Here is a 227,687-nt window from a genome sequence, read left to right as displayed (position 1 = left end):
GCATCGGTGAGCGTGCCGGGGGTTACGATGCGGCTCACCGCCCGCTCCATCGGCCCCTTGTTGGCCTTGGCGGCCTCGGCAGACTCCAAAACCTGCTCGGCAATCACTGCCGACTCGCCCAGCTTCACCAGCTTGGCCAGATACGGCTCTAGCGCATGAAAAGGTACCCCCGCCATCTTGATCGGCTGCCCGGCGGAGCTGCCGCGCGTGGTTAGTGTGATGTCCAATATCCGCGAGGCCCGCTCGGCATCTTCAAAGAACAGCTCATAGAAATCCCCCATGCGGTAAAACAATAGGGTGTCTGGATGCTGCGCCTTGATCCGCAGGTACTGCTGCATCATGGGGGTGTGCTTGTCGATGCCGACCAGGATGTCTTCTTGATTTTTCGTGTGATTCGTATTCAAGTTGTTGATTCTTTGTAAGAGTTACGTTTGATGCATCATGTGTACATGGGGTAACTACACCGAGCCGCAATTGGTTACGCCTAACATTTTAGTATAGGTTTTTTCGGGCCGATAAAAAACCTATACTTGACACTTATTTTGCATAAAAAAACCTACACGCACATGAGTTTTGACGCACGAAAAGCAAAGTTGCCCAAGCTTGGCGAGTATCTTACCAGTTCGGAATGATGCGGGTCTGTGAAGATCACCTAGGCGACAAGGTACCGATTGCCCCAAGGCGTACAGGAAGCCAGAGGCCTGACTCATAATTCTGGCGACAACGCGCCTCTGATCGACTCTGGAAGAACGCAGTGTTAGATCAATACCGGCTGGAGGTTGATGCGCTTTGCATTTTCGGACTTTCTACTCAAAAGATCGTAACAGCCGCTTAATCCTCAAAGCCCTGTTCGCGGGCGAGCCTGATCATGTGCTGGAGTTCTGCTTTGTCGGTGATCATGATTGCAGCCAGTGCGGCGGCGTGAACGGCGGTGGCAAGGTGGCTGAAGTGGATGTAGCAGGCGTCACCTTCCGAATTGTAGTGTATGCCTTCGCCATAAGGATCGATGTGACCGGCGAACAAGGCTGCTTTGACCAAGCCTTCGATACCGTAACCATTCAGGTTGTAGTTATCGATCGGCTCGCAGCCGTATTCCGCTTCCAGCCATGCCCAGTTGCTGAACGATAGGCGCAGATCCTTCCATTCTGTATTCAGGCAATCATGCAGAACAAAGGGGGCAAACGTATGGACGTCTGGCGTATTGGCAGCAAAGTGCGTGGTATTCAAAGCGTGCTCCCGACCTAGTTGGTCTAGAGATTCAGTTCGATTTCAGTATATCCAGCCTCTATGTTGACCTGGGCTTCCATTCATCTGTATCTGTTTGCTTGGGGATGAGTGGCAGCTTTTCAGGATTGCAAGGAACGTGTTGTTTTGCGCTGGTTACTTATTTCCCTGCAAGTGTGACAAGTATCCTTGTTTATAAGTCGGGTACTTGTGATGAAACACCAATCTGGTCAGGCCAATTTTATCCAGACATGCTAGGGTGTGTTTTTAATATATTGAAATTAAATGGTTTTTTACGGCGCGTATCCATCGGTAGAGCGTGCCTTGCAAAATTTTTTGCAAGGCAAGCAAGTTTTGTAAATTTTTGAGATTTGTAAATCTAATGTTTACTTCATTATTTTTTATGTAGTATGTTTCCGGTAACAGGCGGATGAGACCGGTCTCTTTTTTATTTGAACGGCTTTCGCCCTGTTCAAGTTCGTAAAAACCACAAAACAGCCGAACTGGTCAGCCGATTACTGGAGATGAGGAGCAGGAGATGATTGCTTTACGGAGTAGTGCATTGGCGGGGATGGTGGCTTTGGTGTGTTCCTTGGCCGCATGTGGAGGTGGGAGCGGGGGCAGTTCTTCGGTGGGGGACTCAACGGCGTCCACCGCCAGCAGCGCGCCTGCGAGTTCAAGCAGCAGCGCTGTGTCGCCCAGCACAGGCAGCACAGGGGCGTATGTCGATACCGCCCTGCAAATTACTTTTGATAGCGCTCCAACCATTGGCACAACAGGTTATGTGTATGTGTATAACGCAGACACCAATACCCTGGTCGATAAGGTGGGGTTGAATGCATTTGCCAATGGCTCATGGGCAGCGGATTCGGATCTGACGGTGGCTACACCAACGATCACGGGTACTGTGCTGAGTTCGATGAATACCCAGACGGCGATTGCCAACAACAACACAGAAGTGGACAAGCTGGCGGGTAACGTGACGACCATGGTGTCCAGCAGTGTGCCACTGTATCGCTGGGTGTTCTATCGCCCGGTGGCGATTTCTGGCAATACGGCAACCATCAAACTGCATAACGGCAAGCTGGCGGCCAACACAAACTATTATGTGTTGATTGACAATGGCGTATTGAGTGGCACCTATAACGGCAGCAGCTTTGCGGGGATTACGTCGACGAGTGCCTGGAAGTTCAAGACCAAGGCTGATCCGAGTTCGCAAACCAATGTGACGGTTGCCGCAACAGGAACAAGCGCGGATTTTCGTACCGTACAAGGCGCGTTGAACTGGATCATGAATAATTGTGGGGGGAATTCAAGCAATTCCTGCAACAGTTCTTCGGTGGCCAAGACGATCACGATTGCAGATGGCACTTACAACGAGCTGCTTTTCCTGCGAGGGGTGAATAACCTGACGGTCAGTGGTGCTTCCAAGGCCGGGACGGTGGTGCAGTATGAAAACTTTGAGCAGTACAACCCCGGCGCCGGGGGGAGTGCCACGCTGGCTACGCTGACAGGCACCAACCTGACAACGACCAAGCAACAATCCGAAGTGGGGGGATATCGGCCTTACCTCGGTGGTGGCCGTCCGGTGCTGCTGGTGGAAGGTGCGGATTTGCTCAAGCTGAGCAACTTCACGTTGCAGAACCCCCACGTCAAGTCATCGTCCTATAACAATCAGGCGGAGACGATCTATTACAACAGCTCCACGTTGGCGGGGTCGCGCCTGATGGCAACGTCGATGAACTTCATCAGCGCGCAAGACACCATCCAGACCAAGGGCTGGGCCTGGTTCTACAATTCCTATATCGCCGGGGATGTGGATTTTGTGTGGGGTTCGCCCTATGCCGCCTTGTTTGAAAACAGTGAGCTCCACACGGTCTATGATCCGACCAGCAGTTCCGGGGGCTACGTCGTCCAGTCTCGCTCAGCATATGGCTACCCAGGGTTTGTGTTCCTCAACAGCAGTCTGACGGCAGACAGTAACGTACCCAGTGGCTCGGCATACCTGGCCCGTAACAACAGCACAACGGTGGCGGGGGGCTACTGCTCGACCACATCGGCTTTTGTCGGCACAGGTAGTCTCAGTGGCAACAGCTATTTCTATTGTGACAACGTGGCCTATATCAATACCACGGTTGGCTCGCATATCGCTGCTGCGGGTTGGTCTGGCACGCCCAATCAGTCTGCCACGGCCACAACCGGTTGGCGCGAGTGGAACAGCACGCCGACCCCAAGCGGCCGGGCGAGCACAGCTTCCACCGCGATTGATCTGAGCGCGCTCAATAGCCGGGCGAAAGTCTTTGCGCAGTGGAATTCGAATACGGGTTGGACACCGACCCCATGATCCTGTGATGTGGTGTTAGTCACTTGGGCCCGGCCGATTGGCCGGGCTTTTTTTGCAACCTTGCCCACATATTCAGGATTGAGAAGACGGGGTGCCTTGATGCAGCGAAGTCCGTGCTGCTACCATGCGTGAATCAAGCCGAGAAAATGGGCATGACTGTGTGGGGTACATGCCTGGGGCCAGGTTTCCAGACGATGATTTTAAAAAGGGAGGTCTTGTATGCCGTTTTGTCATTCTTGTGGTGCAGAGGTTAATGAGAAGGCTGTGGTGTGCGTCAAGTGCGGGGTCGCGCTGTCGCCTGCGGGGGCAGGTGGGCAGGTGGGGCCGGTTTCCGACAAGGAGTGGCTGGTTGCATTGCTGCTGTGCATCTTCCTGGGCGGTTTTGGGATTCACCGTTTCTACACCGGCCATATCGGGATTGGCGTGGTGCAGTTGCTAACCTTGGGCGGGTGCGGAATCTGGACCCTGATCGACCTGATCATGATCATCACAGGTGGTTTGAAGGATGCGCAGGGGCGTGCTCTCAAGAAATCTTGATGCTTTGATCGCACTGGGTGTGGCTGCAATGGGCCTGTGTGCCCTGGTGGCCCCCTCCCTGTTCCTTGCGATCTCGCCATCGTGCCTGATCACCACCCTCACCGGGCACCACTGCTGGGGGTGTGGCATGACGCGCGCTGTTGTTGCCGCGCTCAGGGGGGATTTTGCCCTGGCGTGGCACTACAACGGGATGGTAGTGATTGTTTTGCCCCTGCTATGCGTAGAGTATTTCCGTTTGTTACGCCGTGTGGCTTGCTCTGTTATGCGGTTGCGGGCTTGTAGCGTAGAGATGCCTGTATGATCGCCGGTGTGCTCGTCTTGTCTGTGTTTGTCTATGCTGATGGCATTGGTTGATGCTCGCTGGCCGCATCCGCTATATTCTTTTCGACTTCTTCGGCACACTTGTTGATTACCAGGTCGACAATCCTCTGGCAAGTTTTTCCTCAGTAATTCCTGCACTGAATCGTTCTGGCTATGCAGGAGATGTTTCTATTTTGCAGGCCAGATGGCAGTCTGTGTACGCAGATATGCTATTGGAATCGATGCGCACACTCGTTGAATTCCCGTTTGAAGCCGTGTGTATGCGTACCCTGGCCAGCCTGCCCGGCGTGTGACCAAGTGATGAATTGTGTGCCGAGTTCATGCATGGGCTGCTGCATGGCTGGAATGCCCAGGTTCGCCCGATTGGGGGGCTCAGGGCGATGCTGGAAGCGCTGCAGGCCTCTTACACCCTGGCGGTGATCTCCAACACCCACTACGCGCCTTTGGTGCATGGCAATCTGGCCCGTTTTGGGCTGAGTGATTGTTTCCGCCATGTACTCACCTCGGTCGAGCATGGACAGCGCAAACCATCATCGGCACTCTTCCATGCCATGCTGCTGCGCCTGAGGGCGCAAACGGACGAATGCGCCTATGTGGGCGACAATCCCCTGGAGACTACGCAGGCGCTGTTTCCGCCGGTCTGAGGCCGGTATTGATTGATCCGGTTGGCAAGCATTCCCACGTGCCGCCTGAATGCCGGATTACCCACATACTGGACCTCGCCACTTACTTGGCGTGTGCTTCGAAAACCTAAAAGCTGCGTTTATCCCCACAGATTGTCGACAGCGTTGTGGATAAGGTGTTGGCGGGCTCCCTAAGTGTTTGAAGACGCTTGAATCTATTGCCTTGCGCACAAATGGCGCAGTTTTTGCCGACGCGATTTGGCTTGTCCCCAAACCTTGTGAGCAGGTTTGTGGATAAGGTGTTGGATAGCTTGCCAAGTCGTTGAAAAATGGATGAAAAATACAGGTTGCGCAAGGATTGCGCAAAATTGCGCCTCAATTGCCCTTTTCAAAATTGTCAAATTTTCTTTTATGGATCTATCGCCGGGAGAGGCGTGGATATTGTGAAAACCCCTGGGATTTCCCCAGTAAATGTCGACAGGGCTGTGGACAAGGTGTTGGAGGTGCTGGCAAGTCTTTGAAGTGTCAGCCATTCATCGCGTTGCGCAAAAATGGAGCAACTTGGGCGAAAGCTACGGGAGATTGTCCCCCGTTTGTGTTGGCAGGGCTGTGGACAAGATGTGTGGGAAGGTGCCAAGTCTTTGATCAGGCGAAAGAAATCTGAACTGGGCAATCATTGCTCACATGGGGGCGGTACGCAGTATGACACTGGGGATTATGCGCAATTTCTTTCGGGGATGCGCTCGTCAGTTGTCGCCACCTGTGGGGATCAAGGGATTTGTCCCCTGATCGTGTTGGCATGCTTGTGGATAAACTGTTGGTCTTCAAGCCAACTGCCTGATGTGAATGGGAAAAATTCCCGCGCTCAAAAATTGCGCAGTTACCGTTGAGGTGGAAACAGGTTTAAGGCTTGTTGTACCGCTTCTTGCAGCCACGCTTCGCGTTGTGCGGGCGTGCTGAGGATGATTGATTCAAAGTTGCGGCGCTCCACGCGTTCAACGCCGCAGAAGCCAAACACGCAGCGTTTCCAGAGATTGTCCAAAGGGTCGCCATAGTGTTTGAGTTCAGCCTCACGCGGCGTGTTGGAGGTCGTCAGTACCAGGGCGGCCTGGGCTTTAAGCAGACCCATCACGATGCCTTCCCCTGCCGCGTTGGTGCCAAAGCGATACGCTTCGCCTGCCCGCAACACGCGGTCGAGCCAACCTGTGAGTATTGCAGGGGGCTGTGCCCACCAATTGGGATGCACAACGATGATGCCATCTGCATTGAGTGTGAGATCGGCGTGCTTCCTTACTTGTGGCGGTACGGCATGGCCGCGTTCCAGTTCGGCGGTAGAGTAGAGCGGATCAAACCCCTCTGCGTACAGGTCACGCAGATCAATGGTGTGCCCTGCCTGGGCAAGCGCCTGTTGCACCGTGGTGGCAATGGCATGGTTGAAGCTGCCGGGCTTGGGGTGGGCGAGGATAATGAGGATGTTCATGGTACGTCAGCAGCACTCGTGCTCAATCTGCTCCAGCAGTTTAAGCGCGGCCTGATCGTCGTGCTGCTCCAGTTGATCACGCAGAATGTTCAGGTGAGCGTGGATCAGGAACAGCTCATCATGGCGCGGCCCGCCGACAGGGTGCAGCTTCTGTGCAAACAGCCGCCAGAACGGGTTGCTCTTGGCCGGGTCTTCCATGTAAGGGTTGAGCATTGCGATCAGGCGGCGGGCTTGCCCGCTGCAATCCAGGCCAATGAAGCTGACATAACGGTCTGGGCGGTCACGGTTGTTCTCGTCCTGCTTGGCACATAAACAAGGTGCTTCAGTCTTCATCGTCGATCAGGGCGATGGCGATGCCACCGCTCGCTTCAAGATTGGGCGTTAAGCTTGCGCAGTGATCGCTCAGGTTGATGCCATACAGCGCAAAATCATCTCCTTTTGCCAGTGGAGTCAGGCGTGAAGGGATATCGTTATCGCTGCACAAAGTAAAGGGAATGCCTGGAAAAGCCTGCCGCAATTCCAGATCGACGCCTTGCCGGCGTGCGTTGCCGCCCCCCAGTGCGGCGCACACCGTATGGATGAATTCTGGGGTGATCACGCCTCTTCCTCCTCTGCTGCCAGCGCAGCAAAACGCTCCAGCGAAGGCGGGGTGATGCCCATGATCCGGGCCAGCCATGGGGGGGGGGTTTGCAGAGAGGTCTGCAGGCGCGCCACGCTCTCGCGGGCCGGGCTTGTCTTGGTGATCTTGACCGGGTGGATGTTGGCGCGGATGACCTTGGCGGCAGCCGGGCCACCAATGGACTGCACGTAGACTACCTGGCAATCATTGATCAAGGCCGCGCGGGCGAGGTTTTTATCTTCCGCCTCTTCGGCCTCCAGGGTGGAGCGCAGGTCGATCAGGCGCGCTTCGCTGGCTGAGACTTGGTAGACCAAAAAGCGCTCGCAGGACCCGAAATGACCATCGAGCATTTCACCGGAATTCGATGCACATGCCAGACGGATGGAGTTGGGCATGTCCCCTTCGCTATATGCCTCGCGTTGAGGCAGATCGCTACCCGACACGCCTTCGCCCCACAGGATACGGACAGCACGTTTGAGATCTTCTTTCTCGGATACGCAGATGCCCCCCTCGCCATCCATGGTTGCGCGCAAGGTTTCCACCGAGCATGCACAAAGCTTGGATTCGGTCAGCGGCAGTTCCAGTTTCTCTGCGAGGGCCAGCGTCAGCTCACGTGGGGCGACATTCAACTCCATGGCGGCCAAGCCAATACGCAATGCGGCTTCACGGGTAATCGATGTGTTCATGATGTACTCCTGATCCCCGCCGGTGATCCTGCACGCCAAGCGGGGTGGTGTGCATGCTGATGGGCTAAACGTAGATGATGCAGCTATCGCCCGATGGGCAGGTGGCCTGGCACTTCGGGCCGTCGTCATTGTCTTCACATTCCGTACAGGTATCGGCCTTGATCTTGACGATGCCGCCTTTGTCAAAGATCGAATTCGTCGGGCAGACCTTGATGCAATCGCCACAACTACTGCATTCGGCCACAAGAATTTTCATTGCCATGATAAGACTCCTTGTCCGCTAGATCTATTCCACTCCGTCCATGCGCTTGGCACGCACCGAGATGGGCAGACGTGCAGGGGCGGGAATGGGTTCAATGTAATATACGCCACCATTGGCCAGCTTGATCTCGCCACCCCACTTGTCAGGGGCATCGAATTCAATAGAGGTGATGTTGTCTTCAATGTCGCGTTTGGGCAGATAAAAAACCAGCCCGCCTGCAGCATTTTTTCGCACCATGATGTTGGCCATATCGTACTTCCTGTCAGGAAAAAACGGGCAGAGGCCTTTGGCCTCTGCCTGCTGGTGGCGTCAGCGCACCACGTCGAAGTTATAGTCGGTATCTGCCATGTACTTGGTCTTTTCATCCAGGCGTTCCAACACTGCGTTGGTCAGCGTGGTTAGCACATACATGGCACCTTCATAACCTAGCGTGGTCATGCGATGCAGGTGGTGGCGATCAAAGATCGGGAAACCCAGGCGGATCAGCGGCACTTCGAATTCCGGCCCCTTATGCAAGGTGTCGCGCTGGATTGTTTTGCCGTAGCTGCTGCCGATGATGAAATCCGGCTGATCGGTAAAACACAGGCTGCGCATGTGCCAAAGGTCTGCACCGGGGTAGAGTTTGGCATGGATGCCGTAAGGCGATGCTTCAAGCATCTTCTTCATCGCCTTTTCCCAGCGCTTGTTGCTGTTTGAGCAGACGATATGGGTGGGTTCCACACCCAGTTCCAGCAGGAATTTGGTCAGGCCGAGCAGGAAGTCCGGGTCACCAAACAGCGCCATTTTCTTGCCGTGCAACCAGGCGTGAGAGTCGGTCATCATATCGATGAGTCGCCCACGTTCCTTGGTCAGTGAGGCGGGAACAGGTTTGCCGGAAAGCTCGGAGACTTTCATCAGGAACTCATCGGTCCACTCCACCCCCATCGGGATGTTGATTTTGGGCAATTCATGGTTCCAGGTTCCCTCCACGAACTTGCGGCTCTTTTCCAGCGAGGTGGGCTGCAGGAAGAGTGTAGTGATGGCGTTGGGGGCGTCCTTGACTTCATCAATGGTAGTGCCGCCGGCATACATGTTGTATTCACCCGTAGCCGGGGTGTCGAGCACTTCTTCCGGGTCGCACAGGAAAGTGTAGTCAACCTCCATCTCGCGCAGCATGCGCTTGATGACACGGTAATTGCCCAGGTAAGTCTCAAAGCCCGGAACGATGTTGAGCTTGCCGTTCGTGCCCGGTGCCTTGCCATCCATTTTGTTGAGGGTGAAATACTTCATGATCCCCTCGAACATATTGTCCCAACCGGTGATGTGCGAGCCGACAAAGGAGGGCGTGTTGGCGTAGGGAATCGGAAAGTCTTTATCTACATAGCCTTCCTTGCGAGCGTTGCCGATGAAAGCGCTCAAGTCATCACCGATCACCTCGGCGATGCAGGTGGTGCATACGGCAATCATCTTGGCGTCATACAGTTTGGTGGCGTTTTGCAGACCTTCGTGAACATTCTTCTGGCCGCCGAACACCGCCGCATCTTCCGTCATGGAGTCGGCGATGAAGGCAATGGGTTCCTTGAAGTGGCGGTTGAAGTAGGTACGGAAATAGGCCACGCAACCTTGTGACCCATGCACGTAGACCATGGTTTTTTCAAAACCCAGGCCGCATAGGGTTCCACCCAGGGGTTGGCAGACTTTGGCCGGGTTGATGGTCAGCGCTTCACGCTTGAAGTTCAGGTCTTGATATTCCTGCGTGGTGGTCCAGGCAAAAACTTCGGCAACTCTTTCCTTGGAGGCGCCTTCTTCGAACTTTTCGCGCTTGTTGGCGATCAGTTCCTTGTATTCAGGCTCATTGAAGAGTGGGAAGCAGGGTTTGATTTTCTCGACGGTTTGCATTTTGCATCTCCTTTCCCGGCCATCTAGCTGTGGACGCGGGAGAGTTTGTCGGGTATGTGGCACGCGCAGCGTGCCACACCTACGATTTACGCAGCCTTGAGCGCGTCGCCCTCGGTTTTGTCCGCTTCATTCCAAGGAGCCTTGAACATGCTCCACACGGGGTTGTTGACCGTCATATCCATGTCACGGGCAAAGACGGCGAAGCCGTCAAAGCCATGGTAGGGGCCGGAGTAATCCCAGGAGTGAAGCTGGCGGAAGGGAACGCCCATCTTGTGGAAGGCGTACTTCTCCTTGATGCCGGAGCCGATCAGATCAGGCTTGAGTTGGCGCACGAATTCTTCAAACTCGTAGCCCGTCACGTCGTCATAAATCAGCGTGGCGTCTTTCATTTCCTTGATGGTCCGGTCATAGTCATCGTTGTGGGCAAATTCGTAACCCGCACCGATGACTTCCATGCCCAGGTCTTCGTAGGCGCCAACGGTATGACGAGGGCGTAGTCCGCCAACGTACAACATGACCTTTTTGCCTTGCAGACGTGGCTTGTACTTGGCAATGACTGCATCCATGGCCGGCTTGTACTTGGCGATGACACGTTCTGCGCCTTCCTGGATCTTTTCGTCAAAATGCGAGGCGATTTCACGCAGGCTTTCCACAATCTTGCTCGGGCCAAAGAAGTTGTATTCCAGCCAGGGGATACTGTACTTCTCTTCCATGTGACGTGCGATGTAGTTCATCGAACGATAGCAGTGCAAAAGGTTGAGCTTGACCTTCGGCGTGTTCTCCATTTCGGTCAGCGTGCCATCGCCAGACCACTGGGCGACTACGCGCAGCCCCATTTCTTCGAGCAGGATGCGCGAGGCCCAGGCGTCGCCACCGATGTTGTAGTCACCGAGAATGGCAACATCATAGGGTGTGCTCTCAAAGGGTTGGTCATCGCGGTTGGAGATGATCCAGTCACGAACGGCATCGTTGGCGATGTGGTGGCCCAGGGATTGGGAGACACCACGGAAACCCTCGCAGCGTACCGGAACGATGGTCTTGCCGATTTCGGCGGCCTTCTTCTTGGCAACTGCTTCGATGTCATCCCCGATCAGGCCGACCGGGCATTCGGACTGCACGGAGATGCCTTTGGAGAGCGGGAATAGCATTTCCAGTTCGTCGATCAGCTTGGCAAGTTTCTTGTCGCCACCAAAGACGATGTCCTTTTCCTGAAAATCGGAGGTGAAGTTGATGTCGCAGAACGAATCAACCCCCGATGTGCCAGCAAAGTAGTTGCGACGGCCCCCGCGCGAGTACGCCCCGCAACCTACCGGGCCATGCGAGATATCGATGATGTCCTTGATCGGCCCCCACACCACGCCTTTGGAACCGGCGTAGGCGCAACCGCGCTGCGTCATCACGCCTGGCAGCGATTTGCGGTTGGAGGTAATGCACTTTTTTGACTGGGTGATTTCCTTGTCATTGACCATCAAGTGCTTGGCGCGGTCTTTTTTGGCCTTTTCGGGATAGACCTCCAGCACCTCTTCAATGAGGGCCTGGGCCGATTCACGGGTTAGCTCGGTCATGCTCATTCTCCTTGCGCCGGGCTCTAGCTCGCCACGGCGCACAAGCGTTCAAGAATTAGGCAGCGAATCAAGCGGCCAATTCGGCTGCGGTCTTGCCTACAATCTTTTCGTCTTCCACTTCCATGATGCCGAATTCCATCAGCAACTCTTCCAGTTGCTCCATTTCCAACGGTTGCGGAATCACGAACTTCTTGTTTTCAACGATCTTGCGGGCCAGTGCGCGATACTCGTCGGCCTGATTTGCCTTCGGGTCATATTCGATCACTGTCATGCGGCGGATTTCAGCATGTTGCACAACGTTGTCGCGTGGCACGAAGTGGATCATCTGGGTGCCCAGCTTGGCGGCCAGCGCCATGATGAGCTCATCTTCGCGGTCGGTCTTGCGGCTGTTGCAGATGAGCCCTGCCAGACGTACACTGCCGGAGTTGGCATACTTCACAATGCCCTTGGCAATATTGTTGGCGGCATACATGGCCATCATTTCGCCAGAGCAGACGATGTAGATTTCCTGTGCCTTGTTTTCGCGAATGGGCATGGCGAACCCACCACACACCACGTCCCCGAGTACGTCGTAGAACACGAAATCCAGTTCTTCGTCATAGGCGCCTTCTTCTTCGAGGAAGTTGATCGCGGTGATCACGCCACGGCCTGCGCAGCCTACGCCAGGTTCCGGGCCGCCGGATTCAGCACATTTGACGCCACCGAAACCGATTTGCAGCACGTCTTCAAGTTCCAGATCTTCGACCGAACCGGCGTCTGCGGCCAGCTGCATGACGGTGTTCTGCATCTTGGCGTGCAGGATCAATCGGGTCGAGTCCGCTTTGGGGTCGCAGCCTACAATCATTACTTTCTTGCCTGCTTCGGCCAGCGCTGCCACAAGGTTTTGGGTCGTTGTGGATTTGCCGATACCGCCCTTACCGTAAATTGCGCATTGACGCAGTTTTGCCATGGTGCATCTCCTTGAGGGGAAGGTTGTTCGGGTCAGGCATGTGTGTTGCGTGTTACGGTGACACCCATGACGCTGACTACTTGGCTCTACAGTCGCAACGCGTGTGCCAGGTGCGGGTGGATTGACTAAGGTGTTGAAAAATAATGGATAAATCGAATTTCAACGATGATGTTAGCGGGTTGGCTTGCGACAATGACAAGGGCTTGTGTAAGGATGGCGACAAGGTATTCGACAATCCGGTGCTGCCTGCGTATGCACGCGTGTCGATCAATCGCTGCAATTTACCGGCGATTATTCTGGGTGGGGTGACTTTTCAGCGGCAGCCCTGTGATTTATATCTTGATGGCATATCCGAGTTCCACCGTGACCTGTTCTCGCGTCTGGATGCTGTGAGTGATGTGGCGCAGCGGGCACAGGTCTTTCGTGATTACGTCACAGTTAAGTTTTGCCTGGAGGATTTGGTTGCAGCGGGTTTGAGCGACAAGAGCCAGAAGCGCGCCAATGCCAATTGGATGCGCATGGTACGCGGCTGGAGCTTTGATGCCGATAGCCGTGAAGGGGCAGTGCTCAAGGGCTGGGTGGAAAGCCGCTTCGGCCTGTTGCCCCGTTATCATGGCGCGCCGTTGCGCGATTATTCCGAGCCCGCGTATCGGCGCTTTCTTGAAATGCGTTCAGCCGGGTTGTATGGCACCAATGCTCTGGAGTCGCAATTGGATCTGCTGTATGCCTATGCTCAATATGAATACCGCCGCCAGGGGGCGTTGGCCGCGCAAATGCTCTACCGGGGAATCAATCGCCTGGGGGAACATGAGATTCTGGCCGAGCATGGCCGCAGCAAATATGTGCTGCTCAACAACCTGACCTCTTTTACCCATTCGCGCGAGCGGGCAAGTGAGTTTGGGGACTACATCATGGAAGCAAAAGTCCCCGTGCAGAAGATCTTTTTCCACTGCCAGTTATTGCCTGGGGTGCTTCGTGGGGAGGATGAGTGCCTGGTGATCGGCGGTGTGTATGAAGTGCGGATTCGCAGTGACTGAGGTCCGGCTAGGTCAGCAAGGACACCACTAGCGGAATCGCAACAATCTGGATGAGCATGCCGCCGATGGCGCCTTCTACACTGATCCCACCAAGTCGCCTTGCCTTGAGCAGCAGGGTTTGCGGGTCGGATTCCCGCGTGCGCAGCTGGGCAAGTGCTTTCAGGCTGCTTTTGCGATAGAGGGTGTAAGCCAGGCTGCCCAGCGGCAGGCGTACCAAGCCGACAAAGCAGAGGAGCAGGAACAGGGCAGGGGGGAGGCTGGTGAGCTGATCCAGCAGATCAAAGTGTTCCATATAGCGGTAGCTGCCCAGCACAAGGGTGTCTGCGGCAAATACCAGCAGGCCCAGCGCCCACTGTTTGCGATAAAAACACCATAGCCCGCCAAATAGGCTTGCCCAGATGTGGATATCGCAGTGGTGGCGGCTCCAGGTGTCCAGGTAACGTTTTTCCTGCACGTAAGCCAGGAGCAGGCGCTCGTCGAAAGAGAGCCCCGCTTCTGCTCCGGTATCGGGCGGGGTGGTTTCTTCTGTGGCTTCTGCCGCCAGTTGTCCTGTTTCCATCAGCCGTAGAATTTCCTGCGCAGCTTCTAGCTGGTTGGCGCGCACGCGCAGCTTGGCGCCCCCGATGGCGGGGCTCCAGAGCAAATTCATCCGCACCATGTCTGCGTCAGCCACGTAGGCGTCGATATGCTCAGTCTGAAGCAAAGAGAGCAATACATGCGCCTGGGTGGGGGCAAGGTTGCTGCTGAGCGTGATGAATTCTTGGTTGGATGAGGTGCGTGCGTGGTCCAGCATGTGTCGTCGTGCCCGGAATCAGCCCCTGCATTGGCCAGGGGCTGCGTTGCCTTCAGCTATCTGTTATAGGCGTTTAAGCCGGGTTTTGCGCGAGTTGTACCTTTTTGCGGCGGTAGATGAAAATGCCTACCCCGATGAGGATGAGTACCGCACCCGCTGCGAACATGAAGCCAGAATCGTCCTCATGGTCGGCCAGGACGACCTTGTTTGGGTCTTCCGGCAGATATTTGATGGGCAGCTCGGTGAGTTCGTCGTTGTCACGGATCTTCTGACCCACGTCCTTGGAAACGGTGACCGTGGTTGAAATCTGCTGTTTGTCTTCCGTTTCAAACTGGATGGTTGCCTTGAACCCGCTTTCCTTCTTGCTCAGGCCCTTTTCCTTCCATTCGATGCTTTCGATCTGTGCAGAAACCGCTTTGCCATGATCTGCAATGGCTTGGCTGGTTTGTCGCTCGCTATACCCGGCAATAATGACAACAATCCCGATGAGAATGAATGCCGGCACGGTCAGTGCGTGGCGAATCTTATCTATGAAAGACACAAAACCCCCTGAAAATGATAGAAACGATCTGAAACCACAAGTATTTTCTATATTATTTGCATATTTCCTGCCGATTCTAACAAAGCATCATGGGCTTCCTTCCCGGGTTTGGCCTTGCCCCGACAGACGGAAGGCGGGTGAGTGCATGGAATGCTGGCATACGCTATGATGCAACTCTGATCATGGTCAGATGGTGATGTATCATCGACCTGGTTTTGACAAGGAGATCCTTACATGCAACCAATCTATTCCGGCGGTTCTGGCAATGCCCAAGGGGCGGTCAGCCGCGTTGAGTTCCTGCGTACCACCTATCTGTACCTGGCAGGGGCCATCGTCGCGTTTGCTTTCGCGTCTTTCCTGCTTAACATCCTGGGTGTCGGCATGCTGATGCTCAAAGCCATGAGCGTCAGTCGTTTTGTCTGGCTGGCTGTATTGGGTGCCTTCATGATTGCTGGCCGCATGGCCTCCGGCATGGCCGACAACGGTCAAGACAACTCCAAGCAACTGATGGGCCTGGGCTTCTACGTTCTGGCTGAAGCACTGATCTTCTCGCCCCTGTTTGCCTACGCCTCGATTGTTGCCCCCAGCGCAATTCCGGCTGCTGCCTTCGTCACCCTGATGCTGTGCGGCGGGCTGACCTGGACGGCATTCACCACCAAGTCTGATTTCTCCTTCCTCGGCGGAATCCTGAAGATTGGTGGCATGGTTGCTATGGGCGTGATCCTGTTCTCTGTGCTGTTTGGCGCTTCGCTGGGCCTGTGGTTCTCGGCCATCATGATCGTGTTTGCCGGTGGCTGCGTGTTGTACGACACCGCCCAGATCATCCACCACTATCCGACGGATCGTCCGGCAGGGGCCGCACTGCACCTGTTTGCCTCCATCGCGCTGATGTTGTGGTACGTGCTGAGCCTGCTGTTGAAGCTCTCCGGCCGCGACTGAGCGGCGGATTGGCAGCGAAAAGCGCCCTGCGGGGCGCTTTTTTGCGTCTACAACCCCAGCAGCCAGGCGGGTGAGCGCTCAATCAGCGCATCGGCCTGCTCGCTACAGCGGCTGAGCATCTCTGGAGCCAGTTCCTTTAGCCAGCGCTCGGGCAGGGCATCCTCGCCATGCAGCGCCCCCATGATGGTGCCGACAATCGCCCCTGTGGTGTCTGCATCCCCCCCGCGATTGACCACGTCCACCACTGCGGATTCAAAGCTGTCGCACAGATCGATGGCCTGCAGCACGACACGCATGGTGTCGACAATGTAGCCACTGGGGTTTTCAACTTTGTGTGTGCGGAAGCGGAAGAGCGGAAATGCCTCGACCAGCAGGTGGGCCTGTTGCATGACGGCGCGGATGCCCACCCCTGAAAGCCCAGCCTGAATCATGTTGACCACGGTAAGGGTGGCCGCGTCGGTCAATGGATTGTGGTGCGTGACTCTCGCCTGGGCCAGCGTTGCGCGGGCGACAGTATCAGCCGGAGCCCCCAGCAGTGCCAGTGCGATGGGGCTGCAGCGCATGGTGGCGCCGTTACCGGCATCTTCGGAAGGCGGCACCCAGGCTTGACCGGTGCGCCGGAAATGGGCGATACCACGGCGTACCGTGTTGCCGATATCGACGGGTTTGCTGCGCATCCAGGCATCGAAGGCGCGCGCGTAGTCCTCTTCATTGGGGGCATTGCGGGATGCCAGCCAACTGTTGCCCAGTGCGAGCGCCATGGTCGTGTCGTCGGTAACGGCGCCGGATGGCAGGCGCAACCAGCCTCCGCCGCGAATCCTGTCGTGGCGGCCATATTGCTGACGGATTTCACGTGGGGTCATGAACTCCACGGTGGCGCCCAGGGCGTCTCCCAGTGCCAGCCCAAGCATGGCGCCACGGGCATGCTTGCGCCAGCGCGCCCGCACCTCCCTGTTAGGGCTTACAGAAGAGGCGGTGGGTAAGCTACGCATGAAGGGGAGAACGCTCGCTTGCATGGGGGGCGCACCCGCCTATTGCGATGGCGGGCAGGGCTCCGAGGGGCTGCTGCACTGTTCCGGCGGAAAAGCGCGACTCTCTGGCAGCGTGATATGGTGGCGAAGCTGCTCCAGGTTAAAGCCCGCGAGGCGGACCTGGGCGATTTCCAGCAAAGGGCGGCGGATCAGGAGTGGCTCGCCAACTAGCAGGTGAAGTGCCGAGGCCACGTTATAATGTTCCGGTTCGATTTCACCGGACTTCACCTTTGGCGCATTGGGATTGAACCATTGCGCAACGGGCAGATCCAGAAGGAAGTCCAGCAGGCGCTGCTCTGTCCAGGGTTCGGTGAGGATATTGCGGACTTCCAGAGAATGCCCTGCCGCAGCCAGATGAGCGCTTTGTGCGGCATTGGTTTTGCAGCCGGGTTTCCCCCAGAAGACGATGTGAGCCATTTCAAGCCCCTTTCAGGCAGGGGGTGCAGCACCCTGCATACAGGTGTGTGGCGTGAGAGAACCCGGCGGATACAGCGCCTCTCCCAGTTCATCCACGATGGCGCCCTCCACCGGGCAAATCTCGGCACACTGTGGACGGGCAAAATTACCGAGGCATTCGGTACAACTTTGCGGATCAATCTCGAAATGAGGCTGCGACGCCTGGATCGCCTGATTTGGGCAGAGTGGCAGGCAGGCCCAACAATTGACACACAGATCGACGATTTCCAGTGCCATGATAAGTGCTCCGATGGGGACGGGAATCAAGCTGCCTTTATAGACACGTCATGCCCTGCGCTGTCCGTTCCTGGCTTGTTCTGCCAGTTTCCCCTGTGCGAGCATGGTCTGCCAGACCTCATCCAGCGCTGTATCGATGGCTTCCATCGCGTGCTCGCTATTGGGCTGGATGCCAGCGGCCTCGAGCTTGCCCCAAGGTTCAATGCCAATCCGCGAACACAACAGCACCTCGCAATCGGCCAATGCCGTGATGGTGCGTGACAAGGTTGTTTCCGCCTCGCCACAATCGGTTTCGCCGCCACAGTATTGAGCCGCGCGGCGTATGCCGATGAAGCGGTGGCCTGCCGCGTCAACCTCATACACCATGAATTCCTTGGCGTGGCCAAAATGCAGGTCAATTTGCGCACCACGGCTGGCAACCGCCATCCGCACCGGTCTTCCAGCGGGCTTGGCGCGGTGGTGCAGGGTAATGACCTGGGCATGTCGTGCGGCACGCTTGGTCTGCAGATCGGCATTGATGGCTTCGCGCAGGGCGATTCGGCGTTGCATGGCGGCAACCTCGTCAATGTGCATGGATTCGATTTTCTCAAGCGAAAACTCTTCGCCCCGATCTTCGCCGAGCATGCCGACAGCATCAGCCCGGCATTGGCGGCAGTGGCGCATCATGTTCATGTCGCCCGCACAGGCATCCTGCAGGGCTTCCAGTTCTTCAGATGTCGGGCCACGCTGAGCATTCAGGCCAAACCAGGTGCCGTGGGCAGGGTCGGAAATCAATGGCATCACATTGTGCAGGAAGGCGCCCTTGGCCCGCACCAAGCGTGAAACCTCTTTGAGGTGCTCGTCATTGATACCAGGGATCATGACCGAATTCACCTTGACCAGGATACCGCGTGCAACCAGCATTTCCAGCCCTTTTTGCTGCTGAGCGATCAGGACCTCAGCCGCCTCACGGCCCTGGATGCGGCGGTTACGCCAGAAAATCCAGGGGTAGATCTGGGCGCCGATGTCTGCATCCACGCAATTGATGGTGATAGTTACGTGATCAACCTTAGCGGCAGCAATCTGATCGACATATTCTGGAAGCATCAGCCCATTGGTGGATAGGCATAGCTTGAGGTCTGGGGCACGCTGCTGCAAAGCGGCAAAGACCTCAAAGGTACGCGTGGGGTTGGCCAATGCATCACCTGGCCCGGCAATGCCCAATACGCTCATCTGTGGAATGGCGGAGGCGACCGCCAGCACCTTCTTTACAGCCTGGGCGGGGGAGAGTACCTCTGAAACCACACCGGGGCGGGACTCATTGCTGCAGTCATATTTACGGTTACAGTAATTGCATTGGATGTTGCATGCAGGGGCTACCGCCACATGCATGCGCGCAAAGTGGTGATGCGCTTCTTCCGAGTAACAGGGGTGATCCTGCACCTTGCGCATCGTTTCTTCCGGCAAGCCATCATGTTGGTTGGCGCTGGCCCCACATCGGCTAGCGCTACAGCCGCCGGTGGGGAATGCCAAGGTGTTGGAGGCAGGGGGGATCAGTGCAGGGCTGGGCATGTCGGGCTCCTGATGGCTTTGTTTGCCCCTACTCCAGCAAATGCTGTGCCGGGTTTTAAAGTCTTTTATAAACAATATCTTGGCGTGTTTAAAGGAAGCGCCTGTCGGGTTGTTGACAGCCCTTTCTGTGTGGAAGACAACAGGCGATCTGCTTGGGAAACCCGCCCGATAGAGTATTTATTGTGTCTGGTTTTGCAATAATCCTTTGTTGAATGCATGGTTTATTGTGAGGAAGGTTTGCTCTATGCTTGAAGCCATCTGCCGTAGTGGCTCTGGACTTGAGGAAACAATCATGAAGCCCCAACCTTTTGCGAATTCTTCACTCTCTGCCTTGGCGCAGGCTGCTTGGACCTGGGTTCAGGAAGCGGATACACAGGCGCTGGGTAGCATGGTTGTGATGGGGGAAATGAAATGGCCGCTGTAATACAAAAGCATGTTCTTCATTATGTTTTCGACTCGCTTTGTGGCTGGTGCTATGCGGCAGCCCCCTTGGTCGATGCCGTGCGCGGCTTGGATGGTCTGCAGATTGTCCTGCACAGCGGGGGCATGATGGTGGGTGAGTATCGCCAGAAAATAGATATCCATTGGCGCGACTATGTGATGCCCCATGACTTGAGAATTGCCCAACTTACCGGCCAGCCATTTGGTGAAGCCTATTTTGAAGGGCTATTGCGTGATATGGGTGCGGTGATGGATTCCGAACCGCCTACAACGGCGATTCTGGCGGCAGAAGAACTCGGCGGGCATGGGCTGGATATGCTGCATGCCATCCAGCACGCCCATTACGTAGACGGGCGGCGGATTTCTGATCTACAAGTGCTGGCGGAACTGGCTGCGGGTTTATCGCTTGATGCAGAAGCGTTTCAACGCAGCTTTGTGCAGTTGAGCGGAGCACGTACGCACGAGCATTTCAGGGCGAGCCGAACCTTGCTGCAAGAGCTTCACGGACAGGGATTCCCCACGCTTGCATTGGAATCTGGCGAGGGGCAAATCGCCCGGATTGATGTGGGTGACTGGCTGGGCAAGCCTGAAGCATGGCGTCAGCATGTTTTGGAGTTGATGAAATCCTCAGGGCATATTCAGACGCAGGGCGAAGCGCCCATGTGCGATGTGAATGGCTGCAAGGTTTGAATGCGGCCCCGCATATTGACACGAAAAAGTAGCCAGCCCGCTTCTGCCCAGGCCGGTCTTTGAGGATGCCGATTGCGTGGCAAAGTTTTGCGTCGTTCTGCCTAGACTTTAAATTGATCCATCGCAGCGCGCAGATTGGCGGCCAGTTCGTCCAGATTGTGGGCGATCTGGGCTGTTTCGTTGGCCGCCGAGGAATTCTCGTCCGTCATACGTGCGACCTGTTCGATCTGCTTGGCAATCTCGTGGGCCACTATATTTTGCTCGGCCAGTGCGTCGGAAATGTTCTGTACCGCGCCCACCACGCCCTTGGCCGATTCACGAATGTCGTGCATGCGCTCGCTGGTTTGGCTTGAGAGGTCTTTGCCTTCATCAACCTGAGCGGTGACGGACTTCATATGATCCACGGCCCGTGACGAGGATTGCTGCATGGAGGTGACGGTGACGTTGATTTCCTGAGTGGATTTGGCTGTGCGCTCGGCCAGTTTGCGCACCTCATCTGCCACTACGGCAAAGCCACGCCCGGATTCCCCGGCGCGGGCCGCTTCAATGGCCGCATTGAGTGCCAGCAGATTGGTTTGATCGGCAACCTCCTTGATGACCGCCATGATGCCGGTTATCTGGTCGGACTGCTTGCCCAGCGAATCGATGGTCTCGCCTGCTTGATGTACAGCCGTGGCGATGGTCACCATTCCTTCGGAACTTTGCGCGACAATGTTCGCGCTGGCGGCAGCGTCATCGCCAGCAATCTTGGCCCGGTTCAGTGCTTCGTGTGAGTTGTCCGTCAGGTTCTCAATGGATGCGGTCATTTCCTGGATGGCGGAGGCCATCTTGATCGCGGCATTGCTTTGCGAGGCACTGAAATCGGCTACGCGGGAGGACGCCGTGGAGGCTGTTTCGGCCGCGAGGCGGATGCTGGAAGCGCTTTCAAGGACATTACGAATAGATTCCTGAAGCACCCCCAACAGCTCGTTGAAAGCGCGGATGGTCTGGCCCGTTTCATCCATGGAGTGGTTCTGTGCGCGAATGGTGAAATCCTTGGTCTGCGCCACGCTTACGATGCTCCGCCGCATGGCTTCGAGTGGTTTGACGATGGAGCGCACGATATACCAGGACAGGAGTACCAAGAGGACACCAATGATCAGCACGGCTCCCACCGTGGCCGACTGTGCGGTAGCACTGACGCGGTGGGCGGCTGCCTGACTCTCCTGCGAGGAGGCACTGCGTTCCTCCACCAAGGCATCCAGCGCTTTCTCAATCGCGGTTTGCGGCTTGAGTTCATCTTTGGTGACGTAGCTCTTGAGCGAAACAAAGCGGGTGACGAGTTCGCCACCAGGATCGTCCTTGGCAGCCAGCGCAATGGTTTCATCAATCTTCTTTTCAACCGCACGCCACTGCTGCAAGCTACCCTGGAAATTACTCCAAGCGGTTTCTTCTGCGGCCGTTTTGGGGAGCTTGGTGTAAGCATCCAGGCTCTTTTGCAGGCTTTGGGTCAGCAATGCCTTTTGCTTGACCATCGCTTCAAAGCGATCATTAACGTCATATTCCTGCCCCCAGGAGAGCGATTCGATATTCAGCAATCGGGCACGGATGACTGTGGTGCGCAGATTTTCCACTTCCCGGATCGCAGGAAGATGGTTTTCGGCAGTATTTTTCAACGCATGTGTGACGGATACCACACCAAACCAACCGATAGTGCTTGCCAAAAGCATTCCACCGAGTGCTATCAGCACAAGGAAAATCAAACGGCTGCGAATGCTGACCAGCCCGCCAAAGATTCTTTTCATTTTATGTTTGTCTCCTTACCGCGTCTGTTGTTATAAGCGCAACGAGTCCTTGACGCACCTGCTACGCAGACATTACGACGGCGTGAATTGAACTCCGTAGGAGGGATAATTCCTATGGCGTGACAGGTGCAATTGTGCACTGCATAGGTGAGCTGCTAGGGCAAAATGTGGTGTTGGTCGATCAGTGTGTCCGTTACCCCGCATGGATGCTTGGCGTTGGGGATGAGAGAATTTCTAGAAGAGGCTGACTCGATTGCACTGGGGTGGCGTTTCCCACCGCCATCTGGCTGAGGCTACTTTGATCTATGGCAAATAACGCCCGCCTTGCTAATCCAGCGTCTTGGGGGCTAATGGGTTCCTGATCCGGTTTGGTTTTCAGCGTATCAACCACGATTCTGGTGTAACACACCTTGTTTATGCCGTACGGTACCCCGTTAAAATCGCCCATTTAAGAGGGCGTTTGCATATCCTGATTATAAGGCGCTACTGGAATTCTGAGGTGAAGCAATGGCGGAGGGCGATTAGCGCGAACATCCGCTGAATATGACGCTCAAATCTCGTTCGGCCCCTTGGTCTTGGTCTTGCCCCGGCGGGCGTTACGGGTGGTTTCCAGATTGGAGTCCTTGGCTTCTGCCACCTTGGGATTGGCTACCGCCCGCTCAATCTGGGTCACAATTTCTTGTGCCGTGGCGGAATCAACGCGGAAAAGGTTTTTGCGCGCGGTCACGTCAACACGGGTAACCGTACCCGACAAGGCTTCCATCTCTACCGTGACATCCAGATCCCCAACGCGCCCCTTGAGTGTGTGGGAGCTGCCCGTGGCTTCAACCGTATCCACCTGTATTGTCATCCGTTTGGCCGCTACCAACAAGGCGCTGTCCATCTTCGTCAGTGGCTCACTGAATGTTCGCGTGGCCACACCATTGACCTGATGAGAAATGCCAGCACCTGCCCCCGCGCCCGCCAGGCTCACCGCAAGTGCCGCACAGCCGGTCATGCTCTGGGTGAGCAGAATTGCAACGCACAGGGTGGCAATAAAAGAAAACTTGGCAAAGCGGAAGGAAGTCGGTCTATTCATCACAGCACCTGGTGAGGCACGCGTTTGGGTGTTTGCGTAATCTTAAGATCTCTTAAGCAGCATGCATGCCCATCAGGGTCACGCAGGTTTGCGCCTGATAGACGGTCAATCGGGAACGGCCTCAGGCGGCCTGAGAGAAAGGCCCAAACTTGTATACATGGAGGCCAACACCCAGGAAGTGGATTGTGCTTTTATGGTTTGGCCGTTTTTTGTCACTTCCAGGCAAATTTTTGGCACGAGGGCGATAGGCTGCATGTTTGGGCGGACCGGCGGTAGGGAAGCGTGGAGCGGCTCTGACCCGCAACGATCAATCTGGATGCAGGCTTATGCTTGCCAGCCTTGAACGATATCCCCCAAAATGATCGCGTTTACTCTATGCAGTGATCAAATTTTTACTATAAACGAGTCAATAGACGGGGGATTGAAATGAATCAGAATGAAATGATCTTTTGTCGTGCCTGCGGCAAGCAGATGCATCAAACTGCGTTTGCCTGCCCAAGCTGTGGTGCGCCAACTTCGCAAGGCACCGGCAAGAGCAAAACTACGGCCGCCGTGCTGGCCTTCTTCTTCGGCGGTTTCGGGGTGCATCGCTTCTATCTTGGGCAGTGGTGGGGGCTGTTCTATCTTCTGTTCTCCCTCACCTTCATTCCCTCCATCATTGCTTTTATTGAGTTCATCGTTTTTCTGTGCACCTCCAACGAAAGTTGGGGTGCCAAATACGGCCCGGGCCGTCAGCAAGCTAGCTCCGGCGGATTGATAGCGATAGTGGTTATCGTGGGCGGATTCGTCGGCATCGCCATGATCGGCATCCTCGCCGCCATCGCACTGCCCGCGTATCAGGACTACACCGTTCGCGCCCGTCTTGCGGAAGCATATGCCGCTGTTCAGCCAACCACTGTGGCGATCGGCGAATATTACATGACCAACAAACAAGTACCACCCGATCTGAAAACCGTAGGGGTTGACGCAAGCCACCTGTCCAAACAAATCCGTAATGTCGAGCTGAACCCCGAAAACGGAATCTTGACCGTGTACGTGAACACCTCGGCTGGCGCAGATGCTTCGTTGCTCTTCACCCCAGAGGTGGATGCCCAGGGAAAAGTGATCTGGACCTGCTCATCAGAAACGATTCGCCAAGGCATGTTGCCCCATATGTGTCGTAAGAACTGATTTCAAACAGGGGCGCTCAGGCGCCCCTTGTTTCATCCCAGTTCCGCGTATTGAATTGGCATTGATCCAGTGGTTCGCTCCAAGCCCGATTCTGAATCGCTCCACTTTCAGGGGGATTGCCTTTGAAGAGTGAGCAATGAAGTGAGGTCGTTATCCATCAAGTTCCAAGACTTGTACCAAAACCTATATGTTTAGGGCATCAGAGATAATATTGTACCAATTTCTGTTTCGATCTCATTTCATACGCAATACTCGAAGGCTATTTTGGCTTGAATTTCGATGTGACTTCATTTAAGGAAATGCTGATTAAGCCATTGGTGTAGTGAACAAATGGTGATTGTCGCTGTCTGTAGAACAACAGCGGAGGATGCAATAAGATAAATGAGCTTTGGTGCGGGAGATGGTGTTCTCAAGCATAAGTGCCAGACGAGAAAGGGGTAATGACAGGGAGGCTGCAACAGGATATGTCCCATTTGCCAAGTATCTGATTCTCAGCGTATCGCAATGCTTATCTTCAAAGAGTTTGAAGGTTGGAAACATTCGCACGAATTGAGGTGGTTAAAAACAGGATTGCGGTGCCTTGAAGCCTCCCTGTCACTACCCCTTGTCAGTCGTGCAGCACCAAATTTGGTACTGAGTTACAGATTCGACTACGAAATCCGCCGTTGAACTTTTAAAGAAAAAAGGACTTGGAATTTCTTCCAAGTCCTTAATTTTTGGTGGGCCTCCCGTGAGTCGAACACGGCACCAACGGATTATGAGTCCGCTGCTCTAACCAAGCATGAGCTAGAGGCCCTAATTCTTTAAGGCGGCAAGGTTAGCAGGCTTGGCTTGAAGTGGGAAGGGCTTTGTGCCGGGGTCCCACTTCAGGCTTGCTGCTTAGCCTTCGCCGTCCAGGAAGCTGCGCAGTTTCTCGGAGCGAGAGGGGTGGCGCAGTTTGCGTAGGGCTTTGGCTTCGATCTGGCGGATGCGTTCGCGGGTGACGTCGAATTGCTTGCCGACTTCCTCAAGGGTGTGGTCGGTGTTCATTTCGATGCCGAAGCGCATGCGCAGCACCTTGGCTTCCCTCGGGGTGAGGGAGTCGAGGATTTCCTTGGTGACTTCCTTGAGCGAGGAGTACAGCGCTGCGTCCGCCGGGGCGAGCGTGGCGGTGTCTTCGATGAAGTCGCCCAGGTGGGAGTCGTCGTCGTCGCCGATCGGGGTTTCCATGGAGATGGGCTCCTTGGAAATCTTCATGATCTTGCGGATCTTGTCTTCCGGCATTTCCATCTTGACTGCAAGGGTGGCCGGGTCGGGTTCGAGGCCGGTTTCTTGCAGGATTTGCCGCGAGATGCGGTTCATCTTGTTGATGGTTTCGATCATGTGCACCGGGATACGGATGGTGCGGGCCTGGTCGGCAATCGAGCGGGTGATGGCTTGGCGAATCCACCATGTGGCGTAGGTGGAGAACTTGTAGCCACGGCGGTATTCAAACTTGTCCACGGCCTTCATCAGGCCGATGTTGCCTTCCTGGATGAGGTCGAGGAACTGCAGGCCACGGTTAGTGTACTTCTTGGCGATGGAGATCACCAGACGTAGGTTAGCCTCGGTCATCTCGCGTTTGGCACGGCGCATTTTGGCTTCGCCGGTGCTCATCTGCTTGTTGATTTCCTTGAGGTCCTTGAGCGGGATCTGGATGCGGTCTTGCAGGTCGATGAGCTTTTGTTGCTCTTCGAGTACGGCCGGTTGCAGGCGCATCAAGGTCGCGGCGTAGTCGGCTCCGCTGGCGATTTCGTTCTTGAGCCAATCCAGGTCGGTTTCGTTGCCGGGGAAGCTCTTGATGAAATGGGGGCGGGCCATGCCAGCGCGTTCAACGCAGAGGTCGAGGATCTTGCGCTCGTGCTTGCGGACGTTTTCTACCATGTGGCGAACGCTGTCGCACAGGCTTTCGATGACGCGGGCGGTGAAGCGGAAGTTCATCAGCTCGGCGCTGATCAGTTCGTGCAGTTCAAGACATGCCGGGTCGTGCGGGCCTTTTTTGGCAAGCACGGGGAGCATCTTTTCGTAGAGGCCACGAATGACATCAAAGCGTTCCAGCGCGTCTGCCTTGAGTTGGATGAGGGACGCGGACATGGCGCCGCCAGCGGCTTCATCCTCGTCCTCTTCCTCTTCTTCCTCGGCGGCTTCGAGTTCTTCCTCGTCGCTGTCGGGTAGTTCGGCGGCTTCTTCAACGGCGTTCGGGTCGATCAGGCCGTCGACGATTTCATCGATGCGCATTTCGTCCTTGGCGACTTTGTCGGCCATGGCGAGGATGTCGGCAATCGTGGTTGGGCAGGCGGAGATGGCGAGCACCATGTGCTTGAGGCCGTCTTCGATGCGCTTGGCAATCTCGATTTCGCCTTCGCGGGTGAGCAACTCCACGGTGCCCATTTCACGCATGTACATGCGCACAGGGTCGGTGGTGCGGCCGAATTCGGAGTCGACGGAAGAAAGCGCTTGCTCGGCTTCCTCTTCAACTTCTTCGTCGACCACGGCGGTCGGCACGCTGTCAGACAGCAGCAGGTCTTCAGAGGCAGGGGCGACATCAAACACCTGGATGCCCATGTCGGCAAACGTGGTGATGATCGATTCGATCTGCTCTGCGTCGACGAGGTCGTCCGGCAGGTGGTCGTTGATTTCCGCGTAGGTCAGATAGCCACGTTCCTTGCCCAGCGCGATCAGGTTTTTCAACCGGGTGCGGCGGACTTCGGCGTCGTTGCTATTGTCAGAGGGCAGGATTTCGATTGGAAGATCTTTGCCTTTGTCTTTCGCCCGACCTTGTTTTGCTTTGGGCAGGTCTTTGCGCGGGTCTTTTGCTTTTTCCTTGGCCATCAGATTCCTCGGTTCAAGGGCGATTTGTTCGGGAAAACCATAAATTCTAGGCTATCCAGCATGTTGTTGTCCAGATTTAAGCTTCTGTTTTTGCGAGAGAAGCTCGGCGTAATGCTTGCTTTGCGCGGCATCCAGGCGACCGGCGGCAGCAAGTTGTTGCAGTTGCAAGATGTGTGCGTCAAGGTTTTGCAGTCGAAGTTTGCGCAGGATGCCTTCGAGCTCTTCGGCTGCATTGTCCTCGGCAATCGGGTTGAGTTCGCTGAGCGCGATCAGTTCCCCAACGATGTCTTGTTGCGGGGTGTCGCGGTAGCGTTCCAGTAGATGGGCCAGCAATGCGGCTTCGTTGTGGCTGCCATCGTCGTGCAGGTCAATCAGGCGTTGAACCACGGGCCACTCTTCGGTTTGGCCAACCAGATCCTGAATGTCGCCGGGGAGCTTGCCGCAAAGGTCCGGGTAGGTGACCAGGGCATTGAGCAGTTGGCGATGGATGCTGAGCTTGGCACTACGTGGCGCGCGCGCAGGCGTGGCAGGGCGGCGCCCTGGTGAGCCTTCTTTGAGTTCAAGCGCATTCATGACTTCATCTTGGCTCAAGCCGCTCTCTTCAGCAAGCATGCGAATGGTTTGCAGGCGGAGAACGGGAGCCGCGATTTTGGGGACCAGTGCCTTGGCTTCGTGGATGAGGCGGGCACGGTCTTCGGCCGTATTCAGATTGAGATCGGCCTTGAGTTCGCGCAGCAGGTATTCTGACAGCGGCATGGCTTCGTGCACGGCGCGGTGGAAGGCTTCCAGGCCGTTGTCACGCACAAAGCTGTCCGGGTCATGTTCTGGCGGCAGAAACAGGAAGCGGATTTCCTTGTCGTCGGCCAAGAGTTCCAGGCTGTTTTCCAGGGCGCGGTGGGCGGCTTTGCGCCCGGCGTTGTCGCCGTCGAAGCAGAAGACGATGCGCTCGGCGTGGCGGAACAGTTTCTGGATGTGGGTGGCGGTGGTGGCGGTGCCGAGGGTGGCGACAGCTTGCCCGAAGCCGAATTGGGCGAGCGCGACCACGTCCATGTAGCCTTCGACCACAACGACCGTGCCACTTTCCCGAATGGCCTGGCGTGCCTGGAAGAGACCGTAGAGTTCGTGCCCCTTTTCAAACAGCGGGGTCTCGGGCGAGTTCAGGTATTTGGGCTCCCCGGTGCCAATCACGCGTCCGCCAAAGGCGATCACGTTGCCACGTTGGTCCAGGATGGGGAACATCACCCGATCCCGGAAGCGGTCGTAGCGCCGCCCGGCATCGTTCTGGATCACCATTCCGGCTTCCAGTAGTTGCGGGTCGTCGTAATGAGTGCCAAAAACGCTTTTCAGGTTTTGCCAGTCTGCCGGGGCGTAGCCGATGCCGAACTGTTTGGCGATTTCTCCGGTCAAGCCGCGCTTTTTGAGGTATTCAATGGCGGTGGGCGCATAGCGGAGCTGTTCGCGGAAATACAGGCTGGAGCGTTTCATCACTTCCAGCAGGCTTTGTGACTGGACGTGCTGCTCTGGGCTGGCATCTTCTTGCGGCAGTTGCATGCCCAATTGCTGCGCCAGATCACGCATGGCGTCCCGGAACGACAGGCCGCTGTATTCCATCAGGAAGCCAATGGCGGTGCCATGCGCTCCACAGCCAAAGCAGTGGTAGAACTGTTTGCTGGGGCTGACGGTGAAAGAGGGGCTTTTCTCGTTGTGAAAGGGGCAGCAGGCCATGTAGTTGGCGCCGCCCTTTTTGAGCGGCACATAGCGCTCAATCAGGCTCACAATATCTGTGCGCGCCAATACATCCTGAATGAATGATTCTGGAATCATTCCTGCTCCATAAGTACAACGATGGGGGGCTCGCAGCATCCGGGGGATGCCACGAAAGCAACGAGCCGTCACCGCAAGCCGCTTGTGCGGGTGACGACTCTGATTTTACTGCTGGTCAGGCTTTGGCAAGTGCTGCCTTGACGCGACCGGAGACTGCACTCATGTCAGCACGGCCCGCCAGCTTGGGCTTGAGCGCTGCCATCAGCTTGCCCATGTCGGCCGGGCCGCTGGCGCCGGTCTCGGCAATTGCGGCCTGGATGGCGGCATCAATCTCTGCGTCCGACAGGGCAGCAGGCATGTAGGCGGAAAGCACTTCGATCTCGAAGCGTTCGGCATCCGCCAGATCCTTGCGGCCTGCAGCGTCGTATTGGGTCACGGAGTCACGGCGCTGCTTGAGGAGCTTGTCAGTGATTGCGATGATGGCTGCGTCATCAAGCGTGATGCGCTCGTCCACTTCGCGCTGCTTCATCGCAGCCATCAGCAGGCGGATGGCGCCCAGCTTGGCTGTTTCTTTGGCGCGCATGGCTGCCTTCATATCTTCGTTGATGCGTTCTTTCAAGCTCATTGTGTGATCTCTCCGATGCAATCGCTACAGATCGTGAATGATATCTGGCGTAATACAAAAACCCGGTAACCCATTCAGGGTTCCGGGTTCGTGCCATCCAGATGGAAGCGGCGCCGGTGGGCTTCAGGCAAAGTGCCTGCAGCGTACCGGGGCAGTATTAGTACAGCTTCGGCGGCAGGGTTTGGCTGCGCAGACGCTTGTGCAAACGCTTCACGGCAGCAGCTTTTTTGCGCTTACGCTCCGTGGTGGGCTTTTCGTAGGATTCGCGGGCACGCAACTCAGTCAGCGTGCCAGCCTTTTCGATGGTGCGCTTGAAGCGGCGAATGGCAACTTCAAACGGTTCGTTTTCTTTGACGCGTACGCCCGGCATTCTGGTTCCTTGGTAGGCAGGGATGTAGAAGAGTCCACTAGTGTAATCACTTCCGGAAGAAAAACCAAGCCCCTTGTTGGCATGTTGTGCTGGCATGGCCTTGAATCGGCTAAAATGCAACACATGAAGCAAGAGATCAAGCGAACGCTGGTGCTGGGGGTTGAGTCCTCCTGCGACGAAACGGGTATCGGTTTGGCCGAGGTCGGGCGGGGGCTGTTGGCGCACCGCCTGTTCTCCCAGATTGATTTGCATGCGGCCTATGGGGGTGTGGTGCCAGAGCTGGCTTCCCGCGACCACGTTCGGCGCGTGGTGCCCTTGCTGCGCGAGGCGCTGGCGGCTGCGGGCTGTGGCCTGCAAGACCTGGGCGCGGTGGGCTACACCACGGGGCCGGGGCTGGCGGGCGCGCTCTTGGTTGGGGCAAGCTTTGCCGAAGCCCTGGCATTCTCATTGGATATTCCTGCGATCCCGATTCATCACCTGGAGGGGCATCTGCTTTCTCCCATGCTCTCGCAAGATCCGCCAGAGTTTCCCTTTGTGGCACTGCTGGTGTCGGGCGGGCACACCCAGCTCATGCGTGTGGGCGGGGTGGGGGATTATGAATTGCTGGGTGAGAGTGTCGATGATGCCGCAGGCGAGGCCTTTGACAAGACCGCCAAACTGATTGGTTTGGGCTACCCCGGTGGCCCGGCCTTGTCGCGTCTGGCGGCCACGGGTGTGCCGGGGCGCTTCAAGTTACCGCGTCCCATGATTCATTCGGGCGACCTGATGTTCAGCTTCAGCGGCCTGAAAACGGCGGTGCTGACGGCAACGCGCCAGCCTGAATTTGATGCGTCTCAGACGGCAGATCTGGCGGCGGAGTTTCAAGCTGCCGTGGTGGATGTGTTGTGCGCCAAGGCGCTGGCTGCGCTCAAGCAGACCGGGTTGTCCCGTCTGGTGGTTGCGGGCGGTGTCGGTGCCAATGCGAGCCTGCGCGAAGTACTCAAACGTGAAACGGCCCGTCGCCGGGCGCGTGTGTATTTTCCGGAGTTGGAGTATTGCTCGGACAATGGCGCGATGATTGCCTTCGCCTGTGCGATGCGCATTCAGGCAGGCAAACAGGGGGCGGGTACGCAGGGTGCATTTGCGATCCGCCCGCGTTGGCCGCTGAGCGAGATTGCGTAACCGTCAGGTTTCTGAGGTCGAAGCCGCTTTCTTCTTGCCGATTTTGCCTTCGGTGCCTGCTAGCAGACGGCTGATGTTGGCCTTGTGGCGCCAGATCAGGATGGCGCTCATGCCTAGGCTGCAGGTTGTCCAGGCGGGAGACTGGAGGAAGAGGTGGGCAATGATTGGTGCGGCAACGGCGGCGCTGAGTGCTGCAGCCGATGAGTAACGTGACAGCGCTGCAACGGCAACCCATACCCCCATCACGGCCACCCCAAGCAGCGGGGAGATGCCCAGCAGCACCCCGGCTGCAGTGGCAACTCCTTTGCCACCCTTGAAGCGCAGGAAGACAGAGAATACATGGCCCAGAAAGGCGGCGAAGGCGATCATGGCCTGTTGGCCCACGCTGATGCCCAATTCAGTGGCAAAGTAGCTGGCAAGACAGACGACCAAGCCCCCTTTGGCCGCATCCCCGACCAGGGTGAGGAGGGCGGCGAATTTGTTGCCGCTGCGCAGCACGTTGGTGGCACCAGGGTTGCCTGAGCCAAAGCTGCGAGGGTCGGACAAGCCCATGAGGCGGCTGATCAAAACCGCAAAAGGGATTGATCCGATCAGGTAGGAGAGCGCAAGCAGGGTTAGAATCTTTGCCATTTCCAAAAAGTGGGGCGAGCCCCAAAGGTCAAAAGAGAATGGATTTTATCTTCGTAGAGGGCTTACAGGTCGAAGCGCGTATAGGAATTTATCCGCGTGAGCGTTCAGCAGCCCAAATGCTGGAGCTTAACCTGACTTTCGGCGTGCCGGATGCCGCCGCCTTGCGTGACGACATTGCTGACACGATTGACTACGAAACCGTGGTCAATCGTATCGGCGAAGTCCTGCAACAGCACCAGTTCAATTTGCTGGAAACATTGGGCGAATATATCGTCTCGCTGCTATTCGAGGAGTTCAACGCCCCCTGGGTGCGGGTGTCTATCGCCAAGCCGGGTGTGATCCGCAATGTGCGCCGGGTAGGTGTCTATATTGAGCGTGGCCGTAATGGCGAGGCGCTACCGTCTTCGCCTCCCGGCCCCATCGGTATGCCGAGGAACTAAAATAGAAAAACGGGCGTTCAAGGTCGATCCCTGAATGCCCGTTTTTACGGTAATGCCAGCAGATTAACGCTTGGAGATCTTCAGATCATCCATTGATTTGCCTGTAGCCAGTTGCTCGGCAACCCATTGCGGCTTGCGGCCACGGCCTGTCCATTGCAGTGAGGCGTCGTCTGGGTGGCGGTATTGCGGCGCAACTTTACCTTTTTTCTTGCCACGTACCGGGGCGGTTGGTGCTGCGACGGCGGCTTTGGGCTTGCGGCCACGCTTGGCACCCGCTGCCTTGGCGGCGGGCTTGCTGTCGATCAGGTCTTCCAGCGATACGCCTGCATCCGAGGCCATCTTTTGTACTTTCTTGAGCAGATCACGCTTGGTGGTGTCTGTGCGACGGCTGATTTCAGCCTCAACACGGGCTTGCAGACGGCGCAACTCGCTGAGAGAAAGATTCGAAATATCCATTTGTCCAATCCTGTTTCGGCTATAAAAGCTCAGTCAAAAAACCAAGAAAAGGAAGTATTTTTGCCATGTTATGGAAATTGCCAATTGACATTCCAGCAGGGCTGATTACTTGCCTTCCGTCCGATTATAACAGTCTTGATGCATTTGACGTCATTTTGATTGTAAATGTCTTGCTGTACATATTTAGTTACATGCTTCAGGCATTGAATTTATAGTGTTTTGCTTTTTTTGGGCGTAGCGCCAAGATGGGAATTCTGGATATCCAGCCATCGCCGGGCCTGCCTGCAAGCTTGATGGGCGTGCGCTGAGCGGCAAGCGGAGGGGGCTTCATAATGGATTTGGATTTTGCCAAAGGACATGTGTTGTCCAGATATTTCATGTCTCAGGAATTCAGATTGCAGCGGCTCAGTTTTATTGGTTTTAAACTGCCGCGATAAATAATGGGCCGGTAATTTATTTGTTTTATCGGATTTTGGAAATTATCAAACACAGTGTTTGTTTTTGCACGGATGCAGAGGGCAAAGAACAAGCTTTGAATGCATGATCAAAAAAGGGGAGAAATTCTTTTTTAATTGATATGGCGGATATCGGCTCAGTCAAGCAAGACATCGTCATTTGGATGATCGGCGGTGGGCTTGCACAAGGGGGTATCAAGCATTACGCCTCAGCGTATTGCTTGGCTGGCAGGGCAAGACAGGCGACAATCATGGCAAAACGGAGTGGATGCTTTGGTGGGGGATTTGTAATAGATGTCTGGGCAAAAATATTGGTTTTCGCTTTGGGTAGGCATGTGTGTGGCCTCCGCTTGGGCACAGGGGGCTGAGGTGCCTGTCGCGGAATCGCCGGAGGTACAGCAGGCGCTTGAGTCGCTAGCTAACTGGCAGACCGATGCCCTGCATGGTTTGTTCATGCCTCGGCGCCAGTTTCCCCTGACTGGCGCCCAAGTGTGGCAGAAGCATTTGGCTGCCTTGGGCAAGGTGGTGACTTCCTATGACTTGGGCGATGGCATCGCCCACCAGCGCCCACCGGTGGATAACTTTACGCCGATCTTGCGTGCGGCTGAGCAAGGCAATGTAGTGGCCCAGTACGAACTTGGGGTTATGTATGACGAAGGGCGCGTGGTTCCGCGGGATCTCGCCAGCGCGCTCAAGTGGTATCGTCTTGCCGCCGACCAAGGGAGTGCATTGGCGCAAAATAACCTGGGCGTGCTGTATTACCAGGGTAATGGGGTGGCGCAGGATTTTGCTGCGGCGCTCAAATGCTATCGTCTCGCCGCCGCGCAAGGTAATGGCAATGCGGAATATAACCTGGGCCTGATGTATATGCGTGCCGAGGGGGTGGCTAAGGATGTCGGCGAAGGGCTGCGCTGGTATCGGCTTGCTGCCGCCCATGGGCAGGCGTCTGCCCAATATTCTCTGGGGGCGTTTTATCGGGATGGCACTTTGGTTGCCGTTGATGCCTCGGAGTCCATCAAGTGGTTGCGCATGGCTGCCCAGCAGGGGCATGTTCTGGCGCAGTATTCATTGGCGGTGGCGTATCACTTCGGCCAGGGGGTGAAGCAGGATTTTGCCGAAGCGGCCAAGTGGTATCTGCCTGCTGTAAATAGTGGCTATGCCGACGCGCAAAACAATCTGGCGGTTTTGTATGCCAATGGCGCAGGCGTTGATCGTGACCCGGAAAAAGCCGCCCGGCTGTATCGTCTGGCCGCAGAGCAAGGCATGGTGATGGCCCAGAACAGCCTTGGTGTGGCGTATCAGTATGGAGCCGGGGTCGAAAAGGACTATCAGGAAGCCTTCATCTGGTATCGGCGAGCTGCCACACAGGGCAATGCCAATGCCCAATACAATCTCGGGCGTTTATATCTTGCAGGCCAGGGCGTACAAAAGAATTCGGCAGAAAGCGTGAAGTGGTTGCAGCGTGCAGCGGAGCAGGGGCTGCCTGCGGCGCAGTATTCAATGGGCTTTCTCTACTGGGCAGGGGGCGCAGACTTGATGCCCAACCCTGATGTTGGGCTTAAATGGATGACTCAGGCTGCGACCAAGGGCTATGTCTTCGCACAGCGTAGCCTGGGTGAGTGGTATGCGCATGGAGGGGTAATAGCACAGGATTATGCGCTCGCCATGAAGTGGTATCTCAAGGCGGCCGAGCAGGGGGATGTGGCGGCCATGTATGCAATCGGCAAAATGTACGACGAGGGCAATGGCGTAGCCCTGGATCATGCCGAGGCGCTCAAGTGGTATCGGAAGGTGACAGACGCCCGTCCGTCTCCTTGATGGCTAGCCGGATGTTATATCCGGATCAAGCCAAACGTCTTCATAGCCTTCGTGGTCGATGATGAAGCGGTGGCCCGGTGCCAGTGCAAGGTAGGGCAGCACCAGGGGGAGCAATTCATCCAGGTGGCTAACATGCACGCTTTGGTAGAAATCCACCGCATCCGAGTGCTCGCCACACCAGATGAACCAGCCTGCCATATCGTCTTCAGGCGCAAAGCGCACCCCATAGATCGGGTTCTGCCCGATGGATGCCAGCGCTACGCCAATGCGGGTGTTTGCGGGGGGGGCTACCGCCTGGGAGGTGTAGCGTTGGCAAACTGCAATTTGCGTAGCACTGGTCGTCATGGCTTATTGCGCATTGCTCTGGGAGGCTTCAGGGGTGGTGGCCATGCTGGCCATCATTTTTGCGATCAGTTTGGGTTGCAGGTCAGTCTGCAGCCAAGTCTGGAATACCTGCTGCATGTTTTCTTCGGCGCTTTCGATCAAGGCGGTCTGGTGTTTGCGTGTGGGTTGTGATTCGCTATCGATCAAGGTACGCATTTCTGCTTCGCTCAATCCAGCTACCAGCGTTTTGGCATACATAGGTGCGATGACCGCGTCAAAATTGAGTTGTTGACGCAGTGCCTGACCCAGCCGGAGATTGTTTTTGTCGAAGTTCTTGCCCCATGCCGGGCGCATGGCGTTGGCCATGCCTTCTTGGACACGGACCATGCGCTCTTCAAATTGCGGTTTGAGTGTGATCTGAAGCAGGCGCAGTGCGGTTTTTTCTTGGGCTGTAACGGGTTTCCATGCTGCTGGCAACTTCTTTGCCAGGGCTTGAGTGCCATCTGCCATGCTTAGCGCGGTCGCCAATTGCGGCTGAATATTGCTACCCAATTGCAAGGCAAATTTGAAGGCCAGGGGTTTGAACTTCTCCACGTAGAGTTTGCCGCCGGGGGTTGCATAGTATGTGAGCATGGCCTGCGCATCTTCCTCGCTGAATTTTTCCTGGTAGGCCTTGATGATCATGGGTTGAAGCTTGTCCCAGGCAAATTCTTCATGCAGGAACGCTGAAATCTCCCGCACCATGGCCTGCTTCTTTTGCCGCTGTGCCGGATCGGCCTCCGTGGTGAGTTCTTGGTTTTGCAGGGCTTCCAATTGGCCCATGGTTTCTTCCAGCATCTGGGGGACTTGCTCGGTTTGCAGGATGTGTTCCAGGGATTCCGCCGTGGCAGGGGTGGCGTAGGCATTGCCCATATTGCCTGCCAGTGGTGTAGCAAATAGGCAGGCCGCAAGAATATATCGCTTGATGATCAGCATAATCGTAAGGGGGAATGACTGAAATGCTGATTATGGCAGACAGTTGTCTTGCTGCGCCATTCAATCTTGATGAGGGGGTTCTGGCGGAGGGCTGGATGGAAACCTGGCTTTTTGCGGGATCAGCGCCTTGGCAGGCGCCCCGTTCACTGTAATCTGCAATGTTGTAGAACCCCGCCGGGATTATGATGACGTGCGCATTGCTTCGGCATGGTATGAATTGCCGGGTGTGCGCACGTCAATTTCACCGCCCCGCTTGGGCGGTTTAAATCATCTGGTATGTTTTTGTGCGTTGCCGCAGTGTTCGCAGGGTGAGTTCATCCACAATACCGTTCGTCGGCAACTCACGCAGGTATTGGTAGGCTTTGACGGCTTCCAGAGTTTTGGGGCCGAAATCCCCATCCACCGTGAGTGGCAGCACCGTGGCAATCAGGGTGGCTTGTGTGATCAGCAGGCGATTGAGTGCTTCTTGCAGGAGGCGGACCTGTGCTCCGCAAGCGCCAACCTGCAATGGCCCTTTGAGCCTATCCAGCACGTCTTGCAAAGGCCACAACCGGGTGTGGATATGGTGATAGACCGGCCCAGTCTCTTCAAACGGACGTGCCTGTTGCAACGCTGCTTCAAAGGCCAGGGGATCGAATTCCGCCGGGAGCTTTTGCAGTGCCTGGGCACACGCCTGCCAGCGCTCAACAACGGCCAGATTCTGTTGCCCGGCATAGGCAATCAATGCAGCCTCAGCCGAGTTGCCCAGTCGTTCATACAGCCCCGCAAGGCAATGGCTGATGACCAGTATGCTGCTCTCACGCGAAGCGAGGATCGCCTCCTTGGTGAAAGCCCCTTCGCCGACTGCGAGCTTGCCCAGAAGGTGCTGGTTGGCGATGCGTAGCCCGGCGCTTTCAAGCTGGCCGTAGCCGATGGCAGAGCCGCTGAAGCGGGCAAGGTTCTGGAAGAGGCTCTCCTCCCAACAGATCGCCAGCATGAGTTCCCGAGGGAATGCAACCAATTGTTCGGTGTGATATCGGCTCACCAAGGCTTGCATCAGGTATGCAGAATCGATGTTGTCGATCCGGCCCGAGTACGACTTGTCCACTGCGGAAATCGGGGTTCCGTCCATGTTGTCTCCCTCTCTAGGCTTGGGCTTTGGAGAAGTGTATTTGTGATTGTTCCAAGCATAGCCGCAAAAGCCACTTTTCGCTGGCTTCACCCGAAAGGACGGAGCAGGAGCGGCTTTAGGCGGCGCTGGGTAAGGGAGAGATTGTTGCGCCGCAAAATACACGCAGGATAATCATTGTGTGGTGGGCTGATTGGTGTATGCTTTTGGAGTATTTTTATGGGATTTGTTGTGCTATTGAACGAGACGCACATCAATTGGCTTGTTCGTGCCGAATCTCCATGACTTTGGCTGTGATGAGCGCGAACAGTTCCTGTACGTCGACTTCTTCACCATCCTCAATGCGTTTGGAGATCATGGTCTTGGGAAACAGCAGGATGCTGGTGCCTTCCAGGGTCAAGGCGGGGTCACGGCCATATTCATCCTCCACCATCACCCAATTTAGGCCAAGCTGCTGGCTGATGGCGTCGCCAAAGGTGATGCCCAGGCACTGGAGCTTGAGCGTTTCCGACTCATCTATCCAGCCCGCGTTGAGAATCTCTTGCAGTAGCTTGAGTTTGCCGGATACCGTGTCGTATTCATGGACAGCTTCCGGGGTGTAATGGCCGCGTACCCAGGCGCGCATGTCCTCCATGTCCGCCAGTTCCTGAGCGTTCATTGCTTCTGTGTTCGATTGCATAGTGTTTCTCATCCAGACGGCATGTACTACTGTAACGCGGGTGGGGGCCGGTGGTCAAAACCGTGAGGGTACATTTTGGGCGTAGGGGTAAGGCACCCGCCGCACACTATACTGCGGGACTAAACAACTAGAATCGTTGCGAGGATGCAAGGGCAAGCGGCATTCCTAATCTTTCGTTAACGGCAGGCCGGGGGAGGCAGTGTAAAGTATGCTTGATCCTGGGCGTGGAAAAGGCGTGATTCCCCCCGAAGCAGCTTGAAAAAGTGGCATTTGTGGTCGTTAATGAAAGTGGGTGCAGATCTTTGTGCCCGGTGGCTGGTTTTCTCGGGAGGGAAAGCCGGTACTCGACCAACTGAAAGGAAGATTCATGAACGTTGGTGCTACAGGCAGTTCATCCCTGACCAGTGCCGCTGCGCAGACAAGTTCGCGTGCGCAGGGACCGGAACAGGCGAAGGTGAGCGAGAACAGTGAACAGGAAGCGAGCAACAAGCGCGTCCAGGAGGCCCAGCAGGCAGCACAGCAATCTGCACAGGCTCAGATGGTTAACACCAGTGGACAAACGCTCGGTCAGGTTATCAACACTGTCGCATAGGTTGTTTCTCCCTGCCTCCCCATCCAGCCTTGGGTGTGGAGGCATGTTTTTGTCTGGCCTCGCCATTTTGGCGGTCGGGTGTGTTATGTCGGCGGGGGAACTTGCCTGGGGCAAGGCCGTCTGACCTGTTTCAAATTTTTGATATAAAAGAAAGATAATTTTGAGCCTTGTCTTGCGAAGCAGCCTTGTGCTGATTTTGTTGGGGAGTGCTGTCGCGCGGGCCGATCAGGCGTCGCAAGCCTGCCTGTTGGAACAACTGGACAAGGCGGACGAGACGCTGACGGTCAAGGAACTCCGCGCCCGTTGTGCCACAGATCAGGCGGCGTCTGCCAAATCAGTCTCCGTGCCTGCCGCGCCGCAGGTCAAGGCAGACTCGGCTGATGTACCACCTGCCAAGGCGCCTGTGGTCGAGGTCTCGGAGCAGGCCCCCAGTCTGGCGCCCGCACCTGCGCCCGCCATCATCAGTGAGCGCCTCGCCCAAGAAAACGGGGAAGACAACAAATACGCCATCCTCGCCCATCGGCCCAATTACCTGCTTTTGGCAAGCTACAACGAACGGCGGCCCGACAATGCACCGTTTGCGCGGGATGCGAGTGCAGATTCTTCCAAAGCCCAAAAGCTCGAAGCCAAATTCCAGATCAGCCTGAAGGCGCCGATCGTCACCCACATTTTCGACGATGAAGATGGCTTCTATGGTGCCTACACCCAGCGCTCCGTGTGGCAGGTCTATAACCGCGTTGCGTCCGCCCCTTTCCGCGAAACCAATTATGAACCCGAGCTGTGGTATCAGCACGGCGTTAATCAATCTCTGCTGGGCTGGAAGATCAATGGCTATGTGTTGGGCGTCAACCACCAGTCCAATGGTCGGGCCAAGGATTTTTCCCGCAGTTGGAACCGGGTTTTTGCTGCGGCAGCAATGGAACGCGGCAGCTTGGGCATGATGTTGCGCTCCTGGGTGCGCCTGAAAGAAGACCCCACCAACGACGATAACCCGGACATTACCCGCTTCATGGGCAATTTTGACCTGACCATGGTCGGTAAAGCCTGGGGGCACAGCTGGGATCTGATGATCCGCAACAACCTGCATCGCCACACCAACCGTGGGGCCGTACAATTTGGTTGGAGCTTCCCGCTGACCTCCCGCTTCAGGGGCTATATGCAGTGGTTCAAGGGTTATGGTGAAACCCTGATCGACTATAACCACTACCAGAATACGATTGGCATGGGTGTCATGCTGACAGACTGGTGAGTACGTTTCTTAACATATAATCGGTTTATGGGTAAGAATTGACGAGACATATGGCGGCGCAGCGTTTTAGCGCAGCATGGTTGTATTTTGAGGTGAAAAATCTCAAATTCATAATCGATATGCATGTTTTAGATCAGTGGAATTAATGTGCTTTGCTCCAGGTGATCTTATTGAAAAAAGTGCCTGAACACCGGTTTTTGTGCGGATGATTGCTGATTATGAAAGCATTTTGACGCCTGCCCGAACGTCGGCAATCCCCGCGATGGTGCATGCCTGAAAGCTGTGGGAGAAGGCGTTGTTTTTCCGGGTGATTTCACCACTTGAAATCAAACCCAGAGTCGGGGCATGCTGCCAGGGTCCGGTTTCGGGCAGCAACCTTGGGCGGCTGCGATGAGGTTTAGGCAAAACCCTCCTGCCGCCTGTGTATTCACACTTCACAAACGTGGGAGGTAGTGGGTATGACTGTTGTGTTCAAGAGCGAGTGGGAGGAGTTCTCGAATATCGTAAGCCGTTCCGGGTTAAGGGACAGTGATTTCGATTGCCGGGAAATGGAAGATCACCTCAAAGGCTGTGCGCATGAGGTGGGCGTGGTGACCGTAACCCGGAAATCCACCGGCCAGACGCGCAAATATGAATGTGGTTTTGGGCGTGCATGGTTGGGGGCATTCCAGCAGGAATTGACGAACGGCCGTTTCGGCTAGACTGCCACGTCGGGTAGAGGCGGACGTTGGTTGCTTTGCCCAACGCCGCCTTCGCCGTGAATTTATGCCTGTGGGCGCTTGCGGACTTCTTCCAGCAATGCGGCAAAACCACGCATTTCCGCAGGCATTACGGTGACATGCACATCCACCTCGTGAGAGGCTCCGCCTAGAATCACCCCGCGCATCGGGCTGACATCTGCAAAATCCCGCCCCCAACCCAGCACCACATGCTCCAGCCGTGGCTGTTGGTGATTGGTCGGGTCAAAATCTACCCAGCCCAACTCCGGGCACCACAGCGACACCCAGGCGTGCGAGGCATCTGCCCCGATCAGGCGAGGTTTGCCCGGTGCCGGGTGGGTGAGGATGTAGCCGCTCATGTAGCGTGCTGCCAACCCCAGCGAGCGTAATGCGCAGAGCATGAGATGGGCAAAATCCTGGCACACGCCGCGCTTTTGCTTGAAGGTGGTGCTGACGGGGGTAGCCACGGTGCTGGCAGCCGGGTCGAATTTGAATTCGTCATAAATGCGCAGCATCAGGTGGCGCGTGGCCTCCAGAAGCGGCCGCCCGGGCGGGAAGCTCGCCTGGGCCCACTTGCGCACGTCCTCCAGCAGCGGCACGTGGAAGGATGGCATCACGCATTCCTGGGCTCCAAGCGGCGCATCGCAGGGGAAGGCGGCAAGCTGGGCGGCAACCACGTCCCAGGCCGGACCGGGGGCAGTGCGTTGCAGTAGGGGGCGATCCAGCACTTCTACCGTGCTGGCGGCAATCAGGCGCAGGGTGTCATGCGGTCGGCGTATCGCCAGCCAGCGCATGGGGTTGCCAAACCAGTCCGTACCCTGCTCGCTTTCGGTACTCTCCGGGCTTAATTCGATGCTATTGCGCAGCACATGCTGGTAATCGTAATTGCGTGGCGTCAGGTGCAAAAGGTGCTGCGACAATGTGACCGGCGCCGCGTAGTGATACACCGTTTCGTGGATGACGTGATAGAGGCGGCTGGCACTCATGCAATCACCCGCGTAGTCTGGCTGGCATGGCTGAAGAATTGCAGCCCGAGCTGGTCAGACAGGGTGCCTGAAGCATGGCGCAGCTGGGCGAGCAAGGCCGGCAGGCGCTGACCGTCGGGGTTGAAATCCTCTTCCGGGTCGAGAGCCTGAAGGTGCTGCTGCAGTTCCCGCAATTCCCGCCCTGGCATGATGCCTAGGTCACGACTCAGGCGATCCAGATAGTCGCACAGACCGGTGGCCTGGAAGAGTATGCCACGTGGGTTGGCTTCGTCTGCAATGAGCAGGTCCAGCGTGGCGATCCATTCCGGCCGACTCATATAGCGCGAACGATAGGTGACGATGCTGTCGGAGATTTCCAACAGCCACTCCGGGTTGCCCACGGCGCCCATCTTCATAGCCGCTTCAATAACTTCAGTCTGGAATTGCAGGCGCTCGATGCGTCGCCCCAGCGAGAGGAAGCGCCAGCCGTTATCCCGCGTCATGCCATCGAGTGCGAAACCGGCCAGGGTCATGAAGGTGGAGATATGCTTATCAAGTATGGCGATGGCTTCAAAGATGCCGACCTTGTCATGCGCCTTGCTGCCCACGCTGCTGGCCAGCGTATTCAGGGTGCGCCAGTTGTCGGTGGATAGCCGCTCGCGCAACTGGAACCCTGCACGCGACAGATGCAGGATGTGCGAAGCCAGCCCGCCGGGCAGGTCGGCATCCATGATGGCGCGGATCAGCGGCAGCGCGGCATCCTGCTCTTCGTAGACCTCTGGCAACACGCCCAGGGATTTGCCCAGCATCGCCAGGGAAGCCCATTCGCGGGGGGCCTCCATATTGTCCGTCACCCGCATCATGGCCACGCGCAGATAACGGGCAATGTTGTCGCAGCGTTCGCTGTAACGACCAAACCAGAACAGGTTTTCCACCACACGGCTGGACAGCCCCGAGCCACTGCGCACCAGATCACCCGCGTGAGCCGGAGGGCGTAGCAGACTGGTGGTGGGGGTGTTACGCTCACCGCATATCCATACGTCCTTGCTGCCACCGCCGCGCTGGCTGGAGAGAATGCGCAGATCACTGTCGCTGGATGTTCGGGCTAATCCTCCCGGCATCACCATGTAGCCTTCTGGTGTGGCAACCGCAAATACCCGTAGGCCGACGGCACGGCTGCTCAGGTGGCGGGTTTCGTTGCGATCCAATACCGGGGCGCGCGAGAGGGCAATGGATTCCTGGGCGAGATATTCACGCGGTGCAGCCCGGACCTGTGCTTCCAGCCGGGCACGCGCTTCGTCGTCAAGGTCTTCGCCAAACACGGGGCCGAAATGGCGGTGTGGCACGGCGCTACGGAAGACGAGGTGGTCGGCATGGGCCAGCGCATCTTCCATTGCGGCCTTTTCGCCGCACCACCAGGTGGCCACACCCGGCATGATCAGTTTTTCACCGAGCAGGTGTTCGCACAGGCCCGGCAGAAAGCCTTCGAGCGCGCCGGTTTCCAGTATGCTGGAGCCAATGGAGTTGGCCAGCAACACATTGCCCCGGCGGATGACCTCCATCAAGCCGGGTACGCCGAGCGCCGAATCCGCCCGTAGTTCCAGCGGATCACAGTAATCGTCATCCATGCGTCGCAGGATGGCGTGCACCCGGCGCAGGCCGGAGAGGGTTTTGAGCCATACGCAGCCATCACGTACCGTCAGGTCTTGCCCCTCCACCAGCGGGAAGCCTAGATAGCGGGCCAGATAAGCCTGCTCGAAATAGGTTTCGTTGTAGGGGCCAGGGGTGAGCAGCACGGTATTGACGCGCTCATCGTCATGCGGAGCGAGGCTGGCCAGCGAATCGCGCAGGGCGGCGAAAAAACCGGCCAGCCGTTGCACGCGCAGGTCGCGGAAAAGCTCGGGGAACAGACGCGAGACAATGATCCGGTTTTCCAGCGCATAGCCTGCGCCGGAAGGCGCCTGGGTGCGATCATTGATGACCCACCAGCGGCCATCCTGGGCACGGGCGAGGTCGACCGCAAACATGTGCAGATGCACACCCGCACGTGGCGTAATGCCATGGGCCGGGCGTTGGAAGCCTGGGTGGCCGAGGATCAGCGCCGGGGGCAGGCGGCCCTCGCGCAACAGCGATTGTGGGCCATACAGATCGGCCAGGATGGTATTGAAAAGCTGAGCCCGCTGCGCGACAGCGGTTTCGATGCCGCGCCACTCTTCGGCGGAGATGATCAGGGGCAGAGGGTCCAGCATCCAGGGGCGACCACTGCCTTCCGCGTCGTCATAGACGTTGTAGGTCACACCGTTATCGCGGATCTGCCGATCCACTTCGCTGAACAGTGCCTGGGTGAGTTTGGGGCCTTGCGTGCTCAGGCTGGAGAAGAGTTCCGCGTAATGTGGGCGTGCCTGGGCGTAGGCGGCGAACATTTCGTCGTAGCGCCGGGCATCCTCTGGATAGTGGGCAAGCAGTTGCTGGGGCATGCTGGGTTGTCGCGTGGTCAAGTGCGCACTATCGCCAGCCTTGCGCCCGATTGCAAGAGGGGCGTCGGGCTGGCGGTCTTTCAGGCAAGTGGTGGCCGCCGCAGATCCAGGGTGAAGGGGTAGTTCGGGTTGCGTTCCTCCGGAGGTAGATCCATTGCTCCGGGCGTGTGGCCGATGCGGAAGAAGCGCGCCAGGCGGCGGGCTTCCGCTTCATAGGCGTTGACTGGGAAGGTGGCGTAGTTGCGCCCGCCCGGATGGGCGACGTGATACTGGCAGCCGCCAAGCGAGCGTTGCATCCAGCCATCCAGCAGATCAAAAGTCAGCGGAGCGTGTGATGGGATAGTCGGGTGTAGGCCAGCCGCTGGCGCCCAGGCGCGGTAACGCACGCCCGCCACATATTCGCCATGCGTGCCGGTAGGGTGCAGGGGTACCACCCGCCCATTGCAGGCCAGTACGTGGCGGCTATCGATCATGCCCTGCACCTTGACCTGCAGCCGTTCGACCGAGGAATCCACGTAGCGTACCGTGCCACCGGCTGCGCCTTCTTCGCCGGTGACATGCCAGGGTTCCAATGCCAAGCGCAATTCAACATCGACATCGCGGGTGACGAAGTCCCCCAGCTTGGGGAAGCGGAATTCAAAGTGCGGGGCAAACCATTCTGCCTCGATGGGTATGCCGCTGTCTTGGAGTTCTTCGACCACATCGCAGAAATCGCGCCAGATAAAGTGGGGCAGCATGAAGCGGTCATGCAACTCCGTGCCCCAGCGCACCAGACGACGCGGCTGGTAGGGGGAGGCCCAGAAACGGGCAATCAGCGCACGCAGCAGCAGTTGCTGGGTCAGACTCATCTGCGCATGCGGGGGCATCTCGAAACCGCGCAATTCCAGCAGGCCCAGCCGCCCGGCGGCGGAGTCAGGCGAATAGAGTTTGTCGATGCAGAATTCGGCGCGGTGGGTGTTGCCGGTCACGTCGATGAGCAGGTTGCGCAAGGCCCGATCCACCAGCCAGGGTGGGCAATCGTGCCTGGCGCCCTGCTGCCTGCGGTGCAATTCGGCCAAGGCGATTTCGATTTCATAGACGGATTCGTTGCGTGCCTCGTCAATCCGTGGTGCCTGACTGGTGGGGCCGATGAATAGCCCGCTGAAAAGGTAGGAGAGCGCCGGGTGGTTATGCCAGTAGGCGATCATGCTCTCCAGCAGATCGGGGCGGCGTAGAAAGGGGGAATCGGTCGGGGTGGCACCACCAAGAACAAAATGGTTGCCGCCACCCGTACCGGTGTGGCGCCCATCGAGCATGAATTTCTCGGTCGACAGACGGGTATGGTGAGCCACTTCGTAGAGATGGGTGGTTTGCTCGACCAGCTCATCCCAGCTTTGCGCGGGGTGGATGTTGACCTCGATGACACCTGGGTCAGGGGTGACGCGCAGCACCGTCAGGCGTGGGTCTTTGGGTGGCTCGTAGCCTTCCAGCACAACGGGGATGCCGGTCGATTGGGCGGTGTCCTCAATGGCCGCAACGATGTCGAGATAGTCCTCCAGTTCAGAGGTGGGGGGCATGAAAAGATGCAGTCGGCCATCGCGCGGCTCAGCGCACAGGGCCGTACGGGTGACCCCGCTGGCGGACTCAAACATCGCGGGCTGATGGGCAGGGCCACGTTGCCCCTCAAGCGTGTTGGGGGCGAGGGGGCTTTGTCGGCTGGGCTGGATCAGGCGCTGATAGGGGCGTAGGGCGGGGAAGCTCTGATTGGGGTCGATCGGCGCAATCCACGGGCGATCCGATGGCTTGGCCCAAGGTTGAGAATCCAGGGGCAGGCGGTAGCCGATCGGTGAATCCCCCGGAATCAGGTAGCAGCGCTCATCGCGTAGAAACCAGGAGCCGGAGTGCCAGCAGCCCTCGGCATGCGGATCACGGGCCAGCGGGAGTATCCAGCCGATCTCTGCATCCAGCCCTTGGCTGAATACCTTGCGCAGGCGCTCGCGTTCAAGCGGATCATCCAGGCGGGAGTCGAACGGGTCCACGTTGGCGGGTAGACGCCGTTCGCGCCAGAGGTAATACCAGGCGTCCTCAAAAGCAGGGAACGCATATTTGCTATCCACCCCCAGGCGTTGCGCCAGGTTACGCAGGAAAAGCGCCGCCTGCGCGGCGGTGGTGCCGTAGTCGCGCCCCTCTTCGGCCCAAAGTTCAGGGTGGGTCCAGATGGGCTCACCATCCTTGCGCCAGAACAGATTCAGCGACCAACGCGGCAACTGCTCACCCGGATACCATTTGCCTTGTCCAAAATGCTGCAAACCTTGCGGGGCATATTGGGCCTTGAGCTTGACGAGCAGTTCGGCCGAGAGCTTGAGCTTGGTGGGGCCGAGCGCTTCGGTATTCCATTCCGCGCCATCGCGGTCGTCAATCGAAACAAAGGTGGGTTCCCCGCCTTGGGTCAGGCGCACATCGCCTGCCTTGAGTCTGGCGTCCACCTGGGTTCCGAGGGCTTTGATGGCTGACCATTGTGAATCGGTATAAGGCTTGGTGACACGCGGAGTTTCGTGGACGCGGCGGACCTGCATGTGGTGCTCGAATTCGACTTCACACTCTTCGATCAGCCCGGTGATGGGCGCTGCCGAAGCGGGTTCTGGCGAGCAGGCCAGCGGGATGTGGCCTTCACCCGCGAGCAGGCCGGAGGTGGGGTCCAGCCCGATCCAGCCTGCGCCGGGTAGATAGACTTCGCACCAGGCGTGCAGATCGGTGAAGTCGACCTCCGTGCCGGAAGGACCATCCAGCGCTTTGACGTCTGGCGTAAGCTGGATGAGGTAGCCCGAGACGAACCGGGCGGCCAGCCCGAGGTGGCGCAGCAACTCCACCAGGAGCCAGGCCGAATCGCGGCAGGAGCCGGTGGTCTTGCTCAGGGTTTCCTCGGGGGATTGCACGCCGGGTTCCAGGCGGATGACATAGCCGATCTGCTTTTGCAGACGCTGGTTGAGGCTGACCAGGAAGTCCAGCGTCGGGGTTTTCTCGCGCGGCACGGCTGCGAGCAGCTCGGCAAGCTTTGGGGTCAGCGCAGTGGGTTTGACGAAGGGGGCCAGTTCGCTGCTCAGTGCGTCGTCATACTTGAACGGGTAGTGGGTGGCTTCGGGCTCAAGGAAGAAGTCAAAGGGGTTGAACACCGCCATTTCCACGACCAGGTCGACCTCCACGCGGAATTCCTGGGTCTTTTCCGGGAATACGAGGCGGGCAAGGTAGTTCGATTGTGGGTCTTGTTGCCAGTTGATGAAGTGTTTTTGCGGTGTCACGCGCAAGGAATAACTTAAGACCCGGGTCCGTGAATGGGGAGCCGGGCGCAGGCGCACCACTTGGGGGCCGAGGAGGATGGGTTTGTTGTAGCGGTAGTGGGTGAGGTGATTGAGGGCGACGTGGATCGACATGCGATGCTCTTCTCTCTCTGTGCGGGGGTGGAGGTTCCGCTGGTGCCTCTACTCTAGCAATTAGTGTGCGCGGCGTTGAGCCCTGTTGGCAGCGCTGAAGCGAAGCGGTAAGCACCGGGGTAGGCCCGGTGTTGGTGCTGATCGATTCAATGGCACCGGGATGGGGCTGGGGTGAAGGATAGATGACCATTGCTGGTCAGGAGATACGTGGTACAGACGGGGCGAGGCGATCATCATATAATGGTGAGTCTTGGGCGGGGCGGGCTGCCATCGCCTGGCGGATTCTGGCGGGGGTGCCAAGTAAGCGCTTGCCGGAATCAGGCTGCTTGATTGTGAAACAGGCTCTTATTCCAGAACAGGCGATTCATGCGCATCCTCATTAGTAACGACGATGGTTATTTTGCCCCCGGTATTCAGGCGTTGGCGCGGGAGTTGGCCAAGATCGCCGAGATTACCGTGGTGGCGCCCGAGAGTGACCGCAGCGGCGCCAGTAATTCTTTGACGCTGGATCGCCCGCTTTACCTGCGCCGTGCCGCCAATGGCTTCTACTACGTGAATGGCACCCCGAGCGATTGTGTGCATCTGGCTGTGACCGGCATGCTTGATCTGGCTCCCGATATGGTGGTTTCCGGCATCAACCACGGCGCCAATATGGGGGATGACACGATCTACTCCGGCACTGTGGCGGCGGCAACCGAAGGCTATCTGTTGGGCCTGCCGTCGCTGGCGGTGTCGCTGGTTGGGCGGACCCCGACTCAGTTCGATACTGCCGCGCGGGTTGCCCGTGAGATGGTTGAGCGCCTGGTGCGGCGCCCATTCAAGGAACCTGTGCTGCTTAACGTCAATGTGCCGGATCTGCCCTACGAGGATCTGCTGGAACACCGCACCACACGCCTGGGCAAGCGCCACAAGGCGGAATCGGTGGTGCGGGATACGACCCCACGGGGGGACACGATCTACTGGATCGGCCCGGCCGGGGCGGCTGCCGATGCGGGCGAGGGGACAGATTTCCACACTGTTGCCAATGGTTATGTGTCGGTGACACCGTTGCAGATCGATTTGACCCAGTATGCTCAGATTGAGAACGTTTCTTCCTGGTTGAAAAATGATTGAGCGCGTGAATGTCTCACCCGCCAGCGGCACTGCTGTGCGGGCCAGGGCGCGGATGGTTGATCGGTTGCGTACCGATGGCATCCGCGATGAGAGGGTGTTGGCAGCCATCAACCAGGTGCCCCGACACCAGTTTGTGGAAGAGGCTTTGGCCAGCCGGGCGTATGAGGATACGGCCTTGCCGCTGGGGTTCCAGCAGACGATCTCGCAGCCCTTCGTGGTGGCGCGGATGATTGAATTACTAGTGGCCGGGCGCCCTGGCCTGGGTCGAACTTTGGAGGTGGGGGCAGGCTGCGGTTATCAGGCGGCGGTGATGTCCTTTCTGGCAAGTGATGTATATGCCATCGAGCGAATCGGTAAATTATTGGAAAAGGCGCGGGGGAACCTTCGACCCTTGCGGCTGCCAAATGTTCGGCTGAAACATGCCGATGGCAGCATCGGGCTTCTGGAGGTGGCGCCTTTCGACTCCATCATCCTGGCCGCTGCAGCAACTGCCACGCCCAAGGCTTTGGTGGACCAATTGGCCCCAGGTGGGCGCATGGTGTTGCCACTGGGACGGGCAGGGGGGGATCAGATCATTGTCTTGCTTGAACGGCAGAGCAATGGCAGCATCAAGGAAACGCGGTTGGATGCGGTGCGGTTCGTACCCCTGCTACCCGGAACGGAATGAGGACAGGCATGTCAAACGTATTATCGATGATTCAGCGAGTTGCAATGATTGCAGGGCTGTGCGCTTTGGCCTCGGGTTGCGCCACCAAAGGCGGGCCCGCTCCCGTGGAGTCTCGGGGCCCAGGGGCCGCAGCCAGCACGGTGGAAGTGCCTGCCGTGGCGCGTCCGGGATATTACATTGTCAAGCGTGGCGATACGCTCTACAGCATTGCCCATCAGTACGAGCGTGATTACCGCGATGTGGCAGCATGGAACAATCTGGGCGATGCTAATGTCATAAAACAGGGGCAGGAGTTGCGGGTGGTTCCGCCAGAGGGTTCCAGTACGGTGGTGAGCAAGCCACTGGCGCCGCCGCCTGCTATTGAATCCCGTCCGCTGGATGGCAGCACGTCGCGCCCCATTAGCCCGGCGGGGACGGGGACGGCTACGTCTGTCGGTGTTACAACACCGCCGACCTCTGCGGGCAATAAAACTGAACCAAAGGGCGGTCGCATCGCATACAGTGCACAAGCATGGAAAGATTTGCAGGCCGGGCTTAAACCCGGTGGCACTGCAGCAGCGAGCGCACCGGCTGCATCCTCGGCCCCGGCAAGCAAGCCTGCCCAAACGGCTGGCGGGAAACCGGGTTCAGCTTCCGGCGCGGATGACGATGTAGACTGGGTATGGCCCAGCACGGGCAAGGTGATTGCAGGATTTAACGATTCGACCAACAAGGGGTTGGATATCGCCGGTAATATTGGAGATCCAGTTCTTGCTGCGGGTGCAGGGCGAGTGGTGTATGTCGGTACGGGTGTGAGGGGCTATGGCAATCTTGTCATCGTCAAACACAACAACAGTAATTACATTAGCGCGTATGCTCACAACAGCGAAGTTTTCGTCAAGGAAGGGCAAACCGTCCAGAAAGGACAGAAAATTGCTGCGCTCGGTAACTCTGATGCAGACCGCCCCAAGCTGCACTTTGAAATCCGGCGACAGGGAAGCCCTGTCGATCCTCTCAAGTATTTGCCAAACCGCTGAGGCCTGACATGTACGATCCGGAATTCCTAGATGATGAAGCAGAAGACAAGGAGCCGGATCTTCCAGCAGAGCTGGAGGTATTCGCTGACGTCATTGCGGCCACCCCGCCAGATAGCGATTATCTCAACGATGTCACTCAGATCTACCTCAACGAAATTGGGCTGAATCCCCTACTGAGTGCAGAGGAAGAGGCCGCCTTGGCCCGGCGTGTGCGCCAGGGGGATTTCGAAGCCCGGCAGAAGATGATTGAGCGTAATTTGCGTTTGGTCGTCAATATTGCAAAACACTATTTGAATCGCGGGATTCCCTTGCTGGATCTGGTTGAGGAAGGCAACCTCGGCCTGATGCACGCGCTGGAAAAATTCGATCCCGAGCGCGGTTTCCGTTTTTCCACCTATGCCACATGGTGGATTCGGCAGAATATCGAACGCGCGATCATGAACCAGTCGCGTACCATCCGGTTGCCGGTGCATGTGGTCAAGGAACTCAACCAGGTGCTGCGTACCCAACGCCAGCTGGAAGCCAGCAATGGTGCCAGCTCACGCGTTGAAGACATTGCCGCCAAACTCTCCAGGCCTGTGGGTGCCGTGCGCGAGATTCTCTCGCTCAATGAGCACACGGCTTCGCTTGATGCACCGCTGGACATTGACCCGAACCTTTCGATTGGCGAATCGCTTGCCGATGACAATGCCGAAACGCCTGAGTCTTCCATCCATAACGCAGAAGTGGAATCCCTCATCCGCGAGTGGACCAACCAGCTCAATGAGAAACAAAGGTTGGTGATCCTGCATCGCTACGGGCTCAACGATGTGGATGTGCTGACCCTGGAAGACCTGGCCGCGCAATTAGGCCTGACCCGCGAAAGGGTTCGCCAGATCCAGCTCGAAGCCCTGGCCCAACTGCGTCGAATCCTCAAGCGGCGCGGGGTATCCCGCGAGGTGTTGTACTAGGGCCTGTTCCCAATTACCTCGCCAGTCATGCTCATGCGCTGCGACGCAACAAGGGTGCCCCCTTGTAAGGAGCACCAACGCCGCAATGCGCCCGCAGCACATGAGCCCTGCAGGTTGGCCGGTTGAGCCGCGCCCACTGCGTTGCCAAGCACATCTCTGCAAATTCGAGCTTAATCTCTTCTTCTATCCGAAGCACAGATGAACTCTCTGCGTCAGATTCTTTAAACAGCCGGATTGCTGCGGTTGCGAACATGGAGGTAAAAGAGATGGAAAATGCGTTTGGTATTATGCTTTAGGTCTTTTTTGTGCCGACCTTAAACGCGCCGTTATCTGCCGCCCGAGCTTGAGTGCACCATGTTTTTCGTAACCTGCACTGATCAATCCCCATTGGAAAGCGTTGACCAGACGAGCTTCTCCGTAGAAGCCCAATTTTTCTTTTCGTTGGTAGCCTTGAATGTGGGCAAAGATAATGCCAAATTCCACATCAAATTTCTTTTTGTCATGAATTCGATGCAGGGGCAGACGTTGCAGGAACTGGGCTGAGAACTTTTGTGCCTGAATGTCGATGGTTTTGCGTTTGAGAAAGTCGGAAATGATGCTCATAGGTTTCTTCTTGTAATCCCATAAAATATTCGGTGGGAATTCAATCACGCTCAAACGCGGTAACCTTTTGGAAACTGTTATTTCTTTCGTGATTTTTTGGTGACCACAGGTGTCAGTGAAACCGGGCGGATCATTTCCTGGCGGGCGCGCATTTCCAGCTTGAGCGTGGTAGCCAGATCTGCGACCGACATGGCGTAGAAACTGCTGTGATTGTAACGGGTGATCACGTAGAAATTCTGGTATCCGAGCCAATACTGCGTGGGTTCGTTGGGGGTGACCAGATCGACCAGAGTGGCCAGCTCCTTGCTGCTGCCCTTGGCTGTGCCGCTGGCAATACCCTGTTGGGCGAGCAGATCGGCACTCAGCGTGGGGACGATGCCCGCGTCCAGCAACGGCTTGAGATCAATTTCCGCATTGGTGATCAGGGCCGGGCGGGCGATTTCCCCACCCCGTACCCAACCCTGCTGGGCGAGGAAGTTGGCTACGCTGTAGATGGCATCCCTGGGGCTGCCACGCAGGTCAATGATGCCGTCACCATCGCCATCCACTGCCACACTGCGCAAGCTGCTGGGTAGGAACTGGGGGAGTCCGATGGCACCGGCATAAGAACCAAGGTAGGCGTCTACAGGTTGATGTTGCTCATGGGCGAGCAGGAAGAGTTCTTCCAGTTCATGGCGGAACAGTTCGGCGCGTGGCGGGTAATCAAAGGCGAGCGTGGCAAGTGCAGAGAGCGCACTGAAGTTACCTGTGTTGCGGCCATAGACCGTTTCCACGCCGATGATGGCGACGATGATTTCCGGTGGCACACCGCTGTTGTTTGAGGCGCGATCCAGGTCTGCCTGATAGGTCTGCCAGAACTGCACGCCGCCAGAAATGCGTGGGGCATCCAGGAAGCGGGCGCGGTAACGCTTCCAGGAGCGCACGCCGGGCTGGCTGGGCGGTTTGATCAGGTCAATGACCTTGGGCAACGGAGTCGCCTTGGCCAGCGCCTGGGTCATCTCCGTGGCATCAAGCTTGTTGCGGGTGGCTACATCGGCAATAAAGGCGCGCACATCGTCGCGTTCATCAAAATAACCTGCCTGGGCAGGTGCTGAAAAGATGCTCAAGGCAAGCGGTAGACAGGCGGCCAGGGCCAAACGGTGCAGCAGGCGAAGACTCATGTTGGGGCTATCAATGTTTAAGGGCTTTGATCCGTGCCTCTAAGCGCGCAATGTCGGCAGGGCTTGGCGAACGGCGTCCATAGCGAAGCATGGCATATTCTTCACCGATATGTTCAATTTCTCCGGCCAGCGGTGGGAGTGCCTGGGCCGCACGGCGTGCGAAATCCCCCGGCGCTTCCCAGGGCAGGCAAGGAATCCCTTGGTGGGCGAGCAGGGTGCAGAAGCGCTGCCAGCAGCGCCCCAGCGGATCAAGCCGGGCCCGGCGTGGCAGGCTGCGAAGGGCGAGCACCGCCATCCATAGCATCACACAGGCCGTCAGCGCGCCAATTAATTGGCGCCAATCTGCTTCCGGCAGGCCCAATGCGCGAAGCAGACCTAATTGGCGCTCGGCGTTGTAGCCCAGTACCCACTGGTTCCAGGCATTGTTGACGGCCTCCCAGCGATAACGCAGGGTGGCTAGCAGGGGGATGTCTTTACGCAGGCTCAGCGGCAGGGTATCATCATTGGGGAGCGCTCCGGCCAAGCCTGCGTCGATGCGCTGTGGCGCCGAGGCGGCAGTGGGGTCGACCCGCATCCAGCCGCGCTTCTCCAGCCACACTTCTGCCCAGGCGTGAGCGTCCGACTGGCGAACAACCAAGGTGCCATCAACAGGGTTCCATTCGCCGCCCTGGTAGCCGGTCACGACGCGTGCCGGCACACCCGCTGCACGCATCATGATCACGAAGGTGCTGGAAAAGTGCTCGCAAAAGCCACGTTTTGAATCGAAGAGAAACTCGTCCGCAGCCTGGCGCCCCAGGGGCGGAGGCTCCAGGGTATAGATCAGCTTGGCTTTTTGCATGGCGGCAATCCCGGCGCTGACGCGGGCGGCGGGGTTGCTGTTGCGTTCGGCCAACTCTCGCCCCAGGGCCTGGGTGCGGGGGTTGCTCGTGGGCGGCAGGCGCAGGGCGGAGGAAATGATCTGCCGCATCTCATCGAGCCCGACCGGGGTTGCCGGGTAGGAGGCGATCTCCATCCGCATGCGATTGGTGACCGGGCGCGGGGCACGGATCGACAGGTCCGACATGTATTGCACATCGGGAATCCCCGAGGCCGGGTAATCCAGCCCCATCAGCCAAGGGCGGTTTTGCGCCTCAAGGGTCAGGGAGTAGCGGTAGGCCGGGCCGGATGGCGTGTAGGCAGGTTCCTTGCGGGGGAAGGCCAGCCCACTTTCCCAGGTATAACCATCGAAGTTGTTCAGCACCACGGCCCGCCAATAAAGCTGAGAGGCGGGCGGAGGTGATCCATTGAAACTCACCCGGAAAGCAATGTCGCCAGACTTGATCAGATTGCTGATCGAGCCCGGGCTCATCGAATCCGACAAGCCACTGCGCGCACTGTTCAAATCCAGCGGCATGCGCCACAGTGGCCCGTCAATACGGGGGAAGAGCAGAAACAGCACCAGCATCAAGGGCAGACCGGATGCGAGCAGGCGGAGCGCAACCCCAAAGGATTTGCGCAACGGGATGCCCGGGCGCTGCAGGCTGGCTGTGGTAGCGAGGATTGCCAGGGTGCAGGCCGTTACCACGCCCGCCATCGCCATCGTCTGCGCCATCAGCAATTGGCCGGTGAGCAGGAAGCAGCTGAGCAGCATGGTCACACGGGCATCCCGGGCGCTGCGTGTTTCCAGCAGCTTGAGCGGGAGCATCAGGCTGAGGATCGCCAGCCCGGCATCCTTGCCGATAACCGTGTGGAACAGCAGGATCGCCAGCCCCACCCCCAGGAACGCGATCAGCAAGAGCAAAAGCTTTGGCGGGGCGATCAGGCGGCTGCGTGTCAGCCACACACGCCACGCGAAGAGTGCCAGGGCGAAAGCCGTGAAGGGCCAGGGCTGGAAGAAAAAGAAGGGCAGGATCGCCAGCGCGCAGGTGGCAATCAACTGGAGTGCGCCTGGGCCGGTCAGCGGGGAGCGGTCAATCATCGCGGCCTCCTGCGTTGCCAAACAAAGCGAGCTGGCGCAGGCAATTGCTGTGATGTCCTTCGTCCTCGGCAGGGCCAAGGCGGACCGTGGGCAGGATGAATTCGGTGCGCAACTGCGCCTGCCGCGCTTCATCAACCCAACGTGCCATTTGTGACAGGCGTTCCTCCTGTGCCAGATGCGAGGGGAGTTCGGCGTAGTCAAACACCAGTTGTGTGGAGGTATAGCCTTCGTACACCTTGGTCAGCAGCCCCTGGCCGCGTGCCAGACTCTTCCAGGCTACATGGCGGAGTGAATCCCCCTCACGGAACTCCCGTATCCCGGCAAAATCATCTACACCACCCGTGCTGCGGCCTTCCCCCTGAGCGCTACCACCTTGGCCGAAGGGCATGGGCAGATCACCCGCCCGACGCGGATAGACCAGATGCTCCACGGCCGGGTGCAGATAGCTCCATGCTCTCACCCAGCCCAGGGGCTGACGTGTTTCCAGCATGATCAGCGCGGGGCGCAGCCAACCGCGCCGAGGGGCGGCCACGCTCAGGTGCACGCTCAGGGTGCTGCGTGATGGCACATCGACACAGGCCTGCTCATGCCCATGTTCATCCCGGATCGACAGGGCAGGGCGTTCGCGTTGGTCAGGATTGTTCAAACGCAGGTTGAAGTGGGCCAACTCACCGGCAAACACTTCCCCTTCTGGGCTGACGGTAATCTCCAGGCCCACCAGCGTCCGCCAACTGTGCAGGATGTGCGCCAGCCCAGCCCCCGCGAGCAGGAAGGTGAAGCCATAGCCCAGCGACAGGTTATAGTTGATTGATGCGATCAGCATCACCACCAGCGTGCTAAGCATGGCCGCCCCCGCGCGGGTGGGCAGGACGTATACCCGAGACTGGCGCAGCCGGATCGGCTGCGTTTCAGGTGCGCGACGCATGGCCCAGCGCAGGAACTGACGCCGCCACCAGGATGGCGTCTGGCGACGATCCGGGCTCAAGGCAGGGCCACGGCTTCGATCAACTGGCGGGCCAGCACGGTGCCGCTCGCCCGGCCATCAATGGCATGCAGGCGGTGGGCGGCTACGCTGGGAAATACGGCTTGCACGTCTTCCGGGCGCACATGGTCTCGCCCCTCAATCAAGGCCCAGGCACGCGCTGCAGCGAGCAGGCCAATGCCACACCGTGGGCTCAAACCCTGGTTCAGATCGGGCAGGCTGCGGCTGGCAGCAAGCAAGGCTTGCACATAGTCGAGCAGCTTGTCCCCGACATGGAGGGAGGACGCTGCCGCTTGCAGCGTGCGTAGCACATCCGGTGTGACCGCCGGGGCCAGTGCCGCAAGCAGCTCACGCCGATCTTTACCGGAGAGCAGTTCGCGCTCGGCCTGTGCATCTGGCAGCCCGAGCGAAATGCGCATCAGGAAGCGATCCAATTGGGACTCCGGCAGCGGAAAGGTCCCAATCTGGCGTGAAGGGTTTTGTGTGGCGATTACAAAGAAGGGCACCGGCAATGGCCGGGTGGCGCCATCGATGGTGACTTGCCGCTCCTCCATCGCTTCGAGCAGGGCACTTTGCGTTTTCGGTGTGGTGCGGTTGATTTCGTCAGCCAACAAAACCTGGGTGAAGATCGGCCCAGGGTGGAAATGGAAGGTATGTTGGGCTGCATCGAAAATCGACACCCCGATCAAATCTGCCGGGAGCAGGTCGCTGGTGAATTGCACGCGCTGGAACTCCAGGCCCAGCGAACGGGCCAGCGCATGGGCCAGCGTGGTCTTGCCCACGCCGGGCAGATCCTCGATCAGCAGGTGACCACGTGCCAGCAGGCAGGCCAGAGACAGGCGCAAAGCCTGTGCCTTACCCAGCAGGATGCCGCCCAGTTGATCCAGAATCGCATGGCTCAGGCGGGTACTATCAGAAAGCGTAGACATGAAAAAAACGTGACCTCAAAGGGTTCAGGGGGAGCGTGCGGCGTTTGCGCCGTTTTTTACAGTGATATTTTCAAACCATTACCAGGATCATATCGGTAGCCGTGGCATTTGTCTTGGGGGCATAACTACACGCGCCCACTTGGGCTGAAAGCCGCCATTGCCAAACAATACCCCATAGCATACTGTGCCAGACATCATAAATAAAAGCGTCACCGCTGGCCGCATGAACATGACAGGCCAGCCAGGTGTGCGCAGGAGACAACCCGACATGAGTACCACTGCTCTGGTCTCCCACCGTGACTGTTGGTTGCACAGCATGGGGGCCATGCACCCGGAAGCGCCCGAACGCCTTTCCGTGATTCACGACGCCCTGGTCGGCTTGGGGCTGGACGCGCTGCTGGATACCTACGACGCGCCTCTGGCCGAACCCGCCCAGCTCTATCGCGCCCACTCGCCTGCCTATGTGGATGATCTGTTTGAGATTGCGCCAGAGCAGGGCTTTCTGCGTTTGGACCCGGATACTGCGATGGGGGTCCACACGCTGCGTGCGGCCTTGCGCGCCGCCGGGGCGGGTATTCTGGCCACCGAACTGGTGCTGGATGAGCGAGTGACGAATGCCTTTTGTGCGGTGCGCCCCCCGGGCCACCATGCCGAACGCCTGCGGGCGATGGGCTTCTGCTTTTTCAACAATATTGCCGTGGCGGCGCGTCATGCGCTGGATGCGCGGGGGCTGGAGCGTGTGGCGATCATCGATATCGATGTTCATCACGGCAACGGCACCGAAAATATCTTCGCTGCAGATCCGCGTGTGCTGATGCTCAGTTTCTTCCAGCATCCACTGTATCCCTACTGCGGTTTTCGCCCGGTGGCATCTCATCTGCATAACACCCCGGTCCCTACAGGCACCAAAGGGGAGCGTATCCGTGCGCTGGTCGAGGAACAATGGATTCCGCTGTTGGCCGAGCACCGCCCGCAAATGCTCTTCATTTCCGCAGGCTTTGATGCGCACCGGGAGGACGATATGGCCTCCCTTGGGCTGGTGGATGCCGATTACGTATGGATAACCGAGCGACTGCGGGACTATGCTGACGCACATTTCCAAGGCCGGATTGTCTCAATGCTCGAAGGGGGCTACAACCTGCCGGTGTTGTCGCGCTGTGTGGTGGCACACATCCGGGCCCTGGCAGAACTGTAGTTAATATGCCTTTGGGCTAGGTTGATGGTTTGCTCTTGCCACGGAGCAGGTGTTTGAACCAGACCGTAAAGTCATCCAGCCAGGAGAACAGCACCGGCACCACCACCAGCGTCAGCAGGGTTGAGGCAATCACCCCGCCGATGATGGCGTGGGCCATCGGGGCGCGCTGCTCGGAGCCTTCACCGACAGAAAATGCCAGCGGCAACATGCCGAAGACCATCGCAAAGGTCGTCATCAGAATCGGGCGCAGGCGGATGCGGCCTGCTTCGGCAATGGCTTCTGCCCGCCCCAGGCCCTGCTTGCGGGCGTTGTTGACAAAGTCGATCAGCAAAATGGCATTCTTCGTCACTAATCCCATCAGCATGATGATGCCGATCACCGAGAAGATGTTCAACGTACTGCCCGAGATGAGGAGCGCTAGCATGACCCCGATCAGTGAGAGCGGCAGGGAACTCATGATCGACAGCGGCTGGATGAAGCTGCCAAACTGGCTGGCCAGCACCATGTAGATGAACAGGATCGCCAGCAGCAGCGCGGCCCCGGCGTAGCCAGCGGATTCGGCCATGTCCCGGCTGTTGCCTGCCACGTCGAAGCGGTAGCCAGGGGGTAATTTCTCTTCGGCAAGAATCTTGTCAATCTCCTTGCTGACTTCCCCCAAGGGCCGCCCACTGAGCGAGGCGGATACGGACACTTCGCGGAATAGCGAGCGGCGGTTGATTTGCGAAGGCGAAGTGGTTTCGGTGATGGTGGCGACCTGCCCAAGCGGGATCATGACGGCCCGCCCGGTGCTGCCATCGGTCATGCTGCTGGCAAATGGCAATTGTTCCAGCGCGGCCTTGGAATTGCGCTCATCTTCCGGCAGACGTACCTTGACGTCATAGTTTTCGCCTTCTGGCGAGAGCCAGGTGGTGGCGGCTTCCCCAGCAATCAGCGGGCGCAGGGCGTTACCGAGGCTCCCGAGCGAGAGGCCCACCTGTCCGGCCACATTGCGATTCAATTCCACGGCGAGCGTGGGTTTGACGGCACGCAAACTGGTATCCAGATCAACCACACCGGGCACCTTGGCGATCTTGGTCGTCACGTCTTTGGCGATGCGCTGCAATTCGCGGAAGTCGCTACCCTGGATGGACAGGTAGATCGGCTTTTGCCCACCTCCTGGGCCACTGGGCACCACAATGCTCTTGAGTGTGATGCCGGCCACACGTTGAATACGCTCACGCAGCAGAGGTGTGAGCATGAGTACGCTGCGTTGGCGTTCCTTGCGGGGTTTGAAAGTGATGGCGATGACTGCGGCATTCTTCCCCTGGGCGCTTCCGACGTTGACGCTGACATAGGTCTCGGTGACTTCCGGGAACTCGTGGATCGCCGCTTCGACCTGCCGTGCCTTGGCTTCGGTGTAGTCCAGCGAAGCACCATCCGGGGCGTCGAAACGAACCTGCAGGCGAGACATATCTGCTTCCGGCACAAACTCCCCGCCCACCACCCCCGCGAGCGCCAGGGCTCCGACCAAGGATAGCGTGGCGATCAGTACCACGGCAATGCGGTGATGCAGGCTCCAGCCGATGAGCTTGGCGTAGTTGTCGGATAGCCAGTCTATCATCTGCTCAAATGCGTTGAGCATTTTTCCCAGCGGGCCGCGCCGTGAATGGCTGTGCACATCCGGGTCTGGCCATACGGAGGAGAGCATCGGGTCAAGCGTGAAGCTCACGAACATCGAGATGATCACCGCCGCCGCAACCGTCAGGCCAAAGGCAAAGAAGAATTTGCCAATGATGCCCCCCATGAAGCCAACCGGTAGGAATACCGCCACGATACTCATGGTGGTGGCAAATACCGCCAGACCAATCTCGCGCGTGCCGTCCATGGCGGCGTCATAGGCGGATTTGCCCATTGCGGCGTGGCGCACAATATTCTCGCGCACCACAATGGCGTCATCGATCAAGAGCCCGATGCATAGCGACAGGGCCATCAAGGTCATCACATTGATGGTGAAGCCTGCGATGTAGAGAAAATAGAAGCTGCCCAGCAGTGCGACCGGCAGCGTCATACCGGTGATGAGCGTGCTGCGCCAGGAGCCTAGGAAGAGGAACACGATCAGCACTGTGAGTAGCGCCCCTTCAAACAGGTTCTCCTGCACGTTCTTCAAGGAGTTACGCACGCCGGAGGATGAATCGTTGAGGATGGAAAGATGAATGTCTTCCCGTGCCAGTTCGGTGGAAAGCTGTGCGGTGCGCGCCCGCACGAGGTCTGCCACCGCAATGGTGTTGCCGCCTTGAATTTTGACGATGTCCAGGGTCAGGGCGGGTTTACCATTGACGATGGAAACCGATTCGCGCTCTGCTTCGCCATCGACGACCTTGGCGATCTGGCCAAGTAGTACAGTGGCATTGCCCCGCTTGCTGACGACGATGCTTTCAAAACCCTTTGGCGTGGGCAGCCGCCCCTTGATCTGCACCTGCTGCTCTACGGCGCGGACAACGATACTGCCAGCAGGCAGTTCTAGGTTTTCCTGCTTGAGTGCAGCAATCACCTGATCGGCCCCTACGCCGAAGCTGCGCATGGCATCCGGGTCAAGCTGGATCTGCACTTCGCGTTTAGTGCCACCAATCAGTGTGACCTGCCCAACGCCGGTAAGCGTTTGATACTGTTTGCGAATGTACTGGTCGGCACGGTTGGTGAGGTCCCGCATCGACATCTTGTTGGAGGTGATCGCCACCGTCACGATCGGGCTTTCATCCGGGTTGTAGCGGCTGATGGTGGGCTCATCCACCTCTTTGCGGAAGCCGCTCTTGATGGCGGCAATCTTCTCGCGTACATCCTGCACGGCAATTTCCGGGTTCACCGTGAGTTCGAACTCGGTGACGACCACCGAGCGGCCCTGGTAGGAGTAGGAGTAGAGGTTTTTCAGCCCACTGATGGAACTGACCCCTTCTTCTATCTTGCGCGAGATGTCGGTTTCCACGACTTCCGAGGAAGCCCCCGGGTAGGTGGTGACGATCACCACGATGGGGAATTTCACATCCGGCAACTCTTCCACTGCGAGTCGCTTGTATGAGAATGCGCCCAGCACCAGCAGGGCCAGCATCATCATGGCTGCAAAAACCGGGTTTGTGATGCTAACGCGCGTGAACCACAAGGTAGAGTCTCCTAGCGCACTGTGACCTTGACGGCCGGATTGGACAGCGGCACCCGTGCCAGCAGCACCTGTTCGCCTGCAACAAGCCCGCTGCGGACCTCGATACGGCCACTGACTTCGTCGCGGATGCCAAGCTCCACATTGCGTCGCTCCAGGTGGCCGCGTGTCAGGCAGTACACCCAGGGTTTGCCATTGTCATCACGAATGGCCTGATCGGAAATCGACAGGGTGTGCACCCGCCCGGCCGTGACGATGTTGCCGCGCACCACCATGCCCCCCTTGAGGGCTTGGTCACGGTTCATGACACGGATATACAGCGGAATCATGCGGGAAGCATCATCGGCCACTGGCGAGATGCGCTCGATGCGCCCCTCCACCGGGTGCTCGCTACCCTCGGCTGTCAGGCTGACGGTCTGGCCCACCGTCATGGCGCTGATTTCGCTGACCGGCACCTTGGCCGCGAATTCCAGCTCAGTCAGGTCTACGACGGAGAACAGGCGCGTATTCATCCCCACATGCTGCCCGACTTCCACGTTGCGTTCGGCCACCACCCCTTTGAGGGTGGCGCGGATCACGGCCTTGGGCAGCGCCTGTTGGGTCAGTGCCAATTGTGCTTCACGGGCACGCAGCCCTTCACGTGCTGCATCCAGGGTGTTGCGGCTGTTGTCCAGGCTGTTGGCCGAGATGAAGCCCTTGGCCATGAGTTCTTCGTTGCGTTTCTGGGTACGGTCGGCCAGCTCAAGCTGGGCCTTGGCTGCGGCCAGATTGGCACGCGCCTCGGCGACCCGGCTATCGAGGTCTTCAGGATTCATGCGCGCCAGAACCTGATTCTTTTCCACCTTATCGCCAGCGCGTACCATTACTTCATCAATCCGGCCTTCCAATTCGGCGGTGAGCAAGGTTTGGCGCAGGGGCTGCAACAGGCCGGATACCGATACCGTGCGCGCCAGCGGCCCATCCACAACCGGGACGAGATCAACCTTTGCCAGCTCAAAGACTTGCTCTGCCTGAGCCTGCACAGGGGCGGGGGCTTTGTGAGCACGCTTGGCGATGACAAGCCCGATACCCACAACGAGTACAGCCGCAAACAGGATTCCCCAATATCTGGGCTTCACAGCACATCCTTTCGGCACAAATGAATGCAAGAGGCAATCTGGTGGAACAGCGCATTATATCTGCATGATCCGCGCCTTCCATTAACCTGCCTTAACTCTTGGGGCTGTGAAGAGGGGAGGGACTATGGGTCGATTGGGATTTTGCCCTGTGCAGCCAGAATCTGGGGCAGGTTGTATTCAATCCAGTCTGCCAATGCTTCCACTTTGGCGGATACCTCCAGCCCGAGCGGAGTCAGGCTGTATTCCACATGCGGAGGCACGATGGGATAGGACTTGCGGGCGACAAAGCCGTCTGCCTCCAGCCATTGCAGGGTTTGTGCCAACATGCGCTCACTGACGCCATCCACTTTGCGGCGCAACTCGCTGAAACGGTGAGTGCCGCTGCGCAAGGCGACCAGAACCAGCACACCCCAACGGCTGGTGACGTGCTTGAGTACATCGCGCGACGGACACTGCTCCGCAAAGAGATTGCCTTTTTGCTCCATCGCCAGGACTTCGGCCAGCCTGAGTCGAGGGGGATCTTCAGGAGTCGTCATTTCATACTTACCTTTTTGTACGTACTTACAAAAAATTAGTTTGGTTGATATTCTGCCAGCTCATCTTTCCCAAACCAAGGAGTTTTATCATGATTGTTATCACAGGTGCTTCCGGCCAGCTGGGCCGTCTGGTGATTGAAGAACTGCTGAACCGCCTGCCTGCCGCCCAGATTGTGGCTGCTGTGCGCGATCCGGCCAAGGCGGCGGATCTGGCAGCGCGCGGTGTGCAGGTTCGCGCTGCCGATTACACCAAGCCTGAGACGCTGGATGCCGCTTTCAAGGGGGCAGACAAGTTGCTGCTGATTTCTTCCAGCGAAGTGGGCCAGCGTGTGGCGCAGCACCGCAACGTCATCGATGCCGCCAAGCGTGCAGGCGTTGGGGTGGTGGCCTATACCAGCATTCTGCGTGCAGACACCTCCCCGCTGGGTCTGGCTGCAGAGCACCGTGAGACGGAAGCCTTGCTGAAGGCTTCCGGCCTGCCCCACGTATTGCTGCGTAACAGTTGGTATACCGAAAACTACCTTGCCAGCGTGCCGCCCGCATTGGCGCATGGCGTTTTCATCGGCAGCGCAGGGGAGGGCAAAATTTCTTCCGCAGCCCGGGCCGATTATGCGGCTGCCGCAGCCGCTGTATTGGTGGCACCCAATCAGGCCGGCAAAGTGTATGAATTGGCGGGGGACGAAGCCTATACGCTGGCAGAACTGGCGGCAGAGATTACACGCCAGTCTGGCAAAACGGTGGTGTATCAGAACCTTTCCGAAGCCGATTTTGCTGCCGCCTTGCAAGGTGTCGGCTTGCCCGCCCCGCTGGCAGTGATGTTGGCGGATTCTGACATAGGCGCTTCAAAGGGGGGGCTGTTTAGCGCAGATCATCAACTGAGCCATCTGATCGGTCGGCCGACTACGCCTCTGGGCAAACTGCTTAAAGCCACCTTGGTGTAATCTGTCCAAAGATTGTGGTCGGGCAGGGTGCTTGAAATGGTTCTGTCTGGCCCAATATGAGAGCCAGCTTCCCCCAACCCTTTCAGAGAGGTCTACATGTCAGAACTTCTGCAAAAACTCCAATGGCGTTATGCCACCAAGAAGATGGAGCCAAGCCAGGCCGTGTCAGCGGAAAAGCTTGAACACATTCTTGAAGCTGTTCGCCTGACTGCCAGCTCCAGTGGTCTCCAGCCGTATGAAGTGATTGTGGTGACCAACCCGGAGATCCGCGAGCAGATCAAGCCGCATGCCTGGAATCAGGGGCAGATTACCGATTGCTCCCATCTGCTGGTGTTTGCCGCATGGGACAACTACACGGCAGAGCGCATCAACATGATGTTTGATCTGGTCAATGAAGAGCGTGGCTTCAAGAATGAGGGCTGGGAAAACTATCGTCAGATGCTCCTGAATACCTACCCCCAGCGCGATGCCGAAACCAACTATCAGCACGCTGCCCGCCAAGCTTATATCGGCCTGGGTTCAGCGCTGATTGCTGCTGCGTATGAAGGTGTGGATAGCACGCCGATGGAAGGTTTTGACCCTGCCAAGGTTGATGAAATCCTCAAGCTGCGCGAGCGTGGCCTGCGCTCGGTCATCCTGCTGCCTCTTGGTTATCGTGCCGCTGAAGGTGACTGGCTGGTGAATCTGAAAAAGGTGCGCCGCGCCAAAAATCAGTTTGTAAGCGAAGTCAAGTAAGACCAATATGCGCGATGCGCCCGAAGCACCGTTTGGCTACGGTGCTTCGGGCGTTTTTTCTGGATGATGCGAAACGGACTTTTTTGGGGTTTATGCCTTTGTTGTATTTGTTTTGAGTTGTTTGTTTTATGCTGATGTAATTGGATACGGGTTTTCCAAGGGCAGATTGTTACGTGGCCGTCACTGCACTGTAACTCAGCGTCTTTACTCTCTTTTACTGCCGGTGGGCACACACCTGCTCAAGATTAATCCCTGATGAGAGTAAGGAAATAAAATGAGAATGAAGCTGATTGCTGCGGCATGCAGTATGGCCTTCGCTTTGGCGGGGTGTGGTTCTTCGGGTGGTGGCAGTGCAGACAGCACGGGTAGCTCAACCAGCGTGAGTGGCGTTGTGGCTTCCGGCGTGCCGGTAACGGGTGTGACGGTCACGGTGACCGATGCCAATGGCAAGACGGCCAACTCGCAACCCACCGATGCCATGGGGAATTACACCGTCAGCACACAGGGTTTGCAGGCTCCCTTCGTGCTAACGGCGAGTTTTACGGAAATTGATGGCAGCACCGGTACGCTGTCCTCGGTCACGAGCAGTGCGAGTGGGCATGTCAATCTGACACCGGTCACCTCCTTGATTACCCAGCGCACCTTGGCAACGACCCTGAGCGGCGCCCCCACCGCCACGCAGATCAGTGGAAAAGTCACCGCCAGCAGCATCCAGCAGGCCACCAAGGATGTGACCGCTGCTTTGGCACCGTTGTATGCTGCCTTGAAGGTGTCTGCAACGGAGACATCCGACCCGATCGGGAGCAACTACGTTGCGGACCCGAGCAGCGATCCGATGGACAATCTGCTTGAGGTGACCCACTTCAATGTGCATAACGGCACGGTCAGCGTGGGCTCAGACAGCAACAAGGTGGTGATCAACATTCCGGCCACCGGTAGCGTGGATGACGCGTCCAAGCTTTCTTCGGCTGCGCTGGACGACGCCAAGTCGCACGCGAATGGTGCAACCGTTACGCCGATCACCAATGTCATTGTCGTAGTGGGCGAGAACCACTCCTTTGATGCTCTCTATGGCGTCTATCAACCCCCCGCAGGGCAGACCGTGATGAACCTGCTCTCGCAAGGGATCGTGAATGCAGATGGCAGCCCTGGCCCGAACTTTTCCTTGGCGGCGCAAAACCAGGCACAACCGACTTCGGCTTATACCATCGACCTCACACGGACCAGCGCCTACGCCACGCTACCGCAACCCTTGATGACCGGGATTCTGAATCCGACCACCTTCCAGTTCTATGGTGGCGTGGCCGATGCACGTTTCCCTTCGAACCTGCCGAACGGCCCATTCCCGATTTCCAAGTACGTGCCCTATGCCTCATCCACGAGTGCAACAGGCGACCCTGTGCACCGTTTCTTCCAGATGTGGCAGCAGACCGGTGGGGATAACAGCCGCCTGGACATGTTCACCTGGGTAGCCGTCAATACGGGGCAGGGTGGGGATACCGATGGCATTACGGCGCAAAACCCGGCACAGGGTGGCGAACTGATGGGCTTCCAGAACATGGCAAGCGGGGATGCCCCCTTCTTTGCCAGCATGGCCCAGCAATATGCCATGAGCGACAACTACCACCAGTGGATTATGGGGGGCACGGGCGCCAACTTCTTTGCGCTGGCCACGGGTGATCTGCCGTACTACAACACCAATGGCACGGCGAGCACGCCGCCCGTCAACCAGATTGAAAATCCCGATCCCGTGGCAGGCAGCAACAACTTTTACATACGCGACGGTTACTCCGGCGGCAGCTATGTGAACTGTGCCGATACCGCGCAGCCCGGTGTGGGCGCAATCCTGAACAAGCTTACTGCCTGGGGTCACAAGAGTAATTGCGAGGCGGGCAAGTATTACCTCGTGAATAACTACAATCCGCCGTATGACATGACGGGCAAGGCACAGACGCTAGGTACCACCAAATATGTATATCCCCCGCAGAATCTGCCCACAATTGGCGAAGCGCTGACTGCGAAGGGCGTGAGCTGGGGATGGTACACCGGTGGGCGTGAAGCTGATGACGTAGCGGCTGATGCCAAAGCATTTGGCATATCTGTAGCTGCCGCGCAAGGCGCGCAGTACAACGTACTGGGTGACCCGCTGGTGGCCTCGTCCAACGTGGTCTCCAACCCGGCGCTGTTGGGGCAGCTCAAGGGGCTGACCAGCTTCTACAACGCCGTGGCCGCAGGCTCCTTGCCTTCGGTCTCATTCGTGGTGCCGAAAAACCTCAGCAGTGGTCACCCGGGTTACTCTGCACCTGCTGCGTATGAAGCCTTTTTGAGTGATCTGGTCGCCAAGGTCAAGGCCAATCCCCGCTTGTGGGCGCACACCGCAATCCTTATCACCACAGACGAAGGTGGTGGTCACTTCGATAGCGGCTATATCCAGAACATCGACTTCTTTGGCGATGGCCCACGCATCCCGATGCTGGCAGTGTCCCCGTATGCCCGCACCGGCTACATCGACCACACCTACTACGATCACTCCTCGGTGCTGAAGTTCATCGAGCGCAACTGGCGCCTCAAGCCCCTCTCGAAGCGCAGCCGGGATAATCTGCCCAATCCAGTGGTCAATGTGGCTTCGCCCTACAAGCCCAAGAACGGCCCCGCCATTGGTGACTTGATGAACCTGTTCGACTTCTGAGAAGCTATTCATGATCTTACTGCGAGGCCGTGATTCACCTCGCTGACGGCCTCTCGTTACAGATCGTGAACAGCTTCTGAGCCTGACGTTGTCGCAAAAATGGCGCCCTGATTCCGGGGCGCCATTTTTTGTACAAGCCCCCGCAGGCTTGACATCGGCGTGCCATCTTTGGATACTGTAATTATTTACAGCAATCTCTCTGCCATGTCAGCCCAACTTGCGCTTCCCTTCGTCAGCATTGTCGGTGCCGCGCCCACTGTGCCACCTGAATCCTGTGCCGAGGTCCACCGCCCCAGGCGTCGTGCCATGCGCAAACGCCTGCCTCCGGTGGCAGAGCGGGGGGCCGAAGCGCCACCTGTTGCCGGGGATGAGAGCACAGGGATGGATGTGCATGATTACCTGGTGCGCAATGGCGAATCGAGTTTCATCATCCAGGTGCGTGATGATGCCATGGCGGACAGCGAAATCTTTACGGGTGACATGCTGGTGGTCGACAAAAGCATCCGTCCCGCGCATGGCCATATCGTCGTTGCCTTGGTCAATGGCGAACGACTGGTACGCCGCCTGCACCACCGTGGCACCAAAACAGCCTTGCAAACCGGCAATCCCGATGACGCAGAGATTTTGCTCGAAAACGGCTCCGAGCTGACCATCTGGGGCGTGGTGGTGGGCAAGTTCAAGCGCTTTTTGGGTTGAAGATATGCAGGCTAGATAGGCCTGCTTGCCGCGTGTTGATGTGACTTGCGTCCACCACCTTTCTGTGCCTGCAAGCAAGAAATTCCGACCGGTGGACGCAATCAAACTCTCTTGACAACTTATCGGTGCGCCGCTCAAGCCGGTGTTTGCTGGGTGTCTGCCATGACACTTCAAGGCTCGTAATCCGATATCGAGAAGCCGTGTTTGATCAAGCTCAAACAACTACCTATAGTTGTTCATACTTTTTTCATACTACCTATTGTAGTTTGAAGCGACTATAATCCGCGTCGGTCACCTCGACCTACAACTCAAACAGGTTCTTCTTGTCTGCGGAGACTTTGATGCTGCAAGTGCTTAAACGGGACGGTACGACTGCGCCTTTCGATATCCTCAAGATTGCAACGGCTTGCCGCAAGGCGGCCGAGGCTGCGCACGTTCCCAACCCGAATGCCGTGGCATTGGCTGTAGCTGCCGAGGTGGAGGCGCTATGCCGACGGAGCGATGGTAGTTCGCTCGATATTCCGACGATTCAGCAACATGTCGAGAATGCCCTGATGCACAACTACCCGGAGGTTGCCCGTTTGTACATCGAGTACCGCCATGACCGGGATAGCATTCGCGTCAGAGGTTCGGTGCTGCATGCGCAGTTGATGGGGCTGGTGGATAAGACTGATGAGGACGCCATCACCGAGAACGCCAACAAGGATGCCAACGTATTTCCTGTGATGCGCGACCTGATGGCGGGGATTGTCTCCAAGCAGTTTGCCGGGAATTTTCTGCCCAAGGATCTGATGCAGGCCCATAACGATGGGGATCTGCATTTTCATGATCTGGATTATTCTCCTTTCCTGCCCTTTACCAACTGCTGTCTGGTGGATCTCAAGGGCATGCTGGAGCACGGTTTCCATTTGGGAAATGCAGGTATCGAGAGCCCGAAATCAGTGGGGGTGGCCTGCGCGGTGACTTCTCAGATCATTGCCCAGGTGGCCAGCCATCAATACGGTGGAACGACGATCCCGAATATTGATGAGACCTTGGCGCCGTATGTGCAGAAGACTTACGAAAAGAATCTGGAAATTGCCCGGCAGTATGGCATTCCCGATCCGCTGCGCTATGCGCGGGAGCGGACCGAGAAAGAAACCTACGACGGGATTCAGGCCTGCGAGTATGAGATCAACACCCTGTTCAGCTCAAACGGGCAGCAGCCCTTTGTCACCTTCTCTTTTGGGATGGGCACGAGCTGGCAGGCACGTGCTGTGCAAAAAGCCATTTTGCAGGTACGCATCAAGGGGCTGGGCAAGGAAGGTATCACGCCGGTCTTCCCCAAACTGGTGTTCTTTATTGAAGACGGCCTGAACCTCAAGCCTAGTGATCCCAATTACGACGTCAAGCAACTGGCGCTGGAGTGTGCCTCCAAGCGCATGTATCCCGATATCATTTCCGCCAAGCTTAATCGCCAGCTTACCGGTTCTTCTGTGCCGGTGTCCCCGATGGGGTGCCGCAGTTTTCTGTCTGTGTGGCAGGATGAGCAGGGGCAGGAAGTGCTCTCGGGGCGCAACAATCTTGGCGTTGTCAGCGTCAATCTGCCGCGCATTGCCATCAAGGTCAAGCAGGATCAGGCCCTGTTCTTCAAGCTGCTGGACGAAATGCTGGAGCTTGCCCATAAAGCGCTGATGATCAGAATCCACCGGCTTGAAGGCGTCAAGGCCAATATCGCCCCGATTCTTTATACCGAAGGGGCCTTTGGCGTGCGCCTGAAGCCTGATGATGACATTCTGCCGCTCTTCAAGGATGGGCGTTCATCGGTTTCGCTCGGCTTTATTGGCCTACATGAAGTTGGCATGCTGATGTTTGACGGCGCACATCCGTTTGATCATCCGGAGGCGCAAGTCTTCCTCAAGAAGGTGGTTGCGCATCTGGCTGAGGCTACGCAACGCTGGAAGGCTGAATCCGGCTGGGGCTTTTCGCTGTACTCCACGCCCAGCGAATCCCTGTGTCATCGTTTTTGTAAGCTGGATGCTGCCCTCTATGGCGTATTGCCGGGGGTGACGGACAAGGGTTACTACACCAACTCATTCCATCTGGATGTGGCGCGCAAGGTCACACCTTTCGAGAAGATCGAGTTCGAAAAGGGTTTTGCGGAGTGTGCTTCTGGTGGGCATATTACTTATGTGGAGTTGCCCAATATGCGTCACAACCTCAAGGCGCTTGAACGGATATGGGATCATGCTGTGGAGAGCGTTCCCTATTTTGGCACCAATACCCCTGTGGATTCCTGTGGCAAATGCGGATTCATGGGCGAGGCGCATGCCACCGCCGAAGGCTTTACCTGCCCGCAATGTGGCAACCAGGATGGAGCCAGCCTCTCGGTCACGCGGCGCGTCTGCGGTTATCTGGGTAGCCCCAATGCCCGCCCGTTCAACGCGGGCAAGCAGAAGGAAGTGATGCGCCGGGTCAAGCATCTGGCTACTCAGCCATGAACTATGATCGCTATTACACCTGTGACGTGGTCAATGGCGAGGGCTTGCGCGTCACGCTCTTCGTGACGGGCTGCCTGCATGCCTGTCCCGGTTGTCATAATACCTCCTGCTGGAACCGGCTTGCCGGTTCGCCCTTTACGCAAGAGGTACGCGACAGAATTCTTGATTTGTGTGACAGCCACGATGGCTTGAGCCTGAGTGGCGGTGACCCGCTTTTTCCGGCAAACCGTGAAGCGATTGCCGATCTGTGCCGCCAGTTCAAGATCCGCTACCCTGAAAAGGATATCTGGATGTGGACGGGTTACCGGTATGAAGATATCAAAGGCCTTGAGCTTCTGAGGGATGTGGATGTGCTGATTGACGGGCCTTTTCTTCAAGGCACTCCCAACACGCTGCCCTGGCGGGGTTCAGACAATCAGCGTCTGATCCGGCTGACTGGCGGGAAGCTTTGCATGGATAGAGCAGAAGAATCTGCAATGAGCGTGTAATACTGAATCAGGCGACAGGGCCAAGCAGCTTGCCTGGCTTATTTTTTGTGCATAAACCGATTGCATTCAGAAAACAAAATGGGCTCAGCCAAAGCTGAACCCATTTTGATCTTACTGGTTGCGGGGACAGGATTTGAACCTGTGACCTTCGGGTTATGAGCCCGACGAGCTGCCAGACTGCTCCACCCCGCGTCGGAGTTTCTTTGCAAAGTAAAAACACCAATCAAACAGATTGATTTTTTACCAGCAGGTATTTGGTTGCGGGGACAGGATTTGAACCTGTGACCTTCGGGTTATGAGCCCGACGAGCTGCCAGACTGCTCCACCCCGCGTCAGAGAAACAGCATTATGGACAATAACGCGGCCAAGGTCAAGGATTAATTTGAGATGAACGCGGGAAGCCGCGCCATTTCAGCGTTTGCAGCCATTTTGGCAGGGGTGGGCGCCAAGGTTGATGGGAGGCAGAATAGCAGGCCTTTGTGACAGTTTCAGGCACGTAACAGGCGGGCGGAAGTGATTTTTTGATCCACCCAGGCGGGGCGTTTGGCGGCTCGGCTGATCCAGATCGTGCGCATGCCCAGGCGCTTGGCTTCGCGCAGATTGGCTGCAGAATCTTCAACCATGATGCAGCGTGCCGGAGCGACCCGCAACTGGCGCAACACATGGATATAGGCTTGTGGTTGGGGCTTGGGATGGAAGCCAAGGTCTTCAATCGAAAAACTGCCATGCAGCACGCGGTGCAGCCCAGTGATGCGCAATATGCCATCAAGATAAGCACGCGGGGCGTTGGAAAAAAGGTAGCGCCGCCCCGGCAGATGGCGCAGGTGGGTGAGCAGGGCGCGGTCAAACACGACGAGTTCAGCCAGATTTTCGAACTGATGGGTGTGATAGAGAAAATGGCGGGGATTCGTGCGGTGTTCGCGCAACATGCCAAGCATGGTGGCGCCGTATTTGCGCCAATACTTCATGCGCAGGGCATTGGCGGTGGCATCGTCAACGGTGAGGTGCTCGGCCAGATAGCGTGTCATGGCTGTATTGATCTGCGGGAAGATGTGGGCGCTGGCGTTGTGCAGCGTGTCGTCCAGATCAAACAGCCAGATGGGTGAGGCAGGTCTCACAGCAACTCCTGATAAAAGGCGAGATCACGATCCATGAAGCAACAGAAGATCACTTCTTCCACAGCGGGGCATTCTGCTGCGCAGGCTTTGACGGTAGCCACCGCAATGTGGGCGGCATCTTGCGGCGGGTAGCGATAAACACCGGTGCTGATGGCCGGGAAGGCGATGCGCGCCAGTCCATGCTGCTGTGCCAACAGCATACTGTTGCGATAGCAAGCTGCGAGGAGTTCCGGCTCGCCATGCAGGCCATCCTGCCAGACCGGGCCGACAGTGTGGATGACGTGGCGTGCGGGCAGATGATAGCCCCGAGTGATTTTGGCTTGCCCCGTTTTGCAACCATTCAGCATACGGCATTCGGCCACCAGTTCCGGGCCAGCCGAACGGTGAATGGCGCCATCCACGCCTCCGCCACCGAGCAGGCTGGTGTTGGCGGCGTTGACGATGGCATCAATGGCGAGCGTGGTGATATCGGCTTGGCAGGCGCTGAGGCGCATGTGCACTCCTCCTATTCCTTCTGTTGCGTTATTGAATCTCTTGGCGAATTTGTTCCAGTAAGCGCCCTAGTCGGTTTTGTCCACTTCCATCGTGACCTGCACCCCAGAAATAATCAAAAGGAGATGCCTCTACCAAAGCGGCTTGTCCCGTACTTCGTAAAATATCCCTGAGCTTGGGGTTCTCAAATTTCAGGCGCAGGGCCTTGAGCATGACTTGTTCGCGGAGCAGGTCCCACTCCGGATGAATGGGATGCTGGCGGCTTTGACCGAGAGCCCGTGCCTCTTTTGGCTTTTTTGCGGTTCGGATTCGCTCTTTGTAGGCCGCGTCAGTGAATTTCTGCGCTTGAAAATAATGCTCTACCGTGGGCCAGTATGCGCCATCCAAGGCAAAGCCATAAGGAGCAAAATTTGAGAGTTCGTAGAATGGCCCAGATTTTGTATAGAAGTAAATTGGCTCATTCATTGTTGCACGGCTCCTGTGTGCAGGGAATATGCCGGATTTTACGCTTTGCCGGGGCGTGGCTGAAACTGGATGACGGCCCGCCCGTCTTCGGCCTGCTTGGGAGCAGCTTTCCAGGCGTGGCCGAAGACGAGTTCGACTGTGGCAGGCATGCGGCCTTCCTGGCGGAGCGTGTCGAGTTGCTTGCGGGCATTGAGCCAGCCTTGCTTGCCGGATAAGCCCCTAGGGCGCGTGGTGGCCGCGTTGTTGGCGCCTGCGTGGCGCAGATCACGCAACAGGCTGTCCAGATCGTCATAGGTCAGGGTGAGGGTCTGCATGTCCATCACCGGGTCGCTGAACCCTGCCTGCACGAGCGCGTCGCCTAGGTCATGCATGTCGATGAAGCGATGCACCCGCTCACCCACATGGGCAGGCAGGGCGGTGCGGAGTTCCTTGAGGGTATCCGGCCCCAGGGTGGCGAACATGAGCAGCCCGCCTACTTCCAGCACGCGATGACATTCACGGAAGGCGGGTAGTGGATCGCTCAACCAGTTGAGCAGCAGATTGCTCCATACCAACTGCACACTGGCCCGCGCCAGGGGTAGGGCGGCGGCATCGGCACAGAGCAGCGCGGGGCTACGCGCTTTGCCGAGCAGGCGCTGAAAGAAGCTCCGCTCCTCCCGTGCCAGATTGAGCAGGGGTAGGGCGAAGTCCAGCCCGATGCGCTCGGCCTGCGGGTAACGCTGGGCGAGTAGGGGCAGATCGGCCCCGTGGCCGCAGCCCAGGTCAAGGATGCGGCGCGGCTCGATGCGGATGTAATCGAGCCGCTCGACCATGCGGCTGGCAACTTCGCGGGCGAGGAAGTCCGCCTCCTGCGCATGCCGGGCACTCGCCGCAAAGCGGCGGCGTAGCAGGGTGGGGTCGAGTGCGAAGTCTTCGGGCGCAGCCATCGTGTTCAGCGCTTGGCTTCGTCGGCCAGCAAGCCGAGTTTGCCCGCCAGCCATTCAGTGGTGGGCGCCTGGATTAGAATGGTCATCAGGATGGCGATGAAGGTGATCGCGCTGACCACTTCGGCGCCCGGCACCTTCATGCCGACCAGCATGCCTGCAAGCGCAGCGGGGATCACCCCCGTCTCGCGCGTCCAGCTCATGAACAGGAGTTCCCGCAGCGACCACTTGGCGCGGCGATCCACCCCGGCGCAGATGAACACGGTAAGCGGGCGGGCGATGAACATGAATACCAGCACAGTGGCCAGCCCCGCCTGCCAGCAGGTCTTGAGCAGCGCAAAGTCAACCTGCGAGCCGAGCAGGATGAAGATGAACATGCGCATGATCAGCGTAGTGGTGCCGATGAAGTCTTCCAGATTCTCCTGTTCGTGATCTTCGAGCGCAAAGCCGAAGCTCTCCTTGTTGCCGATCATGATGCCAAACACGAAAACCGCCATGAAACCGGAGGATTGCATGCCATCAGCGGTGAGATAGGCACCGATGACTGCCATGAGCGTGACCAGTGGCAGGTGTTCGCGCATGAAGCCGAATTTCTCATGCGCAATCAATACGCATGCGGCATACCCGGCGACGCCGCCAATCACGATCCCCAACCCCGCCTGCCAGAGCAGTTCCTTGAGGCTGGCGCCAATCGAGAAGCCTTCGCCACTGCCCATCACCAGCCCGAGTACCGAGAAGGTGGCAATCGCCCCCATGGCGTCGTTGAAGGCGGATTCGCTCATCACAGTCTGCGCCACACGGTCTTTGATGGGGACTTGCTTGAAGATTGGCACCAGAGTTGCCGGGTCGGTCGAGGCGATTGCCGCACCGAGCAGCAGGGCGGTCATGGCCGGGATGCCGAAGGCCCAGGCTGCACTCGCGGTGATTGCTCCGGTCACCAGCACCCCCAGCGTGGAGATGATGACGATGGTGATCCACACTTCCTTGAGCACCTTGAAACGCAGCGAGGCGCCGCCGTCAAAGAGCAGGTAGCTGGCGCCAAAGGTAAGGATCAACTGGTTGAGCGTGCCATCAGCCGGAACATGCACGACACCGAACAGCGCCGGGCCGAGCGCCATGCCCGCGAGCAGGTAGAGCACAATGTCTGGCACGCGCAGACGTTTGGCGACGATGCTGCAGGCCACACCGGTGAGCATGACCACCCCGGCGTAGAACAAATCTGTTTTGGCGACTTCGATGGCCGACATGCTGGATTCCCAATTGATCAGCCGGGGCGCTGCATTTTCAACAAAACCCCGCTATGAATTTGACATTGTGGACAAGACGGGCGCCTTGCCACCCCGTTAAGGATGCGCATATCCATTCCTGAGGGAATGGATATGCGATGTCAAACCGCCTTGATCCCCAGCTTGGCAAACAGCGCTGCGTCTTCACCTTCCGAGGTGTTGTCGGTGGTGAGCAGGCGGTCGCCCGTGAAGATCGAGTTGGCCCCTGCCAGATAGCACAGCGCCTGAATGGCTTCACCCATCTGCTGGCGCCCGGCGGACAAACGCACATAGCTCTCGGGCATGGTGATGCGGGCCACGGCGATGGTGCGTACGAATTCCAGCGGGTCGAGGGCTGCAACCTTATCCAGCGGCGTGCCTTCAATGCGCACGAGGCTGTTGATGGGCACGGATTCGGGCGGCGGGTTCAGGTTGGCAAGCTGGGCGATCAGCACGGCCCGCGCCCGGCGATTCTCGCCCATACCGACGATGCCACCGGCGCAAACCTTGATGCCTGCGCCGCGTACCTTGTCGATGGTGGCCAGGCGGTCGTCAATCGTGTGGGTGGTGATGACTTCGCTGTAGAACTCGCGTGCGGTATCCAGGTTGTGGTTGTAGTAGTCCAGCCCGGCTTCCTTCAGGCGTTCAGCCTGACCTTCCTTGAGCATGCCCAGCGTGACACAGGTTTCGATACCGAGCTTTTTGACCTCACGCACCATCTCCAGCACCGGCTCCAGGTCTTTTTCCTTGGGGCTGCGCCACGCGGCACCCATGCAGAAGCGGGTAGCGCCCTTGGTCTTGGCGGCTTCGGCCATCTTCAGCACTTCGTCCAGGCTCATCAGCGGCTCGGATTCCAGGCCGGTCTTGTAGCGCTTGGATTGCGAGCAGTAGCTGCAGTCTTCTGAGCAGCCACCGGTCTTGATGGATAACAGGGTGGAACATTGCACCGCATTCGGGTCAAAATGGGCGCGGTGCACTTGTTGGGCACGGAAAATCAGATCGTTGAACGGCAACTCGAAGAGCGCTGCCACGGAGTCAGTCGTCCATTCTGCATCCGCAGGCACGGCGGCGGGACGGTGGAAGGCGACGGGTTGTTCGACAGTGGAGCAGGTGCTCATAAAAAGAAATCCTTCTGAGGCGGTGAATCCAGAAACGGATAATGATCCGGGAAAGGCCAAAAGCTTGTCAAACACACTTTCAGCGTGGGTAACTCGGTTTTGGGCTGCAAGTTGGCCGCGAGACTGTTTCGTCTGCGATGAAAACGCTGGGGCCGAGGCTGTTTGCGCGCATTGTACTCCTCTGTTGCCCTGGCTTGATGCCCGCGCATCCTGCCCCTGCTGCGCCTTGCCCTCTCCACAGGGCTTGCTGTGTGGGCGCTGCCTGAAGCGCACCCCGCACTTTGAAGCTTCGCAGGCACTGTTTGCCTACGCCACCCCCATGCGGGAGATGGTGCTAGCCCTCAAACACGGTACCGGCTTTGCCCAGCTCGACTGGCTGGCGCACAGGCTGGCAGAACGCTGCAGCGCGTTTGCGGCGCCGGACCTCATCATCCCCATGCCCCTGCATGCCTCAAGGCTGGCCGAACGGGGCTTCAATCAGGCTGCAGAACTCGCCCGCGCCCTGCGTCGCCATCTGCCCAGTCCAACAAAACTGGCGCTCGATCTGGTGGTGCGCGATACCGACACCCCGCGCCTGGAAGGGCTGCGCCAAAAAGAACGCCTGCGCGCTGTGCGTGGCGCCTTTCGCTGTCGCCAGCCAGTAACGGGCCTGCATGTGCTGGTGATCGACGATGTGATGACCAGCGGCGCCACCCTCAACGAACTCGCCCGCACCCTCAAGATGAGCGGCGCAGCCAGAGTCAGCAACCTTGTGCTGGCACGAACGCTGTATCAACCCAAAAAGTGAAATGCCAAAGGGGTATTTTGCTGATCAACAAAACCTTGTGGTTCTGGATGTATGGCCGGTATCAGGAGCGAATTATTCTGCTTGCCTGAGATATTGTTTCAAGATGGTGAGGATGTTTGTGTGCCCAAGTTTCTCCGCCAGAGCCAGTGGGGTATCGTTGTCGTCATTTCTCAGGGGCTTCGCGCCCATGGTCAATAGCAGTTCCACCGCTGCGGGGTGATTTTGTTCTGCAGCGTAATGCAGGGGCGTAAAACCGGATTCGCCCTGTGCGTTAATGTCTGCTCCTGCATCCAGCAGTATCTTGATGGCCTCACAGTCGCCCCAGACGCTGACGATGTGCAAAGGGCTGTCTCCCCATCCGTTGCGGTAGGCGACAGATGTGATCTGGTGGCCGGAGAAGTCTGGAACAGATTCGATCCGGCTGAATACCTGCTCCAGCTTGCTCATGCTTGTGGTTTGCCCGGAGGGGATCGTGTTCTTCACGACCTCCCCCTGTTCGCCAGCGCAAACCCGAACATGCCACCACAGGCGCCGCCAATCAGGTGGGCGAAGCGGGCGACCTGATCGTCATGAAACCCCATCACAACCTCGCGCAGCAGGTAGATGGTAACGACGAGAATAAAACTCAGCGGGATTTCGCCGCTTTTGATGTTGGTGATGCTCACCAGCAGGATGAACATGAAGACGATGCCGCTGGCGCCGAGAAGCCCGGTGGAGAAGAACAGCACATTGACCAGCCCCGTGACGAGCGCGGTGATGAACATCATGGCGAACAAGCGTTGGCTGCCGTGTTTTTCCTCCAATACCGGCCCAAGCAGGAGGATGAAGGAGAGGTTGCCCAGGAGGTGGTCCCAACTCGCGTGGCCTGCCACGTAGCTGACCAGCCGGAACCAGTCGAGCGGGCGGGCGATGGAAAACGCTGCACCACCGGGGACGACGAACAGTTCCCGTAGCGGTGGGATGAGGATCCCGAGGATGAAGATGATCACACAGGCGAGCGAGAAACTCAGGCTGACGGGGGCGTTGTAGCGGATATGCATGATCCGGGGCGATCAGGGGATGGGAACAAGGCGGCAAGCATAGCGAGTCAGGCCCATGTTTGCCAAGCGAAACAAGGGTTTGCGGGTGGGCCCAAAATTTTTTTGGAAACAGTGTAAGAAATGTGTGTTGAGCACCGACCAAGGAAGTAAGAACGCTTTTTGCAATCGGGCGAAAGCGTTCTGTATTGCCATCTGGCATCACTTTTAATAATGGAAGGAACCTCAACATGACGACCAAAGTAAACCTCAGCGGTGCAACCCTGGCTCTGGCACTGACTTCTGCACTGACCTTGTCGGCAATGTCTGCGCACGCGGAAGAGATGAACATGGAAAAGTGCTATGGCGTGGCGCTCAAGGGGCATAACGATTGCAAGGCGGGGGCGGGCACCACCTGCGCTGGGACGGCAAAGATGGATTATCAGGGGAATGCATGGAAATCCGTGCCCAAGGGTAGCTGTGAAAAAATGGCTTCGCCCACTTCTCCAACCGGGTATGGTCAGTTGATGTCCTTTATGGAAAAGAAGTCCTGATCAGGCTTTGAGGCGGCTTCCCCTGTTGGTTTGGCACGACAGCGGGGGAAGCCCTTTTCCCTGTGCAACTTACCCACCTGACGATTTGAATGCGGGGCGACCCAATGAGTCATGCCACACCTCCGCTCTGCGCCTTGCCTGCCCGTGCAGGGCTTGGGCTGAAGCCAGAGCATTATCGTGAGATTCTCGAAGAGCCTCAGGATGTAGGCTTTTTCGAGATCCATGCCGAAAACTACTTTGTTGACGGTGGCCCTTTTCATGAATATCTGACGCGTATCCGTGAGCGCTATCCCTTATCGATTCATGGTGTGGGTCTCTCGCTGGCAGGCGAGGCTCCGCTGGATCAAACGCACTTGCGACAATTGCGCCAATTGATCGACCGCTATCAGCCTGACGTATTCTCAGAGCATCTTGCGTGGGCGTCGCATGGTGGCGTGTTCTTCAATGACTTGCTCCCGGTGCCGTATCACGATGACACGCTCAGACGTGTGTGTGAGCATCTGGACGTGCTGCAGAATCAGCTTGGGCGACGCATCTTGCTGGAAAATCCGGCCACCTATGTTGAATTTGAAGCCTCCACCTATGCCGAACAGGATTTCATCCGGGAAGTGGTACGGCGCAGTGGTTGCGGCTTGCTGCTGGACGTGAACAACCTCTATGTTTCATGCGTCAATCATGGTCGTGATTGCCATGCCTATCTGCAAGGTTTGCCCCTGGAGCAGGTTGGGGAAATTCATCTTGCCGGATTCCACCGTGAAACCGACTCTTCAGGCGCTCCGCTGCTGATTGATAGTCATGGTGCGCATGTTGACAGTGAAGTCTGGTGTTTGTATCGGGAGGTTCTGGCAAAGATTGGGCCGATGCCAACTCTTCTTGAGTGGGATCATCACCTGCCAGATTGGAATACCCTGCGCGCCGAAGCGCGGCGCATTGATGCTGCGTTGCATCTGGCACTTGCCAAGGAGGCCGCATGAATCCGAGCATGTGCGCGCATTGGGCGCAAGCCTTGCATGACCCGAAACTGCCTGTGCAAGGGCTGCGTACCTGGAATGGCTCAGACCCGCAACAGCGGTTTGCGGTATACCGGAATAATGTCATTGCCTCCTTGAGTGATGCGCTGGCGGAAACTTTTCCTGTGGTGCGTGCTTGTATGGGGGAGGCTATTTTTAGGTCGATTGCAATCGATTTTGTCCGCACTCATCCGCCTGTAGACGCCGTACTCGCACGGTATGGGCAAGGCTTTTCCGCCTATCTGGCGGCCTGCGGTGCTGCAGAAATCCATCCCTGTCTGCCTGATCTGGCCATGCTGGAATGGGCGTATGTGTGTTGTTTTCATGCAGCAAGCGGCCAGCCGATTGAGTTGGAAATGCTATATGCATATATTGCGGAGCCCGATGCATTGGGCCGCGTGCGCCTGAAGTTTCAGCCTGCTCTGGAAGCTGTGTCCTCGACCTATGCCATCGTTTCCCTTTGGGGGGCACATCAGCGCGGCGAGATGCTCAGTTTGTCCGGTCTGCACCCGCCGGAGAGTGCGTGGATATTGCGTGAGGGCTTGCAGACGATGGTACTGCGTGTGGGTGAGGCAGATGTTGTCTTCTTACGTGCACTTCAGGCCGGGGCGAGTCTGGCCGGGGCCGCAGAGCAGGCTTTCGCAGCGGATGAGGCGTTCGATCTTGGCCGATGTCTTGGGGCCTTGCTTCGCTATCGTTTGATCACAGGTGTTGAGCAGGAGGGGCTTGGGCAATGAGTACACTGGTGGCATCTGCACAAAAAGGTTTGGGCTTGATCCGGGGATATTTGACTCGAATCCCGCACAGCTTAATTGCCATGCTGGCACGCTTCTCGATGGCGGCGGTATTTTGGAAATCCGGCCAGACCAAGGTGACGGGCTTTGCGATTGATCTGATCGACGGAGTATTCCAACCAGATTGGCCCCATTTGAACCCCTCTGCCGTGTTTTTGTTCCGTGATGAATACCGCCTGCCTGTTTTGCCACCAGAATTAGCCGCCATGCTGGCTGCTACGGCAGAACACGTGTTTCCTGTCTTGTTGCTGCTTGGGTTGGGAACGCGCTTTGCTGCATTGGGGCTGCTGGGGATGACGGCCGTGATTGAAATATTTGTTTATCCGGATGCCTATCCTGTACATGGCACTTGGGCCACGGTATTGCTTTATCTGGCGGCAAACGGGGCGGGGTGGTTTTCGCTGGATCATTGGATCAGTACGCGGTTTCAGGCGGAGTCGTGAGGGGGGCTCTCGTCATCCGTGCGGCGTACATAGGCTTGGGTGATTTGCCGCATTGCACTCATGTGGCCGCGAAAGTTGCGGCAGCCTGAGCAGATGGCGGTATGCAGGCGCAAGCTCAGCCGCTCTGGAGCGCTGAGTTTGCGGTCCATGGCTTCTGACATCAGGCGAGTGGCTTCTCGGCAGTTCATTGTATTGCTTCTCCGGCGACGAACCAGCGATTTTCCAGGCATTCGCGCAAACGCAGACGTGCCCGGTAAAGCGTGACGTTCAGGTTGCTAACGGACAGGCCCGTTGAAGCGCAGATCTCATTGCTTTCCATTTCCACGAATTCACGCATCATGAAGATGCGGGCCTGTCGGGTCGGCAGGTTTTCCAGGCAGGCGTCAAACACCCGCCAGAAATGCTTTTCACGTAAGCAGGCCTCCGGTTGCCCCCATTTCTCCGGCTTTTCGTCGCTCAACCAGTGCCCACGCTCATCAAAGAGTTCCTCTAGGTCGGAAGCCTCATCTTCGGCGTGTTCGATGTGCTCTACCTGCGGGACGCGCAGGTGGGCTCTCAGTGTGTCGGCGATCTTGTTTTTCAGGATTCCGAAAACCCAGGTTTTGAACGCGGCGCGCCCGGCAAATGCATGGGCGTTTTTTAAAGCCCCGGTCAGCGCATCTTGCACGGCATCTTCGGCCCACGCTGCATCACTTAATTGCAGCGTAGCGAATTTCACCATTTGCCTGCGCAGATCATTCAGATAAGCGGGGTCGTGGAAAATGTCCTGCGGGCTGCCTGCGTCCATAGTCCGGTAGGGCCTGTGATGGTATTGAGGGAAAACGAATGCTGCGCAGCCATGAATGTCGTCGATAACGGTATCTGGCGCAAGCACTCCTTGCCTTCTTGCACAGATGCTTGCAGTTTGGTGGGGCAGAGGTGGTATCTTTGCCCACTTGGGAATTTTGATGGGTGTGGCTGGCCGTGAGTTTCGATTACAAACCCTTTCTGCGTTCGCTGACCGAGGCGCCGGGCGTCTACCGCATGATCGGTGCGGGCGAGGAGGTGCTCTACGTTGGCAAGGCCAAGAACCTTAAGCGGCGGGTGTCGAGCTACTTCCAGAAGAACCACCCCAGCCCGCGCATCGCCATGATGGTTGCGCAGATCGCGCGGGTGGATATCACGGCGGTGCGCTCGGAGGCCGAGGCGCTGATCCTTGAAAATACGCTGATCAAGACGCTCAAGCCGCGCTACAACATCCTTTTCCGCGATGACAAGAGCTACCCCTATATCGCCATCAGTGGCGATGCTTCGCCACGGCTGGCTTATTACCGTGGGGCGTTTGAGAAGGGCGTGCGCTACTTTGGGCCGTATCCCTCGGGCTGGGCTGCGCGAGAGAGCGTCCAGCTTCTGCAGCGCCTGTTTTTGCTGCGTACCTGTGAGAACAGTGTGTTCAACAACCGCTCACGCCCCTGTCTGCTGCACCAGATCAAGCGTTGCTCGGCCCCTTGTGTGGGGGTGATTGATGCAGAAAGTTACGCGCGCGATGTGAAGCTCGCCACCCTGTTTTTGGAAGGGCGTCATTCAGATGTCATTGATAGCCTCACGGCCCGCATGCAAGAGGCTTCCGAGCGTTTCGCGTTTGAAGAGGCCGCCATTTTCCGTGACCAAATCCGCGCCTTGCAGACTGTGTTGCACAAGCAGTTTGTGGATTCGGGCAAGGATGAGGATGTTGACATCCTGGTGGCTCAGGCTGCAGGCGGCGTGGTGTGTGTGAATCTGGCCATGGTGCGTGGCGGCCGTCACCTGGGAGACCGTGCACAGTTCCCACAAGGCGGTGAGGGCCTCGGCGTGGCCGATGCCCTGCTGGCCTTTGCCGAGCAACACTATCGCCTGCACCCGGCTCCCGCCAAGGTGCTGGTCGAAGGGGCCGACCCTGAGGCCATCCGTTTGGTGCTGGAAGATGTGTTGGAGCGCCCGCCCATCGTTGCCGCTGCGCGTTTCCAGGCCGAAAAGGCCTGGGTGGAAATGGCTCTGATGAACGCTAATCTGGCCGTGGAGACGCGCTTGCGCGAAACGGGCCGGGCCGAAGTCCAGCTTGATGCCTTGCAGACCGCACTGGGGATGTCTGAACACCCGCACCGCATCGAATGCTTTGACATCAGCCACACTCAGGGCGAGGCCACGGTGGCCTCCTGCGTGGTGTGGGAAGGCGAGGGCATGAAGAAGTCCGAGTACCGGCGTTTCAACATCAGTGGCATTGAGCCGGGGGATGATTACGCCGCCATGCGTCAGGCATTGACCCGTCGGTACGAGAAGGTGGCCGCAGGGGAGAGCGTGCGCCCGGATCTGATCCTTATCGACGGGGGCAAGGGGCAGATCGGCGTGGCCTTGGATGTGCTGTGCGAGCTGGGCCTGCAAAGCATTGCAATGGTGGGGGTAGCCAAGGGCGAGGAACGCAAGGCCGGGCTGGAACAACTGATCTTTACCGATGGGCGTGCGCCGCTGGCGCTCGGGGGCGATCACCCTGCATTGCATCTGATCCAGATTGTGCGCGATGAGGCGCACCGTTTTGCCATTACCAGCATGCGTGCCCGACGATCCAAAACGCGGCTGACCTCCAAGCTGGAAGACATACCGGGCGTGGGGCCGACACGGCGCAAGAAACTGATTGAAGCTTTTGGTGGCTTGGCAGGGGTGCGAGAGGCTACAATTGAGGACCTGTGCCGCGTAGACGGGATCAATCGTAAAATGGCGGAACAGATTTACAACGCACTGCGGTAACGCGAATAAAGCCTCTCATGGAATTCAATCTTCCCAACGCACTGACCTGGGCGCGAATCCTGATGATTCCGCTTGTGTTGGCCGTCTTTTATCTGCCACTTGATGTGCTGTCGCTGCATCATCAGAACATGTTGGCTTGCGTGCTGTTTTGCGTGGCCGCTATTACCGACTGGTTCGATGGCTATCTGGCCCGGCGCCTGGGGCTGACCTCGGCGTTTGGCGCCTTCCTTGATCCGGTGGCCGACAAGCTCATGGTCTGTGCCTCGCTGGTCCTGCTGGTGGGGCTGGATCGCTGCAACGCCGTGCTGGCATTTGTGATCGTCGGGCGGGAACTGACCATCTCCGCTCTGCGCGAATGGATGGCCCATATCGGTGCGGCCAAGAGCGTGGCAGTGTCTTTCATCGGCAAACTCAAGACCACGGCGCAGATGGTGGCGATCCCCATGCTGCTGTTTTACGACGACCTTTACGGCCTGCCGATCAAGTTTATCGGCAATTGGCTGCTGATCGTGGCTGCGATCCTCACCGTCTGGTCGATGATCTACTACATGCGCCGGGCCTTTGCCGAGATGCGCATCAAGTAAGGCCGCCTTGTTTTCTGCACGCTGACGCGATTGGGGCTGTCTTGCTGCAACGCGGATTTAATCGTTTGAAATATCGGATAAGCAACGCTACGCTGGCGGGAGGTCATTGACCTTGATGGGATGGGCGCGCTTCATCCCACGCATGTATGCGTCAATGGAAGCTGCCTTGAAAACACTGGTTGAATAGGGCTATGCCGCTTCGGCAACCGTGTGTTTGCGCGCGGGGAGCGATTTGATCCAGGCACGTTGCTTGTTTTGGCGGCGCACGGAGAGCAATTGTTCGCGGATGCGCTCACGCACTTGGTTCAATGGAACGCATCCGGCAGGGGAGATGTTGTCGCAGCGCAGAATATGCAGCCCCAAGGGGGATTCCAGAATGGCAGACAGCTCCCCTGGCCGCATGGCAAAAGCTGCCGTATCCAGTGCAGGGTAGAGCTGATTCCGCTGTACCTGGCCGAGCAGGCCGCCTTGCATGGCGGTGGGGCATTCCGAATGGCGTAACGCCAGTTCGGCAAAACGCTCGGGATGACTTTGGCATTGGCCGAGAATGTCCGCAAGTTTGGCGTAGGCTTGTGCGGCGGTATTTTCCGGGATGTCCTCATTGACGGTGATCAGGATGTGGCGCATGGTGCGCCGCTCCGGCAACTGGAAGCGCTCATGGTGGATGAGGTAGAAGATCTCCACCTCGGCATTACTGATGGATGCCACCTTGGTGGAAATGCGCTCCAGCACGGTATCCACCCGCAGATTGCGGGCGATTTCTTCGCATAGCCGTGGCTGATCCATGCTATGCCGGGCAAGTTCTTCGGCGAAATCCTCTTCGCTGGCAAAGCGCGTGCGGATCTCTGCCAGCCCGCGCTGCAAGGCTTCTTCTCCGACCACCACGCCCGCTGCTTCCCGGCTGGAGAGAATGCGCCGTTCCAGTTCCTCCGCGCGGGCCGCCGCCGCTAACACCTGCTGCATCTGCATGGCATCCAGCGCGGCGGGGACTGCTTTGAACATTGCACTGGCAAACTTCAGCACAAGATAGGGGGAGGGGTGGGAGATGGCAACTTCCTCAGGCATGTTCGACCTCTACAGCAATGAGTGGCTCCAGCGCAGCCTCCCGCACAATCAGCGGGTGGCCGGGCAGGCAATCAAAATGGACGTGATAGCAGACCATCTCGGGCGTATCGCGCAATACCTTCAGGATTTCGCCCCGTGCACCCGGCGGGACGCGGATTTCACCTGCAAGGGCCAGTGCACGGTTGCAGCGCACGATTTCGCGGCTTTCAAAACGGCTTTCTACCCAGTGCTCATCAAGGTCGATCAGTTCTTCTTCGCGGCAGCCCACGATGCGATCAGTATCAAGAAAATGCACGCTGTATATCACCTGATCGATTAGAAAGCTGCCATGGTCTACAACATGCCCGACGCTGCCACGGCGCACCAGCAGTTCTCCACGGACCGCACCGGGGTAGGTGCCATCATCGCGCACATTGCGTGTTACGCGCACGCTCTCACCTAGATCCCAGCGCGGTTTCATGACCGCCCCCGGCCAATCGCGCTGAGTGGCACGGTTGCAATGCCCTGTGCCCGCTTGAAGACTCGGAAGACGCCTTCGGTACGTGCATCCGAGCGCACGAAGTCCTCATACGCACGTCGCAGCAGGCTGCGCCAGGTTTCATATTCCGGGATGCTGCCCGCACCACGCAGATAGTCATGGAAGCGTTGCAGAATATGCAGGCGGTTGACGGTGACGACTGCCTCGTCATATTCAATGCCGAAGTATTCAAGGAAGTCTTCGGCCGACTCCAGGCCTGCCATTTCTTTTACAAAGCTGGTATTGCTCATTGAAATGTTCCTTTCAAGCCTGTTGGTATTCGTGATGCATGCCCTCGAAGAGCAGCATGAGTTCGGATTCATCAGGGGAGCGCTTTTTGAGATCCACAAAGCGCTTGACCATGCCGAGCAAGGCGCCTGCTTCCGATTCGCCAAGCTGGCGACCCAAGGCCGCAAATACCGAGCGCACGGCCTTGGTGCCGGAATGCTTGCCGAGTACCACTTTGTGCTCGCGCCCCACGATGGCCGGGTCAAAGCCCTGGTAATTGTCCGGGTCCTTGAGTAGCCCATCGACATGGATGCCGGATTCGTGGGTGAAAACATTGGCGCCGGTCACACTCTTCTGGCATGGAATCGGGCGGCCGGATGCCTGGGCAACCTGTTCGGCCAGCGCGGGAAAATGAACCAGATCAATGCCGGTTTCGATGCGATAACATTGGCGCAATCCGAGTACCACCTCTTCCAGCGCAGCGTTGCCGGCACGCTCGCCCAGACCATTGACGGTGGTATTGACGTGGGTGGCCCCTGCACGCACGGCGGCAAGCGAGTTGGCCGTGGCCATGCCCAGGTCATCATGCGCGTGCATTTCCAATTCCAACGAGCAGGCGCGGCGTAAGGCTCGGATAGCCCGCATCACGCCAAAGGGCTCCATGATGCCAAGCGTGTCAGCAAAGCGCAGGCGCTGAGCCCCGGCTCTTTCGGCCACTTCTGCAATTTGAAGCAGAAAGGCCGGGTCGGCGCGGGATGCGTCTTCCATGCCGATGCACACCTGCAACCCCAGGTCGCGGGCTTTTTTCACCATGCGGTTGATTTCTTGCAGCAGCCAGCTACGGGTTTTTTCCAACTTATGTTGCAGGTGCTGGTCAGAGGCTGGAGCCGAGATGTCGATGAGATGCGCACCCAGCCCGGCAGAGAGCGAAATGTCACGCTCATTCAGGCGGCTCCACACCATCAGGCGGGCCTTGAGGCGCAGGGCGGCAATCGCCCGGATGTCCTCACGTTCGCGCTCTCCCATGGTCGGGATACCCACTTCCATTTCCCGCACACCCAAGGCATCCAGGCCCGCAGCAATGGCAAGTTTCTCTTCAAGGTTGAAGGCTACGCCAGCGGTTTGTTCGCCGTCGCGCAATGTCGTGTCATTGATCGTGATTTTTAGGGCCATGGCATCGTCCTCCTGGGCTTGATCTCATCTGAGCAAAGGGCGTGCCTGTTCGTGTTTATGTGTAAAACTATTTTTAAATCAAATGCTTGCTTGGTTGTGGGTGCGCGAAGAAGTGGTTTGTTTGAGGGAATTCCGCCAAATACGCAGGCGTAATGGCGACATAACGGGGCAAAACGCCTGCCCAAACAGGCGGTTGTTGTCGTGTCATCTTTTTGAGCGCTGAAACGTTGACCCAGAATACTGCCAGCATATGCGGGTGTGGAAACGCATCTGCCGAGATAGGTATAAAATATACAAAGTTGTTTAAAAAGGAGAATCGTGATGCGAACGGCGGTGATTGTGCTGGCGCTGATTTCGTTTGGCGTGCAGGCACAGGTCTATAAGTGCAAGGACGAAGCAACGGGGAAAGTAACGTTTTCGGATGTCGGTTGCGGTGGCAACAATTCAGAGAAGCTGCGTGTGCCCGCCACGGCACAGGATTCTGTGGCGGCCCGGCGACAGGCCATTGAGCAGGCCAAACAGGCTGAGGAGAGCACCGGGCCACGGGTCTCCGCAGTAGGCGATGATGGTGACAAGGCCAATTCCAGCGAATGCCAGAAGGCCAAGCGTTCATACGAAGTTGAGGCTGGATCGGCGGCGCGCAATCAGAAACTGATCTTCGCCAAACGTTCGCAGATGTACATCGCATGTGGCATTCCTGAGCCTGCGACCAATATCATCGTCAAAACAGAACCCACTGTGCCCTGGTACGCAGCCAATCGGCATGCGATCAACCACTGTCAGGCCGATCAATGCTGGGATGCCGAGGGCTTTCTGTATCGTGCTACAGGCAAGGTGGATCAATACTTTGCGCCGGATGGATCAAGTTGCCGTTTGCAGGGCTCGGAAATGCGCTGCCCGTAAGCGCTCGTTATAGAGGAGTATGCGGCTTTTTGACAGCGCTTATTGTTGAGCTACTGTTGTCAGCAGAGGTGAATCGTACATGGCCACGGGGGATATGACTTGTTCATCAAGCGGAATCCTGCCGTGGTAGCGTTCGAGCAGCTTTTGTTGTACGGCGGGTGCTGAGAGATTGAAGTCCCGCAGGTGTTGGAGTTCGCCGATTTTCAGGTCGAGTGCCCTGTCATACATCTTCCACGCCAGTTCCGAGCAGTAGACGCGTTGATCTGACCATTCGAAAGTCAGGTCATAGGGGCGTCCTTCGAATGTGCGGGCTGCCGCGTAGAGTTTTTTGATTGCTGCCGGCGTGAGACTCGTGGTGGCAGTGCGCAGGCGCTTGAGTACGTAGTGCTGCCCTTCACCCCGATCAATCCAGGCTTGCAGCGGGGTATAGCGTGCCGTGGCGGAGGCTTCGAAGACGTATGGCTTGCCTGCGCGGAACAGCACAATCCCCATGTGGCTATAGCGCGAACCGGTAGCAAGCTGGATGGCGAGGCTTTGTGCAGAGCGTGAAGTCTGGAAGATGACATCGCCCTCTTGCACGGCGGGCGGTGTTTTGGCGCAGGCGGCCTGGCTGGCCAGCAGACTGGCAATGAGGATGCGGCGTATGAGTGGGCGCATCCTCATGGAGGTCAGGCTTACTGGCGCTTGTCGCACTCGATGAGTGCGTAGGCGGAGTGATTGTGGATCGATTCGAAGTTTTCGGACTCCACCACATAGGCGTCGATGCGGGTCTCTGCGTTCAGGCGGCCCGCCACGTCGCGCACCATGTCTTCGACAAACTTCGGGTTGTCGTATGCGCGTTCGGTGACGTACTTTTCATCCGGGCGCTTGAGCAGGCCGTAGAGTTCGCAGGAGGCTTCGGCTTCCACCAGTTCGATCAGCTCTTCAATCCACAGATCGGCGTTGGTGGTGGCGGTCACGGTGACGTGCGAGCGCTGGTTGTGCGCACCGTACTCAGAAATCTTCTTGGAGCAGGGGCACAGGCTGGTGACGGGGACGACCACCTTCATGCTGAACTTGTAGCTGTCGTCCTCGGCGATCTCACCGACGAACTCCACCTCGTAATCCATCAGGCTTTGCACGCCGGAAACCGGGGCTGTCTTGTTGATGAAGTAGGGGAAGCGCATTTCGATGTGGCCAGTCTTGGCTTCCAGGCGGCGCACCATTTCACGCAGCATGGGCTCGAAATTCTCGATGGAGATCTCGCGGTCGTAGCTGTTGAGGATCTCCACAAAACGCGACATGTGGGTGCCCTTGAAGTGATGAGGCAGGCCAACATACATGTTGAAGGTGGCGACCGTGTGCTGCACGCCGTTGTTGCGGTCCCCCACACGGATGGGGTGGCGGATGGATTTGATGCCCACCTTGTTGATGGCAAGGTGGCGGCGGTCTTCTGCGCCCTGTACGTCGGGCATTGGGGTTTGTGTTGTCGTCATGATCGTTATGCGGTCAGCTTTCCATGAACCTGTTGGCGAGCTTGCTGACGCCCTCTCGCTACAGATCGTAAACAGGTTCCTTGGGCTGACCGATTATCTTTTCAGGGGAAAGAGTCCAGTCTAATAAACCCGAGTGATTAACTCAACTACTCTTTAAAACTCGGTTAAGGTTTGGCTTTCTTGAGTTCGGCAAGTCTTGCTTCAATCCGGTTGCGCAGCATCTCCCGGTCCAGTTCTGCCACGCGCATCAGCTGTGGTTGGTCGCCGTGATCGATGAAGTGGTCTGGCAGCCCCAGGCGGAATACCGGGGTGAGGATGGCTGCTTCCTCTAGGCAGCGGGAGACTTCCGCCCCCACGCCGCCAATGGTGGCATTCTCTTCAAGGGTGACGATCAACGAGTGATTTTTCGCCACTTCACGGGTCATTTCAGCATCAATGGGCTTGGCAAAGCGCATGTTGACCACCGTGGCATCCAACTGCTCGGCAATCGCCAGCGCATCATGCAACATGGTGCCGAAAGCCAGGATTGCAACCCCACCTTGCCCTTGGCGGCGCAGTTCGGCCTTGCCGACCGGGATGGCCGTCATCTCCTTGGTTGGCACTGTCCCGTTGCCCGAGCCACGCGGGTAGCGCACGGCGGTGGGGCAGTCGAGCTGGTAGGCGGTGTAGAGCATCTGGCGGCATTCGTTCTCGTCCGATGGGGTCATCACCACCATGTTCGGCACGCACAAGAGGTACGAGAGGTCGAAGGCGCCATGGTGGGTGGCGCCGTCCGCGCCGACGAGACCGCCACGGTCGATGGCCAGCATTACGGGCAGGTTCTGCAGGGCAACGTCATGGATGAGCTGGTCGTAGGCGCGTTGCAGGAAGGTGGAATAGATCGCTACCACCGGCTTGAGCCCTTCGCAGGCCAAGCCTGCCGCAAAGGTCATGGCGTGCTGTTCGGCAATCCCCACGTCCACGTAGCGGTCCGGGAATTCCTTCTCGAAGCGCACTAGCCCGGAGCCCTCACGCATGGCCGGGGTGATGCCGACAAGGCGTTTGTCCTGCGCGGCCATGTCACAGAGCCAATCCGAGAACACCTGGGTAAAGGTAAGCTTGCCGCCGCCTTTGCCGGACTGGATGCCAGCTTCGTGGTCGAACTTGCCCACGCCGTGATACAGCGTGGGGTTGGCTTCTGCGAGCTTGTAGCCATGCCCCTTGCTGGTGACCACGTGGAGGAATTGCGGCCCCTTGAGCTTGCGGATGTTTTGCAGCGTGGGGATCAGTGCGTCCAGGTCATGCCCGTCAATTGGGCCCAGGTAGTTGAAGCCGAATTCTTCAAAGAGGGTGCTGGGCGTCATCATGCCTTTGACATGTTCTTCCACCTTGCGGGTCAGCGCTGTGCCGAGCACCTTTTCCCCCGCACGGCGGGCGAAATGGTAGGTGCGCCCCGAGAGCAGGCGGGCCAGGATCGTGGTCAGTGCGCCCACGGGGGGGGAGATCGACATCTCGTTGTCGTTGAGGATCACCAGGAGGTTGGCATCCATCACGCCTGCGTTGTTCAGCGCCTCAAAGGCCATCCCAGCCGACATGGCGCCATCGCCGATCACGGCGATTGAGCGGCGCTCCTCCCCCTTGAGCTTGGCGGCCATGGCCATGCCCAGCGCGGCCGAGATCGAGGTGGAAGAGTGGGCGGTGCCAAAGGTGTCGTAAGGGCTTTCGCAACGGCGCGGGAAGCCCGAGATGCCGCTAAACTGACGCAGCCCGGCCATGGCATCGCGCCGCCCGGTCAGAACTTTGTGGCCGTAGGTCTGGTGGCCCACGTCCCACACAATGCGATCTTCCGGCGTATTGAAGACGTAATGCAGGGCGATGCTCAGTTCAACCGTACCGAGGTTGGAGGACAGATGCCCGCCCGTCTTGGAGACTGAATCGACCAGAAAGTCACGCAGTTCGGCGGCAAGCGCCGGGAGTTGTTTGCGATCCATCTTCCGCAAGGTGGCCGGAGAATCGATCGTTTGCAGCAGGGAAAATGTGCTCATCATGGGTGCGCTGTGCCTTGCCAGATTTCAGAACTGGCGGCTGATGATGTAATGGTTCAGCGCCTTGAGTTGCCAGGCGGCATCGCCGAAATCGGCCAGGGCCGCATCGGCGTCCTGGGTAAGGGTCTGCGCCAGCTCACGCGATTGGGCTAGGCCCATGATGCTGACGTAGGTGGGTTTGTTGTGGTCGGCATCCTTGCCCGCAGTTTTGCCCAAGGTGGCGGTGTCTGCGGTGGCGTCCAGAATGTCATCGACCACCTGGAAGAGCAGGCCGATGCACTTGCCGTAGTGATCCAGCTTGGCCATCTGCGCGTCGTCCAGCTTGCCTGCCAGCGCGCCAAGCAGAATGGCTGCGCGAATCAAGGCACCGGTCTTGTGGATGTGCATGTGCTCCAGCTCGGTACGATCCAGCACTTTGCCAACCGAGGCCAGATCAATGGCCTGCCCGCCTGCCATGCCGCGTGAGCCGGAGGCGCGGGCCAGCGTGTGGATAGCACGCAACTGGCGTTGCACGTCGGGGAATACGCCGGGGGCCGAGAGCAGGTCAAACGCCTGGGTTTGCAGGGCGTCGCCCACCAGCAGGGCGGTGGCTTCATCGTAGTGAACGTGTACGGTCGGCTTGCCACGGCGCAGGCTGTCGTCATCCATGCAGGGCATGTCATCATGCACCAGCGAATAGACGTGGATGCACTCTACGGCGCACGCTGCAGTGTCCAGCGCTTCGGCGGGCGCCCCGGCCAGGGCTCCGGCGGCCTGCACAAGCAAGGGGCGGATGCGTTTGCCACCACCCAGGGTGGTATAGCGCATGGCTTCATGCAGCCGCTCGGGGGCGAGGCCAGCGGCGGGCAGGCGTTGTTCAAGGGCGGTTTCCGCCCGGCGCTGGTGTTGCGCCATCCATTCGATGAAGCGATTGTCGTTCATGGTTCTTGTCCGTTTTCCCCAGTATTCATCTCGCGCAGCAAGCCTTGCTCGAGCACCTTGACGCGTTGTTCGGCCGAATCCAGCGTGCCCTGGCAGTGGCGCAGCAGGTCGATGCCGCGCTGGTAGCTGGCCAGAGCTTGCTCCAGGGGCAGGTCGTCGCGCTCCATGGCGGCGACAATGGATTCAAGCTCCGCAATGGCGGCCTCAAAGCTGGCTGGGGTGGTGGTTTGTTCTTTCTTTGCCATCGTAATCGCGGTATTTCGCAAGGCGCCCCCGGAGGGGGAAGCGCTCCATTATAATTTAACGTTGAGCCATTAGTTGGGGCTTCGATACTTTTGCCCCCGTTTGACCATTGGAGGTTTGAGGGTAATGACCGATCACGCATCACCGGGCACGCTTGTTCCTGCTGTTTCGCAACTGCCGGTGTCGGCCTATTTCGACGAAAAGCTTCTGGAACTGGAACGCCGGGTTCTCTTTGACGCAGGTCCCGGTTACGTAGGCCATGAACTGATGGTGCCCGAGCGGGCGGATTTCCACACCCTGGCGTGGCAGGACCACGCCCGTATGCTGGTGCGCGGCGAAGATGGGGTGCATCTGCTGTCCAACATCTGCCGCCATCGGCAAGCCATCATGCTGCAAGGTCGAGGCAAGGCTGACAATGTGGTCTGCCCTGTGCACCGCTGGACGTATCATAACGATGGCAGCCTGATCGGTGCTCCCCATTTTCCACAGAACCCCTGCCTGAACCTTGGGCGGCAAAAGCTGGAGAGCTGGAATGGCCTGCTCTTCAAGGGACCACGCTCGGCCAATGCCGACCTAGCCGGGATGCGGCTGGCCCCAGAGTTGGACTTTTCCGGCTACGTGCTGGGCCGCGTGGAAATGCACGAGTGCAATTACAATTGGAAGACTTTCATCGAAGTCTATCTGGAGGACTACCACGTCGTACCCTTCCACCCAGGGTTGGGTAACTTCGTGACCTGCGACGACCTGACTTGGCAGTTTGGCGACTGGTATTCCGTTCAGCGCGTGGGCATCACCAATCTGGCCAAGACTGGTAGTCCGGCCTATGCACGCTGGCACAAGGCCGTGCTGGAGTATTACGACGGTGAGATGCCTCCGCATGGGGCGATCTGGCTGACCTATTTCCCCAACATCATGGTTGAATGGTATCCGCACGTGCTGGTGGTGAGCCATCTGGTGCCGCAGGGCGTGCAGAAGACGCTCAACGTGGTCGAATTCTATTACCCTGAAGAGATCGCCGCCTTTGAGCCGGAATTTGTTGAGGCTGAGCAGGCCGCCTATATGGAAACGGCCATTGAGGACGACGAGATCGGCGAGCGTATGGATCGCGGTCGCCATGCCTTGTTCAAATCCGGCCAGAACGAATACGGGCCTTACCAATCTCCGATGGAAGATGGCATGCAGCACTTCCATGAATTCTACCGGCGCATGATGGCCCCCCACCTGCAAGACTGAACCGGACAAGGAGCGCCAGACCGTGCATCTGCCCTTTGCCTTACCTGATGTCGGGTATCTCGCCGTATTCGTGTTGGGCCTGTTGGGAGGCGCACACTGCATCGGCATGTGTGGTGGCATCGTCAGCGCATTGTCCCTGCCGGGGCAGGGTGGCGGCTCTATCTGGTGGCGGCAGCTTGCCTATAACCTGGGGCGGATCTGCACTTATACCCTGTTGGGGACGCTGGCCGGGGCCGTCGGCTCGGCCAGTCTGGTATTCAACGATTTCCTCCCTGTGCAAATGACGCTATATGTAATAGCCAATTGTATGATGCTTGGCATGGGCCTGTATCTGATGGGGCTGACCCAGGTATTCCTGCCCTTGGAGCGCATGGGCCAGCGCTTGTGGCGGGTGGTGCAGCCTTTGAGCAAACCGTTTGTGCGTGGGCGCAGCATGGCTTCGGCTTTCCCCTTGGGTTTGCTGTGGGGCTTGCTGCCCTGCGGGCTGACCTACGGCGTGCTCAGCACAGCGGTGATGAGTGGCTCGGCCTTGAATGGTGGCGCGTTGATGCTGGCCTTTGGGGCAGGTACCCTGCCAAATCTGCTGCTGGCCGGGGTTTTGCTCGCCCGCTATGGCAAAGTGGTGCGTGGGCGGGCTTTCCGTACCGGGGCTGGCTTGTTTGTGATGGCATTTGCCATTTATGGTTTGGTGCGGGCGCCTGAGTTGGGCGGAAAATTGTGGGCAGGCGTAATCTGCAAGGTATAGCTCCGCAAGACTCAACAGATTAAGGACGAAGTGTATTTATGAACATTCTGCTGGCCAGCGATGGCTCAGACCCCGCCAACCGCGCTGTCGACGCTGTCATCGCTTTCGCACCTCATCTGCGCGTGGCGCCGAGTGTGCATGTGCTCTATGTTCATATCCCCATTCCCATCGGGTTCGCGCTCAAGCATGTTTCCCGTGAGATCGTGGATAACTATTACCATGAGGAAGGGCAGGCCATTGTCAAGCCGGTTGCGGCACGATTGGTGGCCAGTGGCATTGAGGCGACGGCCCATGTGCGGGTGGGTTCTCCAGGGGAGACCATTGCCCATGTTGCCCGTGAGCTTGGCTGCAATACTGTCTGGATGGGAACGCATGGGCGTGGGACGGTTACCCAGGCCCTGCTGGGCTCGGTGGCTTCACGCGTGATTGCATTGGCGCAGGTGCCAGTAACCTTGATCAAATAAAGGAAGGAATAGAATGGAACAACTGACAATCCCCGTTCGGGGTATGAGCTGTGAGGGTTGCGTCAAGTCTGTGACGCGGGTTCTGAGCGCCTTGCCCGGTGTGCAGGGGGTGCAGGTTTCCTTGGCAGCAGCCAATGCCAGCTTGCAGTATGACCCAGCTAGCAGTCCCCGGCAAGTGATCGCTGAGGCTATCCGCGTTGCGGGATTTGAGACAGACGACTGAATTTACACCATAAGAGAAAGGCGGGTGTAAGCCCCCAGGGCTTATAATCGCGGCCACCCAAACATGCCCCTGCTTATAGCGGGGATTCCGGTCGCCTCCAAGAGAGGCGCGGGATGCCCCGGCAACGCAGGGGCCGTACTCAAGGAGAGAGGGCTTCATGGGCTTTAACAGCGTGCCACCGGGGGATGTTCCTAACGACGTGAATGTCGTCATCGAGATTCCCTCGCATGCCGATCCAATCAAATACGAGGTCGATAAAGAGAGCGGCGCTGTGTTCGTCGACCGCTTCATGGGAACCTCAATGTCTTACCCCTGCAACTACGGCTATGTGCCACATTCCATTTCGGGTGACGGAGACCCGGTGGACGTGTTGGTGATGGCGCCGTTTTCGTTGATTCCGGGGGTGGTGATCCGTTGTCGCCCGGTGGGCATGCTGCGCATGACCGACGAGGCCGGGGAGGATTGCAAGGTGCTGGCGGTACCGGTATCCAAGATCACTTCACTGTATGACAATATCCGCACCTATCAGGATCTGCCTTACCTCCTGCTGCGCCAGATCGAGCACTTCTTCCAGCACTACAAGGATCTGGAAGCCGGCAAGTGGGTTAAGGTACATGGCTGGGATGGGCCGGACGCCGCCCGCCAGGAAATCTACGCCGGGGTGGCGGCTTATCGCTCCCAGTCGGGGAGTTCTACGGATTGAGTGATAGTCGCCGGCCACCTCTGCTGCAGAGGTGGCTGGTGCGCTGTGCCGCTACGCCCGCCGGGCCAGATCGGCCAGCGCGCTCACCTGATCAAGAATCGGCTGCGGTACAGGTGTTTGCCCTGTCAGCATGTTGTGGATGAGTGCTGCATTGGCTTCCAGCTCACAGCCTTCCTCGCGGGTTTCTTCACCTGCGAATTCCGCCTGCTCAAACAAGACCTCTGCGATGCCGTGGCTGAGGCCAAGCAGACGCGGTCTGCGGCGCGGTGCGGCATAGGCTTCCCCTTCGGTGCCACGCATCAGTAGCGCCGTGGCGCGTTCTTGCGCTAGCAATGTTTCCATTGCATCCATGAAGGCCGGATGGGTGACCGGCACGACCCGCACACTACGCCCCTTACAAGGGTCAAGCAGCTTGGCCAGCGTATGGCCGCAATTACGCACCCCTAGGCGCAGGCGCAGCGAGAGAAGCCAGTCCAGCCCACGGGCGATCAGGTCTAGGCGTAGGCTGGCGATGCGGTGGGTGGCGAGTGCCCCGCTGGCTTCTTGTAAGCTCGATTGGGTGGGGACGCCCAGGGCTTCAAGTAGTTTGAAGGGGCTTACACGGGCGTCAAAATCGTGCCGTCCCTGAATCAGCACCGGGATGTTTTGCCGTGCCAGGAGCAGGGCGACCAAGGGCATCAGGTTGGGGTGCTTGCGGGCGCCGTTGTAGGCAGGCAGGATCACGCAACACGGCCCCTCGGGCACATCGACTTGGCGGGTGCGTGCATCCAGTGCGGCCTTGAAGCCCGCGAGTTCTTCAGGGGTCTCCCCCTTGATGCGCAGCGCCAGCAGGATGGCGCCGACTTCCATATCTGGCACCAGGCCATCGAGAAGCGCGGCAAACAGCGCCTCGGCCTGTGTTGCATCCATTGAGCGTGCGCCTTTGGCTCCACGCCCGATTTCTTTGATGATTGGGGCAAATTCCATAGTGGGGAACATTATCCTGTTTGTTGTGGTCTCTGCCAAATGGACTGGACGGGCATGCATCCAAGCCAAAAAAATCGGCAGAGCAGCTCGTTATGATACAAGAGTATCTTCCGCTTGCAACGCAGGCTGGGTGAAAATGACGTTGGAATGAAAGGTGGGTTCAGGATGAAGATAGGCTTTATCGGTTTGGGCATCATGGGGCGACCGATGGCTTTGCATCTGCTCAAAGCCGGTTACGAGTTGCATGTGTGGTCGCGCCGTGCCGCCTCTATAGAGCCTGTTTTGGCGGTTGGAGCAAAGGCGGCAGGGAGTGCTGCGGAAGTTGCCACCCAGAGCGATATTGTCATCAGCATGGTGGCGGATGCGCCGGATGTGGAACAGGTCGCGCTCGGGCCGCAAGGTGTGGCTGAAGGAGCCAAACCGGGCTTGATCCACGTGGACATGAGTACGATTGCACCGGGTGCTGCCAGGGCAATTGGCGTGCGCCTCGCTGAAAAGGGCATCCATTTTCTGGACGCCCCGGTTTCCGGCGGTGAAACAGGGGCCATCAATGCGGCGCTGACGATCATGGTGGGCGGTGACGAGGCGGCGTTTAACCAAGCATTGCCGGTGCTGCAAAAGCTTGGCAAGAGCGTGACGCATATCGGCGTATCAGGTGCAGGGCAGGTGGCCAAAGCCTGTAATCAGATTCTGACCGGCGTGGGGGTGATGATGGTGGCGGAGGCTTTGAATTTCGCCCGCGCCAGCGGTGTTGACCCGGCCAAGGTTCGCCAAGCCATGCTGGGTGGGTCGGCCTATAGCAAGGTGCTGGAAAATCACGGTCAGCGCATGTTGGATCGCAATTTCAAACCTGGTTTCAAAGCCTGGATGCATCGCAAGGATATGAAAATCGTGCTGGATGAAGCTCACCGGATGGGGATCAGCACCCCGACTTCTGCAGTCACGGCGCAGATGTTCAATGCCCTGGTTGGGAGTGGGGAGGGTGAATTGGATACGATTTCGGTGTTGGCACTACTCGAACGCATGTCGGAGGTACATCATGACTAAACGCTTTTTTGCAAAATGCTTTCTGCTGTGCTGGGCTAGTACCACACTTTTGTTGACGGCGTGTGTGATGCACTGGCAGAAACCGGAGGTCTCGCTGATTGACGTCCAACCTGCAGGGGGGACGCTTTTTGAGCAGCGCCTCAAGCTCAAACTCAGGGTCTATAACCCGAATGATCGTGACATTCCTGTCGATAGTCTGCATTTCCGTTTCGTCTCTGGCGACAAAAGTTTCGCCAGTGGGCAGACCAGTGCACCGGTGGTGATTCCACGCCAGGGTGAGACTGTGGTGGATATCCAGGCCAATATGCAGTTGGCCAACCTGATCCGGAACCTGCCCAATCTGAAGGCGGAGGATGGCAAGTTGCACTATCGCCTGCAAGGCGATGTGGTTGTGCACGATTATGGTTCCGTGCCTTTTGATCATCCCGGCGTGTTGGATCTGGATATGTTTGAAGGCCGTAAGCACACTTCAAAAGGCGAGAGCGCTGCATCCAGCCCCCAGTAGTATCCGCAGCAGATAGAAAGGCTTACAAAAGCTCCGATACCTTGTGTATCGGAGCTTTTTTACGTGCATGCCGTCTAGTGGCTTGTGAGTTGGTGAGGGGCAAATACGCCACGCTCGGTAATGATTCCGGTGATCAACTCGGCGGGGGTGACATCGAATGCCGGGTTGAATACTGTTTCGGCAGCATCAATGCAGGCGACTTGTGCGGTACTGCCATCGGCGAGTTTGCCTGTGGCATGACGCAGTTCGTTGCCGTTGCGTTCCTCAATCGGAATGGCGCGGCCATTCGGTGTTGCCAGATCAATGGTTGACCAGGGGGCGGCAACATAAAAAGGCACACCTGCTGCGTGGGCCGCCAAGGCCTTGAGATAGGTGCCAACCTTGTTGGCGGTGTCGCCATTGGCGGCGATGCGGTCCGCCCCGACAATCACCATGTCGACACGGCCTTCCTGCAAGAGAAACCCAGCGGCATTGTCGGCCATCAGGGTGTGTGGAACCTCGTTGGCGGTAAGTTCTGCGGCAGTCAGCAAGCCCTGGTTGCGCGGCCGGGTTTCGCTGACCCAGACGTGGATGGGAATGCCCGCTTCATGGGCGAGATAGATCGGGGCCAGCGCAGTACCCCAGCCGCAGGTTGCCAAGGCACCTGCGTTGCAATGCGTCATGGCCTGGATGGGGCCGCCATGTTTGGCCGTGAGTGCTTTGATCAACGAAAGGCCGTATTTGCCAATGGCATGATTCGCGGCGATGTCTGCTTCACGGATGCGGTCGGCTTCTTGCCAGGCGGCTTCCGAGCGTGCTGAAACTGGAAGCGGGCGCAAAAAGGCATCCATCCGTGCTAACGCCCAATGCAGGTTGACGGCTGTTGGTCGGGTGGATTCGAGTGTGGCCAGATACTGCGTCAGAGCCGTATCGCTGGTGTCTTCCAGAAGCCCCAGGGCGAGGCCATAGGCAGCTGAGGCTCCAATGAGCGGTGCGCCGCGCACCTGCATGCTGCGGATGGCTTGGGCCATCTGCTCCAAGGTGGTGATCTGGGCGTTTTGCCATGCCAGAGGCAGGATGGTCTGATCGAGAATGGTGACGCAGTGGGCGTCCCGCCGGATAGTTTCAAAAAGCATGTTCGATATTCCAATCTGGATGCAAGTGGGGCCAATTATCGCACCATGTGTGCTTCATACTGTGTCCATTTGCTAGTCGGGCTGGCTCTGCGCGTCTGCGCGGGCTAAACTTCGTACCGTTTTGTGCGTGTATGGATGCGTCTGGCAGAAGTGATTGGCATCCGAATATTAAAGGGTTGGTACTCATGATCAAGTTACTGATGTTCATTTTCTTGTTGTTGGTGATTTATTACGTGCGGCGGGTGGTGCAAGGGGGCCATTCATCTACGCGTACGAACACCCAACAGCCCATTGCACGTGAAGCTGAAACCATGGGTGAGTGTGCCCATTGTGGTGTGCTGGTGCCAATGAGTGAAGGCAGACAAGCCAATGGACTATTTTATTGCAGTGCAGAACATGAGAGCCTGGGACCGCGAGAGGTCAAATGAATAGTACCCGTTTGGTGACCGGGGCGAGCGAAGCGCGTGCCGTTTCGATCCGCTATTTCAATCTCTACCGTTTGGTGGTGGCATCCGTTTTCGCCATCTTTGGTAGTTCCATCCGGTTTGGGCAAGCCGCGCCACAGATATTTGAATGGGCCGTGGTAGCGTATTGGTTGCTCGCCATGTTGTTTGCGTTGTTGCAGGTACGTGGTGATCAATTTGCCGAGCGCATGTTGGGGCTGGAAGTCAGCACTGACATTCTGGCCTTGACTATCTTGATGTACGCCAGTGGTGGCAACCGCAGCGGTGTGCCTTTCCTGATCATGACCTTTGTGGCAGGGGCCGGTTTGGTGGGGCGTGGCCGGATGGTGTTGGGCGCGGCATCATTCGCTACCTTCTCGGTATTGTTCGAGCAGTTCTGGCGCTTGGTGACCGATCAGCAGGATACGGTGGATTTCACCCGCGCAGGGCAGATCTGCGTGGGCTTCTTTTTTGTGGCCTTGGTGGCGCGGTTCCTGTCGCAACGGGCCTTGGTCAATGAGGCTTTGGCGGCTTCGCGTGGGCGTGACCTGGAACGGCAATGGCAGGTCAATGCCCGCATCATTGAAGATATGCAGGACGGGGTGTTGGTGCTGGCCAGTGATGGTACGGTGCGGCATGCCAACCCCAAGGTCGAGGAATGGCTTGGTGCCTCTTTGCAGGCCGGGGTCGCTTTGCAGACTCAGTCCGAATTGCTGTTTGCTGCCATGAGTCAGGGGATGCAGACATGTTATGTTGAAAACACGGGCAAGAATTTGCGCCTGCGCTATGTGGAGATCGGAGCCGATGCCGCAGAGGGGGATCGGATCATCTATCTGGAAGATTCTGACCGGCTCCAGGCTCAGGCCCAACAGATCAAGCTGGCCGCGCTGGGGCGTCTGACCGCGAATATCGCGCATGAGATTCGCAATCCCTTGTCTGCTGTCTCACACGCAGGTGAATTGCTCCAGGATGAAAAACGTCATGAGGTACAGGTTCGCCTGTTGCGGATCATCCATGACAATACGGCACGCATCGAACGCATCATCCGCGACGTGATGGAGTTGGGGCGACGTGATCGGGGCACACCAGAAGCCTTGGATTTGCTTGAGTTTGTGCGTAACGCTGTCGATGAGTTCGCCGTGCATTCCGGTATCCCTGCGGAATTGTTTGAGATCAGTGGGGCTCAGGCCGAGCAATCCATGCGGATCTCGTTTGACCGGGTGCATCTGTATCAGATTTTGACCAACTTGGTTGGTAATGCGCGTCGTTATTGTTCCGGCAAACCCGGCTCGATTCGTCTGCTGGTGCGTAGCCTGGATGAACGACGGGTGCTGTTGCTGATCGCTGATGATGGCGCAGGCATCAAGGAAGAGGATCGGACAAAGCTGTTTGAACCATTCTTTACCTCTGACCCCAAGGGGACAGGGTTGGGTTTATATACCGCACGTGAGCTGGCCGAAGCCAATGGCGCAAGCCTGAGTCTGGCTGACAGCGAAGTCGGAGCGGAATTTCATTTGGTGGCAAGGAGAGTGGAATGACCGCTGAAACAGTGGACCGTCGCAACAAGACAAAGGTTGCGGATGTGCTGGTCGTGGATGATGAGGATGACATTCGGGAACTCATCGAGCTATCGTTGCTGCGCATGGGCTTGGCAACGGATGCGGCAGCCTCTGTTGCCGAGGCGCGTGCCAAGTTGGCGGCTGGCCACTATCGCATGTGTCTGACGGATATGCGTCTGGGAGACGGTGAGGGATTGGAGGTCGTCGAATATATTACCGAGCATTGTATTGATACGCCGGTTGCAGTGATTACCGCCCATGGCAGCATGGATAATGCAGTGGCTGCCTTGAAAGCGGGGGCGTTTGATTATCTGTCCAAGCCTGTATCGCTGGAGCAACTGCGTGCCTTGGTGAAGTCTGCGCTGGAAGTGCATAAGCCCCAGGTCAAGCCGGAGAAGGCCGCTGCCAACTTGACAGGGGAATCTGCCGCGATGGCGCAGGTACGCTCGTTGATCGAACGCCTCTCGCGCAGTCAGGCACCTGTCTATATTTCAGGTGAATCAGGCAGCGGTAAGGAGCGTGCTGCGCGCCTGATCCATAGCCTTGGGCCGCGCGCCGAGAAACCGTTTGTGGGCGTCAACTGTGGAGCGATTCCGGAAAACCTGATGGAAAGTGAATTCTTCGGCTATCGCAAAGGGGCATTTACCGGGGCCGAATCAGATCGGGATGGCTTTTTCCAGGCCGCCAATGGCGGTACGCTCTTTCTGGATGAAGTAGCAGATCTTCCGCTGACCATGCAGGTGAAATTGCTCCGTGCCATCCAGGAAAAGCGGGTACGCCGGATTGGCGATACGCAGGAAATCGCGGTGGATGTGCGCATCGTTTCTGCTACCCACCAGAATTTGAAAGAGCGCGTCGAACAAGGCAGATTCCGGCAGGATCTGTTCTACCGGCTCAACGTGATCGAGTTGAAAATGCCTGCTTTGCGGGATCGCCGGGACGACATTCCGGTGCTGGCCAACAGTATTCTCGAACGCCTGTCGGCAGAGGCGGGGATGCGTCCACCTCATCTGACCAAGCGCGCGCATGAAGCCTTGCTGGCGTATTCTTTCCCTGGCAACGTGCGTGAATTGGAGAACATTCTTGAGCGTGCCCTGGCGCTTGTATTGGGTGATGAGATTGACATTGAGGATCTGCATCTTGATCCAGGTGAAAGCGAGGGCTTGGGGAGCGCGCCGATTGATATCGGTGCAGCAGTGGGCAGCACTGCCTTGCAGGATTATTTGGATAACGTTGAGCGGCAGGCTATTGTCGAAGCCTTGGGCAAGACATCCGGTAATCGTACTGCAGCGGCGCGTGTCCTGGGGGTGACCTTCCGCTCGCTGCGCTATCGCATGGAACGCCTGGGCATGAAGGGGGAAAAGAACGACAAGAGCGATAGTGGGGACGAGGTGTGAGCAACGCTGGCTGGCAGTGTGTAGCGGGGTGGGTGGAGCAGGCCCGCCGGGTGGTTTCTCCCAACCATGACAAGCGCACAAACGACGAAATCCCCAGCCTGGTGGTGGTGCATGCAATCAGCCTGCCGCCAGATCAATTCGGTGGCCCAGGGGTTGAGCAGTTGTTCACCAATACCCTAGATGCCAATGAACATCCCTACTACGCAGGGATTCATGAACTGCGCGTTTCCGCGCATTTTTTCATTCGTCGTGATGGGGAACTGATCCAGTTTGTCAGCGTACAGGATCGTGCATGGCATGCAGGGGTTTCCTCTTGGTGGGGGCGGGAGCGCTGCAATGATTTTTCCATCGGCATCGAACTGGAAGGCTGCGATACGCTGCCCTTTGAGCCGCTCCAATATCAAAGCCTTGCGAGCCTTGTGCACTGCCTGCAAACACACTACCCGATCCGTGAAGTGGTAGGGCATAGCGATGTTGCGCCGGGGCGTAAAACAGACCCCGGCCCATGTTTTGACTGGTCGCTATTCCAACGCTTGCTGCAAGCTCTATCCATTTAGCCGCGCAGGGTGTCTGAACGGGTAAAAACCGTTTCTTTCCATGCCGTACAACTATCTTTTACATCAATACTGACGAGCGTATGTGTTTTGCTGTTGCACTCCCCCCACGGTTAGTGTAAAAACCGCTTGTGCCTACTACATACAGGAAGCTGTGATCGCCTCCGCCATGTGTGCAGATTCACGGGGGGTTGATGTGGGGGCATGAAGTCATGCAACGGGAGGAAAGTCTGGTGGTGAAACCTGGTTTTTCTACCTCATCCCGATGCAATGGAAGAGGGCGAAATCTGCGGCCCGATATCCTGCATGGCGGAAGCATGGTGGGTGGTGCAGCGTGCCGTAGGTAACAAAGTGCGGTCTTTTTTGCGCAAAAGAAAGAAATAACTTGATTCGGGTTGGTTTTTGGTTTACAGGATAATGACATGCTCTGATTTTTGTGATGATTCGAACCCGGTGTTTGCGATGAGCTTCTTGTTCAGAAAAGCGTTCCGCGTTCGAGTAGACAAAAATCAGAACTCGCCGCACCTCCAGGTAGCGGAGTATTTGAGATACGTTGTACGGGTTGCGTACATATGGTTCGGGGATAGATGTTTGGCACACATAGCCAGCAAGCGGAATGTACAGAAGACCACGGTGAATGAATTAATCTGCTCTCATCGCAATCATGGCGTTGATCGAGTCGTCGGCCGGGTTGCTGGCGGGGTTTCTCACCGTATTTCTGGCATTTCCTCCCCCATCGTATCTGCAAGGATTGTTTGCTCCGTGGCAATTAGTGTCAGGAGTCATGCATATGGTGTGAAGCATCAGTCATGGAGACGTGCTGTATTGCGTACCCTCGCGCCATTGTGTTCCCAAAAGTTTTTTCCGCGCTACTCGCGCGGCTTTGCGCCAGTATGCTTACCAGAGCAACGGCGCGTTTTACTACGCCGATGAATCGAAGAGGCGATAACCTGGAGGTGTGATATGGCAACAGCAAAGTCGACAGAAAAGGCCAAGGTAGCCGCTAAGAAAACGGCAACCAAGGCAGCAAGCAAACCCGCAGCCAAAGCCGCTGCGGCCAAACCCGCAGTGAAGAAGACTGCAGTGAAGAAGACCGCAGCAAAGGCCGTGGCAGTAAAACCCGCAGCCAAAAAAACAGCTGCAGCCGCCAAGCCTGCAGTGAAGAAGGCTGCCGCCAAGACCACGGCGAAGAAGGCCGTCGCCGCTAAGCCCGCAGTCAAAGCCGCAACCAAGAAAGTAGCTGCCGCCAAGCCGGTGGCCAAGAAGGCAACCAAGGCAGCAACCGCCAAGGTTACTGCCGCCAAGAAGGCCCCCGCCAAGGCTGCAGCTAAGCCTGCCGTGAAGAAGGCTGCAGCCAAGGCAGCCGCGCCCGCCAAAAAGGCCGCAGCACCGAAGAAAGCTGCCGCAGCCAAGAAGGCGCCTGTTGCCAAAAAGGCTTCTGCCAAGGCCGCCGCCAAGCCTGCCGTGAAGAAGGCCGCAGCCAAGGCAACGCCCGCCAAAAAGGCCGTTGCTACCAAGAAAGTCGCCGCGACCAAGGCACCAGCCAAAAAGGCCGTAGCCAAGAAAGCAGCGCCTGCGAAGAAGGCCGCGGCTGTCGAAGCTAAGCCTGTGACCAAAAGGGCAACAAGCGCCAAGAAAGCGGCTCCCGCCAAGGCAGCTGTAGTGGCCAAAAAGAAACCGGGCAGAAAGCCTAAGGCAGCAAGCGCTGCAGCGGCCGCACCGCAGGTGGCCGAGGCCGTTGTACCCCAGGTTGACACCGCAGCAGCCGAGCCGGTTTCCGCCGAAAAGTGGCCGTTCCCGGAAGGTGATCGTCCCTGATTTTCAGCGGGGTAAAAACAAGGGCGCTTCGGCGCCCTTTTTTGTTGCCTGGGAGATATGCTTTTTATGTATGTCTTGTGCATCCCTAGGATTGGCGCGGGTTTGCGGTGGGATTGACAATCCTGTGTTAAATCAATAGACTGCGCTGCGTCAAAACAAGTGATCTGATCTGAACGGGTTGAAAAGTGAATAATCCGGGCAATCAATCGCACCCATATGCCTTAATAAATAGACCTTTTGGGCAGTAGCGCTTGGCAGGCGTGACTGCTTTTCAGCAGTAGCCCGGCACCTTTGCCGGGAGACTTCCGGTGTGCCCCTCACCTTTCAGTAGAACTGGGGCCTGACGATTCCAATTCAAACGGCGAGCACGTGATGTGTTCTCGTGTCTGCGTTTGGCTTGGGCCTTTTCGGACAGGAGTTATTTGCATGAGTAAATTCGCTTATTTGTCGAAATTTGCGCGACACTTGCTCACTTTTGCCCTGCATTTTGTTCACGGCGGTTTTGTGATGATCGGGGTGATGGTGATTGGTTCAGTTGGTTTTCTGGTGACCCAGCACGGCTCGGAGGGTTTGAACCCACGCAAGCTGTTTGCTGAGTACGTGGGGATGGATCTGCCCCAAACCAGTGCAGAGGCTGCCGATGTGGCGGTGGAGGACTCCGCCGAAGTGGCCACTGAGGAATCAACGGCTGACACTGCGCTTACGCCTGAGCAGCGACGCGTGGCTGCGGCCATCGCCAAGCGCCACAAGGTGTCGCCGGTGATGATGGAGGCGCTGTTCAAGACTGCCGACAAGGAGGCCCGTGCCAATGGTCTGGACCCTTTGCTGGTGTTGGCGGTGGTGACGGTTGAGTCGGGCTTCAATCCGTTTGCCGAGAGCGTGTTTGGCGCACAGGGGCTGATGCAGATCATCCCCAAGTACCACCACGACAAGATTACGGCTGACAAGGGCAATGCGGCCTTGTTTGACCCGAATGAAAACATTCGAGTCGGCGCGCAGATCCTCAAGGATTACCTGCGGATCACCGGCGGCAATCTGGAGATGGCGCTGCAGTCTTACGCTGGGGCATCCAACGACCCCAATATGGGCTACTCCAGCCGCGTGCTCAACGAGTTTGAGCGCCTCAAACAGATCGCTGCAGCGGCCAAGGGGAGCCGTGTAGCCTCCTCTACACGGGCCAGCACCGATCCAGCCAGTTGAGAGGCTAGAGCGCGGTCTTGATCCGTGCCAAGGCCTCCTCAATCCGGGCCACCTCGGTGGTATAGGCAATGCGCAGATGCTGCTCAGCCCGGTGGCTGCCAAAGTCTATCCCCGGTGTGGTGGCCACATGCGCCTGCTCCAGCAGGCGGTGTGCCAGCGCCATGCTGTCGCCCCCCAGGTGGGCGACGTTGGCGTATATATAGAACGCACCCTCCGGCTCGCTGTCGATCCCGAAACCCAGAGCACGTAGCCCTGTGAGCAGTGTGTTGCGGCGCTCGCCAAAGGCTTGCCTGCGCGCTTCCAGAATCGCCAGATTCTCTGCGGAGAAAGCCGCCAATGCTGCGTATTGTGCTGGCGTGGACGGCGCAATATAGAGGTGCTGGGCCAGTTTCTCCACGTGCCGGGTGAATTCTTCCGGCACGACCAGCCAACCCAGGCGCCAGCCAGTCATCCCGAAATACTTCGAGAAGCTGTTGACCACAAAGACATCATCACGCATGGCGAGCACGGTGCTGGCGGCTTGCCCGTAGACCAAGCCCTGATAGATTTCATCCACCAACAGGCAACCGCCATGCTGTGCGGCGATATCGGCCAGCGTATTGAGCACATCGGGCTTGATGAGTGTTCCTGTCGGGTTGGATGGGCTCGCCACCAGCGCGGCCTTGGTGTTAGGCCCCCAGGCCGCGTCAATTTGTGCCGGGCTGGGCTGGTAGGCGGTGGATGCATCCACTTCCAAGGCTTTGACCTTGCCGCCGAATGCCTGGATGAACTGGCGGTTACACGGATAACCGGGGTCAGTCAACAACCATTCTTCACCGGGATTGGTCAAGGCGGCGACAGTCAACAGTAGTGCGCCAGACGCGCCCGCTGTGATCACAATGCGCTCAGCAGGTACGGCGGCCTGGAACTGTGTGCGATAAAAATCCGAGATGGCAGCACGCAATTGCGGCAAACCCAGGGCAGGGGTATAGCGTACCTGTCCGTTGTCCAAAAACGCCCGCGCTGCAGCCAATACCGGTTCCGACGTAGGGAAGTCCGGTTCGCCTACCTCCATGTGAATCACATCTTTACCTTGTGCCTGAAGCTGTTGGGCACGCGCCAATAGTTCCATGACATGAAAAGGAGGAATGCCATTCAGGCGTTCTGCGAGCAAGGAAGGGCGCTGGGTTTGCATGGATGTATCCATTGAGAACATCAGGTGGAAGGGGCGAGTTTAATCCACTCAGGGCAACCGTACAGCGCTTTGCGTCAACTGCCTGAATGGGTTTCTGTTCTGTGTTCACCTGCTTCCAGCTTAGAATGGAGATATTACGCAGGACAACACTGCAATATAAGGAGAGACCCTGATGGATGAGAGCATTCGCGCGGCAGCACTGGAATATCATGCCTACCCACAACCTGGCAAAATTGCCGTGGTTCCCACCAAGGCATTGATCAGTCAACGTGATTTGTCAATGGCATATTCTCCAGGGGTGGCTGCCGCCTGTGATGCAATCGTGGATGATCCGACAACCGCCAGCCGCTATACCTCGCGCAGCAACCTGATCGGCGTGGTGACCAATGGTACGGCGGTGCTGGGGCTGGGTGCGATTGGGCCTTTGGCGGCCAAACCGGTGATGGAAGGCAAGGGGGTTCTATTCAAGAAGTTTGCCAACATCGATGTCTTTGACATAGAGATCAACGAGCGTGATCCGGATCGCCTGATCGACATCATCGCCTCGCTCGAACCCACTTTTGGTGGCATCAATCTGGAAGATATCAAGGCGCCCGAGTGCTTTTATATTGAGCGCAAGTTGCGTGAGCGGATGAAGATCCCAGTTTTCCACGACGACCAGCATGGCACGGCCATCGTTGTGGGCGCGGCAATTCTCAATGGTCTACATCTGCAAGGCAAGGCGCTGGACAAGGTCAAGCTGGTGACTTCTGGGGCCGGGGCGGCGGCGCTGGCCTGCCTTGATCTGCTTGTCATGCTTGGTGTGCCGGTTGAGAACATCTGGGTCACCGACATCAAGGGTGTGGTGTATGAGGGCCGCATCGAAGAGATGGACCCGCTCAAGGCCCGCTTTGCCAAGAAGACTGATGCGCGCACCCTGGCTGAAGTGCTGGACGGCGCGGATGTGTTCCTTGGTTTGTCTGCCGCAGGCGTGCTCAAGCCCGAGATGCTCGCCAGTATGGCACCCCACCCCATGATCCTGGCATTGGCGAACCCGACCCCGGAGATCATGCCGGAAATCGTCAGGGAACTGCGCCCTGATGCAATCATGGCAACCGGGCGCTCAGACCATCCCAACCAGGTCAACAATGTGTTGTGTTTCCCCTTCATCTTCCGGGGGGCCCTGGATGTGGGGGCCACAACCATCAATGATGAAATGCAGTTAGCAGCCTTGCGGGCAATTGCCGAGTTGGCGCGTGCCGAGCAATCCGATGTGGTGGCAGCTGCTTATGGCGAGCAGCCCATCAGCTTTGGCCCCGAATACATCATTCCCAAACCATTCGATCCGCGTCTGATCGAAAAGATTGCCCCCGCTGTGGCCAAGGCTGCGATTGAATCCGGTGTGGCCACCCGTGAGATTGCGGATTGGGAAGCCTACCGCCAGCAATTGAACAACTTCGTCTGGCAATCCGGGCTGATCATGAAACCGGTGTTTGCCGCCGCCAAACGCAATCCCAAACGCATTATTTTTGCCGAAGGGGAATCCGAACGGGTGCTGCGCGCGGTGCGTACCGTGGTGGACGAAGGCATGGCCCGCCCGGTGTTGATCGGTCGCCCGGATGTCATCCAGATGTATATTGATCGCTTTGGTTTGCGCCTGCGCCCCGAGATCGATTTCGAACTGGTCAACCAGGATTCTGACCCGCGCTACAAGGAGTTGTGGACCCACTATCACGAATTGATGGAGCGTCGAGGCGTGTCCGCCGATGTGGCCAAGCGCGATGTGCGGCGCCGTGCCACCTTGATTGGCGCGCTGATGCTCAAGTTCGGCTGGGCCGATGGCATGATCTGCGGTACGGTAGGGCTTGTGCAGCATCACCTGCGCTTTGTGGAAAATGTGCTGGGCCGCAGCCCCGGCGTCAAGCACATGTATGCCATGAATATATTGATGCTGCCGGGGCGCACCGTTGCACTGTGCGACACCTACGTCAATTACGATCCTACGGCCGAGCAGATTTTCGAGGCAACCTGTCTGGCGGCGGAAGAGTTGAGCCGTTTCGGTATTGTGCCGCACGTGGCCCTGCTTTCGCACTCCAGCTTTGGCACGGAAGATTCCCCGACTGCGTTGAAGATGCGTCAGGCGCTGTGCCTGTTGCATGAACGCCGCCCGGATATCCAGGTAGAAGGCGAGATGCACGGCGATGCGGCGTTGGATCATGCCGTGCGCCTGCAGGTATTTCCTAACGCCCGCATGCGTGAGGATGCCAACCTGCTCATGTTCCCCACACTGGATGCTGCGAACATCGCCTTCAATCTGCTCAAGACCGGGGCAGGGGAGGGGATGACCATCGGCCCGATTCTGCTGGGGGCGTCCAAACCGGTACACATCCTGACTCCCACGGCTACAGTCAGGCGTATCGTCAATATGACGGCGCTTACCGTGGTAGATGCCGGGCAGGCTCGTAGCTGATCTGCTTTAACTGTCGGTATCGGATGTGCCCGATCAGGCAGTTCCTATGCGCCACCCCTTGGTCAGTTTTTGCTGGCGGCGGGTGGCGTTTTTTTCTCCGCGTCTGTGCGGAACTTGTGCGCGCCTCCCCAGGTCTTTTGGCTACAGTCTTGATGCTGCGCTCTGCCCTTGTTTTCACGAGCATCGTGGGTGACACAGGGCTCAATGTATTCCAAGGGGCGGCAAGGGGAGCCGGATGCTTTGTGCTGCATCACATCCTCCCCTTAAAGAGCGTAAAAACTTGTGAACTTTCTTGAACTTTGATGTTCATGTCCCTCTTTTTAAAGTAATTCTTCACTTGAGGTGAATCATTGCTACAATCTGAAGACATGAAGTTGTGCAAAAACGGTGGTCCAATGCGCATATTGCGTCGCGTACTTAGTATCTCCGGAGTGGTGTTGGGAGCGCTCCTGTTTTCTTACCCTGCTCTGGCCCGGCATCATGCCGAACCGCAGAAAGCGGTGGCGTCCAAACACGCCAAGGCAGAAAATTCCCGCCATGCTGCAGCCAAGGGCAAGGAAACCAAGACCCGGGCTGGTGGTAAAGAGGCCAGGGGTAAGTCTGGCAAATGGCTTGAGACTACCTCCAAAGGCAAAAGATCACGGCAGGCTGCGGCCAGGGGGTCGCGCAAGCAGGCCCGAATGGCAGAACCTGTCAAGGTGTCCATGCGCCGTGAGCGGGTAGAGCCCCGCGAGGCGGATACTTCTGATTTCGATAGCTCAGGCAACCCGCTTCTGCGCTCTTCCGCATTCTATGTGCAGGATGTGCGTACCGGTCAGGTGCTCCTGGAAAAGAATTCCAATTCGGTGGTGCCCATCGCTTCCATTACCAAGCTGATGACGGCGATGGTGGTGCTGGATGCACGTCTTCCCCTGAATGAGATGCTGGAAGTCTCTGAAGACGATGTCGATAAGCTCAAGGGCACCAGCTCGCGTTTGGTGGTGGGAACCCGCCTGACTCGTGAGGAATTCATGCGTCTGGCCCTGATGTCGTCTGAAAACCGCGCTGCGCTGGCTTTGTCGCGCTACTACCCTGGCGGACGCAAAGCGTTTATGGAGGCTATGAATGCCAAGGCGCAATTGTTGGGCATGAGCGATACACGCTACTACGACCCCTCCGGCCTGAACCAGAGCAACGTGTCTTCCGCACGTGATTTGGCAATTCTGGTGTCCAATGCCTCGCATTACCCACTGATCCGCGAATTCACCACCACGGCTGAGTACACCGTGGATCTGGCCAGTGGCAGACCGCATACCTTCCACAATACCAATGCCTTGGTGAAGAGCCCGGAATGGCAGATTGAAGTCTCCAAGACCGGCTTCATCAATGAATCCGGCAAATGTCTGGTGATGCAGGCCTGGATGGCCAACAAGCCGCTGGCGATAGTGTTGCTTGATTCCTGGGGGCGCTTCACGCGTCTGGCTGATGCCAATCGTATACGCCGCTGGCTGGAGGAGGCCCTTCCCCGTGGGGGCAGCGCCAAGGTGGCGGATACATCGGGAGCCCATCGCCCATCCTTGTGATGTGCTTCGCAAGGGGCTATTGATGTAAAAAAACCGCTCAGCGACAAGGCTGGGCGGTTTTTTTATTTATGGCTGGGTGAGATGGTTCCTGCCCGCCTTTCCTCGTCTGCCATTAACGCTTTGGCATATCGCCTGTTCCGCTTGGCTTGGCTAGTTTAAGCAACGTAGCCCAGCGAGCGCGAGATTTCCGCTGCGGTGGCTTTGACGATGGAGGCCCAGTCGGAATTGAAGCGCTCGACGGGGGTGGACAACGAGAGCCCCGCAACGAGTTTGCCCTGGTCATCCCGGATTGCGGCGGCAATGCAGCGCACACCGTTTTCCACTTCTTCCATGTCATACGCCAGATGCGCGCTGCGCACCTTGGCCAGCTCCTGTTCCAAGGCGGCCAGCGAGGTGATGGATGAGGTGGTGGCGGAAGGGAGCCCGGTGCGCTCTACGTAGGCGCGCACCTCATTGGCATTGTCTTCAGCCAGGAAGAGTTTGCCCGTGGCGGTGGTGTGCAAGGGGGCGCGGGCGCCAACGATGTGCACCACGCGCACGGCCGAACGCCCACTGGAGGTGCGCTCCACATACACGATTTCGTCGCCCGAACGCATCCCCAGGTTGACGCTTTCGCCGGTGAAGGCGTGCAGTCGCAGCATAGCAGGCATGGCAACTTCACGCACCGAGATGCGGCTCTTGACCAGATTACCCAATTCCAGCAGGCGTATTCCCAAGCGGTAGCAACTGCTATCCGTGCGCTCCACAAAGCCCTGGGCAATCAGCGCACCCAGGATGCGATGCGCGGTCGAGGGGTGGAGTTGGGTATCCTGCGCCAGTTGTTTGAGCGTGATCGGCTCACTGTGCGAGGCCAAAGCATCAATGAGGTTCATCATCCGGTCGATGACCTGGATGGAGGAACCCTTGCTTTCCTTGCAGTCTGGCGAATCAGTGGCGAGTGGATGATCTTGCATATCCCAATCTTACTTGATGGGATTGGTTTTCGCTATATGAAATTCCCCTGATATTCTCAAGAAGCGATGATTTCAGTTGTCTTTAACCAAAACGACGTCTTTCAGGTGTCTTGCGGCAGGTTTGCCAAAGCGCCAGAAGCACCAGCAGCGCATCGCCCCACAGGCGCCAACGTTCGCTGGCTGGGGCGGCGACGCTTGTCTGCGCAGGCAGGCTGGCGCCAAGCTGGGTTTGCAGGCGGGAGGCCATTGGCAAGGTGCCAATGACAGTCTGTGCCAGTGCGTGATTGGGTGATGCAGCCCCCGTGACCGGATAGCCCTGGTTTTCCATGGTGGCCCCCAACCCCATGCACAGCGCCAGCAGGGCCAGACCCGCGTAGATGCGGCGCATGGCGCTACGCGTGTCATGCCAGGCCCCCAGCAATGTAGCCCCCACTGCAACAGCCAGGCCATAACATTGCAAGATCACGAGCGGCGAGGCGGGGGTGTTGGTAAAGTACAAGGCCGCAAGCACATAGACCAGCCATGCTGAACAGAGAATGCAGATCAGGATGAAGGTGTTGCGCAAATTGAGTTTGGGCATGGGAACAACAAGCTAAAAAGCGAAGAGGGCAAATTCTAACTGAATGGCGCCTTGCGGCTGTGGTGTCTGTGGCGCACAAGTGTTATTTATTGAGCTTTGGCAGGATGAAGGGAGAAAGTGTGAAGGTGCTAGTGCCGGTCAAGCGTGTGCTTGACCCCAATATCAAGGTGCGCTGGCGTGCCGACGGGCAGGGCTTGGATCTGGCCGGGCAGAAGATGTGCATGAATCCCTTTGACGAGGTGGCGCTGGAAGAGGCCGTGCGCCTCAAGGAACGCGGGCAGGCAGACGAGGTGGTGGTGGTCACCTGTGGGGAGGCCGTCTGCCAGGATGTACTGCGCCATGCTTTGGCGCTGGGGGCGGATCGCGCCGTGCTGGTTGAAAGTGATGCTGCCCTGGAGCCGCTGGCTGTGGCCAGTGTGCTGCGCGCTGTGGCCCAGCGTGAAGCGGCGGATCTGGTGCTGTGTGGCAAGCAGGCCATTGATGATGATGCTGCCCAAGTCGGCCCGATGCTGGCGGCGATGTTGGGCTGGCCCCAGGCCTGTTTTGCCACGCGCTTGGAGTGTGAAGCGGATCGCCTGATTGTTGAATGCGCACTGGATGGCTGTACCGACACTCTGTCAGTGAGCTTGCCTGCATTGGTAAGTGCAGAGCTGCACCTGAACCAGCCGCGCTATGCCTCGCTGGTCAATGTGATGAAGGCACGCCGTGCCCCCATCGAGACACTTCTGGCTCGCGACCTGGGCCTTGATCTTGCACCACGCATCCCGCAGATCGCCTGTGCCGAACCGCCATCGCGTGATGCGGTCCGCATACTTTCTTCTGTGGCTGAGCTGGATGAAGCCCTGCGCCAGAAAGGTGTGTTGGCGGAGGGCTGCGCATGACGATCCTGCTCGTTGCTGAATTGCGTGAAGGCCACCTGCATCCTGCTAGCGCCAAGGTTTTGACCGCCGCCCGCCAACTGGGGAGTGATGTACATGTGCTGCTGGCGACCGATCCGGGTGAAGCCGTATGTACCGAAGTCGCCATGCTGCAAGGGGTGACACGGGTTCGCTGTCTGGCCGCCCCCCACTATCGAGATCATGGGGTCGAGAATCTGGCCCTGCCGATTGCCCAGACTGCTGCGCTCTATACCCACGTGGTATTTGCGGCCACGCCATTCGGCAAGGCCTTGGCGCCCCGCTTGGCCGCCATGCTGGATGTGGCGCCGGTTTCCGATGTGATCCAGATTCTGGCACCGGACTTATTCGTGCGTCCCACCTATGCGGGCAATGTGCTCAGTACCGTGCAGTGCAGGGAGCCGGTCAAGGTGCTCACCATTCGCCCCAGCGCGTTTGCCCCCGCAGCGCGCAGCACAAGTGCTGCGCCGGTGGATGTTGCCCCTGCTGGGCCAGACATGGGCGTCAGCCAGCGTATCGCCCGCCAGTATCAGGGGGGCGCACGCCCCGCGCTGGCAGATGCGCAAGTCATTGTGGCCGGGGGGCAGGGCCTGGGCAGCAAGGATAACTTTGCCCGCCTGATCTATCCCTTGGCCGATATGTTGGGTGCCGCCATTGGCGCAACGCGTGCTGCAGTGGATGCAGGTTTTGCGCCGTATGACTGGCAGGTCGGCCAGACCGGGCAGATTGTGGCGCCAGAGCTGTATATTGCTATTGGCATATCCGGCGCTGCCCAGCACGTGGCGGGGATTCGTGGCGCACGCGTGGTGGTGGCATTCAACAAGGACGCAGAGGCCCCTTTGCTCCAGGTGGCCGATTACGCCTTGGTGGGGGATCTTAACGACACGGTGCCACAGTGGTTGGCTGCGCTGCAGGCCCAGCATCCAGTGTGATCGGGTAGGCAGCACGGCGGCGTTCCACGAACAGGCTGTTGCCCGGGATGCGTTTGGCCTGCTTTTTGGCTTCCGCCGCTGCGGCAGAAATCTCGTGGTGGGAGCCGAAGCTACCCGGCTCCACAGGCAGCGCACCAATCGACAAGGCGGGCAGGCTATGCTGGATGAGTTGCCCGCTGCGGTTCTCGCACACAATGCTGCCACGGGTGAGATCCTCTTCGCTCAGGAGCGGACGCACGCGTCGCTCAAATAGCGCCAGTACCCTTTCGCAGCGGCTCTGCCAATCCTTGCTCTGGAACAGTACCAGGAAATCGTCGCCACCAATGTGGCCGACAAAATCCTCGCGTGGATCGGCGGTTTCCACCAGCAGATCGCCTAGCAACTGGATCAGGTCATCTCCCCGCCTGTAACCATAAACATCATTGAAAGGCTTGAAGGCATCCAGGTCTGCGTAGCAGGCGACAAAACGGGTCTGGTTGGCAAGCAGCCGCTCGATGTGCTCGTTGATGGGCACATTGCCGGGTAACTGGGTCAGTGGATTGGCATAACGGGCGGCACGGATCTGCATGTCGGTGATCAGCGCCACCATGTCCTGGCTGTAGCCGATTCCCAGATAGCGGCCTTGTTCGGTCACGATGAAGCCCTCGTGCAGCACGCTGCGTGTGGCGCGGGTCAGCTGGCGCGCCAGATCCTGGATCGGCATGCTTTCGTCAATCAACAGGATGGCGCGATCCATCAGCCCGGCACACGGGCGGCGTCCATACAGTTCCCGGCGGAAAGGGCGGGCCAGATCATCGATGAGCTTGTTGCGGTGGATCAGCCCGAGTGGGGCGCCATCTTCCGCCACCACGGCCAGCTCACGCAATTCCGGCTGCTCTTCAAAAAGGTGAAAGACATGCTCGCAATTGAGGGTAGGGGCCACGGCTTGTACTTCTTGCACCAGCGCCCGCGCCGTGACGCTGTTGCCCACGGCTTTGGTGCTGGAGGGGAACACCGAGATGCGGCTGCCACTGAGCACTTCCAGCACGCTGCGTTGAGGCTGTTTCTCCGGTATCGGGCTTGGGCGGGCGACGAAATAGCCTTGCACGAAGGGTATGCCAATGTCACGCACAGCGAGAAAGTCCTCCTGCCGTTCGACCCCTTCGGCAATCAGAAAGGCGCCGCAAGTCTCGGCCATGCCGTGCATGGCGCGTACCAGTTGAAATTTGAGCGCGTCTTCGGCAATCCCGTCGATGAAGTGGCGGTCGATCTTCACGATTTCCGGGTGGATCTCGGTCCACATCCGCAGGTTCGACATGCCTTGGCCCAGGTCATCGATGGCAAAGCGAAAGCCTTTGTTGCGAAAGATACCCAGGACCTCACGGAAAGCGCCAAAGTCGTTGATCTTCTGGTTTTCGGTAATCTCGATTACGATCCTTGAGGCAGGCAGATCCAGCGAGCGCAGCAAGCCTTGAGTTTCCCCGTTCTGGAAACGATGATCAAACAGGCTGTTGGGCGTGGCGTTCAGAAATAGGGTTCCCGGCAAGCCCAGTTCGGCAAAACGGCGCAGGATGACCTCGCGGCAGGCATGATCCAGCGGAGTACTCAGACCACAGCGTTCGGCCATGGCGAACAGCTCGCTCGGCCCAGGGAAAACCTCTGTGTGGCGCGGGCGGATCAGCGCCTCGTAGCCCAGATGGTTGCGCGAGGCCAAACCCAGGATCGGTTGGAATGCCACGTCCAGCATTTTTTCAGTGATGATCTGGCGCAGCAGGCGATGCTCTCCACTTTCAAGCAAAGTTTGGGGGATCTGTTGTTGCAGATAATCGGAGGCGACAGGGCAAGGCAAGGGAGGCATGGCAACTTTCGGGACAAAGGCTTTGTCCCAAGTGTTGCGAACTCATGTTGCACCAGGATTTCACTTTGGCCTGGGATGTTTGACGATGCACAACTGCGTCACAAGGAAGTGAAAAAAGCAGGCTCAACCGGTCAGGTCAATATCCAGCGTGGGGGATTCGCCCAGATAGACACTGCCCTGATTGGGGCGTGGGCGGGTGAGTAGACGCCATACGCTGACCATGCCCTTGCCCTTCAGGCGAAGGGTGACCGGGTCTTCGAATACGTAGCGGTATTTCAGACGCAGGAAGGTGGTCGAATCACACAGAATGGTGTTCGGCATGCTCTCGCTAGTGATGCGGTGCGCCAGATTGACCGTATCGCCCCACAAATCGTAGATGAATTTCTTTTTGCCGACTACACCCGCGACCACCGGGCCGGTGCCGATGCCGATACGCAGTTGTAAAGGGCGACTGAAATTAAGGGTGTCATCCTGTGCCAGCCACGCGCACATATCTAGTGCCAGCTCTGCGATGGCTTGGCAGGGATCGGGATGTTGCTCATCCAGGCCCCCGGCGACCATGTAGGCGTCCCCAATCGTTTTGATCTTCTCCAGGCCGTGCTGCTCGGCCATCTCGTCGAATTTGCCAAACACATGGTTGAGCAGCGCAAACACGGCGTCTGGCGACATCTTGGAAGCCAGTTCGGTGAAGTTGACGATGTCGGCAAACATCACCGTGACTTCGGAATAGCCATCGGCAACCCGCGCAGTCGGGTCTTTCAGCCGCTCGGCCACTGGGGCGGGCAGGATGTTGAGCAACAGGCGCTCCGAGCGTGCCTGTTCAATTGCCAGGCGTGCATGCGCGTCCTCAAGCTTCAGCAAGGTGCGATTGCGCTCGGCAATGGCAAAGCGCATGCTCAGATAGACCAGAATCGATATCGTGGCAAAGTTCAGCGCAAAAAACAGTAGCGATATCTGCCGGGGGACTGCGTTGGTGGCGGCCCCCGTGTCGGCCAGGAAGTAATCGGTGGCGCCGGTCACGACGGTGAGCACCACATAGGCAAAGAACCACGGCCCGGATTCTTCCACCCCCAGGCATAGCAGGGCGCACAAGGGCGCCAATAAGCCCCAAAGTACCAGGCCGGATGCGGTGACGAAGTCACCCAAGGCCCATTGCGCTACGAATGGGAAAAAAAGCAGGATGCCCAGCAAGGCATTGCGGAAGACCTTGAAGTTTCCCCATGCCGCGTAAATAAACAGATTGCCGCTGATGGCCACCTGCAAGGCAAACGGCAAGGATGAAGACAGCCTTGGCCCGGCCAGCCAGTACACCAGCAACCACAAAGCTGCCGCTACGCTGACCAGACCGCTGACGAAATACAGCAGGGACTTCTGCTGGCGCAGGTCGTCACTATCCTCCGGAGTAACCCCGGCGGAGCGTAAGCGCTGGAGGAAGGTGGTGGCTTCTGTCTGCATGCAAAAAACGGGGGCTTAACCGCTGCTGGATGTTGGGGGCGGGAGTGTACAACTCGTTGCGCTTGCGTTGGGCGGTACGCAAAATCCGCCTCCCCTTACTGCACCGGTGAGAACGTAAGTGGAGACCCAGGTGGCAATATCGTCAAAGCTTTTCGTGCTGTCATTGGCATCATACTCTTCGGCATGCGCGACAAGATCGACAGATGAAATGCTTTTGGGATCATTCGCCTTTTCGTCGGTATTATTGCTGCCGGGCAAGGTGAATAAATCAGCGTTGATGCCGTAGCTGCCGTTTTTGCCATGCGACCAGACAACAAAGGCAGGCGTGAGGCTTTGTGTGGATGATATCTGCAGATTGAGGGTTCCTGCCGTCTCGCCCGTGAATCCGGTGATTCGGTTGCCTGAGTCGGCAAGCACGTTGGTCAGGGGCGTGGTGACGGCGTAACTCAAATACTGCCCCCAGCCATCCATGCCACGGATATTGAGGGTTTTCCATGGCAGTATGCCCCGGACGTGCTCACAGCTGCCGCTGACCAGCGCCTCGGATTCACCAAAGCTTGACGGGGCGGTGTTGGTGGGGCTGGCAGGGCAGGGGAGCCGCCCATTGCTGGCTGCGTAGCTCAAAAGTGCCTGTTTGGCCTCATCCAAGGCGGATTGGGTTTCCCCCCGTTGGGCACGCTCGGTTTGCAGACGCAGCACGGCTATGGCTCCGGCCATCAAGATACCGAATACGATCACAGCAATGGCAACTTCTACCAGAAAGAAACCCGTTTGGGCCTGTGGCGCAGCGCGTGGACTCATTTTCCGTCTCCCGGCGCAGACTGGCTGCTGACTTCCATGTGCTCCCCCACCTTTAATTGGCGGGTTTGGCCGTTGCCCAGCGGGACGCGGATGCTATTGCGGTGGGTGCGGATGCCACTGTCCTGAACCGGTTGGCCGTTGATCCACAGGGTGGTGTGGCCGTTGGAGCGGCGCACGATGCCTTGCAGGGCGATGCTGTCCATGGTGGGCTGCGATTGGGACAGGATGGGGATGTTGCGGCGGCGCATTTCGTCGAGTTGGGCGCGGCGCTCCGGGGTGTGGAACAGGCGGCCTAGATCGTCATCGGCGGCGGCAAGCGTCAAGCCGGGGGCGAGCAGGCCCAAGCCCAGGATCAAGGCCAGGGTGAGGCAGGGGCGGAGGCTTGGGCGATGGGGGATCATGGCGTTGCAGTCTTGGTCAATTGGGCTGGGGCGACGGTCAGCCAGTCGAATTGGCAGTCTGCATCAATACTGCTTCCCACGGTGCTCTGGCTTGATCGGTCGGTCAGCGTGCAACGCGAGGGCACGACCACCGCACTGGTAATCTCCGGCAATGCGGCCAGGAAGCGTACCAGATCACCTTCGTGTAACAAGCTGGCATGCCACTGCATGCTGCTACCGAGGATATTGTAGGACGTGGCACCCTGCACCGGCATGATTTGTTTCTGGGGCGAAAGGGTGTAACGCGCATCGGTGATGTGCAGGTTCTGCTCAATGAGTTTGACTTGGTCAGACCATTCCAGGCGGCGTTCCGGGCCGATCACCCCCAGATTGCTCAGGGCCTCGAAGCGGCTGATGGCGATGCGCACCGCAGGCTCGTCCTGCTGCGTGCGTTGCAGGCGCTGGTTGATGTCATGGGCATCAGTGCGCAAGGCTGCATGCTGTATCTGCGCTTTGACCAAGCGCTGTTGCGACAGGTTGTAGAGCGTGTAGCTGCCGCCGATCAGGATGAGCGAGAAAATGATGCTGCCTGCAAGGTGGCGGATCACGGTTGGGCCTCCGGCATTTTCAACTGGATCTGGAAGAGTAGCCTGCCCTGATGCTGGATGGCATCGCTGCTGAGGGTTTTGGTGGACTCACTTTCGTAAGGTGTCTTCAAGCCAATGACTTCGGCATGCGTCTGGCGTTTGAGTTCATCGGCAAAGGACTGGATGCGGGCGATGACGGCCCGGGCATCGAGTTGGTTTTCGGCCAGGGAAGCGTCCAGGGTATACACCATGCTTTGGGGCATGGTCGGCTCCGCCTGCTTGTTGCGCCCACCGCTATTGGGCTGCCAGTTCAGGGCCTGTAGGGTGATGTCTGGGTAGGGGGCAAGTGCCTGGGCGATTTGTTTAAGGGCCCGGATGGGCTGGTGCTTGTCGGTGTTCAAGCGGGCCTGAGCCTGGACCACGCCTTGCAGAGTCTCCAGAGTGGTGGGGAGGCGGGGCAGGCTGGCCAGCAATTGATCGTAGCGGCGCCCGTCCAGTTGCATGGCTTCGCGCAAGGCCCGATCCTGCTCTGCCAGCGCTTGTGTTTCACGATGGTTGGCTAGCGCCATCAGGCACAGGATCAGGCTGGCGCCGAGCCCCAGCAGCGCGATGGCGGTACGGATGCGCCAGATGTGGAAGAACCTTCTGTCTGCTTCGGGCGCCAGTTGCGGACCCTTTTCGCGCAGGGCCAGATGCACCATCAGGGCGCTGCTGTCAGAGCCCTCAAAGGGCTGGCGCATGCCCGCCTGATGTGCAATGGCATCCAGGCTGGCCAGGCGGAACTCAAGCTGGTTGTTGATCTGGTCGATGCCCTGCTGTACCCCGACCAGGGACGCAAAATCTTCCCGCTGCGCCAGCAGCCATACCGGTAGCGGCGTATTGCGCGTGATCCAGCGCTGTGCGGTGAGGTATTGCGCAGTCTTTTGCGCCTCATGCAGACAAGTTTGTCCCCAATCGCTCGCCAGCCCATCGGGTGGCGGGGTCAGGCGGGAAAAGCGCAGCATCCCCTGTTCAAAATAGGTTTGCCGGATGCCTGCCGGGGACAGGCTCAGAATCAGGCCTTGCGGGTTATCTGGCTGGATGCTGCTCAGCAGTTGTCGGGTGAGCAAGGCGCTGGAGAAGACGCCTGCGAGCCGTGCCTGGGTTGTACGCAGGCACTCCAGCCAGGGCTCCAGCGCGGCGGGGCGGGTGAGTGCGACGAGCAGGATGCGTTCATCGCGCCGCCCTTCACCCAGGCGCCCCAGCGAAAAGGCCGTTGAGTAGGGGGTGCCCAGGAATTGCTGAAGCTGGCGGCGTTTGATGAGTGTTTTGCGGTCGGAGCCCGATACCGGGGGAATCTGTTCGACCTGAAAGCCCTCGTCCGGCAGGTCAAGCAGGATGCGGTGCACGGCCCTGGGATGTTTGGCGAGCCATTGCGCAAAGGCCTCAGTGCCAGCAAGCTGATCGTTCTCCACAAAGCGGGCAATGCACTTGAGCTGGGTGCCCTGGCGTTCCCACACGCTCAAGCCAAGCGAGGTGATCAGGTGCAGGTAGTGTTTGGCGAACATGTCCTGGGCCCCGGTCAGATCTTCATACGGGTGATGACGTCATACACCGGCCCGAGTACAGACAGTGCAATCCACATCATCAGCCCGCCCAGCACGAGGATGAGCAGGGGTTCGAGCATCACCTGCAGGCGCTCGATGGATTCACGCACATCCCGCTCATAGAAATAGCTGACATTGTGCAGTGCCTGATCCAGCGAACCGGTATGTTCGCCGACCCGCAGCATGCGCACCACCAGCGGCGGGAACAGCCCCACGCTGGCAAACGCAGCGGTAACGTTCTGCCCTTCTGCGATAAGCTGTTCGACGCGTTCGAGTGCCTGACGCAAGATGCGGTTGCCGACAATGTCCTGGGCGACCCGGACGGTGTCGATAATGGCAATGCCAGAGGAATACATCATGGCAAACAGGCTGGCAAAGCGCGACAGGATGATCTTGCGATAGACCGAGCCCCATAGCGGCATGTTGAGCTTGAGCGCGTCCCAGCGCAATGCCGCAGCGGGATTGACGCGGATGAGCACGGAGAGCCCGATGGCACTACCGGCCAGCCCCGGCAGAATGATGAACCAATAATGCCGGAATGCGTCCGAAATGCCGATGAGGAGCCGCGTTTGCAGCGGTAGCGCAATGCCGGTGGAGCGGAAGAGCTTGGCCAGTTCAGGCACCACGTAGATCATTGAGACGATGACTGCAGCCAGCGTGATCAGCAACACGATGCTGGGGTAGATTGCCAGGCGTTTGACATAGGCGGATAACTCATCTTCACGCTTCAGGGAGGTGGTCAGTTCGCGCAACACCTCGGGCAGATTGCCGGAGGTTTCCCCCGCACGCACCAGTGAGCAGAAAACCGGGTTGAATATCTTGCTGTGCTCGGAGAGCGCCTGCGAGAGCGTTTGCCCGCCTTCAATGGATTCCACGATGGCCGCAATGGCGCTACGCATGCGCGGGTGTTCAGTGGAGTCGCGCAGATCGGCCAGGGCCTCAATCAACGGCACGCCCGAGCGGGTGAGTTGCTCCAGGTGAAAGCAGAAGTGGATACGCTCACGCACCGGTATCTGGGCTTGTAGATTGATCTGGCGCGAGGGGCTGCCGGTAATCAGATCCAGGTTCATGCGCTTGAGGCGCAGTTCCAGGTCGATGATGTTGATGGCATCAGACTGGCCGTGCACGATGCGCCCTTCGGTATTCATGGCCTTGTAAGAGAAGATTGCCATGGTGGGCGGCCTCAGTGTTCTGCGCTGAACATGCGCTCGGTGAGGTCGACGACGCGTGCCAGCTCATCAAGCGAGGTGATGCCATCAAAAACCCGGCGCAGCCCATCTTCGGCCAGGGTGCGAAAACCCTTGGCGCGGGCTGCATTGCGCATTTCACGGAAGGTGGCGCGCCGGGCGATGAGTTCGTCGATGTCCGCATCCATGCGCATGAGTTCCATGATGGCCATTCGCCCCTTGTAGCCTTGGTTGTCGCAGCGGGGGCAGCCAACGGGGTCATACAGGATAGGGGGCGGGCGATCACCGCTGACGCCGAGTAGTTTCAATTCGAATGGCATGGGCGCGCGGGCACGGCAGCAATGCGGGCAGAGCTTGCGCAACAGGCGTTGGGCGACCACACCGATGATGTTGCCCGCCAGGATGTCCGGTAATATGCCGATGTCAAACAGGCGTGGGATGGCGCCAATCGCCGAATTGGTGTGTAGGGTGGAATACACCTGATGCCCGGTCATGGCCGCACGGAAGGCCATTTCTGCGGTTTCATGGTCGCGGATTTCGCCTACCAGGATCACATCAGGGTCCTGGCGCATCATCGAACGGATGCCATTGGCAAAATCGAGTTTGCTGGCCTCCGAGATGGAGGTCTGGCGAATCATGTTCATGGGGTATTCGACAGGATCTTCCAAGGTCATGATATTGATCCCCTCGGAATTGATGTGATTGAGGATCGAATACAGGGTGGTGGTCTTGCCGCTCCCGGTCGGGCCGGTGAAGAGGATGATGCCTTCCGGACGGGCAATCATCAGGCGCAGCAGTTCGAGTTGAGAGTCTGAAAGATTGAGGCCGTCGAGCGGCACAATGCCTTTCTTGCGATCCAGTACCCGCATGACGATGTTCTCACCGTGTATTGTCGGCTGTGCCGATACCCGGAAGTCCACGGGCTGGCCGCGCACGTTGAGCGAGATGCGTCCGTCTTGTGGGGCGCGGGTTTCAGCAATGTTCAGCCCCGCCACCACCTTGATACGCACGGCCATGGCAGGCCAGTATGATTTATGCAGAACGCGTATCTGGCGGAGCAGCCCATCAATGCGGTAACGCACGCGCAGGAAGCTGGCCTCAGGCTCGAAGTGGATATCGGAGGCTTCGCGTTTGACCGCATCGGACATCAGCGAATCAATCAGCCGCACAATCGGCTGGTTGTATTCCGCGCTGGCTGCAAGCGAGCGGTAATCGATTTCTCCCGTTTCGATTTCGGTGAGGATGCCATCAATGGAAAGCTCAAAACCATAGTATTGATCAATGGCCCGGATGATTTCGCTCTCGCCTGCGAGCAGGGACTCGATGCGGGATTCGGGCGGGAGTTGGGCGCGCAGACGGTCAAGCGCGACGATGTCATCGGTGTCCGAGGTGGCAATCGTCAGGGTACGCGTCTCCGCTTCCCAGCGCAGCGGCAAGAAGCGGTGGCGACGGGCCAGCTCTTCAGGCACCAGAGCCAAGGCATCCGGGTCAGCGATTGCATGAGTGAGGTCCACGCCCTGCTTGCCCAGTGATTCGGAAAGTGCGTCGCGCAACGCCGCTTCCGTCACAAAGCCCATCTGTACAAGCTGCTTGCCCAATGCCAGATGCGTCATGCTCTGTTCATGCAGGGCGATGCGCAACTGGTCGTCGGTGATCACCCCGTGGGCGATCAGGAGTTGGCCAAGGGGCTGGTGGTGGGGGGGAGGGGCAGACGTGCTCATGTGAATCAGTTGCCAGCAGTCTCAGTTGCAAGTTGTTGGGCGCGGCGGGCAGCGGCTTGCGCATCGAAACCCGCTGTCATGGTCGCAGCAGCGGCGGCTGCACGTTCATAGAACTGGCTGGCCAGTTTGTTCTGGTGCAGATGCTCAAGGCTTACGGCGAGGTTGTACAGAATGTCCGGATTCTTGCCATCCAGCGTATAGGCCTGGAAGAAGCTTTGCTGCGCCTCTTTCCAACGCCCTTGACGGGTGTAGAGCGTGCCTAGGGTAAAGTAGGCGGAGGGGTCATCAGGCTGCTCGGCAAGCATGCTTTTCAGGCGGCTTTCCGCTTCCTGCGGGGCTGCGTCTGCCTGCATGGACAGAAGCTGGCTGCGGGCCAGCGGATTTTTGGGGTCTGCCACCAGGGCTTCGCGGAAGTAGCGGGTGGCTTCTTCCTGGTGGCCAGCGCGTAGCGAGAGCGTGCCCAGCCCGGTCAGTGCGTCCGTGTTCTTGGGGTCGTTGCGCAAGGCTTCACGATACAGCGTATAGGCTTGCGCCAGATTGCCCTGGGCATAGGCGTCATAGGCCTGGTTGAGCGTTGAGGGGGCCGCGCTTGCGGCCGTTGTGCGTCTTACGGTAGGCGAGGTGGCTTCGGCAAGTGTCGCAAGCTGTGTGGGTGCGGCCTTTTTGACGGAAGCAGAGGGGGGCCCGGCGGGCGCAGGCTCTACGCCTTGTACCTTGCGTGGTGCGGAGGGTGGCGGGGTGTCTGCCACAGGCGATGTGGCGGACTGACTGACAGGTAAGGGTGGCAGGATAGGTTGCTGTACGGCAGGAGCATCCGTTGTTGGGTGTAGGGCAATCTGGCTACGGGGTTGTGTGGCCCACCATAGATAAGCCGAACCTATTACCAATATGCTCAGGGCGGTAATCGCCAGAATCAGGGGGAAACGGTTCGGACCCGCCTGCTTGGCTGAGAACATCTGCTGCGCAGCCGCCCGTTGGGTTTGCTGGGCATTGGGAGAAGGAGATCTGCGCGATGCAGGCGGGGTACTGAGCATTTCCTCTGCCTGCATGGCCTCTTGTGCGCTCAAGGGCTCCAGGCGCAGTTTGGGGGCTGCGGTTGGCTCGGTTGGGGCAGCAGACTCTTGCCGGGTTTGTTCGGCCTGCCTCAGCGCATCGATGAGCAGGCTCACTTTGGGACTCCTGGGGTCAGCGTTGGCCCGGCGGTGCGATCAAAGAAACGGTCGTTGGGCAGGTACTTGTCAAACGCGCTGTAGTCGCCCTCAAGGCTGGGGTCGCGCACAATGGTGGGGCGCACAAAGATCACCAGTTCCGTCTTGGTCTTGGTGTCATCCCGATTCTGGAACAGTCCGCCCAGTAGAGGCGTGTTACTGAGTCCAGGCACCATGTTGTCGGTATTTTCCAGAATGTCTTCCATCAGCCCACCCATGACGGCGATATTGCCGTTGGATACGCGCATGACCGAATCAAATTCGCGCGAACGGATGATGGGGATCGTGTTGGTCAGTGCGCTGGCCGTGGTGGACATCAGGCTCAGGCTGGGGTCGGTTTTCTCACCGATAACGCGTGAAATGCTGGGGCGGATGTAGAGCGTGACAATGTCATCATCGCCAACCTGTGGCGTAATCGAGAGCACAAGCCCAACCGGTACCGAATGCAGCGTGGAGGTGATGGTGGTTTTGGCTGCCGTAGTGGTGGTGGCGTCGGTTTCCTTGATTTCGTAGGTGAAATACAGGCTGTCATCAACCACCTTCATGACGGCTGTCTGGTTGTTGAGCACCGAGAGCTTGGGACTGGAGAGGATCTTCACCGTGCCAAACGCATCCAGCAGTTTCACCGTGCTGGTGAAATTGCCGCCGCTGGAGTTGTAACTCGCTTGAGCCATGCTGGAGGTCGCCCCAGTGATGCTGCCGGCGGCACCCTGGATGAATTTCAGTCCGGTGTCAAAAAGGTTCAAGGCCGTCCAGTCGATGCCCTGTTGGTAGTTGTGCGAGAGCTTGACCTCGGCCACGGTGACATCGATCAGCACCTGACGCTTGACGCGGTTGAGTACCGAATCCAGAAATTCCTGCACCTTTTCATGCTGGCGTGAGGTGGCGCGTACCGTGATCACCCCGGTCTCCTGGTTGGAGATGATGGTGGCAGCCTCCTTGAGTTCCAGGCACTTGCGTTGTGTTTGGGTTGTGGGGCTCTGGCGTTCCTGTGTGATCCCCTGTATGCCTGAGGGAGATACTGCGGTGGGGGCTGTCACTGCGGCCACACCAAAGTCCTGCGCTTGGCCCGTTGCCTGCACCTGATTTTCATTGGTGCAGTAGTAGGAGGGAATCTGCTTGTCTGTTTCGCGCAGCAGATCCTTGAGGTTCTGTACCAGGGTTTCGTAGAAATGGTTTTTGGCGGTACTACCCAGTGAGTTGGCTGTGCCGTTCTGGGAGTAGTTGGTGGCATTGCTGGTGGTCGATGCGCTGGTCGTCCAAGAGCCCACCGCGCTGGAGATGGACATGGAGCTGCTGGCGTCCCGGTTCAGACTGAGGTAATCCACTCGATACGTGCGCAGGAAGGGGGTATCGGGCATCACGGCCAGATTGCTGCCATTGATCTCGAAACGCATATCGACCTGGCTGGCCACCCGCGTGAGCAGTTGCGGCAAGGTCTGGTCCAGGGCATTGAGGGTGACGGTCCCCTCGATGCCTGGGTGGATGTCGACATTCATCTTGGCGTCGCGTGCCAAGGCAAACAGCAGCTCATGCACGGGAACCTTGTTGACCACGACGGAGTAGGTTTCTGCTTTGGGCTGGGCCTTGGGGGCTGGCAAAACAAAGCTTTGCCGGACAGGCGAGGGGATCTCTCCTGTGCTGGCATGGGGCGTATTGGCTTCTGGGGCCTGCAGGTGTTCGTCTGCCCCAAGTCGTACATTCGACGCTGAACAGCCGCCTAGCAACAAAGCCAGTGCGAGTGACCACATTCTTCCTCGTTGAGTCACGTGCAAAGCTCCTCGTCTTCAGTGTTTCTGCGATATTAGCGCATATTTGCGATCAAGCCAGCGTCCATGCGGGATATGGGGCTGCCTTGTTTGCCGCACAGGTAAAAAAAGGGCCCGCAACGCGGACCCTTTTTGCTGGTGTAGCCGGAATCGACAAATTTACTCGACCTTGGCCTTGCTCACCATTTCGGCCACGAACTGGCTCAGTGCCTGCTGTTGCATACCTTGTTGCAGCTGACCCTTCACGTCTTCAAACTTGGGCGGTTCGGGCTTGCGGGTGTCTTCGAGCATGATGACGTGGTAGCCAAACTGGGTTTGTACCGGCACGGTGGTGAACTTGCCTTTTTCCAGCTTGCGCAGTGCATCGGCAAACGGCTGCACGTAGTTTTGCGGCAGGGACCAGCCCAGCTCGCCACCATTGTCCTTGCTGCCCGTGTCCTTGGAGTCCTTGGCCAAGTCTTCAAATTTGGCACCGGTCTGCAGCTTGGTGATGATGGCCTTGGCGTCGTCTTCCTTCTCAACCAGGATGTGACGGGCCTTGTACTCCATATCTTTCATACCCGTTATACGACGGTCATACTCGGCCTTGAGCTTGTCGTCAGAAATCGGGTGGGTCTTGATCCACTGATCGACATAGTAGCCAACCAGAACGGCTTGACGAGCCAGTTCCATGCGGGCGGCCACTTCGGACTTCTTGTCCAAGCCTTGCTTGTGAGCGTCCTGGGCGAGCACTTCGCGGCGGATCAACTCATCACGGGCGGCTTTTTTGAGTTCGTCATTGACCTGAGCGCCTTGCTGGACTTGTTCGTCGATCAGCGCTTCATTGACTGCGGCGGAAATGGCGGCACCATTGACCTTGGCAATCGGCTTGTCGGCAGCAAAAGCGGCGCCACTGACGAGCAGGAGGGCGGCGAAAAGACAACTCACATTCAGTTTCATCAGTAATGTCCTGGTCGGAGAAATAGTAAAAAAACTAACCCTGATACGAGGTTTTATCCTCGTCGGGAGTCAGCGCGGAAATACTCAGAGCATGAATTTCTGCGGGGATCAGCCCCGACAGCAAGGCATACACCTGGCGATGACGTGCTACAGGGTTTTGGCCCTGAAACGCAGAGGATACAATGACAAGATCAAAATGCCCACCCCCGGATGTCGCCCCGGCATGACCCGCATGCCGGTGACTGTCATCCCGGATGTCCAGTCGTAGTGCTGCCAGCGGGGAAAGTCTCGCTATGATCTTGTCTTGAATGCTCATGCTTCGGGCGCCTTGCTTTCCTTGATGTTGGAGAGTGTGTTCTGGGGAGCTGTTCTTTCCGCTTCCGGCTCCTCCTTGATGTAACGGGCAAGGAATACGGCTTGACCGATGCCGAAGAGCACAAAGATCACCGTCATCCAGATGGCTTTGAAATTGACCCATGTGGCTTCAGGGTAGTTGAAGGCAATATAAAGGTTCAGAGCGCCCATGCAGGCGAAGAAGACTACCCAGGCGGTGTTGAGCGTGTCCCACACGGGGGCGGGCAGATTGATCTGCTGCTCCGAGAGTACCTTGGTGAGCAGGTTGCGCTTGAAAAACCAGGCGCTGACGGCCAGCGTGGAGGCCATGCACCAGTAGAGTACAGTGGGTTTCCACTTGATAAAGGTCGGGTTGTGCAGAATCAGGGTCAGCCCGCCAAAGACCAGGATCACCACCAGTGAGACGCGCAACATTACGCTGACGCGCTTGAGGATAAATTTTGCATACGCAATCTGCAAGAGGGCGCCTACCATGGCCACGCCAGTGGCCAAGTAGATGTCGCCAAACTTGTAGGCGATGAAAAACAGCAGGATGGGGAAGAAATCAACGATTGGGTTCATGGCTTGGGATTATAGATGAGGCGGGGCAAAAGGCGATCACTGCTTGTTTGCCAGATACAATATGGCGCGTAGCCCTCCGCCTTCACGTTCGAGCAGATCAAGGTGGCCACCATGCAGACGGGCGATGCGGTCAACGATGGCTAGCCCCAGTCCAGACCCTTGAACATTGCTGCGCGCATCTTCCAGGCGTGTGAAAGGGCGCTTGAGGCGATCAACGTGTTCAGGCGGGATGCCAGGGCCACGATCTGCCACTTCGATGCCCAGGAATCCGGGCTGGCAGAGAATACGTAGATTGACCGGGCTGCCCGCGCTGTACTTGAGGGCATTGTCGACCAGATTGGTCACGGCGCGACGCAGGGCCAGCACACGCAGGCCCTGGCAGGGGCTGGGCGGCAGGTCGACCAGATCAAGTGGTGCGCCCCGGCGGATGAAGGATTCCACGGCTTCGCGGGTAAGTTGGGCCAGATCGGCGGTTTGCTCTGGTTCTGCCACGGTGTCACGCGCAAAATCCAGGAACTGGTTGATGATCCGGTCCATGTCGTCAATATCTGCGCTCATGGCGGCCAGATCTTCTGAGGTGGCGCCAGAGAGTTCGATGCCCAGGCGCAGCCTTGCCAGCGGAGTACGCAAATCATGCGAGACGCCCGCAAGGATCAGGGCGCGGTCAGACTCCAGCAGGGTCAGATCGTGCGACATCTGGTTGAAGGCGCGGGCCACCTCGGCAATCTCGCGTGGGCCCCGCTCGGATAATGGAAGAGGGTGTTCGCCACGCCCGATCACCCGGGCGGCGTTTTCCAGGGCCTTGAGTGGGCGGGTGACCCCGAGCACCAAAAGGTAGGCGCCCAACAGGGAGAACAGCAGAGCCAGACTGCTCCAACCCACCCATTCGGCGAGCCCCGCCCGATTGACGCGGTTAGGGGGGAGCATCAGCCAATATTCATCACTGGCGTCTTCTTCATCCAGACGGAAACTGACGAAGAAGCCTTGCTGCCCGTGCAATGAACGCGAAAAGCGGGTGTAATTGCCTAGGCGCGTGCGTGTCTGGACGACCAGGGTTTGCATGAAGACGCCATTTTCCATGGGCTCAATCTTGTCCCCTTCCTCTGCGGGGATGACCCTGATGCCTTCCTGGTTGGCCAATTCACGCACGAGGCTGATGCGCCGGGTTTCATCTGCCGCCAGCAGGGCTGAGCGGGTGAGATTGACCATGCTGATTACCAGTTGTGCCGCCTGGGTAGCACGTGAGCGCACGGCAAAATGGTTCAGGATCTGAAACCAGGCGAACAGGGACAGGCTGATCAGCAATGCGATGAGCAGGAAGAAGCGCCAGAGTAGGGTTCTGGGCCAAGGGTGGCGCCATCTCATTCTGGCTTACCGCTCGGGTTGCTCCGGGCTCGCCTCATCCGGTACGAAAACGTAACCAAAGCCCCAGACAGTCTGGATGTAGCGGGGTTTGGTCGGTTCGTCTTCTACCAGTTTGCGGAGCCGGGAAATCTGTACGTCAATGGACCGGTCAAACACATCGTATTCCCGCCCACGGGCCAACTCCATGAGTTTGTCGCGCGACAGTGGCTGGCGTGGGTGTTGCAGCAAGACTTTGAGGAGTGCGAATTCCCCGGTGGTCAGCGGCAGGGTTTCACCACTGCATTCCAGGCGCCGTGTGGATAAATCCACCCGCACCTTGCCAAAGCTGATGATCGTCTGGGTGTCTGCCGGAGCACCCGGCAGATCCTTGGGTTGGCGGCGGAGCACGGCGTGGATACGGGCCACCAGCTCACGCGGGTTGAAGGGCTTGGGCAGGTAATCGTCCGCGCCCAGTTCCAGGCCGATGATCCGGTCAACGTCCTCACTCCGCGCTGTAAGCATCACGATAGGCAGGGCGTTCTCGGCAGCCCGCAGGCGCTTGCAGATACTCAGCCCGTCTTCGCCGGGCAACATCAGGTCAAGTACCATCAAATCGAAATGTTCGCGGTTCAAGGCGCGATCCATCTGAGTTGCGTCTGCCACGGTTTTAACGGTGAAACCCTGTTCGCCGAGGTAGCGATCCAGCAGATTGCGCAGCCGTGCGTCGTCATCGACGACCAGAATTCGGTAATGTTCCTTTTCCATGGCAGGCATCGTAAGCCTTCCTTTCCAATAAGTCAGCAGGGGCAGAAGCACGATGTATCTGTATATGGTGAGTAATTGTTGCGGTTCGCCGATTTCGCAACAAGTGCTTACAAATGCACATGCCCTTTACAGCCAATCCTTGCATACTTCGAGTGTGCCCTAAGAGCTAGGTTCTGCATGGGTGGGGGCAAACGCTTTGTTGGAAAGCATTGGGGTGGATAGGAGTCAGAGTACCGTGGCACATCGTTTGTTGCTCGTCGTGCTGGCAGTTGTAGTGTGTGGCGTGTCTGCTGCCGAGCAGCCCCCGCGAGGCGGCCTCATTTTGCATAATGAGGCTGCGATCAATGAGGCCGTGCGCGAGCAGCAAGGCCAGAACCACGAACGGATTCGCCAGTTGCGCCAAGACTTGCGCCGGGAAGTGGATCGCAACAACGATCAGAAAACTGATGCTGCCCCTCATTCAGGGCAAGCGCGCCAAACCTGGCGTGAGCCTCCCGGCAACGGGGCTGGCAATGCTTCTGCCAATGGCAAGGGAAACGAGCAGGTAACGTGGTCCGACCGTCAGCCTCCCCGCTTGCAGCGGCTGTCGCCCGAAGAGCGCAGTCGACTGCGCGAAGATGTGCGCGGCTTCTGGAATGACCGGGGCGGGCGTGCTCAGTCTGCACCACGCAGATAACAGCAACGAAGGGCTCAGAACATGTTCAGAGCCCCGATCACAGCCTCGCAGTAAGATTATGCATAGGTTCTAAGTGCAACAGTCCAATACATGCTCCTGCAAGGCAAGAGCGATGGCCGCCGAGTCGTTGCTCCCTGCCACCAGCTTGGCCGCAGTCCGTACCGCCTCATTGCTGTGGCCCATGGCAATCCCCAGCCCGACCGCCTGAAGCATGGAAATATCATTCGGACTGTCGCCAAAGGCGATTGTCTGCTCTGGCGCGATGCCCTCCGACCTGAGCCATTCCACCAACAAACGCCCCTTGCTGTTCCCCTGTTGGGCCACGTCAATGCGGTCTTTGGCGGACCACTCGCAACTCAAACCTGTTTCTTGTTCCACCGCACAGCCAAAGGCATGCAGGTGTTCCAGGTTGGGCGTGGTGGTGGCGAATTTCCACACATGCTCGGCGGCTTCTATCTCAGCCTCGAAATTCGCCACCTGACGAATGGAGGGACGCAGGGCTGGTGGCACCGATTCGGCCCAGGTGAGGATGCGTGCCAGATGGGGCTCCACCACCTCGTAAGTCATTGAGCCATCCACGTACACCAGAGTATGCACACCATGTTGGCGCACCAGTTCCAATGTATGGCAAGCCTGTGCCTTTTCCAGCGGACGAGGCATCAATGCCCGACCCGATCGAGTATCCCAGGCATAGGTGCCGTTGCAGCACATCAGCGGCGTATCCAGCCCCAACTGGTGGTGATAGGGCATGGCAGCACTATGGTGGCGCCCGGTTACCATCAATACACGTACCCCCGCTGCACGGACAGACTGGATGGTTTCGGCCACTTCGTGGCGGATCTTCAAGTCACTACCTAATAGAGTTCCATCCAGATCCAATGCTACAGCCTTGTACTTCATCGTCTATCTCAATTCTCAGTTTGTCAGCGGTATGGTCACGTGGGGCGTAAAGGGCTGCTTACAGGCTGCAGCGGATAATAGTTTTCTTCTTGTACAAAATAAAGAGGTAAGCCTCCCCATTTTGGCAGTCGGCAACAAGACAGGATCTGATATAGATGAAGCCTGCTGCGGAATTCAACCATCAGGTGCGGCATGCCGTTTATCGCAGGCTTGTCGTGTGATCGGTCACTTCTGACATAAATTTCGAGTTCGTCAAGTTTACACCGCCGTTTTGCAAGGGTGAAGCGTGCCGGACAGTGTGGGCGCGTCGTCGGACTACCACACAGTCAAAGGTTTGGGCCGCTCATCTTCTACCGCGATGAACTTGACGCATCACGTTCTATGATTCAATCAAGTGTCTTGGGATGTGAGAGGCTGGCGGCAGATCAGGTGTATGGCCCTGATCTGATTGAGGTTTGAGTTTTGGTCAAACGGGGTTGATATGTTGAATGCTTGGAATGTGGCAAGGCAGCGTCAAATGAATTCGTGCGGCAGCAAACACTCCGCCAAGGGCTTCACCTTGATTGAACTGATGATAGTGGTGGCGATCATTGGCATTCTGGCTTCGATCGCTGTGCCTGCCTATAACGATTACATTCTGCGTGGGCGCTTGTCTGATGCAACCAATATGCTGTCTTCCATGCAGGTCAAGATGGAGCAGTATTATCAGGATAACCGCACCTATGCAGCGACTGGGGCTTTCTCACCTCCTTGTTTGACTACTACGTATACAGCAGGCAAGTATTTCTCCATTTACTGCACAAACGATGCTAATAATCTGACGGCGAGTAGCTATACGATTCATGCAACAGGTGCTACGGGGACCTCCACCGCAGCGTTTGATTATACGATTAGTGAAAAGCGAGAGCAGAAAACGCTGAGTGGTAAATGGGGGACTTCCAATAGCTGCTGGATTACGCGTGCTGCGCAACAAGGAAATTGCTGATGCGCTCTGATCATCTCGGGTTCACGCTGATTGAGCTGATGGTGACTTTGACTGTCTTGGCCATTCTCATATTTCTCGCAGTCCCTGACATGGCAACCTGGGCGAAAAACGCCAAGGTGCGTAGTGTGGCAGAGTCTTTACAGAATGATTTGCGGGCGGCGCAAATGGAGGCCGTCAAACGGAGTGCCCGGACAGTATTTGCCTTGACCAACGCCACTCCCGCCTTGTTGGCCACGCCTTCTGCCACAGGGCAGAAGTGGTATGTGCAGACCCTGCCTCTGACGGGGAGCGATCAAAAAACTGGCGAGATGGTTTTGAGCAGCTCTGCCGCGGCACAGAACGGGGTTTCCATTTCTGCGGACGGAGGATTTATCTGCTTCAACTCCGTCGGCCGCCTGTCCAATGCAACTGCCACGGGGTTTGTGGGAAATTGTACGGTTGGTGCTGATGCAGCGACTCCTGTTAAATATGCTGTGTCAATGTCAGGGGCAGATCGCCCGTTGAGTGTATTGGTGAGCCTGGGCGGAAAGATACGACTCTGTGACCCGAATAAAACACTCTCAAGCAGCCAACCGGATGGGTGTTGAGATGAAGACTATACGCAACACATCTATTCGACGTGCTCAAGGTTTTGCCCTGATCGAAGTGCTGGTGTCGGTAGCACTATTTACCATTGGCATATTGGGTCTGGTTGCCTTGCAAGCTAGGGGCGTGCAGTTCTCCACTGACTCGGAAGATCGCAACAACGCCGCGTTGCTGGCCAATGATCTGGCAACCATGATGTGGACATATAAGTCCGTTGATTACACTGCGTCCCCGCTCAAAGCTAGTTATCAGAGCTGGCTGGATAATCGGGTCAAGGCGGTAGCGCCCCAATGCTCCCCCACATGCTTGCCGAATGGTAATGCGACGATCGCACTCAATGTGGATGCAGTGACCAAAGCACAAGTGGCAGTTATTACGATCACGTGGAGGGCCCCCAGCAAGGGAGCTTCTGAAAGTGATAGTCGTTACGTTACCGAGGTAATGGTTCAATGAAGCGTTCGTCATCTTCTTCTCGTCTGGCTCGCGCGTCTGGGGTCACGCTGATTGAACTCATGGTTGCGATGGTTATATCCATGATCCTTCTGTTTGCGGTATACCAGGTGCTTACCTTTGCAGAAGGGCGCAAGCGCACGACGACCTCTATCAATGATATCAATCAGACTGGTGCCTACAACGCACAGTTGATAGACACCATCGTGCGTCAGGCAGGTTCGGGTTTCGCACCGCTCTCAAGCTATGCGTACGGGTGTGCGTTGAGTGCAAAGAAAAATGGCGCAAACCTGTTCCCTGCAACAACACTGCCCGCCCCCTTCACAAACGTAAAACCTACGGGCACTGCGGGTGAGTTCCGCCTGTCTCCCATCTTGATTGTGCCGGATGCAACCACTCCCGGCATCAGCGGACAGCCTTCCGATGTTTTGGTTGTCATGTCTGGCACGGCGAGTTTGGCAGATATGCCAATCAACGTGTCGGTCATTCCTGTGAATGGGAGTACCGCTGTTTCGCTGGACTCTACTGCTTTTTATAAACCCAATGATTTGCTTCTGGTCAGTGATGTTACAGGGGCCACGACCACAACGGTTCATCCCTGTAGTCTGGAACAGGTTTCATCCACATTTGATGCTGCTGCGTCGCCGACTTCTCTACCCTTTGCAGGTACTTATGCCCAAGCGCTGCAGACATCATTTACCGAGCAGGCTGTGGTAAGCAATATTGGCAACGTGGTGGGCAATAACCCTCCCACATTTATGCTGCTCGGTGTTGGAGACAACAATACGCTTTACTCCTTTGATTTGCTCAAGGCCAGCTCTGATAGCCCATCAATTATTACCGATGGCGTCTTTGAAATGCATGCCCTGTATGGGGTGGATCTGGATGGTGATGGCAAAGTGGATAGCTGGTTTAGCCCCAAAGTGCCAGATCCTGTCTCTGCCTCATATGGTACCAAGGCATTGATGGATGGAAGCATTACAGCGGTTGCGTTGCTAAGTAACATCAAGGCAATACGCTTGGGCATGATTTTCCGGACATCCTTGCAGGAGACTTCTGCTGCGGACTCTACCGTTCCTGCCTGTACTGCTGCGGTGGCGGGTTCTGCGCAGCAGAACGGTTGTGTGAGTCCTGCCAGTATTGTGCTGTTTAACGGCCTGAAAGACCCGGCCAATCGAGATCTGTCAGTTACGAGAACTTTCACCAGTGCAGAGCGTATCTATCGCTATCGTACTGTGGACGTCGTCATTCCTTTGCGTAACAACTTGCTGTAACTCGCCATGAATATGCCTAAAAAATTATCTATTTCTGGCCGTCGGGCAGCCCAGCAGCGTGGGATTTCAATTCTTATCACCCTGGTGGCATTGACCGTACTGATGTTTTCAGCAGTGGCCTTGGTTCGTTCATTTAGTGCTTCTACTTTGATGGCAGGGAGTGTGGCTTTCAAGCGTAGCTCAATCAGCGTTGGCGAAAGAGGGTTTAATCGAGCAATGTTTTCTTTGACAGACGGGATCTCAATCACTGATTTTTCCAATGATGCTCCTTCTGCCCATTATTTTGCTTCAATCAAACAATCGAATGATGATTCGCGTGGTATCCCGAAAGTATTGCTGAGTGAAACAGCATTTACTGCGGCAGGCATGGATCACTCTAAGGATTTTAGTAGCAACGAGTCTTCAAGCGAAAAAATTACCTATGTCATTGAGCGTCAATGCACCAAAGCTGGAGACGGGGATTCGTCGTACTGTGCCAATCCAGTTATAACGGGTAGCTTGGCTGCACGTAGAAAAGGGGCTAATTATGGAACTGATTATAAGTGGCCCAGCAGCGGCGGCTCTAAAAATGGGACCGGTGGTGGTGGTGCAGGATGGCCAATGCGTGTGACTGTTCGAGTACAGGATTCCGTCACAAATCAGGTGACCTACTTGCAGTCGACCGTACTTCTGCAGTGATTTTACTAATTTGTTTATCGATAGCAGTTTTGATGAAATTGTAAAAGTTGATTGATGCGATCCGATAGGGTTGAATTGCGGGATGCCCAAGCTGTTACGTTTGGGCTTTATGCTCCACTTGTATTTGCGAGGCTACCATGCCCAAGTTGAATTCATCGCTTAAACCATTCTTGATTTTTGCGGCTGTATTAGCGTTCGGGGGAGGTGCGATTGCGGCTAGAGCAGACGTTTCTCTGGCGGATTCTCCATTGTTCTCGTCAATTTCCGTGCCAGGCAATCTGGCCTTGACGCTCTCAGTGGAGTGGCCAACGGCCAATACCCCCGCATATAAGAGTTCTGCCAATGCCTATGCGGCAACAAATACCTATATTGGGTATTTTGACTCTGAGAAGTGTTACGAGTATCAGTACAATTCCACAACCCCAAAAAACAGTTACTTTGCGCCTAAAAAGTATGCGACTAGCCATGCATGCAGCAGTACGTCTCCAGCACTGTGGAGTGGGAACTATCTGAACTGGGCGTCCATGCAGTCGCTGGACGTTTTCCGCTGGACATTGTCGGGTGGTGCCCGTGTTATCGATACAGCTACGCAGACCATTCTGGAGAAAACCTATAACACGGGGCAGGCGGGCAGTGGCGTCTATCCTGATACCGCGATTTCCAGCTCTTCGTTGATCACAGGCGCAACGCCTTTCACGTGGAGCACTGTTAGAACTTCGGTGCAGAACTATGGAAACAATACCAATTACGGTACTGTAATGTGGGTGACGGCCACCAACCCATCTACGCTTTCTGGGGCAACGCAGGAAGACTATACCGGAACAGGCACGACTAGCAGTTCCAAGGTCTATCGGTTGTATGTTCGTGTGTTGGTTTGCGATCCCACAGTTGGGGTGGAGAGCAACTGCAAGCAATATGGCAGCAATTACAAGCCTGAAGGCTTGATGCAGAAATATGCCATGAAGTTGCGTTATTCGGCATTTGGCTATCTTAACCAGGGTGGTTCGTCCCGTAATGGTGGGGTGATGCGCGCCCGGATGAAATATATTGCCCCGACCAAGCCTATTCCTGGCTCCTCTGATGTTACGAATTCGGCAGCTGAATGGGATGCCAGCACTGGTGTGATGCTGCAAAACCCAGATACGGCAGATGCTTCGGCTACAACATCGCGCGCCTCCAGCGAGGGTGGGTACAGTGTGACGGTCAGCGATAGTGGCGTCATGAATTACCTGGATAAATTTGGCAAGGTTGTGGTGGGAACCTACAAGAGTAATGACCCTGTAAGTGAGTTGTATTATTCAGCCGTCCGCTACTTTAAGAACCTTGGGAACGTTCCTAACTTTAGCTCGCTGTCTGGCTCAGGGAGTCAGGCTACGTTGAAAACTTGGATTGATGGTTTTCCTGTCATCTCGGATTGGGATGATCCCATTCTGTACTCGTGCCAGAAAAACTTCATCCTCGGGATTGGTGATATTAATACTTGGTATGACGGTGGACTGCCCGGAAGTTCTTTGACGGGGAGCGAAACCATTCCCAGTCAGGTAAGCAGTGACTCAACTGTGAATGTGACGACTGCCACCAATATGGTGGGTCAATTGGAAGGACTGGGGAATATTGGTCAGTCTTACTATAACTCTGGTCGTGCAGATACCTACTACATTGCTGGTTTAGCTTATGACTCGCATGTGAAGGACATTCGTACTGATCTGACGGGGACACAGACCATCAATACTTATTGGATGGACGTCCTGGAAAATGGATATGTGTCTAAAAACCAATATTGGTTAGCGACCAAGTATGGTGGTTTTACCGTGCCTTCAGGGTTTTCTCCATATGACGGATCAAACGGCACATCCACTATTCCTATTACGGCTTGGCATACCACCAGCGATCTGTCCGGCAGTACGACCGACCCACGGCCAGATAATTACTTCTTGGCGGATAAGCCTAGTGCGATGGTGTCTGGTTTGAACAATGCATTTTCAAAGATTGTTGCGGAAGCATCGGCAGCCTATTCTACTACCGTTAATTTTCCAACCTTAACTCTTTCTGCGGGGACTGCAACTGCCAACTATAGTGCTTCCTATGACCCAACAACCTGGACAGGGTCCCTGTTCAAAGGTAGCGTGACATTTAACTCGGATGGTTCCTTAAACTCCAATCTTGCGGCTTGGAATTTCCGCGACATTTTGGATAAAACGGCAATTACTTCCCGCAAAATTGTGACCTGTTGCGTTAGCACTGGGGGGGGCTTGCCTTTCCAGGCGTCAAATCTGGGAGCCGGAGGGCTTAATAGCCGCACGTACTACGCTTCTTTTGCGAATGTTCCGGGGGTATCAAGCGGAAGTCAATCTGCTGCAAATTATGTGGCGTATTTGCGGGGGGATCGCAGCAAAGAGTTGGTCAATGGAGGTGCATATCGCACGCGGACCTATTTATTGGGAGATATTGTCAATTCAACTCCTTGGGTGATGTCACAACCTCATAATCCCTACACTAGTCTGACGGGGTATGACGTTTTCAAAAACAATAATTCTAGTCGTCAGTTGGTTGTATTTGTAGGTGCTAATGATGGCATGCTGCATGCAGTAAATGCAGACAGCGGAGCAGAAATGTTTGCTTATATCCCGAGCTTTGTATATGGGGATTCAACGACGGCCAGCTCCACAGGACTTGCTTCGTTAGGGAATCCCACATTTACCCACCATTTTATGGTGGATGGAAAGCTGGAAGCCGACTTTGATGTTGATTTTCAAGACACGCCCAAGAAATTGTCTGCTACCGGTTCACCTGATTGGCACAGTCTTTTGATTGGCGGCTTGGGCAAGGGTGGGAAAGGCTATTTTGCACTGGATGTGACAGACCCCTCTTCTTGGAGCAATGAGGCGGCAGTAGCCACTAAGGTGTTGTGGGAGTTTACTGATTCGACCATGGGGTATTCCTACGGTTTGCCGCGGGTGGTTCGAACCAAGAAATATGGTTGGGTTGTGGTAATGGTTTCTGGATATAACAACCCAGATGGGAAGGGATACTTCTATTTTGTTGATCCCCGGACGGGAGATTTGCTGGAGAAAGTGGCGACCCCTGAAGGTAGTCTTGCTTCTCCGATCAACATGAGGTTTGTCAGGGGGTTCATGACTGACTATAGCGCAGCGATGGTGGATGCGCTTTATGCAGGGGATTTGCAAGGCAATATCTGGCGTTTGGATGTGTCGGCAGATTCAGGTAGTTATCCTGTGCCTAAAAAAATTGCTAAGTTGACTAACTCTGCTGGGGTTGCCCAACCGGTTACGACCATTACGCTGATTCAGGCTGATCAAAGTTCGGGGAGTGTCAGTGAGAAGCGTTATGTAATTGTTGGGACGGGGCGTTTGTTGGCAGACGGCGACATTACCAGTTCTGATCAGCAGAGTATCTATGTTATCGCAGACGGAACCCGTGGTTTTGCTGGCTTTTATAGTGATGTAACTTTACCAAGCGGGGTCAGCTACCCGATCACACGGAGCAATCTGCAAGAGAATGTGAAGATGGCAGGGATTACTGTGTCAACGACCAAACCGATGGGATGGTATTATGATCTTTCAAGCTCTGCAGGTATTGCAGAGCGGATTGTGATTGATCCAGATGTTTCGCCATATGTGTCAAATCTGGTGGTATTTACATCCGATATTCCTAATGGGAGTGTGTGCTCGCCAGCGGGGACGTCATATGGGTATGCCTTCTATGTCGGAACAGGGAAGTCTGCTCTTCTAAATGGAGTGGAGAAGCATGCATATAGTGGATTGGTCAATGGTGGGGCCTTTGTAATGATAGGCGGTAAGTTGTACTACAAAGGGGGAACCACCAGTGGCGGGATAGAGGATTTGGGAATTAACCCGAACGCAGCACTGACATCCGTAATTCGCTTGAACTGGAGAATTATTCCGACTGCTGACTAGACGTTTTTGTGCAGTGTATGTATGTAGGGCATAAAACCCGTGTGTTGGCAGGGTGCTTGAGTGCATCTTTGCTGATACACGGGTTTGCTTCGTGGTGGTTTGAATGGTATTCGGGTATGGGGGCTTCGGTTGCTGTACCTGTGCCAAGCCGTGCGCTGAAAATAGAGGCCAAGTTGAGCCCACCTCTTCACCCCGCTGTGCTGCCTGGGAGGCTGTTGAGTACGCCAAAGTTTGTGTTGGGCGACCGTTCTGGTTTTACATTGATGCCTGCTGCGAATGGTGTGGCTATCAAACCTGCTGGCGTGAAAACAGGCGATAAGGCAGGCAGCCGTGTTTATCGAAGCTCCGTGATGGTAAAAAGCATGGAGGATGTTGAAGGCGAGGCCCGTCATTCGGATGAGCTGAGCTTTTTACCAACGTCTGCAGTGGATCGTGAAGCCTTGGCGCTGACCAATGTAGACATTTCGGATTTTGACTTGGCGAGCTTGCCAAGCGGTGAGACACAATTCCGTCTCTTTATAGACGCGCAGGGGCGGGTTGTTTCAGTGCAGATTTTGTCTGCAGTGACGGATGGGCATGAGACGGATTACTCTCAAGTCATTGCTGCACTGCAGGCCATTTCCTTCATCCCGGCCATCAAGGACCGTATAGAGGTGGCTTCGTTTCTCGATATCGGGATGGACGTTGGTGGCGTTGTTCCAACAGTCATAGTGCAGGAACCCCTGAAAGCAATACAGAGCCTAGAATAGGCTGCGTGCCGCTACAAACCGGCTGGCATAGTAGGGCATGTCCATTTTATCTACCCGCACTTTGCCGCCTGTTGAGGGGGCGTGCACAAATTTGCCATCGCCCAGGTAGATGCCCATGTGCGAGAAGGTCTGGCCGCTGGTGTTGAAAAACACAAGATCAGCCGGGCGAAGCTCGTTGCGATCAATGGGGCGGGTGCGTTTGGCAATCTGCGCCGCATTGTGGGGGAGTGCGAGGCCCGTGGCGTGTTCCACCACGTAACTCACCATGCCGCTGCAATCCAGACCCGCATCCGGGTTCTTGCCGCCGAAACGGTAGCCTGTATCCAGCAAGCCCAAGGCGACAAGCACAATTTCATTGGCTTGCTGGGTGTCTGCCAGACTCAGGCGTTCGGACGAGAGTGAGGGTTTGCGCGTCTGCGCACCGCGGGTCCGGCTGTCTGCTTGGTTATCTGTGCTGGGGCTAGACGAGCAGGCTGCCAGCACGACGCAGCAGCTTGCGGTTAACAGATGCCGAACGGGGCTCACCTTAGGTCTCCAACCAGAATGTGACGGGGCCGTCATTGATCAGGCTGACCTGCATGTCGGTGCCAAACCGGCCGGTTTCTACTACTGGATGACAACCCTGGGCGCGTGCCAACAGATAGTCGAACAGCGTCCGCGCATCATCTGGTGTGGCAGCGCTGGAAAAGCTTGGGCGGGCGCCTTTGTGTGTATCTGCGGCCAATGTAAATTGGGAAACCAGCAGCAAGCCGCCGCTTGTGTCGCGCAGCGAGCGGTTCATGCGCTGCTCATCATCAGCGAAAACGCGGTAGTTCAGCAGCTTTTTCAGCAGACGATCAGCCTTGGCCGCATCATCTTCTTTCTGCACTCCGATCAGGGCCAGCAGGCCGCTACCGATCTTTCCAACAATTTGCCCATCCACCTCTACAGAAGCCGAGCGTACGCGCTGAATCAAGGCAATCATCAATCAATCCGCTTCATGGCGTGGCTGTACAGCGCTCCAGCATCAACATAGTGACGGGAATTGCGCAGATTACGGGCGATCTCCTCATCCGTCAGCTCACGGATGATCCGTCCGGGTGTGCCGACGACCAAGGAGCGATCGGGGATCACCTTTCCCTCTGGAATCAAAGTGTTGGCGCCAATTAGGCAGTGCTTGCCAATCACCGCACGGTTGAGCACCACGGCGTTGATCCCGATCAGCGAGCCTTCGCCCACTGAGCAGCCGTGTAGCATAGCCTGGTGGCCGATGGATACGTGGTCTGCCACCGTCAGGGGGATGCCCTCATCGGTATGCAGAATCGCGCCATCCTGGATGTTCGTGCCGTTGCCAATGGTGATGGGGTCGTTATCCCCCCGCAACACCGCGCCAAACCAGACGCTACAGTCCGACCCGATGGTCACTGCCCCCACTACAGTGGCGTTCTCGGCCACCCAGGTACGCTCGCCCACCACCGGAACCCGCTCATCAAGGGCAAAAACAGCCATATTAAGCCTCGGCATGCTGCTGTGCAGAAAGGGCGAATGATAACAGCCATGCGCATAAGCGCAAGGAACAACGCCACTTGTGCGAGGCTGGGGGCCTGGGATTGATCTGCCGCTCGCCGAATTTAGGGCCGGGAATCCATCCGATCTTTGACTTGGTTGCGGTAATTGCCGTAATTGGCTTATCAAGTGACAATTCGCGGCACATGTTTTGCGAAATCAATGAGATGCTTAAAACTCTTAAGAAGGTGATTACTGGTTAAGATCATGATTATTAATAAGTTTTTTGTTTTTTAACATATGCGAGAGAGAGGTGGCACAGCCGTCGCTTAACATAGAGCACGCGGAATCCCTTCCGTTCTTTTTCCGTAATAGGAGATTTACTATGAAGCGTGTTCAACAAGGTTTCACCCTGATCGAATTGATGATCGTGGTGGCAATTATCGGCATTCTGGCCGCCATCGCTCTGCCTGCCTACCAAGACTACACCGTGCGTGCTAAGATTTCTGAAGGCTTGATTGCTGCATCTGCCGTGAAGGGGACTATGAGTGAGGCCTTTCAATCAGATGGTGTGACTGGTCTGACTAATGCTGCGACTGCGTTCCACGCCAATGCGAATCGTGCAGCCGAAACCGCTTCAAAGTATGTCAAAGATGTGGATGTCGCGGTTGCTACCCCGTGGAATGTTACTGTGACAATTAAGGCTGATGGACTGAATGGCATTCCCACTAGCCTGAACGGCCAAACATTGGTGCTGACGCCTAATGTGCAACTTGCAGCTCCGACCACGGCTTCTACCGGTGCGATTGACTGGGCTTGCGCATCCAATGCGAATGTCACTGCCACGACACGTAAGTTTGGTTCTATTGTTGCAGGTACGTTGGTTGCGAAGTATGCGCCTTCCGAATGCCGATAAGGCGTTAAGTTGCTGTCTAACAAACACCCGCTTTTGCGGGTGTTTGTTTTTGGCAAAGATCAATTCGTTACGACTTTGTTGCATAAATCAGCGTGAGGCCGCAATACCCCTGATCCCAGACGGATTTATAGCACGCGCACGGTCTGAGGCGTGCCCAGTTGGGTGAAGCGATTGAGCAGTGCGGCACGAATCTGCAATTCGGCGACTTGGCGGTCGAAGTCTCGAGCCATCACGCGCTCTCCGAGCAATTTGAAACAGCGCATCTTGGTCTCCACCAGGCTGCGCCGATGATAGCCGCTCCATTTCTTCCAGATCGTCCTGCCTAAGCGTTGGGTTGTACGCAGAATTTCGTTTCGGGTACGCGCACCTGCACTGCTGCCTTTCCAAGCTTGCGCATTCTTGTGCACAGGAATCAGCGCCGTGGTCCCCCGGTTAGCAATCGCGCTGTGACACGCTTTGGTATCGTAAGCGCCATCGCCTCCTATGCTTTCAATAGGTTCTTCTGGCGGGATTTGATTGAGCAAGGCTGGCAGCATCGGCGCATCTCCGACGCTGTTGGCAGTGACTTCAATGGCACGAATCTGCAGCGTTTGGGCGTCGATTCCCAGATGCACTTTGCGCCACTGACGGCGGTAGTCGGCCCCGTGTTTCTTGCGCTTCCATTCCCCTTCGCCAAGCATCTTGATGCCTGTGCTATCGACGAGTAGGTGCAGGGCTTCGTTCCGGCGTTGATACGTGAGCGTCACTTGCAGATGTTTCTGGCGCCGACTCAAGGTACTCAAGTCCGGCACATCCAATCCAGCCCCGCCAGCGCTAACAGGCTCCTGACCATGCCAGTAGTTTGACGAAGTGCCAGTCCGTACAGGTTCTTGATCATCAGGCAAAACTGGATGGCAGCGTCCGAGAACGTCGGGGTTCGTCCGCGTTTGCCGCTTGGTGCGCCAACCCACTTCATGTCCTTGTCGATCCACAGCAGGAGTGCGCCGCGTTGGCGCAAGGACTCGTTATAGCTCGACCAGTTGGGGGTTCGATACTTCGGCTTTGGGGGCTTGCTCATCCTCCAAGTTTATCGACTACTCGCTGACGGTTGGGAGGATTTATGCAACAAAGCCTCTGTGATTGAAGTGATTTCTGCCGCGATTTGTTATTGGGTGACGATTAACGGCACTTGGTTCTGGAGTGGGTGGGTGGGGGGATTACAAAAACAGATGCTTCCTTTTTTTAATTTGTTGATTTGTATGGTTGTATAAACCAAGTGTGGCTGACGAGAAGGGTTGGTATAACTATTGCTGGTAGTTAAGGACACGGAACCCCTTCCGTTCTTTTCTCGTAATAGGAGATTTACTATGAAGCGTATTCAACAAGGTTTCACCCTGATCGAATTGATGATCGTGGTGGCAATTATTGGTATTCTGGCTGCTATTGCTCTGCCCGCCTACCAGGACTACACCGTGCGCGCTAAGATTTCTGAAGGCTTGATTGCCGCTTCTTCCGTGAAGGGCGCAATGAGTGAGGCCTTTCAATCGGACGGCGTTACTGGCCTGACTAATGCTGCAACTGCGTTCCACGCCAATGCGAATCGTGCAGCCGAAACCTCTTCAAAGTATGTCAAAGATGTGGATGTTGCAGTTGCTAGCCCGTGGAATGTTACTGTGACAATTAAGGCTGATGGACTGAATGGCATTCCCACTAGCCTGAACGACCAAACATTGGTGTTGACGCCTAATGTGCAACTTGCAGCTCCGACCACGGCTTCTACCGGTGCGATTGACTGGGCTTGCGCATCCAATGCGAATGTCACTGCCACGACACGTAAGTTTGGTTCTATTGTTGCAGGTACGTTGGTTGCGAAGTACGCTCCTTCTGAATGTCGTTAAGTTTTTATCTGGACTGAGCTTGCTGTTTGATAAACGCCCGTATCTACGGGCGTTTTTGTTTGACTAAATGTGAACATCATGACGATCAATCGCTATAAAGCTTTTGCTTTTCACCTTTGTGGTTCTATTTTTGTTGCGCTTTGTGTGACTGCTCTGGTTTTTATGGTGTGGTACCCTGGTGCGATGGCTGAAGCAACAGGAGTGGCGGGCGTTTTTCTGATGATGCTTGGCGTGGATGTCATCCTTGGGCCCTGCATTACGCTGATTATATTTAATCCTGCAAAAAAAGAGCTCAAACGCGATATGGCGATTGTGCTGCTGGTTCAGATTGTGGCCTTGTTGTATGGCATGCATGCTGTTTTTATCGCCCGGCCCGTGTATGCAGTATTTAATTCGGATCGATTCGATCTGGTTTTTGCCAATGATTTGGATGAGGCTAAGTTGGCGCAGGTGGGTAACACACGCTTCAAAACCCCCCCCATGTTGGGGCCTGAGGTGATTGCCGCACGCCGTCCGGAAACAACAAAGGAGCGTAACAAGATACTGTTTAGTGCCATTGCTGGCGGGGATGATTTGCCGCAGATGCCTCAGTACTATGTACCTTATGTTGAGCTACGCTCTCAAGTGCTTCAGCGGCTGCAACCGATTGATGCTTTGCGGCAATTGAATCAAAAAGACGCAAAAAAAGTGGACACTTTACTGCTTAAATACGGTAAAGAAATTGCTTATCTGCCGCTTCGGGGCAAAGTGCGGGATTTGACAGTAATTGTGAAACGCAGCACCGCTGAGGTGCTGGAAATCAATGATCTTGCCCCTTGGTAAGTAGTGATGGAATGAGCAGACTTGCTGTATTTAATTGCCCTAAGGCATGTGATGGCTTGCGATGATCTCGTGGTTTGTACTATTAATGTGTTGAGAAAATATATTTTATTTATTTCGCGTTTGGCGTGCTTGTTGCTTAGAAAGCATTGATGCTTGTGTTGGAGATTAGCACATGAAGCCAATTTCAAAAGGTTTTACCCTGATTGAGTTAATGATCGTAGTGGCGATCATCGGTATTTTGGCGGCTATCGCGCTGCCTGCCTATCAGGACTATACGATTCGTGCCAAGCTTAGTGAAGGCTTGATGTCGGCAGCGGCCGCCAAGGTGGTAGTGGGTGAAGCATTTATGACTAACAATCTGTCAGCGATTGCATCAGCCGCAACAGAGTGGAATAACAATGCGCCAACATATACGAAGTCCAAGTATCTAAAAAGCGTGACAATCAATGGGGTGACAGGTGCTGTAACGGTTACCTTTGATGCTTCAGGCACAAATGGGATCCCTACCACACTGGATGGAAAAACTTTGATCTACACTCCTTCTTCACAAAAGGGTGCTTTGTCTTCTAACACGACAGGAACACTGGACTGGAGTTGTGCTTCGCAGGGCTATGTCACGGCTTCGCAACGAGGCCTGCCGTACTCGACAGTCGCTACACTGCCTGCCAAGTACGCGCCCTCTGAGTGTCGTTAGTTCCGGTTGTTGTTCTTGATTGCTGCTGAGGCGTGAGGGATTCGCTGCTTCTCCTGTATCATTCTCGGCTTTGATCAATGCTGGTCTGTGGCGGGTGCGGCATGCAAGGTGTCGCCGCCTGGGCCGAGGCGGATGGGGTGATGAAGGACTCGAAGTATCTGTGTTGGGCGGGGGCTGTGTTGGGTGGTTTGGTGATGGCGCTGGCGTCCATGATCACGGAGCACACCAACCCCCATACGGTTTTTTTTGCTGAGTGGTGCATGGCTGCGGGGTGTGTGCTGGCGTGGGCTTGTGTGCACGTCAGCACGTCCGACTCCTTCGATGGGGTGAGGATGGGCTTGCCTCTGTGGGGGATGGCTGCTTTCCTCGTGGTATGTCTGGTACGCCAGCCTGCACCCTCCGGCTTGGGTTATCCTCTTTATGCAGCCTTGTTCCTGATGGCCTATGGCCTGGGGCAGCGTCTGGATTTACCGGGGCGCTCGGAATGGATTGCCGGGGGGATTCTGCTGTGTGCTGTGCTTCAGTCGCTGGCTGGGCTGGTGCAGTTGGCAGGGTGGAATTTCGGCAATCTGGTTATGCAGAAGATGTTTCTGCAAGCCTTCGGCAACATTGGGCAGGCCAATCATTATACTGATCTGATTTATCTGGGTTTGGCTGCGCTGTGCTATCTGCGTGGGGTGAGAGCCTATCCGTGGCCTGTGTTTGTGGGCTTTGCTGCATGGCTGTGTCTGGCGGGGGCTGCCTCCGCGTCGCGTGGCGCATGGTTGTATACGGCTGCTTTCCTGTTGCTGGGTGGGTTGGGGGCAGGGCGGGCACGTGATGAGCAGACACGCAATGCGGTGATCGGGCTTTTGATCGTGGCGGGGCTGTCGGTGGTGGCCCAACTATTGGTGAGTTACGGCCATATCCTCTCCGCTTTCGATGTCACCTCCTCGCTTGATCGCGCAGGGGATGCAGGTTCCAACGGTCAGCGCATGTATGACTGGAAGTCCGCCGTGCTGGCGATCCAGGCCAGTCCCTGGTGGGGCGAGGGGCCCGCGACTTTTTATAAATTGTCCGTCGACGCGATGGCCAAGACCGGGCCGGTGCCGTTCTCGAAATTTGCCGAGCATGCACATAATCTGCCCCTGCAATTGGCGGCGGAGTTTGGCATTCCCTTTGCTGTGTTGTTGCTCGGGGCGATGGCGTGGTGGTATCTGCGGCATCTGTTTCTAGCCCCTAGTGCGCGGAGCATCTGGGTGCTGGCCAGTGTGGCGGTAACGGGTTTGCATAGTCTTGTGGAATATCCGTTGTGGTATACCTATTTCCTGGCCCCGATTGCCTTATGCATGGGTAATCTTGATGCTCAGGATCGCACCTTGTCAGTGCTGCGTTTGCCACGTATTGTGCCGCTTGTTGTGGGCGTGCTGGCCGTGGGTGTGCTGACGATTGTGATGCTTGATTGGTATGCGGTGCGCACGGCCTATGTCATGCTCAGTGAGAGTGACCCGGATGTGAGTGCAGATGTGTCGGCAGCAGTGCAGGAACGCCTGGGTTCTGTGGGCCGCTATTCCGTTTTCTCTGCTGTGGCCGAAGGTTTGCGCGTCCAGGCCTCGCGCCCTGCTGCTGGGGATGCACTTGTGGCGGCGCAACGTTGTGACCGCGTCTGGCAGTACAAGCCTGCGTGGTTCATGATGATGCGTTGTGGCGAGGCGTATGCCATCGGCAATAATGCTCCCGCGCTTGGCCGTCTGGCGATGGCATTGTGCGAAGGCTTCCCTCATCACCATCAGCCTTTGCAGGAGTGGGCAAAGAAATTTGATGCGAAGGCAGTCGCGCCTTTGAAAATTGCCACCTATGCTTGTTTGCGTCCGCAAGCCACCAAGGAAGTTCAAGCAGCAGAATGATGTGCTATATGCACGAGTGTAAAAAAGGGAGCCTGTCGGGCTCCCTTTTTATTTGTCGTGCATATAGGCGTGCGGGGCGTGTGTTCAATCCGGCAGCAGGATGCGGTTTTCCGTGCTGAACTGGTAGTCACGGAAAACGTGTTCGGCACTCAGGATCTGATAGTTGCCGTCTGCATCCTTGTGGGAGGTGTCCTTGAGGCGATAGACATATTGCCCGCAGGTCCAGCAGTCGAAATTACGCATATGTGTGCACAGGCAGGTTTTGTCCATCACCGAAACCTTGCGCACGCCCGGGTGGGCTTCCACCTCGCGGTTGTAGGCGGTGATGTAGGCGCAGCAGCCCTTGGCATCGAGCAGGTAGCCGTAGGCCTCACAGTTCGGACGATTGCCGGCACCAATGGATGGGCTGCTCCTGAGCATGCGCATCGGGTAGCCGGTGGGGGAGGTCTGGTTCACCTCCACGTCCCCTTCGCTGGCGCGGAAATACTCTTGCTTGACCTTCGCGGGCAGGCCGCATTCTTCGGTGATGGTAAAGCGGGTGGCTACCTGCACGGCGGCGGCCCCGGCTTCTAGGAAGGCAGTGGCATCACTGCCGGTGAAGATGCCGCCAGCGGGGATCACCGGGATGTCGAGTTTTTCTTCACGCAGCCATTGCAGCACTTCGGCGACGATGGTGGCCAGATCGTATTGGGCCCAATCCAAGCCAAAACCCAGGTGACCACCGGCCAGCGGGCCTTCCACCACGATATAGTCGGGCAGGCGGTTGCTACGCACATTCTTGCGGATGAACAACTGCAGCGCCCGCACTGAGGATACGATGATGCCCAGCTTGGCATCGCGGAAGCGCGGGTGATCTTCCATCAGCGCGAAGCTGCCCAGGTGCAGCCCGGCGGCCAGGGTGATGCCATCAATGCCTGCATCCAGCGCTGAGTGAAGGCGAACGCGCAGGGTTTCCTTCGGCGCGTTCATGGTGAGCTTTTCCATGCAGTTGATGAAAATCATCCCACTGCCACGCTTGGCTTCCATGGTCTTGCCCACATGCAGCTTGGTGGCTTCGGCCAGTTGGGCCAAGCGGAACTGCACTTCGGACTTGTCGGAATTGGCGACGTTGAACTTGTAGCGCTGGAGTTTTTCTTTCACATAGCTGGTGTGAAAGCGGCGGTCAGCCACGGTTTTGACCATGGCGTCAGAGATGTGGCCGACGCCTCCCAGGCGTGCAGCTTCCAACGCCAGCTCGGCGGTTGAGATGTCGACACCCATCCCGCCAATCATGATAGGTACGAGCTCTTGCTTGCCAAACTTCAGCCGAAAATCATCAACTTTTTTCATTCAAATTCCTGTTGGCCTGTCCGGTCAAAGGCGGTGGCCTTGCCCGGCAGTAGTGCAGTCCTGGAGGTCGGGCGCCTCCCGATCTGTCTTGTCGTTTTGGACTCAGGGCAGAATTGTAGCGGCCCCCGACAATCCTTGCTTGCTAATTCATCAACTTATTCCCCGGCCAAAGGGTAGGGGGACGGTATAATAGCCAGCTTGTCCTGACTCCATTCACGGGTTTCTTCATGTCTGCCAGCCTCAACATGCTTACCGCGATCTCTCCGCTCGATGGCCGCTATGCGGCAAAAGTGACCGCCCTGCGCGACCAGTTCTCAGAATTCGGCCTGATCAAGAACCGGGTCCGGGTTGAGATCGAATGGCTCATGGCGCTGGCGGCCGAACCTGCGATTGCCGAAGTGGCGCCGTTCTCGCCAGCCACGCTGACTGAACTGCGCAACGTGATCGCCAACTTTTCGCCTGAAGAGGGGGAAGCCGTCAAGGAGATCGAGGCGGTCACCAATCACGACGTGAAGGCTATGGAATATTGGCTCAAGCGTCGCTTTGCTGGCAACCCGGAGGTGATGAGGGTTTCTGAGTTCATCCACTTCTCCTGCACCTCGGAAGACATCAATAACACCTCCCATGCGCTGATGCTCGACGAAGCCCGCAAAGAGGTGCTGCTGCCCACGCTGGACCGGGTGATTGCCCGCTTTGTGGAGCTGGCCCACCAGTTGGCTGATCTGCCGATGCTCTCTCGCACTCATGGTCAGCCTGCCAGCCCCACCACGCTGGGCAAGGAAATGGCGAACATCGCCTACCGCCTCAAACGTGTCCGTAAGGCCATCGTCGGGGTGGAGATGACCGCCAAGTTCAACGGCGCCGTGGGCAACTACAACGCCCACCTGTCGGCCTACCCGGAATTCGACTGGCCTGCCTTCAACCAGCGCTTTATTGAATCGCTGGGGCTGGGTTTCAACCCCTACACCATCCAGATCGAGCCGCATGACAGCATGGCCGAACTATTTGACGCCATGGGCCGCGCCAACACCATGCTTATTGATGCCTGCCGGGACATCTGGATGTACATCTCGCTGGGCTACTTCAAGCAAAAGCTCAAGGCAGGCGAAGTGGGCAGTTCCACCATGCCGCACAAGGTCAACCCGATTGATTTTGAAAACGCCGAGGGGAACTTCGGGGTGGCCAACAGCCTGTTGCGCCACTTCAGCGAAAAGCTGCCGATCTCCCGCATGCAGCGGGATCTGACCGATTCCACCGTATTGCGCAACATGGGGGTGGCGTTCGGCCATACCGTGCTGGGGCTGGAATCCTGTCTGCGTGGTCTGGGCAAGCTGGAGTCGACACCCGAGAAGCTCGCTGCCGATCTGAACGAATGTTGGGAAGTGCTGGCCGAGCCGATCCAGACCGTGATGCGCCGTTACGCGATTGAAGAGCCGTATGAAAAACTCAAGGCGCTGACGCGTGGCACTGGGATCGACAAGAATTCCCTGCAGCAATTCATTACTACGCTGGCAATCCCCGAGGCCGAGAAAAACCGTCTGCTGGCGATGACGCCTGCCAGCTACATCGGCGCCGCAGCCCAACTGGCCAAAGCCATCCAGGCCTGATCTCAGGTAGGGGGCCGCTTGGCTACGCCGTTCTTTACCGTTTTCACTCCGACTTTCAACCGGGCGCATACCTTGCTGCGCCCGTATGAAAGCCTGTGCGCCCAGAGTTGTCGGGACTTTGAGTGGTTGATTGTTGACGATGGTTCTACGGACGGTACGGCGCAGTTGGTGGCTGGCTGGATAGCTGAAGGCAAGTTGCCCATCCGCTACATCCAGCAGCCCAATGGCGGCAAACACACGGCCTTTAATCACGGTGTACGTGAGGCGCGAGGCGAACTCTTTGTTCCCCTCGATTCCGACGACTGGTGCAGCCCCGATGCGCTGGAGCGCTTTGCTTTCCATTGGCAGAAAATTCCTGTTGCCGAGCGTGAGGGCTTCAGCGGTGTGAGTTGCCTGTGCCACGATGAGCATGGCAAGGTTGTCGGTTCGGCTTTCCCGGCTTCGCCCCTGGATATCAAACTCTTCGACCTGCTGCGCTGTGGCGGCATGGTGGGTGAAAAGTGGGGCTGTGCGCGTACTGAAGTGCTGCGCGAGTATCCTTTCCCTGAATTCCCAGACGAAAAATTTGTGCCTGAGGCACTGGTGTGGAATCGCATCGCCTGCCACTACAAAATCCGCTTCATCAATGAGGCGCTACGCGTCTACGCTGACTCGGGCGACGGACTGGTGGCTTCCATCCTGCGTATCCGCATGCAAAGCCCGCGTTCGGCCAAGCTCTACTATGTGGAAGCCGCACGCCTGCCACTGGGCATGAAGCATCGATTGGCGGCTTGGCTCAATTATGGGCGGTTTGCCGTGCACGCAGGATTGGGGCCTTTGGCGATTTTGCAGGAAGGGGCACATCCCTTTGCCCTACCCGCCTGGGGAGCAGGGCTGCTGTTGGCGTGGCGGGATCGCCTCAAGCTTAAAAGGAAGGCATGAACATGGCGGATGTACGCCCAATCGGTGTGTTCGATTCGGGGCTGGGTGGCGTGTCGGTATTGCATGAGTTGCGCAGACAGCTACCGAACGAGGATTTTCTGTATTGCGCAGACTCCGGTTATGCCCCCTATGGCGAAAAACCACAGTCGCTGATTTGTGAGCGTTCGCTGGAAATCTGTGAATTTCTGCTTGCTCAACAGGCCAAGGCGCTGGTGATTGCCTGCAACACCGCCACCGCTGCCGCAGCGCAGGCAATTCGCCAGCGCTGGCCAAGCGTGCCGGTGATTGCCATGGAACCGGCGGTAAAACCCGCCACCGCAGCGACCTTGAGCGGGGTGGTGGGGGTGCTGGCAACAACCGGCACGATTGAAAGTGCCCGCTTTGCTGCCTTGCTCGATACCTTTGGCCAAGGGGTAGAGGTCGTCACCCGCCCCGGGACTGGCTTGGTGGAGCATGTGGAACGGGGGGATTTTGATAGCCCCGCGCTGCACCGCTTGCTGGTCGAGCACCTGGGGGTACTCACGCAGGCGGGGGCTGATGTGGTGGTGCTGGGCTGTACCCATTACGTGTTCTTGCGCCCGTTGATCGAAGCGTTGCTAGGCCCTAAGGTCAAGGTGATCGATACCGGCCTGGCTGTGGCGCGCCACCTCCAACATCGGCTGGAAGAGCTGGGGGGGCTGAGTCCGGCAACACATGCCGGGCCGGTGCGCTTCTGGAACACAGGCAGGCAGGATGCCGTGATGGCGGCGCTGGCAAAAATGTGGCCTGAGCCGGTAGTGCCCCAAGCCTTGCCCGAATCTGTCTGTATGCAAGCTGCGCAGGTGATCTGCAAAAAGTAGCGCATGGCTTTTGGTGGCTCTTCAGTTTTTCTGTCGAGCGTCGATATCTTGCCGATGCAAGCAGATCTCAAACATATTCTGGATGAGGATGTCGACAAGGAGGTGGCCCTCCTTGCCTCTACCGGCGTCCGTATTCCGCCTCAGCCGCAGATTGTGCTTGAAGTGCGGCGCATGGCGCAAAGAGAAGATCTTAACCTGCGCAGCATGGGAGACCTGATTGCCCAGGATGCCGGGCTAACGGCCATGCTCTACAAACTGACCCGCTCGGTTGCCTTTTGCCGTAGCCGCCCGCCTTATTCACTGGAAGGCATTCTTTCCCTGCTGGGGGTGCGGCAGGCTGCCCAGCTTGTGCAAGCTTATGGGCTGACCATTGCCATTAAGGGAGAGACGCATGTGCTTGAGCAATTCTGGGCGCGCTCCACACAGATTGCCCAGTTGGCTGCCGTGATTGCGTCTGAACGGGTCAGCATCTGCAACATCTTCCCTGAGCAGGCTTACCTTGCAGGTTTGTTCCATGACTGCGGGGTGCCGGTATTGATGGCGCGCTTCCCCAATTACTGCAAGGCGACTGGTTTGAATGCAACAACCCGGAAATGGGCAGATGTGCGCGCGGAAGACCGCCACTTCCAGGTGGATCACTGCTCGATAGGTTTTCTGCTGGCACGCCATTGGCGGCTACCGCGTTTTGTCGCCGATGCCATCCTGCATCACCATGAATGCGGTCACGGCTGTGAGCATGCAGCGCGTTCGGTGGTGGCAATCCTGCAATTGGCTATCGAATTGTTCTCCCAAGATCAAGCCTTGCCAAACTCCGAGTGGGCGCATCATGAGCCCAGGGTACTGGAAGAATTGGGTATCCATCCAGATGATCTGCTTGAGTTTTCAGACCATGTGATGGATGCTTACCGGGTCCATGCGTCACAATAGAAGGTGGTCGTCGTTTTCATGCTGATAGGGGTTTTCAGTTACGCCCATTACCTGTATTTTTCGCTCTCGGTTAAATAATTAAAAACATTCATGCCTTTCGCTATTGATACATGTGCAGCGATGCATATCGGGGATCGATCCGAGCAACAGGATCGCGTTGCGATCTTTCCGCACCCGACCCGCAAAGACTGCTTGTTGGCCGTGTTGGCCGATGGCATGGGGGGGCACACCGGGGGGGCGATTGCTGCCGAGCAGGTGTTGCTCAAGGCCAAGCAGAACTTTGCGTTCTACTCGCCTGCTGAAGAAAGTGCGCAGGAGTTGCTGGGTGGGGTGATCTCGGAAGCACACATCGTTATTAAGCTTACACGTTTTACCAGTGAGCGTGATCCGCACAGCACGGCGGTGGTGATGGTGATGCGCCCAGGCGTAGCCGAGTGGGCCCACTGCGGGGATTCTCGCCTCTACCACTTCCGCTGTGGCAAGCTGATCGCCCGCTCTCAGGACCACTCTCTGGTGGGCGAGCTGATCCGCACCAACCGCATCACCGAAGAGATGGCGCAACACCACCCGCAGCGCAACCTGCTGCTCTCCTGCCTGGGGGCGGAGCGTGAGCCGCGTATCGATTATGGCAAGGCAGCCACGATTGAGGCGGGCGACGCCTTCATGCTGTGTTCCGATGGCTTGTGGGGGCTGCTGGGGGATGCCGAAATCGGCTCCATGCTCAATCGGCTGGACGCCCGTTCGGCTGCACGTATGTTGATCGACACCGCCCGTTCCCGTTCCGACGGAGGGGGGGACAACATCTCGATGGCCATCGTCAAGATCAATCCGGGCTGAACACTTCAGGCCCCCAGCCTGGGCGTCAGGAGTTCTGCCAGCCATTGCATGAATACCTGAACCCGGCGCGGCAGGTGGCGGCGGTTGGCATACAGCAATGAAACCAGCATGGGCGGAGCGGGGTATTCCGGCAGGATTTCCACCAGCAAGCCCTTTTCCACATATTCCTGCATGCCGATGGCCGTTGTTTGCACGATCCCAAGCCCGGCCAGTACGGCGGCCTCATACGCCATCGTATTATTGACGGTGAGCCGCCCCGGCATATCGATCTGGCGGGGCAGCCCGGTGGCCGCATCAATATACTCAAACCCGATGGGGTGGCTACCCAGCGTATTCGAGTAGTGAATCAACTGGTGGTGTGCCAGATCCGCCAGTGATAGCGGCGTGCCATGTTGTGCCAGATAGGCTGGGCTGGCGCAATTGATCATCTGGTAATGCCCCAGCGGCCGGGCAATCAGCGAAGAATCCCCCAGTGTGCCCACTCGCACCACGCAATCAATCCCCTCGCGTACCAGATCAACACGCCGATCCATCGAAGACAGCTCAATCTCCAGCCCCGGATGCGTTGCGAGAAAGCTGCCCAGATTCGGCAACACCACATCCCGCGCAACCGGTTGTGGCATATCCACCCGCAAGCGTCCGCGCAAATCGGCCGGGGTTTGCCGGAACATGCCCTGCAATTCCTCCATATCGACCAGCATGTCCAGGCTGCGTTCATAGAAAGCCTTGCCATCCTGCGTCATCTCAACGCGTCGTGTGGTGCGGTGGAGCAGACGCGTACCCAGGTGTGCCTCTAACTGCTGCAGGGTGGCCGACACACTGGCGCGGGGCATGCCCAACTGGTCAGCGGCCAGCGTGAAGCTGCTCAACTCTGCCACCCTTACATAGACCTTTATCGCCTCCGGCATGTTCATAGCGTTTTTCGATTGTTCGTAAATTCTGATTAGTCTAAACAAGAATAGTATGTTTATTCACGTTTGTTCGGCTAATAAAGTGTCGCTGTGGTTTCACACTCACTGAATAAGGACACGCATATGACTCACAAGATCGCTCTGATTACCGGCGCCAGCCGAGGCTTGGGCCGCAATGCGGCTTTAAAACTGGCCGCACGCGGCGTTGACTTGATCCTGACCTGGCGTAGCGGCAAGGCCGAGGCTGAAGAAGTCTGCCAGCAAGCCCGCGCAATGGGGGTACAGGCCGCAGCCTTGCAGTTGGACGCGGGGGATAGCTCCCGTTTTGCTGAGTTCGTCGCGCAGGTCAAAACCCTGTTGCAAACGCAGTGGGGCAGGGAGCAGTTTGACTATCTGCTCAACAACGCCGGGATCGGAATTCACGCCAGCTTTGCTGACACCACGGAAGAACAGTTTGACGAACTGGTCAATGTTCATCTCAAAGGCCCGTTCTTCCTCACCCAGCGCCTGCTGCCCTTGATTGTAGATGGTGGGCGGATTCTGAATGTTTCCTCCGGGCTGACCCGTTTCTCCTTCCCCGGATTAGCCGCCTATGCCAGCATGAAAGGCGGAATCGAGGTATTGACAAGGCATATGGCAAAAGAATTGGGGCCACGTCGGATCACTGTCAATGTGATCGCCCCCGGCGCCATTGCCACTGACTTTGGTGGCGGTATGACGCGTGACAACCCGCAGATCAACGCAGCGATTGCCTCTCAAACTGCATTGGGCCGGGCAGGGCTGCCAGACGATATCGGAGACGCCATGAGCCTGCTACTCTCCGACGAAGCCGGGTGGATCAATGGCCAGCGGATCGAGGTGTCGGGCGGGATGCTGCTGTAAGCGCTGGAATCAGATCGTGGGGGAGGGGCGAGGTTCCTACCCCTGCGTGAATCTGCCGCCAAATCTACTGGGCGGGTGAGATTGGCCGAAAAACTGAAAATGCTTCGCTTTTCCGGTCGTGTTGGTACAACCATTTCGTTTAGACAGAAGGCCATCCCATTGACCGGCCGCCCAGCAGACGAATCCCTTGTTACCTTGTGCCTATCGACAGTAGCTTCGTTCAACGTATCTTACCTTCTGCTTACAGAACGTCCTCTGAGATAGCTTTATAGACAATGAAGTCCTGAAAAACTTCCAACAGACGAACGTGAAAAGTTTCTTTAAGTCTATCATCGGGGCCAGCTCTGGTAGTCGCCATGAAACCCGATCAGAGCACAGAGATGAGCCCAACCGAGAAGACGCAGCCTGGAACCGTCCTTCTTCAACCGGCGCACTTCAAGGGCTGCAGCAATGGCGAACTTCGTCCCCTGCAAACTCGCCGGGGCGAACTAATCTTCCTTATACTACCCTGCCAGAAAGTAATTACAGCCCCTCAGCCTATGGCATAGGCAACTATTATCAGGGGTATGAAAATTACGCAGGGCATTCCGATGCTTCCTATGGAAGCTATGCAGGATATCCCGAAATTTCATATGAAGGTTATGTAGGATATCCCGGTGCTTCCTATAGTGGCAGTCATAACCAATCATGCGATGGGGACGAATTGGCTTCGAGACTGAGTTCTCTGCCTGTTTACTCGCCTAGCCTCGAAACAGCTTCGTCCTCCCGACAGGTCGAGCATCCTACTGCCTCAGCGCACGGGCAATCTACACGAGCTGATGCTGTAAAGTACATGCAGCAGGTGAAAGAGCGTTTTCAAATGCTTCTTCACGGGAATTGGTCCCCGGCCGCTGTTGATGATAAATATGACGAAGCGGTGTTTCATGTTCTTGTAGCTGCGGAGAATGCACGTTCTCCAACAATGAACTTGCAACTTCTTGATTCAGGAGATGATTTGGCAAGTTGGCTGCAGAGAGAACGGACGAAGACGGCACGTGTGATTTCTGTTATGCGGGGGCTTGAGCCACATGTTGTAACAGCAGACATCCGGCGTATAGACGGGAAGACGTCTGTGGTGGTGATCGAGCCGCTTGGCATGAGTGGAGATACACGCCGAAAATATGAACAAGAGGCGCTGCCATCATTGAGAAGCACGCTTCCTTCAGATGTCACAATGTCGATTCTGTCACTGAATATACAAAAATCAACTAATGACTGTAGAATATTTGCACTCTCTGCGGCATCAAAATTAGATGACTATCCCGATCTTATTCTAAAGCACCATCAGAAAAACATTAAGGGCAAATCCTTGAAGACGGCCAACGGCCATAAAGCGGGAGTGCTTGCGGGCAGTGGGAACGTTAGGGTGATTGACGGGGTCGGGGTCGTACCCCCTGTATTTGCAAAACATACACAATCGCGGAAAACGCTGGACAATTGGTTAAGGGCGAGCCCTCGGTCCTACGGCAGAGCACGAGTCAACAAAAACCACCAGTCTATTATGGAACGGTATGGGAGCTACGTTACGACTCGATATGAAGCTCCAATAAATGCACGTTTCATGATAGATAACCTTCCGGAACTGGGTGGGGAAATGCCGATCCGATCTCTCGTGTTCAGTCAATCGATTGAAGAGAAGCGCCTGACCTATCTTGATCGCGCTATTGAATACCTCAAGCGCGCACCTGCAGAGGAGTGTTCGAGATTTCTCGAACGCATGACGGCGCATGAGAACGCCCCCTCCAACCCCAGTAGTCTTCATCTAGACGACCGGGATTGGGGACCGCATCCGGATACGCTTTGAGCGTGCTAGGTTGGGCAAGCTGGAGGCGTCTCCCAACGCCTCGCTCGACGTGGCTTTTCCGGGCTACGTGCTGAGCTGGGCGCCAAATCAATCCTTATTTTGAATGGGTTGATGGGATGACCTTTTATGTGTGTGGAATCAATATATTGGCCCCAAAGTCATAGCGTACAAAAATACTTTTTTTGTACGCTATCCGTATTGGTGCTGATTATTGATACCAGCCTTTGGCCAAATTATTCCAGAAATTGTTATCCTTGAATGGCACGTTGGCAGAGCCGTAGTCGTAATTGTTCAATGTGTAGCGTGCTGCATCGGTCAATTGGTTCCAATGAATCAGTGGCTGACTCATTGAGCCGACCACGTCTGTGAAGAACAGTGCATGATCCATCGGCCACTTGCTATCATACTTGATCAACGGATGACGGTTGCTGGATGCAACTTCTGCGCCCAAGTGTTTTGCATATCCGCTATGCTCTGAGGCAGACACGCCGAGTACAGTTTGAACACTTGCTTCCGGGTTGTTGATCCAGACAATTACATTTTCCCAGTCGTGACGGTGACCGATGCCGGGAGAGGGTTCGTCCTTTGGCCAATACCATGAGTACATGATGGCCCATACGCCACGATACCATGCCGAGCGCACATAAACCTGCCCCGTGCTGTTACTGCAACCATTGCTTGATCCCCCGCTGGGCTTCAATCCACCGCCCACATTCCCGGCCGCATCCACAGAAGGGAATGGAGCGCATCCGTTTTGAATCCACAAGTATGGGCGGAATGTGAGCGCGCTGCGCTGTTCGCCATTTACGGCATTCTGCTGTGCGAAGGGAACCACTGCATCATGGTTGATGACTGCAGCATTCGCATTCAATATGTTCGCCAAGAATATCGCGCCTGCGATGATGAAACGCTTCATGTACCTGAATCCCCACAGAAAAAGTTAGAAAATCGGATGCCTTTGGGTATGTGTTTTGCAATATAGGAAGGCATATGTGAAGAGACAAACCGCCATGCGCTTGGTTTGACCTTCGGTGGAGAATTCTAGGCAGGGAGAGTTAAGGGATTGTTAAGAAAGGATTATGAATCCAATACGGTATTACTAAAGTAATGGTACAGAGAGTGCAAATACGCTCAAGGCCATGACCCGGAATGGATGGCGAGTCGGATTATCTACAAGGGGGCAAAGGTTGGGGCGTATCCTGATGTGTTGGTAGCAAGGTCTGCGCTGTCTTCAATGAGTGTGCGGTTGGCTATGCTGTATATGTATGCCATGGCATGGGTGTGGTTGTGTGATACTTGGCTGAATTCCCATGCTCGTAGGGTTTATTCCGTCCCAAGCATCCGTTTCCGTTCTGCTGTGTAGTGCCACCACTCTTTGGGAGGGTCGCCTGCCATGAAGCGGGTGATTGAGATCAGTACGTCCAGTACGCAGGGGTCATGGCGTGTGCCTGTTTTGGCGCAAAGTTGGCGGTAGAGTTGGAGTGGGTCTTGCCCCTGCACTTGGGCCGGGGTGTGGATGCCGAGCAGGCGCAGGTCGGCTGCGCCTGCCGGGCCGATGTTGGGCAGGTCGGCAAGCTGGCGTAGTGCATCACGCCTGACTTTGCTCGGGTGCATGAGTGATTACAGGTTCTCCCGTACCCACCAGCGCCGCCAGAAGAGGGCGGTGATGAGCAGGGCGCCAAAGCCAATCATCATGATGAAGACGGCTTGCCACCCCCAGTTTTGTTCCAGCCAGGGCATGTGCTGGAAGTTCATGCCGAAAAAGCCGGTGAGTACCGTGGCGGGGGCGAAGACGGTGGTGACCACGGTGAGCATGCGGATTTCCGCGTTCATGCGGTTGTTGAGGTTGGCCTGATGGATTTCGAACAGGCTGCCAATCACGTCACGGAGCGAGTCCAGATGCTCGATCACATGAATGGTGTGGTCGTAGACGTCGCGGAAATACAGTTGCGTCTCGGATGAGAGTCTGCTGGTGGGCAGGCGTTGGAGTCCTGCCAGCACTTCGCGCAGCGGCCAGATGGAGCGCCGGATGCCCAGCACTTCATGGCGGAACTGGTTGATCTGTTCGGTGGGGCGGCGGATGTTACCTGCCAGAATCTGTTCTTCGAGTTGTTCGATGTCGTTGGTCAGTGCTTCTGCCACAACAAAATACTGGTCGACCACCGCGTCAATGAGTGCGTGAAAAAGTGCCTCGGGCTTCATGAAGCGGTGGTTCTTGCCGACGTGGCGCAGGCGATTGCGAATCGGCTCGAACAGCCCGGAGGGGCGCTCCTGAAAACTCAGGATGAAATTCTGGCCCAGAATCAGGCTGATCTGGTCCGAAGCCGCCTCAAGTGTTGCCGGGTCGTAGCGGAATGTACGAAGCGTGACAAAACTGTAGTCTTCGTACTCATTGAGCTTGGGCCGTTGCTGGGTGTTGGCGATATCTTCCAGCACCAGGGGGTGGAGGCCAAAGCGCTGGCCGATTTCTTCCATCACCACTGTTTCATGCAGACCATGCACGTTGAGCCACAGATACTTGGCTGTGCGTGGGTAGGCGCGGGATTCCTCAATGGTGTGAAATGTGGCCTCGGTCAGCGTTTGTTCATCGTAATCAAACAGGGTGATGTCCGGCGTTTCCACCTTGATCTCGCCCAGATGCACAATGCTGCCGGGGGGATGCCCGGCCTTTTTGGTATAGCTGGTGCGGGATTTGCTCCCCCGCTTTGGGTTACGTTTGCTCATGGTGGCCGGCTATTTGAGGTATCCAGGGCGAACTACGATGAAAGCTTTTGATGCACGGTGGGGGCAGACAGGCGTCACAGCCCTTTTCGGTGCGATAATGCCGAGAGTCAGATTTGGTGTCCAGTTCACAAATAAGCAACAGTCAAAGGAGAATGCATGTCGATAGTGATTGGGGTTTTGAAAAGCCCAGACCCTGCCGAACGGCGGGTGGCGCTGGTGCCGGATGTTGCCAAAAAATTCCGGCAATTGGGGGCAGACATCGTGATTCAGCGCGGTGCTACCGATGGCGCAAACTGCAAGGAAAGTGACTTCGCTGACGCCAAGTGGGTCGATAGCGCGGATGACATCCTCAGCAGTGCTGACTGTGTGCTGAGCGTGGATACGCTGGATGAGGCTGCCATTGGCAAACTCAAGAGTGGCGCCGTACTGTTGGGCATGCTCCAGCCGTATGCGAGTGCTGCCCGCGTCAAGCAGTTGCAGGAAAAACAGGTGACTTCTTTTGCCATGGAACTCTTGCCGCGTATTTCGCGCGCGCAGAGCATGGACATCCTGTCTTCCCAGGCCGCCTGTTCGGGTTACCAGTGCGTGCTGATTGCCGCCAGCCATTGCCCGAAGTTCTTCCCGATGCTGACCTACGCAGCTGGTACGATCCGTCCGGCCCGAGTGTTGGTGATCGGCGCCGGGGTGGCTGGCTTGCAGGCCGTTGCCACGGCCAAGCGCCTGGGTGCCATGGTGTTCGCCTATGATGTGCGTCCCGAAACCCGTGAGCAGATCGAATCCCTGGGGGCCAAGTTCGTCGACACGGGCGTGTCTGCAGCTGGCACAGGCGGCTATGCCCGCGAGCTGACTGAGGACGAAAAGCGTCAGCAGGCTGAAAAGCTGGGCAAGGCAATTGCCGATGCCGACGTGCTCATCACCACCGCTGCCATTCCGGGCAAGCGTGCGCCGCAAATCGTTTCTGCCGAGATGGTGGCAGGCATGAAGCAGGGCGCCGTGGTGGTCGATATGGCCGCTGAGAGTGGTGGCAACGTGGCCGGGACGGTTGCCGGGCAGAATGTACAGGTTGGCCCGGCACTAATCATCGGCCCGACCCACTTGCCCAGCCGCATGGCCGTGCACGCCTCGGAAATGTTCTCCAAGAATATTTTCAACTTCATCGGCGGCATGATCAAAGACGGACAAATGACGCTTGACTGGCAGGACGAAGTGCTTGCAGGTGCATGCCTGACCCACGCGGGCGAAGTGCGCCATGCCATGGTCAAGCAGGTTCTGGGCCTCTAGGCGAATCCAGTTTTCGGAGAATTTATACAATGGCAGATTTTATCTATGTGTATATCTTTATGCTCGCGGCATTTACCGGGTATGAAGTGATTTCGCGTGTGCCGGTGATTTTGCACACGCCCCTGATGTCCGGCTCCAACTTCGTCCACGGCGTGGTGCTGGTTGGCTCCATGGTGGCACTGGGTCACGCAGAAACCCCGCTGCAACAGGTAATCGGCTTCTTCGCCGTGTTCCTGGGCGCGGCCAACGCTGCGGGGGGTTACGTGGTGACTGAGCGCATGCTGGCCATGTTCAAGTCCGACAAGAAGAAGGGGGCGGGCAAATGAGCATCCAGTTATTGATTATCAATATCGCGTACTTTGTCGTCGCAGTGCTCTTCATCCTGGGCCTGAAGGCCATGTCCTCGCCGGTTTCGGCACGCAAGGGGATTCTGTGGGCCGGGGTGGGCATGGTGCTGGCTACCCTGATCACCTTTGCCACACCGGACATGCACAACTATGTGCTGATGATCGTGGCAATTGTGCTGGGCGGTGGGGTGGCCTGGTACATGGGCAAAGTCGTCAAGATGACCGACATGCCGCAGATGGTGGCCGTGTACAACGGGATGGGCGGTGGCGCTGCAGCAGCCATTGCTGCGCTGGAATTCGCCCGTGGTGACGTCACTGGCGTGATGCCCACCCTCCTGGCTGTGCTGGGCTCCCTGATCGGCTCCGTGGCGTTCTCCGGCTCCTGCATCGCCTTTGCCAAGTTGCAAGGCATCATGAAGAAGGCATGGCGCCTGCCCGCACAAAATGCGGTTAACGCCATCCTTGCACTGGTGGCGTTGGGGCTGGGCGCGGTCATTGTTGTGTCTGGCAAGCCTGACCCGAACCTGCTGATCGCGTTCTACGTGATTTCCTTGATCCTGGGTGTGGTGCTGACCAGCCCAATCGGTGGGGCCGACATGCCGGTGGTGATCTCGCTCCTGAACGCCTTTACCGGTCTGGCCGTGGGTCTGGAAGGCTATGTGCTGGGCAACCCCGCGCTGATCATCGCTGGTATCGTGGTCGGTGCTTCCGGTACGCTGCTTACCCAGTTGATGGCTAAGGCCATGAATCGCCCGATCTCCAACATCATCTTCACCCCGATCACGGGTGAGGCGCAGGCTGGCTCCGGCCCGCAAGGCACGATGAAGGAAGTCTCCGGCATGGACGCCGCAGCCATGATGCGTTACGCACAGAAAGTCATCATCGTTCCCGGTTACGGGATGGCGGTGGCTGGTGCGCAGCACAAGGTGTGGGAAATGGCCAAGCTGCTCGAAGAGGCTGGGGTCGAAGTCAAATTCGCCATCCACCCGGTGGCAGGGCGTATGCCTGGGCACATGAACGTGCTGCTGGCTGAAGCCGGTGTGCCGTATGACCAGATCTTCGACCTGGAAGAAATCAACGCCGAATTCCCGCTCGCCGATGTGGCGCTGGTGATTGGTGCAAACGACGTGGTCAACCCCGTCGCCCGTACCGACAAGTCCAGCCCCATTTATGGCATGCCGATTCTGGACTGCGACAAGGCCCAGAACGTCATCGTCATCAAGCGCGGCAAGGGGGCAGGGTACTCCGGGATTGAGAACGCACTGTTCTTCCAGGAAAACTGCAGCATGCTTTACGGTAGCGCGCAGCAAGCCGTGGCTGATGTCATCACCCATATCAAGGGGATGGCGGGCTAAGGTCTTTCGCCCTAGCAAAAACCGACCCTCGGGTCGGTTTTTTGTGCTTCTGATACGCCGTTACGCGCAGTGAGTGCGTACTGTTCGAGTATTCCACGCTGTGCATCGCCCCATCTGGCGATATGATGTATACCCCCTGAAAAGTGAGCTATCACGCCATGAGTATTGGCCATCTCAAAATTGCTGTTGCCCAGATCAACAGTGTGGTGGGTGATCTGGCAGGCAATGCCGCCAAGATCCGCGAAGCCGCCACGCGTGCCAAGGCAGCCGGCGCAGACATCCTGCTGACCCCTGAACTGGCCCTGTGTGGCTACCCTCCTGAAGACCTCTTGCTGCGCGCAGATTTCTACCGCAACTGCGCAGGCGAACTGCAGGCGCTGGCCTCGACCGCCAATGGCATCGCGCTGCTGATCGGCCACCCGGTGGACGAGGCGGGGGAGCGCTACAACGCGGCTTCCCTGCTGCAAAACGGCAAGATCCAGGCGACTTACTACAAGCAACGCCTGCCCAACTACGAAGTGTTTGACGAAGTCCGCTATTTCTCCTGGGGAGACAAGCCCTGCGTCGTCAAGATCAACAATGTGGCCGTGGGAATCAATATCTGTGCCGATGTGTGGGAGCATGGCGCTGCCGAGCAGGCCAAAGCGGCTGGGGCCGAATTGCTGCTCGTGCTCAACGCCTCGCCTTTCCACATGAACAAGCAGGAACAACGCTACGGCGTGGTGCGTGACCGCATACGCCAGACCCGCATGGCAGCGGTGTATTGCAACCTGGTGGGTGGGCAGGATGAATTGGTCTTTGATGGCGCCTCGTTTGCCATGAATGACGATGGCACGCTCGCCTATCAGGCCCCCTTGTTTGAAGAGCGGCTGGACATTCTTCATTACAGCAACGGTTTCATTCGCTCAGAGGTGATGACGCCCGAATTGTCCGTCGAAGCCCAGGTCTATCAAGCCCTGGTGCTGGGTGTGCGCGATTACATCGGCAAGAACCGCTTTCCCGGCGCGTTGTTGGGCCTCTCCGGTGGGGTCGACTCCGCACTTACCCTGTGTATTGCTGCCGATGCGCTGGGTGCCGACAAGGTGCGTGCCGTGATGATGCCATCGCCCTATACCGCGCAGATGAGTCTGGATGATTCGCGCGAACTCATCCGCAACCTTGGCGTGCGTTACGACGAACTCACCATCGTCCCGGTGATGGAAACCTTTGAACGCCTGCTTACCCCCTTGTTTGAAGGGCGCGCAGCGGACACCACGGAAGAGAACCTGCAGGCCCGCATACGCGGCATGAACCTCATGGCGCTGTCCAACAAATTCGGCAGCATTGTGCTCACCACCGGCAACAAGAGCGAAATGGCCGTGGGTTATGCCACGCTGTATGGCGACATGGCAGGTGGCTTTGCGGTGATCAAGGACATCCTCAAGACTTTCGTCTATCGCCTGTGCGCCTATCGCAACAGCATTGGCCACGTGATCCCGGAAAATATCCTCACCCGTGCGCCTTCTGCCGAACTGAAACCCAACCAGAAGGATCAGGATTCGCTGCCACCCTACGAAGTGCTTGATGCCATCATCGAAGCCTACATGGAGCGCAACGAAAGCCCCCGGGAGATCATCGCCCAAGGCTATACTGAACACGATGTGCGCCGCGTGGTGGGCATGCTCCGCCGTAACGAATACAAGCGTCGGCAATCGCCGGTAGGTATCCGCGTTACCCAACGAGGCTTCGGCAAAGACTGGCGTTACCCTATCACCAATCGCTTTGCCGATGAATACTAAGTATCGGCTATACTTACAAGTAAGCAACGTTCCGAAAAAACAGGAGACCATTCGTGAAGAAAATCGAAGCAGTCATCAAGCCCTTCAAGCTCGACGAAGTGCGTGAAGCACTCTCCGAAGTGGGCATTACCGGCCTGACGGTTTCGGAAGTCAAAGGCTTTGGCCGTCAAAAAGGCCATACCGAACTGTATCGCGGTGCCGAATACGTGGTCGACTTCCTGCCCAAGATCAAGGTAGAGGTTGTCGTCTCCGAAGCTCTGGTGGATCAAACCATCGAAGCCATCGTCAAGGCCGCCCGCACCGGCAAGATTGGTGACGGCAAGATCTTCGTGCTGCCCGTCGAGCAAGTTGTGCGCATCCGCACGGGTGAGACCGACGAACAGGCCGTTTGATCAGTCTGCGCCGCCCAAGCAAAAAACCCGGTTCTGCCGGGTTTTTTTACGCCTGGACGATTTGTACTTTCCTGCGAAATTGCATGCCGCCTACCCGAAAACTGTTGCCAATTCGCCAAGATGCAGCGCCACGGGTGAATCAAGCGGTTATGATTGATACGCCTTCATGCGGCGCCATGACCCGATGCACCACGCCGCACATGGCAACTGCGCCCAGGCACTGGTATGCCCCCGAAAACCAATGCCAGGGAGTACGTATCGTATGACCCGCCTATTACCCAGGAGTACCACCTGCCCGCTAGAAGGCACATGGCTGTACTCCAGAAGGCCAGCGCAAAGACTGGATCAACACAAGATGGATAAGAAGCTGTAACAAAATGGAGTGCAACGGTTCTGGCTAGGCGCGCCGACGCAGACAGTACAAGTAGTACGGCAAGGCGGCGTAACAACGCCAGAACCATTTTGTTACGGCTTCTAAGAACCTGTTCAGAATCTGTAGCGAGAGGGCGTCAGCGGGGTGAAGAGCAGCGCAGAAACCGGAGTTTATGTGGATAAATGAGGATTTCGAACAGCGCATGAGCCCCGATCACGGCCTCGCAGTAAGATTATGAACAAGTTCTAAGGCGCGGACCGACTTAGGAGACATTCTGTATGAACAAGGCATTGCTTGCCTGTTGCTTGCCCCCCCTTCTGATGGCTGCCGTTCCGGCCAAAGCAGAATCGGCAGACCCATTCACTCTGAAGCTCGAAGCCGAAGAGGCGCAGTACCTCAACAACATCCATTGCCCTGAGGAAAACTGCGGCGAAAAACGCTTTCAACGCCATATCGCCAGTACCTATCCCGATATCCCGAAACTCAAGATTCCAAAGACCAAGGTCATGGACTCCATGGGCAAGGAAGAACTGCAATCTTTCAAAAACGCCTTCTACCGTGGTGCATATCTCGCCAAACGGATCAAGCTCGCCAACGGCCAAAGCATGTTTGACTTCATTTCCCAGTGCACCAAGGGTTTCTCTCCGACAGATCAGGCTTCCTACGACGATTCGCGCCGGGAATGGGTCCAGTTCTACCCCACCTTGCGGCAAGCCGAAGACGGCAAGGAAACCTCATTCGACATCCGGTTCTATCGCGATGGCGAAAAACTCACCAACTCCGGCCAGATATTGGGGCAAAGAATGCTCACAGACCCCGACTTTTTGAAGGGCGAGGGGCTTAAGTGCTGGAAGAAGTGATTTGATATATGACGTATGGGCGGCGTTGTAGGTTGGGAAAGCCGGAGGCGTCTCCCAACGGTTTGCCCCTCAATCCACACAACGACCGGGCTGAGGGGGCGCACCGCTTTCACATACAATTCAGAATTAAAATATAACGCCTATCACGCCATTTTGCCAAAAGACGTTGGGAGACGCCTCCGGCTTTCCCAACCTACGTGCCGACAACGATTTTGCCATGTCAAAAGTATACAATCTTTTCCATTTAAGGTCGGGTTAATATTTAGACCGGAGTTGCTATGAAATATTTCCTTCGTTTCTATATCCCTGTTTTTTTATTTTATATGTTTTTTGGAATTTTATATGTAATTAATATATTTAAATCAGGAAAAAAAGAGTTTAGTCTAAATTTTGTAGAGGGTGTTAGAATTTCAATAAGAAGTGGGTCGTTGGTTGCAAAGATATTTCTTATTTTGCATTATGTAACTGCATTTCTGGCCTTTGTGTTCGTAGTTCTTACACTCCTTCATACTAAATAATATTTCATAGTGCGGTAGGTTGGGAAAGCCGAAGGCGTCTCCCAATGGTTTGCCCCTATCTTCATAAAGCTATCGTGTCTAGGAGGTGCATTGTTTTCACTTGTCATTCAGAATTGATGCCTAGCGTTCATCGCGCCATATTGCCAAAACACCTTGGAAGAAGCCTTCGGCTTTCCTATTAACCCGGCAATACATTACTGAATACCGCGTACGATGCATAAAGAGCAGGGCTTGCTGAGCGAAGCGAGCTGCACCGAATGCAGATGATTTTTATTGTAAATAAAAATGCATAATAATTCTCCCTCCGAGCGTTTTCTAATTGATTTCCATGATCGCATACCATGCCAAACATCCTTGGCATTTGGTGAATTGCCTGTGGAGCGGAATGGCAAGGCGTTTCGCTCTTCGTATGATAGCTTGATTGATACCGTCGAGAGTGCGGACCGGGTGATCTTGGATGCTGCTTGCGGAGATGGTTATTTGCTGGCGCAGTTGGCCGGAAGTGTGGATGCAGATGTTCGTCTGATCGGGGCTGATTTCAGTGTTGGTGAGTTGGCACACGCTAAACAGCGCCTTCAGGCGCGTGCGGAGTTGTATCAATGCCGCTTGCAATCCTTGCCTGTTGCAAGTCAATCTGTTGATCACGTCGTTTCGCATATGGCATTGATGTTGATGGATGATGTGGATCACGTGCTGCAGGAAGTCCATCGCGTGCTGGTGCCCAATGGGCGATTTTCATTCATTATCAGCAGATCTTCTACAGAGCGCAGCCCGGCCTTGGCACGCTATATCCAATGCCTGCGTTCCGTGCTTGAAAGAAAGCACTCAAAATTCATGTGTTTTGGAGACGCCCGACTGAGACATCAATCGGAACTCAAGCAGGTATTGCAAGCCTGGTTTGAAGGCATCCATATTGAAGACATTGTGATTCGTCGTAATTACACGCCGGAACAATGTTGGGCATGGATGGAAAGAACGTATGACCCGGCGCTTCTTACCGCAGAGGAACGTACCACACTCAAGCATGAGTATCTGTTGGCGCTTGATGAGGATTTAGGGGTGAATGGGACGCTGGAATTTGTTGATACGCTGTGGCAGGTTGGTGCCCTTGCGAAGTAATGAATGATGCTTATTTTCGTGTGCAGAGTGCAATAAGCGCAGGGCTGAGGTCGGATCAGCCGTAGGCGCCATCCGACCAACAATTACTTCGCGCATTTCGGGTTACGGCCTTTTCTCAACCAACAGGCCTAGATTTCAGCGATAGCGGTTAACTACGATATAAACACTCGCAAATTTGAGCAGAGAGCGATCTATTTGTAACGGTATAGAGAGCGCATAATCATTCGGCGCAGTTCGCTACGCTCAGTGCGCCCTACTTTTTGATGAGTGGTACGATTGCGCCGTGCGCGGTAGTTCGCAAACGAACCATGCCCTATAGAACCCAACCTACATACCTGCCCGTACGGTTTACGCGTTCGCTTCATGAAAAATTTCCTGATATTTTTCCTCTAGAAAACAATCTATTTTTTTGTCATCTAATAAACGCATCAGATCAACAACATGAACCAGGAGACGCTTGAGTCGAACATGACGAAAATCTGTTCCACTCACTTCTAGTTCAAGGAAAAAGTTAAAAACTGGCGTTGCCCACTGCTGTACAGAATTTACACTATCGGCCTCCAGTTGTTCACAATAGCGCCCGTACCCCATCACCGTGCGGTTTGAACCACGTGTTTCTATGAGGGATTCACCGATGGCCCTAAGCTCCTCTCGGAAAATGAGTATATCCTTCCAGTTAGCCCAATTGTCTGCCTTATTTAGTTGCCCATCCGCTAAATCACTACGGATGTTCTCCACTGCTTTCTCTAGGGTTTCTGCAGACTTATTGTTTCCGGGGTGAAGAAAAGTGATTTCTTGGCGATATAACTCAACCCACGACAGCAGTGCACTTAGGCGATACGCTGTACTAATGAGTTTATACCGTTGAAAGTACGGATCTGAAATATTGTTTTTAATTTGTTTTTGAGGATGGGATGTAAGAACATGTTCATTGAGATAAACCGTAGGGTATTGATTGAGTATTTCCACGGTTCTAGAACTGAGATCTCGAGCGGACAAGAGCAGTGGGTCTCGAAACTTCTGGTAGATTTGATTCAACGTTTGCTTTTGTTTCCAGCGTTCGAACGAACGGGTAAAAAGATGTTCCTTGAGAACGAGGCCGGTTAAGGTGCCGAATACTGAAATAGCGGCTGCTATTGATGAAAAACTGAGCCATGTCTTTACATCAAGTTCGGGAGGTGTCATAGCATTCAAGAATTAGATGGTAGGATGCAACTTTGATTTTCGCTGATAGTAACCAGAGGACAAGGGTCATGCTATCTGATGATGCCTTTTGGTCAGGGTGTCTAGCTAAATTTTGGTTGCTGTCGTTAAGATTACTATTTAACCCCCAAACAATTCGTTGCAGGTAGTTTAGTGCTCGGCTTGCCCATGCCGGAATCTTGCTGCCGTGGTGATTAACCTTCTTGATAATGTGCCGCCAAAGGTCAGCCTTGTAGGGGGACTTGCGGCACATGCGTTTGAGCCAAAATCATACTTTAAGCATTCTCTAGTTTACTTATCGTTAGCGCTTTAATTGGGCTTACTCCGATTCAGTCATCAGAGGCTTACATCGGTGAATCTGAAAGGATGTTTATATACTTGTGTATATAGCGATCAAAAAGGTAAGCTTTGTCCACTGTTATGAGTGGAGGTGCAATGATGTGGCGTGGTCTGGTTTTGGCGGTGGGTTTGGGGGCGTTTGGGCAGGGTGCTTGGGCGGATGTGAGTCTGTATGCAGCCGGGAGTTTGAAGGGGGCGCTCAGTGAGGTGTCTGCGGCGTATACGAAACAGACGGGGATTGCGGTCAAGGCTGAGTTCGGGCCTTCCGGGATGTTGCGTGAGCGCATCGAGAAGGGTGAGCACGTCGGGGTGTTTGCGTCTGCGGACATGAACCATCCCCGCAAGTTGGCCAGTTCCGGCAGGGCGGATTTTGTGGTGCGCTTTACAGGGAATCGCCTGTGCGCCATGGCCAAGCCGGAGATCGGCCTGAGCACTGAGAACGTGCTGGAAAAAGCCTTGTCGTCCGCCGTAAAGTTGGGAACTTCCACCCCTGGTTCGGATCCCTCCGGTGACTATACCTGGAAGATTTTCGACAAAGCGGATGTTCTCCAACCGGGAGCAGGCAAGGCCTTGAAGGCCAAGGCCCTACAACTGGTGGGTGGCCCGAATTCGGAGGTGATTCCAGAAGGGCATAGTGCAGTGCCTTATATGTTTGCAACGGGCAAGGCGGATATGTTTATTGCGTATTGCACGACCGGCAAGGCTGCGCGTTCAGAAGGTGTTGCATTGAGCGTGGTCGATCTGCCATCGGCTTTAGCTCAAAGTGCGGATTACGGGATGGTGGTGTTGGATAAGGCTCCTGCTTCGGCCCAATTCGCGCTGTTCGTACTCTCAGAACCAGGGCAGGCTATTCTTGGAAAATGGGGATTCGAGGTGGTGGGAGGTCGCTGAGTGTTGGTTTGGATTTGATGGAAATAGCGGATTTTACGTTTGTGTATGGCCGTCATTTTTGATCCATCCTGTAGATGGTGTTTATGCATTATGTATTTTTTGTGGTGTGCAAACCCAGCGATGTGATCTTGGCGTTGTGGGTGGGGGTTGGCCGTCCGTCGTATGCCGTTGAAATCGTGATGGCGTGTGGGGCATGATGTTCGCCGTGCTACTGATCAATGGTGGCAGAGCGAGGATTGCATCGTGTCAGAACCGAATTCCCTTTATGTCCGCGTACATCTGTCAAAGGATGCGTTTGAGCGCTTTTTGAAAAGCCAGACGGTCGCGGCCAGTCACTTCAATGACTGGATGCCTTGGTTGGGGCAGGCGGAGGTGTATGGCGGGCCTTTGTCGGAGCAATGGCTGGCAGAGGTGAGTGAGGGGCATCAACCCGGTACGGTGGAGGATGCGCTGGCTGCCTGGGTGGATGATGGGTGGGCGATGGCGCGATCCGTGTATGACGAGGCGACCGAGACCTGGATGTTCGGCTGTTTGCAGTTTTCCGAAAATTATGGCGAATACATGGTGTATCTGCCATTGATGCGTGCGGTGGAAGCGTTTAAGGATCGGGCCGGGGATGATTTCATGGTCGTTTATCCCCGCATATGGGGGCCGACTGATTGTCATGTTGTATGCATATCTCTGTCGCAGGATGGTGGGGCCCTTTGCGATGAGTTTTCACCTCGGATGAGGGCAGAGGCAGACGGTTTCTTGCAGCGGCTTTTCCCATAATAACCTGCTGATCGTTGGCGATACGGCGCTTTTGGGCGAAGCCCGGGTTGCTTGTATTCTTCAAATGCTGCCATGCTGGTGGAGGGGTTGATCTCCTGCCTAGGGCGACCCTTTCATCATCCGTGTAAGCCTGTGTTTTGCCGTGTTTATCTGGGCTGACGCACAGATTGGCTGTGGCATACTGAAGACTCCTGGCAGGCGCTTGGGCCTGCGTTTGAACATGGGGTTCAGGATGCGAAGCCGCTATTGCTTGGCTGTGCTGTGTGTTGGCGGGATACAGGGTTGCACTTCCCTGCAGATGCCTTCACTCGATTTTACCGCTTCCTCGCCAGAGGATTTGCGGGCCTGTGCCAGACATTTCAGTGTTGAGGGGAATTTCCTGGCAGGCAGACAGTTCAGGAGTTTCGTCGAGTTCCCGAGAACGACGCAGGGCGGCGCGTTTGATGATCTGCTTCCTGTGGTGTCCGACGGCGGCTATCTGGTCAGCAGTGTGGATCGGGATGTAGGCATGATCAGCGCCAACAAAGGGGGCACCTCGCACGATGGGCGCGGCAGCGTGCTGAATGTGAATATTCGGAAGTCCTCGCCTTCCGGGGTACAGGTCGATCTGGTCTACAGCGCGCCGGGCGGGGTTTTGCCCTTGACCGAGGATGTGCAGAAGGAGTTCTGCCGCTTGCTGGAGGCTGTGAAAGAACATCCAGAAAAAATTACCCCTGTAAATACCACGCAGGAGGGGGCTGTGGCGATGCGGCGCCCAAGTGTGCTTGAGCCAACGGCCAGTCAGCGCAAGCGCATCAGGGAGGCTGTGGGTAAGAAAACCGGGATTGAGGCAATCGACCGGGAAATCAAGGAAGCTGCGCCGCTCATTACCCAGATCATTGAATTGCATGGATGCTGGTATTTCCTGCCAGGGGAAAACAATCAGGCAAGCTATCCCTTGCGGGCATTTGAAGCGCCGGGCGTCTCCACCTGGGCTCAGGGCTCGGTCAGCCGTCCGATGGCGCTGGCGCATCACGCCAAGAATAGCTGCGTACCCGTGAACCGTATTGTGGGCTGGGCTGCGCCCGCGCGGGGGGAGTTGAATTTTGAGGTGGTGTATATGTCCGATAGCAGCGGTGAGGTTCGCCGCATTCAGTACAACATGATCAAGACGGCGGGCACTGCGTGGTTACTGCAGGACGTGCTGCCCAGGTGATGTTGGGCGTGTGTGCCGCCCAGACAATGACAAAAGCCCCTGTGACGGGGCTTTTGCAGTCTACGGGCTGAGAGGCGCTCAGACAGCCGGTTTGGAGGTGAGGCGGCGCAGGCGGTCTGCGGCGGATTCCTTGGCTTCTGGCAGATCCCCGGCGGCGATCTTGCGGGCTTCTTCCACTGCATTGGAGCGATCAATCGGCTTTTGGCCGATGTCGGCCACGATGCGGCTGGCCTCTGCCTGGGTACGGAGTTGGGCAGCCTTGTTGGCCAGCGCATTCAGTGCAGAGGAGTGGTCGGCTGCGCCAGATTGGAGGGCACGCACCTCTTCCTGTTGTTCCAGGCGCAGTTTCTGGCGTTCTTCTTCCGCCTTGGCCATGGCAATGGCGCGGATGGCTTCCTTGGCCTTGCGGTCGAAGTCGTTGAGCTTCTGCTCAATGGTTTTGAGGATGTCTTCAAGCGTGTCGACCAGCTCCTTGGCCTCCTTGGCTTCGGCTTCCTCAATCGGAAGTTGCTGACGCTCGGCTTCCAGGTTGTCGGCGAATTCGTTGAGGGTCTGTTCGTCGATTTCCCCGCGCTCGAACTTGGCGATCAGGATCTCCGCCGCCTTCTCATCTTTGACGATCAGCGCGGCCAGCTTGTTGAATTCGTCCTGCTCCTTGGTGAAGGACTGACGGGCGCCTGCAAGCTTGAGCGCAATCTCGCGCATCTTGGCCTGGAGGTTTTCACGGTCAACTTCGGTGGCGGTTTCGGGGTCGAAGGACGCAAGTGCTTCCGAAATGGAGTCACCCAGTTTGCCAAAATGCTTGGCGATCAACGCCATCGAGAGTTTCCAGCCGTTTGCCATAGATATGTGCTCCTGTTGTGATGCTGTATAGAGTGGTGTCTGTGGTGCCCTTGCAGATGGGCGTTGTCAGTATGTTTTCAGTCTGAGTGGGTCGATGGTCAGGCCGATCATGAAGTCGACATGAATCTGCTGTTTGCGTGCGCCATCAAGGGACTCAAGTATCTCGAATGAAATCAGCAGGTGCTCTTTGTTGCCATCCGGAAGGGTACGCACGTAGGGCATGAAGCGGATTTCCTGGCGCAGCCCGGATACACCGGCCTGGTCATCCAGGCGTGTTTCCGTGGCGCAAAAAGGGCTGATATAGTCCCCACCCGGCACATCACGGGTGTAGTGCAGGCAATCCTCGCCAGCCAGGGCTTCTTCAATGCGTGCGGAAGGGATGCCGAGGGCAGCCAACTGGTCTGCACTTAGGTAGTAGTCGGTTTCACCCAGGCCATAGCCTTCACCCATGTAGAGGCGTTGTTCTTCTTCCGTTTGGGGAATCAGGCGATAGAGGAATTGGTAATAGCCGATCTCTTCGATGGCCCCCGCAGCGCCGAAGACTTGCAGAAAGGCTTCACCCTGACCCAGACGATCACGCCCCACATCGGTGTAGAACCGGTAGATGGGCAGATCCGGGTTGTCTTCCAGCTTGACGCGGCTGATGCTGATAACCGGGAACTCCGCTGCAGGCGGCGTGGTGATCAGCCCCCCCTGGAGGACGGCGAAATCCGCGCGCGGAATGCCAAACATGCTGCCGATGCTCAGCCCCAGGGGGAGTCCTTCGTCTTGCGTTGCCAAGCGGGATATCGCCTTGGCCTGTGCTTCCTGTTCGCGTACTGCAGCCTGTTTTTCCAGAATGCGTTTGCCTAGATTGAACCAGCCCATGCCCGATCTTGCCTCACTTCAATGAATAGTTGGATTGGACGCCGTTGCCCGCATCGGCAGCCTTGGGGCTGCGAGAGAAGAGGGTACGCCAGATGGCTCTGGTGATTTTAAAGACGATGACAGCAAAAACAACCATGGTGATGAATGCCAGCAGCTTGGCCCAGAACGGAGTGGCTTCGCCCGCCCCCCCTGCTGAAGTGGCGACGGCGCTGCCATCTGCACCACCTGTACCGGTGGTAGTGGGGCTGGGTGAAGCATGGGATGCTGTAGAGCGCCCCAGCATGAACCAGAAGGCGTTGGACCAGAACGATGAGCCGTTATTGTTGTGGTTGTAGGTCTGATAATTCGGTTGTTGCTGCATGGAAGGGTTATAGCCCGCTCCAGGATTCTGGGTTTGCGTAATAACGGGTGGGGGCGTCGCAGGTGCAGCACCGCCAGGGGTGGGGGTGTTGAGTGCCGGAGTGCCTGAGCTGGGGGTCTTGTTGCTCAGGTTCTGTTGGCTGCGTATCGCGTTGGAATTGGCGGCAGAGCGCCCCAAAGCGCTGCCCAGTGCACTTGTTTGCGCAGATTGGGTTTGGGGCTGGGGTTGAGGCGCGCTCTTGCTGGGTTTGCTGCCAAAACTGCCGAAGGAAGAAGATGAGCTGCTTTTGGCTGCGCTGCTACCGCTTGGGCTGCTGGTGCTTTTGCTTGAGGAGCCGCTGCCAAAGCTGCCAAATGAGGATGAGGTGCTGCCCCTAGAGCTGCTACTGCTCGAGCGGCTGCCAAAGCCGCTGGAGGACGATCTGCTCGAAGAAGAATAACTGGAAGACCGACTGCTTTTGGCGTCGACCGACTGGAGGGGCGCGATGGCAACCGCCAGGGCCAGGAGTAGAGCGCTGAATACTTTCATCTTGTAAAGGGATTCCCCGATGCAGGCTGGTCTAGATACTGTTATCCGCATCATAACGCATGGGTGGTCAAAAAGATGACATCCCCGTATCGCCAGCAACGGGGTTCAGCGCTTGAAGGCCAGCACCAGCACTCCTGCTGCCACCATGGCAATACCGCTCCAGTCTCGCAGGCTGGGCCGTTCGCCGAGGAAAATGACCGCGAAGATGGCTACCAGCACAAGGCTGAGTTTGTCGATGGGGGCAACCTTGGATGCATCTCCCGCCTGCAGGGCACGGAAATAGCAGACCCAGGAGGCCCCAGTAGCCAGCCCCGATAGGCCCAGGAAGAGCCAGGTCTTCCCCGAGAGCTCAAATGGGTTGCTCCACTTGCCCGTCAACCACACGAAGGCAGAAAGGATGATGATGATGATCGAGGTGCGAATCAAGGTGGCCAGATCCGAATCCACTCCTCGGATGCCGATTTTGGCAAAAATGGCCGTCAGCGCCGCAAAAACGGCTGAAAGCAGGGCCCAGTAGGCCCAGTTGTTGCTGGAGTTCATGATCAGTACGGGCTAAAACAGTGGTCCATCATATAACAGCTGAGAATACCAAGGGGCGCCTAGACTGATCGACCTTGTGGTTGTCAGTGCCTGGGCATCAAGGTTTGATGCCATGCAGACCCTAGCCAATCTCCAACCGGAAACGAACCCCTTCGGCGTCTGCTGCCTGGAGGATGCGGGCGAGTTCCTCCAACTCCTCTATGACGCCTTCGCCGCCGGAAAGTTCGGCTGCTGCGTCAGGCGTGGTCTTGAGGTGATTGAGCAGGGCGAGCACCACGATCAGGCCTTCTCCCGCATCGTTCCACTCGGTACTTGGGCCGAGCAAATCAATGAGTTCATCAGAATCGCCATCAAAATCGACGGGAACCTCCCGGCTGTCGGCAAGCACCGAGAGGGAGACCAAATCGGCGTCATCCGCAATTTCTTCCAGCACTTCGATGTTTGCGGCCAGCGCTTCGCCCAGGCCAGGATCGAATTCATCTGTTTCCAGAGGCTGCTCAAATACCGGATAGATTGCCAAGCTCATGCTGTGCTCCCGATTGTAGACTAAACCTTGCAAGTGCAAGGGATAAATACGGGCAGGTATGTTCCTCATATTACGCCATCAGGTATTGCAATCTCAAGTACGCTGAAGCGGGTCGATATCGCATGCCTCTGGCGCCATATTTACACGGGTGAGCTTACAAATGTGGTGGATGACGATGCGGCGCGCACATCTACAGCGCGTAATTCATGTGAATTGATTTGATTGTCTGTCAAAAGCGGTAAATGGACGTAAAAAAACAATGCCAGCGCAGTCTGTTTCGGGCCGGATGGTGTAGAGACAATGCTGTGTGCAGGCACCGCGATCGGGTTTGCTGCCATGGATGTGTGGCGCATGCGCGTATTCGTGAATCTTTTGGGAGCATATGAGATCCATGCAGTTCAATACATTAGCTAAAACGTGTGCTGGGGTTGTATTACCGTTTGTCATGGTTGCCTGCGGCGGCGGGGGCTCAAGCAGCAGTTCGAACAGCACAACAGAATCCTATGTGCTCAGCGGCACCGTTTCGGGGCTGACCACCGATGGCCTGGTCATCTCAAACGGCAGCAGTACGTTGGCACTGGGTTCCGGGGCCAGCAGCTTCAGTTTTGGTTCTACCAGCGGTAGTTATGCAATCAAAGTAGCAACTCAACCCGATGGGCAAACCTGCTCGGTAAGCAATGGTTCGGGGACCCTGGCGGCCACTGTATCCAACGTGGCGGTCAGCTGCCGTGGCTATATGGCATATGTCACCAATGGCTCCAGCTCCAGCATCGGGCAGTTCAGCGTAACATCTGGCTCTGGGCTGCTGGTGCCATTGTCAACGGCTACGATCAGTACAAGCTACCAGCCCTCTACCATCATGCTGACCAGCGACGGCAAGTATGCCTACGTGGCACATGGCAACAACAAGGCAATTGCCGCCTATAGTGTATCCAGCGCGGGTTTGAGTTCCCTCGGTTCAGTCAATGGCGCCAGCAATAGCTATGCGCTGGCAATCAGCCCCGGTAATTCATATCTGTATTCTGCAGACTACAGTGCGGTGACTGTATCGCAGTTTACAATCGGTACGGACGGCTTGCCTGCCGCAATGTCACCGGCAACGGTGACTGCGGGTGTCAATCCTAATGGCATGGTTGTGGCGCCTAATGGGAAGTATGCATACGTAATCAATTCGAGTGCGAACACCATTTCGCAGTACAGTGTGGGCAGCAATGGCGCCTTGACAGCCTTGAGCACTGCCACGTTTGATGTGTCCTCAATCGGAACTGGCCCGCAGGCGTTAGCAATCGATCAAAACAGCAGTTACCTGTATGTTGCCCTGCTCGGTAGCAACAAAGTGGCACAACTGAAAATTGGCAGCACAGGTCTTTTGTCTGTCATGTCGCCAAGCAGTGTGATCGCCGGAACGAGTCCAAATGGCATCGTGCTCAGCTCAAACGGTAAATATGCATATGTCACCAATGGTGGTTCGAGTACAGTCAGCCAGTACCTTATCAGTAGCGGGGCGCTGACCGCAATGTCCACCTCAAGTGTTGCAACCGGCAATGGGCCTGTTGCTTTGGCAATCAGCCCGGATGGAAAGTACGTCTATACAAGCAACTACACGGCCTCGACCATCTCGCAATTCAGCGTGGGTTCGGCGGGTGCATTGACGGCGTTGAGCACGGCCAGCATCAGTAGCAATGGCACCTATCCAACAGGCATTGCGGTGCGTTGAGTTGAGGTATTGAACGGTAATCTCTGCCTGTGGAGGGCCGCCTTGGCGGCCCTTGTCATTTTCAATCAGTCTGGCAGCCACATACGGGCCGTGCGACCCGGTAGTGAGAATTGATAGTAACTGCTGCTGATGTTGACGATGTTGCCATTGCTCAGCGTGTCGCGGTAATTGCGATACCAGTAAAATTTCTCATTGGTATTCACGTTGAAGTCGACGGTATAGCCACACTTGTTGATTCCGGCAACGCCTTCTTTCCCACGTCTGAAGAGCAGGGCGCAGTCGTTTGAAGCCAGTACCTCGTAGGCTTGCCCCAGCACGCGCTCATGGAACTTGATCCCGGCCACAATGTGGGACGCATTGTACTGGCCCACCCATCTGGCATTGTCGGTGCGGCCATCCGAACCGTCGTCAAATACCATCGGTACACCGTCTTCGCGCCCCAGCAAGTAGGCGTAGGCGAGTTTTTCATCCGTGGCATCCAGGATCAGATAACGGAAGCCGCTGTTGTAGGGGATGTCGTGCGTGACGGGGACAGTGACAGCGCGCAACCCTTCCAGTGCCTGACCATTGCTCAGTGGTTGGGCCAGCGCTGTCATGCTACCACTCATCGCAAAGGCGTTTTTGATGGTATTCAGCAGAGGGAAATCATAGGCCCGGAATTGCGCGGGTAATTGCGATAGATAGGGCTTCATGAATGTTTCATAGTCGCTGTTTCCCGTTCCGCCCCCTGTAATAATTTCTGCGAAAATGAATGCGCCGCTGCGGATGTCGGATTGAAAGAAGGACGAGATCGAGCTGTAAGGCATGTGCTTGGCTGCATCAATGCGAAACCCCTTGACGCCCAGCCCCTTGAGGGCTCGCAGATAATCTACACGGCGATCATTGACGTAGGTATTGCTGCTATCGGTATCTTTCAGATCAGGCATGCCACGGTCACCACTGCCGCCGCAGATGCGCCCATGTGTGGATTGGTAGGTATCTGTCCAGTTTGTGATGCAGAAGGCATCATGAAAATCCCAGGAACTGAACAAACCGACACTGAGATCGCCAAATAACTTCTGGGCATTCCAATAACTGGAATTGCTGGCGTAGGTTGATAACGCAGCCGAACCCGGGAAGTCTGTGGCGTTACCGCGTTCATTGGCCATCTGATTGAGTACCGCATCCGCATAAACGGCGATACCACGTGCGGCCAACGTGTCAATCATGGTTTTGAACTGCTCTTTGTTTCCTCTACAATGGTCGATCACCCGGTAGTCTTGTGGTTGATAATGCTGCCACCAGGCGCAATTGCTGCTGTCCGTCTTGATGGGTGGCACGACCAACACAGCCTTATAACCAGCATTTTTGATGGCATCGGCATTACTTGTTACCCGGTCATACCGCCAGTCAAAAGCGTGCATAATTACATCTGCACAAGCGTTTGCAGTCAATGCGGCCATGCCAACGAGCAGCAAGAACCGTTTCCAGAGTGGACTGATGTGCTTCATGTGTATCCTCGCTTTGTTGATGGAAGGAATTGATGCAAGTACACACCGAATAAAAAGCTCGGTAGAAAAGCCCTGATGAGCCAGAGCAGGAGGCATATAAAAACCAGAAGCATGCAAACGGTGTACGGCGCCATCGCCAACACCCGGTAAGCGCTCAAACCTTAGGATAAAAGACCGGCAGTCGCCAATACCCCTTTGCTCAAAGGGCACCGTGCATCATTGTTTTGTCTCCATGACTGTGCTTGGCATCGTTATATAAATAACGCGCCTATTTTCTTTTGCGGCAACGCAGCAAGACGACATTTTTGGGTCATCCAGTGTTTTGTCACCGGTTACAAAATTAGCACAAAAACTACGGATGCATAGCAAAAGGGTGAACAGATACTTCAGTGGTAAGTGCTCGTATTTTCTGACCAGATTCCCATCAAATTATTTAATAAATTGATGAATATGAGCGTTCCGAACTAAGTTCTATAACTTTGGTATAGGGGATTTTGTTTCTGAAATCGGGATGCCGTATGCCCTTTTGGGTAGGGTATTTTTCTGTGTAAGATTCGATCTGGGCAAAAATTCTTCTATTTTTGTAAGCGCTTACGGCAGTGCATTTGCCAAGTGTCAGGCAATGGGCGCGCAGAGTATTCGGCCATTCTGTTCAAGGCTTACCGAAATCGGGGGCGCAGGCGCGAATCATCCCCGGCAGCGCACGGGGATGATCGATATGGTGAGAATCGTTAGTCTGCAGAGGGTTTATTGTGCTTTCCGATCTTCGCGGCGGTCCTTGCGATCGCGGTGCAGGTCGGCGCGGTCGCGGGCGAGATCACGGTGATCCTTGCGTACTTCGTGCTTGTCTTCTCTGCGCTCCCGATCAATGGCCTTGGCTTCGACCTTGTTGCCGGACTGGATGGCGACTTTTTCTGCGCGTCGATCTTCGCGTACCTCTTTTTTGTCGGCCGCCAATTCACGGCGGTCTGAACGGATTTCCCGTTTGTCATGGCGAATTTCGCGGTTGTCCTGTTTGACCGGGTCCGCAGGAGGTGTTTGAGCCAGCGCAGGCAGGGTGACAGCAACGGCGAGGGCAGCAAAAAAGAGTTTGGCGTTCATGTGTAAAGCTCCATCGTTAAGTGTGCGCTAACGCCGATGAGCGTCGCTGAGTGCAATAACGAGTGCCGTGTCCGGGAAGCTGACGCCGAGATGTAAGAAATTGTCGGTATTTGTCACGCTTTTTTGCAGTTGTGTTGGCAATGTGCGGAGTATGGAAAAACGGGGCTGCATCTGCAGCCCCGTTTATGTTCATGCTTTTTGCATGAATAGGCTTGTGGCACAGCCTAGCATCGCCATGGTCAGCACGATTACGGCGCCGGAGGGGAGATCCAGCAGGGCCGAGACGACAAGGCCAATGGCATAGGCACTTGCCCCCAGCGCGTAGGCCAGTAGTAGCCTGCGTTTGCCGTGCAGTATGCGTGTGGCCAATGCGGGGATGATCAGTGAGGAGAACACCAGATACACTCCCACCAGTTGTACCGAGGCGGTGACGGCGACGGCAAAGATGGCATAGAACCCAAAGCGCCCCATGTGGCGGGCAAAGCCGAACCATGCGGCAAGCACCGCTGCGGTGAGGATGGCAGTGGCAATGAGCTGGCTTGTGTTGACCCACAGGATCTGGCCTACGAGCAGATCCTTCAGATGCTCGCCACCATGTGGATTGCCTGCCAGCAGGAGGATGCCGATGCAGGAGGCGATGACGAAGAGCACCCCGATCAATGCTTCCTGAATATCAGGCCAATGTCGCTCCGTCCAGGTCAGCAGCAGAGCGCCGACAAGTGCTGCCGAGATTGCTGCGACTTGCATGGCCCAGCCTTCAGGCTCCAGCCCGGCCACATCTGCCGCGATGACACCAATGCCTGCGATCTGGGCAATTGCCAAGTCGATGAAGACGATGCCACGCTCCAGTACTTGCGCGCCCAGGGGCACATGGGTGGCGAGCACTAACAGCCCGGCGATGAAAGCCGGGAGCAGGATGCCCAGATCAAGGGAGAGGTGCGTCATTGCAGGCCTTTCAGGAGTTGGGCGATGGTGTCGTCAAACATGCCAAACAGATCCTTGGCGCGTTCGCTGCCCCCTACGCTGAAGGGTACGACCACGACCGGGATATGGGCGTGCTGGCTCAACCATTCGGCACCGCGATTGTCGTTATAGGCCGAGCGCACAATGAAGCGGGCGGGTTGCGTTTGCAACTGGTTGAGTACTTCGCTCAGATGGCTGCTGGTGGGTTCTACCCCAGGCTTGGGTTCCAGAGTGGCGACCTGGTTGAGCCCCAGCCAGTTTTCCAGGTATGGGTAGGCTTTATGCTGAACAACTATCCTGGCACCCCGCAGCGGAGCTGCCTCTTTTTCCCATCGGGCCTGGGCTGCCTTCCAGCGGGTCTGGAAGTCTTGCAGGCGCGCCTTGTAGGTGGCTGCGTTGGCCGGGTCAAGCTGGGCGAGGCGCTGGCCTAATGCATCGGCTACTTTGGCAATATTATGCGGATCGGTTTGAATATGGGGGTTGCCTGCCGCATGCACATCGCCATCCGCACGGTCCAGGCGAGTGGGAATTTCCAGCTTTGTGACGAAGCTGGCGGCCTCAAAGTAGCCCGGTTGTCCTGGTTGAACTTTGGTGTTGCCGGATTGACGCAGCAGCACGGGCAGCCAGCCGGTTTCCAGCTCGGCCCCTGTGCAGGTAAGCAGGTCGGCATTACGCACGGCGGCAATCAGGCTGGGGCGGGCCTGGATGTGGTGGGGGTCTTGCATGGCGGTGGTGGCCGAATAGATGTCGGCCTTGTCGCCTGCCAGTTCCTGGCTCAACGCGGCCCATTCGGGTTCGCAGGCGACAATGCGTAGCGCGGCATGCGCGGGCAGGCTGAAGAAGCTGGCCGTGGCAATGGCAAGCACGGCAGTGCGATGAAATTGTTTTGTCATGGTGATGCTCCGTTGGTTTAGTAGCTGTGCGCGCCGTGGGCGCCCAGGCTCATCTGATATTGCAGAGTGACTTGTTGGTCCTTGAGATCGCGGCGAGACTTGTCTTGGGCCACTTGCAGGCGGATGCGGCTGAATTCGCTGGGGTTCCAATCCACCATCAGACTGGTCTTGCTGGGCCGGAAGCGTTCGTCACCCAGGACAAGGGCATTACTTCCGTAATCTACGGTGCCGGAATTCAGGCGTTCATAGCGCGCTCCAACCCGCCAATTGGGGATGAACTGGTAGACGCTTTGCACATACCAACCAGACTGTGCGGTGCGGTAATCCCCTTGGGTGTTGGCATTGGCAGTGTCATATACAAGCTGGCCTTTTTCCATGCGGCGATAGAACTCCCCTTGCAGTTTTAGGTTTTGGCGTTCGCCATTACCGTTTGGTGCCCACTTCCAGACGAAGTCTGCGCCCACAATGTTGGAGGTACCGGTAAAGCTATCGGTAACGTTCGTATTGGCTAGATTGGTATCTGTTTGGCTGCGGTTTTGTGGTGTATGGCGCAACCAGGATAGCCCGGCTCGCCAGCTCTGGCTCACGCCGATGTCATCCCCAACATGGGCGAACACCGCCTGTGAGCCGGGCTTGTTGCGCTGGCTGTCAGCGCCCGGGAATTCCTTGCCACGGCCCATTTCGCTACCGAGTTCCACAAACATGCGGGTAGGGGCGACCCAGCTTGCCTGAATCCCTTCTTGCGCATATTGGCCGCCGAGGAAAGCCTGATAGACCAGCGGGCTGTCGGCAAAATCCCAGGCGTGGGCGTGTTGCCCGTTGATGTAGCCGATACCGGAGAAGAAGCGCCCCGCTTTGAGTCTGAATCCCGCAGGCATGGCGGTGGTCTGGATGAAAGCTTCTTCGGCATGGATTTTATCGTCGGCTCCGACTGACAAGGTTAGGTTGCCGTAGAAGAGCTGATCGACGTTGGCCGAGAAGTTGACTTCCGATTCCCCGAGGCTGAAGCCACGGGAGCCTGGGCCGATGTCGCCACCGGGGGCGAAACCGGTGATGCGGTAGCCATCAGGATTCCGCTTGAAATTGGAGTAGGAGCCGGAGAGCACCATACCGATTTCCGGGTTGAAGGCATTGCCACCTGCTGCGGGGGTTGAAGGGGCGGAATTGGCAGGGGCGTTTTGCGCTGCCTGCTCGGCTTTGTTGGCGGTGGCCTCCGCGTTCTGGAGACGCGTCTCAAGTTCGTTGATGCGCTTTTCATAACCCTGGCGCAAGGTGTCGATTTCCTGGCGGATTTGTTGTAGATCGGCAGAGTCTGCCGCCAGGGCAGGGATAGGACTGAGGCCGAGCGCGGCCAGGATGATGGCACTGCGGCAGGCGTGATGGTGGTGCTTATACATGCGTTTTCCTTTATGGGGGCGTCATCAAGCTTCGCCTCTGGCAGACAGCGATGACGAAACAATTCGTGCGCATGGCAAATCGCCAGCACAGGGTGAAAACAGTCAGTTTGGAAATGGCGATCCGTGGCTGCACAGGCACAACACATCACATGGCAGAAATCGGGTTTCGGCTATGTCAGATGCTTGATCCGTACAGGTGGATATCAGGCTTGCAGAGGTGGGGCGCGGGACTGAAAGGCGTGGGCCACGGCCACGAAGGCCGTTGTCTGCCCTGGCGAGACGTAGAGCCACCAGGACGTTGCGGTAGCCTGCGGTGGCGTCTGCGCATTCAGGGCTGCGCCCAATGCGGCAAAGGCCAGGCACTCTTCGCACAGATGCTGGGGTGCTGTGGGGGACTCTTTGTGAGGCGAGGTGGACGCCAGCGCTTCGCCAAGGTGCCTGAGTGCGTGCACGGCTGCGCCTTGCTGCCCAAGCAGCAAGAACAGCGTGATGCACACAAGAAGCAGGCGTTGTCGCACGGCGAGTCCAAAAAATGAGAAGCCAGGGAGGAGTATAACAATGCAACTGGGTTGCATGTAAACCCTTTTTAAAGTGTGAGTATCGCCTGGGAATGTGGCAATAACGTGAATCCGGCTGATCCGATGTGTGGTGGTGCCTGTATTTGCGTATACATGCCAACGCATCGCCTTGTATTTTTATGGCATATTTTGGATACATGTGCGGCTCTGCGTGCCAGCCAGAATCTGTTGCCCTGCGGACTGATTCGTGCTGAGGATTTCCTCTGTTTTGCGCACCTTCAGCAACGCCTCTGGACTATTTGTATCAAGGCGAATGGCGGAGTGTAAAGAAGTGTAGGGCGCCCTATTCCTTTAGTAACATTTTTGGCGTAATCTAGAAAAAGCGGTCAGGCCACTAGCCGGTTTGTGGGCTGAATTGCTAGCAAAAATAACAAGGAGACTATGTGATGTATGTCAAACCATTTCGGCCTGCTTTGGCAGCGCCGATCGTTCTTGCATGCCTGCTTCAAGCGTGTGGTGGGAACAGCGGGGATTCTTCCAGTAGCAGCACAACGGCGACACCAAGCGAATCAATTACTGCGGTTACGACTGTTTCGGGGTGGGCAGCACAAAACCCGGACCCAAACAATGCGGCTGCGGTCTTGCCACCAACCGGGGGTGAGGGGGCGCCTGCCACCAACATTTATGTGGCGACGACGCGTGCGGAACTCCGCGATGCGCTGCTCAACAAGGGCAGTGCTACCTATGCCACAAACGCCAGTGCAGCTGCGTTGGAGCCCAAGATTGTCTACATCAAGGGCACTCTCTACGGTACTGATCTGGGGAATGGTCAATATGCCACAGAGGATACCTACAAGGCGGCCAATACCACCTGTGGCAAGTGGGATTTTGATCTGTATGTGAAGAGTTTCGATTCTGCTTACGTCACTGACCTGCAAACCAAGGCTACAGCAGGGGATGCGACTGCCACGGCTAGCTTGGCCAAGGTGAAGGCTCAGGGTTCGGCACGTACCAATTGTGCCAACGTGCAGAAGGCGCAGATACAGTTTTCGGTGCCCTCCAACACGACGATTCTGGGTGTCGGGAATGATGCCAAGATCATTGATGGCTATCTGGAGCTGAATGCGCGCACCAACGTGATCGTGCGCAACCTGGAAATCCAGGCGGTGCAAGACCGCTTCCCGGCCTGGACGCCCAGTGACGGCCCAACAGGTAACTGGAATGCGCGTTACAAGGGCATTACGGTGGTGACAGGCACTCGCCTTTGGTTTGACCACCTGACCTTAAGCGATGCAGGCCATCCAGATAGCCAGGAGCCTATTATTTATGGCAAACACGTACAGCGTCACGATGGTCTGCTGGATATGGAAGACGGCACGGATTATGTGACGATCTCCTATTCCATTTTCCGTAATCATGACAAAACGATCATGATCGGCTCGGGTGATGGCAAGGCTGCCAGGGATCGGGGCAAGAACCACATGACCTTCTTTGGCAACTTGTTTGATAACTCGCAAGAGCGCTCACCACGCGTGCGTTTTGGCCAGGTGCATATCTACAACAACTACTTCAGAGGAAGTGTGGATGATGTGGATTACCCGATGCTAAGCCGCGCGCTGAATGGTGGGCATTATTTCATCGGGATGGGGATTGAATCGATGATTCTGTCTGAGGCCAATGCTTTTGAGTACAAAGGCACTGGGGCGGACGAATACATTATTGTGGATAACTTCAAGGGCTATCAGTTCAAGGATAATGGCTCATGGTTCAACGGCTTACCGCTTGCCAGCAGCACGATCAATACTGTGGCCAAGGCCCGGTATGATGCGGTCAAGGCTGCCGCAGTGGCTACTGCGCAATCGGCAGGCGCTGCCGTGGAGGATTGGGCTACCCATGAATTCACCAACGAACTGGGCTGGACACCTCCTTACACCTACACACCGGCCAAGACCGAAGCGGGCCTGAAGGCGCATGTGCTGGCCAACGCCGGGGCAGGCAAGATGACGGTGAAGGCGCCTTGATGCAGTAATCAAGGGGCGGCCCAGCCCGCCCCTTGTGCTGCCTTTTCTCAGCCCTTTTGCTCTTTCCCCTGCTTGATCGAGGCGGAATTGATGCAATAGCGCAAGCCTGTGGGTGCCGGGCCATCTTCAAACAGATGGCCCAGGTGGGCGCCGCATTGTTTGCAGATGACTTCGATGCGGTACATGCCGTGGCTGAAGTCTTCTACCTGTTCGATGTTGTCCGGCGTGTTTGCCGAGTGGAAACTTGGCCAACCGCAGCCTGCGTCAAACTTGGTGGCCGCGTCAAACAGGTCTGCGCCGCAACAGCGGCAGTAGTAGCGCCCAGGCGTCCAGTTGTTCCAGTATTCGCCGGTAAAGGGGCGCTCGGTTCCTTTGAGCCGGGTGACGCGATAATGCTCGGGATCAAGCAATTCACGCCATTCGGCATCGCTCTTCTCTATCGTGCGGGGCATGTGTTTTCCTCTTGTGGGATGTATCTTCAATACCTTACGGCATTTTTCAGCGGCTTTGGAGGGGATGATCCGGTATAATCCGCGCCTTCTATGATCCGGTCTGTCCCGGCTCCTCTCCACTGAGTACTGTGCCCATGTCCGAAATCCTCAAGCTCCGTGGCGCTCCCGCCTTCTCGGCTACCCGCCTGTCCCGCCTTTCTGATGCTGTGTCTGCCGCTGCGCCCAAGGTGCAAGGTGTGTGGGCCGAGCACTGGTATCTTGTCGAGGTGTCTGCCGCGCTCACCGCGCAGGAACAGGAACGCCTGGTCGACCTGCTGGGGGCCCATCCGGCCAGCCCGGCCGTGCCCGAAGGTGTTGCGCTGTTTGTGACCCCGCGCCTGGGCACGATCTCGCCCTGGTCTTCCAAGGCGAGCGATATCGCGCATAACTGCGGGTTCGAGAAGATCGTGCGTATTGAGCGCGGCACAATGTTCACGCTCGCCATCAAGAGTTTGGACTCCACTGCACGCGACGCAGTGCTGGCGGTGCTGCATGACCGCATGACCGAATCGGTGCTGGATGGTGTCGAAGCTGCCGGGCAATTGTTTGCCCACTATGCACCGCAACCGCTCACCACGGTAGATGTGGTTGGTGGCGGGCGCGAAGCGCTGGTGGCCGCCAACGTGGAGCTTGGGCTGGCTTTGTCGGACGACGAGATCGATTATCTGGTTGAAAACTTCGTGCGTGTGGGCCGCAACCCTACCGACGTGGAACTGATGATGTTCGCGCAGGCCAACTCTGAGCACTGCCGCCACAAGATTTTCAATGCCGACTGGATCATCGACGGCGCACCGCAGAGCAAGAGCCTGTTCGGCATGATCAAGGATACCCACAAGGCCACGCCGCAAGGCACCGTGGTGGCCTATTCGGACAATGCTTCGATTATCGAAGGGGCCGAGATTGACCGCTTCTACCCGGATGCCAACGGCCAGTGGACCTACAAGCGCGAGCTGACCCACTTGCTGGCCAAGGTGGAAACGCACAACCACCCGACCGCCATTTCCCCCTTCCCAGGTGCTGCAACGGGCTCCGGCGGTGAAATCCGTGACGAAGGCGCCACCGGCCGTGGTTCGCGCCCCAAGGCCGGGTTGGCGGGGTTCTCGGTGTCTAACCTGAACATTCCCGGTGCTGTGCAGCCCTGGGAAAAATCCTACGGCAAGCCCGAGCGCATTGCCTCGGCGCTGGACATCATGATTGAAGGCCCGCTGGGCGCAGCCGCTTTCAACAACGAATTCGGTCGCCCGAACCTTACCGGTTACTTCCGTACCTTTGAGCAGGAAGTTCAAGGCGAGGTGCGCGGCTACCACAAGCCGATCATGATCGCAGGCGGGGTCGGTAGCATCCAGGCTACCCAGTCGCAAAAGATCAAGTTTGCACCGGGCACGCTGCTGATCCAATTGGGTGGGCCGGGCATGCTGATTGGTTTGGGCGGCGGCGCAGCGTCTTCCATGACCACCGGCACCAACACGGCGGACCTGGACTTTGCCTCCGTGCAGCGGGGCAACCCGGAAATCCAGCGCCGTGCGCAGGAGGTGATCGACGCCTGCTGGCAACTGGGCGAGCAGAACCCGATTCTGGCCATCCATGACGTGGGCGCAGGCGGCATCTCCAACGCTTTGCCGGAACTGGCGGATTCGGCTGATCTGGGCGCGCATTTTGAGCTGCGCGAAGTGAAGATTGAAGAGCCGGGCATGAGCCCGCGTGAAATCTGGTCCAACGAGGCGCAAGAGCGCTATGTGCTGGCGATTGCGCCGGAAAATCTGGCCCGCTTCGAAGCCTTCTGTGCCCGTGAGCGCTGCCCGTTTGCGGTGGTGGGCACCGCTTCCGACGACGGCCACCTGGTGGTGAGCGACCGTCACTTTGGCAACAAGCCGGTCGACATGGAAATGCAGGTCCTGCTGGGCAAACCGCCCAAGATGACCCGCGACGTGGCGACCCGCCAGATCTTCCTGCCGCCGTTTGATGTGACTGAAATCGAAGTGAAGGAAGCCGCGCTGCGCGTCTTGCGCATGCCTGCGGTAGCCTCCAAATCCTTCCTCATCACGATTGGCGACCGCTCGGTGGGTGGCTTGACTGCGCGTGACCAGATGGTTGGCCCCTGGCAGACCCCGGTAGCTGATGTGGCGGTGACGGCGATGGGTTTCCACGGTTATCTGGGTGAAGCCATGGCCATGGGTGAGCGTACCCCCTTGGCATGTGTCAGCCCGGAGGCTTCCGGCCGCATGGCGGTGGGGGAATCCATCACCAACCTGATGGCCGCCGATGTGGCGAGCCTGGAAACGGTAAAGCTCTCCGCCAACTGGATGGCAGCTTGCGGCCACCGTGGCGAAGACGTGCGTCTGTTTGAAACCGTGAAGGCCGTGTCCGAATTCTGTATCGGTGCCGATCTGGCGATTCCGGTTGGTAAGGATTCGCTGTCTATGAAGTCGGCATGGAGCGATGCGGGTGAGGCCAAGCAGGTGGTATCTCCCCTGTCCATGATCGCCACGGCCTTTGCGCCGGTGGGTGACATCCGCAAGACGCTTACCCCGCAATTGCAACTGCAAGCGGGCGTGGAAACCGAGTTGGTGCTGATTGATCTGGGATTCCAGAAGCATCGCCTGGGCGGCTCGATCCTCGCCCAAGCCTACAATTCGGTGGGCGAACATGCACCGGATATCGATGCTGCCACACTCAAGAAATTTGTAGCCGGTTTGCAGGCATTGAAGCAAGACAGCTTGGTGCTGGCTTACCATGATCGCTCCGACGGTGGCCTTTTCGCCACGCTGGCTGAAATGGCCTTTGCTTCACGCAGCGGTATTTCGGTGGAGCTGGATTCGGTATGCTTTGACGATATGATGAGTGACGTCGACGGCAGCGAAAAGCGCCCCGATCTGCTCAAGGGCCGCTTCAACGACCGCGTGTTTGGTGCGTTGTTCGCAGAAGAGCTGGGTGCCGTCATCCAGATTCGCCGTGCTGATCGTGAGAAAGTCCTAGCGCACCTGAGCGCAGCCGGGCTAGGGGCCGCGACCCACTTTATCGGCTTCCCGAGTGATCGCCAGCAACTGCGTATCCGCCGTAATGCCAAGATGGTATTCGAAGAGGATATCCATGTGCTGCTGCAGGCATGGAGCGAAGTGAGCCACGAAATCGCCCGCATCCGGGACGATGCCGAAAGCGCAGATCAGGAATTTGTCGCGCTGGCAGATCGTGCAGACCCCGGCATGTCGGTCAGCCTGACTTACGACCCGGCAGAGGATATTGCTGCGCCGTATCTGGCCAAGGCACGCCCCAAGGTCGTGATCCTGCGCGAGCAGGGGGTCAATTCGCAGAACGAAATGGCCTCCGCGTTTGAAGCCGCCGGGTTTACGCCGTATGACGTGCATATGTCAGACCTGATGGCGGGCCGGGTGACTCTGGCTGATTTTCACGGGCTGGCCGCCTGCGGGGGCTTCTCGTATGGTGACGTGCTGGGCGCGGGGCAGGGGTGGGCCAAGTCGATTCTCTTCAACGACAAGCTGCGTGAGCAGTTTGCGGCCTTCTTTACCCGTCAGGACACCTTCGCGCTGGGCGTGTGTAACGGCTGCCAGATGATGAGCAACCTTGCCGAGATCATCCCTGGTGCCGAAGCTTGGCCGCGCTTTGCCCGCAACAAGAGCGAGCAGTTCGAGGCCCGCACCGCACTGGTCGAAGTGCTGGAATCTCCCTCCATCCTGTTTGCAGGCATGGCTGGTAGCCGCATGCCTATCGTGGTCAGCCACGGCGAAGGTCGTGCGGTGTTCCAGCATGAAGGGGATCAGGCCAAGGCACTGGTGGCCGTGCGCTTCATTGCCAATAACGGCGAAGTCGCCAGCCAGTATCCGGCCAACCCGAATGGCTCACCAGCGGGGACTACCGGGCTGACAACGCCGGACGGGCGCTTCACCATCATGATGCCGCACCCGGAACGCTGCCGCCGCACGGTACAGATGAGCTGGGCGCCGAGTACCTTGGGTGAGGACTCCCCCTGGATGCGGATGTTCCGCAACGCCCGTAAGTGGCTGGGGTAAAGGTATCTGTTGCATGAAGAATGCGGCCTGCGGGCCGCATTTTTTATGGTTGTAGACGAAAAAATGCCCATGATGTGTCATGGGCATTTCATGTTGCAGCAGCGCATGAGCCTTGATCACGGCCTCGCAGTAAGACTATGAACAGGTTTAGATCTTGCCGAACTCCTGCATCAATAGATCCTGTGCGCTATGGCGGGCGCCGCGTGGGTTGCGGCGTTTATATTCGCCGGTGTCGCCATCCAGTTCCCAGGCCTGGCTGTTGTCGGTGAGGTAGGGGCGTAGCCCTTCCTTGATCACACGGCGTTTGAGCTTGGGATCCAGCACCGGGAAGGCGATTTCGATGCGGCGGAAGAAGTTGCGATCCATCCAGTCGGCGCTGGAGAGGTAGACCTTTTCCTCGCCGTCGGCATAAAAATAGAACACGCGGGAGTGTTCCAGGAAGCGACCGACGATGGAGCGCACGCGGATGTTTTCAGACAGCCCGGCGACTCCCGGTTTGAGAGCGCAGGCACCACGTACGAAGAGGTCGATCTCCACGCCCGCCTGGGAGGCGTCGTAGAGCGCCTGGATGGTTTGCGGTTCGAGCAGCGCGTTCATCTTGGCCATGATCTTGCCCTTGCGCCCGGCACGGGCGGCCTCGGCTTCGGCATCGATGGCAGCGACCACATTGGGTTGCAGCGAGAAGGGCGACTGCCACAGGTGGTGCAGGCTTTGCGCACGGCCCAGACCGGTGAGCTGCTTGAAGACCTCATGCACGTCCGCGCCGATTTCCTCGTTGGCGGTGAAGAGCCCGAAGTCGGTGTAGAAGCGCGTGGTGCGCGGGTGGTAGTTGCCGGTTCCTAGGTGCACATAGCGCCTGAGGATCTGCTGGCCCTTGCCATTGTCTTCGCGGCGCACAATGAGCAGCATCTTGGCGTGTGTCTTGTAGCCGAACACGCCATAGACGACGTGGGCACCTGCTTCTTCCAGGCGGGCGGCCCAGCTGATGTTGGCTTCTTCGTCAAAGCGGGCCATCAGTTCGACCACCACATTGACTTCCTTGCCCTTGCGCGCGGCCTTGAGGAGCTGCTCCATCAATTCGGAATCATTCCCGGTGCGGTACACCGTCATGCGGATAGCCAGTACCTGTGGGTCATCCGCTGCGGCGCGGAGCATGTCGATGACAGGCGAGAAGCTCTGGAATGGGTGGTGCATCAGCAAGTCGTTGTGGCGGATGCTGGCAAAGATATCGTCGCGCTTGTCCAGCCCCTTGGGAACGGAAGGTTGGAAGGGCTGGAACTTGAGGTCCGGGCGATTGACCCAGTCGGGCACCTGCATCAGGCGCACCAGATTGACAATTCCAGGCACACGGTAGAGTTCTTCACGGTCCAGCCCGAATTGTTCGAGCAGGAATTCGCTGATCTGCGGCGAGCAGTTGTCGGGTACTTCCAGGCGCACTGCGTTGCCAAAGTTACGCTGCTGGAGTTCGCCCTGCAGGGTGATACGCAAGTCTTTGACTTCTTCTTCATCCACAAACAGATCGCTGTTGCGGGTGACGCGGAACTGGTAGCAGCCCAGCACGTTCATGCCTGCAAAGAGTTCGCCCACATGGGCGTGGAGGATGGAGGAGAGGAAGACGAAGCCGTTGTCCACCCCGGTGAGTTCGGCAGGCAGGCGGATCACGCGGGGCAGGGCACGAGGTGCCTGGACGATGGCGGCATTGGAATTGCGGCCAAAGGCATCGCGCCCTTCGAGTTCCACCGCAAAGTTCAAGCTCTTGTTCAAAAGCCGGGGGAAGGGGTGGGCGGGGTCCAGCCCAACCGGGGTGAGCACCGGCATGACTTCGGAGAGGAAATACTGCTTGATCCACGCCTGCTGCGCCTCGTTCCAGAGCGAGCGGCGCAGGAAGACGATGTTCTGCTCTTCCAGACGCGGCAGGATGTCGTCGTTGAGCAGCCGGTATTGCTCGGCGACGATTGTGTGCACCTCGCGGCTGATCTGTTTGTACAGTGTTTGAGGCGACATGCCATTGACCAGGGCGGTCGCCCCCAGCTTGACCTGTTCGCGCACACCGGCCACGCGGATTTCAAAGAACTCATCAAGGTTGCTCGATACGATGCACAGAAAGCGCAAGCGTTCGAGCAGTGGCATGGTCTCGTCGGCTGCCTGGGCCAGCACACGGCGCTGGAAGGCAAGGATGGAGAGTTCTCTATTGAATAGGTTTTCCGGGGGGGCTACCGGGCGATTCTCAATCAAAGGCATATCGGAACCTGTCTCACTCAAGTGTGTGGTTGTACTGCTTGGCTCGCTTGTGCTGCAGGGAGTGTGCCAGCGTACTGTATCGGGTCGACCTCTATTTTGTGACATTTCGATGACGTTTTGATGAACGAGTGACCAAAGGGGAGCCTTGAGGCGCATAAAGGGGTGCATCCATCAAGATAGGGAGATTTTTCACCGACCGTTTGTCCGGCGGATGCTAGAATTTTCTACTGTGCTATGTTGCCGGTACCACGAAGGTTAGTCCTTGATGTCTCATGAGCTAGTGTGTGCAGTCGATCTGGGGTCAAACAGTTTCCGCCTGATGATTGGTCGTATTGTAGGGGACCAGATCTATGAGCTGGATAACCTGAAGGAGCCGGTGCGCCTTGCTGCGGGCCTGAATGCGGACAAGCTGCTTGATGGCCCGGCCCAGCTTCGCGCCATTGAGGCACTGCGCCGCTTCAACGAGCGCCTGCGCGACTTTCCCGTCGATGCTGTGCGGGCGGTGGCCACCAACACATTACGGGTGGCGAAGAATACCAATGAATTCCTGATCGCGGCCGAAGAGGCGCTGGGTTTTCCCATCGAAGTGATTGCAGGGCGCGAAGAAGCGCGCCTGATCTACGTGGGTGTGGCCCATACCCTGCCGAACCCCGTCTTGCAGCAACTGGTGGTGGATATCGGGGGGGGCTCCACGGAATTCATCATCGGGCGCAATTTTGAATCCTTGCAGCTTGAATCGCTCTACATGGGGTGCGTGAGTTTCAGCCTGAAATATTTCCCCGGTGGGGTGATCACCCGGGCGGCCATGAAAGAAGCGGAGCTGGCTGCGCGCCAGCAACTGGAACTGATCTCGCAGGCTTACCGGGCGACGGGCTGGGAGTTGGCAGTGGGCTCCAGCGGCAGTGCCAAAGCCATCTGCGATGCGCTCGAACTCAACGGATTGTCTCCCGTGCCCGGTATTACCCGCGAAGGGCTGGAGAAGTTGCGCCACATCATGCTCAAGGCCGGGCATGTGGATCGCCTGGACCTGGAAGGTGTGAAGGCTGATCGTCTGCCAGTCTTTGCCGGTGGAGTGGCAATCATGTTGGCGGTGTTTGCCGAATTTGGCCTGGAACACATGGTTTTTTCCGAAGGCGCCTTGCGTCTGGGGGTGCTCTACGATCTGCTCGGGCGCTACCACCGCCATGATCTGCGTGACGCCACGGTTAGCAACTTTGTGCAGCGCTATCAGGTGGATGAGGCCCAGGCGCGCCGGGTGGCTGAAACTGCGCAACAATTGCTGATGTCCCTGTACGAAAACGTCGAGCCCGAGCATTTCAACCTGGAAAATGAGTGCCGCTTCCTCGGCTGGGCTGCGTTGCTACATGAGATTGGCCTCTCGGTAGCCCATGCCAGCTACCACAAGCACACCGCCTACATTGTTTCGAATGCCGACATGCCGGGCTTCTCACGCATGGATCAAGCCCGCTTGGCCCGGCTCGCGCTGGCCCACCGTGGCAAGCTGGAGCGGGTGATCACCACCACCCCCAGCGTGGCAGGTTGGGAGCTGATCCTGTGCCTGCGTCTGTCGGTCATCCTCAACCGTGCCCGCAACGATCGCACCACGCCCTTGTTGCGGATCGGCAAGGATCGGCGCGGCTACGTGGCTGTGGTGTCGCACAACTGGTTGCAAGAGTTCCCTCTCACTGCCGCCGCACTCAAGGAAGAAGAGCAGCAGTGGCAACGCCTGGGGCGTAGTTTCCGTCTTCAGGTCGAGCGCGGCACCGTGCCCGCGCAGGCTGTTTAGGTATCCGCCGAGGCCCGCATGAAAACCCGCGCCCACGCTGAAGCCCTGTCGCATGCTCCGCCGCCATCATTGGCGCGTGAAGGCTCGCGTGTGGTATTGCGTGGCGACTGGTGCCTATTTGCGCTGCGCCCACGTCTGCTGATCCTGCGCGCCCAGTTGCGCCTGCAAACACAGCATCTCACGGAGTGGGACTTGTCGGCGGTTACCCGCATCGATGCCTTTGGCGCCTTGCTCCTGCTGCGCTGCTGGGGCAAGACGGAGCCTGCCTCGGTGATCATGAGTGACATCCAGCGGGCCGCGTTTGACCGCATTCGCAACGCGGCACATCAAAGCCTGCCGCATACCCCCATCGATTGGCTCAGCCCCGTGCGGGTGGTGGGGGAATGGGTGCTGGGGGCAGCCTCCCATCTGTACGACTTCACCACCATGCTGGGGCTGGTGGTGCTGGAAGTGCTGCGTCTGGTGATTGAGCCTCGCAACATTCCGTTCAAGGAATTTTCTGCTGCGCTCTACAAGACGGGGCTTCGCGCCATGCCGATCTCGGCCCTGGTGGGCTTTCTGATCGGCGTGGTGCTCAGTTACCTGTCGGCCTTGCAGCTACGGAATTTCGGCGCAGAAGCCCTGATCATCAACATCCTGGGCATTGGCATCATCCGTGAGTTGGGGCCGGTGCTGGTCTCCATTCTGGTAGCCGGGCGTTCTGGCTCAGCCATCACCGCCCAGCTTGGGGTGATGCGGGTGACGGAAGAGATTGATGCGCTCTCGGCCATGGGCGTGTCGCGCCACCAGCGTCTGGTGTGGCCCAAGGTGCTGGCGCTGGCCTGCGCCATGCCCTTGCTGGTGGCCTGGACCTCATTGGCGGCGCTTGCGGGTGGCATGGTATGCGCCCAACTTTTGCTGGATATTGAATGGGCATATTTCTTTTCGGTGTTGCCCAACGTGGTGCCCATCGAGAACCTGTATATCGGTCTGGCCAAAGGTGCTGTCTTTGGTACAGCCATCGCGCTGATCGCCTGCCACTTTGGCTTGCGGGTCAAACCGAATACCGAAAGTCTGTCGGCCAACACCACGGCCTCGGTGGTCACGGCAATCACCAGCGTGATCCTGCTGGATGCGTTGTTTGCCATGCTCACCCGTGGAATAGGGGTGCCCTTGCGATGAGTGAGCGCGAAGGGCATTCCCCCGTCATCAGGATGCGCGGCATCCAGACCCGTTATGGCCCACATTGGGTGCACCAGGATCTGGACCTGGATGTGTACCGGGGTGACTTGCTGGCGCTGGTAGGCGGATCGGGTGCGGGCAAGACGACGCTGCTGCGCCAGATGATTGATTTGCAGCGCCCGGATGCGGGCAGCATCGAACTGTTCGGGGAACCGCTACAGGCGGGCCCTCGCGCTGAGCGTTTTGCACGCCGTCGCCGGGCCGGGGTGCTGTTTCAGCAGGGCGCGCTGTTCTCCGCCTTCACGGTGTATGACAACATTGCTTTCCCCTTGCGCGAATGTGGTGGCCTGCACGAAGATGAAATCCTGGCCATGGTCATGAGCCGCCTGGAACTGGTGCAGTTGAAGCCCCAGCATGCCATGCTGATGCCCGCCCAGCTCTCCGGCGGCATGATCAAACGCGTGGCCCTGGCGCGTGCATTGGCGCTGGAGCCGGAGCTTTTGCTGCTTGACGAACCAACTGCGGGGCTGGACCCCGAGAGAAGCGCCCGCTTCGTCGAACTGATCCGCAGCCTGCATGAAGGACTGGGGCTGACCGTGGTATTTGTCACCCACGACCTGGACACGCTTTCTGCATTGGCCAATCGCGTTGCGGTGCTGGCCGAACATCGTATACTGGCCACAGGGAGTCTTGAAGAAGTGCACGCCGTGGATCACCCGTTTATCAATAACTTCTTCCGCTATCGTTCAGCGGTGGGTGAGCGTGACGAGACCGAGGAGGCAGGTTCGTAGCATGGAAAACCGAGCATATGCGTTGTGGGTAGGCGCCTTTACGCTGCTGTTGGGCGGCCTCATAGTGGCTGCATTCTGGTGGTTTTCCAGCGGCGGGCAGAACATGAGTGAATACCTGGTCATATCGCCCAAGAGCGTGACGGGCCTGAACCCCCAGGCACCGGTGCGTTTCCGTGGGGTGCGGGTAGGCAAGGTGGTGGATGTGGATCTGCAGGATTCGCGTGAGGTCTATGTCACCATCCGCATCGAGTCCGATGTGCCGATCACCCGTGGCACGCACGCCAAGATCGGCCTCCAGGGGCTGACCGGGCAGGGCTTTGTGCAGCTTGATGACGATGGCAGCAATCCCGCGCCGCCGGTACGGCTGGGGAAACTACCGCCGATCATTGCCATGCAGCAAGGCGCACTTGAGCAGATTACCGAGGCCGGGCAGGCGATTGTGGCGCGGCTCAAAACCAGCTCAGAGCGCTTTGAGCAGTTGATGAGCGAAGAGAATATCAGCCGCATCGATACCACCTTGAAGAATCTGGCGGCCAGTTCCGCCCATCTGGAAAAGACCCTGGCACAGACGGCTGCGCTATCTGCCGACATGCGTCGTTTCTCCTCCCCGCAAAATGCCGAACGCCTGAGCAACACGCTGGAACAATTCCAGACGGTGAGCAAACAGCTGGGCCCGGCAGTGGATGACTTTCGCAAGGCGCTGGCCAAGGTGGATGCCGCAGGCGCGCGCATTGATCACTTGGGCGCCGATGTGCAGGCCAGCATTACCGCAGATACCTTACCCCGTGTGAATCAACTGGTGCTTGATCTGCAAGCCAACACCCAACAGCTCAGCCGCGTGCTGGATGATGTGGAACGTTCGCCGCAGCTTCTTTTGCTGGGTAAGCGTCAACAGCAGCCCGGACCGGGCGAAACCTCTACGGCCAAGCCATGAAAAAGCCGATTCTTTGTCTATCCTTTCTGTTGCTTTCGGCATGCGGGTTGATGCCCCAGGCATCCCCGCCGCTGACGCAACATGATTTAGGCGGTGGCTTCCGCACGCTGGCACGCCCCGCCTTGCCGCTACGCACGGTGACAGTCAGCTCCACGCCGGTGGTAGCGGGGTTGTCGATGCATTACCGGAACGCGACCGACCCCACCACACGCGGGGTGTATGCCTTCAATCGCTGGGCTGCACCGCCTGCCACCCTGGTCGATCAGGCGTTGACGCGGCTGCTGCCTGTGGAGCCGACCGGGCGATGCCGCCTGAGTTTCCTGCTCTCGGATTTCATTCTGGAGATTGATGCCCAAGGCAAGGGTTCCGCGCTGCTGGCAGGAACCCTGCGCCTGTCGCTGGACGGCAAGACTGCCGTGTTCAAGCGCATCGTGGATGTACGCGTGCCGGTGCCCAAGGTGGAACCCTCCGCCCAGGCGCAAGGTTTGCGTGATGCGGTGATCGCCCTGGCGGACCAGACCAGTGCCTGGATCACGGGTGACATTGAGCAATTCTGCAAGCAGCAATAGATGGCCGTGAGCCTGATCGATACCCACCTTCATCTGGATGCGCCGGAGTTTGCCGCAGACTGCGAGGCGGTGGTCCAGGCTGCCCACGCGGCGGGGGTCGGGCGCTTCGTTCTGCCCGCCATTCACTTGCCCAGTTGTACGGCAGTGGCCGAGCTTGTGCAGGCGCTGCCGGGCAGTGCCTGTGCCTTTGGCATTCATCCGCTCTACGTCAAAGAGGCACATGAGGATGATATTGCCCGCCTGCGTGATTTGCTGGCAGGCGGAAGGGCTTGTGCGTTGGGCGAAATCGGCCTGGATGGTTTTGTGGCTGATGCTGATCCCGAGCTGCAGGAATGGTTTTTCATCGAGCAACTCAAGCTCGCCAAGGCTTTTGATCTGCCGGTATTGCTGCACGTTCGTCGGGCGCAGGACCGAGTGCTCAAATACCTGCGCCGCCACCCCGTGCGCGGTGGTATTGCGCATGCCTTCAATGGCAGCGTGCAGCAGGCCCGCATATTCATCGAGATGGGGTTCAAGCTGGGCTTTGGGGGCGCCATGAGCTATTCAGGCTCCAGCCGGATTCGTCAGCTTGCGGCCAGCATGCCACTCGAATCCATCGTGCTGGAGTCTGACGCGCCAGATATTCCGCCCGCCTGGGCGCCTGCCCAGCGCAACGAGCCTGCCAATGTCGCCCGTTTTGCGCAGATCCTGGCAGACCTGCGTGGCTTGCCGCTTGACGCCGTGGCCGAGGCTACCACCCGTAATGCTTGCGAGGTTCTTGGTTTGTAGCACGGTGGGCTTGGCGTATAGTGCATAGGCGAACCTGCTGATTTGTTGCTTGGTCGTCAGCAGGTATCCAGAGAACGGTTGTTAAAACCGTCTGTTTGACCCAACAAGAGGATACCCCAAGATGAATGCACCATCGTCCAACAGGCCCGTCATCGGTCCGGAAGTCATTGCGCTGTATGACGAGTATACCCACGCGCCCTTGCCCCGGCGTGTTTTCATGAAACGCCTGACCGCCGTAACGGGCAGTGTGACCGCTGCTACGGCACTTTTGCCCTTTCTGGAAAACAATTACGCCCAGGCCGCAGTGTTGCCGGAAGGGGATGCGCGGCTGGCAACGCAAACGGCGGGCTTTGCCAGTGCAGCCGGGCTTGTCAGCGCCTATATGGCCTGGCCCAAGGCGGCCTCTGGCAAGCTGGCTGCAGTCATCATTATTCACGAGAACCGTGGCCTGAATCCCCACATTCAGGACATTACCCGCCGCCTCGCCCTGGCAGGTTTTCTGGCATGTGCCCCGGATTACCTGAGCGGTTTGGGGGGCACGCCCGCAGATGAGGACAAGGCGCGTGATCTGATCGCCCAACTCACGCCTGCAACGATTGATCAAATCTCGCTTGGCGCCCTTCAATTCCTCAAACACCACCCCCAAGCCAGCGGCAAGTGCGGGGCGCTTGGTTTTTGCTGGGGTGGAGGAGCGGTCAATCAGTTGGCCGTGGTGGCGCCTGATCTGGATGCCGGGGTGGCTTTCTATGGCATGCAGCCCAAGGCGGAGGAGATCAGCCATATCAAGGCGCCGTTGCTGTTGCATTACGCCGGGTTGGATGAGCGCATCAATGCCGGGATTCCCGGCTTTGAATCAGCTTTGAAAGCGGCTGGCAAAACCTATGAGCTGCATGTGTATGACGGAGTGAATCACGCCTTCAATAATGACACCAATGCAGCACGGTATGACGCCAAGGCCGCAACGCTGGCGTGGCAGCGAACGGTGGAATTCCTGCAGCGCTATCTGGGGTAAGTGTCAGCAGACCTTAATCCTCCCCGGCGGCTGGGTCTTGCCGGGGGTGGATGCTCTTGAGCATGGCAACAAGTGGCACACAGTACTGCCACAGCGAGATCAGTTTGTGTCCCGCATCCAGTATGCGGCGTGGCCGCTTCCAGACCAGCAGGGCGGCACCTGCGCCCGCAATGATCGGGGCATAGCGCAAGAAGGGGCGGGCCTGTGCGGCGGCCTGACTGATTTTTCCAAGTGGCTCTGACAGCACGACGAGGTCTTCGCCCATCGTCTGACGCAGATTATCTGCCCGGGCGACCAGCGCTTTGCGCCGGGCAGCCAGATATTCGGGCGAGCGGATCAAGGCAGGCTCCTGCTGAAAGCTTTGCGATCCTTTTCAAACTCTGCCCGCGTGGCACCCAAGAATTCCTTGCCGGATTTGAGCTTGCGGGCGGCAAGGGTGGCGCACCACAGACCTGCAACCACAAAGATCGTGGTACACAGGCCCAAGGCCAATAGGCGGTGGCTATCCCAAAGCAATACAGTGACAAAAGCCAGCAGGGCAAGCAGGCCAAAGGCCAGAAACAATGCGGCGAGCATGAGCAGGATCATGCCAGTACCGAGCTGCAGGAGGTCTTCCTCCAGCTCGGTGGCAAACAGGCTGACCCGGCATTCAAGCATCCCTACTGAGGAAGCCGCAAGCCGCCGCAGCCTCCCCAGAAAGCCTGTTGGCTGGTCGTTGCTCATGGGTGTTTTAGCGGCGGCCGATCAAAAGCCCGATCACCAGCCCGACTCCGGCGGCTATGCCAACGGATTTCCACGGGTTTTCCTGCACGAAGGCGTCCGTGGTCTTGGCTGCCTGCTTGGCTACCGCCGCGACTTCGCTTTCGGCCAGACGGGCTTTGACGGCATCAACGCGCCCCTTGATCTTTTCACGGGCTTCGGCAATCTTGCCAGAGGCATTGTCAGCGGTGATCTTCAACAGATCATCTGTATCGGCAAGCACGGTCTTCAGGTCTGCAATCAGTTTGTCGCGGGATTCTGCTAGATCACTCATGGTCAACTCCTTGTGGGGATTGAGAAATCACATACATCATATCTCGATATAGCCGGGTGGGGTGAACAATGCATCGTTTCAGACGGATGGATGCTCTGGTGGCGGGGCTTCATGTAGCTCAGGTGCGCAGTTCTTGATGATGTCTTGCCGGGTGATGCCCTTGTGGCTGAATACGCAGTTGCGGCCGCTGTTCTTGGCCTTGTAAAGCGCCTGGTCAGCATGCCCCATCAATTCTTCAATGTTCTTGCAACTGGCGTCTATCTGGGCAAGCCCGATACTCACGCATATCTGGAAGCTTAGGTGGTCATGGCTTGCCTGCATGGTTTCTACTGCGTGGCGCAGACGGTCGCAGAGCATTACAGCGTCATGTTCATTGGTGTTGGGCAGCAAGATGCCAAACTCCTCGCCGCCAACCCGGCCAAAGTGATCGGTGCTGCGTAGCCCCGCCGCCACGGTTTGGGTGACAGCCTTGAGCGCCTGATCACCTACCTGGTGGCCATAGACATCGTTGATTGTTTTGAAATGATCAATATCGATCAACCCCAGGGTGAAAACGCCGCCATAGCGGCCGTGCATCTCCATCGCCTCTGCGCAGTGTTCCAGGAATACGCGACGGTTGGGGATGCCGGTCAGTGCATCGGTGGTGGCCAGCCGATGCAGTTCCACCTCGGCCTTTTGGCGTGCGGTTTCCACCTCGCGGGCGTGCATCAGCAGTCCTAGCGCTTGCGCCAGTGGTTGCAGGAGTTGGACGATGTCCTGGTCGAATCCGCCGGGCCGGTTGCCCAGGCCGATGACGCCCAGCACCACATTGTTGTACAGGCAGGGCAGGGCGATGAAGGAGTTCAGGCTGGGGATGACCTCTGGGGCCAGCATTTCCAGCCCCAAGGTCTGCGCCTCGTTTGAGATCAGGGTACTGCCACGTTTCAGCACCCGGCGCATTGCTGCATTTTCAAAGGCGGCAATGCTGAGCTTACCGTTGTAAGCCTGGGTGTGAGGGGCAAACAGGCGGCTGGTGCCTGAGCTGAAAGGCTTGTTGCTCAGGGCGGGAATCTCCAGCGTGCTCGTCTTGTCTTCGTGTATCACGACTTCACCGATCAGGCCGAAACGCGCATCTGTAATCGACATGAGTGGTTCCAGCAGATCTTGCAGGGCGCTTTGTGTGTCACGGGCCAAAAGGAAGTGTTGTTGCGATTCCGAGAGCAGGGCCAGCAAGCGTTGTTGCCGGTCGCGGTTCTCTTCTTCCCACTTCTTTTGGGAGATGTCCTGGTGGGTACCCACAATCCGCAGTGGTGCTCCCTGGCTGTCGCGGCTGACCACACGGCCATGCGACTCTATCCATACGTAGTGCCCATCCAGATGACGCAAACGGAATACATAGGAAAAGCCGGGACTGACTCCGGCCAGATGGGCCTCAAGGGCTTTTTTCCGGCCTTGGTGGTCGGCAGGATGAATACGGTCTTCCCAAGTGTCATAGCTGCTGGTGCCTTCATCGACAGACAGCCCCAGGATGATTGCAGCACGTTGATCCAGCACGCCCTGCCGGGTTTGCAGATTGATGTCCCAGGTGCCAAGATTGGCCGCTTCCAGCGCCAGGGTCAGCCGCTGGCGGGCGCTTTCCAGTGAGGCTTCAAGTTGTTTTTGCCGACTGATGTCAAACAGGTAGGCCTGGATCAGGCGGATTGAGCCATCAGATCCGTAGACCGCGTTGAGCCCCATGAAAAAGTGGTGCACAACGGTATTGTGAGGCATCAGGCGGATATTCAATTCCCGTGATGTGTAGAGGCCGTTGTATAGGCTTGCCAAGCAATTATGCAGCGAAGGGAGGTCTTCTGGATGGATGACCTCTTCCAACCGGAAGTCCGGCGCCCGCGTCCTCCCCACGGCCAGCCCGAGCAGGGGTTCTGTATTGCTGGATGCATAGAGGACGTGCCAGTCTTTGTGGGCTTGGAAGCTGAGGATGGCGATCGGGCCATCAGAGAACAGATTGTAGGTGGCAAGCAACTCGGCGGTACGTTGGCGCAGGTGGATGGCATCCATGACCATGCTGGCCAGTGCCTGGAGCTGCGCCAGTGTGTCCTGATCAATTTGGCGGGGAACATGGTCGATCAGGCAGAGCGTGCCGATTGAGAACTGCCGGGTATCACGCAAGGGCACCCCGGCGTAGAAGCGGATGAAGGGTGATGCAGTGACCAGCGGGTTGTCGGCAAAGCGTTCATCAAGCGTCGCATCCGGGACGACCAGTGCCTGTTCGCTTGCGACCACATGGCCGCAGAATGAGGTGGCCCTTGGGATGGAATCCAGTTCAATGCCCTGGCGTGATTTGATCCACTGCTGATGCGCGTCAACCAAGGAGATGAGGCAGACGGGAACCTTGAAGAGGGTGGCTGCCAAACGGGTGATGCGGTCGAACGCCTCTTCTGACGGGGTTTCCAGCAAGGCCAATTCGTGTAACCAAGCCAAGCGTTCTGATTCGTTGGCGGGGAATCCGGGTTGTTTCATCAACACAGGCTGAGCAAGCAGAATGTCCCTTTATCGTGGCACGAATTTTCTTGCAGATGTGCGCATTGCCCGTATGGTCTTCACTTTACACGCATCAGGTGGTTCATATGCTGCGTGGCGTGGGTGCGGTCTTGCACAAGGCGGTTTGGGTTGATGGGAAAAAAACGGAATACGCTGGTGCAACGTAGTCTGGAACGGTGATAATTATGGCTATGGTCGGCCCAGCCTCATCTGGCCCAGGAAAGTGTAGCGATGAACGATAGTGGTGATGTGACAAACAGTTTTGGTGTATCTGAAAAGCGCTCGTTCGAACGCCGCCGTGTTCATTGGCGGATGCTGATTTTATTGCCCACGGGAGAGAAAAAACCCGGTTACGTGATGGATGTTTCCGAAGGGGGATTGCGGATTCTTTCCATGTATTCCTTTTCCACGGGCAGTTCGATCAATATTGCCGCGTTTGTGCCAGATGTGCAGAAGCCGGGTAACTACTTGGTGACAAGCTTCACCTGCAAGGTGATCTTCCAGGTACTTAGGGGGGCCGAGGTACAGTTGGGCTTGGAGTACGTGAATTTGCCAGAGGTGGCTCGACAACGCATTCGGGCTGCAGTCCGGGCTGCATCATAAAAAAAACCGGCGAAAATGCCGGTTTTTTGTTCCACTCCCATTTTCAGTGGGCAGGCGCTTACTTCTTCAGGAAGTCTTCGCGTTGCGGGGTGAAGGTGTCGAGCAGGATGCCTGCCTTCAGACAGGTGCAGCCGTGCATGATGTTCGGCTCTTTGTACAGGGTGTCGCCCGCCTTGACGATCTTGGTCACGTCGCCAATGGTGAATTCAAACTCGCCCGACAGCACATAGGTCAGCTGTTCATGGGGGTGATTGTGCATGGGGCCAATGGCGCCATCGGCAAAGTGGACTTCAACCTGCATCATCTTGCCGTTGTGGGCAAGAATCTTGCGGCTGACGCCGCTGCCCAGGTCTTCCATCACGCAGTCTTTGTTAAATACGAACATGGTTGGTGCTCCCGCGAAAAAAGTGCTTGATTCTAACTGATCACCAGATTAACCCTAATTGCGCTCTGGCAAGTAGCCGCTATTATCTCCAAAATTGGCCGTTTTTGGGCAAAATCGTGATGCAGGGGCGGTACATGTCCCCGGTATACGTGTTTTGCGCTGAGTTGCGCTAAACCCGGGCGAACTTCTGCTTTGGGGCGCCAAGCCCCCTACGAAGCAGGGGGCCGACCCATCGCATTGCTATGCGGCAGATTGTTTGGGCAGGATGCGATTGAGTTTGGCCGTCAAGCGTGCCCATGATCCCTCGGGCTTATCTTGCTGGGTATTGGGCGACACCTGCAGGGAGTCTCCAGGGCGAATCGGCATAGCGGCAATCGTGTTTGCAGTGGCCGTAGCCTTGGCTTTGGCAAACAGGGCAGGGTCCAACGCCTTGCCGCAATGCGGGCAACAGCAGGATTGCGCTGCACTGGCTCGGGCCGTGACTGGGGCGGCGGGTTGGCTGTTTGCAGCCATGCCAAGACCAGCAAAGCTTTGTACTTGGCGAGGCGTGGGACTGTCTCTGAGTACCGGGTCTGCTGCCGAGCTGTAGACATAAGGCTGGTTGACGTCGGTATCTGCAAACGAATTACGCATGTCTTCCATGCGGGCATATTCGTGGATGGAAGCAATGGCCCAGTCATCTTCCTGGTTCGAGCGGCTGCCAAAAATCATGGAGGCCGTCAGCGCCGTGCTTTTGCCAATATCGTCGCCCTTGTTGCCAGTCTGAGTCTGGTTGGCGGGGGGAGATTGAGGTTCGCGCTCCAGGCTGACCTGCATGCCCATCTTCTTCAGCTCGGCCACGTAATAGGCGCCATGCTGGTCGCTCAGGCCCTTTTTGAGAGTCACTTTGCGGCCGGAAAAAACCTTGTCGATCTGTACCTGGGTAGCTTTCATGCGCTGCGCTGCGGCAGCGATGACTGCTGGCTTGTTGAACCCCGGGACGATTTCGCCACTGAAGACGACCCTGAACATAGAAGAAGCTCCCAAAACGTCAAGACGATATTGTTTGTTTTTTGTGAAGCAATTATCGTTTATCTGCAAAAAACTTGGGGGCGATTTTTTGCGGTTTTACGGGTTTGTTGTATGAGGTAAACAGTGGGGCAAGACAGCCCCGGCTCTGCAACTGCAAAACCGGGGCATGGACTTATTGCATAAATAAATAGTAATAGGCCGCTGCCCCGATGGCAGCGATCAGAACCAGCAGGATCAGGAGGGTGCGGCCCTTGCCACCACGGGGGGCGCGGGCATCGATCTCTTCCTGGTCGCCACGCTCGTACTCATCCATCAGGCTGCGTCGCGCTTCATCCGAAAGCGCGCCAGGGCGTGCACCTGTCGCGCCCGTCATGGTTGGGTCTGATGTGCCGCGCCGAGGGGCCACGAACACTGTGGTTTCGCTGGAGCCGGTGCGATAAGGCTGCGAAGTGGCTGCGGGCTGCGGCGCCGGTGCCGGGGGGGGAGGCGCCAGTACCGTTTTGTCATTTGAGCCGCGAACATCACGGTGCTCCACCGGGTCTGGCATGGCAGCCGTTGCACCACTGTCTTCAAGCAGCGAGGGGTCGTCTGCTGGATGCGCAGAGGCCTTGGGGATGAAATATTCCGCCAGCGTTTCTGCGCTGGCAATCAGCGTGCGCTCAGAGTCGAAGTTGCGCTTGATGCTGTCCGAGCGGGGGACGAATACGGTGGGTTCCACACTGGGATTGGGCGCTGGACGTTCAGACGTGTCCGGACGAGGGACGAAAACCGTTTGTTCGGTAGCGGGGGGCGGTGCGCGCAGGGGTTGCTGCTGGCGCGGCACGACGATTGTGGCCTCGGTCGGAGCATTGCGCGTGTCAAATACCGAAGATTCGGTGGGCGGGGCGTAGCTGCCCAGGTCCTTGGGAACAGGCGCAATCGCGGGTGCGGAGGCGGACATGCCTGCCACCGGGGCGGCGGGGACCTCGGTTTCTGGCTCCAGTGAAGCCTTCATGCCCATGCTTTCGAGTTCTTGCAGGTAGCGGCTGCCGATATCGAGCGTAATGCCTTTTTTGAGGATCACCCGGCGACCCGAGAACAATTGGGTCAGCATGGCAGGAGGCGCCTTCAGGCGGACTTCTGCCGTCTGTTTGACCGAAGATAATTCGAATCCTGTGAGTACCTCTCCACAGAATACGACCCGATATGTTGCATCCATTTGCACTCTCTTCCTGAATTAGAACCTGTCTGCAAACTTGTGAGGGCGCGGCCGTGGCGTGCGCACGGCCCGGAATCTTCATGTGCCGCCCCAACACTTTGCTTGTGTGCTGCGCTGTGCTCCGCGCGTGCTCCCTTGCGGGCAGATCACAAACAGGTTCTTGCCGCCAAACTCACCAGATTTTACGTTCCGTAGTCTACACGGAGACAGGGGCACCCTTCACTGCTATTTGCCCAATCGTAGCAATCCTACGGGCTTGGTTAAGAATTTCCTAATCTGGCTGACTACCGATTGTCGGTGTGCGACAAGCGCAAGGGGAACTCTTGTCGGGTTCCCCTTGTCGTGTCGTTCAGGATGCCCGTGCAGGGTGAGCAAACGCCCGGTTGACCGCAGACACCAGGGCTTGGAGCGAGGCTTCGGTGATGCTGGTGGAGCAGCCTGCGCCAAACAAGGTGCCGGGAATGCCTTGCATGGCAATTTCCACAAAGGCCATGGCCTGGGCGCCGGAGCCATGGCTCAAGGAGCGCTCTTCGAAACTGTGGATCGTGCAGGCCGTGCCCAATGCATCAAGCGCGGCAGCAAGGGGGCCGTTACCGCGACCTTGACGCTGCTCTTCCTTGCCATGATGGAGGATCGACAATTCGATGCGGTGCTCGTCCCCCGATTCCTTCAGGCTGTGGCTGCGCAACTTGAAAGGCACCGCCGCATCCAGATAGGTCTGGTTGAAGAGCCGCCACAGGTCACCCGCTTCCATTTCCGTGCCGCTGCTGTCCATCACATGCTGCACTACGCCGGAGAACTCGACCTGCATGCGCCGGGGCATGGTCAGACCGTAGCCGGTTTCGAGCAACCAGGCGATGCCGCCCTTACCAGACTGGCTGTTAACGCGGATCACCGAATCGTAGCTGCGGCCCAGATCACGTGGATCAATGGGCATATAGGGCACGGCCCAGGTATCCTTCTTGGACTGAACGGCAAAGCCTTTCTTGATGGCATCCTGGTGTGAGCCGGAGAAAGCGGTAAAGACCAAGTCGCCCACATACGGGTGGCGCGGGTGGATCGGCAACTGCGTGCTTTCCTCCACAATGCGGGCCACCTCGTTGATGTTGGAGAAGTCCAGCTTTGGGTCGATGCCTTGCGTGTAGAGGTTCAAGGCCAGGGTCACGAGGTCAACATTGCCGGTGCGCTCCCCGTTGCCAAACAAACAGCCTTCCACGCGATCTGCACCCGCCATCAAGGCGAGTTCAGCGGCGGCCACCGCCGTGCCACGGTCGTTATGGGGATGGACCGAGATGATGATGGCCTCGCGGCGTGAGAGATTGCGGCTCATCCACTCGATCTGGTCGGCGTATACGTTCGGCGTGGCCGATTCCACGGTGGCTGGCAGGTTGAGGATCATCCGACGCTGTGTCGTTGGCTCCCAGACTGCTGCCACGCGTTCCGAGATCTCAAGGGCAAATTCAAGTTCGGTTGAGCTGAAGACTTCCGGGCTGTACTGGAAGGTCCATTCGGTCTGCGGATAGCGCTCGGCCTGCTCACGGATGCGGCTGGCTGCACGTACCGCCAGTTCGATGCAGGCGGCGCGATCCATGTTGAACACCGTTTCGCGGAACACAGGGGCGGTGGCGTTATACACATGCACAATCGCACGGCGTGCGCCCACAAGGCTTTCAAAGCTGCGGTCGATCAGGCTGTCTCGCGCCTGGGTGAGAATCTCGATGCTCACATCCTCGGGGATGCGGTCTTCCTCAATGAGGCGGCGGACGAAGTCGAAATCGGTTTGAGAGGCAGAAGGGAAGGCGACCTCGATTTCCTTGAAGCCGATGCGGGTGAGCATGGCAAACAGTTCGAGCTTGGTATCGATGGACATCGGCTCAAAAAGCGCCTGATTGCCATCGCGCAGATCGGTGCTCATCCAGATCGGGGCACGCTCAATACGTTGGGCAGGCCACTTGCGGTCGGGCAAGGCGATAGGGGCAAAGGCGGTGTACTTCTCGGCAGGGTTTTTCAACATGGACATGATCGTCGTCTCCAGTGCATTCGTTGGGCAGGTGAAGTGGCCGAGGTGAGACCTGTGATTGCCTGGGCAATGCGTTGATACAGGCCAATGGGCGCGGGCAGCCACAAACACTTGGCCCGGCGCCCGGGGCGCAGTCGCTGAAGCAGTTCAGACTTATGCAACATGTGAATCTCCTGGCGGAAGATTTTGGGTGCGCAGACGCACGCCAAGGATCTGCCTGGTGGCAGACGGACAACAAACCGGAACGAGGGGGAGTTTTTTATCTGCGCGCCAGGCGCAGCAGCAGACCCTTGGCCAGCAGACCAAGGTGCAGGGGAAGCAGAACGAAGGTGCTCGGCAAATGCCGTTGTGAGCAAGTCATGAGAAGAAACTTACCCGGCTGCGATGGTGCTTGTCAAGCAGAGGGAGGGCTATGGTAGCGATAGAGGCATGCAGAAAGCGAAAAAAAAGCCCGGCTAAGCCGAGCTTTTTTCTTGGGTGATCAGATCGATCAGCGCTTATTCAACGCGGATGTTCGATGCTTGCTTACCCTTCGGGCCTTCGGTGATGTCGAACACCACGCGTTGGTTTTCAGCCAGGGAGCGGAAGCCCTTGGACTGAATTGCGGAGAAGTGAGCGAACAGATCTTCGCCACCGCCGTCCGGCGTAATAAAACCAAAACCCTTAGAGTCGTTGAACCACTTGACGATACCAGTTGCCATGTTTGAAGCGTCCAGATAAAAAAATTACAAAATCCCGGTAAATCCCCCGGATGGACGAGAATCAAGTAGGAGGGTTAACCACTGGTGCGCCGCCAAAGGGGCCCTGTGAGCAAAACACTACAACACTGCTTGAAAATCGTGGTCAAGACTATGCGGGTTCCTGCGCGGCTTGGCAAGAGAAATTTTGCTGTCAACTCGTTTTTTTGTTGCAGGTGCCCATTTTTTTCTGAAACTGCAGACGAAAGGGCTGTCTATTTGCAATGTTTACCGGGGGTTTATCAAGACTTTGATGACATCGCGGTGGCAAATGCCTAGAATTAAAATTTGATCTAGATCAAATGAGGCTGCCCATGTTTTCTGGTTTGTTGGATTTGCCTTGGTGGGGCATTGTGCTGGCCGCCTTGGGGATGACGCATGTCACGATTGCCGCTGTAACCATTTTCCTGCACCGCCATCAGGCGCACCGTGCGCTGGAACTGCACCCGCTTCCGAGCCATTTCTTCCGTTGCTGGCTGTGGCTGACTACTGGCATGGTGACCAAGGAGTGGGCCGCCGTGCATCGCAAGCACCATGCCCGCTGTGAAACACCCGAAGATCCGCATAGCCCGCAGGTCTACGGCATCAACCGCGTGCTGTGGGGCGGGGTGCTGCTCTATGTAAAGGAAGCCAGCAATGCTGACACCCTGAGCCGCTTCGGCCAAGGCACGCCAGACGACTGGGTTGAGCGGCATGTCTATACGCCGGGCTCAAAGTTTGGTGTGCTGCTGATGCTCGGGTTTGATCTGCTGTTGTTCGGTGCGCTGCCCGGCTTATTGGTCTGGCTGGTGCAAATGGTCTGGATTCCATTCTGGGCTGCCGGTGTGATCAATGGTGTGGGGCACTACTTTGGCTACCGCAACTTTGGCAGCGCAGATGCAAGCCGCAATATCTTCCCGCTGGGTATCCTGATCGGCGGGGAGGAGCTGCATAACAACCACCACAGCTATGCCACGTCGGCCAAGCTTTCGGCTCGTTGGTTCGAGTTTGATATCGGCTGGTTTTACATCCGTTGTATGGCCTTGCTGCGGCTCGCCAGGGTCAAGCGCATGATTCCCTTGCCCCGTTTTGGCGTGGTACGCAAAACGGTGGATCTGGAAATGCTTCAGGCCGTGATCACCCATCGCTACGATGTGATGACACGCTATGTCCGCGCCCTGAAGAAAGAATATGGTGGAGAACTCCGGCGGCTGCGCCAGGAGCATGGCGAGCGTTTCGACATCAAACCCCTACGGGCCAGCCTGTTTGCCGATGCGGCCTCGCTCACGGCAGCTGCCCGCAAGCAGTTGGGCGATGCTTTGGCGGCGAGCCCCCGGTTGGCGCTGCTGCATCAGATGCGCGAAGAACTCAATGCGCTGTGGGCACGCTCGAACGCGACACGTGAGCAGCTTCTGGCGCAGTTGGATAGCTGGTGTCAGCGCGCGGAGACCAGCGGTGTGCCGCCTTTGCAGGATCTATCCCTGCGCTTGCGCTCTTATGTGAATGCGGGGTGACGTTCATGCAAGCAGGTTCGCCCGTCAATACCTACCGCCACCCGCACCGAGGGCTGCCCGCCGGGATGTTCAATTCCCTGGCCAATGCCTTGATGCTGGCCAGGGTGAGGCGGGCGGCCATGAATTACCTGCCTTTCCCCGTGCTGGAAAGTGATGTACGCGATGTGGTGTATCTGACCTGGATGCTGGATGCGGAGGTGGTGAGCCCCTTTGTGCCTGCGGGCGTGCGCCTGTGGCAGCATGAAGGGCAGACACCGCTGACGATTCTGACTTATGCGCACAGGCACTTCGGCCCCTCTCGATTGGGGCGCCTGCGTAGCGTGTGTCCCTCGCCCTTGCAGAGCAACTGGCGGCTGTATGTGGAAGAGCTTCCCGGTGGCAGCCCTGCGAGTCGTACAGTGCTGTTTCTGAAAAATATCATGAACAGCACACTGTATGCCTTAGGAACGCGGGTGTTTAGCGATGCGCTGCCAACCCATCTGGCGTCGAGCTTTCATCACGTCTGCCATGGTGACATGTTTTCTACGCAGATCCTTGGCGGGCGGGGGAGTGCCCCGGGTTTGAGTTACAGGGGCCGATTGAACGAGGAAAAGCGCTTGCCTGCTTCCTTTGCCCGCGCGTTTGGTTCATGGTATTCCGCCGTGGAGTTTTTGGGGTGTCAGGACGCGGCGATCACCCAGGTGGCGGGGTCAGCCAAGCTGGCTTATGCGCAGATTGATCTGCCGATCGACCTGGAACTGGTGCGGGCCTGCAGTATTCAGGCAGAGAGTTTTGAATGCCCGTTCCTGCAAAAGCTGGGCGCTTCGTCTGATTCTGCTTTTGGTTTCGTACTCCCCCAGGTGAAGTTTCGGGCCGTGTCGGAAATGCTGATCTGATGTGGCTATAAATTATATTGTTCGCCGATGCCCGTTGCGGGGTAGTGGTAACTTATTGAAACTCAAGCATGTAGTTTGTTTATATATAGATCAAACACCCGAATTGGATATTTCGTCGCGCTTTCTTTACGATGACATCATCGATTGAGAAAACATATTCATAGCAAAAGAAAGAGAGCGCATCATGGTCCCCAGTTTCGGCATGTTTGATTTCCTCCCCATCCGCATGGCCAGCCTGTCTGCTGACGAGAGCGAACGCCAGGGCTACCTGAACGAAGTCCGCATGCAAAGCACCGAATTCGGTGCGGGTGCTCGTAGCGAATCCGAAGCGCTGATTGAAGACAATCTGCGTGTGGCGCTGATGTACCGCTTCTGAGTTTTAGCTCCGCACAGTTGTAAAAAAGCCCGCACGACGCGGGCTTTTTCATGTGTTGGGCACGGCGCGGTGCGGTGCGGTTTAACTGCCCGCCACCATCATTTCCCCTACGACCAGGGACGGACATTGCTTACCTCCCCGGATCAGCACATCACTGCCCACGGCCACGATGTTGCGGAAGACGTCCTTGAGGTTGCCTGCAATGGTGATCTCATGCACCGGGTAGCTGATCTGCCCGTTTTCGATCCAGAAACCGGCTGCCCCACGGGAGTAGTCACCCGTGACGTAATTGACGCCCTGACCCAGCAGTTCGGTGACCAGCAGCCCCCGGCCAATGCTGCGGGCCAGTGCGCTGAGGTTCTGGCTGCCGGGGCGCACAATCAGGTTGTGGCAGCCGCCAGCATTCCCGGTGGTTTGCATGCCCAGTTTGCGGGCCGAGTAGCTGCCCAGGAAGTAGCCTTGCAGCACGCCATTACTCACCACGTCGCGCAGTTCGGTGGCCACCCCTTCATCATCGTAGGGTGTGCTGCCCAGTGCCTTGGGGATATGCGGATTTTCCACGATGCTGATGTTGGGCGAGAACACTTCCTTGCCCAGTGCGTCGACCAGGAAGCTACTCTTGCGGTAGAGGCTGCCGCCGCTGACTGCCTGTACGAAGGAGCCGATCAGGCCACAGGCCAGGGGTGCTTCAAAGATCACCGGCACCGAGCAGGTGGCGATTCGACGTGAGCCGAGGCGGGCAAGTGCCCGACGGGCGGCATAGTCGCCCACGCGCTCGGGGTTGGGCAGGTCGCGCGGGTCGCGCATGCTCACGTGCCAGTCGTCACGCTGCATGTCTTCGCCTTCGCCAGCAATCACCGAGCAGGAGACAGAATGGCGAGAGGTGGCAAAGCCGTCGCAAAAGCCGCTTGAGTTGGCCGAGACGAATTGCGATTCCTGGCGGTAGATCGCCGCACCTTCGGAATTCTTCACCTGCGGGCTGACCGTAAAGGCGGCTTGCTCGCAGCGCAGTGCCAGTTCGGTAGCGGCCTCGGCATCCAGTTCCCAGGGGTGGTGCAGTTGCAGATTCAGATCTTTTTCGCCACGCCACAGGCGATCCGGGTCTGCAAGCCCTGCTGCTGCATCTGGTGCGGTGAAGCGGGCAATCGAGAGCGCTGCATCCACCGTGGCATGCAGGGCGCTACGGGAAAAGTCCGAAGAGCTGGCGTGCCCGCGTTGCTGGCCGAGGTAGATGGTGACCCCGATGCCCTTGTCGCGGTTGTATTCCAGGGTTTCGATTTCGCCGCAGCGTACCGAGACGGTCTGGCCACACCCTTCCGATACATCGGTCTCGCAGGCCGTGGCGCCACGCGAGCGGGCATAGTCGAGAATGTCCTGCGCCATGTCGCGCAGTTGCTGCTGAGAATAATTAAAGCCGTTTTTCTTTTGGGCCATGAGAAAATACTGCGTTTTGCGAAAGACTATAATCTTAGCGCCTCGGAGCCGGTTCTTGCTGGCTTCTTCGTTTTATGTACCTTGCTTGCCGTTCGCGGCCCCATGACCATGCATCATCAAGACCACGACGACGATCTCGAAATCGTCAGCAAATCCCAGAAAAAGCGCGACATGCAAGCTTTGCAGGACCTTGGCGCGGAACTCACCGAGATTTCGCCCGCTCGTCTGAAGAAGATTCCGATGTCCGAGCGCCTGCTCGAAGCTCTGCTCGACATGCACAAGCTGACCAAGCACGAAGCCCGGCGTCGGCAGCTCCAGTTCATCGGCAAGATCATGCGCGACGAAGATACCGCGCCGATCCGCGCGGCTATCGATGCCCTGGAGGGCAACTCCCGCGAGGAGAAGGCACGCATGCATCGCATTGAACACCTGCGTACCCAGTTGCTCGAAGACGAAACGGTGCTCACCGAGATTGGTAACGCCCACCCGGATACCGATCTGCACCGCCTGCGGCAGTTGCGGCGCAATGCCATCAAGGAGCGTGCCGAAAATCGTCCACCGCGTGCCTACCGCGAAATCTTCCAGATCCTCAAGGAACTCGAAGGTGGTGGTCCATCCGATCAGGCTGATGAGGAGGCTGACGATGAGTGAGCTGGCTTCAGACTGCCTGCTGATCGGCCTGGTCTCAATCAGTGACCGCGCATCCAGCGGCGTGTATGAAGACAAAGGCATCCCCGCGCTGCTCGAATGGTTTGGCTCCGCGCTGGCCTCTTCCTGGAAAAGCGAGGCCCGGCTGATTGCCGACGAACAACCCGTGATTGAGGCCACCTTGCGCGAATTGGTGGATGTGCAGGGCTGCCACCTCATCGTGACCACTGGCGGCACAGGCCCTGCGTTGCGTGACGTGACCCCGGAAGCCACGCTGGCCGTGGCAGACCGGGAAATGCCCGGTTTTGGTGAAGAGATGCGGCGGATCTCCCGCCACTTCGTGCCCACTGCCATCCTTTCCCGTCAGACGGCAGTCACCCGTGGCAAGTGCCTGATCATCAATCTGCCGGGGCAACCTAAGGCTATCCGCGAAACGCTTGAAGGTGTGCGCGATGTGGAGGGCAGGGTGGCAGTGGAGGGTATCTTCTCGGCCGTGCCCTACTGTATTGACCTGCTCGGCGGCCCTTATGTTGAAACAGTGGAGTCCGTTTGCAAGGCATTCCGTCCCAAGAGTGCGCAGCGCGTCCGGGTGTAGGCTCCGTCCCGGCGTCCTTCGGATAGGCGGAAATATCAGCTTGCCCGGTGGGCTGTAAAGGCGTGTGGCTTGGTGTTAGATTGAGCATGGCTTGCCATGTCTGTTGGAAGCTTCCGGGCGCATTCCCCGTATCTGTTTGAATAACCACAGGAACTGATTTGAAGCGTGTCGCTATTATTCGTGCAAGGCACAAGGGTTTTACCCTGATTGAGCTGCTCATCACCATTGTTGTTTTGGGGGTTCTGGTTGCCATTGCCTTGCCCAAGTATCTGAACATGGTGAGCGATGCCCGCAAAAATGCGGTACTGGCGCTGGCGGGTGCGGTGCGTAGTGCAGATAAAATCATCTCGGGTGCTGCGATTGTCAAAGGCCTGGATTCGGCACAGCTTTCCAGTTACCCCACCGGGTCGACCAACCCAGGGGGCACAGATTCGGTGCGCCTGTGGTGTGGCCACCCTGATACGCAGTGGGATGGTATCGGTAATGCGCTACAAGGTGCCAACGTCACCTGGGGAACGGGGTACAACACCGGCAACTCCTATGCGTTTGGCAATTTTACCTTTTCCCGTGGTAGTAATCAGGTGACTTGGCAATACACCTCCGCGCCTACGCCGAGCCAGTGCAAGGTCGATTATGCCTACAACCCCGGTGTGCCCTTATGTGGCACAGGTACCAGCTTTGCGCCGGTGATCACCGTGACCACCAGCGGTTGTTGAAAACGCTGCGGCCATTCCTCTCCTGAATAGAAAAAACGCCACATTCGTGTGGCGTTTTTTGTGCGTTCGGCCTTACCTATTGCATACTCTTGTGGAGTTTCATCGCATGGCGACGGCGCAGCCGGATATTGATCATTTCCACTCCAAGCGAGAAAGCCATCGAGAAATAGATGTATCCCTTTGGAATGTGAGTTCCAAAACCTTCTGCTACCAGAGTCACGCCGACCAGCACCAGGAAGGATAAGGCCAGCATCTTGATGGTCGGATTGGCGTCGACGAATTCACCAATCGGCTTGGCTGCAAACATCATCACCCCTACCGACAGGATGATGGCCGCAACCATCACGGTAAGATGCTCCACCATCCCCACTGCCGTGATGACTGAATCAAGCGAGAAGACGATATCCACCACTGCAATCTGGATCAGCACGGCGCCAAACGTGGCTTGTAGCGCACTGCCAGTCGTGGCGGGGCTGTCTTCATCCACTTCTTCCAGCGAATTGTGAATCTCATGCACGCTCTTCCACAGCAGGAAGAGTCCGCCGCCAATCAGAATAAGGTCGCGCCCGGAGATGTCGTGCGTAAACACGGTAAAAAGTGGTGCGGTGAGCTTCATGATCCAGGCCAGCGAAGCCAGCAATACGATGCGTGAGCCCATCGCCAGCAGCAACCCCAGGCGTCGCGCAAGATTGCGGCGCGCCTCGGGCAGACGCCCGACAAGGATGGATATGAAGATGATGTTGTCGATCCCCAGCACGATCTCAAGGCCTGTGAGGGTTGCCAGGGCAATCCAGGCGTTGGGGTCTGCAAGCCAGTTCAGCATGAAGCGCTTTCTGCGGTAGGTTTAAACCGTTATGAGATCGTTCCAAGGGTAGAAAAGTTTCCCTATCGTCTACAAACGATAGGTGGCGATGATTTGTTGCATGCCCGTTGCAAGTTGATCCAATTCCTGCGCTGCATGTGCCCCCTCGTTGGCAGCGGTGCTGCCGATTTCGGCCATCTGGGCCACTTTTTCAATCTGTTGGGCCAGGCTCTGGCTGGCTTCGCTTTGCTCGCGGATGGCATCCGCGATCTCATTGACCATGTGGACCCCGTTACGGCTGCCCAGGCCGATCTTTTCCATCACCGCGTTGGCCTGCTGGGCGAGGCTCACGCTGTGGGCAACCTTTTCCGCCACCTGATGCATGCTGGTCGCTGCCGTGCGGGCACCTGCCAGCATGGTTTCAATGGTATTGGCAATTTCCAGCGTAGAAGTGGAGGTGCGCTCAGCCAGCTGGCGTACTTCATCAGCCACCACGGCGAAGCCACGGCCCTGCTCGCCAGCACGGGCCGCTTCGATGGCGGCATTCAACGCGAGCAGATTGGTTTGCTCGGCAACTTCCCTGATCACATTCACCACCCCGGCAATTTTGGCGCTGTGGGTTTCCAGTTGGTAGATGCAGTCCGCTGAATCCTTGACGGTATCTGCGGTCTGGTTGATTTCATCCGTGGAGTGCGCAATGGCATTTTCGCCTTCGCCTGCCAGTTGCCCCGTTTCTGTAGTGAAGCGATGCACTTCAACGGCGCGATCACCAACCTGGGAGATGCTGACTGACATCTGCTCAACGGAAGAGGCCATATTGGAGGCCGCATCGCTTTGCTGGGAGGATGCTGACGCAATGTGCGCGGCTGTGCGGGCTACATCGCTGGCCGCCTGGGCCAATTGTTGGGCATCTTCTGCCAGTGTCTGGATATTGTTGTGAACATGCTCCAGCAGATGGTTGAAGGCTTGCGCGGTGTCGCCAATTTCATCGTTGCCGGTGCCGCTGACCCTGGCGGTAAAATCCAGGTTTTTTGCAACATGCAACATGGTTTGGCGCATGCTGTTGAGCGAGCGCGTAATGCCCTTGCGCAATACCCTGGCAATGAAGGCGACCAGCACCACGCCCACCGCAATTGTCACCAGAATGCTCAACGTATATCTTTGTCCGCTTGCTACCGCATGCTTGACGATCTGTTCGCCCAGATCGCGGTTGTACTGCGAGTGTTCGTGAAAAGCTGCAGTGAGTTTGTTGCCTGCCGGTTTCCATTCATTTTCGATCACCGTGTTGGCGCCTTCCCGATCATTTGCACGGGATTTTTCCAATACTTTTTCCAGCGCAGGCAAATAGGCTGCAAAAAGCTGCTGATCGGCTTGCAGCAGCGCTTTGTCTTTTTCGTCGGCGGTGAGTTTTGTGTAGCTATTGAATAGATTCCTGATGGATTCAATCTTCTCCTTGATCACTTTCTCATGCGGAGCCTTCTTGTCTTCCGTTGTATATGACAGGTGATACAGGGCATTGACCCGGATCAGCAGGAATTCAGACTCGGCTTGCGACAGGGTGTTCAGACTGGCGATGACGTTGTCGTTTGTTCTTTTCAGATCGGTGGTAACCGAGTTTGTGCTGAAATAACCAAACATGCCCACCAGAATCAACATGGTGGTGGAGCAGACGGTCATGGCGATCAGCCGTAGCGATATCGTGAGTTTCATACAAATCCCCAGCAGAAAGTCCCGGCACGCCTTATCCCGGCCCGGGCCTGACAATATGAATACTTTTGTGCAAACACTGCGTAGTGATGATAACGCTTGCAGACGAACAATCTTCACAGTAGCAATCGCCATGACTGACGCTTGCCTCCTGCACATTGGGGCTAGGTTTGTATGTGAAAAAATGTCACCAGACTTGGCGTCGCATGATGGGCGGCCTCTCCTAATTGGTATTTTGTTGACTAAGTCAAATATATTATTGACAATTTGTCGTTGAGAACAAGATTGAATGACTTGGGGGCGAGTGATGAGCAACGATCCACACGGACTTGATACACAGGCGATTGAGGATATGCGCCACTTCAACCGTTTCTATACCCGCCAACTCGGTCTGCTGGACGAGGGCTTGCTCGATAGCGTTTTCTCGCTGACCGAGGCACGCGTGCTGTTTGAGTTGGAGCATGCCGAAGATTTGACTGCGACGGCAATCGGGCGGGAGCTGGGGCTGGATGCCGGGTATCTGAGCCGCCTGCTCAAGAGATTCGAGAGCCAAGGTTTGTTGACCCGTGAGGTTTCCGGGCAGGATTCACGCCAAGCCGTTTTGCGCCTTACCCCTGCTGGCTATGCTGCCTATGCGCCGCTCAATCAGGCTTCACAGGCCCAGATTGCCGCGCTGTTGTCCGAGTTGGTCGTAACGCAACGCGAAAAACTTTTGGAGGCAATGCGCACGATCCAAAACCTGCTTGGCGAGCCGAAATCCTCTTCTGTCCCCTACATCCTGCGCCCGCATCAGGTGGGGGACATGGGTTGGATCGTGCATCGCCAGGGCTTACTCTATGCTCAGGAATATGGCTGGGACGAAACCTATGAGGCGTTGGTGGCCGAGATCGTCGCGGGCTTCGTCAAGAACTTCGATCCAAAGTGGGAACGCTGCTGGATTGCCGAGCGGGAAGGGCGCATCGCCGGTTCAGTGTTCGTGCTGCGTGAGACGCCGACACAGGCCAAGTTGCGCCTGCTCTACGTGGAGCCGGAGGCACGCGGATTGGGAATTGGCCAGCGGCTGGTGGAAGAATGCATCCGCTTTGCTCGCCAGAAGGGCTATCGCCGCCTAGTCTTGTGGACCAATGACATCTTGTTATCCGCCCGCAAAATCTATCAGGTGGCAGGCTTCAGGCTACTTGATGAAGAAGCCCACCACTCTTTCGGCAAAGACTTGGTGGGGCAACATTGGGGGCTGGATCTGTAGCCGTGTTCAGGCGGGTTCAAAATACTCCAGCATCAGCTGAAGGCTGCTGACCCCCTGGTATTCATTGACCGAGAGCCGGTAGGCCGCACGGATTTTATCGGGGACTGATTCGGCACAATTGAACTGGATGGCATCGAACACCATGCCGGGTTTGGAGAGCTGGAGTTTGAGGTGGCGATCTTTGAGTAAGCGTTGCTTATCCACCTGAAATACGTCTTCAAAAAGTGGTGCGGCAAAGCCTTGGCCCCATATCTCGGCATCAAGCAGGCGGGCGGTTTCCATGCTCATATAGCCCGCTTCGAGCGCACCATCGGTTTCCAGCGTGCGTTGCAATTCAGATTCGGGCACAAGCTCTGCCACCGTATCGGCAAAAATCTTGCGAAAGCGTGGAAAATCGGCTTCGCGGATCGTGACCCCGGCGGCCATGGCGTGGCCGCCAAAGCGCACGATGAGATCCGGGTGACGCTTGGTGATGAGGTCCAGCGCATCCCGCAGGTGCAGGGCAGGGATTGAGCGCCCGGAACCCTTGAGTTCGCCATTGGCATCATCGGTTTCGCTGGCGCGGGCAAAGGCGATGGTGGGGCGATGGGCCTTGTCCTTGATGCGCCCGGCGACAATGCCGACCACCCCAAGATGCCATTCGGGTTCAAAGAGCGAGATTGCCGGGCCTTCGTCAATGCGCGTGGCATCCAGCGTGGCCAGCGCTGCCTCGCGCATTTCCTCTTCGATGTTGCGCCGTTCGCGGTTGAGCTTGTCAAGCTCCACGGCGATATTGAAGGCACGGGCGTAGTCGTCGGTAATCAGGCACTCAATGCCCAGCGCCATGTCGGCCAGCCGACCTGCTGCGTTCAGACGTGGGCCCAGGGCGAAGCCCATGTCAAAGGTATTGGCGCGTGCCGGGTCGCGTCCGGCGGCGGCAAACAGCGCCTTGATCCCGGCATGCATGCGCCCTGTACGCATGCGGGTGATGCCTTGGCGCACGAGTAGGCGGTTGTTGGCGTCCAGCCGTACCACGTCGGCCACGGTACCCAGGGCAACCAGATCAAGCAGGTTACCCAGATTGGGTTCCGGGCGTTCGGTATTGAACCATTGCCGTTGCCGCAATTCGGCCCGCAGTGCGAGCGCGACGTAGAACATCACCCCCACACCGGCCAGCGCTTTGCTCGCAAAACAGCAACCACTCTGGTTGGGATTGACGATCACCTCTGCCGTGGGCAGGGCGTCCCCCGGCAGGTGGTGGTCGGTGACCAGCACGCTCATACCCAACGCTTGGGCAGCCGCAACCCCTTCCACACTGGCAATGCCATTGTCAACCGTGATAAGGATTTCCGCTTCCAGCCCGGCGATTTCTTCCACCACGCTGGGGGATAGGCCATAGCCATGTATGGCACGATCCGGCACAAAATAATGCACCTCGCGTGCGCCCATTGAGCGCAGCGCACGCAGGCCCACAGCGCAGGCAGTGGCACCGTCGCAATCATAGTCGGCCACGATCACCATGCGGGCACCGGCTTCTATGCCATCGGCAAGCAGTTCGGCGGCCTCCTGAATGCCCTTGAGCCCTTCAGGGGGGAGGAGGGTACCCAGATCATTTTTTAGCTCTGCCGGGGAGCTGATACCACGCGCGGCGTACAGGCGGGCGAGCAGGGGATGCAACCCCGCATCGGTGAGCTTGCGGACAATCGGGGTGGAAACCGGGCGCTGGATGAGGCGGGTCATGTGGGATCAGGCTGAGCGGGTGTTTCAAGAATAGCGCGCAATTGTGCACCAGTTGCGCCACTGCGCCAAAACGTGAGCCGCTGTGGGGGGGATAGCGTGGCCTCAATGAGCGATTTGTCCGAGGGCGCAACCAGGCGGAGTGTTTTTAGGCTGCCCTGGCGCCAAGCCTGCCAGAGTGGGGCGAACAGCTCGCGTTCCAGTTGCTCCAGGCCGCGCAACCAGCCCATGAAGTCACCTGCCAGTGTGGCCTCTTGCAAGCTGGTGTCGAGCCGCCAGCTATACCCGGCCGAGCCGTGTCCGGCATCCCCCGCCTGGGCGGTAGATAGCCAGGCACAGCCTGCCTGTTGGGCCAGCCCGCGCAAAATGGGGTCATCTCCGATCAGGGCCTGCGCAGGGGCCGTGATGGTTTCCGCCTGGGCTGGCGCTTCACCCCAGAACCACAGGGCATTGATAAGGGGCTGGCCGCGCTCTTCGCGTTGACGGTTGACCGGGTGGTTGTGGAGCACGATCTGCAACTCGTTGGCTGTCCGCGCCCAGATGGCCGCATCCGGGCCTTCCGGTTGGAAAAGCGCCACCGGGCGCCCCAGCACATCGGCCAATGGTAGGAAGTGAGTTTGTGTAGCGGCCTTGGCGTGCAAATACCAGCGCTCGGGGTGGGGAGCATGGAAGCTGCCCAGATCGGCGAATTCGCTATTCAGCGTGGCGAGGAGCGCAGCGGCTTCGGCGGGCGTGATGGCCAGATCGCGTGGGCCGCGCAGCACCATCGCGTCGCGCATGAAATGTAGCGAAACAGGGTCTGCACACAGCACATGTGCGGGGCTGGCCTCCGGCACGGTTTCACCGGCCCAGCGCAAGGCTGCCCAGGCGGGTTGAGTGAGCCCGAATTGCCGGGCCAACCAATGGGCATAGGGCTGGGCGGTGTTGCGGGCAAGCCGGGCACGCCCCAGCCATGCAGCAAGCCCCGGCAGGGCAATGGATTCAAGCGCTGCACCGAGTGGTGCAGGCCAGACCAAGCCGGGGATGACGCAGGTGACGTGGCAAGGACGGTGGATTTGGGCTTTCGCGCCCATGCTGGGGTGGAAACTCACGGTCAGGAATAAGCGTTTTTTAATGTGCGATGGATGCACTTGTAGCGTGGTCAGTGTAGCATTGCCCCGCTATGAAATTCGAACTTCTCGTAGGCCTGCGTTACGTGCGGGCAAAACGTCGTAACGTCTCCGGCGGCGGCTTCATCTCCTTCATTTCCTTCGCATCCATGGCAGGGATTGCGCTGGGGGTGGCGGCACTGATCGTGGTGCTGTCGGTCATGAACGGCTTCCAGGAAGAGTTGCGCACCCGCATATTGGGGGTGGCCTCTCATGCGCAGATCGGTGCCTTTAGTGGTGATCTGCCGAATTGGGACCAATACGCGCAGATCGCCCAGAAGCATCCCGAAGTGGTGGCGACGGCTCCCTTTGTACAGCAACAGGCGATGCTGACCATGGATCAGGTGGTGCGCGGCAGTGTGGTGCGCGGCATTGACCCGGTGATGGAAGATAAGGTGGCCGATTTTGCCAAGCACATGCGCGATGGCAAGCTTACTGACCTCAAAGCGGGTGAGTTCGGCGTGATCCTTGGGAACGAACTGGCACGGGCCTTGGGCGTGCATGTGGGCGACAAGGTAACGCTGATCGCCCCTTCTGGCTTAGTGACGCCCGCCGCCGTGCTGCCACGGCTCAAGCAGTTCCGCGTGGTGGGGATTTTTGAAGCGGGCATGTATGAATTCGATTCGGGTTTGGCGCTGATTCACATCAAGGATGCGCAAACCCTCTACCAGATGGGGGATAAAGTCAGCGGCGTGCGTTTGCGGCTGAACGATCTATTTCAGGCCCGTCAAGTGGTGGATGCCTTGAGCCGCGAGCTGCCCACCGATACCTGGGTGACGGATTGGACCCAGAGCCATGCGAATTTCTTCCGCGCCGTGGCGATGGAAAAAACGGTGATGTTCATCATCCTCTCGCTGATTGTGGGCGTGGCTGCCTTCAACATTGTCTCCGCCCTGGTGATGGCGGTGCAGGATAAACAGGCGGACATTGCCATTCTGCGTACCCTGGGTGCCAGCCCCGGCTCAGTGATGAAGATCTTCGTGATCCAGGGCGCGCTGATGGGGCTGATCGGCTTGGGCATCGGCGTGCTGGGGGGCGTGATACTAGCGCTGAACATCACCAGCGTGGTGCCATGGATTGAACGGACCTTTGGCGTGCAGTTCCTCGCCAAAGATGTGTATTACATCTCCGACCTGCCTTCCAAACTGATGTGGGGCGATGTGGTTGGCGTGGTGGTGGTGGCTTTTGTGCTGACGCTGGTGGCGACTCTCTACCCAAGCTGGCGCGCTTCGCGCATCAATCCTGCGGAGGCGCTGCGTTATGAATGAGATCAACACCATGCTCGAACGCAATGGCGTGGCTGAAGTGCTGGCATGCAAGGGCTTGAGCAAGATCTACGGCAAGGGCGCGACCGCCGTGCCGGTGCTCAATGGCGTGGATCTGCGTGTGCGACCTGGGGAAACCGTTTCCATCGTCGGGACTTCCGGCTCTGGCAAGAGCACCTTGTTGCACTTGCTGGGTGGGCTGGATACGCCGACTTCGGGGGATGTTTTCCTGATGGGGCAGGCGCTGTCCAGCATGGACGAAGCCGAACGCGGGCGCATGCGCAATGAATCGATGGGCTTTGTGTATCAGTTCCACCACCTGCTGCCCGAATTTACGGCGCTGGAAAACGTCGCCATGCCCTTGACGATCCGTCGCATGCCACGTGCGCAGGCGCATGAGCGGGCAGCCAAAATGCTCGAAGCCGTGGGCATGTCTCACCGCCTGGAGCATACGCCCAGCGAACTCTCGGGCGGTGAGCGTCAGCGGGCTGCGATTGCCCGCGCATTGGTCAGTGAGCCGCGTGTGCTGCTGGCCGATGAACCCACCGGTAACCTCGATCGTCAGACTGCATCGACTGTGTTTGACCTGATGCTGGAGTTGAACACACGCTTGGGGACTGCCCTGATCATCGTGACTCACGACCTGGATTTGGCGCGGCGTGCTTCGCGGGTTCTGAACCTGCAAGACGGGCGGATTCCGCTCTGAAACTCCGGCCATGACCTCAGGCTTTGACGATGCGGCATCCGATGGCAAGGCAAGCGGGCTGTCGCGTGGGCAGCAAGCCTACCAGTCATTGCGCGAAGCCATCGAACAGGGGCAACTGAGCCCCGGCTCCCGTCTGCGCGAACAGGAGCTGGCCGAGCGCCTGGGGTTCAGCCGCACGCCGATCCGGGAGGCACTGAGTCGCCTGGAAAGCGAGGGGCTGGCTAGCAACGATTCCAGCCAGGGCTTGGTGGTCGCCCGGCTGGATTATTCGACGTTGGGTGAGCTGTATGTGATGCGTGAGGTACTGGAAGGCACGGCCGCCGGCCTTGCCGCCAAGCATGCCTCGGAAGTGGAACTTGCGGTACTCAAGGAGATTGCGGAAAAGGATCTGCTCCTGGCGGGTGACCCGCAGAAGCTTACCCGCAACAACCGCGCCTTTCACGACATGCTCTACCGCTGCGCGCATAACCGTTACCTGCTCAAAAGCCTGAATTCCCTGCAGGAAGCGATGTGGCTGATGGGGCCGACTACCCTGATGGTGCCGGGGCGCGGTCAGCAATCCATCCAGGAACATCAGGAACTGATTGCGGCACTGGTCAGCCGTGACGCGGCACGCGCCGAGCAGATCGCACGTGAGCATATTCGCTCGGCCTATCGGGCACGGATTTCGATGTTTTTGCCTGAATAAGCCAGGACCAGCTTTACGCGCTTAGGGCTTTGCTGTCACCTTGCTACCCACCATCCGGGCGAGGCTGGGGCCAACCATCAGCACCACCAAGAAGCGCGCTGTCTGCATCGCCATCACAAAAGGCATGTCCGCCTTGGCCGAGGTGGCGATGATCGCCACTGAATCCACCCCGCCTGGGCTGGTGGCCAGATAGGCTGTGAGCGGGTCGACGCCCAGTGTACGGGTCAGTACGAAAGCAATGCCGCCGCACAAGGCAATCAGGATCAGGGCCGAGAACGCCATGCTGGGCAACGCACGGGCTACATGCCGGAGAATGGCCAGCGTAAAGCGCAGCCCAATGCTCCAGCCGATCAATAAATAGCTGGTCAGCAGCAACCAGGGCGGCAAGGTGATGGTGAGCCGCCCGCCGCAGTGCAGACACGCCCCGGCCACAAATGGCACCAACAGGGGGCCTGCCGGAATGGAAACACGGCGGGTG

General features: G+C 57.3%; 222 protein-coding genes, 3 tRNA genes and 1 pseudogene (2 of these 226 running past the window's edge). 104 read left to right on the top strand and 122 right to left on the bottom strand.

Annotated features, from left to right (window positions below; all coding sequences use genetic code 11):
- Together mutS and B145_RS0113160 are read right to left on the bottom strand one after the other, a co-directional pair.
- Positions 1–338 carry the beginning of a DNA mismatch repair protein MutS gene (gene mutS / locus B145_RS0113165; RefSeq protein ID WP_083917753.1) on the bottom strand. Its footprint begins 2,215 nt before the window's first position, so 338 of the gene's 2,553 nt are visible here — the first part of the coding sequence; its start codon is at positions 336–338; the stop codon falls past the left edge of the window.
- A 493-nt stretch (positions 339–831) separates the two neighbouring features.
- Positions 832–1,227, bottom strand: a complete 396-nt coding sequence (locus B145_RS0113160) for a hypothetical protein (RefSeq protein WP_018607917.1) — start codon at positions 1,225–1,227, stop codon at positions 832–834.
- A 535-nt stretch (positions 1,228–1,762) separates the two neighbouring features.
- Here B145_RS0113160 and B145_RS0113155 point away from each other — a divergent pair.
- The 5 genes from B145_RS0113155 (at position 1,763) to B145_RS0113140 (ending at position 5,070) form a co-directional block, all read left to right on the top strand.
- The gene (locus B145_RS0113155) at positions 1,763–3,568 is read left to right on the top strand and encodes a pectinesterase (RefSeq protein ID WP_157288402.1); all 1,806 of its coding nucleotides are present in this window, start codon (positions 1,763–1,765) and stop codon (positions 3,566–3,568) included.
- A 219-nt stretch (positions 3,569–3,787) separates the two neighbouring features.
- Positions 3,788–4,105, top strand: a complete 318-nt coding sequence (locus B145_RS0113150; RefSeq protein WP_026259108.1) for a TM2 domain-containing protein — start codon at positions 3,788–3,790, stop codon at positions 4,103–4,105.
- Positions 4,086–4,406 (top strand): DUF2752 domain-containing protein, encoded by a 321-nt coding sequence (locus B145_RS28125; protein WP_157288401.1) that lies wholly within the window; start codon positions 4,086–4,088, stop codon positions 4,404–4,406. The genes B145_RS0113150 and B145_RS28125 overlap by 20 nt, the downstream gene beginning before the upstream one ends.
- A gap of 52 nt (positions 4,407–4,458) precedes the next feature.
- Positions 4,459–4,719, top strand: a complete 261-nt coding sequence (locus tag B145_RS0113145; RefSeq protein WP_018607913.1) for a hypothetical protein — start codon at positions 4,459–4,461, stop codon at positions 4,717–4,719.
- Between the two features lie 27 nt (positions 4,720–4,746).
- The gene (locus B145_RS0113140) at positions 4,747–5,070 is read left to right on the top strand and encodes an HAD family hydrolase (protein WP_018607912.1); all 324 of its coding nucleotides are present in this window, start codon (positions 4,747–4,749) and stop codon (positions 5,068–5,070) included.
- 859 nt (positions 5,071–5,929) lie between these two features.
- Here the strand turns inward: B145_RS0113140 and B145_RS0113130 are convergent.
- From B145_RS0113130 to nifH, 9 genes are all read right to left on the bottom strand, one after another.
- On the bottom strand, positions 5,930–6,529 hold the full coding sequence (locus tag B145_RS0113130) for an NAD(P)H-dependent oxidoreductase (protein ID WP_018607910.1): 600 nt from the start codon (positions 6,527–6,529) through the stop codon (positions 5,930–5,932).
- A gap of 6 nt (positions 6,530–6,535) precedes the next feature.
- Entirely contained in the window at positions 6,536–6,862 is a 327-nt protein-coding gene (cowN, locus tag B145_RS25575; protein ID WP_018607909.1) for a N(2)-fixation sustaining protein CowN, read from the bottom strand.
- Entirely contained in the window at positions 6,852–7,127 is a 276-nt protein-coding gene (locus tag B145_RS25570) for a DUF6129 family protein (protein WP_018607908.1), read from the bottom strand. The genes cowN and B145_RS25570 overlap by 11 nt, the downstream gene beginning before the upstream one ends.
- Complete coding sequence (locus B145_RS0113115) at positions 7,124–7,834, bottom strand: dinitrogenase iron-molybdenum cofactor biosynthesis protein (protein ID WP_018607907.1); 711 nt, start codon at positions 7,832–7,834, stop codon at positions 7,124–7,126. The genes B145_RS25570 and B145_RS0113115 overlap by 4 nt, the downstream gene beginning before the upstream one ends.
- A gap of 64 nt (positions 7,835–7,898) precedes the next feature.
- On the bottom strand, positions 7,899–8,096 hold the full coding sequence (locus B145_RS0113110; RefSeq protein ID WP_018607906.1) for a 4Fe-4S dicluster domain-containing protein: 198 nt from the start codon (positions 8,094–8,096) through the stop codon (positions 7,899–7,901).
- Positions 8,097–8,120: 24 nt separating this feature from the next.
- Complete coding sequence (gene nifT, locus B145_RS0113105; protein WP_018607905.1) at positions 8,121–8,345, bottom strand: putative nitrogen fixation protein NifT; 225 nt, start codon at positions 8,343–8,345, stop codon at positions 8,121–8,123.
- A gap of 60 nt (positions 8,346–8,405) precedes the next feature.
- Positions 8,406–9,974: a nitrogenase molybdenum-iron protein subunit beta gene (nifK, locus tag B145_RS0113100; RefSeq protein ID WP_018607904.1), complete on the bottom strand. Its 1,569-nt coding sequence runs from the start codon at positions 9,972–9,974 to the stop codon at positions 8,406–8,408.
- Positions 9,975–10,060: 86 nt separating this feature from the next.
- Positions 10,061–11,539, bottom strand: coding sequence for a nitrogenase molybdenum-iron protein alpha chain (gene nifD / locus B145_RS0113095; RefSeq protein WP_018607903.1), 1,479 nt, complete (start codon positions 11,537–11,539; stop codon positions 10,061–10,063).
- 67 nt (positions 11,540–11,606) lie between these two features.
- The gene (gene nifH / locus B145_RS0113090) at positions 11,607–12,488 is read right to left on the bottom strand and encodes a nitrogenase iron protein (protein WP_018607902.1); all 882 of its coding nucleotides are present in this window, start codon (positions 12,486–12,488) and stop codon (positions 11,607–11,609) included.
- Positions 12,489–12,631: 143 nt separating this feature from the next.
- On the opposite strand from nifH, the gene B145_RS0113085 reads away from it, so the two are divergent.
- Positions 12,632–13,525: an NAD(+)--dinitrogen-reductase ADP-D-ribosyltransferase gene (locus tag B145_RS0113085; RefSeq protein ID WP_018607901.1), complete on the top strand. Its 894-nt coding sequence runs from the start codon at positions 12,632–12,634 to the stop codon at positions 13,523–13,525.
- A 7-nt stretch (positions 13,526–13,532) separates the two neighbouring features.
- On the opposite strand, the gene B145_RS25565 is transcribed toward B145_RS0113085, so the two are convergent.
- Together B145_RS25565 and B145_RS0113075 are read right to left on the bottom strand one after the other, a co-directional pair.
- Positions 13,533–14,318 carry a hypothetical protein gene (locus B145_RS25565; RefSeq protein ID WP_018607900.1) on the bottom strand — a complete coding sequence of 262 codons (786 nt, stop codon included), beginning with the start codon at positions 14,316–14,318 and terminating at the stop codon, positions 13,533–13,535.
- 73 nt (positions 14,319–14,391) lie between these two features.
- Positions 14,392–14,859 carry a DUF3592 domain-containing protein gene (locus B145_RS0113075; protein WP_018607899.1) on the bottom strand — a complete coding sequence of 156 codons (468 nt, stop codon included), beginning with the start codon at positions 14,857–14,859 and terminating at the stop codon, positions 14,392–14,394.
- A gap of 234 nt (positions 14,860–15,093) precedes the next feature.
- Here B145_RS0113075 and B145_RS0113070 point away from each other — a divergent pair, with 234 nt between their 5' ends.
- Positions 15,094–15,798: a Bax inhibitor-1/YccA family protein gene (locus B145_RS0113070; RefSeq protein WP_018607898.1), complete on the top strand. Its 705-nt coding sequence runs from the start codon at positions 15,094–15,096 to the stop codon at positions 15,796–15,798.
- A 47-nt stretch (positions 15,799–15,845) separates the two neighbouring features.
- Here B145_RS0113070 and draG read toward each other — a convergent pair whose 3' ends face one another.
- The 4 genes from draG to nifB are packed head-to-tail and all read right to left on the bottom strand — an operon-like array spanning position 15,846 to position 19,073.
- Positions 15,846–16,814: an ADP-ribosyl-[dinitrogen reductase] hydrolase gene (draG, locus tag B145_RS0113065; protein ID WP_245541858.1), complete on the bottom strand. Its 969-nt coding sequence runs from the start codon at positions 16,812–16,814 to the stop codon at positions 15,846–15,848.
- Between the two features lie 15 nt (positions 16,815–16,829).
- Positions 16,830–17,246, bottom strand: coding sequence for a thioredoxin domain-containing protein (locus tag B145_RS0113060; protein ID WP_018607896.1), 417 nt, complete (start codon positions 17,244–17,246; stop codon positions 16,830–16,832).
- A 12-nt stretch (positions 17,247–17,258) separates the two neighbouring features.
- Positions 17,259–17,522: a 4Fe-4S binding protein gene (locus tag B145_RS0113055; protein WP_018607895.1), complete on the bottom strand. Its 264-nt coding sequence runs from the start codon at positions 17,520–17,522 to the stop codon at positions 17,259–17,261.
- Positions 17,523–17,570: 48 nt separating this feature from the next.
- Entirely contained in the window at positions 17,571–19,073 is a 1,503-nt protein-coding gene (nifB, locus tag B145_RS0113050; RefSeq protein WP_018607894.1) for a nitrogenase cofactor biosynthesis protein NifB, read from the bottom strand.
- Positions 19,074–19,365: 292 nt separating this feature from the next.
- Between nifB and B145_RS29505 the strand changes: the two genes are divergently transcribed.
- Both B145_RS29505 and B145_RS0113040 read left to right on the top strand, forming a co-directional pair.
- A complete protein-coding gene (locus B145_RS29505) occupies positions 19,366–19,497 on the top strand; it encodes a hypothetical protein (RefSeq protein ID WP_281167670.1) in 132 nt (43 codons plus the stop codon).
- Positions 19,485–20,204: a DsbA family protein gene (locus B145_RS0113040; RefSeq protein WP_018607892.1), complete on the top strand. Its 720-nt coding sequence runs from the start codon at positions 19,485–19,487 to the stop codon at positions 20,202–20,204. The genes B145_RS29505 and B145_RS0113040 overlap by 13 nt, the downstream gene beginning before the upstream one ends.
- Before the next feature lie 101 nt (positions 20,205–20,305).
- On the opposite strand, the gene B145_RS27540 is transcribed toward B145_RS0113040, so the two are convergent.
- Both B145_RS27540 and B145_RS0113025 read right to left on the bottom strand, forming a co-directional pair.
- Entirely contained in the window at positions 20,306–21,988 is a 1,683-nt protein-coding gene (locus tag B145_RS27540; RefSeq protein WP_018607891.1) for a methyl-accepting chemotaxis protein, read from the bottom strand.
- Between the two features lie 550 nt (positions 21,989–22,538).
- A complete protein-coding gene (locus tag B145_RS0113025; RefSeq protein ID WP_018607889.1) occupies positions 22,539–23,066 on the bottom strand; it encodes a DUF3568 family protein in 528 nt (175 codons plus the stop codon).
- Between the two features lie 426 nt (positions 23,067–23,492).
- On the opposite strand from B145_RS0113025, the gene B145_RS28120 reads away from it, so the two are divergent.
- On the top strand, positions 23,493–24,236 hold the full coding sequence (locus B145_RS28120) for an NINE protein (RefSeq protein WP_018607888.1): 744 nt from the start codon (positions 23,493–23,495) through the stop codon (positions 24,234–24,236).
- 717 nt (positions 24,237–24,953) lie between these two features.
- On the opposite strand, the gene B145_RS0113015 is transcribed toward B145_RS28120, so the two are convergent.
- From B145_RS0113015 to rpsU, 5 genes are all read right to left on the bottom strand, one after another.
- A tRNA-Ile gene (locus B145_RS0113015) sits at positions 24,954–25,032 on the bottom strand.
- A gap of 83 nt (positions 25,033–25,115) precedes the next feature.
- Positions 25,116–27,086 (bottom strand): RNA polymerase sigma factor RpoD, encoded by a 1,971-nt coding sequence (gene rpoD / locus B145_RS0113010; RefSeq protein ID WP_018607887.1) that lies wholly within the window; start codon positions 27,084–27,086, stop codon positions 25,116–25,118.
- A 51-nt stretch (positions 27,087–27,137) separates the two neighbouring features.
- Positions 27,138–28,910, bottom strand: coding sequence for a DNA primase (dnaG, locus tag B145_RS0113005; RefSeq protein WP_018607886.1), 1,773 nt, complete (start codon positions 28,908–28,910; stop codon positions 27,138–27,140).
- A gap of 115 nt (positions 28,911–29,025) precedes the next feature.
- The gene (locus B145_RS0113000; RefSeq protein ID WP_018607884.1) at positions 29,026–29,475 is read right to left on the bottom strand and encodes a GatB/YqeY domain-containing protein; all 450 of its coding nucleotides are present in this window, start codon (positions 29,473–29,475) and stop codon (positions 29,026–29,028) included.
- A gap of 157 nt (positions 29,476–29,632) precedes the next feature.
- Positions 29,633–29,845: a 30S ribosomal protein S21 gene (rpsU, locus tag B145_RS0112995; protein WP_018607882.1), complete on the bottom strand. Its 213-nt coding sequence runs from the start codon at positions 29,843–29,845 to the stop codon at positions 29,633–29,635.
- Between the two features lie 114 nt (positions 29,846–29,959).
- Between rpsU and tsaD the strand changes: the two genes are divergently transcribed.
- Positions 29,960–31,006, top strand: a complete 1,047-nt coding sequence (gene tsaD / locus B145_RS0112990) for a tRNA (adenosine(37)-N6)-threonylcarbamoyltransferase complex transferase subunit TsaD (RefSeq protein WP_018607881.1) — start codon at positions 29,960–29,962, stop codon at positions 31,004–31,006.
- A 3-nt stretch (positions 31,007–31,009) separates the two neighbouring features.
- Here tsaD and plsY read toward each other — a convergent pair whose 3' ends face one another.
- Complete coding sequence (gene plsY / locus B145_RS0112985; RefSeq protein WP_018607879.1) at positions 31,010–31,636, bottom strand: glycerol-3-phosphate 1-O-acyltransferase PlsY; 627 nt, start codon at positions 31,634–31,636, stop codon at positions 31,010–31,012.
- A gap of 38 nt (positions 31,637–31,674) precedes the next feature.
- Between plsY and B145_RS0112980 the strand changes: the two genes are divergently transcribed.
- Entirely contained in the window at positions 31,675–32,076 is a 402-nt protein-coding gene (locus tag B145_RS0112980) for a dihydroneopterin aldolase (RefSeq protein ID WP_026259103.1), read from the top strand.
- Positions 32,077–32,139: 63 nt separating this feature from the next.
- Here the strand turns inward: B145_RS0112980 and B145_RS0112975 are convergent, their stop codons facing one another.
- Positions 32,140–32,532, bottom strand: coding sequence for an H-NS histone family protein (locus B145_RS0112975; protein ID WP_018607875.1), 393 nt, complete (start codon positions 32,530–32,532; stop codon positions 32,140–32,142).
- A gap of 196 nt (positions 32,533–32,728) precedes the next feature.
- Positions 32,729–32,911, bottom strand: a complete 183-nt coding sequence (locus B145_RS0112970) for a hypothetical protein (protein WP_018607873.1) — start codon at positions 32,909–32,911, stop codon at positions 32,729–32,731.
- A gap of 370 nt (positions 32,912–33,281) precedes the next feature.
- Between B145_RS0112970 and B145_RS25550 the strand changes: the two genes are divergently transcribed.
- Positions 33,282–34,805 carry an SEL1-like repeat protein gene (locus B145_RS25550; protein ID WP_018607871.1) on the top strand — a complete coding sequence of 508 codons (1,524 nt, stop codon included), beginning with the start codon at positions 33,282–33,284 and terminating at the stop codon, positions 34,803–34,805.
- 3 nt (positions 34,806–34,808) lie between these two features.
- On the opposite strand, the gene B145_RS0112960 is transcribed toward B145_RS25550, so the two are convergent.
- The 4 genes from B145_RS0112960 to B145_RS0112940 form a co-directional block, all read right to left on the bottom strand.
- Positions 34,809–35,150 carry an immunity protein Imm33 domain-containing protein gene (locus B145_RS0112960; RefSeq protein ID WP_018607869.1) on the bottom strand — a complete coding sequence of 114 codons (342 nt, stop codon included), beginning with the start codon at positions 35,148–35,150 and terminating at the stop codon, positions 34,809–34,811.
- A 3-nt stretch (positions 35,151–35,153) separates the two neighbouring features.
- Positions 35,154–36,104 (bottom strand): DUF2059 domain-containing protein, encoded by a 951-nt coding sequence (locus B145_RS0112955; RefSeq protein ID WP_018607867.1) that lies wholly within the window; start codon positions 36,102–36,104, stop codon positions 35,154–35,156.
- Between the two features lie 262 nt (positions 36,105–36,366).
- A complete protein-coding gene (locus B145_RS0112945) occupies positions 36,367–37,215 on the bottom strand; it encodes a peptidoglycan-binding domain-containing protein (RefSeq protein WP_018607863.1) in 849 nt (282 codons plus the stop codon).
- Between the two features lie 250 nt (positions 37,216–37,465).
- Positions 37,466–37,891, bottom strand: coding sequence for a DUF3806 domain-containing protein (locus B145_RS0112940; RefSeq protein ID WP_018607860.1), 426 nt, complete (start codon positions 37,889–37,891; stop codon positions 37,466–37,468).
- 367 nt (positions 37,892–38,258) lie between these two features.
- Between B145_RS0112940 and B145_RS0112935 the strand changes: the two genes are divergently transcribed.
- The 3 genes from B145_RS0112935 to B145_RS28645 all read left to right on the top strand — a co-directional run bounded on the left by B145_RS0112935 (position 38,259) and on the right by B145_RS28645 (position 40,433).
- A complete protein-coding gene (locus B145_RS0112935; protein WP_018607859.1) occupies positions 38,259–38,483 on the top strand; it encodes a hypothetical protein in 225 nt (74 codons plus the stop codon).
- A 172-nt stretch (positions 38,484–38,655) separates the two neighbouring features.
- Positions 38,656–39,732: a phospholipase A gene (locus tag B145_RS0112930; RefSeq protein ID WP_157288400.1), complete on the top strand. Its 1,077-nt coding sequence runs from the start codon at positions 38,656–38,658 to the stop codon at positions 39,730–39,732.
- 458 nt (positions 39,733–40,190) lie between these two features.
- A complete protein-coding gene (locus tag B145_RS28645; RefSeq protein WP_157288399.1) occupies positions 40,191–40,433 on the top strand; it encodes a hypothetical protein in 243 nt (80 codons plus the stop codon).
- A 62-nt stretch (positions 40,434–40,495) separates the two neighbouring features.
- Here B145_RS28645 and B145_RS0112915 read toward each other — a convergent pair whose 3' ends face one another.
- The 3 genes from B145_RS0112915 to B145_RS0112905 form a co-directional block, all read right to left on the bottom strand.
- Entirely contained in the window at positions 40,496–41,437 is a 942-nt protein-coding gene (locus B145_RS0112915; protein WP_018607855.1) for a transglutaminase family protein, read from the bottom strand.
- Positions 41,434–43,893, bottom strand: a complete 2,460-nt coding sequence (locus B145_RS0112910) for a circularly permuted type 2 ATP-grasp protein (protein ID WP_018607854.1) — start codon at positions 43,891–43,893, stop codon at positions 41,434–41,436. The genes B145_RS0112915 and B145_RS0112910 overlap by 4 nt, the downstream gene beginning before the upstream one ends.
- 80 nt (positions 43,894–43,973) lie before the next feature.
- Complete coding sequence (locus B145_RS0112905) at positions 43,974–47,303, bottom strand: transglutaminase family protein (RefSeq protein ID WP_018607853.1); 3,330 nt, start codon at positions 47,301–47,303, stop codon at positions 43,974–43,976.
- A gap of 366 nt (positions 47,304–47,669) precedes the next feature.
- Here B145_RS0112905 and surE point away from each other — a divergent pair, with 366 nt between their 5' ends.
- From surE to rpoS, 4 genes are read left to right on the top strand one after another with little or no spacing between them, the layout of a single operon-like run.
- Entirely contained in the window at positions 47,670–48,416 is a 747-nt protein-coding gene (surE, locus tag B145_RS0112900; protein ID WP_018607852.1) for a 5'/3'-nucleotidase SurE, read from the top strand.
- Complete coding sequence (locus B145_RS0112895; protein ID WP_018607851.1) at positions 48,409–49,083, top strand: protein-L-isoaspartate(D-aspartate) O-methyltransferase; 675 nt, start codon at positions 48,409–48,411, stop codon at positions 49,081–49,083. The genes surE and B145_RS0112895 overlap by 8 nt, the downstream gene beginning before the upstream one ends.
- A gap of 8 nt (positions 49,084–49,091) precedes the next feature.
- Positions 49,092–50,099, top strand: coding sequence for a peptidoglycan DD-metalloendopeptidase family protein (locus B145_RS0112890; protein WP_245541857.1), 1,008 nt, complete (start codon positions 49,092–49,094; stop codon positions 50,097–50,099).
- An 8-nt stretch (positions 50,100–50,107) separates the two neighbouring features.
- Positions 50,108–51,049: an RNA polymerase sigma factor RpoS gene (gene rpoS, locus B145_RS0112885; RefSeq protein WP_018607849.1), complete on the top strand. Its 942-nt coding sequence runs from the start codon at positions 50,108–50,110 to the stop codon at positions 51,047–51,049.
- 285 nt (positions 51,050–51,334) lie between these two features.
- On the opposite strand, the gene B145_RS0112880 is transcribed toward rpoS, so the two are convergent.
- The 5 genes from B145_RS0112880 to B145_RS0112860 form a co-directional block, all read right to left on the bottom strand.
- The gene (locus tag B145_RS0112880; protein WP_018607848.1) at positions 51,335–51,652 is read right to left on the bottom strand and encodes a hypothetical protein; all 318 of its coding nucleotides are present in this window, start codon (positions 51,650–51,652) and stop codon (positions 51,335–51,337) included.
- A 77-nt stretch (positions 51,653–51,729) separates the two neighbouring features.
- The gene (mltB, locus tag B145_RS0112875) at positions 51,730–52,812 is read right to left on the bottom strand and encodes a lytic murein transglycosylase B (protein WP_018607847.1); all 1,083 of its coding nucleotides are present in this window, start codon (positions 52,810–52,812) and stop codon (positions 51,730–51,732) included.
- 10 nt (positions 52,813–52,822) lie between these two features.
- Entirely contained in the window at positions 52,823–54,769 is a 1,947-nt protein-coding gene (locus B145_RS25545; RefSeq protein ID WP_018607846.1) for a transglutaminase TgpA family protein, read from the bottom strand.
- Positions 54,762–55,754 (bottom strand): DUF58 domain-containing protein, encoded by a 993-nt coding sequence (locus B145_RS0112865; RefSeq protein ID WP_157288398.1) that lies wholly within the window; start codon positions 55,752–55,754, stop codon positions 54,762–54,764. Before B145_RS0112865 ends, B145_RS25545 begins: the two co-directional genes overlap by 8 nt.
- A complete protein-coding gene (locus B145_RS0112860) occupies positions 55,751–56,680 on the bottom strand; it encodes an AAA family ATPase (protein ID WP_018607844.1) in 930 nt (309 codons plus the stop codon). Before B145_RS0112860 ends, B145_RS0112865 begins: the two co-directional genes overlap by 4 nt.
- A 268-nt stretch (positions 56,681–56,948) precedes the next feature.
- On the opposite strand from B145_RS0112860, the gene B145_RS0112855 reads away from it, so the two are divergent.
- Positions 56,949–57,875, top strand: coding sequence for a histone deacetylase family protein (locus B145_RS0112855; protein ID WP_018607843.1), 927 nt, complete (start codon positions 56,949–56,951; stop codon positions 57,873–57,875).
- A 16-nt stretch (positions 57,876–57,891) separates the two neighbouring features.
- On the opposite strand, the gene B145_RS0112850 is transcribed toward B145_RS0112855, so the two are convergent.
- The 3 genes from B145_RS0112850 to B145_RS0112840 all read right to left on the bottom strand — a co-directional run bounded on the left by B145_RS0112850 (position 57,892) and on the right by B145_RS0112840 (position 62,662).
- Complete coding sequence (locus tag B145_RS0112850) at positions 57,892–61,011, bottom strand: efflux RND transporter permease subunit (protein ID WP_018607842.1); 3,120 nt, start codon at positions 61,009–61,011, stop codon at positions 57,892–57,894.
- Positions 61,012–61,022: 11 nt separating this feature from the next.
- On the bottom strand, positions 61,023–62,126 hold the full coding sequence (locus B145_RS0112845; protein WP_018607841.1) for an efflux RND transporter periplasmic adaptor subunit: 1,104 nt from the start codon (positions 62,124–62,126) through the stop codon (positions 61,023–61,025).
- A gap of 122 nt (positions 62,127–62,248) precedes the next feature.
- Complete coding sequence (locus tag B145_RS0112840) at positions 62,249–62,662, bottom strand: winged helix-turn-helix transcriptional regulator (RefSeq protein ID WP_033407068.1); 414 nt, start codon at positions 62,660–62,662, stop codon at positions 62,249–62,251.
- A gap of 89 nt (positions 62,663–62,751) precedes the next feature.
- Here B145_RS0112840 and B145_RS0112835 point away from each other — a divergent pair, with 89 nt between their 5' ends.
- The 6 genes from B145_RS0112835 to nrdG all read left to right on the top strand — a co-directional run bounded on the left by B145_RS0112835 (position 62,752) and on the right by nrdG (position 70,691).
- Complete coding sequence (locus B145_RS0112835; protein WP_018607839.1) at positions 62,752–63,603, top strand: SDR family oxidoreductase; 852 nt, start codon at positions 62,752–62,754, stop codon at positions 63,601–63,603.
- A gap of 96 nt (positions 63,604–63,699) precedes the next feature.
- Complete coding sequence (locus tag B145_RS0112830; protein WP_018607838.1) at positions 63,700–64,338, top strand: NAD(P)H-dependent oxidoreductase; 639 nt, start codon at positions 63,700–63,702, stop codon at positions 64,336–64,338.
- Positions 64,339–64,612: 274 nt separating this feature from the next.
- Positions 64,613–67,027 (top strand): alkaline phosphatase family protein, encoded by a 2,415-nt coding sequence (locus B145_RS0112825; protein ID WP_211209826.1) that lies wholly within the window; start codon positions 64,613–64,615, stop codon positions 67,025–67,027.
- A gap of 204 nt (positions 67,028–67,231) precedes the next feature.
- Positions 67,232–67,723, top strand: coding sequence for a LexA family protein (locus B145_RS27535; RefSeq protein WP_018607836.1), 492 nt, complete (start codon positions 67,232–67,234; stop codon positions 67,721–67,723).
- Between the two features lie 341 nt (positions 67,724–68,064).
- On the top strand, positions 68,065–70,203 hold the full coding sequence (nrdD, locus tag B145_RS0112815; protein ID WP_018607835.1) for an anaerobic ribonucleoside-triphosphate reductase: 2,139 nt from the start codon (positions 68,065–68,067) through the stop codon (positions 70,201–70,203).
- A complete protein-coding gene (gene nrdG, locus B145_RS0112810; protein ID WP_018607834.1) occupies positions 70,200–70,691 on the top strand; it encodes an anaerobic ribonucleoside-triphosphate reductase activating protein in 492 nt (163 codons plus the stop codon). Before nrdD ends, nrdG begins: the two co-directional genes overlap by 4 nt.
- A gap of 115 nt (positions 70,692–70,806) precedes the next feature.
- Here the strand turns inward: nrdG and B145_RS0112805 are convergent.
- The 8 genes from B145_RS0112805 to bioB all read right to left on the bottom strand — a co-directional run bounded on the left by B145_RS0112805 (position 70,807) and on the right by bioB (position 76,072).
- Positions 70,807–70,883: transfer RNA gene (locus B145_RS0112805), tRNA-Met, on the bottom strand.
- Between the two features lie 63 nt (positions 70,884–70,946).
- Positions 70,947–71,023: transfer RNA gene (locus tag B145_RS0112800), tRNA-Met, on the bottom strand.
- Positions 71,024–71,179: 156 nt separating this feature from the next.
- On the bottom strand, positions 71,180–71,809 hold the full coding sequence (locus B145_RS0112795; protein ID WP_018607833.1) for a pyrimidine 5'-nucleotidase: 630 nt from the start codon (positions 71,807–71,809) through the stop codon (positions 71,180–71,182).
- Complete coding sequence (locus B145_RS0112790; RefSeq protein ID WP_018607832.1) at positions 71,806–72,303, bottom strand: O-acetyl-ADP-ribose deacetylase; 498 nt, start codon at positions 72,301–72,303, stop codon at positions 71,806–71,808. Before B145_RS0112790 ends, B145_RS0112795 begins: the two co-directional genes overlap by 4 nt.
- Before the next feature lie 28 nt (positions 72,304–72,331).
- A complete protein-coding gene (locus B145_RS0112785) occupies positions 72,332–72,766 on the bottom strand; it encodes a riboflavin biosynthesis intermediates N-glycosidase (RefSeq protein WP_018607831.1) in 435 nt (144 codons plus the stop codon).
- Between the two features lie 38 nt (positions 72,767–72,804).
- Positions 72,805–73,692, bottom strand: a complete 888-nt coding sequence (locus tag B145_RS0112780) for a methyltransferase domain-containing protein (RefSeq protein WP_018607830.1) — start codon at positions 73,690–73,692, stop codon at positions 72,805–72,807.
- A 5-nt stretch (positions 73,693–73,697) separates the two neighbouring features.
- On the bottom strand, positions 73,698–74,936 hold the full coding sequence (locus B145_RS0112775) for a cation:proton antiporter (protein ID WP_018607829.1): 1,239 nt from the start codon (positions 74,934–74,936) through the stop codon (positions 73,698–73,700).
- Positions 74,937–75,076: 140 nt separating this feature from the next.
- On the bottom strand, positions 75,077–76,072 hold the full coding sequence (gene bioB / locus B145_RS0112765) for a biotin synthase BioB (protein ID WP_018607827.1): 996 nt from the start codon (positions 76,070–76,072) through the stop codon (positions 75,077–75,079).
- 22 nt (positions 76,073–76,094) lie between these two features.
- Between bioB and B145_RS25535 the strand changes: the two genes are divergently transcribed.
- Positions 76,095–76,859, top strand: coding sequence for a ComFC family protein (locus B145_RS25535; protein ID WP_425425588.1), 765 nt, complete (start codon positions 76,095–76,097; stop codon positions 76,857–76,859).
- Positions 76,860–76,931: 72 nt separating this feature from the next.
- Here the strand turns inward: B145_RS25535 and B145_RS27530 are convergent, their stop codons facing one another.
- Together B145_RS27530 and B145_RS0112750 are read right to left on the bottom strand one after the other, a co-directional pair.
- Positions 76,932–77,342 (bottom strand): ankyrin repeat domain-containing protein, encoded by a 411-nt coding sequence (locus B145_RS27530; RefSeq protein ID WP_018607825.1) that lies wholly within the window; start codon positions 77,340–77,342, stop codon positions 76,932–76,934.
- Positions 77,339–77,899 (bottom strand): rhomboid family intramembrane serine protease, encoded by a 561-nt coding sequence (locus B145_RS0112750; protein ID WP_018607824.1) that lies wholly within the window; start codon positions 77,897–77,899, stop codon positions 77,339–77,341. Before B145_RS0112750 ends, B145_RS27530 begins: the two co-directional genes overlap by 4 nt.
- A gap of 227 nt (positions 77,900–78,126) precedes the next feature.
- Between B145_RS0112750 and B145_RS0112745 the strand changes: the two genes are divergently transcribed.
- The 4 genes from B145_RS0112745 to B145_RS0112730 all read left to right on the top strand — a co-directional run bounded on the left by B145_RS0112745 (position 78,127) and on the right by B145_RS0112730 (position 80,676).
- Positions 78,127–78,429, top strand: a complete 303-nt coding sequence (locus B145_RS0112745) for a BufA1 family periplasmic bufferin-type metallophore (protein WP_018607823.1) — start codon at positions 78,127–78,129, stop codon at positions 78,427–78,429.
- A 104-nt stretch (positions 78,430–78,533) separates the two neighbouring features.
- On the top strand, positions 78,534–79,403 hold the full coding sequence (bufB, locus tag B145_RS0112740; protein WP_018607822.1) for an MNIO family bufferin maturase: 870 nt from the start codon (positions 78,534–78,536) through the stop codon (positions 79,401–79,403).
- Positions 79,400–80,176 (top strand): HvfC/BufC N-terminal domain-containing protein, encoded by a 777-nt coding sequence (locus B145_RS0112735; protein WP_018607821.1) that lies wholly within the window; start codon positions 79,400–79,402, stop codon positions 80,174–80,176. The genes bufB and B145_RS0112735 overlap by 4 nt, the downstream gene beginning before the upstream one ends.
- The gene (locus B145_RS0112730) at positions 80,173–80,676 is read left to right on the top strand and encodes a DoxX family protein (RefSeq protein WP_018607820.1); all 504 of its coding nucleotides are present in this window, start codon (positions 80,173–80,175) and stop codon (positions 80,674–80,676) included. Before B145_RS0112735 ends, B145_RS0112730 begins: the two co-directional genes overlap by 4 nt.
- Here the strand turns inward: B145_RS0112730 and B145_RS25525 are convergent.
- Positions 80,661–80,864: a zf-HC2 domain-containing protein gene (locus B145_RS25525; protein ID WP_018607819.1), complete on the bottom strand. Its 204-nt coding sequence runs from the start codon at positions 80,862–80,864 to the stop codon at positions 80,661–80,663. The genes B145_RS0112730 and B145_RS25525 overlap by 16 nt on opposite strands.
- Positions 80,861–81,550, bottom strand: a complete 690-nt coding sequence (locus B145_RS0112720) for an RNA polymerase factor sigma-70 (protein WP_245541856.1) — start codon at positions 81,548–81,550, stop codon at positions 80,861–80,863. Before B145_RS0112720 ends, B145_RS25525 begins: the two co-directional genes overlap by 4 nt.
- 149 nt (positions 81,551–81,699) lie before the next feature.
- On the opposite strand from B145_RS0112720, the gene uvrC reads away from it, so the two are divergent.
- Positions 81,700–83,439 carry an excinuclease ABC subunit UvrC gene (gene uvrC / locus B145_RS0112715; protein ID WP_245541861.1) on the top strand — a complete coding sequence of 580 codons (1,740 nt, stop codon included), beginning with the start codon at positions 81,700–81,702 and terminating at the stop codon, positions 83,437–83,439.
- 17 nt (positions 83,440–83,456) lie between these two features.
- A complete protein-coding gene (gene pgsA / locus B145_RS0112710; protein ID WP_018607816.1) occupies positions 83,457–84,023 on the top strand; it encodes a CDP-diacylglycerol--glycerol-3-phosphate 3-phosphatidyltransferase in 567 nt (188 codons plus the stop codon).
- Between the two features lie 189 nt (positions 84,024–84,212).
- Here the strand turns inward: pgsA and nifM are convergent, their stop codons facing one another.
- Genes nifM through nifV form a run of 4 tightly spaced genes read right to left on the bottom strand, consistent with a single transcriptional unit; the run spans position 84,213 to position 87,006 of the window.
- The gene (nifM, locus tag B145_RS25520; RefSeq protein WP_018607815.1) at positions 84,213–85,088 is read right to left on the bottom strand and encodes a nitrogen fixation protein NifM; all 876 of its coding nucleotides are present in this window, start codon (positions 85,086–85,088) and stop codon (positions 84,213–84,215) included.
- A complete protein-coding gene (locus B145_RS0112700) occupies positions 85,081–85,548 on the bottom strand; it encodes a nitrogen fixation protein NifZ (RefSeq protein WP_018607814.1) in 468 nt (155 codons plus the stop codon). Before B145_RS0112700 ends, nifM begins: the two co-directional genes overlap by 8 nt.
- The gene (gene nifW / locus B145_RS0112695; RefSeq protein ID WP_018607813.1) at positions 85,545–85,856 is read right to left on the bottom strand and encodes a nitrogenase-stabilizing/protective protein NifW; all 312 of its coding nucleotides are present in this window, start codon (positions 85,854–85,856) and stop codon (positions 85,545–85,547) included. The genes B145_RS0112700 and nifW overlap by 4 nt, the downstream gene beginning before the upstream one ends.
- A gap of 13 nt (positions 85,857–85,869) precedes the next feature.
- Entirely contained in the window at positions 85,870–87,006 is a 1,137-nt protein-coding gene (nifV, locus tag B145_RS25515; protein WP_018607812.1) for a homocitrate synthase, read from the bottom strand.
- Between the two features lie 321 nt (positions 87,007–87,327).
- Between nifV and B145_RS0112685 the strand changes: the two genes are divergently transcribed.
- A complete protein-coding gene (locus tag B145_RS0112685) occupies positions 87,328–87,909 on the top strand; it encodes a DUF4124 domain-containing protein (protein ID WP_018607811.1) in 582 nt (193 codons plus the stop codon).
- Between the two features lie 39 nt (positions 87,910–87,948).
- Here the strand turns inward: B145_RS0112685 and B145_RS0112680 are convergent, their stop codons facing one another.
- The 5 genes from B145_RS0112680 to B145_RS0112660 all read right to left on the bottom strand — a co-directional run bounded on the left by B145_RS0112680 (position 87,949) and on the right by B145_RS0112660 (position 92,574).
- Entirely contained in the window at positions 87,949–88,566 is a 618-nt protein-coding gene (locus tag B145_RS0112680; protein WP_018607810.1) for a YiiX family permuted papain-like enzyme, read from the bottom strand.
- A gap of 17 nt (positions 88,567–88,583) precedes the next feature.
- Positions 88,584–89,384: a GTP cyclohydrolase FolE2 gene (folE2, locus tag B145_RS0112675; RefSeq protein WP_018607809.1), complete on the bottom strand. Its 801-nt coding sequence runs from the start codon at positions 89,382–89,384 to the stop codon at positions 88,584–88,586.
- Between the two features lie 164 nt (positions 89,385–89,548).
- On the bottom strand, positions 89,549–91,408 hold the full coding sequence (gene dxs, locus B145_RS0112670; RefSeq protein WP_026259093.1) for a 1-deoxy-D-xylulose-5-phosphate synthase: 1,860 nt from the start codon (positions 91,406–91,408) through the stop codon (positions 89,549–89,551).
- A gap of 27 nt (positions 91,409–91,435) precedes the next feature.
- Positions 91,436–92,329 (bottom strand): polyprenyl synthetase family protein, encoded by an 894-nt coding sequence (locus tag B145_RS0112665; protein WP_018607807.1) that lies wholly within the window; start codon positions 92,327–92,329, stop codon positions 91,436–91,438.
- Positions 92,326–92,574 carry an exodeoxyribonuclease VII small subunit gene (locus B145_RS0112660; RefSeq protein ID WP_018607806.1) on the bottom strand — a complete coding sequence of 83 codons (249 nt, stop codon included), beginning with the start codon at positions 92,572–92,574 and terminating at the stop codon, positions 92,326–92,328. Before B145_RS0112660 ends, B145_RS0112665 begins: the two co-directional genes overlap by 4 nt.
- A 124-nt stretch (positions 92,575–92,698) precedes the next feature.
- On the opposite strand from B145_RS0112660, the gene B145_RS0112655 reads away from it, so the two are divergent.
- From B145_RS0112655 to ppa, 5 genes are all read left to right on the top strand, one after another.
- Positions 92,699–93,805, top strand: a complete 1,107-nt coding sequence (locus B145_RS0112655; protein ID WP_018607805.1) for an aromatic ring-hydroxylating oxygenase subunit alpha — start codon at positions 92,699–92,701, stop codon at positions 93,803–93,805.
- A gap of 22 nt (positions 93,806–93,827) precedes the next feature.
- Positions 93,828–94,550, top strand: a complete 723-nt coding sequence (locus B145_RS0112650; RefSeq protein WP_018607804.1) for a sulfite exporter TauE/SafE family protein — start codon at positions 93,828–93,830, stop codon at positions 94,548–94,550.
- Between the two features lie 38 nt (positions 94,551–94,588).
- On the top strand, positions 94,589–95,014 hold the full coding sequence (locus B145_RS0112645) for a universal stress protein (protein WP_018607803.1): 426 nt from the start codon (positions 94,589–94,591) through the stop codon (positions 95,012–95,014).
- 13 nt (positions 95,015–95,027) lie between these two features.
- Positions 95,028–95,237 carry a heavy-metal-associated domain-containing protein gene (locus tag B145_RS0112640; RefSeq protein WP_018607802.1) on the top strand — a complete coding sequence of 70 codons (210 nt, stop codon included), beginning with the start codon at positions 95,028–95,030 and terminating at the stop codon, positions 95,235–95,237.
- 157 nt (positions 95,238–95,394) lie between these two features.
- Positions 95,395–95,940 carry an inorganic diphosphatase gene (gene ppa, locus B145_RS0112635; RefSeq protein WP_018607801.1) on the top strand — a complete coding sequence of 182 codons (546 nt, stop codon included), beginning with the start codon at positions 95,395–95,397 and terminating at the stop codon, positions 95,938–95,940.
- Positions 95,941–95,991: 51 nt separating this feature from the next.
- Here ppa and ybiB read toward each other — a convergent pair whose 3' ends face one another.
- Positions 95,992–96,906, bottom strand: a complete 915-nt coding sequence (gene ybiB, locus B145_RS0112630; RefSeq protein WP_018607800.1) for a DNA-binding protein YbiB — start codon at positions 96,904–96,906, stop codon at positions 95,992–95,994.
- 165 nt (positions 96,907–97,071) lie between these two features.
- On the opposite strand from ybiB, the gene B145_RS0112625 reads away from it, so the two are divergent.
- Positions 97,072–97,953: a 2-hydroxy-3-oxopropionate reductase gene (locus tag B145_RS0112625; protein ID WP_018607799.1), complete on the top strand. Its 882-nt coding sequence runs from the start codon at positions 97,072–97,074 to the stop codon at positions 97,951–97,953.
- Entirely contained in the window at positions 97,946–98,458 is a 513-nt protein-coding gene (locus tag B145_RS0112620; protein ID WP_018607798.1) for an LEA/WHy family protein, read from the top strand. Before B145_RS0112625 ends, B145_RS0112620 begins: the two co-directional genes overlap by 8 nt.
- Before the next feature lie 74 nt (positions 98,459–98,532).
- Here the strand turns inward: B145_RS0112620 and mtnA are convergent, their stop codons facing one another.
- Positions 98,533–99,573 (bottom strand): S-methyl-5-thioribose-1-phosphate isomerase, encoded by a 1,041-nt coding sequence (mtnA, locus tag B145_RS0112615; protein WP_018607797.1) that lies wholly within the window; start codon positions 99,571–99,573, stop codon positions 98,533–98,535.
- A gap of 131 nt (positions 99,574–99,704) precedes the next feature.
- On the opposite strand from mtnA, the gene B145_RS29645 reads away from it, so the two are divergent.
- From B145_RS29645 to B145_RS25510, 6 genes are all read left to right on the top strand, one after another.
- Entirely contained in the window at positions 99,705–100,001 is a 297-nt protein-coding gene (locus B145_RS29645) for a PP0621 family protein (RefSeq protein WP_425425586.1), read from the top strand.
- Positions 99,998–101,554, top strand: a complete 1,557-nt coding sequence (locus tag B145_RS0112605; RefSeq protein WP_018607795.1) for a sensor histidine kinase — start codon at positions 99,998–100,000, stop codon at positions 101,552–101,554. Before B145_RS29645 ends, B145_RS0112605 begins: the two co-directional genes overlap by 4 nt.
- A complete protein-coding gene (locus tag B145_RS0112600; protein ID WP_018607794.1) occupies positions 101,551–102,972 on the top strand; it encodes a sigma-54-dependent transcriptional regulator in 1,422 nt (473 codons plus the stop codon). The genes B145_RS0112605 and B145_RS0112600 overlap by 4 nt, the downstream gene beginning before the upstream one ends.
- Positions 102,969–103,529 carry a 1,6-anhydro-N-acetylmuramyl-L-alanine amidase AmpD gene (gene ampD / locus B145_RS0112595; RefSeq protein WP_018607793.1) on the top strand — a complete coding sequence of 187 codons (561 nt, stop codon included), beginning with the start codon at positions 102,969–102,971 and terminating at the stop codon, positions 103,527–103,529. Before B145_RS0112600 ends, ampD begins: the two co-directional genes overlap by 4 nt.
- Positions 103,530–104,489: 960 nt before the next feature.
- Positions 104,490–105,344, top strand: coding sequence for a hypothetical protein (locus tag B145_RS0112590; RefSeq protein WP_018607792.1), 855 nt, complete (start codon positions 104,490–104,492; stop codon positions 105,342–105,344).
- A 426-nt stretch (positions 105,345–105,770) separates the two neighbouring features.
- Positions 105,771–106,544 carry a lytic transglycosylase domain-containing protein gene (locus tag B145_RS25510; RefSeq protein WP_018607791.1) on the top strand — a complete coding sequence of 258 codons (774 nt, stop codon included), beginning with the start codon at positions 105,771–105,773 and terminating at the stop codon, positions 106,542–106,544.
- A gap of 4 nt (positions 106,545–106,548) precedes the next feature.
- Here B145_RS25510 and B145_RS0112580 read toward each other — a convergent pair whose 3' ends face one another.
- Positions 106,549–107,718: a pyridoxal phosphate-dependent aminotransferase gene (locus tag B145_RS0112580; RefSeq protein WP_018607790.1), complete on the bottom strand. Its 1,170-nt coding sequence runs from the start codon at positions 107,716–107,718 to the stop codon at positions 106,549–106,551.
- Positions 107,719–107,890: 172 nt separating this feature from the next.
- Here B145_RS0112580 and B145_RS0112575 point away from each other — a divergent pair, with 172 nt between their 5' ends.
- The gene (locus B145_RS0112575) at positions 107,891–110,167 is read left to right on the top strand and encodes an NADP-dependent malic enzyme (protein WP_018607789.1); all 2,277 of its coding nucleotides are present in this window, start codon (positions 107,891–107,893) and stop codon (positions 110,165–110,167) included.
- A gap of 395 nt (positions 110,168–110,562) precedes the next feature.
- Entirely contained in the window at positions 110,563–111,729 is a 1,167-nt protein-coding gene (gene pbpG, locus B145_RS0112565) for a D-alanyl-D-alanine endopeptidase (protein ID WP_018607787.1), read from the top strand.
- Positions 111,730–111,884: 155 nt separating this feature from the next.
- Here the strand turns inward: pbpG and B145_RS0112560 are convergent, their stop codons facing one another.
- Positions 111,885–112,682, bottom strand: a complete 798-nt coding sequence (locus B145_RS0112560; protein WP_018607785.1) for an IclR family transcriptional regulator — start codon at positions 112,680–112,682, stop codon at positions 111,885–111,887.
- Positions 112,683–112,764: 82 nt separating this feature from the next.
- Positions 112,765–113,262 (bottom strand): hypothetical protein, encoded by a 498-nt coding sequence (locus B145_RS0112555; RefSeq protein WP_018607784.1) that lies wholly within the window; start codon positions 113,260–113,262, stop codon positions 112,765–112,767.
- Positions 113,263–113,381: 119 nt separating this feature from the next.
- On the opposite strand from B145_RS0112555, the gene B145_RS0112550 reads away from it, so the two are divergent.
- Together B145_RS0112550 and B145_RS0112545 are read left to right on the top strand one after the other, a co-directional pair.
- Entirely contained in the window at positions 113,382–114,143 is a 762-nt protein-coding gene (locus B145_RS0112550) for an electron transfer flavoprotein subunit beta/FixA family protein (RefSeq protein WP_026259088.1), read from the top strand.
- Positions 114,140–115,090, top strand: a complete 951-nt coding sequence (locus B145_RS0112545; RefSeq protein WP_018607781.1) for an electron transfer flavoprotein subunit alpha/FixB family protein — start codon at positions 114,140–114,142, stop codon at positions 115,088–115,090. Before B145_RS0112550 ends, B145_RS0112545 begins: the two co-directional genes overlap by 4 nt.
- Here the strand turns inward: B145_RS0112545 and B145_RS25505 are convergent.
- The 15 genes from B145_RS25505 to ompR all read right to left on the bottom strand — a co-directional run bounded on the left by B145_RS25505 (position 115,035) and on the right by ompR (position 131,593).
- The gene (locus tag B145_RS25505) at positions 115,035–116,927 is read right to left on the bottom strand and encodes a GGDEF domain-containing protein (protein WP_018607779.1); all 1,893 of its coding nucleotides are present in this window, start codon (positions 116,925–116,927) and stop codon (positions 115,035–115,037) included. The genes B145_RS0112545 and B145_RS25505 overlap by 56 nt on opposite strands.
- 123 nt (positions 116,928–117,050) lie before the next feature.
- Positions 117,051–118,382, bottom strand: a complete 1,332-nt coding sequence (locus B145_RS0112535) for an adenylate/guanylate cyclase domain-containing protein (RefSeq protein ID WP_018607775.1) — start codon at positions 118,380–118,382, stop codon at positions 117,051–117,053.
- A gap of 15 nt (positions 118,383–118,397) precedes the next feature.
- Positions 118,398–119,183 carry a type II secretion system protein gene (locus B145_RS27525; protein WP_018607773.1) on the bottom strand — a complete coding sequence of 262 codons (786 nt, stop codon included), beginning with the start codon at positions 119,181–119,183 and terminating at the stop codon, positions 118,398–118,400.
- Positions 119,180–119,584, bottom strand: coding sequence for a hypothetical protein (locus B145_RS0112525; RefSeq protein ID WP_018607770.1), 405 nt, complete (start codon positions 119,582–119,584; stop codon positions 119,180–119,182). The genes B145_RS27525 and B145_RS0112525 overlap by 4 nt, the downstream gene beginning before the upstream one ends.
- Complete coding sequence (locus tag B145_RS0112520) at positions 119,581–120,171, bottom strand: hypothetical protein (protein ID WP_018607767.1); 591 nt, start codon at positions 120,169–120,171, stop codon at positions 119,581–119,583. Before B145_RS0112520 ends, B145_RS0112525 begins: the two co-directional genes overlap by 4 nt.
- Positions 120,168–121,697 carry a hypothetical protein gene (locus B145_RS0112515; protein WP_018607765.1) on the bottom strand — a complete coding sequence of 510 codons (1,530 nt, stop codon included), beginning with the start codon at positions 121,695–121,697 and terminating at the stop codon, positions 120,168–120,170. Before B145_RS0112515 ends, B145_RS0112520 begins: the two co-directional genes overlap by 4 nt.
- A 14-nt stretch (positions 121,698–121,711) precedes the next feature.
- A complete protein-coding gene (locus tag B145_RS0112510) occupies positions 121,712–122,908 on the bottom strand; it encodes a type II secretion system F family protein (RefSeq protein ID WP_018607763.1) in 1,197 nt (398 codons plus the stop codon).
- 11 nt (positions 122,909–122,919) lie between these two features.
- Entirely contained in the window at positions 122,920–124,644 is a 1,725-nt protein-coding gene (locus B145_RS0112505) for a GspE/PulE family protein (RefSeq protein ID WP_018607761.1), read from the bottom strand.
- 5 nt (positions 124,645–124,649) lie between these two features.
- Positions 124,650–125,813, bottom strand: a complete 1,164-nt coding sequence (locus B145_RS27520) for a tetratricopeptide repeat protein (protein ID WP_018607759.1) — start codon at positions 125,811–125,813, stop codon at positions 124,650–124,652.
- Positions 125,810–127,621: a type II secretion system protein GspD gene (locus B145_RS25490; protein WP_157288396.1), complete on the bottom strand. Its 1,812-nt coding sequence runs from the start codon at positions 127,619–127,621 to the stop codon at positions 125,810–125,812. Before B145_RS25490 ends, B145_RS27520 begins: the two co-directional genes overlap by 4 nt.
- A gap of 159 nt (positions 127,622–127,780) precedes the next feature.
- Positions 127,781–128,560: a peptidylprolyl isomerase gene (locus B145_RS0112490; RefSeq protein WP_018607757.1), complete on the bottom strand. Its 780-nt coding sequence runs from the start codon at positions 128,558–128,560 to the stop codon at positions 127,781–127,783.
- 34 nt (positions 128,561–128,594) lie between these two features.
- Positions 128,595–128,876, bottom strand: coding sequence for a BolA family protein (locus B145_RS0112485; protein WP_018607756.1), 282 nt, complete (start codon positions 128,874–128,876; stop codon positions 128,595–128,597).
- Entirely contained in the window at positions 128,873–129,475 is a 603-nt protein-coding gene (locus B145_RS0112480) for a septation protein A (RefSeq protein WP_018607755.1), read from the bottom strand. The genes B145_RS0112485 and B145_RS0112480 overlap by 4 nt, the downstream gene beginning before the upstream one ends.
- A 36-nt stretch (positions 129,476–129,511) precedes the next feature.
- Positions 129,512–130,840 carry an ATP-binding protein gene (locus B145_RS25485; protein WP_018607754.1) on the bottom strand — a complete coding sequence of 443 codons (1,329 nt, stop codon included), beginning with the start codon at positions 130,838–130,840 and terminating at the stop codon, positions 129,512–129,514.
- 6 nt (positions 130,841–130,846) lie between these two features.
- On the bottom strand, positions 130,847–131,593 hold the full coding sequence (gene ompR, locus B145_RS0112470; RefSeq protein ID WP_018607753.1) for an osmolarity response regulator transcription factor OmpR: 747 nt from the start codon (positions 131,591–131,593) through the stop codon (positions 130,847–130,849).
- Between the two features lie 226 nt (positions 131,594–131,819).
- On the opposite strand from ompR, the gene B145_RS0112465 reads away from it, so the two are divergent.
- Complete coding sequence (locus B145_RS0112465; RefSeq protein WP_018607752.1) at positions 131,820–132,260, top strand: hypothetical protein; 441 nt, start codon at positions 131,820–131,822, stop codon at positions 132,258–132,260.
- A gap of 69 nt (positions 132,261–132,329) precedes the next feature.
- Here the strand turns inward: B145_RS0112465 and B145_RS0112460 are convergent, their stop codons facing one another.
- Positions 132,330–133,160 (bottom strand): pyridoxal phosphatase, encoded by an 831-nt coding sequence (locus B145_RS0112460; protein WP_018607751.1) that lies wholly within the window; start codon positions 133,158–133,160, stop codon positions 132,330–132,332.
- 517 nt (positions 133,161–133,677) lie between these two features.
- Between B145_RS0112460 and B145_RS0112455 the strand changes: the two genes are divergently transcribed.
- The 7 genes from B145_RS0112455 to B145_RS0112430 all read left to right on the top strand — a co-directional run bounded on the left by B145_RS0112455 (position 133,678) and on the right by B145_RS0112430 (position 141,819).
- Positions 133,678–134,145: a type IV pilin protein gene (locus tag B145_RS0112455; protein ID WP_018607750.1), complete on the top strand. Its 468-nt coding sequence runs from the start codon at positions 133,678–133,680 to the stop codon at positions 134,143–134,145.
- Complete coding sequence (locus B145_RS0112450) at positions 134,145–134,732, top strand: GspH/FimT family pseudopilin (RefSeq protein ID WP_018607749.1); 588 nt, start codon at positions 134,145–134,147, stop codon at positions 134,730–134,732. Before B145_RS0112455 ends, B145_RS0112450 begins: the two co-directional genes overlap by 1 nt.
- 1 nt (position 134,733) lies before the next feature.
- Positions 134,734–135,183 (top strand): type IV pilus modification protein PilV, encoded by a 450-nt coding sequence (pilV, locus tag B145_RS0112445; RefSeq protein ID WP_026259086.1) that lies wholly within the window; start codon positions 134,734–134,736, stop codon positions 135,181–135,183.
- On the top strand, positions 135,180–136,454 hold the full coding sequence (locus B145_RS0112440; protein WP_018607747.1) for a PilW family protein: 1,275 nt from the start codon (positions 135,180–135,182) through the stop codon (positions 136,452–136,454). The genes pilV and B145_RS0112440 overlap by 4 nt, the downstream gene beginning before the upstream one ends.
- A 6-nt stretch (positions 136,455–136,460) precedes the next feature.
- The gene (locus B145_RS28640) at positions 136,461–137,132 is read left to right on the top strand and encodes a pilus assembly PilX family protein (protein ID WP_157288395.1); all 672 of its coding nucleotides are present in this window, start codon (positions 136,461–136,463) and stop codon (positions 137,130–137,132) included.
- Positions 137,133–137,269: 137 nt separating this feature from the next.
- Positions 137,270–141,070: a pilus assembly protein gene (locus tag B145_RS0112435; protein ID WP_033407058.1), complete on the top strand. Its 3,801-nt coding sequence runs from the start codon at positions 137,270–137,272 to the stop codon at positions 141,068–141,070.
- A gap of 263 nt (positions 141,071–141,333) precedes the next feature.
- Positions 141,334–141,819, top strand: coding sequence for a hypothetical protein (locus B145_RS0112430; RefSeq protein ID WP_211209825.1), 486 nt, complete (start codon positions 141,334–141,336; stop codon positions 141,817–141,819).
- On the opposite strand, the gene B145_RS0112425 is transcribed toward B145_RS0112430, so the two are convergent.
- From B145_RS0112425 to B145_RS0112415, 3 genes are read right to left on the bottom strand one after another with little or no spacing between them, the layout of a single operon-like run.
- Positions 141,811–142,344, bottom strand: a complete 534-nt coding sequence (locus B145_RS0112425) for a C40 family peptidase (RefSeq protein ID WP_018607744.1) — start codon at positions 142,342–142,344, stop codon at positions 141,811–141,813. The two genes, B145_RS0112430 and B145_RS0112425, sit on opposite strands and share 9 nt — an antisense overlap.
- Position 142,345: 1 nt before the next feature.
- Positions 142,346–142,783, bottom strand: a complete 438-nt coding sequence (gene dtd, locus B145_RS0112420) for a D-aminoacyl-tRNA deacylase (protein ID WP_018607743.1) — start codon at positions 142,781–142,783, stop codon at positions 142,346–142,348.
- Positions 142,783–143,307, bottom strand: coding sequence for a gamma carbonic anhydrase family protein (locus B145_RS0112415; RefSeq protein ID WP_018607742.1), 525 nt, complete (start codon positions 143,305–143,307; stop codon positions 142,783–142,785). Before B145_RS0112415 ends, dtd begins: the two co-directional genes overlap by 1 nt.
- Positions 143,308–143,689: 382 nt before the next feature.
- Here B145_RS0112415 and B145_RS0112410 point away from each other — a divergent pair, with 382 nt between their 5' ends.
- Complete coding sequence (locus B145_RS0112410) at positions 143,690–144,220, top strand: pilin (RefSeq protein ID WP_018607741.1); 531 nt, start codon at positions 143,690–143,692, stop codon at positions 144,218–144,220.
- 125 nt (positions 144,221–144,345) lie between these two features.
- Here B145_RS0112410 and B145_RS26995 read toward each other — a convergent pair.
- Positions 144,346–145,277, bottom strand: a pseudogene (locus B145_RS26995) (IS5 family transposase).
- A 289-nt stretch (positions 145,278–145,566) separates the two neighbouring features.
- Between B145_RS26995 and B145_RS0112400 the strand changes: the two are divergent.
- The 4 genes from B145_RS0112400 to B145_RS0112385 all read left to right on the top strand — a co-directional run bounded on the left by B145_RS0112400 (position 145,567) and on the right by B145_RS0112385 (position 149,499).
- Complete coding sequence (locus B145_RS0112400) at positions 145,567–146,097, top strand: pilin (protein WP_018607738.1); 531 nt, start codon at positions 145,567–145,569, stop codon at positions 146,095–146,097.
- Positions 146,098–146,175: 78 nt separating this feature from the next.
- The gene (gene tfpZ, locus B145_RS0112395; protein ID WP_018607737.1) at positions 146,176–146,919 is read left to right on the top strand and encodes a TfpX/TfpZ family type IV pilin accessory protein; all 744 of its coding nucleotides are present in this window, start codon (positions 146,176–146,178) and stop codon (positions 146,917–146,919) included.
- 172 nt (positions 146,920–147,091) lie between these two features.
- The gene (locus B145_RS0112390) at positions 147,092–147,613 is read left to right on the top strand and encodes a pilin (RefSeq protein ID WP_018607735.1); all 522 of its coding nucleotides are present in this window, start codon (positions 147,092–147,094) and stop codon (positions 147,611–147,613) included.
- 101 nt (positions 147,614–147,714) lie between these two features.
- Entirely contained in the window at positions 147,715–149,499 is a 1,785-nt protein-coding gene (locus B145_RS0112385; protein WP_018607734.1) for a PglL family O-oligosaccharyltransferase, read from the top strand.
- Positions 149,500–149,583: 84 nt separating this feature from the next.
- Here B145_RS0112385 and B145_RS0112380 read toward each other — a convergent pair whose 3' ends face one another.
- Positions 149,584–150,828 (bottom strand): nitronate monooxygenase, encoded by a 1,245-nt coding sequence (locus B145_RS0112380; protein WP_018607733.1) that lies wholly within the window; start codon positions 150,826–150,828, stop codon positions 149,584–149,586.
- Positions 150,829–151,055: 227 nt separating this feature from the next.
- Here B145_RS0112380 and purB point away from each other — a divergent pair, with 227 nt between their 5' ends.
- The 5 genes from purB (at position 151,056) to B145_RS0112355 (ending at position 155,959) form a co-directional block, all read left to right on the top strand.
- A complete protein-coding gene (purB, locus tag B145_RS0112375; protein WP_018607732.1) occupies positions 151,056–152,435 on the top strand; it encodes an adenylosuccinate lyase in 1,380 nt (459 codons plus the stop codon).
- An 18-nt stretch (positions 152,436–152,453) separates the two neighbouring features.
- Positions 152,454–153,356 carry a glycosyltransferase family 2 protein gene (locus B145_RS25475; RefSeq protein WP_083917739.1) on the top strand — a complete coding sequence of 301 codons (903 nt, stop codon included), beginning with the start codon at positions 152,454–152,456 and terminating at the stop codon, positions 153,354–153,356.
- Between the two features lie 2 nt (positions 153,357–153,358).
- Positions 153,359–154,195, top strand: a complete 837-nt coding sequence (gene murI, locus B145_RS0112365; protein ID WP_211209824.1) for a glutamate racemase — start codon at positions 153,359–153,361, stop codon at positions 154,193–154,195.
- A gap of 54 nt (positions 154,196–154,249) precedes the next feature.
- On the top strand, positions 154,250–155,122 hold the full coding sequence (locus B145_RS0112360) for an HDOD domain-containing protein (RefSeq protein ID WP_033407140.1): 873 nt from the start codon (positions 154,250–154,252) through the stop codon (positions 155,120–155,122).
- Between the two features lie 90 nt (positions 155,123–155,212).
- Positions 155,213–155,959 (top strand): PP2C family protein-serine/threonine phosphatase, encoded by a 747-nt coding sequence (locus B145_RS0112355; RefSeq protein ID WP_026259084.1) that lies wholly within the window; start codon positions 155,213–155,215, stop codon positions 155,957–155,959.
- A 5-nt stretch (positions 155,960–155,964) separates the two neighbouring features.
- On the opposite strand, the gene B145_RS0112350 is transcribed toward B145_RS0112355, so the two are convergent.
- Entirely contained in the window at positions 155,965–156,873 is a 909-nt protein-coding gene (locus B145_RS0112350; RefSeq protein ID WP_018607727.1) for a LysR family transcriptional regulator, read from the bottom strand.
- Positions 156,874–156,993: 120 nt separating this feature from the next.
- On the opposite strand from B145_RS0112350, the gene B145_RS0112345 reads away from it, so the two are divergent.
- On the top strand, positions 156,994–157,752 hold the full coding sequence (locus B145_RS0112345; protein WP_018607726.1) for an SDR family NAD(P)-dependent oxidoreductase: 759 nt from the start codon (positions 156,994–156,996) through the stop codon (positions 157,750–157,752).
- Positions 157,753–158,059: 307 nt separating this feature from the next.
- Positions 158,060–159,595, top strand: coding sequence for a YopJ family acetyltransferase (locus B145_RS0112335; protein WP_157288393.1), 1,536 nt, complete (start codon positions 158,060–158,062; stop codon positions 159,593–159,595).
- Between the two features lie 208 nt (positions 159,596–159,803).
- Here the strand turns inward: B145_RS0112335 and B145_RS0112330 are convergent, their stop codons facing one another.
- From B145_RS0112330 to corA, 3 genes are all read right to left on the bottom strand, one after another.
- Positions 159,804–160,511, bottom strand: a complete 708-nt coding sequence (locus tag B145_RS0112330) for an NPP1 family protein (RefSeq protein WP_018607724.1) — start codon at positions 160,509–160,511, stop codon at positions 159,804–159,806.
- 407 nt (positions 160,512–160,918) lie between these two features.
- Positions 160,919–161,209: a helix-hairpin-helix domain-containing protein gene (locus tag B145_RS0112325; protein WP_018607723.1), complete on the bottom strand. Its 291-nt coding sequence runs from the start codon at positions 161,207–161,209 to the stop codon at positions 160,919–160,921.
- A gap of 6 nt (positions 161,210–161,215) precedes the next feature.
- Positions 161,216–162,319: a magnesium/cobalt transporter CorA gene (corA, locus tag B145_RS0112320; protein ID WP_018607722.1), complete on the bottom strand. Its 1,104-nt coding sequence runs from the start codon at positions 162,317–162,319 to the stop codon at positions 161,216–161,218.
- 156 nt (positions 162,320–162,475) lie between these two features.
- Here corA and B145_RS0112315 point away from each other — a divergent pair, with 156 nt between their 5' ends.
- From B145_RS0112315 to B145_RS0112285, 7 genes are all read left to right on the top strand, one after another.
- Positions 162,476–163,600 carry an NAD(P) transhydrogenase subunit alpha gene (locus B145_RS0112315; RefSeq protein ID WP_018607721.1) on the top strand — a complete coding sequence of 375 codons (1,125 nt, stop codon included), beginning with the start codon at positions 162,476–162,478 and terminating at the stop codon, positions 163,598–163,600.
- 29 nt (positions 163,601–163,629) lie between these two features.
- Entirely contained in the window at positions 163,630–163,926 is a 297-nt protein-coding gene (locus B145_RS0112310) for an NAD(P) transhydrogenase subunit alpha part 2 (protein ID WP_018607720.1), read from the top strand.
- Positions 163,923–165,302: an NAD(P)(+) transhydrogenase (Re/Si-specific) subunit beta gene (locus B145_RS0112305; protein WP_018607719.1), complete on the top strand. Its 1,380-nt coding sequence runs from the start codon at positions 163,923–163,925 to the stop codon at positions 165,300–165,302. Before B145_RS0112310 ends, B145_RS0112305 begins: the two co-directional genes overlap by 4 nt.
- Before the next feature lie 158 nt (positions 165,303–165,460).
- A complete protein-coding gene (locus B145_RS0112300) occupies positions 165,461–167,080 on the top strand; it encodes an NAD+ synthase (RefSeq protein ID WP_018607718.1) in 1,620 nt (539 codons plus the stop codon).
- Between the two features lie 53 nt (positions 167,081–167,133).
- On the top strand, positions 167,134–167,472 hold the full coding sequence (locus tag B145_RS0112295) for a P-II family nitrogen regulator (protein WP_018607717.1): 339 nt from the start codon (positions 167,134–167,136) through the stop codon (positions 167,470–167,472).
- Between the two features lie 651 nt (positions 167,473–168,123).
- On the top strand, positions 168,124–168,705 hold the full coding sequence (locus B145_RS0112290) for a hypothetical protein (RefSeq protein WP_018607715.1): 582 nt from the start codon (positions 168,124–168,126) through the stop codon (positions 168,703–168,705).
- A gap of 803 nt (positions 168,706–169,508) precedes the next feature.
- A complete protein-coding gene (locus tag B145_RS0112285) occupies positions 169,509–170,342 on the top strand; it encodes a class I SAM-dependent methyltransferase (RefSeq protein WP_026259083.1) in 834 nt (277 codons plus the stop codon).
- A 348-nt stretch (positions 170,343–170,690) separates the two neighbouring features.
- Here the strand turns inward: B145_RS0112285 and B145_RS0112280 are convergent, their stop codons facing one another.
- On the bottom strand, positions 170,691–171,527 hold the full coding sequence (locus B145_RS0112280) for a hypothetical protein (RefSeq protein ID WP_018607711.1): 837 nt from the start codon (positions 171,525–171,527) through the stop codon (positions 170,691–170,693).
- 453 nt (positions 171,528–171,980) lie between these two features.
- On the opposite strand from B145_RS0112280, the gene B145_RS0112275 reads away from it, so the two are divergent.
- The 3 genes from B145_RS0112275 to B145_RS0112260 all read left to right on the top strand — a co-directional run bounded on the left by B145_RS0112275 (position 171,981) and on the right by B145_RS0112260 (position 174,741).
- Positions 171,981–172,775: a molybdate ABC transporter substrate-binding protein gene (locus B145_RS0112275; RefSeq protein WP_018607710.1), complete on the top strand. Its 795-nt coding sequence runs from the start codon at positions 171,981–171,983 to the stop codon at positions 172,773–172,775.
- 243 nt (positions 172,776–173,018) lie between these two features.
- The gene (locus B145_RS27515) at positions 173,019–173,546 is read left to right on the top strand and encodes a hypothetical protein (RefSeq protein WP_157288392.1); all 528 of its coding nucleotides are present in this window, start codon (positions 173,019–173,021) and stop codon (positions 173,544–173,546) included.
- A gap of 298 nt (positions 173,547–173,844) precedes the next feature.
- Positions 173,845–174,741, top strand: a complete 897-nt coding sequence (locus B145_RS0112260) for a hypothetical protein (RefSeq protein WP_157288391.1) — start codon at positions 173,845–173,847, stop codon at positions 174,739–174,741.
- Positions 174,742–174,819: 78 nt separating this feature from the next.
- Here the strand turns inward: B145_RS0112260 and B145_RS0112255 are convergent, their stop codons facing one another.
- The 3 genes from B145_RS0112255 to B145_RS28635 all read right to left on the bottom strand — a co-directional run bounded on the left by B145_RS0112255 (position 174,820) and on the right by B145_RS28635 (position 176,989).
- Entirely contained in the window at positions 174,820–175,584 is a 765-nt protein-coding gene (locus tag B145_RS0112255; RefSeq protein ID WP_211209823.1) for a hypothetical protein, read from the bottom strand.
- Between the two features lie 66 nt (positions 175,585–175,650).
- Positions 175,651–176,451 carry a DUF2491 family protein gene (locus B145_RS0112250; protein WP_018607700.1) on the bottom strand — a complete coding sequence of 267 codons (801 nt, stop codon included), beginning with the start codon at positions 176,449–176,451 and terminating at the stop codon, positions 175,651–175,653.
- Between the two features lie 13 nt (positions 176,452–176,464).
- The gene (locus B145_RS28635) at positions 176,465–176,989 is read right to left on the bottom strand and encodes a hypothetical protein (RefSeq protein WP_018607698.1); all 525 of its coding nucleotides are present in this window, start codon (positions 176,987–176,989) and stop codon (positions 176,465–176,467) included.
- Between the two features lie 61 nt (positions 176,990–177,050).
- Between B145_RS28635 and B145_RS28630 the strand changes: the two genes are divergently transcribed.
- Positions 177,051–177,251 (top strand): hypothetical protein, encoded by a 201-nt coding sequence (locus tag B145_RS28630; RefSeq protein ID WP_018607696.1) that lies wholly within the window; start codon positions 177,051–177,053, stop codon positions 177,249–177,251.
- Between the two features lie 194 nt (positions 177,252–177,445).
- Here B145_RS28630 and B145_RS0112235 read toward each other — a convergent pair whose 3' ends face one another.
- Together B145_RS0112235 and B145_RS0112230 are read right to left on the bottom strand one after the other, a co-directional pair.
- A complete protein-coding gene (locus B145_RS0112235; protein WP_018607695.1) occupies positions 177,446–177,880 on the bottom strand; it encodes an EamA family transporter in 435 nt (144 codons plus the stop codon).
- A gap of 121 nt (positions 177,881–178,001) precedes the next feature.
- Positions 178,002–178,406 (bottom strand): hypothetical protein, encoded by a 405-nt coding sequence (locus tag B145_RS0112230; RefSeq protein WP_018607694.1) that lies wholly within the window; start codon positions 178,404–178,406, stop codon positions 178,002–178,004.
- Positions 178,407–178,797: 391 nt separating this feature from the next.
- Between B145_RS0112230 and B145_RS0112220 the strand changes: the two genes are divergently transcribed.
- Positions 178,798–180,123, top strand: coding sequence for a lactonase family protein (locus tag B145_RS0112220; protein WP_169558550.1), 1,326 nt, complete (start codon positions 178,798–178,800; stop codon positions 180,121–180,123).
- Positions 180,124–180,188: 65 nt separating this feature from the next.
- Here the strand turns inward: B145_RS0112220 and B145_RS0112215 are convergent, their stop codons facing one another.
- From B145_RS0112215 to B145_RS25460, 6 genes are all read right to left on the bottom strand, one after another.
- Positions 180,189–181,613: an alpha-amylase family glycosyl hydrolase gene (locus B145_RS0112215; protein ID WP_018607691.1), complete on the bottom strand. Its 1,425-nt coding sequence runs from the start codon at positions 181,611–181,613 to the stop codon at positions 180,189–180,191.
- A gap of 747 nt (positions 181,614–182,360) precedes the next feature.
- Complete coding sequence (locus tag B145_RS25465) at positions 182,361–182,714, bottom strand: hypothetical protein (protein WP_018607690.1); 354 nt, start codon at positions 182,712–182,714, stop codon at positions 182,361–182,363.
- 189 nt (positions 182,715–182,903) lie between these two features.
- The gene (locus B145_RS0112205; protein ID WP_018607689.1) at positions 182,904–183,659 is read right to left on the bottom strand and encodes a metal ABC transporter permease; all 756 of its coding nucleotides are present in this window, start codon (positions 183,657–183,659) and stop codon (positions 182,904–182,906) included.
- Positions 183,656–184,570: a metal ABC transporter substrate-binding protein gene (locus tag B145_RS0112200; protein WP_018607688.1), complete on the bottom strand. Its 915-nt coding sequence runs from the start codon at positions 184,568–184,570 to the stop codon at positions 183,656–183,658. The genes B145_RS0112205 and B145_RS0112200 overlap by 4 nt, the downstream gene beginning before the upstream one ends.
- Before the next feature lie 17 nt (positions 184,571–184,587).
- Positions 184,588–185,967, bottom strand: a complete 1,380-nt coding sequence (locus B145_RS0112195) for a carbohydrate porin (protein ID WP_018607687.1) — start codon at positions 185,965–185,967, stop codon at positions 184,588–184,590.
- A 203-nt stretch (positions 185,968–186,170) separates the two neighbouring features.
- Positions 186,171–186,485, bottom strand: coding sequence for a hypothetical protein (locus B145_RS25460; protein WP_157288390.1), 315 nt, complete (start codon positions 186,483–186,485; stop codon positions 186,171–186,173).
- A 446-nt stretch (positions 186,486–186,931) separates the two neighbouring features.
- Here B145_RS25460 and B145_RS25455 point away from each other — a divergent pair, with 446 nt between their 5' ends.
- The gene (locus B145_RS25455) at positions 186,932–188,506 is read left to right on the top strand and encodes a pectate lyase family protein (protein ID WP_018607685.1); all 1,575 of its coding nucleotides are present in this window, start codon (positions 186,932–186,934) and stop codon (positions 188,504–188,506) included.
- Positions 188,507–188,553: 47 nt separating this feature from the next.
- Here B145_RS25455 and msrB read toward each other — a convergent pair whose 3' ends face one another.
- Complete coding sequence (gene msrB / locus B145_RS0112180) at positions 188,554–188,958, bottom strand: peptide-methionine (R)-S-oxide reductase MsrB (RefSeq protein WP_018607684.1); 405 nt, start codon at positions 188,956–188,958, stop codon at positions 188,554–188,556.
- A gap of 134 nt (positions 188,959–189,092) precedes the next feature.
- Between msrB and purL the strand changes: the two genes are divergently transcribed.
- On the top strand, positions 189,093–193,025 hold the full coding sequence (purL, locus tag B145_RS0112175) for a phosphoribosylformylglycinamidine synthase (protein WP_018607683.1): 3,933 nt from the start codon (positions 189,093–189,095) through the stop codon (positions 193,023–193,025).
- A 147-nt stretch (positions 193,026–193,172) separates the two neighbouring features.
- On the opposite strand, the gene ppk1 is transcribed toward purL, so the two are convergent.
- Positions 193,173–195,266: a polyphosphate kinase 1 gene (gene ppk1, locus B145_RS0112170; protein ID WP_018607682.1), complete on the bottom strand. Its 2,094-nt coding sequence runs from the start codon at positions 195,264–195,266 to the stop codon at positions 193,173–193,175.
- Positions 195,267–195,531: 265 nt separating this feature from the next.
- Here ppk1 and ppx point away from each other — a divergent pair, with 265 nt between their 5' ends.
- From ppx to B145_RS0112135, 7 genes are all read left to right on the top strand, one after another.
- On the top strand, positions 195,532–197,052 hold the full coding sequence (ppx, locus tag B145_RS0112165) for an exopolyphosphatase (protein ID WP_033407053.1): 1,521 nt from the start codon (positions 195,532–195,534) through the stop codon (positions 197,050–197,052).
- An 18-nt stretch (positions 197,053–197,070) separates the two neighbouring features.
- Entirely contained in the window at positions 197,071–198,213 is a 1,143-nt protein-coding gene (locus B145_RS0112160) for an MlaE family ABC transporter permease (RefSeq protein WP_018607679.1), read from the top strand.
- Positions 198,210–199,004 (top strand): ABC transporter ATP-binding protein, encoded by a 795-nt coding sequence (locus B145_RS0112155; RefSeq protein ID WP_018607677.1) that lies wholly within the window; start codon positions 198,210–198,212, stop codon positions 199,002–199,004. The genes B145_RS0112160 and B145_RS0112155 overlap by 4 nt, the downstream gene beginning before the upstream one ends.
- 1 nt (position 199,005) lies before the next feature.
- Entirely contained in the window at positions 199,006–199,938 is a 933-nt protein-coding gene (locus tag B145_RS0112150; protein ID WP_018607676.1) for an MlaD family protein, read from the top strand.
- 50 nt (positions 199,939–199,988) lie between these two features.
- The gene (locus tag B145_RS27510; protein ID WP_157288389.1) at positions 199,989–200,507 is read left to right on the top strand and encodes an ABC-type transport auxiliary lipoprotein family protein; all 519 of its coding nucleotides are present in this window, start codon (positions 199,989–199,991) and stop codon (positions 200,505–200,507) included.
- Entirely contained in the window at positions 200,508–201,275 is a 768-nt protein-coding gene (locus tag B145_RS0112140; protein ID WP_018607673.1) for a TatD family hydrolase, read from the top strand.
- Positions 201,276–201,396: 121 nt separating this feature from the next.
- Positions 201,397–202,287 (top strand): dienelactone hydrolase family protein, encoded by an 891-nt coding sequence (locus tag B145_RS0112135; RefSeq protein WP_018607671.1) that lies wholly within the window; start codon positions 201,397–201,399, stop codon positions 202,285–202,287.
- A 13-nt stretch (positions 202,288–202,300) separates the two neighbouring features.
- Here the strand turns inward: B145_RS0112135 and B145_RS0112130 are convergent, their stop codons facing one another.
- The 4 genes from B145_RS0112130 to B145_RS0112115 form a co-directional block, all read right to left on the bottom strand.
- A complete protein-coding gene (locus B145_RS0112130; RefSeq protein ID WP_018607669.1) occupies positions 202,301–202,627 on the bottom strand; it encodes a YqjK family protein in 327 nt (108 codons plus the stop codon).
- Positions 202,624–203,010, bottom strand: a complete 387-nt coding sequence (locus B145_RS0112125; protein WP_051082590.1) for a phage holin family protein — start codon at positions 203,008–203,010, stop codon at positions 202,624–202,626. Before B145_RS0112125 ends, B145_RS0112130 begins: the two co-directional genes overlap by 4 nt.
- Before the next feature lie 7 nt (positions 203,011–203,017).
- Complete coding sequence (locus B145_RS0112120) at positions 203,018–203,320, bottom strand: ElaB/YgaM/YqjD family protein (RefSeq protein ID WP_018607666.1); 303 nt, start codon at positions 203,318–203,320, stop codon at positions 203,018–203,020.
- A gap of 78 nt (positions 203,321–203,398) precedes the next feature.
- Positions 203,399–205,819, bottom strand: coding sequence for a sensor domain-containing diguanylate cyclase (locus tag B145_RS0112115; protein WP_018607664.1), 2,421 nt, complete (start codon positions 205,817–205,819; stop codon positions 203,399–203,401).
- Between the two features lie 252 nt (positions 205,820–206,071).
- On the opposite strand from B145_RS0112115, the gene B145_RS0112110 reads away from it, so the two are divergent.
- Positions 206,072–206,443 carry a PilZ domain-containing protein gene (locus B145_RS0112110; RefSeq protein ID WP_018607662.1) on the top strand — a complete coding sequence of 124 codons (372 nt, stop codon included), beginning with the start codon at positions 206,072–206,074 and terminating at the stop codon, positions 206,441–206,443.
- Positions 206,444–206,501: 58 nt separating this feature from the next.
- Here the strand turns inward: B145_RS0112110 and B145_RS0112105 are convergent, their stop codons facing one another.
- The 5 genes from B145_RS0112105 to B145_RS0112085 form a co-directional block, all read right to left on the bottom strand.
- Positions 206,502–206,828, bottom strand: a complete 327-nt coding sequence (locus B145_RS0112105) for a cupin domain-containing protein (RefSeq protein ID WP_018607660.1) — start codon at positions 206,826–206,828, stop codon at positions 206,502–206,504.
- Positions 206,829–207,068: 240 nt separating this feature from the next.
- A complete protein-coding gene (locus B145_RS0112100) occupies positions 207,069–207,839 on the bottom strand; it encodes a hypothetical protein (RefSeq protein ID WP_018607658.1) in 771 nt (256 codons plus the stop codon).
- Positions 207,840–208,011: 172 nt separating this feature from the next.
- Positions 208,012–209,037, bottom strand: coding sequence for a hypothetical protein (locus B145_RS0112095; RefSeq protein WP_018607657.1), 1,026 nt, complete (start codon positions 209,035–209,037; stop codon positions 208,012–208,014).
- A 349-nt stretch (positions 209,038–209,386) separates the two neighbouring features.
- Positions 209,387–211,051: a 2-isopropylmalate synthase gene (leuA, locus tag B145_RS0112090; protein ID WP_026259079.1), complete on the bottom strand. Its 1,665-nt coding sequence runs from the start codon at positions 211,049–211,051 to the stop codon at positions 209,387–209,389.
- Positions 211,052–211,554: 503 nt separating this feature from the next.
- Entirely contained in the window at positions 211,555–211,758 is a 204-nt protein-coding gene (locus B145_RS0112085) for a cold-shock protein (RefSeq protein WP_018607655.1), read from the bottom strand.
- 350 nt (positions 211,759–212,108) lie between these two features.
- Between B145_RS0112085 and B145_RS0112080 the strand changes: the two genes are divergently transcribed.
- The 3 genes from B145_RS0112080 (at position 212,109) to B145_RS0112070 (ending at position 214,538) form a co-directional block, all read left to right on the top strand.
- On the top strand, positions 212,109–213,287 hold the full coding sequence (locus tag B145_RS0112080; RefSeq protein ID WP_018607654.1) for a DesA family fatty acid desaturase: 1,179 nt from the start codon (positions 212,109–212,111) through the stop codon (positions 213,285–213,287).
- 5 nt (positions 213,288–213,292) lie between these two features.
- Positions 213,293–214,162, top strand: a complete 870-nt coding sequence (locus tag B145_RS0112075) for a DUF2071 domain-containing protein (RefSeq protein WP_033407128.1) — start codon at positions 213,293–213,295, stop codon at positions 214,160–214,162.
- 184 nt (positions 214,163–214,346) lie between these two features.
- Positions 214,347–214,538, top strand: a complete 192-nt coding sequence (locus B145_RS0112070; protein WP_018607652.1) for a hypothetical protein — start codon at positions 214,347–214,349, stop codon at positions 214,536–214,538.
- Positions 214,539–214,619: 81 nt separating this feature from the next.
- Here B145_RS0112070 and pmbA read toward each other — a convergent pair whose 3' ends face one another.
- A complete protein-coding gene (pmbA, locus tag B145_RS0112065) occupies positions 214,620–215,972 on the bottom strand; it encodes a metalloprotease PmbA (protein ID WP_018607651.1) in 1,353 nt (450 codons plus the stop codon).
- Positions 215,973–216,080: 108 nt separating this feature from the next.
- Here pmbA and yjgA point away from each other — a divergent pair, with 108 nt between their 5' ends.
- The 3 genes from yjgA (at position 216,081) to B145_RS27505 (ending at position 217,931) form a co-directional block, all read left to right on the top strand.
- Positions 216,081–216,623 carry a ribosome biogenesis factor YjgA gene (yjgA, locus tag B145_RS0112060; protein WP_026259078.1) on the top strand — a complete coding sequence of 181 codons (543 nt, stop codon included), beginning with the start codon at positions 216,081–216,083 and terminating at the stop codon, positions 216,621–216,623.
- Complete coding sequence (mog, locus tag B145_RS0112055; protein WP_018607649.1) at positions 216,616–217,215, top strand: molybdopterin adenylyltransferase; 600 nt, start codon at positions 216,616–216,618, stop codon at positions 217,213–217,215. Before yjgA ends, mog begins: the two co-directional genes overlap by 8 nt.
- Positions 217,216–217,373: 158 nt before the next feature.
- Entirely contained in the window at positions 217,374–217,931 is a 558-nt protein-coding gene (locus B145_RS27505) for a type II secretion system protein (RefSeq protein ID WP_018607648.1), read from the top strand.
- Between the two features lie 76 nt (positions 217,932–218,007).
- Here the strand turns inward: B145_RS27505 and B145_RS0112045 are convergent, their stop codons facing one another.
- Positions 218,008–218,754, bottom strand: a complete 747-nt coding sequence (locus tag B145_RS0112045) for a TerC family protein (protein ID WP_018607647.1) — start codon at positions 218,752–218,754, stop codon at positions 218,008–218,010.
- Positions 218,755–218,823: 69 nt separating this feature from the next.
- Complete coding sequence (locus B145_RS25440; RefSeq protein ID WP_169558549.1) at positions 218,824–220,443, bottom strand: methyl-accepting chemotaxis protein; 1,620 nt, start codon at positions 220,441–220,443, stop codon at positions 218,824–218,826.
- 304 nt (positions 220,444–220,747) lie between these two features.
- On the opposite strand from B145_RS25440, the gene B145_RS0112035 reads away from it, so the two are divergent.
- Positions 220,748–221,686: a bifunctional helix-turn-helix transcriptional regulator/GNAT family N-acetyltransferase gene (locus tag B145_RS0112035; RefSeq protein WP_018607645.1), complete on the top strand. Its 939-nt coding sequence runs from the start codon at positions 220,748–220,750 to the stop codon at positions 221,684–221,686.
- 6 nt (positions 221,687–221,692) lie between these two features.
- Here the strand turns inward: B145_RS0112035 and recJ are convergent, their stop codons facing one another.
- Positions 221,693–223,405: a single-stranded-DNA-specific exonuclease RecJ gene (gene recJ, locus B145_RS0112030; RefSeq protein ID WP_018607644.1), complete on the bottom strand. Its 1,713-nt coding sequence runs from the start codon at positions 223,403–223,405 to the stop codon at positions 221,693–221,695.
- Positions 223,402–224,475 carry a hypothetical protein gene (locus B145_RS25435; RefSeq protein WP_018607643.1) on the bottom strand — a complete coding sequence of 358 codons (1,074 nt, stop codon included), beginning with the start codon at positions 224,473–224,475 and terminating at the stop codon, positions 223,402–223,404. Before B145_RS25435 ends, recJ begins: the two co-directional genes overlap by 4 nt.
- 89 nt (positions 224,476–224,564) lie before the next feature.
- On the opposite strand from B145_RS25435, the gene B145_RS0112020 reads away from it, so the two are divergent.
- From B145_RS0112020 to B145_RS0112010, 3 genes are read left to right on the top strand one after another with little or no spacing between them, the layout of a single operon-like run.
- Entirely contained in the window at positions 224,565–225,818 is a 1,254-nt protein-coding gene (locus tag B145_RS0112020; protein WP_018607642.1) for a lipoprotein-releasing ABC transporter permease subunit, read from the top strand.
- Complete coding sequence (gene lolD / locus B145_RS0112015) at positions 225,811–226,521, top strand: lipoprotein-releasing ABC transporter ATP-binding protein LolD (RefSeq protein WP_018607641.1); 711 nt, start codon at positions 225,811–225,813, stop codon at positions 226,519–226,521. Before B145_RS0112020 ends, lolD begins: the two co-directional genes overlap by 8 nt.
- Positions 226,522–226,531: 10 nt before the next feature.
- Entirely contained in the window at positions 226,532–227,209 is a 678-nt protein-coding gene (locus tag B145_RS0112010) for a GntR family transcriptional regulator (RefSeq protein WP_018607640.1), read from the top strand.
- 21 nt (positions 227,210–227,230) lie between these two features.
- Here the strand turns inward: B145_RS0112010 and B145_RS0112005 are convergent, their stop codons facing one another.
- Positions 227,231–227,687, bottom strand: the final stretch of a protein-coding gene (locus B145_RS0112005; protein ID WP_018607639.1) for an AbrB family transcriptional regulator. It continues 638 nt past the right edge of the window; 457 of the gene's 1,095 nt are visible here — the last part of the coding sequence; the start codon falls outside the window, past its right edge; its stop codon occupies positions 227,231–227,233.

It is taken from the genome of Uliginosibacterium gangwonense DSM 18521 (assembly GCF_000373965.1).
In the GTDB taxonomy this organism is placed as follows: domain Bacteria; phylum Pseudomonadota; class Gammaproteobacteria; order Burkholderiales; family Rhodocyclaceae; genus Uliginosibacterium; species Uliginosibacterium gangwonense.
Note: the sequence above shows the minus strand (reverse complement) of the source record. Positions and strands in the feature narration are given on the sequence as shown.

Coding starts and splice junctions, on each gene's coding strand:
- B145_RS0113155 (WP_157288402.1), top strand. CDS start 1,763: ATGATTGCTTTACGGAGTAGTGCATTGGCGGGGATGGTGGCTTTGGTG.
- B145_RS0113150 (WP_026259108.1), top strand. CDS start 3,788: ATGCCGTTTTGTCATTCTTGTGGTGCAGAGGTTAATGAGAAGGCTGTG.
- B145_RS0113145 (WP_018607913.1), top strand. CDS start 4,459: ATGCTCGCTGGCCGCATCCGCTATATTCTTTTCGACTTCTTCGGCACA.
- B145_RS0113140 (WP_018607912.1), top strand. CDS start 4,747: ATGCATGGGCTGCTGCATGGCTGGAATGCCCAGGTTCGCCCGATTGGG.
- B145_RS0113130 (WP_018607910.1), bottom strand. CDS start 6,529: ATGAACATCCTCATTATCCTCGCCCACCCCAAGCCCGGCAGCTTCAAC.
- cowN (WP_018607909.1), bottom strand. CDS start 6,862: ATGAAGACTGAAGCACCTTGTTTATGTGCCAAGCAGGACGAGAACAAC.
- B145_RS0113115 (WP_018607907.1), bottom strand. CDS start 7,834: ATGAACACATCGATTACCCGTGAAGCCGCATTGCGTATTGGCTTGGCC.
- B145_RS0113110 (WP_018607906.1), bottom strand. CDS start 8,096: ATGGCAATGAAAATTCTTGTGGCCGAATGCAGTAGTTGTGGCGATTGC.
- nifT (WP_018607905.1), bottom strand. CDS start 8,345: ATGGCCAACATCATGGTGCGAAAAAATGCTGCAGGCGGGCTGGTTTTT.
- nifK (WP_018607904.1), bottom strand. CDS start 9,974: ATGCAAACCGTCGAGAAAATCAAACCCTGCTTCCCACTCTTCAATGAG.
- nifD (WP_018607903.1), bottom strand. CDS start 11,539: ATGACCGAGCTAACCCGTGAATCGGCCCAGGCCCTCATTGAAGAGGTG.
- nifH (WP_018607902.1), bottom strand. CDS start 12,488: ATGGCAAAACTGCGTCAATGCGCAATTTACGGTAAGGGCGGTATCGGC.
- B145_RS0113085 (WP_018607901.1), top strand. CDS start 12,632: ATGGATAAATCGAATTTCAACGATGATGTTAGCGGGTTGGCTTGCGAC.
- B145_RS25565 (WP_018607900.1), bottom strand. CDS start 14,318: ATGCTGGACCACGCACGCACCTCATCCAACCAAGAATTCATCACGCTC.
- B145_RS0113070 (WP_018607898.1), top strand. CDS start 15,094: ATGCAACCAATCTATTCCGGCGGTTCTGGCAATGCCCAAGGGGCGGTC.
- draG (WP_245541858.1), bottom strand. CDS start 16,814: ATGCAAGCGAGCGTTCTCCCCTTCATGCGTAGCTTACCCACCGCCTCT.
- B145_RS0113060 (WP_018607896.1), bottom strand. CDS start 17,246: ATGGCTCACATCGTCTTCTGGGGGAAACCCGGCTGCAAAACCAATGCC.
- B145_RS0113055 (WP_018607895.1), bottom strand. CDS start 17,522: ATGGCACTGGAAATCGTCGATCTGTGTGTCAATTGTTGGGCCTGCCTG.
- nifB (WP_018607894.1), bottom strand. CDS start 19,073: ATGCCCAGCCCTGCACTGATCCCCCCTGCCTCCAACACCTTGGCATTC.
- B145_RS29505 (WP_281167670.1), top strand. CDS start 19,366: ATGAAGCCCCAACCTTTTGCGAATTCTTCACTCTCTGCCTTGGCGCAG.
- B145_RS0113040 (WP_018607892.1), top strand. CDS start 19,485: ATGGCCGCTGTAATACAAAAGCATGTTCTTCATTATGTTTTCGACTCG.
- B145_RS27540 (WP_018607891.1), bottom strand. CDS start 21,988: ATGAAAAGAATCTTTGGCGGGCTGGTCAGCATTCGCAGCCGTTTGATT.
- B145_RS0113025 (WP_018607889.1), bottom strand. CDS start 23,066: ATGAATAGACCGACTTCCTTCCGCTTTGCCAAGTTTTCTTTTATTGCC.
- B145_RS28120 (WP_018607888.1), top strand. CDS start 23,493: ATGAATCAGAATGAAATGATCTTTTGTCGTGCCTGCGGCAAGCAGATG.
- rpoD (WP_018607887.1), bottom strand. CDS start 27,086: ATGGCCAAGGAAAAAGCAAAAGACCCGCGCAAAGACCTGCCCAAAGCA.
- dnaG (WP_018607886.1), bottom strand. CDS start 28,910: ATGATTCCAGAATCATTCATTCAGGATGTATTGGCGCGCACAGATATT.
- B145_RS0113000 (WP_018607884.1), bottom strand. CDS start 29,475: ATGAGCTTGAAAGAACGCATCAACGAAGATATGAAGGCAGCCATGCGC.
- rpsU (WP_018607882.1), bottom strand. CDS start 29,845: ATGCCGGGCGTACGCGTCAAAGAAAACGAACCGTTTGAAGTTGCCATT.
- tsaD (WP_018607881.1), top strand. CDS start 29,960: ATGCAACACATGAAGCAAGAGATCAAGCGAACGCTGGTGCTGGGGGTT.
- plsY (WP_018607879.1), bottom strand. CDS start 31,636: ATGGCAAAGATTCTAACCCTGCTTGCGCTCTCCTACCTGATCGGATCA.
- B145_RS0112980 (WP_026259103.1), top strand. CDS start 31,675: ATGGATTTTATCTTCGTAGAGGGCTTACAGGTCGAAGCGCGTATAGGA.
- B145_RS0112975 (WP_018607875.1), bottom strand. CDS start 32,532: ATGGATATTTCGAATCTTTCTCTCAGCGAGTTGCGCCGTCTGCAAGCC.
- B145_RS0112970 (WP_018607873.1), bottom strand. CDS start 32,911: ATGAAATATCTGGACAACACATGTCCTTTGGCAAAATCCAAATCCATT.
- B145_RS25550 (WP_018607871.1), top strand. CDS start 33,282: ATGTCTGGGCAAAAATATTGGTTTTCGCTTTGGGTAGGCATGTGTGTG.
- B145_RS0112960 (WP_018607869.1), bottom strand. CDS start 35,150: ATGACGACCAGTGCTACGCAAATTGCAGTTTGCCAACGCTACACCTCC.
- B145_RS0112955 (WP_018607867.1), bottom strand. CDS start 36,104: ATGCTGATCATCAAGCGATATATTCTTGCGGCCTGCCTATTTGCTACA.
- B145_RS0112945 (WP_018607863.1), bottom strand. CDS start 37,215: ATGGACGGAACCCCGATTTCCGCAGTGGACAAGTCGTACTCGGGCCGG.
- B145_RS0112940 (WP_018607860.1), bottom strand. CDS start 37,891: ATGCAATCGAACACAGAAGCAATGAACGCTCAGGAACTGGCGGACATG.
- B145_RS0112935 (WP_018607859.1), top strand. CDS start 38,259: ATGAACGTTGGTGCTACAGGCAGTTCATCCCTGACCAGTGCCGCTGCG.
- B145_RS28645 (WP_157288399.1), top strand. CDS start 40,191: ATGACTGTTGTGTTCAAGAGCGAGTGGGAGGAGTTCTCGAATATCGTA.
- B145_RS0112915 (WP_018607855.1), bottom strand. CDS start 41,437: ATGAGTGCCAGCCGCCTCTATCACGTCATCCACGAAACGGTGTATCAC.
- B145_RS0112910 (WP_018607854.1), bottom strand. CDS start 43,893: ATGCCCCAGCAACTGCTTGCCCACTATCCAGAGGATGCCCGGCGCTAC.
- B145_RS0112905 (WP_018607853.1), bottom strand. CDS start 47,303: ATGTCGATCCACGTCGCCCTCAATCACCTCACCCACTACCGCTACAAC.
- surE (WP_018607852.1), top strand. CDS start 47,670: ATGCGCATCCTCATTAGTAACGACGATGGTTATTTTGCCCCCGGTATT.
- B145_RS0112895 (WP_018607851.1), top strand. CDS start 48,409: ATGATTGAGCGCGTGAATGTCTCACCCGCCAGCGGCACTGCTGTGCGG.
- B145_RS0112890 (WP_245541857.1), top strand. CDS start 49,092: ATGTCAAACGTATTATCGATGATTCAGCGAGTTGCAATGATTGCAGGG.
- rpoS (WP_018607849.1), top strand. CDS start 50,108: ATGTACGATCCGGAATTCCTAGATGATGAAGCAGAAGACAAGGAGCCG.
- B145_RS0112880 (WP_018607848.1), bottom strand. CDS start 51,652: ATGAGCATCATTTCCGACTTTCTCAAACGCAAAACCATCGACATTCAG.
- mltB (WP_018607847.1), bottom strand. CDS start 52,812: ATGAGTCTTCGCCTGCTGCACCGTTTGGCCCTGGCCGCCTGTCTACCG.
- B145_RS25545 (WP_018607846.1), bottom strand. CDS start 54,769: ATGATTGACCGCTCCCCGCTGACCGGCCCAGGCGCACTCCAGTTGATT.
- B145_RS0112860 (WP_018607844.1), bottom strand. CDS start 56,680: ATGTCTACGCTTTCTGATAGTACCCGCCTGAGCCATGCGATTCTGGAT.
- B145_RS0112855 (WP_018607843.1), top strand. CDS start 56,949: ATGAGTACCACTGCTCTGGTCTCCCACCGTGACTGTTGGTTGCACAGC.
- B145_RS0112840 (WP_033407068.1), bottom strand. CDS start 62,662: ATGACGACTCCTGAAGATCCCCCTCGACTCAGGCTGGCCGAAGTCCTG.
- B145_RS0112835 (WP_018607839.1), top strand. CDS start 62,752: ATGATTGTTATCACAGGTGCTTCCGGCCAGCTGGGCCGTCTGGTGATT.
- B145_RS0112830 (WP_018607838.1), top strand. CDS start 63,700: ATGTCAGAACTTCTGCAAAAACTCCAATGGCGTTATGCCACCAAGAAG.
- B145_RS0112825 (WP_211209826.1), top strand. CDS start 64,613: ATGAGAATGAAGCTGATTGCTGCGGCATGCAGTATGGCCTTCGCTTTG.
- B145_RS27535 (WP_018607836.1), top strand. CDS start 67,232: ATGTCAGCCCAACTTGCGCTTCCCTTCGTCAGCATTGTCGGTGCCGCG.
- nrdD (WP_018607835.1), top strand. CDS start 68,065: ATGCTGCAAGTGCTTAAACGGGACGGTACGACTGCGCCTTTCGATATC.
- nrdG (WP_018607834.1), top strand. CDS start 70,200: ATGAACTATGATCGCTATTACACCTGTGACGTGGTCAATGGCGAGGGC.
- B145_RS0112790 (WP_018607832.1), bottom strand. CDS start 72,303: ATGCGCCTCAGCGCCTGCCAAGCCGATATCACCACGCTCGCCATTGAT.
- B145_RS0112785 (WP_018607831.1), bottom strand. CDS start 72,766: ATGAATGAGCCAATTTACTTCTATACAAAATCTGGGCCATTCTACGAA.
- B145_RS0112780 (WP_018607830.1), bottom strand. CDS start 73,692: ATGGCTGCGCCCGAAGACTTCGCACTCGACCCCACCCTGCTACGCCGC.
- B145_RS0112775 (WP_018607829.1), bottom strand. CDS start 74,936: ATGTCGGCCATCGAAGTCGCCAAAACAGATTTGTTCTACGCCGGGGTG.
- bioB (WP_018607827.1), bottom strand. CDS start 76,072: ATGAGCACCTGCTCCACTGTCGAACAACCCGTCGCCTTCCACCGTCCC.
- B145_RS0112750 (WP_018607824.1), bottom strand. CDS start 77,899: ATGCATATCCGCTACAACGCCCCCGTCAGCCTGAGTTTCTCGCTCGCC.
- B145_RS0112745 (WP_018607823.1), top strand. CDS start 78,127: ATGACGACCAAAGTAAACCTCAGCGGTGCAACCCTGGCTCTGGCACTG.
- bufB (WP_018607822.1), top strand. CDS start 78,534: ATGAGTCATGCCACACCTCCGCTCTGCGCCTTGCCTGCCCGTGCAGGG.
- B145_RS0112735 (WP_018607821.1), top strand. CDS start 79,400: ATGAATCCGAGCATGTGCGCGCATTGGGCGCAAGCCTTGCATGACCCG.
- B145_RS0112730 (WP_018607820.1), top strand. CDS start 80,173: ATGAGTACACTGGTGGCATCTGCACAAAAAGGTTTGGGCTTGATCCGG.
- B145_RS25525 (WP_018607819.1), bottom strand. CDS start 80,864: ATGAACTGCCGAGAAGCCACTCGCCTGATGTCAGAAGCCATGGACCGC.
- uvrC (WP_245541861.1), top strand. CDS start 81,700: ATGATCGGTGCGGGCGAGGAGGTGCTCTACGTTGGCAAGGCCAAGAAC.
- pgsA (WP_018607816.1), top strand. CDS start 83,457: ATGGAATTCAATCTTCCCAACGCACTGACCTGGGCGCGAATCCTGATG.
- nifM (WP_018607815.1), bottom strand. CDS start 85,088: ATGCCTGAGGAAGTTGCCATCTCCCACCCCTCCCCCTATCTTGTGCTG.
- B145_RS0112700 (WP_018607814.1), bottom strand. CDS start 85,548: ATGAAACCGCGCTGGGATCTAGGTGAGAGCGTGCGCGTAACACGCAAT.
- nifW (WP_018607813.1), bottom strand. CDS start 85,856: ATGAGCAATACCAGCTTTGTAAAAGAAATGGCAGGCCTGGAGTCGGCC.
- nifV (WP_018607812.1), bottom strand. CDS start 87,006: ATGGCCCTAAAAATCACGATCAATGACACGACATTGCGCGACGGCGAA.
- B145_RS0112685 (WP_018607811.1), top strand. CDS start 87,328: ATGCGAACGGCGGTGATTGTGCTGGCGCTGATTTCGTTTGGCGTGCAG.
- B145_RS0112680 (WP_018607810.1), bottom strand. CDS start 88,566: ATGCGCCCACTCATACGCCGCATCCTCATTGCCAGTCTGCTGGCCAGC.
- folE2 (WP_018607809.1), bottom strand. CDS start 89,384: ATGACGACAACACAAACCCCAATGCCCGACGTACAGGGCGCAGAAGAC.
- dxs (WP_026259093.1), bottom strand. CDS start 91,408: ATGAGCACATTTTCCCTGCTGCAAACGATCGATTCTCCGGCCACCTTG.
- B145_RS0112665 (WP_018607807.1), bottom strand. CDS start 92,329: ATGAACGACAATCGCTTCATCGAATGGATGGCGCAACACCAGCGCCGG.
- B145_RS0112660 (WP_018607806.1), bottom strand. CDS start 92,574: ATGGCAAAGAAAGAACAAACCACCACCCCAGCCAGCTTTGAGGCCGCC.
- B145_RS0112655 (WP_018607805.1), top strand. CDS start 92,699: ATGACCGATCACGCATCACCGGGCACGCTTGTTCCTGCTGTTTCGCAA.
- B145_RS0112645 (WP_018607803.1), top strand. CDS start 94,589: ATGAACATTCTGCTGGCCAGCGATGGCTCAGACCCCGCCAACCGCGCT.
- B145_RS0112640 (WP_018607802.1), top strand. CDS start 95,028: ATGGAACAACTGACAATCCCCGTTCGGGGTATGAGCTGTGAGGGTTGC.
- ppa (WP_018607801.1), top strand. CDS start 95,395: ATGGGCTTTAACAGCGTGCCACCGGGGGATGTTCCTAACGACGTGAAT.
- ybiB (WP_018607800.1), bottom strand. CDS start 96,906: ATGGAATTTGCCCCAATCATCAAAGAAATCGGGCGTGGAGCCAAAGGC.
- B145_RS0112625 (WP_018607799.1), top strand. CDS start 97,072: ATGAAGATAGGCTTTATCGGTTTGGGCATCATGGGGCGACCGATGGCT.
- B145_RS0112620 (WP_018607798.1), top strand. CDS start 97,946: ATGACTAAACGCTTTTTTGCAAAATGCTTTCTGCTGTGCTGGGCTAGT.
- mtnA (WP_018607797.1), bottom strand. CDS start 99,573: ATGCTTTTTGAAACTATCCGGCGGGACGCCCACTGCGTCACCATTCTC.
- B145_RS29645 (WP_425425586.1), top strand. CDS start 99,705: ATGGATGCGTCTGGCAGAAGTGATTGGCATCCGAATATTAAAGGGTTG.
- B145_RS0112605 (WP_018607795.1), top strand. CDS start 99,998: ATGAATAGTACCCGTTTGGTGACCGGGGCGAGCGAAGCGCGTGCCGTT.
- B145_RS0112600 (WP_018607794.1), top strand. CDS start 101,551: ATGACCGCTGAAACAGTGGACCGTCGCAACAAGACAAAGGTTGCGGAT.
- B145_RS0112590 (WP_018607792.1), top strand. CDS start 104,490: ATGGCAACAGCAAAGTCGACAGAAAAGGCCAAGGTAGCCGCTAAGAAA.
- B145_RS25510 (WP_018607791.1), top strand. CDS start 105,771: ATGAGTAAATTCGCTTATTTGTCGAAATTTGCGCGACACTTGCTCACT.
- B145_RS0112580 (WP_018607790.1), bottom strand. CDS start 107,718: ATGCAAACCCAGCGCCCTTCCTTGCTCGCAGAACGCCTGAATGGCATT.
- B145_RS0112575 (WP_018607789.1), top strand. CDS start 107,891: ATGGATGAGAGCATTCGCGCGGCAGCACTGGAATATCATGCCTACCCA.
- pbpG (WP_018607787.1), top strand. CDS start 110,563: ATGCGCATATTGCGTCGCGTACTTAGTATCTCCGGAGTGGTGTTGGGA.
- B145_RS0112560 (WP_018607785.1), bottom strand. CDS start 112,682: ATGCAAGATCATCCACTCGCCACTGATTCGCCAGACTGCAAGGAAAGC.
- B145_RS0112555 (WP_018607784.1), bottom strand. CDS start 113,262: ATGCCCAAACTCAATTTGCGCAACACCTTCATCCTGATCTGCATTCTC.
- B145_RS0112545 (WP_018607781.1), top strand. CDS start 114,140: ATGACGATCCTGCTCGTTGCTGAATTGCGTGAAGGCCACCTGCATCCT.
- B145_RS25505 (WP_018607779.1), bottom strand. CDS start 116,927: ATGCCTCCCTTGCCTTGCCCTGTCGCCTCCGATTATCTGCAACAACAG.
- B145_RS0112535 (WP_018607775.1), bottom strand. CDS start 118,382: ATGCAGACAGAAGCCACCACCTTCCTCCAGCGCTTACGCTCCGCCGGG.
- B145_RS27525 (WP_018607773.1), bottom strand. CDS start 119,183: ATGAGTCCACGCGCTGCGCCACAGGCCCAAACGGGTTTCTTTCTGGTA.
- B145_RS0112525 (WP_018607770.1), bottom strand. CDS start 119,584: ATGATCCCCCATCGCCCAAGCCTCCGCCCCTGCCTCACCCTGGCCTTG.
- B145_RS0112515 (WP_018607765.1), bottom strand. CDS start 121,697: ATGTTCGCCAAACACTACCTGCACCTGATCACCTCGCTTGGCTTGAGC.
- B145_RS0112510 (WP_018607763.1), bottom strand. CDS start 122,908: ATGGCAATCTTCTCTTACAAGGCCATGAATACCGAAGGGCGCATCGTG.
- B145_RS0112505 (WP_018607761.1), bottom strand. CDS start 124,644: ATGAGCACGTCTGCCCCTCCCCCCCACCACCAGCCCCTTGGCCAACTC.
- B145_RS0112490 (WP_018607757.1), bottom strand. CDS start 128,560: ATGAAACTGAATGTGAGTTGTCTTTTCGCCGCCCTCCTGCTCGTCAGT.
- B145_RS0112485 (WP_018607756.1), bottom strand. CDS start 128,876: ATGAGCATTCAAGACAAGATCATAGCGAGACTTTCCCCGCTGGCAGCA.
- B145_RS0112480 (WP_018607755.1), bottom strand. CDS start 129,475: ATGAACCCAATCGTTGATTTCTTCCCCATCCTGCTGTTTTTCATCGCC.
- B145_RS25485 (WP_018607754.1), bottom strand. CDS start 130,840: ATGAGATGGCGCCACCCTTGGCCCAGAACCCTACTCTGGCGCTTCTTC.
- ompR (WP_018607753.1), bottom strand. CDS start 131,593: ATGCCTGCCATGGAAAAGGAACATTACCGAATTCTGGTCGTCGATGAC.
- B145_RS0112460 (WP_018607751.1), bottom strand. CDS start 133,160: ATGAAGTACAAGGCTGTAGCATTGGATCTGGATGGAACTCTATTAGGT.
- B145_RS0112455 (WP_018607750.1), top strand. CDS start 133,678: ATGAATTCGTGCGGCAGCAAACACTCCGCCAAGGGCTTCACCTTGATT.
- B145_RS0112450 (WP_018607749.1), top strand. CDS start 134,145: ATGCGCTCTGATCATCTCGGGTTCACGCTGATTGAGCTGATGGTGACT.
- pilV (WP_026259086.1), top strand. CDS start 134,734: ATGAAGACTATACGCAACACATCTATTCGACGTGCTCAAGGTTTTGCC.
- B145_RS0112440 (WP_018607747.1), top strand. CDS start 135,180: ATGAAGCGTTCGTCATCTTCTTCTCGTCTGGCTCGCGCGTCTGGGGTC.
- B145_RS28640 (WP_157288395.1), top strand. CDS start 136,461: ATGAATATGCCTAAAAAATTATCTATTTCTGGCCGTCGGGCAGCCCAG.
- B145_RS0112435 (WP_033407058.1), top strand. CDS start 137,270: ATGCCCAAGTTGAATTCATCGCTTAAACCATTCTTGATTTTTGCGGCT.
- B145_RS0112430 (WP_211209825.1), top strand. CDS start 141,334: ATGCCTGCTGCGAATGGTGTGGCTATCAAACCTGCTGGCGTGAAAACA.
- dtd (WP_018607743.1), bottom strand. CDS start 142,783: ATGATTGCCTTGATTCAGCGCGTACGCTCGGCTTCTGTAGAGGTGGAT.
- B145_RS0112415 (WP_018607742.1), bottom strand. CDS start 143,307: ATGGCTGTTTTTGCCCTTGATGAGCGGGTTCCGGTGGTGGGCGAGCGT.
- B145_RS0112410 (WP_018607741.1), top strand. CDS start 143,690: ATGAAGCGTGTTCAACAAGGTTTCACCCTGATCGAATTGATGATCGTG.
- B145_RS0112400 (WP_018607738.1), top strand. CDS start 145,567: ATGAAGCGTATTCAACAAGGTTTCACCCTGATCGAATTGATGATCGTG.
- tfpZ (WP_018607737.1), top strand. CDS start 146,176: ATGACGATCAATCGCTATAAAGCTTTTGCTTTTCACCTTTGTGGTTCT.
- B145_RS0112390 (WP_018607735.1), top strand. CDS start 147,092: ATGAAGCCAATTTCAAAAGGTTTTACCCTGATTGAGTTAATGATCGTA.
- B145_RS0112385 (WP_018607734.1), top strand. CDS start 147,715: ATGCAAGGTGTCGCCGCCTGGGCCGAGGCGGATGGGGTGATGAAGGAC.
- B145_RS0112380 (WP_018607733.1), bottom strand. CDS start 150,828: ATGAAAAAAGTTGATGATTTTCGGCTGAAGTTTGGCAAGCAAGAGCTC.
- purB (WP_018607732.1), top strand. CDS start 151,056: ATGTCTGCCAGCCTCAACATGCTTACCGCGATCTCTCCGCTCGATGGC.
- murI (WP_211209824.1), top strand. CDS start 153,359: ATGGCGGATGTACGCCCAATCGGTGTGTTCGATTCGGGGCTGGGTGGC.
- B145_RS0112360 (WP_033407140.1), top strand. CDS start 154,250: ATGCAAGCAGATCTCAAACATATTCTGGATGAGGATGTCGACAAGGAG.
- B145_RS0112355 (WP_026259084.1), top strand. CDS start 155,213: ATGCCTTTCGCTATTGATACATGTGCAGCGATGCATATCGGGGATCGA.
- B145_RS0112350 (WP_018607727.1), bottom strand. CDS start 156,873: ATGAACATGCCGGAGGCGATAAAGGTCTATGTAAGGGTGGCAGAGTTG.
- B145_RS0112345 (WP_018607726.1), top strand. CDS start 156,994: ATGACTCACAAGATCGCTCTGATTACCGGCGCCAGCCGAGGCTTGGGC.
- B145_RS0112330 (WP_018607724.1), bottom strand. CDS start 160,511: ATGAAGCGTTTCATCATCGCAGGCGCGATATTCTTGGCGAACATATTG.
- B145_RS0112325 (WP_018607723.1), bottom strand. CDS start 161,209: ATGCACCCGAGCAAAGTCAGGCGTGATGCACTACGCCAGCTTGCCGAC.
- corA (WP_018607722.1), bottom strand. CDS start 162,319: ATGAGCAAACGTAACCCAAAGCGGGGGAGCAAATCCCGCACCAGCTAT.
- B145_RS0112315 (WP_018607721.1), top strand. CDS start 162,476: ATGTCGATAGTGATTGGGGTTTTGAAAAGCCCAGACCCTGCCGAACGG.
- B145_RS0112310 (WP_018607720.1), top strand. CDS start 163,630: ATGGCAGATTTTATCTATGTGTATATCTTTATGCTCGCGGCATTTACC.
- B145_RS0112305 (WP_018607719.1), top strand. CDS start 163,923: ATGAGCATCCAGTTATTGATTATCAATATCGCGTACTTTGTCGTCGCA.
- B145_RS0112300 (WP_018607718.1), top strand. CDS start 165,461: ATGAGTATTGGCCATCTCAAAATTGCTGTTGCCCAGATCAACAGTGTG.
- B145_RS0112290 (WP_018607715.1), top strand. CDS start 168,124: ATGAACAAGGCATTGCTTGCCTGTTGCTTGCCCCCCCTTCTGATGGCT.
- B145_RS0112285 (WP_026259083.1), top strand. CDS start 169,509: ATGCATAATAATTCTCCCTCCGAGCGTTTTCTAATTGATTTCCATGAT.
- B145_RS0112280 (WP_018607711.1), bottom strand. CDS start 171,527: ATGACACCTCCCGAACTTGATGTAAAGACATGGCTCAGTTTTTCATCA.
- B145_RS0112275 (WP_018607710.1), top strand. CDS start 171,981: ATGATGTGGCGTGGTCTGGTTTTGGCGGTGGGTTTGGGGGCGTTTGGG.
- B145_RS0112260 (WP_157288391.1), top strand. CDS start 173,845: ATGCCTTCACTCGATTTTACCGCTTCCTCGCCAGAGGATTTGCGGGCC.
- B145_RS0112255 (WP_211209823.1), bottom strand. CDS start 175,584: ATGGCAAACGGCTGGAAACTCTCGATGGCGTTGATCGCCAAGCATTTT.
- B145_RS0112250 (WP_018607700.1), bottom strand. CDS start 176,451: ATGGGCTGGTTCAATCTAGGCAAACGCATTCTGGAAAAACAGGCTGCA.
- B145_RS0112235 (WP_018607695.1), bottom strand. CDS start 177,880: ATGAACTCCAGCAACAACTGGGCCTACTGGGCCCTGCTTTCAGCCGTT.
- B145_RS0112230 (WP_018607694.1), bottom strand. CDS start 178,406: ATGAGCTTGGCAATCTATCCGGTATTTGAGCAGCCTCTGGAAACAGAT.
- B145_RS0112220 (WP_169558550.1), top strand. CDS start 178,798: ATGCAGTTCAATACATTAGCTAAAACGTGTGCTGGGGTTGTATTACCG.
- B145_RS0112215 (WP_018607691.1), bottom strand. CDS start 181,613: ATGAAGCACATCAGTCCACTCTGGAAACGGTTCTTGCTGCTCGTTGGC.
- B145_RS25465 (WP_018607690.1), bottom strand. CDS start 182,714: ATGAACGCCAAACTCTTTTTTGCTGCCCTCGCCGTTGCTGTCACCCTG.
- B145_RS0112205 (WP_018607689.1), bottom strand. CDS start 183,659: ATGACGCACCTCTCCCTTGATCTGGGCATCCTGCTCCCGGCTTTCATC.
- B145_RS0112200 (WP_018607688.1), bottom strand. CDS start 184,570: ATGACAAAACAATTTCATCGCACTGCCGTGCTTGCCATTGCCACGGCC.
- B145_RS0112195 (WP_018607687.1), bottom strand. CDS start 185,967: ATGTATAAGCACCACCATCACGCCTGCCGCAGTGCCATCATCCTGGCC.
- B145_RS25455 (WP_018607685.1), top strand. CDS start 186,932: ATGTATGTCAAACCATTTCGGCCTGCTTTGGCAGCGCCGATCGTTCTT.
- msrB (WP_018607684.1), bottom strand. CDS start 188,958: ATGCCCCGCACGATAGAGAAGAGCGATGCCGAATGGCGTGAATTGCTT.
- purL (WP_018607683.1), top strand. CDS start 189,093: ATGTCCGAAATCCTCAAGCTCCGTGGCGCTCCCGCCTTCTCGGCTACC.
- ppk1 (WP_018607682.1), bottom strand. CDS start 195,266: ATGCCTTTGATTGAGAATCGCCCGGTAGCCCCCCCGGAAAACCTATTC.
- ppx (WP_033407053.1), top strand. CDS start 195,532: ATGTCTCATGAGCTAGTGTGTGCAGTCGATCTGGGGTCAAACAGTTTC.
- B145_RS0112160 (WP_018607679.1), top strand. CDS start 197,071: ATGAAAACCCGCGCCCACGCTGAAGCCCTGTCGCATGCTCCGCCGCCA.
- B145_RS0112155 (WP_018607677.1), top strand. CDS start 198,210: ATGAGTGAGCGCGAAGGGCATTCCCCCGTCATCAGGATGCGCGGCATC.
- B145_RS0112150 (WP_018607676.1), top strand. CDS start 199,006: ATGGAAAACCGAGCATATGCGTTGTGGGTAGGCGCCTTTACGCTGCTG.
- B145_RS27510 (WP_157288389.1), top strand. CDS start 199,989: ATGCCCCAGGCATCCCCGCCGCTGACGCAACATGATTTAGGCGGTGGC.
- B145_RS0112140 (WP_018607673.1), top strand. CDS start 200,508: ATGGCCGTGAGCCTGATCGATACCCACCTTCATCTGGATGCGCCGGAG.
- B145_RS0112135 (WP_018607671.1), top strand. CDS start 201,397: ATGAATGCACCATCGTCCAACAGGCCCGTCATCGGTCCGGAAGTCATT.
- B145_RS0112125 (WP_051082590.1), bottom strand. CDS start 203,010: ATGAGCAACGACCAGCCAACAGGCTTTCTGGGGAGGCTGCGGCGGCTT.
- B145_RS0112120 (WP_018607666.1), bottom strand. CDS start 203,320: ATGAGTGATCTAGCAGAATCCCGCGACAAACTGATTGCAGACCTGAAG.
- B145_RS0112115 (WP_018607664.1), bottom strand. CDS start 205,819: ATGAAACAACCCGGATTCCCCGCCAACGAATCAGAACGCTTGGCTTGG.
- B145_RS0112110 (WP_018607662.1), top strand. CDS start 206,072: ATGAACGATAGTGGTGATGTGACAAACAGTTTTGGTGTATCTGAAAAG.
- B145_RS0112105 (WP_018607660.1), bottom strand. CDS start 206,828: ATGTTCGTATTTAACAAAGACTGCGTGATGGAAGACCTGGGCAGCGGC.
- B145_RS0112100 (WP_018607658.1), bottom strand. CDS start 207,839: ATGTTCAGGGTCGTCTTCAGTGGCGAAATCGTCCCGGGGTTCAACAAG.
- B145_RS0112095 (WP_018607657.1), bottom strand. CDS start 209,037: ATGGATGCAACATATCGGGTCGTATTCTGTGGAGAGGTACTCACAGGA.
- leuA (WP_026259079.1), bottom strand. CDS start 211,051: ATGTTGAAAAACCCTGCCGAGAAGTACACCGCCTTTGCCCCTATCGCC.
- B145_RS0112085 (WP_018607655.1), bottom strand. CDS start 211,758: ATGGCAACTGGTATCGTCAAGTGGTTCAACGACTCTAAGGGTTTTGGT.
- B145_RS0112080 (WP_018607654.1), top strand. CDS start 212,109: ATGTTTTCTGGTTTGTTGGATTTGCCTTGGTGGGGCATTGTGCTGGCC.
- B145_RS0112075 (WP_033407128.1), top strand. CDS start 213,293: ATGCAAGCAGGTTCGCCCGTCAATACCTACCGCCACCCGCACCGAGGG.
- B145_RS0112070 (WP_018607652.1), top strand. CDS start 214,347: ATGGTCCCCAGTTTCGGCATGTTTGATTTCCTCCCCATCCGCATGGCC.
- pmbA (WP_018607651.1), bottom strand. CDS start 215,972: ATGGCCCAAAAGAAAAACGGCTTTAATTATTCTCAGCAGCAACTGCGC.
- yjgA (WP_026259078.1), top strand. CDS start 216,081: ATGCATCATCAAGACCACGACGACGATCTCGAAATCGTCAGCAAATCC.
- mog (WP_018607649.1), top strand. CDS start 216,616: ATGAGTGAGCTGGCTTCAGACTGCCTGCTGATCGGCCTGGTCTCAATC.
- B145_RS0112045 (WP_018607647.1), bottom strand. CDS start 218,754: ATGCTGAACTGGCTTGCAGACCCCAACGCCTGGATTGCCCTGGCAACC.
- B145_RS25440 (WP_169558549.1), bottom strand. CDS start 220,443: ATGAAACTCACGATATCGCTACGGCTGATCGCCATGACCGTCTGCTCC.
- B145_RS0112035 (WP_018607645.1), top strand. CDS start 220,748: ATGAGCAACGATCCACACGGACTTGATACACAGGCGATTGAGGATATG.
- recJ (WP_018607644.1), bottom strand. CDS start 223,405: ATGACCCGCCTCATCCAGCGCCCGGTTTCCACCCCGATTGTCCGCAAG.
- B145_RS25435 (WP_018607643.1), bottom strand. CDS start 224,475: ATGGGCGCGAAAGCCCAAATCCACCGTCCTTGCCACGTCACCTGCGTC.
- B145_RS0112020 (WP_018607642.1), top strand. CDS start 224,565: ATGAAATTCGAACTTCTCGTAGGCCTGCGTTACGTGCGGGCAAAACGT.
- lolD (WP_018607641.1), top strand. CDS start 225,811: ATGAATGAGATCAACACCATGCTCGAACGCAATGGCGTGGCTGAAGTG.
- B145_RS0112010 (WP_018607640.1), top strand. CDS start 226,532: ATGACCTCAGGCTTTGACGATGCGGCATCCGATGGCAAGGCAAGCGGG.